Origin of the sequence: Streptomyces sp. 840.1, assembly GCF_003751445.1 — a bacterium.
Taxonomy (GTDB): Bacteria; Actinomycetota; Actinomycetes; order Streptomycetales; family Streptomycetaceae; genus Streptomyces.
Window position 1 is genome coordinate 287881 of sequence record NZ_RJUU01000002.1, and the last position, 228142, is coordinate 516022.

211 protein-coding genes, 7 tRNA genes, 1 pseudogene and 1 riboswitch (2 of these 220 running past the window's edge) are annotated in these 228142 nt (G+C 71.7%); of the genes and pseudogenes, 155 read left to right on the forward strand and 64 right to left on the reverse strand.

All coding sequences use genetic code 11. The features are described 5' to 3' along the window. From mycP to EDD93_RS27570, 3 genes are all read left to right on the forward strand, one after another. Positions 1–898: the 3' portion of a type VII secretion-associated serine protease mycosin gene (gene mycP, locus EDD93_RS27560; protein WP_123528202.1), read on the forward strand. Its footprint begins 308 nt before the window's first position; only the last 898 of its 1206 coding nucleotides appear in the window; the start codon falls outside the window, past its left edge; its stop codon occupies positions 896–898. 66 nt (positions 899–964) lie between these two features. Next, complete coding sequence (locus EDD93_RS27565; protein WP_123528203.1) at positions 965–1693, forward strand: SseB family protein; 729 nt, start codon at positions 965–967, stop codon at positions 1691–1693. A gap of 83 nt (positions 1694–1776) precedes the next feature. Beyond that, positions 1777–2487, forward strand: coding sequence for an MIP family channel protein (locus EDD93_RS27570; protein WP_123528204.1), 711 nt, complete (start codon positions 1777–1779; stop codon positions 2485–2487). An 87-nt stretch (positions 2488–2574) separates the two neighbouring features. Here the strand turns inward: EDD93_RS27570 and EDD93_RS27575 are convergent, their stop codons facing one another. Continuing rightward, positions 2575–2937 (reverse strand): DUF1844 domain-containing protein, encoded by a 363-nt coding sequence (locus EDD93_RS27575; protein ID WP_123528205.1) that lies wholly within the window; start codon positions 2935–2937, stop codon positions 2575–2577. A gap of 341 nt (positions 2938–3278) precedes the next feature. Here EDD93_RS27575 and infC point away from each other — a divergent pair, with 341 nt between their 5' ends. The 11 genes from infC to EDD93_RS27630 all read left to right on the forward strand — a co-directional run bounded on the left by infC (position 3279) and on the right by EDD93_RS27630 (position 15594). Next, on the forward strand, positions 3279–3989 hold the full coding sequence (gene infC / locus EDD93_RS27580) for a translation initiation factor IF-3 (RefSeq protein WP_221217360.1): 711 nt from the start codon (positions 3279–3281) through the stop codon (positions 3987–3989). A 121-nt stretch (positions 3990–4110) separates the two neighbouring features. Next, entirely contained in the window at positions 4111–4305 is a 195-nt protein-coding gene (gene rpmI / locus EDD93_RS27585; RefSeq protein WP_003970213.1) for a 50S ribosomal protein L35, read from the forward strand. Between the two features lie 107 nt (positions 4306–4412). Beyond that, positions 4413–4796, forward strand: coding sequence for a 50S ribosomal protein L20 (gene rplT / locus EDD93_RS27590; protein ID WP_073737428.1), 384 nt, complete (start codon positions 4413–4415; stop codon positions 4794–4796). Between the two features lie 131 nt (positions 4797–4927). Beyond that, positions 4928–5770: an RNA methyltransferase gene (locus tag EDD93_RS27595; protein WP_123528207.1), complete on the forward strand. Its 843-nt coding sequence runs from the start codon at positions 4928–4930 to the stop codon at positions 5768–5770. Between the two features lie 112 nt (positions 5771–5882). Further along, a complete protein-coding gene (locus EDD93_RS27600; protein WP_123528208.1) occupies positions 5883–7034 on the forward strand; it encodes a PAS domain-containing sensor histidine kinase in 1152 nt (383 codons plus the stop codon). 157 nt (positions 7035–7191) lie between these two features. Next, a complete protein-coding gene (pheS, locus tag EDD93_RS27605) occupies positions 7192–8319 on the forward strand; it encodes a phenylalanine--tRNA ligase subunit alpha (RefSeq protein ID WP_123528209.1) in 1128 nt (375 codons plus the stop codon). Then, positions 8319–10829 (forward strand): phenylalanine--tRNA ligase subunit beta, encoded by a 2511-nt coding sequence (gene pheT / locus EDD93_RS27610; RefSeq protein WP_123528210.1) that lies wholly within the window; start codon positions 8319–8321, stop codon positions 10827–10829. The genes pheS and pheT overlap by 1 nt, the downstream gene beginning before the upstream one ends. A 421-nt stretch (positions 10830–11250) precedes the next feature. Beyond that, positions 11251–12600: a transcriptional regulator gene (locus EDD93_RS27615; protein WP_123528211.1), complete on the forward strand. Its 1350-nt coding sequence runs from the start codon at positions 11251–11253 to the stop codon at positions 12598–12600. A 51-nt stretch (positions 12601–12651) separates the two neighbouring features. Further along, complete coding sequence (locus EDD93_RS27620; RefSeq protein ID WP_123528212.1) at positions 12652–13182, forward strand: NUDIX hydrolase; 531 nt, start codon at positions 12652–12654, stop codon at positions 13180–13182. Between the two features lie 149 nt (positions 13183–13331). Then, on the forward strand, positions 13332–14321 hold the full coding sequence (locus EDD93_RS27625) for a LacI family DNA-binding transcriptional regulator (RefSeq protein ID WP_123528213.1): 990 nt from the start codon (positions 13332–13334) through the stop codon (positions 14319–14321). 22 nt (positions 14322–14343) lie between these two features. Next, complete coding sequence (locus EDD93_RS27630; RefSeq protein WP_123528214.1) at positions 14344–15594, forward strand: MFS transporter; 1251 nt, start codon at positions 14344–14346, stop codon at positions 15592–15594. Positions 15595–15631: 37 nt separating this feature from the next. Here EDD93_RS27630 and EDD93_RS27635 read toward each other — a convergent pair whose 3' ends face one another. Continuing rightward, positions 15632–16393 (reverse strand): DeoR/GlpR family DNA-binding transcription regulator, encoded by a 762-nt coding sequence (locus EDD93_RS27635; protein WP_123528215.1) that lies wholly within the window; start codon positions 16391–16393, stop codon positions 15632–15634. An 89-nt stretch (positions 16394–16482) separates the two neighbouring features. On the opposite strand from EDD93_RS27635, the gene EDD93_RS27640 reads away from it, so the two are divergent. Next, on the forward strand, positions 16483–17721 hold the full coding sequence (locus EDD93_RS27640) for an MFS transporter (protein WP_260255969.1): 1239 nt from the start codon (positions 16483–16485) through the stop codon (positions 17719–17721). A gap of 2 nt (positions 17722–17723) precedes the next feature. Beyond that, positions 17724–18338: an HAD family phosphatase gene (locus EDD93_RS27645; protein WP_123528217.1), complete on the forward strand. Its 615-nt coding sequence runs from the start codon at positions 17724–17726 to the stop codon at positions 18336–18338. Between the two features lie 108 nt (positions 18339–18446). Here the strand turns inward: EDD93_RS27645 and EDD93_RS27650 are convergent, their stop codons facing one another. Next, entirely contained in the window at positions 18447–19304 is an 858-nt protein-coding gene (locus EDD93_RS27650; protein ID WP_123528218.1) for a 3-hydroxybutyryl-CoA dehydrogenase, read from the reverse strand. Positions 19305–19491: 187 nt separating this feature from the next. On the opposite strand from EDD93_RS27650, the gene EDD93_RS27655 reads away from it, so the two are divergent. Next, the gene (locus EDD93_RS27655; RefSeq protein WP_185092547.1) at positions 19492–20769 is read left to right on the forward strand and encodes a glycoside hydrolase family 10 protein; all 1278 of its coding nucleotides are present in this window, start codon (positions 19492–19494) and stop codon (positions 20767–20769) included. A 78-nt stretch (positions 20770–20847) separates the two neighbouring features. Here EDD93_RS27655 and EDD93_RS27660 read toward each other — a convergent pair whose 3' ends face one another. Both EDD93_RS27660 and EDD93_RS27665 read right to left on the reverse strand, forming a co-directional pair. Beyond that, a complete protein-coding gene (locus EDD93_RS27660; RefSeq protein WP_123528220.1) occupies positions 20848–21054 on the reverse strand; it encodes a DUF1918 domain-containing protein in 207 nt (68 codons plus the stop codon). Positions 21055–21127: 73 nt separating this feature from the next. Continuing rightward, complete coding sequence (locus EDD93_RS27665) at positions 21128–22120, reverse strand: DMT family transporter (protein ID WP_123528221.1); 993 nt, start codon at positions 22118–22120, stop codon at positions 21128–21130. On the opposite strand from EDD93_RS27665, the gene EDD93_RS27670 reads away from it, so the two are divergent. The 4 genes from EDD93_RS27670 (at position 22119) to EDD93_RS27685 (ending at position 25983) form a co-directional block, all read left to right on the forward strand. Further along, entirely contained in the window at positions 22119–23588 is a 1470-nt protein-coding gene (locus EDD93_RS27670) for a PLP-dependent aminotransferase family protein (RefSeq protein WP_123528222.1), read from the forward strand. The two genes, EDD93_RS27665 and EDD93_RS27670, sit on opposite strands and share 2 nt — an antisense overlap. Then, entirely contained in the window at positions 23585–24016 is a 432-nt protein-coding gene (locus tag EDD93_RS27675) for a GNAT family N-acetyltransferase (RefSeq protein ID WP_123528223.1), read from the forward strand. Before EDD93_RS27670 ends, EDD93_RS27675 begins: the two co-directional genes overlap by 4 nt. Before the next feature lie 61 nt (positions 24017–24077). Further along, positions 24078–24653 carry a histidine phosphatase family protein gene (locus EDD93_RS27680; RefSeq protein ID WP_123529391.1) on the forward strand — a complete coding sequence of 192 codons (576 nt, stop codon included), beginning with the start codon at positions 24078–24080 and terminating at the stop codon, positions 24651–24653. Positions 24654–24831: 178 nt separating this feature from the next. Further along, positions 24832–25983 carry a serine hydrolase domain-containing protein gene (locus EDD93_RS27685; protein WP_123528224.1) on the forward strand — a complete coding sequence of 384 codons (1152 nt, stop codon included), beginning with the start codon at positions 24832–24834 and terminating at the stop codon, positions 25981–25983. A 21-nt stretch (positions 25984–26004) separates the two neighbouring features. Here EDD93_RS27685 and EDD93_RS27690 read toward each other — a convergent pair whose 3' ends face one another. From EDD93_RS27690 to EDD93_RS27710, 5 genes are all read right to left on the reverse strand, one after another. Further along, positions 26005–28245, reverse strand: a complete 2241-nt coding sequence (locus tag EDD93_RS27690; protein WP_123528225.1) for an MMPL family transporter — start codon at positions 28243–28245, stop codon at positions 26005–26007. Positions 28246–28451: 206 nt separating this feature from the next. Continuing rightward, positions 28452–29195 carry a Clp protease N-terminal domain-containing protein gene (locus tag EDD93_RS27695; RefSeq protein ID WP_123528226.1) on the reverse strand — a complete coding sequence of 248 codons (744 nt, stop codon included), beginning with the start codon at positions 29193–29195 and terminating at the stop codon, positions 28452–28454. A 174-nt stretch (positions 29196–29369) separates the two neighbouring features. Next, positions 29370–29867 (reverse strand): peptidylprolyl isomerase, encoded by a 498-nt coding sequence (locus EDD93_RS27700; protein ID WP_123528227.1) that lies wholly within the window; start codon positions 29865–29867, stop codon positions 29370–29372. Between the two features lie 141 nt (positions 29868–30008). Then, entirely contained in the window at positions 30009–30521 is a 513-nt protein-coding gene (locus tag EDD93_RS27705; protein WP_123528228.1) for a DinB family protein, read from the reverse strand. A gap of 39 nt (positions 30522–30560) precedes the next feature. Further along, a complete protein-coding gene (locus EDD93_RS27710; protein ID WP_123528229.1) occupies positions 30561–31364 on the reverse strand; it encodes a LysR family substrate-binding domain-containing protein in 804 nt (267 codons plus the stop codon). 58 nt (positions 31365–31422) lie between these two features. On the opposite strand from EDD93_RS27710, the gene EDD93_RS27715 reads away from it, so the two are divergent. Next, positions 31423–31827 (forward strand): DUF5997 family protein, encoded by a 405-nt coding sequence (locus EDD93_RS27715; RefSeq protein WP_123528230.1) that lies wholly within the window; start codon positions 31423–31425, stop codon positions 31825–31827. A gap of 129 nt (positions 31828–31956) precedes the next feature. Here the strand turns inward: EDD93_RS27715 and gap are convergent, their stop codons facing one another. The 3 genes from gap to EDD93_RS27730 form a co-directional block, all read right to left on the reverse strand. Then, positions 31957–32955: a type I glyceraldehyde-3-phosphate dehydrogenase gene (gene gap, locus EDD93_RS27720; RefSeq protein ID WP_123528231.1), complete on the reverse strand. Its 999-nt coding sequence runs from the start codon at positions 32953–32955 to the stop codon at positions 31957–31959. Positions 32956–33060: 105 nt separating this feature from the next. Beyond that, positions 33061–34017 (reverse strand): GlxA family transcriptional regulator, encoded by a 957-nt coding sequence (locus EDD93_RS27725; RefSeq protein WP_123528232.1) that lies wholly within the window; start codon positions 34015–34017, stop codon positions 33061–33063. Positions 34018–34054: 37 nt separating this feature from the next. Continuing rightward, a complete protein-coding gene (locus EDD93_RS27730) occupies positions 34055–34948 on the reverse strand; it encodes an alpha/beta fold hydrolase (RefSeq protein ID WP_123528233.1) in 894 nt (297 codons plus the stop codon). A 130-nt stretch (positions 34949–35078) separates the two neighbouring features. Between EDD93_RS27730 and EDD93_RS27735 the strand changes: the two genes are divergently transcribed. From EDD93_RS27735 to EDD93_RS27750, 3 genes are all read left to right on the forward strand, one after another. Then, positions 35079–35540: a helix-turn-helix domain-containing protein gene (locus tag EDD93_RS27735; protein WP_123528234.1), complete on the forward strand. Its 462-nt coding sequence runs from the start codon at positions 35079–35081 to the stop codon at positions 35538–35540. After that, a complete protein-coding gene (locus EDD93_RS27740; RefSeq protein ID WP_123528235.1) occupies positions 35537–35962 on the forward strand; it encodes a VOC family protein in 426 nt (141 codons plus the stop codon). The genes EDD93_RS27735 and EDD93_RS27740 overlap by 4 nt, the downstream gene beginning before the upstream one ends. A 203-nt stretch (positions 35963–36165) precedes the next feature. Then, entirely contained in the window at positions 36166–37080 is a 915-nt protein-coding gene (locus tag EDD93_RS27750; RefSeq protein ID WP_123528236.1) for a GNAT family N-acetyltransferase, read from the forward strand. A gap of 55 nt (positions 37081–37135) precedes the next feature. On the opposite strand, the gene EDD93_RS27755 is transcribed toward EDD93_RS27750, so the two are convergent. Next, positions 37136–37915, reverse strand: coding sequence for an SDR family oxidoreductase (locus EDD93_RS27755; protein ID WP_123528237.1), 780 nt, complete (start codon positions 37913–37915; stop codon positions 37136–37138). A gap of 231 nt (positions 37916–38146) precedes the next feature. Here EDD93_RS27755 and EDD93_RS27760 point away from each other — a divergent pair, with 231 nt between their 5' ends. The 8 genes from EDD93_RS27760 (at position 38147) to EDD93_RS27795 (ending at position 45219) form a co-directional block, all read left to right on the forward strand. Next, positions 38147–38995 carry a helix-turn-helix transcriptional regulator gene (locus EDD93_RS27760; protein WP_123528238.1) on the forward strand — a complete coding sequence of 283 codons (849 nt, stop codon included), beginning with the start codon at positions 38147–38149 and terminating at the stop codon, positions 38993–38995. Positions 38996–39055: 60 nt separating this feature from the next. Next, positions 39056–39250, forward strand: coding sequence for a hypothetical protein (locus EDD93_RS27765; protein WP_123528239.1), 195 nt, complete (start codon positions 39056–39058; stop codon positions 39248–39250). An 87-nt stretch (positions 39251–39337) separates the two neighbouring features. Next, entirely contained in the window at positions 39338–40201 is an 864-nt protein-coding gene (locus EDD93_RS27770) for an aminoglycoside phosphotransferase family protein (protein ID WP_123528240.1), read from the forward strand. Between the two features lie 190 nt (positions 40202–40391). Further along, positions 40392–41420 carry an N-acetyl-gamma-glutamyl-phosphate reductase gene (gene argC / locus EDD93_RS27775; protein WP_123528241.1) on the forward strand — a complete coding sequence of 343 codons (1029 nt, stop codon included), beginning with the start codon at positions 40392–40394 and terminating at the stop codon, positions 41418–41420. Next, on the forward strand, positions 41417–42571 hold the full coding sequence (gene argJ, locus EDD93_RS27780; RefSeq protein WP_123528242.1) for a bifunctional glutamate N-acetyltransferase/amino-acid acetyltransferase ArgJ: 1155 nt from the start codon (positions 41417–41419) through the stop codon (positions 42569–42571). The genes argC and argJ overlap by 4 nt, the downstream gene beginning before the upstream one ends. Continuing rightward, the gene (gene argB / locus EDD93_RS27785) at positions 42568–43470 is read left to right on the forward strand and encodes an acetylglutamate kinase (RefSeq protein WP_123528243.1); all 903 of its coding nucleotides are present in this window, start codon (positions 42568–42570) and stop codon (positions 43468–43470) included. Before argJ ends, argB begins: the two co-directional genes overlap by 4 nt. Further along, entirely contained in the window at positions 43467–44657 is a 1191-nt protein-coding gene (locus EDD93_RS27790) for an acetylornithine transaminase (RefSeq protein WP_123528244.1), read from the forward strand. The genes argB and EDD93_RS27790 overlap by 4 nt, the downstream gene beginning before the upstream one ends. A gap of 25 nt (positions 44658–44682) precedes the next feature. Further along, positions 44683–45219 carry an arginine repressor gene (locus EDD93_RS27795; protein ID WP_123528245.1) on the forward strand — a complete coding sequence of 179 codons (537 nt, stop codon included), beginning with the start codon at positions 44683–44685 and terminating at the stop codon, positions 45217–45219. A 3-nt stretch (positions 45220–45222) separates the two neighbouring features. On the opposite strand, the gene EDD93_RS27800 is transcribed toward EDD93_RS27795, so the two are convergent. From EDD93_RS27800 to EDD93_RS27810, 3 genes are all read right to left on the reverse strand, one after another. Next, positions 45223–45924 carry a L,D-transpeptidase gene (locus EDD93_RS27800; RefSeq protein ID WP_123528246.1) on the reverse strand — a complete coding sequence of 234 codons (702 nt, stop codon included), beginning with the start codon at positions 45922–45924 and terminating at the stop codon, positions 45223–45225. 64 nt (positions 45925–45988) lie between these two features. Continuing rightward, complete coding sequence (locus EDD93_RS27805; RefSeq protein WP_123528247.1) at positions 45989–46582, reverse strand: pyridoxamine 5'-phosphate oxidase family protein; 594 nt, start codon at positions 46580–46582, stop codon at positions 45989–45991. A gap of 43 nt (positions 46583–46625) precedes the next feature. Beyond that, positions 46626–47810, reverse strand: a complete 1185-nt coding sequence (locus tag EDD93_RS27810) for a hypothetical protein (protein ID WP_123528248.1) — start codon at positions 47808–47810, stop codon at positions 46626–46628. Between the two features lie 244 nt (positions 47811–48054). Between EDD93_RS27810 and EDD93_RS27815 the strand changes: the two are divergent. The 4 genes and pseudogenes from EDD93_RS27815 to EDD93_RS27830 all read left to right on the forward strand — a co-directional run. Then, positions 48055–48213: pseudogene (locus EDD93_RS27815) on the forward strand (argininosuccinate synthase); the annotation flags it as partial. Between the two features lie 89 nt (positions 48214–48302). Next, complete coding sequence (argH, locus tag EDD93_RS27820; protein ID WP_123528249.1) at positions 48303–49736, forward strand: argininosuccinate lyase; 1434 nt, start codon at positions 48303–48305, stop codon at positions 49734–49736. A 140-nt stretch (positions 49737–49876) separates the two neighbouring features. Beyond that, positions 49877–50848: an aldo/keto reductase gene (locus tag EDD93_RS27825; RefSeq protein WP_123528250.1), complete on the forward strand. Its 972-nt coding sequence runs from the start codon at positions 49877–49879 to the stop codon at positions 50846–50848. Positions 50849–50944: 96 nt separating this feature from the next. Beyond that, the gene (locus tag EDD93_RS27830) at positions 50945–51838 is read left to right on the forward strand and encodes a sigma-70 family RNA polymerase sigma factor (RefSeq protein WP_123528251.1); all 894 of its coding nucleotides are present in this window, start codon (positions 50945–50947) and stop codon (positions 51836–51838) included. A gap of 51 nt (positions 51839–51889) precedes the next feature. Here the strand turns inward: EDD93_RS27830 and helR are convergent, their stop codons facing one another. Further along, complete coding sequence (helR, locus tag EDD93_RS27835; RefSeq protein ID WP_123528252.1) at positions 51890–54037, reverse strand: RNA polymerase recycling motor ATPase HelR; 2148 nt, start codon at positions 54035–54037, stop codon at positions 51890–51892. Positions 54038–54663: 626 nt separating this feature from the next. Here helR and EDD93_RS27840 point away from each other — a divergent pair. After that, positions 54664–55215, forward strand: a complete 552-nt coding sequence (locus EDD93_RS27840; RefSeq protein ID WP_123528253.1) for a TetR/AcrR family transcriptional regulator — start codon at positions 54664–54666, stop codon at positions 55213–55215. After that, positions 55212–56756 carry an MFS transporter gene (locus tag EDD93_RS27845; RefSeq protein WP_123528254.1) on the forward strand — a complete coding sequence of 515 codons (1545 nt, stop codon included), beginning with the start codon at positions 55212–55214 and terminating at the stop codon, positions 56754–56756. Before EDD93_RS27840 ends, EDD93_RS27845 begins: the two co-directional genes overlap by 4 nt. Positions 56757–56875: 119 nt before the next feature. Here the strand turns inward: EDD93_RS27845 and EDD93_RS27850 are convergent, their stop codons facing one another. After that, entirely contained in the window at positions 56876–57547 is a 672-nt protein-coding gene (locus EDD93_RS27850) for a 1-acyl-sn-glycerol-3-phosphate acyltransferase (RefSeq protein WP_123528255.1), read from the reverse strand. A 232-nt stretch (positions 57548–57779) separates the two neighbouring features. Here EDD93_RS27850 and EDD93_RS27855 point away from each other — a divergent pair, with 232 nt between their 5' ends. From EDD93_RS27855 to EDD93_RS27865, 3 genes are all read left to right on the forward strand, one after another. After that, on the forward strand, positions 57780–58952 hold the full coding sequence (locus EDD93_RS27855; RefSeq protein ID WP_123528256.1) for a glycerophosphodiester phosphodiesterase: 1173 nt from the start codon (positions 57780–57782) through the stop codon (positions 58950–58952). Positions 58953–59081: 129 nt separating this feature from the next. Beyond that, complete coding sequence (locus tag EDD93_RS27860) at positions 59082–59648, forward strand: sigma-70 family RNA polymerase sigma factor (protein WP_123528257.1); 567 nt, start codon at positions 59082–59084, stop codon at positions 59646–59648. 37 nt (positions 59649–59685) lie between these two features. After that, on the forward strand, positions 59686–60189 hold the full coding sequence (locus tag EDD93_RS27865; protein WP_123528258.1) for a GNAT family N-acetyltransferase: 504 nt from the start codon (positions 59686–59688) through the stop codon (positions 60187–60189). A 44-nt stretch (positions 60190–60233) separates the two neighbouring features. Here the strand turns inward: EDD93_RS27865 and EDD93_RS27870 are convergent, their stop codons facing one another. Next, positions 60234–60671: a hypothetical protein gene (locus EDD93_RS27870; RefSeq protein WP_123528259.1), complete on the reverse strand. Its 438-nt coding sequence runs from the start codon at positions 60669–60671 to the stop codon at positions 60234–60236. A 2-nt stretch (positions 60672–60673) separates the two neighbouring features. Then, positions 60674–61033: a hypothetical protein gene (locus EDD93_RS27875; protein WP_073737483.1), complete on the reverse strand. Its 360-nt coding sequence runs from the start codon at positions 61031–61033 to the stop codon at positions 60674–60676. A 605-nt stretch (positions 61034–61638) separates the two neighbouring features. Here EDD93_RS27875 and EDD93_RS27880 point away from each other — a divergent pair. From EDD93_RS27880 to EDD93_RS27915, 8 genes are all read left to right on the forward strand, one after another. Continuing rightward, entirely contained in the window at positions 61639–62697 is a 1059-nt protein-coding gene (locus EDD93_RS27880) for a methionine ABC transporter ATP-binding protein (RefSeq protein WP_185092548.1), read from the forward strand. Then, the gene (locus EDD93_RS27885; protein ID WP_123528261.1) at positions 62694–63365 is read left to right on the forward strand and encodes a methionine ABC transporter permease; all 672 of its coding nucleotides are present in this window, start codon (positions 62694–62696) and stop codon (positions 63363–63365) included. Before EDD93_RS27880 ends, EDD93_RS27885 begins: the two co-directional genes overlap by 4 nt. Positions 63366–63435: 70 nt before the next feature. After that, a complete protein-coding gene (locus EDD93_RS27890) occupies positions 63436–64302 on the forward strand; it encodes a MetQ/NlpA family ABC transporter substrate-binding protein (RefSeq protein WP_123528262.1) in 867 nt (288 codons plus the stop codon). A 101-nt stretch (positions 64303–64403) separates the two neighbouring features. Next, positions 64404–65081, forward strand: a complete 678-nt coding sequence (locus tag EDD93_RS27895) for a GNAT family N-acetyltransferase (protein ID WP_123528263.1) — start codon at positions 64404–64406, stop codon at positions 65079–65081. Positions 65082–65185: 104 nt separating this feature from the next. Next, a complete protein-coding gene (gene cbiE / locus EDD93_RS27900; protein ID WP_123528264.1) occupies positions 65186–66424 on the forward strand; it encodes a precorrin-6y C5,15-methyltransferase (decarboxylating) subunit CbiE in 1239 nt (412 codons plus the stop codon). A gap of 333 nt (positions 66425–66757) precedes the next feature. Then, positions 66758–70321, forward strand: a complete 3564-nt coding sequence (gene cobT / locus EDD93_RS27905; protein WP_123528265.1) for a nicotinate-nucleotide--dimethylbenzimidazole phosphoribosyltransferase — start codon at positions 66758–66760, stop codon at positions 70319–70321. Positions 70322–70636: 315 nt separating this feature from the next. Further along, positions 70637–71890: a uroporphyrinogen-III C-methyltransferase gene (gene cobA / locus EDD93_RS27910; protein WP_123528266.1), complete on the forward strand. Its 1254-nt coding sequence runs from the start codon at positions 70637–70639 to the stop codon at positions 71888–71890. 64 nt (positions 71891–71954) lie between these two features. Then, positions 71955–72773: an RNA methyltransferase gene (locus tag EDD93_RS27915; RefSeq protein WP_024490659.1), complete on the forward strand. Its 819-nt coding sequence runs from the start codon at positions 71955–71957 to the stop codon at positions 72771–72773. Positions 72774–73028: 255 nt separating this feature from the next. Here EDD93_RS27915 and EDD93_RS27925 read toward each other — a convergent pair whose 3' ends face one another. Then, entirely contained in the window at positions 73029–74324 is a 1296-nt protein-coding gene (locus tag EDD93_RS27925) for a serine/threonine-protein kinase (RefSeq protein ID WP_123528267.1), read from the reverse strand. A 205-nt stretch (positions 74325–74529) separates the two neighbouring features. On the opposite strand from EDD93_RS27925, the gene EDD93_RS40410 reads away from it, so the two are divergent. From EDD93_RS40410 to EDD93_RS27945, 4 genes are all read left to right on the forward strand, one after another. Further along, a complete protein-coding gene (locus EDD93_RS40410; RefSeq protein ID WP_123528268.1) occupies positions 74530–74790 on the forward strand; it encodes a hypothetical protein in 261 nt (86 codons plus the stop codon). Positions 74791–75039: 249 nt separating this feature from the next. Then, positions 75040–75249, forward strand: coding sequence for a hypothetical protein (locus EDD93_RS27935; protein WP_123528269.1), 210 nt, complete (start codon positions 75040–75042; stop codon positions 75247–75249). 266 nt (positions 75250–75515) lie between these two features. Next, positions 75516–76571, forward strand: a complete 1056-nt coding sequence (locus EDD93_RS27940) for an aminoglycoside phosphotransferase family protein (RefSeq protein ID WP_123528270.1) — start codon at positions 75516–75518, stop codon at positions 76569–76571. Positions 76572–76639: 68 nt separating this feature from the next. Further along, entirely contained in the window at positions 76640–76933 is a 294-nt protein-coding gene (locus EDD93_RS27945) for a zf-TFIIB domain-containing protein (RefSeq protein WP_123528271.1), read from the forward strand. Positions 76934–77042: 109 nt separating this feature from the next. On the opposite strand, the gene EDD93_RS27950 is transcribed toward EDD93_RS27945, so the two are convergent. From EDD93_RS27950 to EDD93_RS27970, 5 genes are all read right to left on the reverse strand, one after another. Beyond that, positions 77043–77114 (reverse strand) — tRNA-Val (locus EDD93_RS27950). A gap of 23 nt (positions 77115–77137) precedes the next feature. Continuing rightward, positions 77138–77209, reverse strand: a tRNA-Val gene (locus tag EDD93_RS27955). Between the two features lie 19 nt (positions 77210–77228). Beyond that, positions 77229–77300 (reverse strand) — tRNA-Val (locus EDD93_RS27960). 1 nt (position 77301) lies between these two features. Beyond that, positions 77302–77375 (reverse strand) — tRNA-Cys (locus EDD93_RS27965). Between the two features lie 37 nt (positions 77376–77412). Continuing rightward, positions 77413–77485, reverse strand: a tRNA-Gly gene (locus EDD93_RS27970). A gap of 163 nt (positions 77486–77648) precedes the next feature. Between EDD93_RS27970 and EDD93_RS27975 the strand changes: the two genes are divergently transcribed. From EDD93_RS27975 to EDD93_RS27985, 3 genes are all read left to right on the forward strand, one after another. After that, positions 77649–78686, forward strand: a complete 1038-nt coding sequence (locus EDD93_RS27975; RefSeq protein WP_123528272.1) for a chorismate-binding protein — start codon at positions 77649–77651, stop codon at positions 78684–78686. After that, positions 78683–79504 (forward strand): aminotransferase class IV, encoded by an 822-nt coding sequence (locus EDD93_RS27980; protein WP_123528273.1) that lies wholly within the window; start codon positions 78683–78685, stop codon positions 79502–79504. The genes EDD93_RS27975 and EDD93_RS27980 overlap by 4 nt, the downstream gene beginning before the upstream one ends. A gap of 87 nt (positions 79505–79591) precedes the next feature. Then, positions 79592–80428: a GNAT family N-acetyltransferase gene (locus tag EDD93_RS27985; protein ID WP_123528274.1), complete on the forward strand. Its 837-nt coding sequence runs from the start codon at positions 79592–79594 to the stop codon at positions 80426–80428. A 38-nt stretch (positions 80429–80466) separates the two neighbouring features. Here EDD93_RS27985 and EDD93_RS27990 read toward each other — a convergent pair whose 3' ends face one another. After that, the gene (locus EDD93_RS27990; RefSeq protein WP_123528275.1) at positions 80467–80982 is read right to left on the reverse strand and encodes a DsbA family protein; all 516 of its coding nucleotides are present in this window, start codon (positions 80980–80982) and stop codon (positions 80467–80469) included. Positions 80983–81183: 201 nt separating this feature from the next. Between EDD93_RS27990 and EDD93_RS27995 the strand changes: the two genes are divergently transcribed. The 4 genes from EDD93_RS27995 (at position 81184) to EDD93_RS39710 (ending at position 84260) form a co-directional block, all read left to right on the forward strand. After that, entirely contained in the window at positions 81184–81648 is a 465-nt protein-coding gene (locus EDD93_RS27995) for a hypothetical protein (RefSeq protein WP_123528276.1), read from the forward strand. Positions 81649–81870: 222 nt separating this feature from the next. Further along, on the forward strand, positions 81871–82887 hold the full coding sequence (locus EDD93_RS28000) for a LacI family DNA-binding transcriptional regulator (protein ID WP_123528277.1): 1017 nt from the start codon (positions 81871–81873) through the stop codon (positions 82885–82887). Between the two features lie 89 nt (positions 82888–82976). Further along, the gene (locus EDD93_RS28005) at positions 82977–83948 is read left to right on the forward strand and encodes an acetylxylan esterase (RefSeq protein ID WP_123528278.1); all 972 of its coding nucleotides are present in this window, start codon (positions 82977–82979) and stop codon (positions 83946–83948) included. 156 nt (positions 83949–84104) lie between these two features. Next, on the forward strand, positions 84105–84260 hold the full coding sequence (locus EDD93_RS39710) for a hypothetical protein (protein WP_185092549.1): 156 nt from the start codon (positions 84105–84107) through the stop codon (positions 84258–84260). A 28-nt stretch (positions 84261–84288) separates the two neighbouring features. On the opposite strand, the gene EDD93_RS28010 is transcribed toward EDD93_RS39710, so the two are convergent. Next, complete coding sequence (locus EDD93_RS28010; protein WP_123528279.1) at positions 84289–84864, reverse strand: CGNR zinc finger domain-containing protein; 576 nt, start codon at positions 84862–84864, stop codon at positions 84289–84291. A 331-nt stretch (positions 84865–85195) separates the two neighbouring features. Further along, positions 85196–85609, reverse strand: coding sequence for an SsgA family sporulation/cell division regulator (locus tag EDD93_RS28015; protein WP_003959770.1), 414 nt, complete (start codon positions 85607–85609; stop codon positions 85196–85198). 190 nt (positions 85610–85799) lie between these two features. On the opposite strand from EDD93_RS28015, the gene EDD93_RS28020 reads away from it, so the two are divergent. Both EDD93_RS28020 and EDD93_RS28025 read left to right on the forward strand, forming a co-directional pair. Further along, positions 85800–86291, forward strand: a complete 492-nt coding sequence (locus tag EDD93_RS28020; protein WP_123528280.1) for a TIGR02611 family protein — start codon at positions 85800–85802, stop codon at positions 86289–86291. A 55-nt stretch (positions 86292–86346) separates the two neighbouring features. Further along, positions 86347–86418, forward strand: a tRNA-Val gene (locus tag EDD93_RS28025). A gap of 132 nt (positions 86419–86550) precedes the next feature. Here the strand turns inward: EDD93_RS28025 and EDD93_RS28030 are convergent. Next, entirely contained in the window at positions 86551–89049 is a 2499-nt protein-coding gene (locus EDD93_RS28030) for an SCO7613 C-terminal domain-containing membrane protein (protein WP_185092550.1), read from the reverse strand. 83 nt (positions 89050–89132) lie between these two features. Between EDD93_RS28030 and EDD93_RS28035 the strand changes: the two genes are divergently transcribed. Both EDD93_RS28035 and EDD93_RS28040 read left to right on the forward strand, forming a co-directional pair. Then, positions 89133–89579 carry an SRPBCC family protein gene (locus EDD93_RS28035; RefSeq protein WP_123528282.1) on the forward strand — a complete coding sequence of 149 codons (447 nt, stop codon included), beginning with the start codon at positions 89133–89135 and terminating at the stop codon, positions 89577–89579. A 39-nt stretch (positions 89580–89618) separates the two neighbouring features. Further along, positions 89619–89690 (forward strand) — tRNA-Val (locus EDD93_RS28040). A gap of 75 nt (positions 89691–89765) precedes the next feature. Here EDD93_RS28040 and EDD93_RS28045 read toward each other — a convergent pair. Next, the gene (locus tag EDD93_RS28045) at positions 89766–90491 is read right to left on the reverse strand and encodes a 3'-5' exonuclease (protein WP_123528283.1); all 726 of its coding nucleotides are present in this window, start codon (positions 90489–90491) and stop codon (positions 89766–89768) included. A 190-nt stretch (positions 90492–90681) separates the two neighbouring features. Between EDD93_RS28045 and EDD93_RS28050 the strand changes: the two genes are divergently transcribed. The 3 genes from EDD93_RS28050 to thrS all read left to right on the forward strand — a co-directional run bounded on the left by EDD93_RS28050 (position 90682) and on the right by thrS (position 94596). Beyond that, positions 90682–91248 carry a DUF4365 domain-containing protein gene (locus EDD93_RS28050; RefSeq protein ID WP_123528284.1) on the forward strand — a complete coding sequence of 189 codons (567 nt, stop codon included), beginning with the start codon at positions 90682–90684 and terminating at the stop codon, positions 91246–91248. Next, positions 91248–92516, forward strand: coding sequence for a hypothetical protein (locus EDD93_RS28055; RefSeq protein WP_123528285.1), 1269 nt, complete (start codon positions 91248–91250; stop codon positions 92514–92516). Before EDD93_RS28050 ends, EDD93_RS28055 begins: the two co-directional genes overlap by 1 nt. A 103-nt stretch (positions 92517–92619) precedes the next feature. Then, positions 92620–94596: a threonine--tRNA ligase gene (thrS, locus tag EDD93_RS28060; RefSeq protein ID WP_123528286.1), complete on the forward strand. Its 1977-nt coding sequence runs from the start codon at positions 92620–92622 to the stop codon at positions 94594–94596. A gap of 27 nt (positions 94597–94623) precedes the next feature. Here thrS and EDD93_RS28065 read toward each other — a convergent pair whose 3' ends face one another. Then, on the reverse strand, positions 94624–95301 hold the full coding sequence (locus EDD93_RS28065) for a potassium channel family protein (protein ID WP_123528287.1): 678 nt from the start codon (positions 95299–95301) through the stop codon (positions 94624–94626). Between the two features lie 66 nt (positions 95302–95367). Here EDD93_RS28065 and EDD93_RS28070 point away from each other — a divergent pair, with 66 nt between their 5' ends. Continuing rightward, complete coding sequence (locus tag EDD93_RS28070; protein WP_123528288.1) at positions 95368–95925, forward strand: HIT domain-containing protein; 558 nt, start codon at positions 95368–95370, stop codon at positions 95923–95925. A gap of 82 nt (positions 95926–96007) precedes the next feature. Here the strand turns inward: EDD93_RS28070 and EDD93_RS28075 are convergent, their stop codons facing one another. After that, the gene (locus tag EDD93_RS28075; RefSeq protein ID WP_123528289.1) at positions 96008–97678 is read right to left on the reverse strand and encodes a hypothetical protein; all 1671 of its coding nucleotides are present in this window, start codon (positions 97676–97678) and stop codon (positions 96008–96010) included. Between the two features lie 156 nt (positions 97679–97834). Next, the gene (locus EDD93_RS28080; RefSeq protein ID WP_123528290.1) at positions 97835–100060 is read right to left on the reverse strand and encodes an elongation factor G-like protein EF-G2; all 2226 of its coding nucleotides are present in this window, start codon (positions 100058–100060) and stop codon (positions 97835–97837) included. A gap of 291 nt (positions 100061–100351) precedes the next feature. On the opposite strand from EDD93_RS28080, the gene pgsA reads away from it, so the two are divergent. The 16 genes from pgsA (at position 100352) to EDD93_RS28165 (ending at position 117000) form a co-directional block, all read left to right on the forward strand. Continuing rightward, positions 100352–101002 (forward strand): phosphatidylinositol phosphate synthase, encoded by a 651-nt coding sequence (gene pgsA / locus EDD93_RS28085; protein ID WP_123528291.1) that lies wholly within the window; start codon positions 100352–100354, stop codon positions 101000–101002. Further along, the gene (locus EDD93_RS28090) at positions 101002–101937 is read left to right on the forward strand and encodes a phosphatidylinositol mannoside acyltransferase (protein ID WP_123528292.1); all 936 of its coding nucleotides are present in this window, start codon (positions 101002–101004) and stop codon (positions 101935–101937) included. The genes pgsA and EDD93_RS28090 overlap by 1 nt, the downstream gene beginning before the upstream one ends. Continuing rightward, entirely contained in the window at positions 101934–103094 is a 1161-nt protein-coding gene (locus EDD93_RS28095) for a glycosyltransferase family 4 protein (RefSeq protein WP_123528293.1), read from the forward strand. Before EDD93_RS28090 ends, EDD93_RS28095 begins: the two co-directional genes overlap by 4 nt. A gap of 431 nt (positions 103095–103525) precedes the next feature. Next, positions 103526–104479, forward strand: coding sequence for an IS481 family transposase (locus tag EDD93_RS28105; RefSeq protein ID WP_123527726.1), 954 nt, complete (start codon positions 103526–103528; stop codon positions 104477–104479). Positions 104480–104551: 72 nt separating this feature from the next. Next, a complete protein-coding gene (locus EDD93_RS28110) occupies positions 104552–105097 on the forward strand; it encodes a hypothetical protein (protein ID WP_123528295.1) in 546 nt (181 codons plus the stop codon). Between the two features lie 156 nt (positions 105098–105253). After that, positions 105254–106174 carry a pyridoxal 5'-phosphate synthase lyase subunit PdxS gene (gene pdxS / locus EDD93_RS28115; RefSeq protein WP_123528296.1) on the forward strand — a complete coding sequence of 307 codons (921 nt, stop codon included), beginning with the start codon at positions 105254–105256 and terminating at the stop codon, positions 106172–106174. A 6-nt stretch (positions 106175–106180) separates the two neighbouring features. Further along, a complete protein-coding gene (gene pdxT, locus EDD93_RS28120; RefSeq protein ID WP_123528297.1) occupies positions 106181–106774 on the forward strand; it encodes a pyridoxal 5'-phosphate synthase glutaminase subunit PdxT in 594 nt (197 codons plus the stop codon). Positions 106775–106835: 61 nt separating this feature from the next. Next, complete coding sequence (locus tag EDD93_RS28125; RefSeq protein WP_024492903.1) at positions 106836–107588, forward strand: YebC/PmpR family DNA-binding transcriptional regulator; 753 nt, start codon at positions 106836–106838, stop codon at positions 107586–107588. A gap of 129 nt (positions 107589–107717) precedes the next feature. Continuing rightward, the gene (gene ruvC / locus EDD93_RS28130) at positions 107718–108290 is read left to right on the forward strand and encodes a crossover junction endodeoxyribonuclease RuvC (protein ID WP_123528298.1); all 573 of its coding nucleotides are present in this window, start codon (positions 107718–107720) and stop codon (positions 108288–108290) included. Beyond that, positions 108287–108913, forward strand: coding sequence for a Holliday junction branch migration protein RuvA (gene ruvA, locus EDD93_RS28135; RefSeq protein WP_123528299.1), 627 nt, complete (start codon positions 108287–108289; stop codon positions 108911–108913). Before ruvC ends, ruvA begins: the two co-directional genes overlap by 4 nt. Before the next feature lie 80 nt (positions 108914–108993). Further along, positions 108994–110067 (forward strand): Holliday junction branch migration DNA helicase RuvB, encoded by a 1074-nt coding sequence (gene ruvB / locus EDD93_RS28140; RefSeq protein WP_123528300.1) that lies wholly within the window; start codon positions 108994–108996, stop codon positions 110065–110067. A 164-nt stretch (positions 110068–110231) separates the two neighbouring features. Next, positions 110232–110720, forward strand: a complete 489-nt coding sequence (gene yajC / locus EDD93_RS28145) for a preprotein translocase subunit YajC (protein WP_123528301.1) — start codon at positions 110232–110234, stop codon at positions 110718–110720. 146 nt (positions 110721–110866) lie between these two features. Continuing rightward, positions 110867–112603 (forward strand): protein translocase subunit SecD, encoded by a 1737-nt coding sequence (secD, locus tag EDD93_RS28150; RefSeq protein ID WP_123528302.1) that lies wholly within the window; start codon positions 110867–110869, stop codon positions 112601–112603. A 1-nt stretch (position 112604) separates the two neighbouring features. Beyond that, a complete protein-coding gene (secF, locus tag EDD93_RS28155) occupies positions 112605–113717 on the forward strand; it encodes a protein translocase subunit SecF (protein WP_123528303.1) in 1113 nt (370 codons plus the stop codon). Next, positions 113714–114268: an adenine phosphoribosyltransferase gene (locus EDD93_RS28160; RefSeq protein WP_123528304.1), complete on the forward strand. Its 555-nt coding sequence runs from the start codon at positions 113714–113716 to the stop codon at positions 114266–114268. The genes secF and EDD93_RS28160 overlap by 4 nt, the downstream gene beginning before the upstream one ends. 170 nt (positions 114269–114438) lie before the next feature. Further along, the gene (locus EDD93_RS28165) at positions 114439–117000 is read left to right on the forward strand and encodes a bifunctional (p)ppGpp synthetase/guanosine-3',5'-bis(diphosphate) 3'-pyrophosphohydrolase (RefSeq protein ID WP_123528305.1); all 2562 of its coding nucleotides are present in this window, start codon (positions 114439–114441) and stop codon (positions 116998–117000) included. Positions 117001–117137: 137 nt separating this feature from the next. Here the strand turns inward: EDD93_RS28165 and EDD93_RS28170 are convergent, their stop codons facing one another. Both EDD93_RS28170 and EDD93_RS28175 read right to left on the reverse strand, forming a co-directional pair. Further along, on the reverse strand, positions 117138–118367 hold the full coding sequence (locus EDD93_RS28170) for a DUF349 domain-containing protein (RefSeq protein ID WP_123528306.1): 1230 nt from the start codon (positions 118365–118367) through the stop codon (positions 117138–117140). A 195-nt stretch (positions 118368–118562) separates the two neighbouring features. After that, on the reverse strand, positions 118563–119363 hold the full coding sequence (locus tag EDD93_RS28175) for a peptidylprolyl isomerase (protein ID WP_123528307.1): 801 nt from the start codon (positions 119361–119363) through the stop codon (positions 118563–118565). A gap of 148 nt (positions 119364–119511) precedes the next feature. Between EDD93_RS28175 and EDD93_RS28180 the strand changes: the two genes are divergently transcribed. The 4 genes from EDD93_RS28180 (at position 119512) to EDD93_RS28195 (ending at position 123887) form a co-directional block, all read left to right on the forward strand. Continuing rightward, the gene (locus EDD93_RS28180; protein WP_123528308.1) at positions 119512–120198 is read left to right on the forward strand and encodes an MBL fold metallo-hydrolase; all 687 of its coding nucleotides are present in this window, start codon (positions 119512–119514) and stop codon (positions 120196–120198) included. A gap of 13 nt (positions 120199–120211) precedes the next feature. Further along, positions 120212–121474, forward strand: coding sequence for a histidine--tRNA ligase (gene hisS, locus EDD93_RS28185; RefSeq protein WP_123528309.1), 1263 nt, complete (start codon positions 120212–120214; stop codon positions 121472–121474). Positions 121475–121796: 322 nt separating this feature from the next. Then, a complete protein-coding gene (locus EDD93_RS28190) occupies positions 121797–122432 on the forward strand; it encodes a vitamin K epoxide reductase family protein (protein WP_123528310.1) in 636 nt (211 codons plus the stop codon). Positions 122433–122504: 72 nt separating this feature from the next. Beyond that, a complete protein-coding gene (locus tag EDD93_RS28195; protein WP_123528311.1) occupies positions 122505–123887 on the forward strand; it encodes a replication-associated recombination protein A in 1383 nt (460 codons plus the stop codon). A gap of 22 nt (positions 123888–123909) precedes the next feature. Here the strand turns inward: EDD93_RS28195 and EDD93_RS28200 are convergent, their stop codons facing one another. After that, positions 123910–124611 carry a DUF2470 domain-containing protein gene (locus EDD93_RS28200; RefSeq protein ID WP_123528312.1) on the reverse strand — a complete coding sequence of 234 codons (702 nt, stop codon included), beginning with the start codon at positions 124609–124611 and terminating at the stop codon, positions 123910–123912. 188 nt (positions 124612–124799) lie between these two features. Here EDD93_RS28200 and rpsD point away from each other — a divergent pair, with 188 nt between their 5' ends. Further along, positions 124800–125414, forward strand: a complete 615-nt coding sequence (gene rpsD, locus EDD93_RS28205; protein ID WP_123528313.1) for a 30S ribosomal protein S4 — start codon at positions 124800–124802, stop codon at positions 125412–125414. A gap of 18 nt (positions 125415–125432) precedes the next feature. Here the strand turns inward: rpsD and EDD93_RS28210 are convergent, their stop codons facing one another. Further along, positions 125433–127673 carry an AAA family ATPase gene (locus EDD93_RS28210; protein ID WP_123528314.1) on the reverse strand — a complete coding sequence of 747 codons (2241 nt, stop codon included), beginning with the start codon at positions 127671–127673 and terminating at the stop codon, positions 125433–125435. Between the two features lie 240 nt (positions 127674–127913). On the opposite strand from EDD93_RS28210, the gene EDD93_RS28215 reads away from it, so the two are divergent. From EDD93_RS28215 to nusB, 13 genes are all read left to right on the forward strand, one after another. Then, a complete protein-coding gene (locus EDD93_RS28215) occupies positions 127914–128354 on the forward strand; it encodes a DUF948 domain-containing protein (RefSeq protein ID WP_123528315.1) in 441 nt (146 codons plus the stop codon). Between the two features lie 7 nt (positions 128355–128361). After that, positions 128362–128724 (forward strand): DUF6167 family protein, encoded by a 363-nt coding sequence (locus EDD93_RS28220; RefSeq protein ID WP_123528316.1) that lies wholly within the window; start codon positions 128362–128364, stop codon positions 128722–128724. Beyond that, complete coding sequence (gene alaS, locus EDD93_RS28225; RefSeq protein ID WP_123528317.1) at positions 128724–131393, forward strand: alanine--tRNA ligase; 2670 nt, start codon at positions 128724–128726, stop codon at positions 131391–131393. Before EDD93_RS28220 ends, alaS begins: the two co-directional genes overlap by 1 nt. An 8-nt stretch (positions 131394–131401) precedes the next feature. Next, on the forward strand, positions 131402–131875 hold the full coding sequence (gene ruvX, locus EDD93_RS28230) for a Holliday junction resolvase RuvX (RefSeq protein WP_185092551.1): 474 nt from the start codon (positions 131402–131404) through the stop codon (positions 131873–131875). Positions 131876–131970: 95 nt separating this feature from the next. Further along, on the forward strand, positions 131971–133794 hold the full coding sequence (mltG, locus tag EDD93_RS28235; RefSeq protein ID WP_123528319.1) for an endolytic transglycosylase MltG: 1824 nt from the start codon (positions 131971–131973) through the stop codon (positions 133792–133794). Further along, on the forward strand, positions 133781–134617 hold the full coding sequence (locus EDD93_RS28240; protein WP_123528320.1) for a shikimate dehydrogenase: 837 nt from the start codon (positions 133781–133783) through the stop codon (positions 134615–134617). The genes mltG and EDD93_RS28240 overlap by 14 nt, the downstream gene beginning before the upstream one ends. Positions 134618–134761: 144 nt before the next feature. After that, the gene (aroC, locus tag EDD93_RS28245) at positions 134762–135946 is read left to right on the forward strand and encodes a chorismate synthase (RefSeq protein ID WP_123528321.1); all 1185 of its coding nucleotides are present in this window, start codon (positions 134762–134764) and stop codon (positions 135944–135946) included. Continuing rightward, the gene (gene aroB, locus EDD93_RS28250) at positions 135943–137577 is read left to right on the forward strand and encodes a 3-dehydroquinate synthase (protein ID WP_123528322.1); all 1635 of its coding nucleotides are present in this window, start codon (positions 135943–135945) and stop codon (positions 137575–137577) included. Before aroC ends, aroB begins: the two co-directional genes overlap by 4 nt. After that, complete coding sequence (gene aroQ / locus EDD93_RS28255; RefSeq protein WP_123528323.1) at positions 137574–138014, forward strand: type II 3-dehydroquinate dehydratase; 441 nt, start codon at positions 137574–137576, stop codon at positions 138012–138014. The genes aroB and aroQ overlap by 4 nt, the downstream gene beginning before the upstream one ends. A 139-nt stretch (positions 138015–138153) precedes the next feature. Then, entirely contained in the window at positions 138154–139062 is a 909-nt protein-coding gene (locus tag EDD93_RS28260) for a Pro-rich N-terminal domain-containing protein (protein ID WP_123528324.1), read from the forward strand. A 147-nt stretch (positions 139063–139209) separates the two neighbouring features. Further along, positions 139210–140316 carry an aminopeptidase P family protein gene (locus tag EDD93_RS28265; RefSeq protein ID WP_123528325.1) on the forward strand — a complete coding sequence of 369 codons (1107 nt, stop codon included), beginning with the start codon at positions 139210–139212 and terminating at the stop codon, positions 140314–140316. A gap of 50 nt (positions 140317–140366) precedes the next feature. Continuing rightward, positions 140367–140933, forward strand: coding sequence for an elongation factor P (gene efp, locus EDD93_RS28270; RefSeq protein WP_024490947.1), 567 nt, complete (start codon positions 140367–140369; stop codon positions 140931–140933). Between the two features lie 2 nt (positions 140934–140935). Then, on the forward strand, positions 140936–141367 hold the full coding sequence (gene nusB / locus EDD93_RS28275) for a transcription antitermination factor NusB (RefSeq protein WP_024490948.1): 432 nt from the start codon (positions 140936–140938) through the stop codon (positions 141365–141367). A 170-nt stretch (positions 141368–141537) separates the two neighbouring features. Here nusB and bldD read toward each other — a convergent pair whose 3' ends face one another. Next, entirely contained in the window at positions 141538–142038 is a 501-nt protein-coding gene (bldD, locus tag EDD93_RS28280; protein ID WP_014157378.1) for a transcriptional regulator BldD, read from the reverse strand. A 222-nt stretch (positions 142039–142260) separates the two neighbouring features. Between bldD and pyrR the strand changes: the two genes are divergently transcribed. The 14 genes from pyrR (at position 142261) to EDD93_RS28350 (ending at position 158962) form a co-directional block, all read left to right on the forward strand. Next, positions 142261–142845 (forward strand): bifunctional pyr operon transcriptional regulator/uracil phosphoribosyltransferase PyrR, encoded by a 585-nt coding sequence (gene pyrR / locus EDD93_RS28285; protein ID WP_024490949.1) that lies wholly within the window; start codon positions 142261–142263, stop codon positions 142843–142845. 87 nt (positions 142846–142932) lie between these two features. Continuing rightward, entirely contained in the window at positions 142933–143928 is a 996-nt protein-coding gene (locus tag EDD93_RS28290; protein WP_123528326.1) for an aspartate carbamoyltransferase catalytic subunit, read from the forward strand. A 2-nt stretch (positions 143929–143930) separates the two neighbouring features. Continuing rightward, entirely contained in the window at positions 143931–145217 is a 1287-nt protein-coding gene (locus EDD93_RS28295; protein WP_123528327.1) for a dihydroorotase, read from the forward strand. After that, on the forward strand, positions 145214–145801 hold the full coding sequence (locus EDD93_RS28300) for a hypothetical protein (RefSeq protein WP_123528328.1): 588 nt from the start codon (positions 145214–145216) through the stop codon (positions 145799–145801). The genes EDD93_RS28295 and EDD93_RS28300 overlap by 4 nt, the downstream gene beginning before the upstream one ends. Further along, positions 145798–146940, forward strand: coding sequence for a glutamine-hydrolyzing carbamoyl-phosphate synthase small subunit (carA, locus tag EDD93_RS28305; protein ID WP_123528329.1), 1143 nt, complete (start codon positions 145798–145800; stop codon positions 146938–146940). The genes EDD93_RS28300 and carA overlap by 4 nt, the downstream gene beginning before the upstream one ends. After that, positions 146933–150241 (forward strand): carbamoyl-phosphate synthase large subunit, encoded by a 3309-nt coding sequence (gene carB, locus EDD93_RS28310; protein ID WP_123528330.1) that lies wholly within the window; start codon positions 146933–146935, stop codon positions 150239–150241. Before carA ends, carB begins: the two co-directional genes overlap by 8 nt. A gap of 83 nt (positions 150242–150324) precedes the next feature. Next, positions 150325–151434, forward strand: a complete 1110-nt coding sequence (locus EDD93_RS28315; RefSeq protein WP_123528331.1) for a quinone-dependent dihydroorotate dehydrogenase — start codon at positions 150325–150327, stop codon at positions 151432–151434. Beyond that, on the forward strand, positions 151431–152270 hold the full coding sequence (gene pyrF / locus EDD93_RS28320) for an orotidine-5'-phosphate decarboxylase (RefSeq protein ID WP_123528332.1): 840 nt from the start codon (positions 151431–151433) through the stop codon (positions 152268–152270). The genes EDD93_RS28315 and pyrF overlap by 4 nt, the downstream gene beginning before the upstream one ends. Before the next feature lie 245 nt (positions 152271–152515). Beyond that, positions 152516–152839, forward strand: coding sequence for an integration host factor (locus tag EDD93_RS28325; protein WP_024490957.1), 324 nt, complete (start codon positions 152516–152518; stop codon positions 152837–152839). A 38-nt stretch (positions 152840–152877) separates the two neighbouring features. Beyond that, the gene (gene gmk, locus EDD93_RS28330; RefSeq protein ID WP_123528333.1) at positions 152878–153495 is read left to right on the forward strand and encodes a guanylate kinase; all 618 of its coding nucleotides are present in this window, start codon (positions 152878–152880) and stop codon (positions 153493–153495) included. A 91-nt stretch (positions 153496–153586) separates the two neighbouring features. Further along, positions 153587–153859, forward strand: a complete 273-nt coding sequence (rpoZ, locus tag EDD93_RS28335) for a DNA-directed RNA polymerase subunit omega (RefSeq protein WP_003970369.1) — start codon at positions 153587–153589, stop codon at positions 153857–153859. Positions 153860–154006: 147 nt separating this feature from the next. After that, positions 154007–155209, forward strand: a complete 1203-nt coding sequence (gene coaBC / locus EDD93_RS28340; protein ID WP_123528334.1) for a bifunctional phosphopantothenoylcysteine decarboxylase/phosphopantothenate--cysteine ligase CoaBC — start codon at positions 154007–154009, stop codon at positions 155207–155209. Positions 155210–155451: 242 nt separating this feature from the next. Next, positions 155452–156660 (forward strand): methionine adenosyltransferase, encoded by a 1209-nt coding sequence (gene metK / locus EDD93_RS28345; RefSeq protein ID WP_123528335.1) that lies wholly within the window; start codon positions 155452–155454, stop codon positions 156658–156660. 151 nt (positions 156661–156811) lie between these two features. Then, the gene (locus tag EDD93_RS28350; RefSeq protein ID WP_123528336.1) at positions 156812–158962 is read left to right on the forward strand and encodes a primosomal protein N'; all 2151 of its coding nucleotides are present in this window, start codon (positions 156812–156814) and stop codon (positions 158960–158962) included. Between the two features lie 217 nt (positions 158963–159179). Here the strand turns inward: EDD93_RS28350 and EDD93_RS28355 are convergent, their stop codons facing one another. Then, positions 159180–159725, reverse strand: coding sequence for a hypothetical protein (locus EDD93_RS28355; protein ID WP_123528337.1), 546 nt, complete (start codon positions 159723–159725; stop codon positions 159180–159182). A 241-nt stretch (positions 159726–159966) separates the two neighbouring features. On the opposite strand from EDD93_RS28355, the gene fmt reads away from it, so the two are divergent. The 4 genes from fmt (at position 159967) to EDD93_RS28375 (ending at position 164404) form a co-directional block, all read left to right on the forward strand. Continuing rightward, complete coding sequence (gene fmt / locus EDD93_RS28360) at positions 159967–160899, forward strand: methionyl-tRNA formyltransferase (RefSeq protein WP_123528338.1); 933 nt, start codon at positions 159967–159969, stop codon at positions 160897–160899. 73 nt (positions 160900–160972) lie between these two features. Next, the gene (locus EDD93_RS28365) at positions 160973–162406 is read left to right on the forward strand and encodes an RsmB/NOP family class I SAM-dependent RNA methyltransferase (RefSeq protein WP_123528339.1); all 1434 of its coding nucleotides are present in this window, start codon (positions 160973–160975) and stop codon (positions 162404–162406) included. Between the two features lie 133 nt (positions 162407–162539). Further along, the gene (gene rpe, locus EDD93_RS28370) at positions 162540–163223 is read left to right on the forward strand and encodes a ribulose-phosphate 3-epimerase (RefSeq protein ID WP_123528340.1); all 684 of its coding nucleotides are present in this window, start codon (positions 162540–162542) and stop codon (positions 163221–163223) included. Between the two features lie 164 nt (positions 163224–163387). Further along, complete coding sequence (locus EDD93_RS28375; protein ID WP_123528341.1) at positions 163388–164404, forward strand: sugar-binding transcriptional regulator; 1017 nt, start codon at positions 163388–163390, stop codon at positions 164402–164404. Between the two features lie 51 nt (positions 164405–164455). On the opposite strand, the gene EDD93_RS28380 is transcribed toward EDD93_RS28375, so the two are convergent. Continuing rightward, positions 164456–165472 (reverse strand): terpene synthase family protein, encoded by a 1017-nt coding sequence (locus tag EDD93_RS28380; protein WP_123528342.1) that lies wholly within the window; start codon positions 165470–165472, stop codon positions 164456–164458. A gap of 307 nt (positions 165473–165779) precedes the next feature. On the opposite strand from EDD93_RS28380, the gene EDD93_RS28385 reads away from it, so the two are divergent. The 5 genes from EDD93_RS28385 (at position 165780) to EDD93_RS28405 (ending at position 172267) form a co-directional block, all read left to right on the forward strand. Continuing rightward, positions 165780–167246, forward strand: a complete 1467-nt coding sequence (locus EDD93_RS28385; RefSeq protein WP_123528343.1) for a GuaB1 family IMP dehydrogenase-related protein — start codon at positions 165780–165782, stop codon at positions 167244–167246. A 220-nt stretch (positions 167247–167466) separates the two neighbouring features. Beyond that, a complete protein-coding gene (locus tag EDD93_RS28390; RefSeq protein WP_123528344.1) occupies positions 167467–168924 on the forward strand; it encodes an aldehyde dehydrogenase family protein in 1458 nt (485 codons plus the stop codon). 139 nt (positions 168925–169063) lie between these two features. Further along, the gene (locus EDD93_RS28395) at positions 169064–169519 is read left to right on the forward strand and encodes an Lrp/AsnC family transcriptional regulator (RefSeq protein WP_123528345.1); all 456 of its coding nucleotides are present in this window, start codon (positions 169064–169066) and stop codon (positions 169517–169519) included. A 199-nt stretch (positions 169520–169718) separates the two neighbouring features. Then, positions 169719–170516, forward strand: a complete 798-nt coding sequence (locus EDD93_RS28400) for a carbon-nitrogen hydrolase family protein (protein WP_123528346.1) — start codon at positions 169719–169721, stop codon at positions 170514–170516. Positions 170517–170566: 50 nt separating this feature from the next. After that, positions 170567–172267: an NAD(P)/FAD-dependent oxidoreductase gene (locus EDD93_RS28405; protein WP_123528347.1), complete on the forward strand. Its 1701-nt coding sequence runs from the start codon at positions 170567–170569 to the stop codon at positions 172265–172267. 6 nt (positions 172268–172273) lie between these two features. Here the strand turns inward: EDD93_RS28405 and EDD93_RS28410 are convergent, their stop codons facing one another. From EDD93_RS28410 to EDD93_RS28455, 10 genes are all read right to left on the reverse strand, one after another. Then, entirely contained in the window at positions 172274–173122 is an 849-nt protein-coding gene (locus EDD93_RS28410; RefSeq protein ID WP_123528348.1) for a fumarylacetoacetate hydrolase family protein, read from the reverse strand. Positions 173123–173179: 57 nt separating this feature from the next. After that, entirely contained in the window at positions 173180–174205 is a 1026-nt protein-coding gene (locus EDD93_RS28415; RefSeq protein ID WP_123528349.1) for a hydroxyacid dehydrogenase, read from the reverse strand. Beyond that, entirely contained in the window at positions 174189–175244 is a 1056-nt protein-coding gene (locus EDD93_RS28420; RefSeq protein WP_123528350.1) for a dihydrodipicolinate synthase family protein, read from the reverse strand. Before EDD93_RS28420 ends, EDD93_RS28415 begins: the two co-directional genes overlap by 17 nt. A gap of 8 nt (positions 175245–175252) precedes the next feature. Then, positions 175253–176281, reverse strand: a complete 1029-nt coding sequence (locus EDD93_RS28425) for an NAD(P)-dependent oxidoreductase (protein ID WP_123528351.1) — start codon at positions 176279–176281, stop codon at positions 175253–175255. Positions 176282–176289: 8 nt separating this feature from the next. Then, the gene (locus EDD93_RS28430; RefSeq protein ID WP_123528352.1) at positions 176290–177240 is read right to left on the reverse strand and encodes a carbohydrate ABC transporter permease; all 951 of its coding nucleotides are present in this window, start codon (positions 177238–177240) and stop codon (positions 176290–176292) included. A gap of 2 nt (positions 177241–177242) precedes the next feature. Next, on the reverse strand, positions 177243–178148 hold the full coding sequence (locus EDD93_RS28435; protein WP_123528353.1) for a carbohydrate ABC transporter permease: 906 nt from the start codon (positions 178146–178148) through the stop codon (positions 177243–177245). 96 nt (positions 178149–178244) lie between these two features. Beyond that, positions 178245–179501 carry an extracellular solute-binding protein gene (locus EDD93_RS28440; protein ID WP_123528354.1) on the reverse strand — a complete coding sequence of 419 codons (1257 nt, stop codon included), beginning with the start codon at positions 179499–179501 and terminating at the stop codon, positions 178245–178247. Positions 179502–179542: 41 nt separating this feature from the next. After that, positions 179543–180799 carry a Gfo/Idh/MocA family protein gene (locus tag EDD93_RS28445; RefSeq protein WP_123528355.1) on the reverse strand — a complete coding sequence of 419 codons (1257 nt, stop codon included), beginning with the start codon at positions 180797–180799 and terminating at the stop codon, positions 179543–179545. 41 nt (positions 180800–180840) lie between these two features. Beyond that, on the reverse strand, positions 180841–182988 hold the full coding sequence (locus tag EDD93_RS28450; RefSeq protein ID WP_260255971.1) for a peptidase C14: 2148 nt from the start codon (positions 182986–182988) through the stop codon (positions 180841–180843). 208 nt (positions 182989–183196) lie between these two features. Next, positions 183197–184054 carry an IclR family transcriptional regulator gene (locus EDD93_RS28455; RefSeq protein ID WP_123528356.1) on the reverse strand — a complete coding sequence of 286 codons (858 nt, stop codon included), beginning with the start codon at positions 184052–184054 and terminating at the stop codon, positions 183197–183199. Positions 184055–184342: 288 nt separating this feature from the next. Here EDD93_RS28455 and EDD93_RS28460 point away from each other — a divergent pair, with 288 nt between their 5' ends. The 8 genes from EDD93_RS28460 (at position 184343) to EDD93_RS28495 (ending at position 193731) form a co-directional block, all read left to right on the forward strand. After that, positions 184343–185713 carry an aspartate aminotransferase family protein gene (locus tag EDD93_RS28460; protein ID WP_123528357.1) on the forward strand — a complete coding sequence of 457 codons (1371 nt, stop codon included), beginning with the start codon at positions 184343–184345 and terminating at the stop codon, positions 185711–185713. Next, complete coding sequence (locus EDD93_RS28465; RefSeq protein ID WP_123528358.1) at positions 185713–186900, forward strand: mandelate racemase/muconate lactonizing enzyme family protein; 1188 nt, start codon at positions 185713–185715, stop codon at positions 186898–186900. Before EDD93_RS28460 ends, EDD93_RS28465 begins: the two co-directional genes overlap by 1 nt. Then, complete coding sequence (locus EDD93_RS28470) at positions 186897–187742, forward strand: amidohydrolase family protein (RefSeq protein WP_123528359.1); 846 nt, start codon at positions 186897–186899, stop codon at positions 187740–187742. The genes EDD93_RS28465 and EDD93_RS28470 overlap by 4 nt, the downstream gene beginning before the upstream one ends. Before the next feature lie 182 nt (positions 187743–187924). After that, positions 187925–188764: an SDR family NAD(P)-dependent oxidoreductase gene (locus tag EDD93_RS28475; protein WP_123528360.1), complete on the forward strand. Its 840-nt coding sequence runs from the start codon at positions 187925–187927 to the stop codon at positions 188762–188764. A 75-nt stretch (positions 188765–188839) separates the two neighbouring features. Next, positions 188840–190975: a peptidase C14 gene (locus EDD93_RS28480; protein WP_185092552.1), complete on the forward strand. Its 2136-nt coding sequence runs from the start codon at positions 188840–188842 to the stop codon at positions 190973–190975. Beyond that, positions 190972–191904, forward strand: a complete 933-nt coding sequence (locus tag EDD93_RS28485; protein ID WP_123528361.1) for a GNAT family N-acetyltransferase — start codon at positions 190972–190974, stop codon at positions 191902–191904. Before EDD93_RS28480 ends, EDD93_RS28485 begins: the two co-directional genes overlap by 4 nt. A 121-nt stretch (positions 191905–192025) precedes the next feature. Then, positions 192026–193474, forward strand: coding sequence for an MFS transporter (locus EDD93_RS28490; RefSeq protein WP_123528362.1), 1449 nt, complete (start codon positions 192026–192028; stop codon positions 193472–193474). Next, complete coding sequence (locus EDD93_RS28495) at positions 193471–193731, forward strand: hypothetical protein (RefSeq protein WP_221217361.1); 261 nt, start codon at positions 193471–193473, stop codon at positions 193729–193731. Before EDD93_RS28490 ends, EDD93_RS28495 begins: the two co-directional genes overlap by 4 nt. Here the strand turns inward: EDD93_RS28495 and EDD93_RS28500 are convergent. Together EDD93_RS28500 and EDD93_RS28505 are read right to left on the reverse strand one after the other, a co-directional pair. Further along, on the reverse strand, positions 193698–195092 hold the full coding sequence (locus tag EDD93_RS28500) for a uracil-xanthine permease family protein (protein WP_123528363.1): 1395 nt from the start codon (positions 195090–195092) through the stop codon (positions 193698–193700). The genes EDD93_RS28495 and EDD93_RS28500 overlap by 34 nt on opposite strands. A gap of 216 nt (positions 195093–195308) precedes the next feature. Further along, the gene (locus EDD93_RS28505) at positions 195309–196538 is read right to left on the reverse strand and encodes an MFS transporter (protein ID WP_123528364.1); all 1230 of its coding nucleotides are present in this window, start codon (positions 196536–196538) and stop codon (positions 195309–195311) included. Positions 196539–196693: 155 nt separating this feature from the next. Between EDD93_RS28505 and EDD93_RS28510 the strand changes: the two genes are divergently transcribed. The 11 genes from EDD93_RS28510 to EDD93_RS28560 all read left to right on the forward strand — a co-directional run bounded on the left by EDD93_RS28510 (position 196694) and on the right by EDD93_RS28560 (position 206867). Beyond that, entirely contained in the window at positions 196694–197890 is a 1197-nt protein-coding gene (locus EDD93_RS28510; protein WP_123529397.1) for an ROK family transcriptional regulator, read from the forward strand. A 139-nt stretch (positions 197891–198029) separates the two neighbouring features. After that, positions 198030–198160: riboswitch (FMN riboswitch) on the forward strand. A gap of 158 nt (positions 198161–198318) precedes the next feature. Next, positions 198319–199419 (forward strand): bifunctional diaminohydroxyphosphoribosylaminopyrimidine deaminase/5-amino-6-(5-phosphoribosylamino)uracil reductase RibD, encoded by a 1101-nt coding sequence (gene ribD / locus EDD93_RS28515; RefSeq protein WP_123528365.1) that lies wholly within the window; start codon positions 198319–198321, stop codon positions 199417–199419. Continuing rightward, complete coding sequence (locus tag EDD93_RS28520; protein ID WP_123528366.1) at positions 199420–200037, forward strand: riboflavin synthase; 618 nt, start codon at positions 199420–199422, stop codon at positions 200035–200037. It begins immediately after the preceding gene. Beyond that, positions 200034–200678: a nicotinamide mononucleotide transporter family protein gene (locus EDD93_RS28525; protein ID WP_123528367.1), complete on the forward strand. Its 645-nt coding sequence runs from the start codon at positions 200034–200036 to the stop codon at positions 200676–200678. Before EDD93_RS28520 ends, EDD93_RS28525 begins: the two co-directional genes overlap by 4 nt. After that, the gene (locus tag EDD93_RS28530; protein ID WP_123528368.1) at positions 200675–201973 is read left to right on the forward strand and encodes a bifunctional 3,4-dihydroxy-2-butanone-4-phosphate synthase/GTP cyclohydrolase II; all 1299 of its coding nucleotides are present in this window, start codon (positions 200675–200677) and stop codon (positions 201971–201973) included. Before EDD93_RS28525 ends, EDD93_RS28530 begins: the two co-directional genes overlap by 4 nt. Before the next feature lie 54 nt (positions 201974–202027). Then, positions 202028–202513, forward strand: a complete 486-nt coding sequence (gene ribH, locus EDD93_RS28535; RefSeq protein WP_018524272.1) for a 6,7-dimethyl-8-ribityllumazine synthase — start codon at positions 202028–202030, stop codon at positions 202511–202513. 34 nt (positions 202514–202547) lie between these two features. Continuing rightward, positions 202548–202820: a phosphoribosyl-ATP diphosphatase gene (locus tag EDD93_RS28540; RefSeq protein ID WP_073739434.1), complete on the forward strand. Its 273-nt coding sequence runs from the start codon at positions 202548–202550 to the stop codon at positions 202818–202820. A 62-nt stretch (positions 202821–202882) separates the two neighbouring features. Further along, positions 202883–203731, forward strand: a complete 849-nt coding sequence (gene hisG / locus EDD93_RS28545) for an ATP phosphoribosyltransferase (protein ID WP_123528369.1) — start codon at positions 202883–202885, stop codon at positions 203729–203731. A gap of 22 nt (positions 203732–203753) precedes the next feature. Then, positions 203754–204218, forward strand: a complete 465-nt coding sequence (locus EDD93_RS28550) for a PH domain-containing protein (protein WP_123528370.1) — start codon at positions 203754–203756, stop codon at positions 204216–204218. A 184-nt stretch (positions 204219–204402) separates the two neighbouring features. Further along, a complete protein-coding gene (locus EDD93_RS28555) occupies positions 204403–205773 on the forward strand; it encodes a hemolysin family protein (RefSeq protein ID WP_123528371.1) in 1371 nt (456 codons plus the stop codon). Next, positions 205770–206867, forward strand: a complete 1098-nt coding sequence (locus tag EDD93_RS28560; protein ID WP_123528372.1) for a hemolysin family protein — start codon at positions 205770–205772, stop codon at positions 206865–206867. The genes EDD93_RS28555 and EDD93_RS28560 overlap by 4 nt, the downstream gene beginning before the upstream one ends. Positions 206868–206924: 57 nt before the next feature. Here EDD93_RS28560 and EDD93_RS28565 read toward each other — a convergent pair whose 3' ends face one another. Continuing rightward, positions 206925–208829: an AAA family ATPase gene (locus EDD93_RS28565; RefSeq protein WP_185092553.1), complete on the reverse strand. Its 1905-nt coding sequence runs from the start codon at positions 208827–208829 to the stop codon at positions 206925–206927. Between the two features lie 358 nt (positions 208830–209187). Beyond that, positions 209188–209817, reverse strand: coding sequence for a uridine kinase (locus EDD93_RS28570; RefSeq protein WP_123528374.1), 630 nt, complete (start codon positions 209815–209817; stop codon positions 209188–209190). Between the two features lie 174 nt (positions 209818–209991). On the opposite strand from EDD93_RS28570, the gene EDD93_RS28575 reads away from it, so the two are divergent. Both EDD93_RS28575 and EDD93_RS28580 read left to right on the forward strand, forming a co-directional pair. Then, positions 209992–211362: a peptidase C39 family protein gene (locus EDD93_RS28575; protein WP_123528375.1), complete on the forward strand. Its 1371-nt coding sequence runs from the start codon at positions 209992–209994 to the stop codon at positions 211360–211362. Positions 211363–211473: 111 nt separating this feature from the next. After that, a complete protein-coding gene (locus EDD93_RS28580; protein WP_123528376.1) occupies positions 211474–211626 on the forward strand; it encodes an SCO1431 family membrane protein in 153 nt (50 codons plus the stop codon). 74 nt (positions 211627–211700) lie between these two features. Here the strand turns inward: EDD93_RS28580 and EDD93_RS28585 are convergent, their stop codons facing one another. After that, on the reverse strand, positions 211701–212975 hold the full coding sequence (locus tag EDD93_RS28585; RefSeq protein WP_123528377.1) for a glycoside hydrolase family 18 protein: 1275 nt from the start codon (positions 212973–212975) through the stop codon (positions 211701–211703). 393 nt (positions 212976–213368) lie between these two features. Here EDD93_RS28585 and EDD93_RS28590 point away from each other — a divergent pair, with 393 nt between their 5' ends. Next, positions 213369–214541 (forward strand): acyl-CoA dehydrogenase family protein, encoded by a 1173-nt coding sequence (locus EDD93_RS28590; RefSeq protein ID WP_123528378.1) that lies wholly within the window; start codon positions 213369–213371, stop codon positions 214539–214541. 447 nt (positions 214542–214988) lie between these two features. Here EDD93_RS28590 and EDD93_RS28600 read toward each other — a convergent pair whose 3' ends face one another. Continuing rightward, positions 214989–215390 (reverse strand): hypothetical protein, encoded by a 402-nt coding sequence (locus EDD93_RS28600; RefSeq protein ID WP_123528380.1) that lies wholly within the window; start codon positions 215388–215390, stop codon positions 214989–214991. Between the two features lie 203 nt (positions 215391–215593). Between EDD93_RS28600 and EDD93_RS28605 the strand changes: the two genes are divergently transcribed. The 4 genes from EDD93_RS28605 to fxsA all read left to right on the forward strand — a co-directional run bounded on the left by EDD93_RS28605 (position 215594) and on the right by fxsA (position 219661). Further along, positions 215594–216034 (forward strand): Lrp/AsnC family transcriptional regulator, encoded by a 441-nt coding sequence (locus tag EDD93_RS28605; protein WP_123528381.1) that lies wholly within the window; start codon positions 215594–215596, stop codon positions 216032–216034. Positions 216035–216080: 46 nt separating this feature from the next. After that, positions 216081–217721 carry an amidohydrolase gene (locus EDD93_RS28610; protein ID WP_123528382.1) on the forward strand — a complete coding sequence of 547 codons (1641 nt, stop codon included), beginning with the start codon at positions 216081–216083 and terminating at the stop codon, positions 217719–217721. A gap of 527 nt (positions 217722–218248) precedes the next feature. Continuing rightward, positions 218249–219016, forward strand: coding sequence for a polyprenol monophosphomannose synthase (locus tag EDD93_RS28615; RefSeq protein WP_123528383.1), 768 nt, complete (start codon positions 218249–218251; stop codon positions 219014–219016). 66 nt (positions 219017–219082) lie between these two features. After that, positions 219083–219661, forward strand: coding sequence for an FxsA family membrane protein (fxsA, locus tag EDD93_RS28620; RefSeq protein WP_123528384.1), 579 nt, complete (start codon positions 219083–219085; stop codon positions 219659–219661). Positions 219662–219790: 129 nt separating this feature from the next. Here fxsA and EDD93_RS28625 read toward each other — a convergent pair whose 3' ends face one another. From EDD93_RS28625 to EDD93_RS28640, 4 genes are all read right to left on the reverse strand, one after another. After that, a complete protein-coding gene (locus EDD93_RS28625; protein WP_003959706.1) occupies positions 219791–220165 on the reverse strand; it encodes an RNA polymerase-binding protein RbpA in 375 nt (124 codons plus the stop codon). 275 nt (positions 220166–220440) lie between these two features. Continuing rightward, a complete protein-coding gene (locus tag EDD93_RS28630) occupies positions 220441–221814 on the reverse strand; it encodes an MFS transporter (RefSeq protein ID WP_123528385.1) in 1374 nt (457 codons plus the stop codon). Between the two features lie 47 nt (positions 221815–221861). Continuing rightward, entirely contained in the window at positions 221862–222626 is a 765-nt protein-coding gene (locus EDD93_RS28635; RefSeq protein ID WP_123528386.1) for a glycerophosphodiester phosphodiesterase, read from the reverse strand. After that, the gene (locus tag EDD93_RS28640; protein WP_123528387.1) at positions 222623–223285 is read right to left on the reverse strand and encodes a YitT family protein; all 663 of its coding nucleotides are present in this window, start codon (positions 223283–223285) and stop codon (positions 222623–222625) included. The genes EDD93_RS28635 and EDD93_RS28640 overlap by 4 nt, the downstream gene beginning before the upstream one ends. 102 nt (positions 223286–223387) lie before the next feature. Here EDD93_RS28640 and EDD93_RS28645 point away from each other — a divergent pair, with 102 nt between their 5' ends. Further along, a complete protein-coding gene (locus EDD93_RS28645) occupies positions 223388–224887 on the forward strand; it encodes a PLP-dependent aminotransferase family protein (RefSeq protein ID WP_123528388.1) in 1500 nt (499 codons plus the stop codon). A 91-nt stretch (positions 224888–224978) separates the two neighbouring features. Here EDD93_RS28645 and EDD93_RS28650 read toward each other — a convergent pair whose 3' ends face one another. Both EDD93_RS28650 and EDD93_RS28655 read right to left on the reverse strand, forming a co-directional pair. Further along, positions 224979–226571: a hypothetical protein gene (locus tag EDD93_RS28650; protein WP_123528389.1), complete on the reverse strand. Its 1593-nt coding sequence runs from the start codon at positions 226569–226571 to the stop codon at positions 224979–224981. A gap of 38 nt (positions 226572–226609) precedes the next feature. Then, on the reverse strand, positions 226610–226804 hold the full coding sequence (locus EDD93_RS28655; protein ID WP_018103962.1) for a hypothetical protein: 195 nt from the start codon (positions 226802–226804) through the stop codon (positions 226610–226612). Between the two features lie 313 nt (positions 226805–227117). Between EDD93_RS28655 and EDD93_RS28660 the strand changes: the two genes are divergently transcribed. Next, complete coding sequence (locus tag EDD93_RS28660; protein ID WP_123528390.1) at positions 227118–227510, forward strand: ankyrin repeat domain-containing protein; 393 nt, start codon at positions 227118–227120, stop codon at positions 227508–227510. A 525-nt stretch (positions 227511–228035) separates the two neighbouring features. After that, positions 228036–228142 carry the start of a HEAT repeat domain-containing protein gene (locus EDD93_RS28665; RefSeq protein WP_123528391.1) on the forward strand. The gene runs 1312 nt beyond the window's last position, so 107 of the gene's 1419 nt are visible here — the first part of the coding sequence; the start codon lies at positions 228036–228038; the stop codon falls past the right edge of the window.

Below are 228142 nucleotides of genomic sequence, written 5' to 3' on the forward strand. Positions count from 1 at the left end.
CGCGATGGCCGGGATCATCGCGGGCCGGGGTCACGGGCCGGACGACGCCGACGGGGTGCTCGGCATCGCACCGCAGGCGAAGATCCTCCCGGTCCGGGTCATCCTGGAGGCCGGCGACCCGGACCGGGCCAAGGCCCGCAAGTCCCGGGGCACGGCGCTCGCGGACGGCATCCGCTGGGCCGCCGACCACGGCGCCGACGTCATCAACCTCTCCCTGGGCGACGACAGCGAGTCGGCCCACCCGGAGCCAGGCGAGGACGCGGCCGTCCAGTACGCGCTGAAGAAGGGCGCGGTCCTGGTCGCGTCGTCCGGCAACGGGGGCGAGAAGGGCGACCACATCTCCTATCCCGCCGCCTACCCGGGAGTGATCGCGGTCGCCGCGGTCGACCGGTACGGCACCCACGCCGCGTTCTCCACCCGCCGCTGGTACGCCGCCGTGAGCGCACCCGGCGTCGACATCGTCGTCCCCGCCCCCGACCGGCAGTACTACGTGGAGTGGGGCACCTCGGCGGCCTCGGCCTTCGTCTCCGGGGCGGTCGCGCTGGTCCGTGCCGCCCACCCCGGTCTCACGCCCGCCCAGATCAAGCAGCTCCTCACGGACACCGCCCGCAGCTCCCCCTCGGGCGGCCGGGACGACTCCCGGGGCTACGGCATGGTCGACCCGGCAGCGGCGATCGAGGCGGGCGGCAAGCTCCGTCCGGCCGGTCTGCGCCCGGACTCCACCGCGGCGGGCTACCGCGAGAAGTACTTCGGGTCCGGCCCCGCCGCGCCCCGGGGGGACGGCGGCCCGGCCGGCTGGCTGGCCCCGGTCGCGGGCGGCCTCGGCGCTCTCCTGCTCGCACTGGCCGTGGTGCTGTGGCGCGGCCGCAACGGCCGGCCGCTGTTCCCGCGCCGCTGACAGCCGGGAACCGGCCGGGTCCGACCTGTCGGAGGGACGGCGACGGCCAGGCACTACGCTCGCCCTGTGGCGCAGAAGAACATTCCGGACCCCGGATACTCCGACGACGACGGCACGGCCGACCCCGCCCTGACCTCGGCACTGGCCGGCTGGGCCGAGAACCGCGAGGCCGTCGGCCCGGTGCTCGAAGCCCTCAGGGGGGCCCGGCTGCTGGTCCCCGTGGTGGCCGTGCTCGGTGAGGTGGAGGAGGACGAGAACGGGCTGCGCCGGGAGAAGACGAGCGACATGGCCGTCCCCACCCTCCAGGCCGGTGACCGCCGCGCCCTGCCCGCCTTCACCTCCACCGCCTCGCTGGCCCGCTGGGACCCGCAGGCCCGCCCCGTCGCCGTACCCGTGCACCAGGCGCTCCAGGCAGCCGTGCACGAGAAGGCGGACACCCTGGTGCTCGACCTCGCGGGCCCGGTGGCCTTCGAGGTGACCGGCTCCGCCCTGCTGGCCCTCGCGGAGGGCCGCGCCAGCGCCGATCCGCTGGACGACCCCGCCGTCACCTCCGCGGTGCGCGACGCGGTGGCCGCCGAACCCGCGGTGCTCCGCGCCCACCTCGGTCCGGGCCGCGCCGACGGCACCCTCGCCCTGGTGCTGGCGGCGGACGCCGACCCCGCCGAGGCGGCGGGCCGGGTCGCGCGGTCGCTGGCGGCCAGCGAGGTGCTGCGCGCCCGGCTGGTGCGCGGCCTGGACCTCGCGCTGCTCCCGGCCGACGCGAACGCACCGGGTGACGCCCTGTTCACACGCTGATCACCCCACCGGCCCAACGCGCGCGAAGGCGCCCGGAGTCGGAGAATTGCGGAGAAATCAACCGTTCTTCGCGAGGTGGTTGTATGCGGACGCGTACGGCAGCATCGGAGTTCCTGGGCACGCTCCTGCTGGTCTTCTTCGCCGTCGGATCAGCGGTACTCGGTGTCCAGTACATCGGGACCGTCGGAATCGCGCTCTCCTTCGGCTTCGTCCTCATGGCGCTGGCCTACGCCTTCGGCCCGACATCCGGCTGTCATCTCAACCCCGCGGTGACGATCGGGATGCTGGTGGCCCGGCGGATCGACGTACGGACCGCGGTGACGTACTGGATCGCGCAGCTGCTCGGCGGCATCGCCGGCGCGGCCCTGCTGTTCCTGCTGGCCAAGCAGGTGCCGGGACTGAAGACCCACGGGAAGTTCGGCAGCAACGGCTACGGTGACCGCTCCGACGTGCACATCAATCTCGGCGGCGCGTTCCTGGCCGAGGTGATGCTGACGTTCCTGCTGGTCTTCGTCGTGCTGGCGGTGACCCACAAGGTCGCGGTCATCGGCTTCGACGGACTGGCCATCGGCGTCGCGCTCGCGGTGATCCACCTGGTCGGCATCCCGCTCACCGGCACCTCGGTCAACCCGGCGCGCAGCCTGGGCCCGGCCCTGTTCGCCGGGGGCCCGGCGCTCTCCCAGCTGTGGCTGTTCCTGGTGGCGCCGCTGATCGGCGGGGTGATCGCGGCGTTCGCGATCAAGCTGACCCACCCGGTCCAGCCCCGGCCCGAACTCGACCTCGACCGGGCCTGACCGTCCGCACGCGATGAGCCCCCGCCCGGAAGGAAGGGCAGGGGCTCACGGTCGTAAGGAGCGGGAAAGGGCGGGAGGGCGTCCGGCTCAGCCGAAGACCGGTCCGGTGTACTTCTCGCCGGGGCCCTGGCCCGGCTCGTCCGGTACCAGCGAGGCCTCGCGGAAGGCCAGCTGGAGCGACTTCAGGCCGTCGCGCAGCGGAGCCGCGTGGAAGGAGCTGATCTCGGTGGTGCTGGCGTCCAGCAGGCCGGCCAGCGCGTGGATCAGCTTGCGGGCCTCGTCGAGGTCCTTGTGCTCGTCGCCGTCCTCGGTCAGTCCGAGCTTCACGGCGGCGGCGCTCATCAGGTTGACCGCGACCGTCACGATCACCTCGACCGCCGGCACCTCCGCGATGTCGCGGGCCATTTCGTCGAAGCCGGGGGAGTCAGTGGTGGGGGTCGCGTCGCTCATGCCCCATACGATAGGCCCACGCCGGGCCCGGTCCCTCTGCGGGAGTGCCTGCGGCGGGCGGTTAGCGCACGCCCGGCCGAGCTGCTAACCTTGTGTAACGACCGGCTGGGCATCTATGTGCCCGGCCCACAAGTGGAGGCTCCGATCTCCCACCTGACCGTCCCCAGGACGGCGGGTCACCGGTCAGGTGGCGCCCATCGTTCCGTACGGACGATGGAGCCGCCCGATGCGCCCCGCGGTTGAACGCGGCGGTGTTCCGGTTTTCCAGGAGCCCCGCCTGTGTCCCGTCCGGGGCATTTTTCTTGCCCACGTAACGGTTGGTCTGTCGAAACAGACGTTACGTGGCTGTCCGCCAGGCGGCCGCGTGGTGCTACCGAGGAGGATCCATCAGCGCCGAGCCCCGCATCAACGACCGGATTCGCGTACCCGAGGTGCGACTTGTCGGTCCCAGCGGCGAGCAGGTCGGGATTGTCCCGCTTGCCAAGGCCCTGGAACTTGCACAGGAGTACGACCTCGACCTGGTCGAGGTGGCGGCTACCGCCCGTCCGCCCGTGTGCAAGCTCATGGACTACGGGAAGTTCAAGTACGAGTCGGCCATGAAGGCCCGTGAGGCGCGCAAGAACCAGGCGCACACGGTCATCAAGGAGATGAAGCTCCGGCCGAAGATCGACCCGCACGACTATGACACCAAGAAGGGTCACGTCGTCCGGTTCCTCAAGCAGGGCGACAAGGTCAAGATCACGATCATGTTCCGTGGTCGTGAGCAGTCCCGCCCGGAGCTGGGCTTCCGACTGCTCCAGCGTCTCGCTTCGGACGTGGAGGAACTCGGCTTCATCGAGTCCAACCCGAAGCAGGACGGCCGGAACATGATCATGGTTCTTGGCCCGCACAAGAAGAAGACCGAAGCCATGGCCGAGGCCCGCGAGGCCCAGGCCGCCCGCAAGGCGGAGCGTCAGGGGTACAACCCGGACGCCGAGTCCGAGGACGAGGCTGCCGAGGCTCCGGCCGAGGCGTCCTCCGAGGCTCCGGCCGAGACACCCTCCGAGGCGTGACCTGCGGGGGCCGCCATCCAGGCGCCCCCCGGGTCCCCCCGGAATCCCACCAAGATCTGACGCCCCTGCTGCCCGGTGCCCGCACCGGGAGGGGCGCCACTGACGAGGAGAGAACGGCGCGATGCCGAAGAACAAGACGCACAGCGGTGCCAGCAAGCGCTTCAAGATCACCGGCTCCGGCAAGGTGCTCCGCGAGAGGGCCGGCAAGCGCCACCTTCTCGAGCACAAGTCGTCCAAGAAGACCCGCTCGCTGACCGGCACGGTCGTCGTGGCTCCGGCCGACGCCAAGAAGATCAAGAAGCTTCTCGGCAAGTGAGGCCGTCGCCCCCGGTGAAGCCGGGGGCGCGCCCTCGATCCGACCGGGACCAATTCGTTTCCGGGCCGTGTGAGTACGACCACGGCCCCGCTACAAGGAGTTAACAAGTGGCACGCGTCAAGCGGGCAGTCAACGCCCACAAGAAGCGCCGGGCAATTCTCGAGGCCGCCAGCGGTTACCGCGGTCAGCGCTCGCGCCTGTACCGCAAGGCCAAGGAGCAGGTCACCCACTCCCTGGTCTACAACTACAACGACCGCAAGAAGCGCAAGGGCGACTTCCGTCAGCTGTGGATCCAGCGCATCAACGCCGCTGCCCGCCAGAACGGCATGACGTACAACCGCCTCATCCAGGGTCTGAAGGCCGCCAACATCGAGGTGGACCGCAAGATCCTGGCCGAGCTCGCGGTGAACGACGCCAACGCGTTCGCGACCCTCGTCGAGGTGGCCCAGAAGGCCCTCCCGAGCGACGTCAACGCCCCGAAGGCCGCCTGATTCAGGGCCGCACTTCCTGGTATTGAGCCGGACCCGCAGGCGCTCGCCGTCTGCGGGTCCGGTGCGTTGCACCCCCAGTCACCACCTGTCACGACCCGCACCTTCGTACGCAGAGAGGCTCGCCGCCGATCATGGGCACCCCCGAACTGATCTCCCCGCGATCGCCACGGGTCGCCGCCGCCCGACGGCTGGCCAGGCGCAACTTCCGCGGCAAGGAGCGCAGGTTCATCGCCGAGGGACCGCAGGCCGTGCGCGAGGCCGCGGGGCACCGGGGCGGTGACGGCGAGGCGACCCTCGTGGAGCTGTTCGCCACCGTCGAGGCCGCCGAGCGGTACGAGCCGATCATCGAGGCCGCCCTCGCGGCGGGCGCCCGGGTGCACCTGGCCGACAGCGAGGTCCTCGCCGATGTGTCGCAGACCGTGACCCCGCAGGGGCTGATCGGCGTCTGCCGCTTCCTCGACTCGCCCTTCGAGTCGGTCCTCGCCGGGCGGCCCAGGCTGGTCGCTGTCCTGGCGAACGTCCGGGACCCCGGGAACGCCGGCACGGTGCTGCGCTGCGCCGACGCGGCGGGCGCCGACGCGGTCGTCCTCACCGACGCCTCGGTCGACCTCTACAACCCCAAGTCCGTGCGCGCGTCGGTCGGTTCGCTCTTCCACCTGCCGGTCGCCGTCGGGGTGCCCGTCGAGCGGGCCGTGCAGGGGCTGCGGGACGCGGGATCGCGGATCCTGGCCGCCGACGGCGCGGGCGAGGACGACCTCGACGACGAACTGGACGCGGGCACGATGGGCGGCCCCACCGCCTGGGTCTTCGGCAACGAGGCCTGGGGCCTGCCGGAGGAGACCCGGGCCCTGGCCGACGCGGTCGTGCGGGTGCCGATCCACGGCAAGGCGGAGAGCCTCAACCTCGCCACCGCCGCCGCGGTCTGCCTGTACGCCTCCGCGCGCGCCCAGCGCCCGCCCCGCACCACCCGCTGACCCACCCGGACACCACTCAAGGCGACGCAGGGTGTCGCTCCGTCACCGACGACTAGTAGGGTGACGAACTCGGGGGCCCACTGCACCGGTTCGAGAGGTGGGGTACGGGAATATGGCTGTCGGCATGAGCGGACCGCAGGCGACACACGCGCCCGTCGCGCGCGCCGGAGCGGCCCCGGACGGGGCACCCGGCGCGGACGCCGCACCCGGTGGCCCCCTGCTGGATCCCGACGACCTTCCCGACGGGCTCGTCATCGCGGACGAGACCGGCCGGGTGATCTGCTTCAACGCCGCCGCCGCCCGGATCACCGCCGTACCCCGGGCCGCCGCCCTCGGCCGCCCGCTGGAGCACGCGCTGCCGCTGGAGGACCTCAAGGGCCGCCGCTGGTGGGAGCTGACCGACCCGTACGGCGGCCTCGCCACCCGGGTCGGCCAGCCCGAGCGGAATCTGCTGCTGCCCGGCGGCCGCGAGGTCCTCGTCTCCGCCCGCTACGTGCGCGAGAGCCCCACCGGGCCCGTCCGCCGCCTTGTGATCAGCCTGCGCGGCACCGAGGCCCGCCGCCGCACCGAGCGCAGCCACGCCGAGCTGATCGCCACCGTCGCCCACGAACTGCGCTCGCCGCTGACCTCCGTCAAGGGCTTCACCGCCACGCTGCTGGCCAAGTGGGAGCGGTTCACCGACGACCAGAAGCGGCTGATGCTGGAGACCGTCTACGCGGACGCCAACCGCGTCACCCGGCTCATCACGGAACTGCTCGACATCTCCCGGATCGACTCGGGGCGGCTGGAGCTGCGCCGCCAGCCCGTGGACCTCTCGGCAGCCGTGGAGCGCCACATCCAGGCACTCACCGCGAACGGCCAGGCACCCGACCGGTTCCTCGTCCGCACCTGCCAGCCGCTGCCCGCCGTCTGGGCCGATCCGGACAAGGTCGACCAGGTCCTCGGCAACCTGCTGGAAAACGCGGTGCGCCACGGCGAGGGAACCGTCACCATCGAGGTGGCACCCGCACCGGCCAAGAGCGACGAGAAGGGAACGGCCGTCACCGTGAGCGACGAAGGCACCGGCATCCCCGAGGAGTCGATGGGCCGCGTCTTCACCCGCTTCTGGCGGGGCAGCAAGCGCGGCGGCACGGGCCTGGGCCTCTACATCGTCAAGGGCATCGTCGAAGCCCACGGCGGCACGATCACGGTCGGCCGGGGCCCGGGGGGCGGCGCCGAGTTCCGATTTATCCTGCCCGTGAGCACGCCGGCCTACATGCGGTAGAAGCGGCCTCGGCGGACCACGGGCGCCCCATACATCCTGTGACCCTTAGACTCGACCATTGGCACCTTTGTGTCCTCCAGGCGTCGAGCGGGGCCACGGAGGCCCGGGGGTATCCCCCGGTAAGCGCAGTACCAGCCAATCGGAAGTACGGGAAGAGATGTCGGCACCGAACAAGTCGTACGACCCAGTCGAGGTCGAGGCACTGAAACCGGAAGAGATCGAGCGCATCCGGGACGAGGCGTTCGCCGCCTTCGCCGCCGCGGGCGGCCTCGACGCGCTCGCCCAGGCGAAGACCGCGCACACCGGTGGTACCTCGCCCCTGTCACTCGCCAACCGCGAGATCGGCGCGCTGCCGCCGCAGGCGAAGGCCGAGGCCGGCAAGCGCGTGGGCCAGGCCCGCGCCGCCGTGGGCAGGGCCCTCGCGGCCCGCCAGACGGAGCTGGAGGCCGAGCGCGACGCCCGGGTCCTGGTCGAGGAGGCGGTGGACGTCACGCTGCCCTACGACCGCACCCCGGCCGGCGCCCGCCACCCGCTCACGACGATCATGGAGCGCGTCGCGGACGTCTTCGTGGCCATGGGCTACGAGATCGCCGAGGGCCCCGAGGCCGAGGCCGAGTGGTTCAACTTCGACGCCCTGAACTTCGTGCCCGACCACCCGGCCCGGCAGATGCAGGACACCTTCTTCGTCGAGGGCGCCGACGGCGCGAAGAACGACGAGTCCGGTGTCGTGCTGCGCACCCACACCTCGCCGGTGCAGGCCCGCACGCTGCTCGACCGCGAGCCCCCCGTCTACGTCGTCTGCCCCGGCCGGGTCTACCGGACCGACGAGCTGGACGCGACGCACACCCCGGTCTTCCACCAGATCGAACTGCTCGCCGTCGACGAGGGCCTCACCATGGCCGACCTGAAGGGCACCCTCGACCACATGGTCCAGGCGCTCTTCGGCCCGGACATGAAGACCCGGCTGCGGCCGAACTTCTTCCCGTTCACCGAGCCGTCCGCCGAGATGGACATGGTCTGCTACGTCTGCCGTGGCGAGTCCGTCGGCAACCCGGACCGCCCCTGCCGCACCTGCGGCAGCGAGGGCTGGATCGAGCTCGGCGGCTGCGGCATGGTCAACCCCAAGGTGCTCATCGCCTGCGGCGTCGACCCCCAGAAGTACAGCGGATTCGCCTTCGGGTTCGGCATCGAGCGGATGCTGATGTTCCGCCACAACGTAGAAGACATGCGAGACATGGTCGAAGGCGACGTCCGGTTCACCCGGCCCTTCGGGATGGAGATCTGATGCGCGTCCCGCTTTCCTGGCTGCGGGAGTACGTCGACCTGCCTGCCACCGAGACCGGCCGTGACGTACAGGCCAAGCTCGTCGCCGTCGGCCTGGAGGTCGAGACGGTCGAGCAGATCGGCGCCGGCCTCAAGGGCCCGCTGGTCGTCGGAAAGGTGCTCACCATCGAGGAGCTGGAGGGCTTCAAGAAGCCCATCCGCTTCTGCACGGTGGACGTCGGCACCGCCAACGGCACCGGCGAGCCGCAGGAGATCGTCTGCGGCGCCCGTAACTTCGCCGTCGGCGACAAGGTCGTCGTGGTCCTGCCCGGCGCAGTGCTGCCCGGCGACTTCGCGATCGCCGCACGCAAGACGTACGGCAAGACCTCGCACGGCATGATCTGCTCCGGCGACGAGCTGGGCATGGGCGACGACGGCAGCGGCGGCATCATCGTGCTGCCGCCGGAGCACGAGGTCGGTACCGACGCGATCGAGCTGCTCCAGCTCGTCGACGAGGTCCTCGACATCGCCGTCACGCCCGACCGCGGCTACTGCCTCTCGATGCGCGGCGTCGCCCGTGAGACCGCCATCGCCTACGGCCTGCCGCTGCGCGACCCGGCGCTCCTGGACGTGCCCGCGCCGAACGCGTACGGCTACCCGGTCCGGGTCGCGGACCCGATCGGCTGCTCCCGCTTCACCGCGCGCACCGTGGTGGGCCTGCAGCCCGAGGCCCGCTCCCCGATCTGGCTGCAGCGCCGGCTCCAGAAGGCCGGGATGCGGCCGATCTCGCTCGCGGTCGACGTTACCAACTACGTGATGCTCGAACTCGGCCAGCCGCTGCACGCCTACGACCGGACCCGGATCGACGGTCCGATCGGGGTGCGCCGCGCCGAGCGGGGCGAGAAGCTCACCACCCTCGACGGCACCGTCCGCGTCCTGGACGCGGCCGACCTGGTCATCACCGACAACCGGGGGCCGATCGGCCTGGCCGGTGTCATGGGCGGGGCCAACACGGAGATCGCGGACGCCGACGAGGAGACCCGCACCACCGAGGTCGTCATCGAGGCCGCGCACTTCGACGCGATCTCGATCGCCCGCACCGCGCGCCGCCACAAGCTGTCCTCCGAGGCGTCCAAGCGCTTCGAGCGCGGCGTCGACCCGCAGGCCGCCGCCGCTGCCGCCCAGCGCACCGTCGACCTGCTGGTGCTGCTCGCCGGCGGTACGGCCGAGGCGGGCGTCACCGAGGTGACCGCCCCGTCCGGCCCGCGCACCATCACGATGCCGGCCGACCACCCCGACCGGGTCGCCGGTGTCGCCTACGGCCGCGAGACCGTCGTACGCCGCCTCCAGGAGGTCGGCTGCGACGTCTACGGACAGGACGAGCTGCTCGTCACGGCGCCGTCCTGGCGGCCCGACCTGAACGAGCCGAACGACCTGGCCGAAGAGGTCATCCGGCTGGAGGGCTACGAGAACCTCCCGTCCACCCTCCCCACGCCGCCCTCCGGCCGGGGGCTCACCGACCGCCAGCGGCTGCACCGCCGCATCGGCCGGGCGCTCGCCGGGGCCGGCTACGTCGAGGCGCTGAACTACCCGTTCACCGGCGAGGCCGTCCTCGACCAGCTCGGCCTCGACGCGGACGACGACCGCCGCCGCACGGTCAGGCTCGTCAACCCGCTCTCCGACGAGGAGCCCTCGCTGCGCACCACGCTGCTGCCGGGCCTCCTCGGCGCACTGCGGCGCAACGACGGCCGGGGCAGCCACGACCTGGCGCTGTTCGAGACCGGTCTCGTCTTCAGGCCGACCGGCCAGGAGACCAAGCCCGTCCGGCTGCCGGTCGACCGGCGCCCCACCGACGAGGAGATCGCCTCGCTCAACGCGGCGCTCCCGCGTCAGCCGCGCCGCGCCGCGGTCGTCCTCGCGGGCGCCCGCGAGCAGGCCGGCTGGTGGGGCAGGGGCCGCCCGGCCGACTGGGCGGACTCCGTCGAGGCCGCCCGCACCGTCGCCCGTGAGGCCGGTGTCGACGTCACGGTCCGCGCCGAGCAGCACGCGCCGTGGCACCCGGGCCGCTGCGCCGCGCTGTACGTGACGGTCGACGGCGAGGAGACCCTCTTCGGGCACGCCGGTGAGCTGCACCCGCGCGTCATCAAGGAGCTCCACCTGCCCGAGCGCACCTGCGCCATGGAGGTCGAGCTCGACGTCCTGGAGCGGGCCGTGGACGGCGCCCTCCAGGCACCCAGGATCTCCACCTTCCCGGTGGCGACCCAGGACGTCGCCCTGGTCGTGGAGCAGGACGTGCCCGCAGCCGACGTGGAGCGGGCGCTGCGCGAGGGCGCGGGTGAACTCCTCGAATCGCTGCGGCTGTTCGACGTCTTCACGGGTGAGCAGATCGGCGGGGGCCGCAAGTCCCTGGCGTACGCCCTGCGGTTCCGTGCCGCGGACCGCACGCTGACCGTCGACGAGGCCACCGCCGCCAGGGACGCCGCGGTCGCGCTGGCCGCCGAGCGCACCGGCGCGGTGCTGCGCGGCGCCTGACGGCTCCGGCACACAGCTGAGGAGGGGCGTGTCCGGCCACCGGACACGCCCCTCCTGTGTGCTCGCCCGGAGGCGGGGGACCGCACGCGAGCCCTGACCGGGTCCGGGGGAACCCGGCGCCCGGCCGACCCCGCAGCCACCCTCCGATCAGTGGGCAGTGGGTCGTGCGATCCGGCGCCGTCCGCGCTGCCGCGGAGTGTCGGGCAGGTCGGCAGAGCGGACGGCGCGGGTGCGGGTCGTCATGCTGTACGAGGGGGAGCAGACGACCCGGCCGCCTCTTGCGAGGGATCCAGTCAAGCCATTCGCCGACCCCCGCAACAGAGTGCGCAGCGGGACGGTTCGGGCATTCCGTTCACACCCCGTGTGAATCGTGCTCCACTGGGGCGACACGTCCTGGCGTGCCGACCCACCGGAGGGGGCAATGGGGGCAAGGGAGCCCAACACTCTGCTAGAGGCTCTGATCGACGAGGCGGGTGTCTCCCGGGCCGGGCTCGCCGCGCACGTCAACCGGGCCGGCCGGGACCGGGGCCTGTCCCTGCGGTACGAACACACCGCCGTCGCCCGCTGGCTGAAGGGCCAGCGCCCGCGCGGCCAGGTGCCCGACCTGATCTGCGAGGTGCTCGGCACCCGTCTGAGCAGGGCGCTCTCCCTCGACGACATCGGCATGGCGGGCCACGGCGGCAGCCCTCCCGCGCAGGGCTGTTCGCTCACCGGGTTCGTCGAACGGGCCACCGCGCTGTGGCGCTCCGACGAACAGCAGCGCCCGCACGTCGTCGCGGCCCCCGCCGTCACCGGGACGATTGCGGTGATGCCCGTGTGGGAGTGGGAGAACCCGCCGGAGGACGCGGACGTGTCACGTACCGGGCCGATCCGGGTCGGCATGGCCGACATAGCGACGCTGCGCGCCGCCCGCGCCCACTACGAACTGATGTACCGCAGGGCGGGCGGCATCGCGACGCGTTCGCGCATCGTCGGCTTCCTCAACGCCGAGACCGCCCCGCTGCTGCGCGGCGGCTACAGCGACGCGATGGGACGTCAGCTGCACCGGGCCACGGGCGGCCTTGTCGCCGTCGCGGGCATCTGCGCCTACGACTCCGACGCGCACGGGCTCGCCCAGCGCTACTTCCACCAGGCGCTGCGGCTGGCCAAGGCGAGCGGGGACCGGGGGCTCGGCGGATACGTGATCGCGCTGCTGGTCAACCAGTCGCTGTTCCTGGCCGACTACCGGCAGTCCGTCGCCTTCGCCGAGGCGGCGCTGCGGGCCGCCGGACGCGACATCACCCCCGCGCTCGCCGCCGACCTGCACGCGATGCAGGCCAAGGCGTACGCGCATCTCGGCGACGGCGGCAACGCCCTGAGGTCCATCCGGTGCGCCGAGTCGGAGGCCGAGCGCATCCGGCCGGGCCAGGAGCCGGACGAGACGGGGTACGTCCAGCCAGGCCTGGTCAACGTCCAGGTGGCGGAGGCGCTGCTGAGCCTCGGGGACCTGTCGTCGGCCAGGGAGCACGCGGTGGCCGCGGTGCGTACGCCCGCGCACGACCGGGGCAGGGTGCACCGCCTGGCCATGCTGACCACGATCGAGCTGCGGCAGGGCGAGGCGGACCGGGCGGCGGTCACGGCGGCCGAGATGGCGGAACGGGCCAGGGGGATGGAGTCGCAGCGGCTGCGCGACCGGCTGCGGTCGGTGCGCGAGTGCCTGGTCGCGAGCGGCAGCACGGAAGCGGAACGGGCCGCAGAGCTCATCGACGGTTCGCTGCGCGTACCGCTGTGAGCACGGGTCTGCTGCGATATGGCCACCTACTAGTCAGAAGGTGGCAGAACTGTGCAGTGGACGAACTTGAACGAACAAACTGTGTATGAGAATCGCTGGTTCCGGGTCAATCTGGCGGATGTCGTTCTCCCGGACGGCGATCACCTCGACCACTACGTCATCCGGCTCCGTCCCGTCGCCGCGGCCACCGTCGTCAACGCGGCGAACGAGGTGCTGCTGCTCTGGCGGCACCGGTTCATCACCGACAGCTGGGGCTGGGAACTCGCCGCCGGTGTCGTCGAGGACGGTGAGGGGATCGCCGATGCCGCCGCCCGGGAGATGGAGGAGGAGACCGGCTGGCGTCCCGGGCCGCTGCGCCCGCTGCTGACCGTGGAGCCGTCCAACGGGCTCACCGACGCCCGGCACCACTTCTACTGGGGCGAGCGGGCCGAGTGGACCGGCGAGCCCTGCGACGCCTTCGAGTCCTCGCGACGCGAGTGGATACCGCTCAAGCTGGTGCCCGACATGATCGCCCGAGGCGAGGTGCCGGCCGCCGGCATGGCGGCCGGGCTGATGATGCTGCACCACTTACGGCTGGGCTGAACCCCGCCCGCACCGGTGCGGGGGCCCGCCGGCCCTCGCACCGGGTGAACGGGCCGGAAGCACGGCGTTAGGCCTGAGAGCGCTCCCAGGCCTATGGTCCGGACTGTTGCGAGGAATCGAACGCACGGCGGTGGAGGGTGTGGACAGCGATGACCGGGTTCAGACCCACGATCAATGACGTCGCGCTCGCGGCCGGTGTGTCCAGGTCGACGGCTTCCCGGGTCGTCAACGACGTCCCGGGTGCGTCGGATCCCGTACGCGCCCGGGTTCGCGCGGCCGTCGCCGAGCTGGGCTACCGGCCCAACGAGAGCGCCCGAGCCCTGGCGTCCGGCCGCAGGCGGGCCGTCGACGTGATCGCCGTGTCCTCCGGGGCCGGCCGGCTCGGCACCCATCCGTACTTCAGCCGGGTCCTGGCCGGCATGATGCCCGTGCTCGAAGAAGCGGACGCGCAGCTGCGTCTGCATGCGATGGGCAGCGAGCCGGGTGCGGGCGACATCGAGGAGATCGCCGCGAACGCGACGCTCGGGGTGGTGCTCGCCGATGCCGGCCCGGCGGTGGCGAGGCGGTTCCACCGACGGTGCCGCCGGGTGGTGTCGATGGTGCCGACGGCCGCCTCCGTGCCGGGCATGGAGGCGGACAACACCGGTGGTGCGTACGCCGCGGTCGGCGAACTTCACCGGCTCGGCCGCCGCCGGATCGCCGCCGTCCACGGCCCCGCCGGCAACCCCTGCGCCGCGGACCGGCGTCTCGGGTACCTGCGCGCCGCCGAGGACCTGGGCCTGCCCGTACTGGACGCCGACGGCGACTTCTGCCGTGAAGGCGGCTACGCCACCGCGTCGCGGCTGCTCGAACGGGATCCAGGCATCGACGCGATGTTCGTCGCCTGCGACCTCATGGCGGCCGGAGCCGTTCAGGCGATCACCGCCACCGGCCGACGCGTTCCCGAGGACGTCAGCGTCATCGGCTTCGACGACAGCATCGCCGCCGTCTGCGCCAATCCGCCGCTGACCACGATGCGGCTGCCCGTCGAGGAGATGGCCGCGGCCGCGATCCGGCTTCTCCTGGACGGCAGCCCGGTCCGTGGGCACCGGCAGTACTTTCCGGTCGAACTCGTCACCCGCCGGAGCACCCGGGCCTGAGAACAACAGGAGAACGACAGCGATGTCAGTGAACGACCGGCCCAGGGCCACGGGACCGGCGGCGGACGACCCGGTGGTGCGTACATCGGTGCTGCGACTCGTACGCGCGTCCCCGCTGTACCGAGGCGCCACCGTCGCCCTCTTCCTGTCCGGGCTGGGGGCCTCGGCAGCCACTCCGCAGATAGCCTCGTACCTGGTCAACGACCTCGGCGCCTCGCTGACCGAGGCCGGGTTCTTCTACCTCACCAGCCTGACGGCGCCGGTGGCCGGCTACCTCGTCGGCGCCCGCTCGGACCGCGTCGGCGGGCGCCTGGGCCTCTTCCGCGTCTGCGCGGTCGCCGGATTCCTCGGCTGGATGGGCATCGGGCTGTCGACCCGGCTGTGGATGCCCTACGTCATCAGTGCCCTCGTGCTCGGCTTCGCCGGCGCCGCCACCTCGCAGCTCTTCGCCGCGATCCACGACCGGACGACGGCACACCCGGACGGGAACGGTGACGCGGTCGTCGCCGTCGTACGGATGGCACTGACCGGTGGCTGGGTGATCGGTCCGGCCGCCGGCTCGTTCCTGGCCGCCCAGACCTCCCCGCGCACCATGTTCCTGGCCACGGCGGTCTGCACCCTGGCTCAGATCGTCCCGCTCGGCGCCCTGCGCACACCGGTTGTGCCACCCGTGGCCGGACACGTACCGAGGTCACGTGCTCAACGCCCCGCCGCGCGAGCGATGCTGCCGCTGCTCGCCTTCACCGCGCTCTACGTGCTCGTCTATGCCGGGGAGCCGGTCAAGTACGCCTACCTGCCCCTCTACATGAACGAACAGCTGGGCTTCCCGTCCGGACTCAGCGGCGCGATCATCGGTATCCAGCCGCTCGTCGAGATCATCCTGATGCCACTGGCCGTGGTCCTCGCCCGCCGGACCGGGATGATGCGGCTGATGGCCGTCGCCGCGGCCCTGGGTGTCGCCGCCAACGTCTGCTTCGCCACCACCGGGACCGCCGCCGGCCTGTTCGCCGGCCAGATCCTCATGGGCGGCGTATGGGGGGTCTTCGCCGCCCTCGGCATCACCATGGCTCAGCGCCTCCTGCCGGCAGCCGTCGCCACGGCCTCCGCGATCTTCCTCAGCTCCACCGCTCTGGCGTCCGCCCTGGGCGGCGTCGCCGGAGGCATCGGATCGGCCGCCATCGGACTGCCCCACACGTTCGTCATCCCGGCCGCACTCGGGTGCCTCGCCGTGGCCGGCCTGGCCTGGATGGCCGGCGGCAAGGCGACGGACTGACCACCGGTCATGGCCCTCCCCGCGCGGGGGCCGGTCCTCAGACGGTGCGCACGAGGGTGCCCGCGTCCTGGAGCGCGGTGACCTCGGCGGATGCCGCCGAAGCGTCGGTGACGAGGGTGTGCAGGAGCGTGACGGGGCCGACGTGGGCGTAGGCGGTGTGGCCGAGCTTGCTGCCGTCGGCGGCGACGATGATGCGGCGGGCCGACGCGATGCCGGCCTTCTTCACGGCGGCGTCGTCGAGGTCGTAGGCGGTCAGGCCTTCGGCGGCGCTCAGACCGCAGCAGCCGATGACGGCCGTGTCGAAGCGCAGCGCCGCCAGGGACGCGAGAGTGAGCGGTCCGGTGAGTGCGCCCTCGGCGGACCGGGGCTGCCCGCCGGGCACCATCAGGGTGGCCGGACCCGGGTTCTCGCCGAACACGTGGACCGCCTGCAACGACAGGGGCATCACGGTGACGGGCCGGCGGCGCAGCAGGTGGGCGACCTCCACGCAGGTGGTGCCGCTGTCGAGGAGGACGGTCTCGCCGTCGGCGACGAGCGAGGCGACCTCGGCCGCGATGCGGCGCTTGGCGTCGACGGCCTCGTGGGCACGGAGCGCGAAGGGCGGCTCCTCGCCGCGGAGCAGCAGGGTGCGGGCCCCGCCGCGGACCCGTTCGAGGACTCCTTGGGCGGCCAGCGTGTCGAGGTCGCGCCGAATGGTCATCTCGGAGGCACCGGTCAGTTCGGCGAGCTCCTGAACAGTGCTCCTGCTCGACTCCCTGACGGTCTGCGCGATCACCCTGTGCCGCTCTGCGTTGCTCATGGCTCGATTGAACACCACATCGAACGAACATGTCTCATGATTGGAAACGCCGTTTTCAATCACTCGGAATGTTCGGTACGGTGGGTTTCATGAGTCATTCGCTTCGTCTCGCCCGTTCGGCGACCTTCGTCTACTTCATCCTCTGCGGCACGTTGATGGGGGCCTGGGTGGTGCACATCCCGGCCATCGAGGAGCGCGTAGGCATCAGTCACGCGACGCTCGGCGGGCTGCTGGTGCTGCTGGGGCTCGGGGCGTTCGCCGGTATGCAACTGGCCGGGCGACTGACCGACCGTCTCGGGGCGCGCACGGTCATCCCCGCGGCCGGCGTGCTGTGCAGCGCGACCCTGGTGCTGCCCGGCCTCGCTCAGGAGCCGTGGACGCTGGCGGGTGCCCTGCTGGTCTTCGGCTTCTGCAACGGCTGCCTGGACGTGAGCATGAACGCCCACGCCGTGCACGTGGAGAAGGCGTACGGCCGTCCGGTCATGTCGGCCTTCCACGCCACGTTCTCGGTCGGCGGCGTCCTCGCCGCGCTCGTCGGGGCGGCCGCGGCGAGCGCCGGCCTGGAGCCCGTCGCGAGCATGGCTGTCGTGGGGGTCCTGGGCATCGTGATCGCCCTGGTACCGGTACGCGCCCTGCTGCCGGCCGCACCCCGGCCCGGCACGGATACCGGCGCAGGCGGCACGGAGAAGGACGAGCGCGCGCCGGCCGCCGAGCGCCGGCCTGCCGGCAGCCGTATCTGGGCCCTCGCCGCCCTCGCGCTCATGGTCATGCTGTGCGAGGGAGCCGCGAACGACTGGAGCGCGTTGCACCTGAAGGACATCCTGGGCGCGTCCGCGAGCACGGCCGCCTTCGCGTACGGCACCTTCGCCGCGACCATGACCATCGGCCGGCTGTGCGCCGACCGGCTCGTCGGGCGGTTCGGGTCCCTGGCGATCCTGCGCTACGGCGCGGCCCTGGCCGCCGTGGGCATATCGGTCGTGGCCCTGGCTCCGTGGATGTGGGCCGCGTTCGCCGGCTGGGCGCTCTTCGGCCTCGGGCTGTCCGGCTGTGTCCCGCAGCTGTTCAGCGCGGCCGGCCACGCTGATTCGTCAGCCGCGGGGACCAACGTCTCGCGCGTCGCCGGGCTCGGCTACGTCGGCATGCTCGCAGGGCCGGCCGTCATCGGCTGGCTGACCCATCTCGTGCCCCTGAACCACGCCTTCCTGCTGCTCGCGCTGCTGTCTGCGATCACTTCCGTGGCAGCCGTGGCCCTGCGCACCGGCTCCGGCCGGACGAGCGAGCCGGCGACAACCGGCGACGGTCCCCTCGGGGCACGGGGGGACCGGTAACCATGACCAGCGACCGGCGCATCGTGCTCTTCGACCTGTTCGGAGTCATCGCCCGCCACCAACGTCCGGGCTCCCTGAAGAAGATGGCCGCCCGCTGCCACGCATCCACCGGCGCCTTCACCACGGCCTACTGGGCCTGCCGCCGGCCCTACGACGCCGGCTGGTCCGCGACCGCGTACTGGACCGCCGTACTGCGCTGGCTGTCCCGGCCCGTCGACGCCGCCACGATCGAGGAGCTGCGCCTCATCGACATCGACAGCTGGTCACGCGTCGACCCCCGGATGGTCGCCTACGTCCGGTCCCTGCGCGGCGTCGCCGAGGTCGCCCTGCTGTCCAACATCCCCGCGGACCACGCGGAGGCCTTCCTCGCCGCGCAGCCCTGGCTCCACGAGCTGGATCACGTCGCCTTCTCCGGCAGGATCGGAGCGGCGAAGCCGGATCCGGCGGCTTTCCGGCACTGCGTCGTGGCCATGCGGGCCGCGCCGGCGGACTTCCTCTTCGTCGACGACCGCGAGGAGAACGTGCGCGCCGCGCGGGCCGTCGGCCTGAACGGGCACGTCTTCACTGATCGCGACGAGTCGGCGCGAGCCATCGGCGCCTGGTTGCGCCGCAGGTGATCCGGTCGGGCACGGCATCATTCGCGGCCGTCACACTCGCCCGCACACTGCGGCCGACCCGCCCCCGACGGGCCCGGCGTCCTGGCGCCGGGCCTGTCGCCAGGACGGTCAGTACGGGTAGAACCCCGAGCCGGTCTTCCGGCCGAGCCGGCCCGCGTCCACCATCCGCTGGAGCAGCGGGGGAGCGGCGTACAGCGGCTCCTTGTACTCGGCGTACATCGAGTCGGCGACCGAGGCCACGGTGTCCAGGCCGATCAGGTCGGCGAGCTTGAGCGGGCCCATCGGGTGGGCGCAGCCCATCTCCATGCCGTTGTCGATGTCCTCGCGGCTGGCGATGCCCGACTCGAACATCCGGATCGCGGAGAGGAGGTACGGAATCAGCAGCGCGTTGACGACGAAGCCGGACCTGTCCTGGGCGCGGATCGGGTGCTTGCCGAGTATGTCCTGCACCACGGCCTCGGCGCGCTTGACCGTCTCGTCGGACGTGGTCAGCGCGGGGATCAGCTCGACGAGCTTCTGCACCGGGGCCGGGTTGAAGAAGTGGATGCCGATGACCCGGTCGGGGCGCGAGGTCGCGACGGCCAGCTTCACCAGCGGGATCGAGGAGGTGTTGGAGGCCAGGATCGCGTCCTGCCGGGTCACCACCTGGTCCAGCACCTGGAAGATCTCGGTCTTGACCTGTTCGTTCTCCACGACGGCCTCGATGACGAGATCGCGGTCCGCGAACTCGCCGAGGTCGGTGGTGAAGCTGAGGCGGCCGAGGGTCTCGTCGCGCTCCTCCTCGGTGATCTTGCCGCGCTCGGCGGCCTTGGAGAGGGAGTTGTAGAGCCGGGTGCGACCGATCTCCAGCGCCTCGCCGGTGGTCTCGGCCACTCTGACATCGAGGCCGCTGCGGGCACACACCTCCGCGATGCCTGCGCCCATCTGGCCGCAGCCGACCACTCCGACGCGTGCGATGTCCGCCATAGAGTCCGTCACCTCGTGCCTTTCACTGTTCTCCGTGCGGCGGCATCCGTTCGGTTCCGGGCTCCGCCTCGACCCCACGACGTTACTCCGCGCCCCGCACGGGATCGCAGGCCGGGGCGCGCACGCGCGGCCCCGGCCGGTGTTTCCGGGGGCCGGACGAGGACAGAGAGACGGCAGGTGCGAAGAAATGCGGCAAATCGCCAGAAGGAGCTTTGTGGCCGGTGCGGCCGGGGCGGCGGCAGCGGTGGTGGCCTCGGGCTCGGTGGCCGCCCAGGCGGCCGCGGACCCGCCGGGCGAGCGGCGTGCGGAGGAGGCGGGCGCGCCCCGCGACACGCCGCGGCGTGAGCTGCGAGGGATGTGGGTGGGGACGGTCGACAACCTCGACTGGCCCTCGAAACCGGGGCTCTCCGCCGCCGCGCAGGAGGCCGAGCTGATGGCCTACCTCGACGAGGCCGTCGACCGCCGGCTGAACGCCGTGATCCTCCAGGTCCGCCCGTCCGCCGACGCGCTGTGGCCCTCCTCGTACGAGCCGTGGGCCAAGTGCCTCACCGGCGTCCAGGGCAAGGACCCCGGCTGGGACCCGCTGGGGACCGCGGTGCGGGAGGCGCACAGCCGAGGCCTGGAGCTGCACGCCTGGTTCAACCCGTACCGGGTCGCCAACCACACCGACCGCTCCCGGCTGGCCGCCACGCACCCCGCCCGGGTGCACCCCGACTGGGCGCTGCCGTACGGCGGGAAGCTCTACTACAACCCGGGCCTGCCAGAGGTCCGCAGCTTCGTCCAGGACGCGATGCTGGACGCGGTCCGCCGCTACGAGATCGACGCCGTCCACTGGGACGACTACTTCTACCCCTACCCGGTGGCCGGGCAGTCCTTCGCGGACGACGCCGCGTACAAGAAGCACGGTGCGGGCTTCGCGAGCAAGGCGGCCTGGCGGCGCTCCAACACCGACAAGCTCGTGCAGGAGACCGCCCGGCGGATCAAGACGGTCAGGCCGGGCGTCCGGTTCGGCATCAGCCCCTTCGGGGTATGGCGCAACGCCTCGACCGACCCGCTCGGCTCCAGGAGCGCGGCGGGGGTGCAGACCTACGACGATCTGTACGCCGACACCCGAGGCTGGATCAAGAAGGGCTGGATCGACTACATCTGCCCCCAGCTCTACTGGAACATCGGCCTCACCGCCGCCGACTACGCCGTGCTGGTGCCCTGGTGGAACGAGGTGGTACGGGGTACCGGCGTCGACCTCTTCATCGGAGAGGCGCTCTACAAGGCGGGCGACCCGGCCCAGCCCAAGGCCTGGCAGGACCCGGCGGAGCTCTCCCGGCACATCGACCTCGCCGCGAAGTACGACCAGGTCCGCGGCCACGCCTACTTCTCGGGGAGGGCGGTGGTCGCGGACCGGATCGGTGCGATGGAGCGGGTGGTGGCCGACCACTACCGCTCGCGGGTGCGCCCGCCCGGCTGACCGGGCCGGGTGCCTTGTGGCGCCGGGGCCCCAGGGTCCCGGCGCCCGGGGGGCCTCGTCGTGCCGGACGACGCTTCCCTAGGGTCCCGGCGCCCGGGGAGCCTCGTCGTGCCGGACGACGCTGTCGGGGCCCGGGGCCAGGAGATGTTCATGTCCGTCGTCGAAGCGGACGCGGTAGGGGGGAGTGCCCCCGTCCCCGAGCACCTCGACGATCTCTGCGACCCGGTCGTGCTGCCCCACGGTCCTGCCGTGCGTCACCAGCCGGTCGCCCGTGTGTGCCTCCATCGGGAGTGACCTCCTCACGGGTGGCGGTCCATGTCGACAAGTCTATGTCCGAGCCGCCGGCCCCCCGGTGCGGTCACCTGCCGCGCCCGGTGCCGCCCGTGCGCTGGGTGGCCGCGATGCAGAGGAGCACCGCGACAGCCGCCACCGGTGCGGCCGCCGACACCTCCTCGCCGAGCAGCAGGTACGACCAGACCAGCGTCAGCAGCGGCTGCGCGAGCTGCAGCTGGCTGGCCCGCGCCACCCCGATCTCCGCCATGCCCCGGTACCAGACGTACAGCCCGAGGAAGGTCGAGCAGGCCGCGACCCAGACCACGCCGATCACCCCGTGCGCGGTCAGCCGCACCGGCTCGTACGGCAGTGCGAGCGCGGTGCCTGCCACGGCGAGCGGCAGGGTGAGGATCAGCGCCCAGCCGATCACCTGCCAGCCCGGCATGGCCTTCGCCAGTCTGCCCCCTTCCGTGTACCCGGCCGCGCACACCAGCAGGGCCCCGAACAGGAAGAGGTCCCCGGCAGAGAGTGCGCCGCCGCTCTGCAGCACGGTGAAGACGATCACCACGCCCGCGCCGGTGACCGCCGCTGCCCAGAACGCGCGGGAGGGCCGCGAGCCGGTCCGCAGCGAGGAGAACACCGCTGTGGTCAGCGGCAGCAGCCCCACCACCACGGCCGCGTGCGAGGTCGTCGAGGTCCGCAGTGCCAGGGTGGTCAGCAGCGGGAACCCCACCACCACCCCGCCCGCGACGACGGCGAGCCCGGCCCAGTGCCGCCGCTCCGGCACCCGCACCCGGGCCGCGAGGAGCACGCCGCCCGCGATCACGGCGGCCAGCAGGCTGCGCAGCGCCACCAGGGACCACGGGCCGAAGCTCTCCAGGCCCCACGCGGTGGAGGGGAAGGTCAGCGAGAAGGCGAGCACCCCGAGCCCGGCGAGCAGCGTGCCGTTCGGCCCCGTACGCCGGCTGCCGAGCTCACCGCCCGGCGCGCGGTCCGCGCGGTCCGCGCCGTCCGCGCCGCCCGTCGTGGGGCCGACCGTTATCGTGCTGCTGGGAGTAGCGCTATCCTCTGCTTTCATGCATGAGCGTAGCAGTGTGGCTGATCTGGCCAGCTCTCTCCGCAGTGAACTGAACCGCTACTCGCCCGGTGAGAAGCTGCCATCGAGCCGCGCCCTGGTGGAGCGCTTCCGCGCGAGCCCCGTGACGGTCTCGCGGGCCATCGCGCAACTCGCCGCGGAAGGGCTCGTCGTCACCCGCCCCGGCTCCGGCGCGTTCCGGGGGCAGCCCCGGAGCGCCGCGCCTGCGCCCGGGGACACCTCGTGGCAGGAGGTGGCCCTCAGCGGTGACGGCGGCCCCGAGGTCGTACCCCGCAGCGTCGACGCCTCGGGCGTCCTGGCCACCCTGGCGGCCCCGGCTCCCGGCGTCATCGAGTTCAACGGCGGCTACCTCCACAGCTCGCTCCAGCCGGAACGCGCCCTCGCCGCCGCCCTGGCGCGGGCCGGCCGGCGCGAGGGCGCCTGGGGCCGTCCGCCCGCCGAGGGGCTGACCGGGCTGCGCGCCTGGTTCGCCCGCGAGATCGGGCCCGCGCTCACCGCCGCCGACGTGCTGATCACCGCCGGAGGGCAGAGCGCCCTGGCCACCGCGTTGCGCGCGCTCGGCAGCCCCGGCGCCCCGGTGCTCGTGGAATCGCCCACCTACCCGGGCATGCTGGCGGTGGCACGGGCCAGCGGGCTGCGGCCCGTGCCGGTCCCGGCCGACACCGACGGCGTACGCCCCGAGCTGCTCGCCGCCGCCTTCCGGGCCACCGGCGCCCGGGTCCTCGTCTGCCAGCCGCTGTTCCAGAACCCGACCGGCGCCGTCCTCGCCCCGGCCCGGCGCGCCGAGATCATCCGGATCGCCAGGGAGGCGGGGGCGTTCGTCATCGAGGACGACTTCGCCCGCCGGCTCGTCCACGACGACGCCGGACCGCTGCCGCCACCGCTGGCCGCCGAGGACCCCGACGGAGTCGTCGTGCACGTCTGCTCCCTCACCAAGGTGACGTCGCCCAGCCTCAGGGTCGGTGCGCTCGCCGCGCGCGGCCCGGTACTCGAACGACTGCGTGCCATCCAGGTCGTCGACAGCTTCTTCGTCCCCCGGCCGCTCCAGGAGGCCGCCCTCGAACTCGTCGGAACACCGGCCTGGAGCCGTCATCTGCGCGCCCTGGCGGCCGAGTTGTCGGCCCGTCGCACCGCGATGACGACGGCGCTGCGCCAGGAGCTGCCCGCTCTCGCGCTCCCGCACGTCCCGGCGGGCGGCGGCAGCCTCTGGGTGGGCCTGCCCGGCAGCGGGCCCGGCGCCGACGAGTCCGCCATGGTCTCCGCGGCCCTGCGCGCCGGTGTCGCCATCGCGCCGGGACGGCCCTACTTCTGCGCCGAACCCCCGGCGCCCCACGTCCGGCTGAGCTATGCGGCGGTCGCCGGGACGGCCGGCATCGCGGAGGGCGTGCGACGCCTGCGCACGGCCTGGGAAGGCGCCCTCGGCGCGCCGGAGGCTACGCTCGGGCCATGACGGAAACCCCCCAGCAGCGTTACGAGATCTCGTCCGACCCGTCCCGGCTGGACCCGGCCCGCATTCACAACTGGCTCTCCACCGACGCCTATTGGGCCCTCGGCCGGACCCGGGAGCGCCAGGATCTGGCCATCGCGGGCTCCCTCGGCTTCGGCGCGTACGACCTCGCGACGGGCGAACAGGTGGGCTACGCAAGGGTGGTGACCGACTACGCCACCTTCGGCTGGCTCTGCGATGTGTACGTCGACCGCGCAGCCCGCGGCCACGGACTCGGCGCCGGCCTCGTCGTGGCGGCGCGCGACCACCTCGCCGAGGCCGGTGTCCGCAGGGTCGTGCTCGCCACGGAGGACGCCCACGGCGTCTACGAGAAGGTCGGTTTCAAGCCGCTCGACAGCCCGGACAAGTGGATGTCCCTCAAGCTCGGGTGATCCGGAAGCGCTTCCGGCCGCTCTCTTGACCTGCGGGGCGAACGGCTCCACGATCGCGGCCATGAGTGTTCGAGTCTCACTCGTCGCCGCGGCGCGCAACTCCTCCCTGCTCGGCGAGCGCTTCGACGACGACCGGCCGCTCGACGAGACCGGCTGGCACGAGGTGCAGTTCGCCGCCCCCGCCCTGCTGCACCTCGGGGCGGCCGAGCTGCGCTACTGCTCACCGACCGCCCGCAGCCGTGCCACCGGCCAGGCGCTCGGCTTCGCCCCGATGGTCCAGCCCGCCCTGCGCGACTGCGACATGGGCCGGTGGCGCGGCCTCACCCTCGCCGATGTCACCGCGCGCGAGCCCGCGGCCGTGGACGCCTGGCTCGCCGACCCCAGGTCCGCGCCGCACGGCGGCGAGACGCTGCTCGCGTTCATTTCCCGGATAGGCGGCTGGCTGGACACCCGGCCCGCCTGCGACGGTCTGATCGTCGCCGTCGCCGAACCGGCCGTCGTCCGGGCCGCCCTCGTCTACGCGCTGCGGGCGCCGCCCTCGACGTACTGGAACGTCGACGTCCGCCCCCTCTCCACCGTCACCCTGACCGGCCTGCCCCGCCGCTGGAGCCTGTGCCTGGAGGCCGGGGCCCGCTGACGGCGCCGGACCGGTCCGGGGCGGGATCGGGGCGCACCACGTCTTCCCGCCGGTCCGACCAGTCGGTACGTTGGCCGGTGAACGGGGCCGACCGGTCGCGCCCCAGGACCTGTCGTCAAACTGCCGTCTGCCGGGCGACGACGGCAGTTTGACGACAGGCCCGAGCGAGGGAGGCCACGTGCCGGCGGTCCACGGTCACTGCGACGAGCGGTTCCTCGCGGTGCGCGCCGCCTTCGAGGCGAACTTCCGCGAGCGCGACGAACTCGGCGCAGCGGTCACCGTCCTGGTCGACGGGCAGCCGGTGGCCGACCTCTGGGGCGGCTGGGCGGACGGCGCCCGCACCCGGGCCTGGGAGCGGGACACCCTCGTCAACGTCTGGTCGACCGGCAAGGGGCCGACCGCGCTCTGCGCCCACATCCTCGCCGACCGGGGCCTGCTGGACCTCGACGCCCCGGTCGCCGCGTACTGGCCCGAGTTCGCCTCGGCGGGCAAACAGGGCGTGCTCGTCAGGCATCTGCTCTCCCACCGCGCCGGCCTGGCCGGGCTCCGCGAACCCCACACCCTGGACGAGCTCTACGACTGGGAGCTGACCTGCGCCCGGCTGGCCGCGACCGAACCGTGGTGGGAGCCCGGCACCCGGTCCGGCTACCACGCGCTCACCTACGGCTTCCTGGTCGGTGAGGTGGTCCGGCGGGTCAGCGGGCTGCTGCCGGGGGAGTTCCTCCGCCGGGAGGTGACCGGCCCGCTCGGCATCGACTTCACCATCGGCCTCCCCGAGGCCGATGCGGGGCGCGCCGCCGAACTCGTCGCCCCGAAGCCGGACCGTGCCCGGCGGGCGGCGGTCTTCGCCCTGATGGAGCCGGTCGCCGTCGCCTCGCTGCTCAACCCGCCCAGCGGCGCGGCCGCCGCCAACACCCCCGCGTGGCGGGCGGCCGAGATCCCCGCGGCCAACGGTCACGGCACGGCCCGCGCGGTCGCCGCGCTGTACGCCCTCCTCGCGGGCGGCGGCGGCCCGGAGAGCCGGCCCGTCCTCTCGGAGAAGGCCGCCGAACGGGTCCGCGAAGGTCAGGGGAGCTGCCGCGACCTGGTGCTGGGCGCGGGCTTCGAACACGAGACGGAGATCGCGCTGGGGCCCTGGCTGAGCGGCCCCAACGGCTCGTACGGCCCCAACCCGCGGGCCTTCGGCCACGACGGCGCGGGCGGCTCCTGCGGACTGGCCGACCCGGAGGCCGGGATCGCCCTGGGGTACGTCATGAACCGGATGGGCCCGCTCATCGCCGACGACCCGCGCAAGAGGGCGCTGATCGACGCCGTCTACGCGTCGCTCTGAGCGGTTGCGGGACCGGCCCCCTCACGGCGAGGTCAGCGGCGGGACAGACTCGCCCTCGGTGTCGATGTGCGGGAGCACCCGGTCCAGCCATCCGGGAATCCACCAGGCGCCGCGGCCCAGCAGTGTCATCACGGCGGGCACCAGCAGCAGCCGGACGATGGTGGCGTCGATGAGCACGCTGACCGCCAGCCCGAGACCGAGCATCTTGATCACGACGGTGTCGCTGAGGATGAAGGCGGCGAACACACTGACCATGATCAGTGCGGCACAGGTGATCACCCGGGCGGTGATCTCCAGCCCGTGCGCCACGGCGTCCTTGCTGTCCCGGGTGCGCAGCCAGGCCTCGTGCACCCGGGTGATCAGGAACACCTCGTAGTCCATGCTCAGGCCGAAGACGATCGCGAACATCATCATCGGTACGTAGCTCTCGATGGGCACCGTCCCCGAGACGCCCAGCGACGGCCCGCCCCAGCCCCACTGAAAGACGGCCACCACCACCCCGTACGAGGCAGCGATCGACAGCAGGTTGAGGATGGCCGCCTTCAGCGCGACCAGCACGCCGCGGAACACGATCAGGATGATGACGAAGGCCAGCGCGACCACCACGGCGATGATCAGCGGGAGCCTGCTGACGATGATGTCGAGGAAGTCCTCCTGGGCTGCGGTCGTACCGGTCACGTAGGCGGAGGCCTTCGTGCCGGACACGCCCTTCGGCAGCACGTCGTCCTTGAGGTGGTTGAACAGGGTGGTCGTGCCCGCGTCCTGCGGGGCCTGCGACGAGACGGCGGTGCCGACGAGGAGGTCGTTGTCCGACGTCGCGCTGAGCGGGCTCACGCTGGCCGCGCCGGGTACGCCGGTGAGCGCCTTCTGCAGGCTGCTCGCCAGCGCCGAGCGGTCGTCGGCGGGCACCGCCCGCTGGTCGACGACCAGGGTGAAGGGACCGTTGGCGCCCGGCCCGAAGCCGGTGGAGATCAGGTCGAAGGCGCGCCGGTCGGTGAAGTTCGACGGATCGGCTCCGTCGTCGATGTGCCCGAGGCGGATGGAGAACAGCGGGATCGCCAGTACCCCGACCACGACGAGCCCCGCGAGCAGGAACCACCAGGGCCGCCGCTCCACCCGCCGGGCGTAGCGGTGCCAGCCGCCCTGCGAGGCGGTGCCGGGAACGGCCCCGCCCTCCGCGACCGGCGGCCGGACCCGGTAGCGGTCGATCCGCCGGCCGATGAGGCCCAGCAGGGCGGGGACCAGGGTGACCGCGCCGATGACCGCGGTGACGACGGTGACCGCGGCGGCCGCCCCCAGCTTGCCGATGAAGCTCACCCGGGACACGTACAGCCCGGCCAGCGCGACGATGACGGTGCAGCCGGAGACCAGCACGGCACGCCCGCTGGTGGCCACGGCCCGGCCGGCGGCCCGGACCGGGTCGCCGCCGTCCATGACGAGCTGGCGGTGGCGGGTGATCAGGAACAGGGCGTAGTCGATGCCGACGCCCAGCCCGATCATCGTGGCGAGCGTGGGGGAGACGCTCGCGAACGTCGTGGCCGCGGCCACCAGCGACAGGACGCTCAGCCCGACGATCACGCCGATCAGCGCGGTCACCAGCGGAACACCGGCGGCGATGACGCTGCCGAACCCGATGAGCAGCACGACCACGGCGACGGCGAAGCCGATGGCCTCGCTGGTCAGATCCTTGGTCTCGGGCCTGGCGAGCTCGCCCAGCGGGCCGCCGTACTCGACGTCGACCCCGGCGGCGCGCAGCGGTTCGACCGCCGTGTCGACCCGGTGGAGATAGCCGGTGCCCAGTGAGGTCGGGTTCACGTCGAACCGCACGGTGATGTACCCGGTCTTCCCGTCCTTGGACAGGGACGTCGACGTCGGGGAGGACGAGGACGGCAGCGGGTTCTGGGCGGACAGCACGTGCGGCAGTTTCTGCAGGTTGCCCACCACCTGGCCGACCTGGCCGCTCACATCGGTCAGGGGCTTGTCCGCGTCGTGCAGGACCACCTGGGCGCCGGTGCCGCCCGCGGCGGGGTCGTGCGCCCGCAGCAGCTCGGCGCCGGTGTTCGACTGGGTGCCGGGCAGGTTGAAGTCGTCGGAGTACGTTCCCCCGAACGCGCTCTGGAGGGCGTGCAGGCCGCCGAGGGCGACCAGCCAGGCGATGATCACCATGACGAAGTGGCGGGCACACCATTCGCCGAGCCGGAGCAGCCACCCCCCGCGCGGTTTCGCCGTTGCCGCGTACGTGCTGCTGCTGGGCGGGGCCATGCGTTCTCCCGGAGGAAGGGACGGGCCGTTCAGCCGGGGCGCGCCGCGTCCCCCGTGTGCGACGCGCCGCGTTTCCCTGTGTCCAATTCGAGAACGTAGATGGAGCCGCGGGGCCAGGGGCCGCGACACGTGCGGCGGAGCGGTCCGTTCCGCCGCACGGCCGGTACGCGGCGCGCGGTCCCGGCCTGCCGCTCAGCCCCGGCCGGTCAGCTCTCGTCCTGCGCGGCGACGATGAGCGCGAGCGCCTCGGTGATGGCCGTCTCCGTGGTCGCTTTGTCGACACCGAGGCCGGTCAGCAGCCCGGCGCCGTCCTCGTGCTCCAGCAGGGCCAGCAGGATGTGCTCCGTCCCGACGTAGTTGTGCCCCAGCCGCAGCGCCTCGCGGAAGGTGAGTTCCAGCGCCTTGCGGGCGTCGGCGTTGTAGGGGAGGAGTTCGGGCAGCTCCTCCCCGGAGGCGGCCGGGAGCGCGGCGGTGGCGGCCTGGCGGACCGTGTCCAGGGTCACCACCTGGGCCTTGATGAACGCGGCTCCGAGCCCTTCCGGCTCGCTGAGCAGCCCGAGCACGAGGTGCTCGGTGCCGATCTCGCTGTTGCCCGCGGCGCGCGCCTCGTTCTGCGAGGCCATCACGACGTTCTTGGCGCGCGCGGTGAAGCGGCCGAAACCCTGGCTGGGGTCGAGGTCGTTCGTCTCGCCGGGGTTCTTGGCGACGAACCGCTTCTGCGCCGCCTGCCGGGTGACGCCCATGCTCTTGCCGATCTCCGTCCAGGAGGCGCCGGAGCGCCGGGCCTGGTCCACGAAGTGACCGATCAGGTGGTCGGCCACTTCGCCGAGGTGGTCGGCGGCGATGACGGCGTCCTGGAGCTGGTCCAGTGCGTCGGGGTGGACCTTCTTGATGGCTGCGATGAGGTCGTCGAGGCGGACCGGGGCCGTGGGACCAACTGGCTTCGTCATGTGTCAACCTTAGGTTGACAGTGGAGAGGGTGTCAACCTTCCGTTGACAGCGCCTTCCGTTGACAGTGCGCGCCCTGTCGAAGTCCTGGAGAGGCGCCGGAAAAGACGGAAGCGCCGGCCGACGGTGTTCGTCGGCCGGCGCTTCCGGTCAGCTGTTCAGTCGGCGGACCGGGATCAGAGGGTCCCGGAGTCGGCGATGGTGACCTTCGCCTTGGTCTGGCCGCTCTGCGAGCCGAGGCCCTCGATCTTGGTGACCAGGTCCATGCTCTCCTGGTCGGCGACCTCGCCGAACACCACGTGCTTGCCGTCCAGCCACGAGGTCACGATGGTCGTGATGAAGAACTGCGAACCGTTGGAGTTCGGGCCGCTGTTCGCCATGGAGAGCAGGCCGGGCTTGGTGTGCGCCAGCTTGAAGTTCTCGTCGGCGAACTTCGGGCCGTAGATGCTCTTGCCGCCGGTGCCGTCGCCCCGGGTGAAGTCGCCGCCCTGGAGCATGAACTCGGGGATGACGCGGTGGAAGGACGAACCCTTGTAGCCGAAGCCGTGCTCGCCGGTCGCCAGCTGGCGGAAGTTCTCCGCGGTCTTGGGAACGACCTCGTCGTACAGGTTGAAGACGATCCGCCCGGCGGGCTCGTCGTTGATGGTGATGTCGAAGTAAACCTTGCTCGTCATGGAACCATCCTGACATCCGGCCGCACCGGCCCGACGGGCGGGCGCGGCGAAACACCGCTCACGGGTTACGGGCCGGCCGCATGTGGTCCACCCGGCCGGTGCACGCGACAACGGCGCCGCACCGGCCGAGGCGGCTCCCCGTCACACTCCGGTACTGCCGTCGATCCGCTCGCGGAGCAGGTCGGCGTGGCCGCTGTGCCGGGCGTACTCACCGATCATGTGCGTGTAGATCCACCGCAGGCTCACCTCGCCGCCCATGAAGGCAACGGTGTCCTCCAGGGACCGCGCGGCGCAGTTGGCACGGGACAGGGCGACCTCCTCCCGCCAGGCCGCGAGGGCCTGTGCGAAGGAGGCGTCGGCGGCGACCTCGAAGCCCCCGTCGTGACCGCCGGAACCGGCCGGTGCGGGGTGGGTGGGCGCGGCGTCCTCGGCGGCGAGCACCCGGCGGAACCAGTTCCGCTCGACCTCGGTCAGGTGCTGGACCAGCCCCAGCAGCGTCAGCGACGACGGTGCCACGGACGTCTCCCGGGCCTGCTCGTCGGCCAGGCCCTCGCACTTCACGGCCACGGTCGCCCGGTAGAAGTCGAGCCAGCTCTCCAGGTTGGTGCGCTCGTCGGCGTTCAGGGGCGGCATCGTACGTTCGGTGTGCGTCATGATCACCGATGGTGCCAGCCGGGTCTGACAGCCGGGCCGCTACGGCCGCCGGCGGGGCTTCCCGCGCTTGGCGCCCGCAGCGCCCTTAGCACCCCGGGAACCGCCCTTGGCCCCCTTCGCGCCACCGGAACCGCCCCGGGCACCCTTCCCCGCCCCGGCGCCGGCCCCGGGCTTGCGCCGGGCACCACCGGTCTCCGCAGCCTTGCGCGTCGGCTTCTGCGCGGGCGGCGTACCGCGGCCCCGGGTGCTGTTCACGGTCCGGCCCCGGACGATCCCGATGAAGTCCTCCACCAGATCGGTGGTCCGGTCCTCCGGCCACGACAGCGCGATGCGCGACTCGGGTGCGCCCGACAGCGGCCGGTACGTCAGGTCCTTGCGGTGGTGCAGGCGGGCGAGCGACTGCGGGACGGCGAGGACGCCCACCCCGGCCGCCACCAGCTCGACGGCGTCGGCCGTCGTGGCCGGGCGCTCGATCGCGGGCCGGCCGGGCAGCCGCTCCCAGCCGAGGGTGTCGTCCAGCGGATGCAGCACGATCTCGTCGGCCAGATCCTCGACGGAGATCTCGTCGACCGCCGCCACCACGTGGTCCTTGGGGATCACCACCACGGTCGCCTCGGTGTAGAGGGGGATCGCGCTGAGGTCCGTCCGGTCCACCGGCAGCCGTACGAAACCGGCGTCGGCGCCGCCGTCGAACAGCAGCTCCGAGGCCTCGGCGGCGGGCACCGGTACGAGGGCGAGGGGGATGTCGGGCAGGCGCTCGTTCCAGATCCGCACCCACTTGGTGGGGGTCACCCCGGGGACGTACGCGAGCCGGAACGAGGGGGTTGCTTCCGAGCCTGTCACCCCGCCAGGTTACCGGTCGTGGTCAGCGGTGGCGCACACGCTCGATACTCTTGACCCCATGACGTCGCACCAGACCACCCAGACAATGAAGCCCGCGACCGCGGCGAAGAAACTGGGTGTGTACCTCGAAGCCACACCCGCCGAGTTCCAGGAGGGTGTCGTCTCGCGCGCCGAGCTGGCGGCCCTGCAGTCCGATCCGCCCGAGTGGCTGCGGGAACTGCGCAGCAACGGCCCCCACCCCCGGCCGGTGGTCGCCGCCAAGCTCGGCGTCTCCATCTCCGGTCTCGCGCGCGGTGGCGTCACGGACGCCCTCACCACCGAGCAGATCGAGGCGCTCAAGCAGGACGACCCCGAGTGGCTGCGCACGGAGCGCGCCACCCAGGCCGAGGTCCGCAAGGAGACCGTTCGGATCAAGGAGCGGAACGCGGAGCGCAGCAGCCGGCCGCAGGAACCCCGTTCCTGACCCCGGCCGCTGAGCCCGCCCTGCGGATGGCCCGCGTTCCGGTCGAACGGAACGGGGGCCATCCGCATGTCGTCGCGACGGCGGGAAACGGACACGTCTCCCCGCCGCGCGGACAGCGCACCGCACCGCTCAGCGCGTGGCGAGCAGCGTCAGCGTGTCGATCACGCGGTTCGAGAAGCCCCACTCGTTGTCGTACCAGGCGGACACCTTGATGTGGCGGCCCTCGACCCGGGTGAGCGCCGAGTCGAAGATCGACGAGGCGGGGTTGCCCGTGATGTCGGACGACACGAGCGCGTCCTCGGAGTACTCGAGCACACCTGCCAGCGGCCCCTCCGCCGCGGTCCGGTAGGCCGCCAGCACCTCGTCGCGCGTCACGTCGCGGGCCACCGTGGTGTTCAGCTCGACGATCGAGCCCACCGGAACAGGCACCCGGATGGAGTCGCCCGACAGCTTCCCGTCCAGGTTGGGCAGCACCAGGCCGATCGCCTTGGCGGCGCCGGTCGTCGTCGGCACGATGTTGATCCCGGCGGCGCGGGCGCGGCGGGCGTCGCGGTGCGGACCGTCCTGGAGGTTCTGCTCCTGCGTGTAGGCGTGCACCGTCGTCATGAAGGCGTGCTCGATGCCGGCGAGCTCGTCCAGCACGGCGGCCAGCGGCGCGAGGGCGTTGGTGGTGCACGAGGCGTTCGAGACGACGGTGTGCAGGGCGGGGTCGTACGCGTCGGTGTTGACGCCGTAGGCGAGCGTGACGTCCGCGCCGTCCGACGGGGCGGCGACGAGCACCCGCTTCGCGCCCGCGTCGAGGTGGGCACGGGCGGCCTTGGCCGACGTGAAGCGGCCGGTCGCCTCCAGCGCGATGTCGACGCCGAGCTCGGTCCACGGCAGCTGTCCCGGTTCGCGCTCGGCGAGCACCTTGATGCGGCGGCCGTCGACGACGAGGGTGTCCCCGTCCACGCTCACCGGGCGGCCCAGCCGTCCGGCGGTGCTGTCGAACGCCAGCAGCCGCGCCAGCGCCGCGGGCTCCGCGAGGTCGTTGACGGCGACGACTTCGAGGTCGCTGTCGCGCTCCAGCAGTGCGCGCAGCACGTTGCGTCCGATGCGGCCGAATCCGTTGATGGCGATGCGAGTCATGTGAGAGTCCCTTTCTCCTCGCTTTCCAGCATCGCGCTCGCCCCACGCCTCTGACAGCGGCGTGATCGCCATGGTCCGTAAGGATCCCGCCACACCCTGCGCCAGCTACTCGCCCTGCGCGAAGGTGCGCCGGTACTCGCTCGGCGTGGTGCCCAGAATGCGCTGGAAGTGCAGCCGCAGGTTCGCGCCGGTGCCGAGGCCGGCCTCGGCCGCGATCTGCTCGACGCCCCGCTCCGAACGCTCCAGCAGCTCCCGGGCCATGTCGATCCGGGCGCGCATGACCCACTGCATCGGGGTGTATCCGGTGTCCTCGGTGAAACGCCGCGAGAACGTCCGGGGCGACACCGCGGCGTGCCGGGCCAGTACGTCGAGGGTGAGGGGTTCGCCGAGCCGGTGCAGCGCCCACTCGCGGGTCTCCGCGAACCGTTCACCGAGCGGCTCGGGCACGCTGCGCGGCACGTACTGGGCCTGACCGCCGCTGCGGTAGGGCGCCGCGACCAGGCGCCGGGCCGCGTGGTTCGAGGCGGCGACCCCGAGGTCGCCGCGCAGCACGTGCAGGCACAGGTCGATACCCGATGCGGCGCCCGCCGACGTCAGTACCCCGCCCTCGTCGACGAACAGGACGTTCTCGTCGACCCGCACGAGCGGGTACTTGGCCGCGAGCGCCCTCGTGTAGTGCCAGTGCGTCGTGGCGCGCCGGCCGTCCAGGAGGCCGGTGGCGGCGAGCGCGAACGCCCCGGTCGAGATCGCGGCGAGGCGCGCGCCCCGGTCGTGGGCGGCGATCAGCGCGTCGATGACGGCCTGCGGCGGGCTCTCCCGGTCGGGATGCCGGTAGCCGGGCACGAAGACGATGTCGGCCCAGCCGAGCGTGTCGAGCCCGTGGGTGACGTAGTACGACAGGCCGTCACCGCCGGCCACCGGACCGGGCGCAGCACCGCACACCCGTACCTCGTACGGCATGCTCGCGCGGGTCGTGAACACCTGGGCGGGAATGCCGACGTCGAGCGGCTTCGCCCCGTCCAGGACGAGGACCGCGACGCGGTGCAGGCGGGGGGCTGGCATGGAAATGGAGGGTACGCGGCGCAGCCCCGGCCGGCGCTCAGGCGGGAGTCTCGGCCGGCGCGAGGAACGGGTCCAGCAGGCGCAGCAGCTCGTCGGGCCGGTGCAGCGGAATGATGTGCCCGCAGTCCTCGACGACATGGCCGACGAGACGGTCCGCCACCGGGCGCAGCTGCTGTTCGAGCGCCCTGCCGACGGGCCGGGCGCCGATGGCCATGGTGGGCACGGTCAGCCGGCCACGACGGGTGGCGTCCAGGATCTGTCCCGCGCTCGACGGCAGGGAGCGGTAGTACGAGAAGGCGCACCGCAGCGCCTCGCTCCCGTCGTAGGCGTCGAGGAAGGCCGCGCGGACGGCGGGCTCGACGCCGTCCCCGAGGGTGCCGGCGTCGAGGAACCAGTCGATGTACCGGCCCTCGTTCCCGCTGAGCACGGCTTCCGCGAGACCGGGCTCGCGGTGGAAGCCGAACCACCACGGTGGCCCCTGCGCAAGGAACTCCTCGGCGCCCGGGAGCCTGCCCAGCAGCGATTCCATGACCACCAGTTGCCGGACGAGCCCGGGGCGGCGCATGGCCAGCAGAAAGGCCGGCGGCGCACCCGCGTCGATGCCGACGACGGCTGCGGAACTCTCCCCCAGCGCGTGGAGCAGGGCCTCGGCGTCCGCCGCGAGCGTGCCGGCGTCGTAGCCGTCCACCGCCCGGGTACTGGCGCCGAACCCCCGCAGATCCGGTGCGATGACCCGGAACCGGGCCGACAGGCCGTCCATGACGTGGGTCCACAGCCGCCAGGTGTGCGGGAAACCGTGCAGCAGCAGGATCGCCGGGCCCTCCCCGGCGACGGCCACGTTGATCTCGATGCCGTTGGCCGCGACCCGCCGGAGCTCGGGGCCGGCCCGGTGGGGCCGGGGGCGGCTGAGGGGACTCGACGGGACGGGCACGGTGGACTCCAGATCGGTTCGGGCGATGCGGCCGGCGGCCGAGGACGGTTACCATCGGTGACTACAAAACGATAGGTAACTACTGCGGGAGTGCCAAGACGGCACTTCCGGTTCAGGTGGTGAGCTCCAGGTGACCCCTCCGGCGCAACGGCACCCGCAAGGGACCCACGGAGATCTGTTCGACCCGAAGTGCCCGACCCGCGGCCTGCTCGACCGGATCGGCACGAAGTGGATGTCGATGGCCGTCAAAGTCCTCGCGGAGGCGTCCCCGCAGGAGGTGCGCTTCGCGGAACTGCGGCGCCGGATGCCCGGCATCTCGCAGAAGATGCTCTCCGTCACCCTCCAGGGACTGACCCGCGACGGCCTGGCCGACCGCCGGGTGGAGCCGACGGTGCCGCCGCGTGTCCACTACCGGCTCACCCCGCTCGGCCTGTCCCTGGAGGAGCCGCTGGCCATGGTGCGCGCCTGGGCGGAGGAGCACATGGCCGAGATCAGCCGCGCCAACCGGGAGAACGAGGAGAACGAGGGGGAAGCGGAGAACGACGCGGCCCCCTCGCGCCCTGCGGCCGGCGGCGGCAGGGTGGGGACATGAGCGCGGATGACGGGAACATGCTGGCCGGGTCACGAGTGGCGACCAGGCTGCCGGCCCATGATCTGGACCGGGCGCGACGCTTCTACTCCGCGATGCTCGGGCTGGAGCCCGTGGACGAACGGCCCGGCGGCCTGCTGTACCGGTGCGGCGGTGTGGACTTCGTCGTGTTCCGGTCGACAGGGGCCTCGTCCGGGGCCTTCACCCAGATGGCGTGGGAGGTCGACGACATCGAGGCAGCCGTCGCGGAACTGAGGCGCCGGGGCGTGGTGTTCGAGGACGTCGACGCGCCCGGATTCCGTACGAGGGACGGGATCGCGGAGGTCGAGGGGAACTACCCGGGCAAGGACGCCAGGGGCGAGCGCGGCGCCTGGTTCCGGGACAGCGAGGGAAACCTGCTGGCCATCGGCGAACCGGTCAGGTGACCGGGAGCGGCCGGTGGTCCGGAGCACCCACCTCGACCCGGCGTGGGCGCGGGAACGGGGGCTCGACCCGGCGCCGTACGAAGCCGTCATCGAGCGGTTCGCCCGCACCGGGGACTGGACGGCCGGCTGACGGCAGCGGGCACCCCGGGCCGCCCCTCCCGCTCCTCGGCCGTGACGACAGGGCCGTCCCGTAATGTGCTGGGGTGACAGAATTCAACGTCCTTGGTGACAGCGCTGGTTGGCAGAGCGACTTCGAGCGGCGGCTGACCGCCTCGCACCTCGCGGCCGGGCTCGACGACACCGCGACGCGGCGCATGATCGAGGAGACACGCGGCAAGCTCGGCGGCTGGACCGTCGCCGGCATCACGGACTCCGGGACCCGGGTGGGATACGTCGCCGTGTCGGTCGAGGACGACGACGGGGCGCCCGCAGGACGCATAGGCGACCTCCGCGTCGAGGCGGAACACACCGGACGCGGGTACGAGGAGGCCGCCCGGGACTGGGCCGAGGCATGGTGCGCGGAGCGCGGCGCGGGCCGGGTGGACATACGGATCACCGAGCCGGCCGGCGCCCTGTTCGACGGGTACGGGATCCGGGGCCAGCTCAGGGCGCGCCGCATCGCCTCCCCGCCCGAGCCGGTGGACGGGGTCACCGCACGGCCGATGACGCCGGCCGAGTACCCCGAGTGGCTCGCCGCCGAGAAGCTCGCCTACGTCGACGACATCGTCCGGGCCGGGGCCATGAGCCCAGAGGACGCCGCACGCAAGTCCGACGACGACTTCGCCAAGCTGATCCCCGGGGGCCTGGCGACGCCCGGGACCACGCTCCTGGTCCTTGAGGCGGCGGGCGGGCCGATCGGCACCGGCTGGCTGAAGCACGGGCATTTCCCCGGGGTCACGTACGGCTACTCGCTCCACATCGAGGAGCGCTGCCGGGGCAAGGGGTACGGCCGGGCCGCGATGGCGGCCGGTGAGCAGGCGACGCTCGCGGCCGGTGACTCGGTGCTGATGTTCACCGTGTGGGGCGGCAACGAGGTGGCGATGAACCTGTACACGAGTGTCGGCTACCGGATCGTGGAGGAGTACAGGTCCCTCGGTCTGCCCCGGTCCGCGGCCTGAGGGGGCCCGGAGAAGGGGCGCCCGGCGGGACGTTCGCGGTGGGCGGGGAGCAGGATCAGCTGCTCCGGTACCGGGTGGCCAGTTGCGGGCTCTGGCCACCGAAGGCGGCCAGGCCGGCGGTGAAGACGTCCTGGAGGAGTGCCGGGTTCTCGACGCCGGGGGCGCTGACGACCTCACCGAGCTCCACCCCGCGCAGCGCGCCGGTGACGAGGTCCTCGGCGCTCATCCGGGGCACGGCGCTCATGTCCAGGCCCTGGGCGGAGTGGAACTCGGTGGCCACGACACCGGGGCAGACCACGTGGGCCCTGACGCCCGTGCCCGCCAGTTCGGCGCTGAGTGTCTGCGTCATGGCCACGAGGTGGGCCAGGGTGCCGGCGTACACGGCGCGGCGCGGCATGACCGAGGCGTCGGCGGGGCCGGAGAAGGCGATCATCCCGGCGACGTTGATGAGGGTGCCGGTACCGCGCCGCTGCATTCCGCCGACGGCCGCGCGCATCAGCAGGGTGGGGGCGAGGACCTTGACGTTGACCAGCTCACGGGCCTTCGCGGCGGGCAGGTCGGCCAGTGGCATGTAGTGCGAGACGCCGGCGTTGTTGACCAGCACGTCCAGCGGTTCGTCGGCGCAGTACTCCGCGACGGAGTCGATGCCGCCCTCCGTGGACAGGTCGGCGGCGACCGTGCGTACCTTCACCTCGGGGTGGGCCGAGGCGAACTCCGCGAGACGGTCCCGGCGGCGCCCGACGACGATCAGGTCGTAGCCGTCGGCGGCGAAGCGTTCGGCGAAGGCCTTGCCGATGCCGGAGGTCGCGCCGGTGACAAGAGCGAGCTTGCTCATGGGGGTGTTCCTTTCGGTCTCCGGCTCGGGGTCCGCTTTCCTCGCCGGCTTCTCTCCTGGCACCACCCTGGAGCATTCTGCGGATATCAGACAGTGGACGCCTTTTCCTGGGACTCGCGGTACCAGGAAGGAGCCGCCCGGAATCGCCACACTTCCCGGCGCGGATGTGGCACAGTGCCCGGCCCGCATTCCCCGCAGTGAGCCGGTGCGGGGTTTGCCACAATGAAGGGCATGGCCCCTACAGAACTGGGCGCAGCCCTGCGCGCCTGGCGCGACCGCGTCACCCCCGAAGCGGTCGGCCTGCCCGCAGCGAGCCGCAGACGCGCCGCCGGCCTACGCCGGGAGGAGCTCTCCCAGCTCGCCGGGGTCTCCGCCGACTACGTCGTCCGCCTCGAGCAGGGACGAGCCGCCCACCCCTCCTCCCAGGTGGTCGAGGCCCTCGCCCGCGCGCTGCGCCTGGCCCCCGGCGAGCGCGAGCACCTCTTCCGGCTGGCAGGACTGGCCCCGCCGGGCGCCGGCCTCGTCCCCCGCCACCTCACCCCGGGCGTCCACCGCATCCTCGACCGGCTCGTCACCACCCCGGTGGCCGTCTACGACGCGGCCTGGACCCAGCTCTTCGCCAACCCCCTCTACACCGCGCTCATGGGCGAATGGCACGGCGACGACCTGAACGGTGCCTGGCGCGCATTCGTCAGTTCCGGAACGCGCGTGCGGCACACCCCGGAGTCGAACGGAGAACTCCAGCGGCTCCTCGCCGCGGATCTGAGACGCACCAGTGGCCGATACCCCGACGACCCCGCACTGAAATCCCTGATTCAGCGACTCCGTACGCACAGCGCGCGATTCGCCGAACTCTGGGAAAGCGGCACGGCCGCCGAACACGAAGCCGGCCGCAAGACCATCGACCACCCCCACGCCGGCCCGCTCACCCTCGACTGCGACGTCCTCCACGTCGCGGGCAGCGGCCTGCGCGTCATGGTCTACACCGCGCAGCCCGGGAGCCGGGACGCGGAACGTCTCGGCTTCCTGTCCGTCGTGGCGACACAGAGCCTCACCGAGTGGAGGGCCGGTCCCGTATGAATCCCTGCGGTGGCCTGAGACCATCACCGGGTCCGAACCAATGAACGCAGAGGGGGGAACATGCTCGTTCCGGCGGTGCTCGTCGTCGTCCTGGTGGTGGTTGCCGGTGGGTGCGTGTGCGTGGTGTGGGCGGAGCGCGGCGGGCCGCCCTGGGTCCGTGGCGTGGCGGCGGCGACGCTCGCCGTGAGCAGGCTGGTGGGCCTCGGGAGGAGGCGTCGGCCGGGCCCGCACGGGACCTCCGGTGACGACGGTTAGGGTCTTTCGTTCCGGCCCGGCCCGCAGCCTCAACCTGCCCGGTCTCCGTCGGTCCGGCCCCATCCATGCCAGGATGCGAGGGTGGACATGACTGACGTCAAACGTGCGATCGCGGCTGCGACTTCGGTCGCCGCATCGCTCGGCCTGACGGCGAACGATGCGATCGTTCTCCATAACTCGAACAAGCTGGCGCTGCGGCTGACGCCGTGCGACGCCTTTGCCCGGGTCGCCCCCGTGGGGCAAGAGGTCGCAGAGTTCGAAGTCGATCTCGCTCAGCGGCTCATTGAGGCCGGAGGCCCGGTCTGCCCCCTGGAACCGCGGGTGGACCCGGGTGTGTACACGCGCGACGGCTTCGCGGTGACGCTGTGGACCTACTACGAGCCCGTGACACCGCACACCTCACCCGCTGACTACGCCGAGGCGCTGGAGCGGCTGCACGCCGGCATGCGTAAGGTCGATGTGGCGAGCCCGAGGTTCACGGACCGGATCACGGAGGCGGAGGAAGTCGTCGCCGATCCGGATCGCTCGCCGGAACTCACCGACGCGGACCGCGCGTTCCTCGGCGGCAGGCTGGCGAGCCTGCGACGAGCGATCGAAGCCCGCGGTGCCGTGGAGCAGTTGCTCCACGGCGAGCCGCATCCGGGCAATGTGCTGAGTACGGAGAACGGCCCGTTGTTCATCGACCTCGAGACGTGCTGCCGTGGACCCGTCGAGTTCGATCTCGCCCATGTTCCCGAGGCGGTCTGCGCGCGCTACCCGGGCGTTGACCAAGGGCTGCTGGACGAGTGCCGGCAGCTCGTTGTCGCGATGGTCGCCGCGTGGCGCTGGGAGCTCGGCGACCAGTTTCCGAACGGGAGGCGATTCGGGGAGGAGCTCCTGCGCCTGCTGCGCGAGGGTCCTCCCTGGCCGACACTCGACACCGTCACGGGGCGGCTGGACGGTCCGCGGTAATCGCCGAAGATCACGGGGGAGCGGCAAGGAACCGGGCGCCGGGACTGCCGCCGTCGCGACCCCGCGCACGCCGGCCCCGCTGCCGCGCCGAGCGATGGCGCCGGGTCGCAGCCGGCCGCTCCACCGGCCCATTCCTTTGCATAAAAGTGCGACGCTGCGTATAGTCATGCCATCGACGAGGAGGATTTCGATGGTGGTACGTGCAGCGGTGGCAGGGGCGAGCGGATACGCCGGCGGGGAGTTGCTGCGTCTTCTGCTCATCCACCCGCAGGTCGAGATCGGGGCCCTCACCGCTAACTCCAACGCGGGACAGCCGCTCGGGGCGCTCCAGCCGCACCTGCGGCCGCTCGCCGGGCGCGTTCTTCAGCCGACCACGCCCGAGGTGCTCGCCGGGCACGACGTGGTCTTCCTCGCGCTGCCGCACGGGCAGTCCGCAGCCGTGGCGGAGCAGCTCGGTGACGATGTGCTCGTGGTGGACATGGGGGCCGACTTCCGGCTCAAGGACGCCGCGGACTGGGAGAAGTTCTACGCGTCCCCGCACGCGGGAACCTGGCCGTACGGCCTGCCCGAGCTGCCCGGCGGGCGGGCCGGACTGGCGGGTACCAAGCGTATCGCGGTGCCCGGCTGCTACCCCACCGCGGTGTCGCTCGCACTCTTCCCGGCCTACGCGGCCCGGCTCGCCGAGCCCGAGGCCGTGATCGTCGCCGCCTCCGGCACCTCCGGCGCGGGCAAGGCGGCCAAGCCGCACCTGCTCGGGTCCGAGGTGATGGGCAACATGTCGCCGTACGGCGTCGGCGGCGGCCACCGGCACACGCCCGAGATGATCCAGAACCTCAGCGCGACGGCCGGCGAGCCCGTCACCGTCTCCTTCACACCGACCCTCGCCCCGATGCCCCGCGGCATCCTCGCCACCTGCAGCGCCAAGGCGAAGCCCGGCGTGAGCGCCGAGTCCCTGCGCGCCGCGTACGAGAAGGCCTTCGCGGACGAGCCGTTCGTCGATCTGCTGCCCGAGGGGCAGTGGCCCTCGACCGCCGCCGTGTACGGCTCCAACGCGGTGCAGGTCCAGGTCGCGTACGACGGGGCGGCCGGCCGGATCATCGTGATCAGCGCCATCGACAACCTCGCCAAGGGCACCGCGGGCGGTGCCCTGCAGAGCATGAACATCGCCCTCGGACTCCCCGAGGACACAGGTCTTTCCACGATCGGAGTCGCACCGTGAGCGTCACGGCAGCACAGGGGTTCTCGGCGGCGGGCATCGCCGCCGGAATCAAGGAGAGCGGTAACCCGGACCTGGCCCTCGTGGTCAACAACGGCCCGCGTCGCGCCGCCGCCGGCGTCTTCACCTCCAACCGTGTCAAGGCCGCCCCCGTCCGCTGGTCCGAGCAGGTCCTCAAGGGCGGCGCGGTGACAGCCGTCGTCCTCAACTCCGGCGGCGCCAACGCCTGTACGGGACCGCAGGGCTTCCAGGACACCCACACCACCGCCGAGAAGGCCGCCGAGGTCCTGGGCGGACACAGCGCCGGCGAGATCGCCGTCGCCTCGACCGGCCTCATCGGGCTGCTGCTCCCCATGGACAAGCTGCTCCCCGGCATCGAGAAGGCCGCGGGCGTCCTGAGCGAGCACGGCGGCGAGAAGGCCGCCATCGCCATCAAGACCACCGACACCGTGCACAAGACCGCCGTCGCCGGCGGCGAGGGCTGGACCGTCGGCGGCATGGCCAAGGGCGCCGGCATGCTGGCCCCCGGCCTCGCCACCATGCTCGTCGTCCTCACCACCGACGCCGACGTGGACGCGGCCGGACTGGACGCCGCGCTGCGCGACGCGACCCGCACCACCTTCGACCGGGTCGACTCCGACGGCTGCATGTCCACCAACGACACCGTGCTGCTGCTCGCCTCCGGCGCCTCCGCGATCACCCCGGACCGGGCGGAGTTCGCCGAGGCCGTGCGCACCGTCTGCGACGATCTGGCCCGGCAGCTGATCGGCGACGCGGAAGGCGCGTCCAAGGACATCCGCATCGAGGTCGTCAACGCCGCGACCGAGGACGACGCCGTCGAGGTGGGCCGCTCCATCGCCCGTAACAACCTCCTCAAGTGCGCCATCCACGGCGAGGACCCCAACTGGGGCCGGGTGCTGTCCGCCATCGGCACGACGAAGGCGGCCTTCGAGCCCGACGAGCTGAACGTCGCCATCAACGACGTCTGGGTCTGCAAGAACGGCGGGGTCGGCGAGGACCGCGACCTCGTCGACATGCGCTACCGGGAGGTCAGGATCACCGCCGACCTCGCCGCAGGCACCGAGTCCGCCGTCATCTGGGCCAACGACCTCACCGCGGACTACGTCCACGAGAACAGCGCGTACAGCTCATGACCGCCGCGCGGAAGCACACCGCACTCCCGAAGGCGCAGATCCTCATCGAGGCGCTGCCCTGGCTGACCCGGCACAACGGCAAGACCGTCGTCATCAAGTTCGGCGGCAACGCCATGATCGACGAGGAGCTGAAGGCGGCCTTCGCGCAGGACGTCGTCTTCCTGCGGCACGCGGGCCTCAAGCCCGTCGTCGTGCACGGCGGCGGCCCGCAGATCAGCGCCCAGCTCGACAAGCAGGGCCTGGTCAGCGAGTTCAAGGCCGGTCTGCGGGTCACCACGCCCGAGGCGATGGACGTCGTACGGATGGTGCTCGCCGGGCAGGTCCAGCGCGAACTGGTGGGCCTGCTCAACCAGCACGGGCCGCTCGCCGTCGGCATGACCGGTGAGGACGCCCACACCATCACCGCCACCCAGCACCGGCCCGTCATCGACGGCGAGGCCGTCGACATCGGCCGGGTCGGGGAGATCACCGCGATCGACACCGGGGCCATCCAGGCGCTCCTGGACGACGGCCGCATCCCGGTCATCTCCTCCATCGCCCGCTCGGCGGAGGACAACCACGTCTACAACGTCAACGCCGACACCGCGGCCGCAGCGCTCGCCGCCGCGCTGAACGCCGAGACACTGATGGTGCTCACCGACGTCGAGGGCCTCTACGAGGACTGGCCCAACAGCGACGACGTGATCAGCCGTCTCACCGCCACCGAACTGGAGAAGCTCCTGCCGGAACTCTCCAGCGGCATGGTGCCCAAGATGCAGGGCTGCCTGCACGCCGTGCGCAACGGCGTCGAGACAGCCAGGGTCATCGACGGCCGGGTCCAGCACTCGATCCTGCTGGAGATCTTCACCGACGAGGGAATCGGCACGATGGTCGTGCCCGACGCACAGGGGGAAGCATGAGCAACGCCGAGCTCTCGCAGCGCTGGCAGGGCGCGCTGATGGACAACTACGGCACCCCGAAGCTGTCCCTCGTCCGAGGCGAGGGCGCCCGGGTGTGGGACGCCGACGGCACCGAGTACCTCGACTTCGTCGGCGGCATCGCGGTGAACGCGCTGGGCCACGCCCATCCCGCGATCGTCGCGGCGGTCTCCGCCCAGATCGCCACCCTCGGCCACGTCTCCAACCTCTTCATCGCCGAACCCCCCGTCGCGCTCGCCGAACGGCTCCTCCAGCTCTTCGGGCGGACCGGCAAGGTCTACTTCTCCAACTCGGGCGCCGAGGCCAACGAGGCCGCGTTCAAGATCGGCCGGCTGACCGGGCGCACCCACATGGTCGCCACCGACGGCGGCTTCCACGGCCGGACGATGGGCGCCCTCGCGCTCACCGGCCAGCCCAAGAAGCGCGAACCGTTCGTCCCGCTGCCCGGTGACGTCACCCACGTCCCGTACGGGGACGCCGAGGCGCTGCGGGGCGCGGTCACCACCGACACCGCCCTGCTGGTCATCGAGCCGGTCCAGGGCGAGAACGGTGTGGTCGTCCCGCCCAAGGGCTACCTGGAGGCGGCCCGGGAGATCACCCGGGCCACCGGCACCCTGCTGGTCCTCGACGAGGTGCAGACCGGCATCGGCCGCTGCGGCACCTGGTTCGAGTACCAGCAGCACCAGGGCGTCGAGCCCGATCTGGTCACCCTGGCCAAGGGCCTCGGCGGCGGACTGCCGATCGGCGCCACGGTGGCGTTCGGTGCGGCCGCCGACCTGCTGGCGCCCGGCCAGCACGGTACGACCTTCGGTGGCAACCCGGTCGCCTGCGCCGCCGGACTCGCGGTGCTGGACACCCTGGCCGCCGACGGCGCCCTGGACGGCGTGAAGCGGCTCGGTGAACGGATCCGGGAGGGCGTGGAGGGCCTGGGACACCCCCTGGTCTCCCATGTCCGGGGCTCCGGCCTGCTGCTGGGTATCGTGCTCACCGAGCCCCTCGCACCCCAGGTGCAGCAGGCGGCTCAGGGAGCCGGACTCCTGGTGAACGCACCCGCACCCGATGTCGTACGGCTGATGCCGCCCCTGATCATCGGTGACGCGGAGGTGGACACGTTCCTCCGGGCACTTCCCGGCGTACTCGACGCGGCACACGGACGATCCGGAGAATGACGTTCCGGAGAATGGGGCGACGACGATGACCGAGGCGCAGGACTCCGAGCACGGCGGGCCGTCCGTGCCGCAGACCCGCACGGCACGCCACCGCCGGATCGTGGACATCCTGAACCGGCTGCCGGTGCGCTCGCAGAGCCAGCTGGCCAAGCTTCTCGCGGACGACGGACTGAGCGTCACCCAGGCGACGCTCTCGCGGGATCTGGACGAACTGGGTGCGGTGAAGATCCGCAACACCGGCGGCGAGCTGATCTACGCGGTGCCGAGCGAGGGCGGTTTCCGCACCCCGCACGCACCGCTCGGCGGCTCGGCGAAGGAGGAGCGGATGCGCCGCCTCTCCGCCGAACTGCTGATCTCGGCGGAGGCATCGGCCAACCTCGTGGTGCTGCGCACGCCCCCGGGCGCCGCCCAGTTCCTCGCCTCGTCCATCGACCAGGCCGAACTGCACGACATCCTCGGCACCATCGCCGGGGACGACACGGTGATGCTGATCAGCCGTGACCCGGCGGGCGGGCAGGCGCTCGCCGACCATCTGCTGCGGCTCGCGCAGAACGACCGCTGAGGCTCAGTAGCGCGTGATCGCGGTCGGGCCCGAACGGGTCCCGATCGCGAGGTGCGGACGACGGGCGGGATCGGCCCAGGCCAGGATCCGGTCCATCGCGGCCGCCGGTACGGAGACGCAACCGGCGGTCGCACCGCGCCCGTTGACGTGCAGGAAGATCCCCGCTCCCCGGCCGCGCACCGGACGGCCGTAGTTGAAGCCGACGACGAGCGCACGCGCGTACTGCGCCGGATACGTGATCAGGTGCTCGGCCTCGGACGCCCGGCAGTCGGCGGGCCTCGGCTCCACCCACCGGTTGTACGCCCGCGCCGCGTTGTCCTGGCACCACCAGGACCCGTTGCGGACCCGGCGGTAGGAGTAGCGGGTACCGGGCGGAGCCGCCGCCACCCCGAAGGCGTACGGCAGGTCGTAGAGGCCGGTGGGCGTGGTGTTCGTGCCCTGTTGGCGCGAGGCGCCCTCGGCCAGCCCGTTGGCCCCGAACCGGGCCGGCGCCGAACCGGCCGCCACCCACCGGCCGGAGCGCCTGTTCCACCAGGTGACCGTGCCCGTGGTGGCCCCGGTGGAGGCGGCCTCCGCGGTGATCAGCTGGGAGCCGCCTCCCGTTTCGGCCAGCCGGTGCGGCAGCGGCCGGTCCGCCGGCGGACCGGCCCCGACGAGGGCCGTGAGGGCGAGCAGTACCGAACCGGTCACCAGACATCTGCGCATGTCCCGGACCGTAGACCGGTCCGGTCGCCATCACCCGCGCGCCTGCTCCGTACGGCCCAACCGCTCACGGCGACGGGGGCATGACCGGCAGCGGGAGCGGCAGTCCCGGCAGGCCGTCGATGCTGGTGGCGACATGCTCCTTCTTCTCGAAGTAGGCGCTGAGTGAGGCGTCGTCCTCCCGCGCGAACCGCCGGGCGTGCAGCGGCCGGTCCTCTTCGTACGACATGAAGGGGATGGCGTATCCGCAGGTGTCCCTGATCAGCTCGGCGGTCACCACGATGATCGCCCGCAGCCCGTGCGACGCTGCGTCCACCCCGTCGAACCGCCCGAGCAGACCCGGGAAGCGGGGGTCGTCGCGGAAGACCGGCTCACCCCGGCCGTGCACCCGCACGATGGCCGGCGGGCCCTGGAAGGCGCACCACATCAGGGTGATCCGGCCGTTCTCGCGCAGATGGGCGACGGTCTCCGCGTTGCTCCCGGCGAAGTCCAGGTACGCCACGCGCTGTTCGTCCAGCACCACGAAGGAGCCGCTGACGCCCTTGGGGGAGAGGTTGACCGTGCCGTCGCCGTCCAGTGGCGCGGTCGCGGTGAAGAAGATGTGCTGCGTCTCGATGAAGGTCCGCAGCCGCCCGTCGATGCGTTCGTATGTCTTTCCCATGTGTTCGATTGTCTTCCCCGGGTCCCGTACGGACACCGGGATTTCAGCCGGCGGGAGCGGCCCGGTCGGCCGCGCGCAGCAGCCACTGCGGGGAGAAGCCGGCCGCGTCCGGGAGCAGCGCCCGGGTCGCCGCGCGGACGACGGCCGACGACGGGTCATCGAGCAGTGGAGCGAGTTGCTCGCGGGTGACGACGGCGAGGGCCCGCAGACCGGCGATCGTGTGGAGCCGGACGGCGGGCAGCGGATGGTCCAGCAGCGGCCACAGCGTCTCGGCGTCGCCCGGCCCCCCGCACTCGCCCAGCCCCGCGCAGGCCCCGGGGTGGCCGGCCGGGGCGGCGCACATCGAGCGGTACAGCGGCAGCGGGTCGACCCCGCCCTGCCGGAGCACGTAGCGGGCGCAGGCCCGGACGATCCCCGAACGGTCCGCGAGGAAGTCACGGGCCTCGCCGTGCCGCCCGGTGCGGCGCAGCGCGGTGACCCCGGCGGCCCGCACGCGCGGGGCGCGGGCCGTCAGGAGCAGGCTCACCACGAGGTCGTGGTCCTGCTCGCCCATCGAGGCGACGGCCTCGTCCGCGCACAGGTCCTGCAGGGTCGCGTCGTCGGTTCCCGCCGCGATACGGGCCAGCCGGCCGGGCGTGAGCAGCCGGCCGGCGACCGCGACGCGGTGGGCGAACCTGCGGGTGGCGCGGTCGTCGCTCCCGAGCAGCGCCTCCACCTGCGCGGCCGGCCCCTCGCGCAGCGCCCGTCCGAGCAGCTCACGCGCGAATCCGCCCTGCGCGCGCCGGGACAGCAGCAGCACCAGCCCGGCCCACTGGGCGAGTGCGGTGGAGGGCTCGCGGGACAGCAGCTCCCTGGCCCGCTCGCGTACCGGCTCCGCCCAGTCCGCGCAGCGGACGATCACCAGCGGCAGCAGGGCCCCGGCCCCGGCCACCCGGCCGAGGGCGGCCTCCCGGATCCTGCCGTCCGGGTGGCACAGGGCGAGGGCCAGCTCGCTCTCGGACGGCGGGTGGTCGCGCAGGCGGACGGACGGCAGGGGGGCGTCCCAGTCCCACCGCAGCCGCCGCCCGTCCGCCCAGGCGTGGGCCGGAAGCAGGTGCGGCGACTCCCAGGCCTGGATGCGCACCCCGAGGTCGAGAGCCACCCATGAGCGCGCGGACGAGGGATCAAGGGCCTCGTGCAGCGCGACCCCCCGGGCCACTCGTTCCGCCGCCGTGCAGTCCGTGGTCATCGGCCGCCCCCTCGTGTGTGCCGGGTGCCGATGCCAGGGCCTGTCCTCAAACTGCCGTCGTCGCCCGGCAGACGGCAGTTCGACGACAGGCCCTGGGCGGGCGGTCCGTCGGCCGGCCAGCGAGTATCTGCCTCATAGAACGCCTTCGGGATCCGCCCTCACCTGCGACTTTGACAAACCATACAGGTGAACGCATAGTTATGCCTACCAGCGATCGCGGCGTGAGGAGAAAAGCGTGACGGAGCGCGCCGTCGTCACCGGCCGCCGGTCCAGCGAGTCGCTGTACGACTTCGACCTCGCCACGTACGACTCCGGCGACACCTTCGACCAGTCCGGGGCGCAGGGCTTCATCGAGGTCTTCGGCCTCTCGTCGAAGATCGCCGCCGAACGTGACCTGGCCTGATCCCACCCCGTTACGTCACCGCCTCCCCGGCCGTCCGCGCGGGGAGGCGGCCGCACATCCAACCCCCTTGTTCTTCCGAGGAGCACGCAGTGAGCAACGGCAACGGCAACAGCGACGTACGCCTCTGGGGCGCCCGGTTCGCGGACGGTCCGGCCGAGGCGCTGGCCAGGCTGTCCGCGTCCGTCCACTTCGACTGGCGCCTCGCGCCGTACGACATCGCCGGCTCCCGCGCCCACGCCCGCGTCCTCAACAAGGCGGGGCTGCTCACCGAGGACGAGCTGAAGCGGATGACCGCAGGGCTCGACCAGCTGGAGGCGGACGTCGCGGACGGCTCGTTCACCGGCACCGTCGCGGACGAGGACGTCCACACCGCCCTGGAGCGCGGGCTGCTGGAGCGGCTCGGCCCCGACCTCGGCGGCAAGCTGCGGGCCGGACGCTCCCGCAACGACCAGATCGCCACGCTCTTCCGGATGTACCTGCGCGACCACGCCCGCATCATCGGCGGTCTCATCGCCGAGCTGCAGGACGCCCTGGTCGGCCTCGCGGAGGCCCACCCGGACGTGGCCATGCCCGGCCGCACGCACCTCCAGCACGCCCAGCCGGTGCTCTTCGCCCACCACATCCTGGCCCATGTGCAGCCCCTGTCCCGGGACGCCGAACGGCTGCGCCAGTGGGACGAGCGGACCGCCGTCTCGCCCTACGGTTCGGGCGCGCTCGCCGGCTCCTCGCTCGGCCTCGACCCGGAGGCGGTCGCCGCCGACCTCGGCTTCGAGCGCGGTTCGGTGGCCAACTCCATCGACGGCACGGCCTCGCGGGACTTCGTCGCCGAATTCGCCTTCGTCACCGCGATGATCGGCATCAACCTCTCGCGGATCGCCGAGGAGATCATCATCTGGAACACGAAGGAGTTCTCCTTCGTCACCCTCCACGACGCCTTCTCCACCGGCTCCTCGATCATGCCGCAGAAGAAGAACCCCGACATCGCCGAACTGGCGCGGGGCAAGTCGGGACGGCTCATCGGCAACCTGACCGGGCTGATGGCCACGCTCAAGGCCCTGCCGCTCGCCTACAACCGCGACCTCCAGGAGGACAAGGAGCCGGTCTTCGACTCCTGCGACCAGCTCGAAGTCCTGCTGCCCGCCTTCACCGGCATGATGGCCACGCTCACCGTCAACCGCGAGCGCATGGAGGAGCTGGCCCCGGCCGGCTTCTCGCTCGCCACCGACATCGCGGAGTGGCTGGTCAAGCAGGGCGTGCCGTTCCGCGTCGCCCACGAGGTCGCCGGCGCCTGCGTCAAGGAGTGCGAGGCGCACGGCATCGAGCTCGACGAGCTGACCGACGAGCAGTTCGCGAAGATCTCCGAGCACCTCACCCCCGAGGTCCGCACGGTCCTGGACGTGGCCGGAGCGCTGGCCTCCCGCGACGGGCGCGGCGGCACGGCGCCCTCGGCGGTCGCCGTCCAGCTGGCCGAGGTCAAGGCGGACCTCGCGACACAGCACGCCTGGGCCGCGGCCCGCAAGTAGCTGGACGGGCATCGCGGGCTACGTTGGTCGGGTGGGCCTGTCCGGGCCGGGTCCGGGCAGGTGCAACACCATGACCTGTGCGGCAGGCCGGGGCCGGACGGCCCCGGCCGCGTTGTCCCACCGAACACGAGGAGCCCGCGATGCCCTTCGCCCGACTGGCCAGTACCACCACCCCGACCGCCCACATCGGGTTCGGCCTGGCAGCGGTCGGCAGGCCCGGCTACATCAATCTCCACCGCGATCGCGACCTGCCGGACGAGCGCACCGCCGACGTGCTGCGCGCCCGCACCCACGAACTGCTCGACGCCGCCTACGCCCAGGGCGTCCGCTACTTCGACGCGGCCCGCTCCTACGGCCGCTCCGAGGAGTTCCTCGGGGAATGGCTGGCGGCCCGGCCCGAGGTGCGCGACGTCGTCATCGGGAGCAAGTGGGGCTACACGTACACCGCCGACTGGAACGTCGAGGCCGAGGCGCACGAGGTCAAGGACCACAGCCTCGCCACCTTCGAGCGCCAGCGTGCCGAGACCGCCGAGCTGCTCGGTGACCGGCTCGACCTCTACCAGATCCACTCCGTCACGGCGGACAGCCCGGCCCTGACGGACAAGGAGCTGCACGCCCGCCTCGCCGCGCTCGCCGCCGAGGGCGTCAGCATCGGCCTCTCCACCAGCGGGCCCGCCCAGGCCGAGGCCATCCGGGCCGCGCTCGCCGTCACGGTCGACGGCGAGCCCCTCTTCCGCACGGTCCAGGCGACCTACAACGCACTGGAGACCTCGGCCGGACCGGCCCTGGCCGACGCGCACGCCGCCGGACTCACCGTGATCGTCAAGGAGGCCATGGCCAACGGCAGGCTCGCGGGCACGGAGGCGCCCGCCGTGGTGCGGGAGATCGCCACGGAGGAGGGGCTCGGCAGCGACGCGGTGGCCCTGGCGCTGGTGCTGCACCAGCCGTGGGCCGGGGTCGTGCTCTCCGGCGCGGCGACCGTCACCCAGCTCGCGGGCAACCTGCACGCCGCCGTCCTCGGTCTCGACGAGGAGCGGCGCGCCCGGCTGGACGCGCTGGTGGAGGAGCCGGAGGCGTACTGGCGCCACCGCGCCTCGCTGCCGTGGAGCTGAGCCGCCCGCCCCGTGCGACGGCCCCCGGGACGGCTGTCACATCTCGGGGGCCCGCCGCGTCAGGGTGGTGAGGACACCTGACACGGGAGGACGGCTGTGGACGAGAACGAGATCCTGGCGGCACGGTTCGAGGAGAACCGCACCCGTCTGAAGGCCGTGGCCCATCGGATGCTCGGCTCGTCGAACGACGCGGAGGACGCCGTCCAGGAGGCCTGGATCCGGCTCTGCCGGTCCGACAGCGCGGCCATCGACAACCTGGGCGGCTGGCTGACGACCGTGGTCGGGCGGGTCTGCCTCGACATGCTCCGCGTCCGCCGCGTCCGCCGCGAGGAGCCCCTGGAGACCGGGGCGCCCGAGGCGCCGGAGCCCGGTCCCTCGCCGGACCCCGAGTCCGGCGGCGACCCGGAGCAACAGGCGCTGACCGCCGACTCGGTGGGCCTCGCGCTGCTCGTGGTCCTCGAAACCCTCGACCCGGCCGAGCGGCTCGCCTTCGTGCTCCACGACATGTTCGCGGTGCCCTTCGACGAGATCGCCCGCATCGTGGACCGCACCCCGGCCGCCGCCCGGCAGCTCGCCAGCCGGGCCCGCCGCCGGGTGCGGGGCGCCGCCCCGGAGCCCGGCCCCGGAGCGGTCCGCCGCCGCGAGGTCGTGAACGCCTTCCTGGCGGCCGCCCGGGGCGGGGACTTCGAGGCGCTCGTCGCCGTGCTCGACCCCGATGTCGTGTCCCGGTCCGCCGGCGCACCCGCCGAGACCCCCGTGGTGGTGCGCGGGGCCGAGAACGTGGCGCGGCGGGCGATCATGTTCGCGCCGTACGCCAGGTCGGTGCGGTTCGCGCTGCTCGACGGCGCCCCGGCGGTCCTCGCGGCGCGCGAGGGAGCGGGCTTCTCGCTCATGAGGTTCACGGTCGAGCGAGGGAAGGTCGTCGAACTGTTCGTCATCAGCGACCCCGCCGGGCTGGCCGGCCACGATCTGGTCCTCCTCGGTGAATGAGTCGGCGCGGCCGGCCGGCGGCCGGGAGCGGGCGTGCGCCCGCTCCCGGCTTCAGGGGGTCGTGAGGATGACGAGCTGCCGGGTCGCCCTGGTCATCGCCACATAGCGGTCGACCGCTCCTTCGATGCCCTCCCCGAACGTCTGAGGGTCGATGAGGACGACCAGGTCGAATTCGAGCCCCTTGGTCAGCTCCGGGGCCAGCGACCGGACGCGGGGCGTCGCCCGGAACGCCGGATCGCCGACGACACAGGCGATCCCGTCGGCGTTGTCGGCGAGCCAGGTGTCGAGGATCCGGCCCAGCTCCGCCGTGGAGCCGTGCACGACCGGGAGGCCGCTGCTGCGGACGGAGGCCGGCACGTTGGCGTCGGGGAGCACGGCCCGGATGACCGGCTCGGCCTCCGCCATGATCTCCTCCGGCGTCCGGTAGTTGATGCTCAGTGAGGCCAGGTTGATCCGGTCGAGCCCGATCCTGCTCAGCCGTTCCTGCCACGACTCGGTGAACCCGTGCCGGGCCTGGGCGCGGTCCCCGACGATGGTGAAGCTGCCGGACGGGCACCGGAGCAGCAGCATCTGCCACTCGGCGTCGGTCAGTTCCTGGGCCTCGTCCACGACGACGTGCGCGAACGGTCCGGCGAGCAGGTCCGGTTCGGTGCCGCCTGCCCCGCTGTCGTCGACCAGGGCCTCCTGGAGGTCCTTCCCGTGCAGCATCGTCACGGCGCCCTCGCCGTCGTCGTCCGCCTGCAGCAGGGTGTCGATGACCTTGTCCATGTGCTCGCGGTCGGCGGCGAGCGCGGCCTGGTGCCGGCGGCTGCGGCGGGACGCCTCCGGGTCGCCGAGGCGCTGGCGGGCCGCGTCCAGGAACGGCAGGTCGGAGACCGTCCAGGCCTGGGCGTCCGCCCGCTGGAGCCGGGACACCTCGTCGCGGCTGAGCCAGGGCGCGCATCTGCGCAGGTAGGCGGGGACCGACCACAGGTCTCCCACGACATCGGCCGCCTCCAGCAGCGGCCACGCGCGGTCGAAGGTCGTGAGCAGCTCCCGGTTCTTCAGCAGCGACTTGCGCAGTACGGCGTCCGAGACGTCGCCCTCGTGCTTCTCGACGAGGATCGTGAGCAGCTCGTCGCGGACCTGGTCGCGCGCCTCGTTGTGCGGGGTGCCGGGCTCCGCCGCCTCGAACGCCACGGCCCAGTCGGCGGCGGTGAGCTGGATGTCGGACCAGTGGGTCGTGACCTTCATCCCCTTGGCGGGCGGCTCCTCGTAGAACCTGGCGGCCGCTTCGATCGCCGCCACCAGCTTCCCGGAGGACTTCAGCCTGGCCACCTCAGGGTCGGTCTCGGGCCCGGCCGCGGCCCCCTCCGTCACGAGGTCCCGCAGGGTGCACGTCTGCACGCCCTCCTCGCCGAGGCTGGGCAGCACGTCGGCGACGTAACCCAGGTAGGGCTGGTGCGGGCCGACGAACAGTACGCCGCCCCGGCGGTGGCCGAGCCTGGGGTCGGAGTAGAGCAGGTAGGCGGAGCGGTGCAGGGCGACGACCGTCTTGCCCGTACCGGGGCCCCCGTCGACGACGAGCGCGCCGCGGGAGCCCGCGCGGATGATGGCGTCCTGGTCGGCCTGGATGGTGCCCAGCACGTCCCGCATCCGGGCCGAGCGGTTGCTGCCCAGGCTGGCGATGAACGCGGACTGGTCGTCGAGCGCGGCGTGCCCGGCGAACCCCTCGGAGGTGAACACCTCGTCCCAGTAGTCGCTGATCCGGCCACGGGTCCAGCGGTACCTGCGGCGGCTCGCCAGCCCCATCGGGTTGGCGTGGGTGGCGCCGAAGAACGGCTCGGCCGCCGGGGAGCGCCAGTCGATGAGCAGCCGGCGGCCCGAGCTGTCGGTGAGGCCGAGTCGTCCGACGAAGAGGGGCTCGCCGTCGTCCTGAGCGACCATGTGCCCCAGGCACAGGTCCAGGCCGAAGCGGCGCAGGGCGCGCAGCCGGGCGGTCAGCCGGTGGATCTCCACGTCCCGGTCCATCGCCTGCCGGCCCGCGCCGCCGGGTGTCCGGCGCTCGGCGGCGAGCCGCTCGGTCAGTTCGGAGATCGACTCGTCGAGGCACTCGGCGATGGCCGCGAAGTGCTCCTCGTCGCCGGCGATCAGCGCCGGGTCGGCCTTGGGGGAGAGGCGGTCGGGAAGGTCGAACGCGCTGGTGGTCAGGGGGTTCACGTCGTCAGCTCCGATCTGGTGCCGCGTGCGGTCGACGCGTGCGGCGGGGCGCCTGGACCGGCGCGGCGTACCTGGTGGCCATGACGGGGGCGGGCTCCGTCGGCGCTGTACGCCGTGGCCGGGTGCCGGTCCGGGGCGCCAGGGTTTACGGGTTCTCGGTTACCTGGTCCTGGCTCGGTGGGTCCGGGCGGTTCACCCGGACCCGGACCGGGACGGAGCGAGCCCCGGCAGTGGTTCGGTCTCCACGCGCGACCCGCGGGGACGCAACAGCACTCGCACTTCGTGACTCACCCGTCTCCGCAAAATTCTGGCCTTCGGCCGATGATTCTGCGCCATGACCGGGGCCTTGCCGCAAGCCCCCCCGTGCGCTATAAGTTCAAAGTGGCAAGGAGTGGGTTCGTGTTCACGACCCTCCGGCCGGTGCCCCGCACTTCCGGGGCCGACCGCCACGATACGGGCCCGTGGCCCGCTCTCCTCCCGCCAGGTTTCCGGCGCCCCCCCCGTGTTCCCCGACGGCGTACCGCACCGCGTTCCCCGACGGCGTACCGCACGTCCCCGCGACACGCAGGGGCGTCTGACGGCACCCGAGTGAGACAGAGGCGTCTCATGTGGGCTAATCTCGTCTCATGACTCTCGATCGTGAGCAGGTGCTGCGCAGTGCCGCCGCCCTGCTGACCCGTAAATCGACCGCCACCATGGACGAGGTCGCCAAGTCCGCCGGTATCGGCCGCGCCACCCTGCACCGGCACTTCGCCGGACGGGACGCCCTGGTCAGGGCGCTGGAGGAACGGGGAATCCAGGAGTTCGAGGCGGCGCTCGACGCCGCCGAGCTCGACCAGGGCACCTCCGAGGCGGCGTTGCGCCGGTTCGTCGCCGCCGTCGAACCGAGCGCCGGGCTGCTCTCCTTCCTCGTGACCGAGAATCAGCTCTTCGAGGGCGGCGAGGTGAACGAGGGCTGGGACCGGCTGGACGCACGGGTCTCCGCCTTCTTCCGGCGCGGCCAGGAACGCGGCGAGATCCGCATCGACCTGACCCCCGCCTGGCTGACCGAGGCCCTCTACGGGCTGATCGGCACCGGCGCCTGGGCCGTCCAGGTGGGACGGGTGGCCGCGCAGGACTTCCAGTACATGATCGTCGAGTTGCTGCTCGGCGGCGCACGCCGGAGCGTGGAGCAATGAGCAGCATGGAACAGCACCCGGAGCCCCCGACCGAGCTGCGCCGCCCCGGGCGGTGGATCGCGCTGTCCGTGCTCGTGCTCGCCGTGCTGCTGGTCGCCATCGACGCGACCGTGCTCGGTCTGGCGACCCCGTTCCTCAGCGAGGACCTGGAGCCCACCGGCACCCAGCTGCTCTGGATCGGTGACATCTACTCCTTCGTCATCGCCGGACTCCTGGTCTCCATGGGCAGCCTCGGTGACCGCATCGGCCGCAAGAAGCTGCTGCTCTGCGGGGCCACCGCCTTCGGCGCGGTCTCGGTGCTCAACGCCTACGCGATGACGCCGGAGATGATGATCCTGGCGCGTGCCCTGCTGGGCGTCGCCGGTGCCACTCTGATGCCGTCCACCCTCGCCCTGATCCGCAACATCTTCCACGACGCCCGCGAGCGGAGCCTCGCCATCGGCATCTGGGGGGCGGCGGCCTCGGCCGGTGCGGCGGTCGGACCGGTCGTCGGCGGTTTCCTCCTGGAGCACTTCTGGTGGGGCTCGGTCTTCCTGATCAACCTGCCCGTCATGGCCGTGCTCGTCGTCGTCGGGATCAAGCTGATCCCCGAGTCGAAGAACCCGGCGCCCGGACCGTGGGACCTGATGAGCGTCGGCCTCTCGCTGGTCGGCATGTTCGGAGTCGTGTACGCGATCAAGGAGCTGGCGGCGCACGGTGCCAGCTGGCCGGTCGCGCTCGCAGGCGTCGGGGGAGTGGCCGCGCTCGTCTGGTTCGTACGCCGGCAGTTCCGGCTTCCGGCACCACTGCTGGACATGAGGCTCTTCCACCACCGGGGCTTCTCCGGCGCCGTGCTCGCGGATCTGCTGACCATCCTCGGCCTGTCCGGCCTGGTCTTCTTCCTCTCCCAGTTCCTGCAACTGGTCCAGGGTCGCGGACCGCTGGAGGCGGGCCTGGCCGAACTGCCCGCCGCCGTCGGCGCGGTCACCGCAGGCCTGCTCGCCGGGACCACCGCTCGCCGCTTCTCGGTACGGTCCGTGGTGGCCGGGGGCCTCGGCGCCATCGGCCTGTCGCTGGCCGCGGTCGCCGCGATCCACAAGGAGACCGCGTACCCGCTGATCGGCGCCCTGCTGCTGGTCGTGGGCGTGGGCGCGGGCTTCGCCTTCACGGTGACCTCCGACGTGATCCTCTCCAGCGTCCCCAAGGAGCACGCGGGCTCCGCCTCCGCGGTCTCCGAGACGGCGTACGAGCTCGGCGCCGCGCTCGGCATCGCCCTGCTCGGCTCCGTCGTCACCGGGGTCTACCAGGACTTCGCCACTCCGGCGGGGGTACCGGCCGCCACTTCGTCGGCCGCCCACGAATCACTGGGCGGCGCCGTCGAAGTGGCCAAGACGCTCCCGGGGCAGCAGGGGACCGCTCTGGTCTCCGCCGCCCAGGACGCGTTCGTGGACGGGCTGCGGCTGGCCTCGTCCGTCGGCGCGGCCGTCCTGATCGCGACGGCGGTCGCGGCCTGGTACCTGCTGCGCGGCCAGGAGCTGGAGGAAGGCATCGTCCACGACTGACGCCCCGCCGGCTTCCGTCCCCTGAGCCGGACGGGTGGAACCGGTACGCGGAAGGGCCCGTACCCCCAACCGGGGTACGGGCCCTTCCGTAAGACCTGCGTGCTGTGTCCTGAGCGGGCTCAGGCTGCCTTGGCCTTCGTCGCGTACATGTCGACGTACTCCTGGCCGGACAGCCGCATCACCTCGGCCATCACGGAGTCCGTCACCGCCCGCAGCACATAGCGGTCGCGGTCCATGCCCTCGTAGCGCGAGAACTCCATCGGCTCACCGAAGCGGACCGTGACTTTGCCCGGCCGGGGCACGCCCGAGCCGCCCGGCTGGAGCTTGTCCGTACCGATCATCGCGAACGGCACGACCGGCGCCCCCGTCATCAGCGTCAGCCGCGCGATACCCGTACGGCCCCGGTAGAGGCGGCCGTCGGGGGAGCGGGTGCCCTCCGGGTAGATCGCGAACGCCTTGCCCTCGTCCAGCACCCGGCGCCCGGTCATCAGCGCCGCGACACCGCCTCGGCCGCCGTCCCGGTCCACCGGGATCATGCCGACGCCCGTGAAGAACCACGCCATCAGACGGCCCTTGAGGCCCTTGCCGGTGACGTACTCGTCCTTGCCGATGAAGTACACCGGGCGTTCGCAGCAGATCGGCATGATCATCGAGTCGATGAACGTGAGGTGATTTCCCGCCAGGATGACCGGCCCGGATCCTGGAATGTTCTCGATGCCCTCCACCCGCGGCCGGAACATCAGGCGCAGGATCGGTCCGAGCACTGCCTTGATGAGTGCGTGTCGGGACAACGGTTCCTCCGGTGTAGTGGCCGGGCCGGCCGAGCGACGGATTGAGCGGTCCATGCGGGTGAGGACGATACTCGTGGGTACTCGCTGATCGCACATCGGGTTCACGCAGTGGATACGCAGTGTTGACGTGTGTTTGCGCCACGTTGGCCCGGGTGCCGCCGTCCGGACGGCCTCACTGCCTACGCTCGGGCCCCGCTCGACAGATGCCGGACATCATATGCGAGGAGCCTTCATGACAGAGCGTGCGCACGCCACACCCGGACGACGGACCGTCATGGGCGTGGGGGCAGCGGTACTCGGTACCGCGGCCGTCGGCCTGTCCGGGACGGCGCGGGCCGCCGGGAACACCGCGGAGCGCTCCGGTGGCCACGGCGGCTCCGGACACCGCCTCGACCTGCCGGTGCCGACCGTCATCGGACACCGGGGCACCAGCGGATACCGTCCCGAACACACCCTCGGCTCGTACCAGCTGGCCCTCGACATGGGCGCGCACATCATCGAGCAGGACCTGGTGCCGACCCGGGACGGCCACCTCGTCTGCCGCCACGAGAACGACATCACCGCCACCACCGACGTCTCCGCGCACCCCGAGTTCGCGAGCCGCAGGACCACCAAGACGGTCGACGGCATCCCGCTCACCGGCTGGTTCACCGAGGACTTCACCCTCGCCGAACTGAAGACGCTGCGGGCCAAGGAGCGCATCCCGGGCAACCGCCAGAAGAACACCCTGTACGACGGCCGCTGGGAGATCCCCACCTTCGAGGAGGTCCTCCAGTGGGCCGACCGCGAGGGCCGCAGGCGCGGTAAGCAGGTCTGGCTCTACGTCGAGACCAAGCACCCCACCTACTTCCGCGGCCTCGGCCTCGGCCTGGAGGAGCGCCTCGTCAAGCTGCTGCGCCGCTACGACCGCCACCGCGCCCAGTCGCCGCTGATCCTCCAGTCCTTCGAGCCCAGCAGCATCCAGCGGCTGGCCGGGCTCGTCGCCACCCCGCGCATCGTCCTCCTCTCGGGCACCGGCACCCAGCCCTGGGACTTCACCGCGACCGGCGACCCGCGCACCACCGACGACCTGGTGAAGCCCGCCGGCCTGAAGTGGATGGCGTCCTTCGCCCAGGGCATCGGCCCGACCCTGGACCTGATCATCCCCAAGAACGCCTCCGGCGGGCTCGCCGAGCCCACCACCCTGGTGCGCGACGCGCACGCCCGGGGGCTGATCCTGCACCCCTACACGATGCGCAACGAGAACACCTTCCTGCCCGCCGACTTCCGGCGCGGCAGCGACCCGAACGCGTACGGCGACGCGTTCGGCGCCTTCGCCGCGTACTTCGCGACGGGCATCGACGGGATCTTCTCCGACAACCCGGACACGGCGCTGCTCGCGGCGGCGGACTTCGCGGGCAAGTAGCGGACAGGCCCAGGGCCTGTCGGGCGTTCGGTGCGCCGGTCCGTCAGCACCCGGCCGGGGAGTGCCCCGGTCGGGTGGTGCGCGGCCGGTTCGGCAACCGGCCGGCGGACAACCGCGTCGGGTGGGGGCATGACACTTCTCGATCTTCCCCCGGCGCCGTCCCCGCCGGCCCCTGCGGCTGTCGTCCGGACCCTGTACCCGCTGGTCAGCGCCGAGGCCGGGGCCGAGGCGGCGGCCTCGGCCACCGGCGCCGCCGTCGACCGCGCCGATCTCGAACAGGCCGTCTGGCTGCGCCTGCTGGAACGGCTGCCCGAGCAGGGGCCGCCCGAGGACGCCGCACGCTGGGTCCGGGACACCGTGCGGGGAGAGGCCCGCCGGGCCCGCCGCGCCGCCCGCAACGAACGGCCCTACCGCGACGAGCGCGCCCCCGACCCGGCCGGCTGCCCGGAACGGGCCTTCGCCGGCGCCGACGAACGCCGGGTCCTGCGTGCCGCGGTGGACCGGCTCCCCGCCCGCTGTTCACGGCTGCTGAGAGCGCTGCTCGCCCCGCACGATCCCACCTACCGGGAGATCGCAGGGGAGTTGGCTATGTCACAGGGGAGTTTGGGCCCGATCTGTTCCCGATGCCTTGGATGTCTGCGCAGAATGCTGGCGGCGGAGGTTGTAGCTCCTGAACCGCGGGGAAAGGAGCGGTAGACAACCGGCGGATCAGATGAGCGGGAGGCGTGCGCGGATGGGCATGAGCGTGATCATCTCGGCGGCGGGCACACAGGACGCCGAACAGATCTTGAAACTCCAGTACCTCAGTTTTCAGAGCGAGGCGGAGCTGTACGGGAACTACCGGATCGACCCACTCGTCCAGACCCTCGACTCGCTGCGCGACGAAATCGCCACGGACCTGGTGTTCGTGGCCCGGCTCGGCGAGGAAGTCGTCGGTTCGGTACGGGGTTCGGCGGACCGGGACGGCATCGGACAGATCGGGCGGCTCTGCGTCCACCCCAGGCTCCAGGGGCACGGCCTCGGCGCCCGGCTGCTGCGGGCGGCGGAGTCCGGCCTCGCGGAGCAGCGCGCGGCCACCCGCTTCCAACTGCACACCGGGCACCTCAGCGAGAGCAATCTGCGGCTCTACCGCCGGGCGGGTTACGCCCCCGTGGGCAACGCCACCGGCCAGGACGGCGTCCGGATGATCCTGCTGGAGAAGGAGGCCACGGCCGCCGCGTACGTGACCAGTGCCTGATCCGTCCGGCGCCTGATCCGTCCCGCGTCCGGCCCGTCCGGCGCCTACGCGGTCCGTGCGCGGCGCAGCCAGATCATCCCGGTGACCGGCAGGATCACCGGGATGAGCAGGTAGCCAGCGCCGAAGTCCGACCAGACGGTGGCGTCCGCGAACGCGGACGGCTCGGCCAGCGTCCACGTACCCACGATCAGCACCCCGGCGAGCTCGGCGGCGCAGCACACCAGCGCCGTCCTGCGCGCCCGCTCCCCGCCGCGCACCAGCGAGTACGTGATGAAGCCGTAGACCAGCGCGGCGACGGCCGACAGCACGTAGGCCAGCGGCGCCCTGCCGAAGTCCAGGATCATCTGGACGATCGCACGGGATGCCGCCGCCACGGTGAACACGCCGTAGAACCAGACCAGTACCCGGCCCGGACCGGTGCCCAGGTCGAAGGGCTTCTTCTCGCCGGTGTCCGCCGCGCGGCTGCTGTCGGTGTCGGTCACGGTCAGTTTCCCCAGATGTCGTAGAGCCGTACTTCGAGGACGGCCAGTACGACCGCGCCCGCCGCCACCGTCACCGAACCCCACCGGGTCCGCTCGCTCAGCGACAGGAAGCCCGCCGCAGGTACCGCCAGGAAGGCCCCGACCAGGTACGCGATGAAGATGGTCATGCCCTGCTCCGGCCGCTCGCCGCGGGCCAGCTGCACGATGCCCACCACCAGCTGCGCCAGCGCGAGCACCGAGACGACGGCCATCCCGATGAAGTGCCAGTCCTTGGTCGGCTGGTCCCGGTAGGCGGCGAATCCGCACCAGGCGGCGAGGGCGAGGGCGGCCACGCCGACCGCGATCGTCAGGGCGTCAAGCATGAGCCGAGGGTATTACGGGCCGGGCCGCCCGCCGCGTGCGCCCCCATGCCGGTAGCGGGCCGCCCGCCGCCTGTGTCCCCCTACCGGCACGGAGATCGTGGCCTTGGCCACAGGGCAGGGCCGGCCGGTACCGGTGACCGGCGGTGGCGCCGAGGAGCCGTTCTCCGCATCAATGCAGGTCACAGCGTTGCGTCCCGGAAACGTGGCGGCTGTCGGCACGAGGCCGGCGCACCATCCACAGTCGTCCGCTATTCGGACAACCGGTTCGGGCGGAACGTTACGTCTGTTTTACTTGGGACATGACCACGACGAGCAGCCGCACCCTTGCGACCGAGGCGATCACGACGCCCGGTGCTCGTTGTATGTGTCGAATGCGCGCCTTCTGAGGGCCCCCGCCTGAGCCTCGCGCCCCGAAGCGAGACCGAGCCGTCCGCACCCAGCGGAACGAGCCTGCTCCCGCACGCCGCCCCGCGGTCACCACCGCGCCGGGCCGTGCCGGGCCCCCGCTCGAAAACGTCCGATCGAACGTCCGAACAGCCCCACCGGACGAATGCCCCGTGCCCGGCGGACACCGCGCCGCGCACTCGACAGTGACGGAAACCCCTGTGATCACCACTACGGGCCTCACGAAGGTCTACCAGTCGCGCGACCGTGAGGTCACCGCTCTGGACGGCGTCGACCTCCACGTCCGCGAGGGCGAGGTGTACGGCGTCATCGGACAGAGCGGCGCCGGAAAATCGTCCCTGATCCGCTGCGTCAACCTGCTGGAGCGCCCCACCTCGGGCACCGTGACCGTGGCCGGCCAGGACCTCACCGCCCTCGCGGGCCGGGGCCGCCGGGCCGGCAAGGAACTGCGCGAGGCGCGCAGCCGCATCGGAATGGTCTTCCAGCACTTCAACCTGCTGGCCTCCCGCACCGTGCGCGACAACGTCGAACTCCCGCTGGAGATCCTCGGCGTCACCGGCCGCGAACGCACCCGCAAGGCCCTGGAACTCCTCGACCTCGTCGGCCTCTCCGACAAGGCCAAGGCCTATCCCGGTCAGCTCTCCGGCGGCCAGAAGCAGCGCGTCGGCATCGCCCGCGCCCTGGCCGGCGACCCCAAGGTGCTGCTCTCCGACGAGGCGACCTCGGCCCTCGACCCCGAGACCACCCGCTCCATCCTCCAGCTGCTGCGCGACCTCAACCAGCAGCTCGGCCTCACCGTCCTGCTCATCACGCACGAGATGGACGTCGTCAAGACCGTCTGCGACTCCGCGGCCCTGATGCGCGGCGGCCGCATCATCGAGTCCGGAACCGTGGGCGAACTGCTCGCCACCCCCGGCTCCGAACTCGCCCACGAGCTGTTCCCCGTCGGCGGCAGCGCCTCCGGCTCGGGCAGCACCGTCGTCGACGTCACCTTCCACGGCGAGGCCGCCGCCCGGCCGGTCATCTCGCAGCTCTCCCGCACGTACAACATCGACATCTCGATCCTGGGTGCCGCGATGGACACCGTCGGCGGCAGGCAGATCGGCCGGATGCGCATCGAGCTGCCCGGCCGGTTCGAGGAGAACGTCGTGCCCATCGGCTTCCTGCGCGAGCAGGGCCTGCAGGCCGAGGTCGTCGAGAACGCGCCCGCCGAACCCGTGCTGATTCCCGCACCGCTCACCAAGGAGGTGGCGAAGTGACCTGGTCCGAAATGCAGCCGCTGCTGACACAGGGCACCGTCGACACCCTCTACATGGTGCTGTGGTCGGCGGTCGTCACCGTCCTGGTCGGACTGCCGCTCGGCGTCCTGCTCGTCCTCACCGACAAGGGCGGACTGCTGCGGAACACCCCGGTGAACAAGGTCATCGGCGTGATCGTGAACATCGGCCGCTCGCTGCCGTTCATCATCCTGCTGATCGCCCTGATCCCGTTCACCACCTGGGTCGTCGGAACCTTCATCGGCCCGACCGCGATGATCGTGCCGCTCGCCGTCGGCGCCATCCCGTTCTTCGCCCGGCTCGTCGAGACGGCGGTCCGCGAGGTCGACCACGGGCTCGTCGAAGCCGTCCAGTCCATGGGCGGATCCATCCCGACGATCGTCCGCAAGGTCCTCCTGCCGCAGGCGCTGCCCTCACTCGTCTCCGGTGTCACCACCACCGTCATCGTGCTCATCGGCTACTCCGCGATGGCCGGCGCGGTCGGTGGCGAAGGACTCGGCTCCAAGGCCGTCACCTACGGATTCCAGCGCTTCGACAACCAGTTCATGCTCATCACCGTCGCGCTGCTGATCGTCATCGTGACCGTGATCCAGCTGGTCGGCGACACCGCCGTACGCCTGCTGGCCCGCCGCGGCCGCACCACCTCCTGAGACTTCCCTCCCCGAGCCCGCACTCCTTGTCCGGGCGTACCACCATCACCACCTGAAAGAGGCACTCTTCGTGCGCAAGAACATCAAGATCACCGCAGCTGCCGCCGCCACCGCCGCCCTCGCCTTCGGCCTCACCGCCTGCGGCACGGACTCCGACCCGGCGTCCAAGAGCGAGACCGGTGCCAAGGCCGACACCTCCAAGGCCCTCGTCGTCGCCGCGTCCCCGACGCCGCACGCCGACATCCTGGACTTCGTCAAGAAGAACCTGGCGGAGAAGGCCGGCCTCAAGCTGGAGGTCAAGGAGTTCACGGACTACGTCCTGCCGAACACCGCCACCGAGACCGGCCAGGTCGACGCCAACTTCTTCCAGCACCAGCCCTACCTCGACGACTTCAACAAGAAGAACAACACCCACCTGGTCTCCGTCGGGACCGTGCACCTGGAGCCCCTCGGCCTCTACTCCAAGAAGGTCAAGAAGGCCGGCGACATCAAGTCCGGCCAGACCATCGCCGTGCCCAACGACACCACCAACGAGGGCCGCGCACTCCAGCTGCTCGCCGGCAACGGCCTGATCACCCTCAAGGACGGCGTCGGCACCAGCGCCAAGCTGAGCGACATCACCGACAAGAAGGGCCTCAAGTTCAAGGAGCTGGAGGCCGCGACCGTCCCCCGCGCCCTGAACGACGTGGACGCCGCCGTCATCAACGGCAACTACGCCATCGAGGCCAAGCTCAAGCCCGCCACCGACGCCCTCGCGATCGAGAAGGCCGACGGCAACCCGTACGCCAACATCATCGCCGTGAAGAAGGGCAACGAGAAGGACCCCCGAGTCCAGAAGCTCGTGAAGCTCCTGCACTCCGACGAGGTCAAGAAGTTCATCCAGGACAGCTACCAGGGCTCGGTCATCCCGGCCTTCGGATCCGCAGCCAAGTCCTGACCCCCGCACGGCATTTGCCCGACGAGCCCCGCACACCCCGCCCGGGTGTGCGGGGCTCCGCCGTGCGGACCCGCCCATGCACAGGTCCGGCCCGATGCTGCATGCTGTGCCTTTACACGGTCTTCGGCATGGAGCTGCGCATGACTTCCACCTTTCCGGACATCTCCATCAGCACGGATCGGTTGGTGCTGCGCCCCTTCGACATGGCGGACGTCCCCGCGTACATCGAGATGATGAACGACGAACTCGTCACCGCCTGGACCGAGGCACCCCAGCCCTACACCCAGGTCGACGCCGAGCGCTGGGTCCGCAGGATCGCTCCCGCGCAGCGCACCAAGGGCGACGGCATCGTCTTCGCCGTCACCGAGTTCCTCACCCAGCGCCTCGTCGGCTCGGTCCGGCTGCACAACACCGACTGGCGGACCCTGGCCACCGAGGCCGCCTACATCACCGCCCCCTGGGCGCGCGGCGAGGGATACGCCACCGAGTCCGTGCTGGCCCTCGCCCAGTGGCTCTTCCGCGACCAGGGCTTCGAGCGGATAGAGCTGCGCACCGCCGCCGACAACACCGCCTCCCAGCAGGTCGCCCAGAAGCTCGGCTGCATCAGCGAGGGCATCCTGCGCAACGCCCGGATAGCCCGCTCGCAGACCGAGGACGGAGGATGGGCCGACATCAGGACCGACCTGATCGTCTGGGGCCTGCTCCCCGAGGACCTGGAGGGAGTCGCCGAGCAGCTCGCCGACGCCGGTGGATACGGTACGTACAACGACTGGAACTGACCCTTCCCCCGTTCGGCACGCACCGGCACGGACCGGGTGAACCCGCCGTGACCGCCCCGGGGCGACCAGCCCCGCCTGCGACAACTCCAGGAGACTGACGAAAGATGGCCGACCGGGTCACAGTGATCGGCTGGGACGGCTCACCACTGACCAGAGTGGCCACCGCCGCGCTCTCGGCCGCCACCCTCGTCGCCGGAGCCGCCCACCACCTCGCACTGCCCGAGGTGCCGCCCGGCGCCGAACGGATCCGGCTCGGCTCGATCGACCTGGCCGCCCGGCGGATCGCCGGCCACCGCGGCAGCGCCGTGGTCCTCGCCGACGGCGACCCGGGGTTCTTCGGAGTCGTACGCAGTCTGCGCGCGCCCGAGCACGGCCTCGAAGTCGAAGTGGTGCCCGCCGTCTCCGCCGTCGCCACCGCCTTCGCCCGCGCCGGTATGCCCTGGGAGGACGCCCAGACCGTCGTCGCCCACCCCCGCAACCTTCGCCGCGCGGTGAACGTCTGCCGGGCCCACCACAAGGTCGCCGTCCTCACCTCGCCCGGTGCCGGACCCGCCGAACTCGCGCTGCTGCTCGAAGGCGTCCACCGCACGTTCGTCATCTGCGAGGAACTCGGCACCACCCGCGAACAGGTCACCGTCGTCACCTCGGAGAAGGCCGCCGACCACGTCTGGCGCGACCCCAACGTCGTCATCGTCATCGGCGGCGGCCCCGAACAGCGGGCCGACGGAGCGTGGATCGCGGGCCGCCACCCCGCCTACCCCCAGGGCGTACGCGGCTGGGCGCTGCCCGCCGACGCCTACCGCGGAGACGGACCGGGCCCCGCGGGGGAGAGCGGCGAGGGCGAGACCCCCGGACTGCGCGCCGCCCAACTCGCCCACCTCGGCCCCCGGACCGGCGACCTGGTCTGGGACATCGGCTCGGGCAGCGGCGCCCTGGCGGTGGAGGCGGCCCGATTCGGCGCCGCCGTCCTGGCCGTGGACAGCGACCGGGACGCCTGCGCCCGCACCGCGGCGGCGGCACGGTCCTTCGGCGTCCAGCTCCAAGTGGTCCAGGGGCGCGCCCCGCACGTGCTGGAACGGCTGCCCGAGCCCGATGTCGTACGGATCGGGGGCGGCGGCGTCCCCGTCGTGACCGCCGTCGCCGACCGCAGGCCGGAGCGGATCGTGACCCATGCCTCGACCCGGGACGAGGCCGAGGCGCTGGGCGCCGCCCTCACCGAGAACGGATACGCGGTCGCCTGCTCGCTCCTGCAGTCCGTCGAACTCGACACGTCCGCATGGTCGGAGCGCGAACGCTCGGTCGTCTTCCTGCTGTCCGCACTGCGTTCGGACCTCGCCCCCTGACCCTGCCCGCACACGGCGGGAGGTAGGCTGGCCGATCGTTGCACCGCGCCCGGATCATCGTCGCTTCGTTCGTCAATGTCCGGAAAAGGGGACCGTTTTGGCCCCCGTTGTGGTACGGCGGAACCGGGGGATGCGCAACGTGGCGCAGTCCACAGCGAGCCGTGGCGAAATGAGCTGCCGCGGCGGCGAACGACCGCGAGAATGCAGTATGTCCGCGACCGTTTCGTGCCGCGCGGCGCGCCGGCTCGTTCCACTGGACGAGCGCCTGTGTGCCGTGTTCGGGCGTCCCGGACGATGGGCCGAAGGAGCACTGACGATGGGCGAGGGGTACGCATGAGTGACACCGGCCAGATCCCGGGCGAGGGACTGCCGGAGAACGCAGGCATGGTGGAGCAGCCGGGCATCCCCGCCCCGGACGGCTACACCTTCCTCGATCCCTCCGAGCAAGCTCCCGAGGACGACGACCTTCTGCTGATGCCCAGCCCCCAGGGCGCCTGGAGCGAGCCGCAGGCCGCCCTGCCCGAGCAGGGCGGCTACCAGCCGCGGCCGGCGGGCGACGGCAGCCCGGTGCAGAGCCAGGGCGCGGTACCGGCCCAGGGCTCCGTGCAGACCCAGGGCCCCGTGCGGCTGCAGGAGCAGGCACAGGTCCAGGTGCCCGCGTACGCCATGCAGGCTCCGGCCGAGCCCCTTCCGCCGGCCGGCCCCGGGACCCACGAGTCCGGCGGACGCGACTCCGGCGCGGTCGACCTCAGTGCTGTACGCATCCCGTCGCCCGTCCCCGCTCCGGCGCAGGCGCAGGTGCCGGTGGCCCAGGCGCCCGTGCGCCGGCCGCTGCACCGCGGCCCGGCCTCGCCCGAGCCGGGATACGGCGGTACGTCGGGCGGCGGCGTGGTCCGTTCGCTCGCCGACCGGGGGCCCGCGGGCACGCCGCAGCCCCAGGCCCAGGCGCCCGCTCCGGCACCCGCGCCCGCACGGCACGCGGGACCGGCCACCGCCGAGCCCGAGTACTTCGAGCTGACGGCCGAGGAGTCGGCCGCGCTGCCGGGCCCGCAGCTCGGCGAGATCCCGCCGCAGGGCGTGAACCAGTGGGCCGCCCAGTCCCCGCAGCAGGCCGCCGCACCGGCGGTGGCGCAGGAGCCGCCGGCAGAAGCAGAAACGGTCGTCCCGGAGGCCGCCGCCGAGCCCGCGCCGGCCGAGCAGCCCGTCGAGCCCGCGCCCGCCCCCGAGCCGGTCGTGGCCGAGGAGCCCGTCGCCGTACCGGTGGTGGCCGAGACCCCGGTGGTGTCTGTTCCGGCCGAGGCCGTGCCGGAGCAGGAGCCCGCGCCGGCGCCGGTCGAGCCGGTTGCCGGAGCGCCGGCTGCCGAATCGCCGGTCGCCGACGTGCCCGTCGCCGAATCGCCGGTTGCTGACGTGCCGGTTGCCGACGTGCCCGTTGCCGAAGCGCCGGTTGCCGACGTGCCGGTTGCCGAGACCCAGGTCGTCGAGGCCCCGGCTGCCGAAGCCGCGCCGGTGGATGCGGCGCCCACCGAGGCAGTTCCCGCCGAGGCGGCTCCCGCCGAGGCGGCTCCCGCCGAGGGGGTGGCGACCGCCGAGGTGGCTCCGGCAGACCCGGCGCCGGTCGACGCGCCGCCGGTGGAGCCCGCGCAGGACGGCGCCTCCGTGGGCGGGTTCGTGGCGGCGCAGGGTTCGCTGCCGACCGCCCCGCAGCCGGCCCCCGCGTCGGTCGTTGAACAGCCGGAGGAGCCGGAGGGGCCGGAGGCGGTCGTGGAGCCCGCTCCCGAGGCCCGAGCGATCGCCATCGAGCCCGTGGCTCCCGAGGCTGCGGAGGTGGCGGAGCCCGCCGATGCGGCAGTGGCGGAGCCCGCCCCCGAGGCCGAGACGGGCCCCGAGGTCATCGAGACCCCTGACCTGACCGACAGCACCGAGGCCGCGCCGGTACAGGCGCCGGAGACCGGGCACGCCGTCGTACAGCCCGAGCAGGCCGTACCGCAGAGCGCCACGGAGCCGGTGCAGCCCGAGGCCGTACTGCCGGAGCCCGTGGACGCCGTCCGTACCGAGGACGTCCCGGACGCTCCCGAAGCGCCCGAGACCGTCGAAGCACCTGGGGCGCACGACGCTGCTGAGGCACCTGAAGCGCCTGAGGCCGAGGAAACGCTCGTCACCTCGCCGCCGGCGCCCGGCTACGACGACGCCGAGCGCGAGGCCGTACTGCGCGTCATGCGTGAACGCCGCGACATCCGCAACGGCTTCCGCAGCGACCCGGTCCCGCACGAGGTCCTGCTGCGCGTCCTGGAGGCGGCGCACACCGCGCCCAGCGTCGGGCACTCGCAGCCCTGGGACTTCGTCGTCATCCGTTCTGCGGAGACCCGTCGTTCCATGCACGAACTGGCGCAGCGCCAGCGCGACGCGTACGCCAAGTCGCTCCCCAAGGCGCGGGCCAAGCAGTTCAAGGAACTGAAGATCGAGGCGATCCTCGAGACCCCGGTCAACATCGTCGTCACCGCCGACCCCACCCGGGGCGGCCGCCACACCCTCGGCCGGCACACCCAGCCGCAGATGGCCCCGTACTCCTCGGCGCTCGCGGTCGAGAACCTCTGGCTCGCCGCGCGGGCCGAGGGCCTCGGCGTCGGCTGGGTCAGCTTCTTCGACGAGCGCGAGATGGTCCGTTCGCTCGGACTGCCCGAGCACCTCGAAGTCGTCGCGTACCTCTGCGTCGGTTACGTGGACGAGTTCCCGGAGGAGCCCGAACTGATGCAGGCGGGCTGGTCCAAGCGCCGCCCGCTGTCGTGGGTCGTCCACGAGGAGACGTACGGCCGCCGCGCCCTGCCCGGCGAGGAGCCGCACGACCTGCTGCAGGAGACCATCTCCAACATCCGGCCGCTGGACGCCAAGGCGCTCGGTGAGGCCTGGGAACGCCAGAAGCGGATGACCAAGCCGGCCGGTGCGCTCGGCATGCTGGAGATCATCTCGGCGCAGCTGTCCGGGCTCTCCCGAATGTGCCCGCCGCCGATCCCGGAGCCCGCGGCCGTCGCGATCTTCGCGGGCGACCACGGCGTGCACGCCCAGGGCGTCACCGCGTGGCCCCAGGAGGTGACCGGCCAGATGGTCGCCAACTTCCTCGGCGGCGGCGCGGTCTGCAACGCCTTCGCGGCCCAGGTCGGCGCCGAGGTGTGTGTGGTCGACGTGGGCGTCGCCTCCGAGCTGCCCGCGACGCCGGGCCTGCTGCCCCGCAAGGTGCGCGCCGGGACGGCCGACTTCACCACCGGACCCGCGCTCACCCGCGAGGAGGTCCTCGCGGCGATCGAGGTCGGCATCGAGACCGCCCGCGATCTGGTCGCGGCAGGCAACAAGGGCCTGCTCACCGGCGAGATGGGCATCGCCAACACAACGGCATCGGCCGCCCTGATCTGCGTGTACACCGGGATGGACGCGGCGGAGGTGACCGGTCGCGGCACCGGCATCAACGACGAGATGCACGCCCGCAAGGTCGATGTGGTCCGCCGTGCGCTGGACCTGCACCGGCCGGATCCGGCCGACCCGATCGGCGTGCTCGCCGCCGTCGGAGGCCTGGAGCACGCCGCGATGGCCGGCTTCCTCCTCGGCGGTGCCTCGCTCCGTACGCCGGTCATCCTCGACGGCGTCAGCGCGGGCGCCGCGGCCCTGGTGGCCCGTGCCATCGCGCCGGAAGCCCTGGCGGCCTGCATCGCGGGCCACCGCAGCGCCGAACCCGGCCACGTCGCCGCGCTCAACAAGCTGGGCCTGCGTCCGCTGGTCGACCTGGACCTGCGCCTGGGCGAGGGCACGGGCGCGCTGCTGGCGCTGCCCATCGTGCAGAGCGCGGCCCGCGCGATGCACGAGGTGGCGACGTTCGACTCGGCGGGCGTCACGGAGAAGTAGCACGCGGCAGCGGGGGCTCCGGGGCAGCGCCCCCGGAGCCCCCGCACCACGCCGGGCCCGGCCCGACAAGCCCGCCGTGCCGGACACACGCCTCGCCGGGTCGGACCACCAGGCTCGCCGGCCGGGCACAACAAGCCCCGCCGGCGTGTGAGGCGCGCATTCCGGGGCGGAGCCCCGGGAGGGCGGCCGCCGCACCCCGCCACCCCCACCCCGTATCGTGGACCCCGCTCCACCCCGTCCACGAAACCGCACGTCACCGCCGCTCCACCGCCGCAGCGGCCCGCACCCCGCACCGCACGAGGAGCCCGCACCGCCATGGCCGAGCACGCCGTTCACCCCGCGTACCCCGTCGGACTGCGCCTGAGCGGGCGCCGCGTAGTCGTCGTCGGTGGCGGCCAGGTCGCGCAGCGCCGCCTGCCCGCCCTCATCGCGGCCGGCGCGGACATCGTCCTCGTGTCGCCGTCCGCCACCGCCTCCGTCGAGGCCATGGCGGACGCGGGCGAGATCCGCTGGGAACGCCGCGTCTACGCCGACGGGGACCTCACGGACACCTGGTACGCGCTCATCGCCTCTGACGACACCGCGGCCAACGACGCCGCCTCCGCCGAGGCCGAGCGCACCCGCACCTGGTGCGTCCGCAGCGACGACGCGGACGCCGCCACCGCCTGGACCCCCGCCACCGGCCGCAGCGAGGGCATCACCGTCGCCGTGCTCACCACCGACGGGCAGGGCCGCGACCCGCGCCACTCCGCCGCCGTCCGCGACGCCATCGTCGAGGGCCTGCGCGACGGCACCCTCGCCGCACCCCACCACCGCACCCGGACCCCCGGCGTCGCCCTGGTCGGCGGCGGCCCCGGCGACCCCGACCTGATCACCGTCCGAGGCCGCCGGCTCCTGGCCGAGGCCGACGTCGTCATCGCGGACCGGCTCGGCCCGCGCGACCTGCTGGACGAACTGCCCCCGCACGTCGAGGTGATCGACGCCGCCAAGATCCCGTACGGCCGCTACATGGCGCAGGAGGCGATCAACAACGCGCTGATCGAGCACGCGAAGGCCGGCAAAGCCGTCGTCCGGCTCAAGGGCGGCGACCCGTTCGTCTTCGGACGCGGCATGGAAGAGGCCCAGGCGCTCGCCGCCGAGGGCATCCCGTGCACCGTCGTCCCCGGCATCTCCAGCTCGATCTCGGTGCCGGGCGCGGCCGGCATCCCGGTCACCCACCGCGGGGTCGCCCACGAGTTCACCGTCATCAGCGGCCACGTCGCCCCCGACGACGAGCGTTCGCTGGTCGACTGGGCCGCCGTCGCCCAGCTGCGCGGAACCCTGGTCCTCCTGATGGCCGTCGACAAGATCGGCGCCATCGCCCGAGCGCTCATCGCCCACGGCAAGGCCCCCGACACCCCCGTCGCACTGGTCCAGGAAGGGACCACGGCCGCCCAGCGCCGCGTCGACGCGACGCTCGCCACCGTCGGTGAGCGCGCCGCGGCCGAGGAAGTGCGCCCGCCGGCCGTCATCGTCATCGGCGACGTCGTCGCGGTCGGCACGGCCACCACGGGAAGTTCCGCCGAGTAACCATCGGTAACGGATCTTCCTCCAGACCGTTGGCACCACACACCCGACAAGGCAGTATCAACCTGTGGCTGATCTCATCACCGTCGACGACCCCGACGACCCCCGACTGCGCGACTACACCGGCCTGACGGACGTCGAGCTCCGCCGCAGGCGAGAGCCCGCCGAGGGCCTCTTCATCGCCGAGGGCGAGAAGGTGATCAGGCGCGCCAGACAGGCCGGCTACGAGATGCGCTCCATGCTGCTCTCGGCGAAGTGGGTCGACCTGATGCGCGACGTCATCGACGAGGTACCGGCCCCCGTGTACGCGGTCAGCCCGGAGCTGGCCGAACGCGTCACCGGCTACCACGTGCACCGCGGCGCCCTGGCGTCCATGCAGCGCAAGCCGCTGCCCGCCGCCGACGAACTGCTGCGCACCACCCGCCGCGTGGTCGTCATGGAGGCCGTCAACGACCACACGAACATCGGGGCGATCTTCCGCAGCGCGGCCGCCCTCGGCATGGACGCCGTCCTGCTCTCCCCGGACTGCGCCGACCCGCTCTACCGGCGCTCGGTCAAGGTCTCGATGGGCGCGGTCTTCTCCGTCCCGTACGCCCGGCTCGACACCTGGCCCAAGGCTCTGGAGACCGTACGGGAGGCGGGCTTCAAGCTGCTCGCCCTGACGCCCGACGAGAAGGCCAGCAGCATCGAGGAGGCGGCGCCCCACCGGATGGACCAGGTGGCCCTGATGCTCGGGGCCGAGGGGGACGGCCTGTCCACCCAGGCCCTGGTCGCCGCCGACGAGTGGGTCCGCATCCCGATGGCCCACGGCGTCGACTCACTGAACGTGGGCGCGGCGGCCGCGGTCGCCTTCTACGCGGTGGCCACGGGCCGTCCCGAGAGCTAGGGCCTTTCGTTTGGATCAGGCCGGATCAGGGAGCGGTGTCCGGTGCGTGCGGCTGCAAGGCGGAGGAGGGAGTCAATGCGGAGCATTGGCGACCGACGACAACGCCGCAGGTGTGCGTGCCGGACACCGCGAGCCCGGCATGATCCAAACGAAAGGCCCCAGGGCCTGCCGCCGCCCGGCCGCCCTTCGGGCGACGACGCAGTTTGAAGACAGGCCCTGGCGCCTCTCTTTTCGATCAGGCCGGGCCGCCACCGGCTACTGCTCGCTCGGGCCCTGGCTCTGGCCCGGGTGCACGCCCTGGCCCGCGCCGAGGCCGCGCGCCGGCCCCTGGCAGCCCTGGGCCGCCGCGATGCCCAGCGCCACCAGCAGCGTCACCACGACGAAGACCACGAGCCGCTGCCGCAGCAGCCGGGGATTGGCCGGACGCCGTCCGGTCGAGGTCGTACGGGTACCGGGCCGGGTGCCAGGCCTGCCGTTCGTCCCGTTCGCACCCTGCGGGCGCTTGCCGGAACCGGTCGTGCCGCGCGGCCGGCGGTCCGGGCGCGAGCCGCCGGTGCGGGGCGAGGCGGGCCGGGGCGGCGCGGTCTGCCGGTTCTGCGGGCGCGACACCGGGGCCGGGCCGGGCGCGCGCCGGGTGTGCTGCTCGGTGTACGGGCCGTCGAGCCGGCCGGTCGGCCGGTCCGCCTCCTGCGCGGAGCGCTGGGCCGGGGGCCGGCTCTCGTGCAGCCCCTGCGCCTCCCGGGCAGCGATCTCCTTGAGGCGCATGGAGAGTTGGAGCGTGCTCGGCCGCTCTTCCGGGTCCTTCGCCAGGCAGGCGCTCACCAGCGGGGCGAGCGCGTCGTGCACGTCGTACAGCTGCGGTTCCTCGTGGACCACGCGGTACAGCATCACCTCGGAACTGCCGTGCCCGAAAGGTGAATCGGCCATCGCCGCGTACGCCAGCGTGGCGCCGAGCGAGAAGACGTCCGTCGCGGGCGTCACCGCCGCGCCCCGCACCTGCTCGGGGGCGAGGAAGCCGGGCGACCCCACCGCCGTACCCACGTGGGTGAGGGTGGACGCACCGGTCGCCCAGGCGATCCCGAAGTCGATGATCCGCGGGCCCTTGGGGGAGAGGAGGATGTTCGACGGCTTCAGGTCGCGGTGGACGACCCCCGCCTCGTGCACCGCCACCAGGCCCTCGGAGAGCGCCGCCCCGATCGAGGCCACCTCGGCGGCCGACAGCGGGCCCTCCTCGGCCACCTTGTCGTGCAGCGAGGGGCCCGGGACGTACTGCGTGGCGAACCACGGGCGCTCCGCCTCCAGATCGGCGGCCACCAGCCGGGCCGTGCAGCCGCCGCGGATCCGCCGGGCGGCGGACACCTCACGGGCGAACCGCGAACGGAACTCCTGGTCCTCCGCCAGATCCGGGCGGATCACCTTCAGCGCCACCCGCTGTCCGCGCCGGTCCGAGCCGAGGTAGACGACACCCATGCCGCCCGCCCCGAGCCGCCGGTGCAGCCTGAACGAACCGACGACACGCGGGTCCTCGCGCCGGAGCCGCATCATCGCCATGTCTGCCCATCCCCGCTGCCTGGTCCGCCTGACGAGGCACAGCTTACGTACCCGCCGCCCGGGGTGCTCAGAGGCCGCGCCCTCGCCGTCCAATCGATTGTCAGTGCCGGGTGAGAAACTTGAGGAGTGGTCAGGGAGCCGCAGATCCAGGCTCCACGGCCCGTGCGAGATCTCAAAGGTCCGTCGCAGAAGGGGGATTGGATCAGTGAAGGGCGATCGAGTCGAGATAGTCGTGGACGCCGGGGACACGACCCGTACCTACGAAATGGTGGCCTCCAGAGCGGGCCGCCGGGTGGAGACAGCGGTCCGTCGGGGGGTGGTCGAAGTGAGTGAAGTCACGAGGAACGGATCAGTGGTGCGGACCGCCCGCTTCATGGCGACCAGGGTGCTCGCCCTGGTCGAACAACCAGTACCCAGGGAGGACGCCTCCGAGCGTCCACTCGGGGATGACCCCAGGGCCGGCTAGCGTCTTTCGTTCGGATCACGCCGGACACCGCGAGCCCGGCACGATCCGAACGAGAGGCACTGGGTCCGTCTCCACCCAGGGGAGTACGCCGACTACCCACGGCTCATCCTCCGGGAGGCCCGGCATTCGGTACGCGGGCATGACGCCGCCCGTCCGCCGGATACCTAGTGTTGAAGTCATGCGGCGGGCGTCGCACTCGTCCCCCGAGGCCAAACGCCCGCCGCTCCACATCAGGTCAGGAGAGGAACCATGGCGGACACGGCAGCGCGGAGCATGATCCGCACGCAGGGACGCAAGGCTTATGCCTCGTTCGGCAGCCGCCCGTCGTCCGGAAAGCGCCATCCGCTGGTGGCGACGGCCATGGTTCTTCCTCTGGCGGCCCTGCTCGTAGTCGTCTTCGGCGGCTGGGAAGCGGTGGTCACACAGGCGTCGTCCGTGGGCGTGATGCTGGGGCGCTGAGCGGCGCCCCGGGTCCGGAAGAGCGGTTCGGACCGGGACATCCGGCCAACAACCCCGTGGGGACGGGGGTGCGGCGGACGGCAGCGTTTGTCCGGTCAGCTGGGGAGCTGACCGGACATCGCGCTGTCCGGGGCCTTTCGCGAGCCCTTCGCGCGGGCGGGCGGCCGACCGGGCCCGGCACGCGGCCGGTGCGGGCGACCCGCGTACGCTCCTCGGCGGGTTCGGCGCCGGCCGGACCGGCAGATCCTGCACCTCCGGGGGAGACCGTGACCACCGCACTCGTACGCGCGCTGGGCGCCCTCGCCCACGAAGCGGCCCATGCCCCCGCCCCGGCCGGCTGCGACTGCCCGCCGCCCGCCGTGCTCGCGGACCGTGCGGACGGCACCGTGGTCCGCAGCGGCGCATTCGTCGCCAAGGCCCACGCCCCCGGTACGGACACCGCCACCCTGGCCGCACGCCTCGCGCTGGCGGCCCGCCCCGCCCTGGCGGACGTCCTGCTCGCTCCCCTGCCCGTACCGCCCCCCAAGGGCCCGGTGACGGCCGCAGGGCCTCCCTCCCCGCTGTCGCCGTACCTCACCGAGCTCCACGGCCGCCCGGTCACCCTGTGGCCCCACGGGGAGCCCGTGGACCCGCAGGACCCGGACGCGGCGCCGTGGGAGGAGGCCGCCGCGCTCCTGGCCCGCCTCCACAGCACAGCGCTCCCGGCTTCCGCGCCTCCGGCTTCCCCGCTCCCGGCCGGGCGGCCTCCCGCTGCGGCGCTTCCCGCCATGCGGGGGCCCGTCAAGGCCGCGCTGGCCGTGGACCGGATGCGCGCGGCACGTCCGGGGGAGCCGTCCACCGTCCCCGTGCTCGCCGCCTGGCAGCGGCTGCCCGCCTGGGCCCGTGGCGAGGCCCCGGCCCCCGCGCACCGCGCCCGCTTCCTCTGCCACGGCGATCTGCACCTGGGCCAGCTCGTCCGGGAGCCGGCCCCGCCCGGCCGCTGGCTGCTGATCGACGTCGACGACGCGGGCTCCGGCGACGCCACCTGGGACCTGGCCCGGCCCGCCGCCTGGTACGCGGCCGGGCTGCTGCCGCCCGACGTCTGGTTCCGCTTCGTGGACGCCTACCGGGTGGCCGGCGGGCCCGCGCTGTGCGCGCAGGGCGATCCCTGGCCCGAGTTGGACGTCGCCGCCCGCGCCCTGACCGTACAGACCGCCGCACTGGCCCTCGCCAAGTCCGCCGCGCAGGACAGGGATCCGGATGAGGTGGAGGGGATGATGATCGAGGCCTGTGCCCGAATTGCCGCTCTCCCGCCCGAGTTGGCCACCGAGCCCGCGTCGTAGGGTGAACCGACCGTCGGCGGGCACGCATTCCGGCGACGGCTAACCGACGGCGAGGAGTGAGCCCGAACATGCAGTGTCCCAAGTGCCACGCACCGATGCACACGTACAACCGCAACGGCATTCAGATCGAGCAGTGCAGCGGCTGCCGGGGGATATTCCTGGACTACGGCGAGCTGGAGTCCCTGACGCGTATGGAAGCGCAGTGGACGCAGCAGGCTCCGCCCCCGCCGCCCGCCCCGCAGGCCTACCCGTCTGCCCCCGCGCCCGCCTGGGGCGCCCCGCACCAGCAGCAGCACCACGGCGGCGGTCACCACGGCCACTACCGGCAGAAGAGCTTCGGCCGGATGCTCTTCTCGTCCTGACCCGGCCGGCCCCGCGTCGCGGACCGGACGGCACCCGTCCGGTCCGCGACACGGGCGGGTACGGAAACGACGAAGCCCCGGTCGTCGAGACGACCGGGGCTCCGGGCTGTGCGCGATACTGGGATTGAACCAGTGACCTCTTCCGTGTCAGGGAAGCGCTCTCCCGCTGAGCTAATCGCGCAGGGTGACCCTGCGTGTACTGCGTGCGCGATACTGGGATTGAACCAGTGACCTCTTCCGTGTCAGGGAAGCGCTCTCCCGCTGAGCTAATCGCGCGGGGGTCCTTGCGGACCGGTGGACGATACTGGGATTGAACCAGTGACCCCTTCCGTGTCAGGGAAGTGCTCTCCCGCTGAGCTAATCGTCCTTGGAGGTGGAGACGGGATTTGAACCCGTGTAGACGGCTTTGCAGGCCGTTGCCTCGCCTCTCGGCCACTCCACCAGGGATGGGGGTTCGGGAAGATCCCCCATCTTCTGCGAGCGGACGACCAGGTTCGAACTGGCGACCTCAACCTTGGCAAGGTTGCGCTCTACCAACTGAGCTACGTCCGCTTGTCGGTTCCGGTTCACTTGCGCGTCCCGGCGACGTGATGAACTCTAGCGGATTCCGGGGCCAGTACAAAAACGCGTTTGTGCAGCGTGCTGAGGTGCGCTCGCCCCGGCGCAGGTCACCGCGGGCCGTCCTAGACTCACCGACGTGCACGACCTTGCCCCAATGGCCCGCTTCGGCGGCCTCGTCGCCTCCGGTCTACGGGATGTGACCAGCGATCCCTCGGCCCTCGACTCGTCCGGCTTCTGGGCCGTGTCCGCCGATTTCGAGGGCCGGCTGACCTGCGCCCGCTTCGCCACCGTACGCACCGCCGCCGTACCCGCCCCGGTGCCGGGCGCCTGGCACGGGCCCGCCGCCGGTGACTGGAACTCGTCCCTGGACCGTGCCGCCTACATCGCCGCCGTGCGCCGGATCCGTGCGTACATCGCGGCGGGCGAGGTCTACCAGGCCAACCTCTGCCGGGTGATGACGGCCCGGCTGCCCGATCCGGCCGCCGCGGACGTGGACGCCCTCACCGCGCTGCTGGCGCGCGGCAACCCCGCCCCTTACGCGGGAACGATCCGGCTGCCCGCGCACGGCGTGGAGATCGCTACCGCCTCCCCCGAACTGTTCCTCCGCAGGGACGGCCGCACGATCGAGTCCGGGCCGATCAAGGGGACCGGCCGGACCGAGGACGATCTGCTGGAGAAGGACCATGCCGAGAACGTGATGATCGTCGACCTGGTCCGCAACGACCTCGGACGGGTCTGCGCCACCGGATCGGTCACCGTCCCCGGGCTCTGCGTGGTCGAGAAGCACCCGGGCCTCGTCCACCTCGTCTCCACGGTGCGCGGCCTGCTGGACGAGGGGACCGGCTGGCCGGAGCTCCTCGACGCCGCCTTCCCGCCCGGGTCGGTCACCGGCGCCCCGAAGACCAGCGCGCTGAGGATCATCGGGGAACTGGAGACCGCCCCGCGCGGCCCGTACTGCGGCGGCATCGGCTGGGTGGACGCCGACCGCGCCACCGCCTCGCTGGCCGTGGGCATCCGCACCTTCTGGGCCGACCGCACCGGGGACGCCCCCGTCCTGCGCTTCGGCACCGGCGCCGGGATCACCTGGGGGTCGGATCCGGAACGCGAATGGGAGGAGACCGAGCTCAAGGCCTCCAGGCTCCTCGCGGTAGCGTCGGGCGCATACGAAGCGACGGGAAGGACCGCACCATGAGGATCTGGGTCAACGGCGAACTGCGGGACGCCGATGACGCCCGGGTGTCCGTGCTCGACCACGGGCTCACCGTCGGCGACGGCATCTTCGAGACGGTCAGGACCACCGGCGGCAGGCCCTTCGCGCTCACCCGGCACCTCGACCGGCTGGCCCGCTCCGCCCGGGGCCTCGGCCTGCCGGCGCCCGACCTGGACGAGGTGCGCCGGGCCTGCGCCGCCGTCATCGAGGCCAACCCGGCCGCCCTGGGCCGGCTGCGGATCACGTACACCGGCGGCATCTCGCCGCTCGGCTCCGACCGAGGCACCGCAGGCCCCGGCCTCGTCGTCGCCCTCGGGGAGGTGAAGCGCCGCCCGGACACCACGGCGGTCATCACCGTTCCCTGGACGCGCAACGAACGCGGCGCGCTCACCGGGCTCAAGACCACCTCGTACGCGGAGAACGTCGTCGCGCTGGCCCGCGCCCACGAGCACGGCGCCACCGAGGCACTCTTCGCCAACACCGTCGGGCAGCTCTGCGAGGGCACCGGCTCCAACGTCTTCGTCGTCCTGGACGGGCAGTTGCACACCCCGCCGGTCGCCTCGGGCTGCCTGGCCGGGATCACCCGCGCGCTGGCGGTGGAGTGGACGGGCGCGCAGGAGACCGAACTGCCCTTCGACGTACTGGAACGGGCCGAGGAGATCTTCCTGACCTCCACGCTCCGCGACATCCAGTCCGTCCACCGGGTCGACGGCAGGGAGCTGCCCGGCGGCCCCGGCCCGGTCACCGCCAAGGCCATGAGCGTCTTCGACGAGCGGGCCGGCGACGACCTGGACCCGTAGCCGGTGTCCGCGTGTGCGCAGCGGGGCCTGAACGGGCGCGCGTAAAAGCGGATGACTGCGGCGCGTCGAGGGGATAGAAATCCCGAGATGACCACGACACTCCGGCCCTCCGGGCCGATACGGACAGGCGCCGACGGCGCACGGGACCGCGCGTACGACGTGTGCGACAACGGGCGGCCCGTCGGCGCCGTCGAGATCGCCGTCGAGCCGGGGCCGGCCGGCGGGGCGGGTCTGCTGAGGTCCCTGCGGATCGACGAACCCGTCCGCAGGCGCGGCCGCGGGACCATCGCCGCACTGGCGGCCGAAGAGGTACTGCGCGGCTGGGGCTGCACCCAGGTGCGTACCTCGGTCGACCCCGCGGGCACGGCTGCGCAGGGGCTCGCCGCCGCACTCGGTTACACCGAGCGCAGCAGGAACATGATCAAGACGCTGCCGTCGGACCCCCCGACGCTGCCGGACGGGCTGACCGCCCGCCCGATGACGCCCGACGAGTTCGCGCGGTGGGAGGACGGGGCCGTCGCGGCGTACGCGGAGAGCCTGACCACCCGCGGAATGCCGGCCGAGGCCGCACTGCGGGCAGCCCGCACCTCCCACGCCGGGCACCTCCCGGACGGTCTGGACACCGAGGGCGCCCATCTGCACTTCCTGATCCACGAGGGCGGGACGGTGGGGCACGTCTGGGTGGCCCGGTTCGAGATGCACCCCGGACTGGCCGTCGGCTACGTGTTCGACGTGGAGGTGCGCGAGGAGTTCCGGGGCCGGGGCCACGGGCGGACACTGATGCTCCAGGCCGAGCGGATCGCCCTCGGAGCGGGGCACGAGCGGCTGGGCCTGCACGTGGTCACGGCCAACACCCCGGCGGTCCGGCTGTACGAGTCACTGGGCTACGAGCCGACCCGGTACAACCTGGCCAAGCAGCTGTAGGCACCCGGCCGGTGCGCCCGCCCCGCTCGCCGCGGGGCTCAGCCCTGGCCGGCGAGCAGCCGGTCGGCGATCTCCTCGATCCGCTCGCGCAGCCCCTCCTGGCTCCGGCCGCCGTCCAGCCGCTCGCCGCCGATCACATAGGTCGGGGTGCCGGTGACCCCGATCGCCTTGCCCTCGGCCTGGTCGGCGTCGACGATCAGCAGGTGCCGGCCGTCGATCAGGGCGGTGTCGAATTCCTCGGCATCCAGGCCGAGTTCCTCCGCCACCTCGATGAGCAGCGGCTCGCCGGTCCGGCCGAGCTCGGCGGTGCGGGCGAGCACGGCCTCGATGTACGGCCAGTCCTTGCCCTGCGCCGCGGCCTCCTCGGCGGCCTGTGCGGCGGCGTAGGCGTGCTTGTGCTTCTCCAGCGGGAAGTGCCGCAGCCGCACCTCGATCCGGTCGCCGTACCGCGCCCGCAGGGCGTGTACGTCACTGAGGGCGTGGTGGCAGTCGGGGCACTGGAGCTCGCACCAGATGTCGAGGACGACCGGCGCTGCGGGGGTGGAATCACTCATGGGACCAGTCTCCCAGGGTGTGCGGGAGCACCCCGACCGGCACCGCCACCGGCCCGCCGGGTACGTCCCGCTCGCCGCCCGCACGGCACCTTGGGAGGATCCCGGCCCTGATATGTCCCTGAGGTGGGCTCCGGACGTGGCCCCGGGCGCATGGGCAGGTGCAGGATGGAAGGGACGTTTCCCCTGCGCCTGGAGGCACCGATGCTTGCCGAGACCATTTGTTCCGCGGCGTCCGCGGCGGGCCTGGGCATCGCCGCCGTCACCGCGTACCGGAAGCGCTTCCTCGCGGCGACCAGGATCGCGGCCTACTCGCTGGTCCCGATCGGTCTGGTGCTGACCGGTGTCGTCCAGTGGGTGACGGACATCGCGTTCAAGCCGAGCGTCTGGCTGGGCTTCGGTCTGCTGGGGGTGGCGTGGCTGCTGTTCATCACGACCCGCGCGGTCGAGCGGCGCTCGGGCGGCACCCGCAAGGAACGCAGGGCGGCCGCCCGCGCCGCGCGTGACGGTGCGGTGGAGCCGGCCGCCTCGGCCCCCTCGCTGGGGGCGGGTGTCCCGGCTGCCCAGCAGCGGAAGCGGGAGGAGCCGAAGAAGCAGGCCGCAGGCGCGAGCGGACCGGGTGACGACTTCAGCGACATCGAGGCGATCCTGAAGAAGCACGGCATCTGAGGCGCGTCGGGTCCGTGCCCCGCCCGGCGCCGGGTGCGGGGTGCGCGGGAGCCGCGGTGGGGCACCCCGTACGCTATGAATCGATTCACGCATGATCCTTGACGGTGTTCAGGGATCGGGGCTAGCGTCCCGAGCGGATTGAATCAATTCACTCACGCCGTCCGTACGATGGGGTGACGCCGCTGGACCGGTGCGGCCGAGGGCATCAGTGGGGCAGGACAAGTGGCGCGTGTGGCAGGGATCAAGGACGTTGCCCGGCAGGCCGGGGTCTCCGTGGGCACGGTCTCCAACGTGATCAACCGGCCGGAGGCCGTACTTCCCGAGACACGGGCGCGGGTGCTGGCCGCCATCGAGGACCTCGGATACGTCCGCAGCGAGTCGGCCCGCCAGCTCAGGGCGGGACGCAGCCGGATCATGGCCCTCCTCGTCCTGGACATGGGAAACCCCTTCTTCGTCGACGTCGCGCGCGGGGCGGAGCGGGCCGCCCGGCAGGCGGGCCTCGGCGTCATGGTCTGCAACAGCGGCCAGAGCCCGGCGGAAGAGGCCGAGTATCTCGGCCTCTTCGCCGAACAGCGCGTCTGCGGCGTACTGGTCACCCCGGCCGACGCGACCGGCCGCAACCTCGAATCCTTCAGCCGTCACCGGATTCCCTACGTCCTGGTGGACCGGGTCGCTTCCGGCACCGGGACCTGCGCGGTCTCCGTCGACGACGTGCGGGGCGGCGCCCTGGCCGTCGGGCACCTGGTCTCGGCCGGGCACCGCTCGGTGGCCTACGTCAGTGGACCGGGCGACCTGCACCAGATCAGGGACCGCCGCACGGGTGCGCTGTCCGCCCTGGCCGAGGCGGGACTGGAGCCCGAGGCGCTGGTCGAGATCCCCTCGGACCGGCTGGACGTCGCGGCGGGACGCGATGCCGGAGCCCGGCTGCTCGGCCTGGTGCCGCGCCCCACCGCCGTGTTCTGCGCCAACGACCTGCTCGCCCTCGGTGTGCTGCAGTCCCTGTACGCGGCCGGGGTGCGGGTCCCGCAGGACATCGCCATCGTCGGATACGACGACATCGAATTCGCCGCCGCCGCTGCCGTGCCGCTCACCTCGGTCCGTCAGCCGGCCTTCGTGATGGGACGGATGGCCGCCGAACTCCTGCTGGAGGAGGCGGACGACGACGGGCACCACGAGCACCGCAGCGTGGTGCTCCAGCCGGAACTCGTCGTACGCGCGTCGAGTTCCACCCCGCGCTGAGCCCCGCGCGCGACCCGTCGCCCCTGCTGCTGTTTCCTTGATCCGTTCACTCGCGTTGCCCCCTTCAGCCTGCCCGAAACGGAGACGCCGTGCCCCTGTTCGACCTGCCCCTGGACCAACTCCGCTCCTACCGGCCGGAGATCGCTGAACCCGGCGACTTCGACGCCTTCTGGCGGCGCACCCTCGAAGAGGCCTCCGCGTATCCGCTGGACGCGGAGTTCACCGTGCACGACGCGGCCCTGAGCAACGTCGTCGCCCACGACGTGTCGTTCGCCGGCTGGGGCGGCCATCGCATACGCGCCTGGCTGAACGTCCCCGCCGGCGCCGAGGGCCCCCTGCCCACCGTCGTCCACTACCTGGGATACGGGGGCGGGCGCGGCCTGCCCCACGACCACCTGGTGTGGCCCGCCGCGGGATGGGCCACCCTGCTCGTGGACACCCGGGGCCAGGGCGCCGTCAACAACAGCTCGCCGGGCTCCACCCCGGACCCGCACGGCGGCGGCAACCCGCAGTCGCCCGGATTCATGACCCGCGGCATTCTCGACCCCGACGATTACTACTACCGGCGGGTGTTCACCGACGCGGTGCGCGCCGTCGAGGTGGCCCGTACCCACCCGGCCGTCGACGCCGACCGGATCGTCGTGCACGGCGGCAGCCAGGGCGGCGGCATCGCGCAGGCGGTGGCGGGGCTCAGCCCCCACGTGAAGGCGGCCCTGGTCGACGTACCGTTCCTGACGCACTACCGGCGCGCCGTGGAGATCACCGACCGGGACCCGTACCAGGAGATCGTCCGCTTCCTGTCCGCCCAAAGCGGCGTCTGCGAGCAGGTGTTCCGGACCCTCTCGTACTTCGACGGCATCAGCTTCGCCGCTCGGGCGACGGTGCCCGCGCTCTACTCGGTGGCCCTGATGGACCCGGTCTGCCCGCCCTCCACGGTCTTCGCCGCCTACAACAACTGGGCGGGCCCCAAGGAGATCGTCGTCTACCCCTGGAACAACCACGAGGGCGGCGGCTCGGCCCACCGGGGAGCGCAGTTGCGTATGCTGCGCGACCTGAACTGACCGGCTGAGCGGCGGGGGGAGTGCGGGTCTTCCCGAATGCGTGACGCAAGGTCGGACGCCGGAGCGATTGCGACCACCACGTGAGGGGTGAACTCCGGTACCGAAAAAGCATGTTGATCGCCAACGGGGTGCGGTCTGCGTCATGATCGTCCCGAGATGGTGGACACCTCCCGGGGCGACGCCCCCGCACCCCCTGCCGAAGAGCCGCGTGGCTGCCTCTTCGCGCTTTCCCAGCCCCCTCTGATGATCTTCCTCACGGTGATCGGCGGCCTGCTGCTGATGGCCGCGTTGCACGATCTCTTAGTGCTGTGAAGGGCCGGCCGCGGCGCGCCGTGCGGGGTCAGTCGGCCGCCTCCCTGCGGCGCGCCCGGTACGCGGCGACGTGCAGGCGGTTGCCGCAGGTGCGGCTGGAGCAGTAGCGGCGGGAGCGGTTGCGGGAGAGGTCGACGAAGGCGTGCCGGCAGTCCGGCGCCTCGCAGCGCCGCAGCCGCTCCGTCTCGCCCGCCACGATGATGAACGCCAGGGCCATCCCGCAGTCGGCGGCCAGGTGGTCGGCGATCGAGGCGTCCGGCGCGAAGTAGTGCACGTGCCAGTCGTAGCCGTCGTGGTCGCTGAGCTGCGGCGTGGTGCCCGCGGCGGCCACCAGGGAGTTGACGAGCGAGGCGGCGGTCCGGGCGTCGGGCGCCGCGAAGACCGCCGCGAACCGGGCCCGTACGTCGTGAACCGCCCGCAGGTCCTTCTCGTCGAGCTCCGTCACCCCGCTCAGGCGGTGGCGGGCGGCGAAGGCGTGGAGCGCGGGGATGCCGGGGAGTCCGTCGGCCGGCGCCCCGTCCTGCGGCTGCGCGCTCTCGGGCGCGGTGTTCACCAGATCGACCACCGTTTCGAGGGCGATCCGGGTGTCGTGTGGGATCAGCACGCATTCGCTCCCTGGCCTCCGGCGGGCGGGGCGCCCGCCGATGCCGGATGACTCTACTGGCACGGCCACGGCGCCCAGGGGCGGGAGAGGGCCATGGGGCCCCTGGGGCGCGTTTTCCGGCCGTGGCTGCCCGCTTCTGCCCCGGCGGGGCCGACAGGACCGTGGAGGCCCGGCGCGGGGCGTCCGGGCGGGCCGGGGCGGCGGGTGAACGCGGACCGGCGCCGTCACCACGGTGGATTCCGTGGTGACCGCGCCGGTTTCTGCCGTATGAGGTTGTCCGCGCGACGCCGTCTCCCCGAGTCGGACGGCGTCGTGCAGTTCTCGGCCTGGCTCAGCTTTCCGCCAGGATGTGTGAGAGCTCCGTATCGAGATCGAAGTGACGATGCTCGGTGCCCGGCGGAACCGCGGCGTCGGTCCTCTTCAGGAACGACTCCAGGGCCCGTGCCGGGGCCTCCAGAAGCGCTTCGCCCTCTGGGGAACTCAGTGCGATACAGACGACGCCCTGGCCGTGACTACGGGATGGCCAGACGCGGACGTCTCCGGTGCCGGTGGGCCTGTGCAGCCCCTCGGCAAGGAGGTCACGGGCGAAAACCCACTCGACCGTCTCCTCCGCTCCGGTGTGGAAGGTGGCGTGCACGGCATACGGATCGGCCGTGTCATACCGCAGGCCCGCGGGTACAGGCAGTGAGGACTCGCTCGACACAACGAGGCGCAGGTGCAGCTCGCAGCTGACCGTGGTGTTCATAAGCGCCAGGGCCTTTCGCTCAGTGTGCGCTCGGGGATTCGCACGTCGGCGAAATCGACATGCCACCTACGGTGGCGTTGTAAACCCCTCTGACCGTTTTGTGATCCTTCAGGTAGCTCGTACAGCGGTGTGTAACTTTGGGTTATGCGGCCATTCCAGTGACGAGGAGCGTTCCGGTAGGTTGGCCCCCATGAATGCGGAGAGTGACGAGCGGGACGGGGCCGCCGCACCGGCGGATCCGGCGCCCGCGACGGGGGACGTGGCGGGAGGCGTGACGGGGGACGTCACGCCGGATGTGACGAAGGAGGACCCGGAGCTCGGCTCCAGGGCGCCCGGGTTCATCAAGGCGTCCAGGGCGCTGCACCTGAGCTGGCAGGTCGGGGTGTTCCTGGTCGGCCTCGCCGTGGTGGTGGCGGGCATCATCATGCTGCCGCTGCCGGGCCCCGGCTGGCTGGTGATCTTCGGCGGCATGGCGATCTGGGCGACCGAGTTCGTCTGGGCGCAGCTGGTGCTGCGCTGGACGCGCCGGAAGGTCACCGAGGCCGCCAAGCGGGCGCTCGACCCCAAGGTCAGGCGGCGCAACATCGCCCTCACCGTGGTCGGTCTGGTGATCGTCGCGGTGCTGGTGGGGATCTACGTGTGGAAGTTCGGAATCGTCATGCCGTGGAAGATCCACGAGTGACCCCGAGGTGGTCGGGGGGCGCCGCTGACATGGGGTAATGTTTGGCGTGCGCCCGGGGCGATTAGCTCAGTGGGAGAGCGCTTCGTTCACACCGAAGAGGTCACTGGTTCGAACCCAGTATCGCCCACCCCGAACCGACGGCCCGGAAGCTTCTCGAAGCTTCCGGGCCGTCGGCGTTCCCGCGTGCGCTGTTCCCGTGTGTGCTGTTCAGCGAGGCCTGCCCGGGGCCCATGAGGGCGCCCCGGGCCGCGCGCTCACCTCATCGCATCCGCCCCAGGGCGTCCCTCAGCCGCCGGGCGTCGCGCAGCCGCTTCTCGTAGGTCGCCCCGATCGCCAGCAGCACCACCCCGGCCAGCGCCGGAGCCACCCAGCGCGGCATCGCGCCGACCACCTGGACCACGTAGGGCGCGAGCTCGTGCAGCGCGTCCAGTGCCAGCACCGCGCCGCCCAGCACCAGCAGCGCCTGGAGCCGCCACCGCGCCCCCACCAGCGTGATCACGAGCGCCGCCGTGCCGAGCAGCAGCGGCCGCAGCCAGTGCGCATCGGTCCAGGCGGCCACGAGCGAGGGAACCAGCGTCGCCGCCAGGCCCGCCCCGTACGCCGTCCACGACGAAGCCGCGGGATCGCGGCGCCGGCGCAGCACGCCGATCAGCAGCGCCGCGACGGTCACCGGCAGGGTGTACGCCTCCGGGGACGACACCCCCGACGCCGACAGCCGGACCCAGGACGCCGCCAGGAACAGCGCCGTCGCCAGGTAGCCGGCCACCGGCCGCCGCTCCGCACGCAGGGCCGTGCCCGCCGCCAGCACCCCGCACAGGGCCAGCACCAGAGCGAGGAACGGCAGGTCGCCCGCCGCCATCCCGATGGCCGGCACCGCCGCCGCGCCACCGGTCAGCTCCACCGGCAGTGCCACCGCGCGCGCCTTCAGCCGGGCGCCCAGCAGCACGGTCACCGCGGGGACGGCCAGCAGCAGCGGAGCCGCCCGGTGCGCGGCCAGCCCCAGTGAGGCCCCGAACGCGCCCGTCAGCACCACGGCGCAGCCGACCGCCGCGCAAGCCGCCACTGTCCGCACGGCCACCGCCGCCCGGCCCGGCCCGGGGCTCCCGGCCGCGGACGTGCCCAGGGCCACCGCAGCGGCCGTGAACAGCACCAGCAGCGTTCCGAACACCGCGTAGGTGGCCGGCTCCGAGGCCAGCGAGAGCAGCGCCACGTCCACCGCACCCACCGCCCCGCACGCCGACGCCGTCAGCGCCGCCCCCGTCGTCCCTCGCCGCAGACCGCCCACCGCCACCGCGAACACGACGGCGAACAGCACGAGTTGTACGGCGACGGCCGCCGCGTACGAGGCATCCAGCGCCGCGGGCAGCACCGTGAGCCCCGCCCAGCCGAGCACCGGAGCCATCGCCCCGACCGCACCCCGCGCCGAGGGGCCGGGGGAGAGCACGTCCCCGGTCCACCGCAGCACGCCCTCCCACCACCGGTAGCCCGCCGCGAACGCCCCGGCCACCAAGAGCAGGATGACGGGGGCCGCGCCCATCTCCGTCCACGGCAGCTCCGACGCACCCAGCGCGCCCCGGGCGCCGCCCTGCGGCGCGCCCGCCCACACCCGGCCCAGCTGCGACACCGGACCCACCAGCGACCCCGCGACCGGCGGCAGCGAGAACAGCACCGACCCCGCGGTCACCGCCCCCGACGCCCACACCAGCCCCTGCCCGGCCGGACGCCCCAGCGGAGCCCGTACACCGGCCAACAGCGCCCCGCCGCACAGCAGATACACCGGAACCGTCCAGCCGTCCGGCACCCCGGCGGCCACCACCGAGGCGACGGCGGCCACCGCCGCGAGACCGGCCACGAGGCCGCCGCCCACCGCGGCCGCCGCCGGCGCCCGCCGGGCCCCGGACAGCGCGATCGCCGACCCCGCCAGCAGCAGCGCCCCCGATGCCAGCGCGCCCGACGGCGCATCGGCCGTCATCGACCTGAGCAGCGCCACCAACAGCCCCGCGCCACCGGTCGCACAGAGCGCGACGCAGGCCGTCACCCGTACCTCGGTCCGCTTCACCCCCACCGCGATCACACAGTCCAGCGCGGCCGTCGTCAGCAGCGCGGCGGAGAACACCAGGGCGTCCGCCCGCGCCGCACACGCCCAGAACAGCAACGGCAGTTGCGCGATCAGCACCGCGGCGGGCAACGGCAGCCACAGCCTCCCGAGCAGCAGCCCGTACGCCGCCCACAGCACCGACAGCACCGCCGAAGCGCCGGCCGCGAAGCCCAGGACGCCCGTCCCCGGCGCGGCCACCTCGTGCAGCGCGAAGGCGTCCAGAACCATCAGCACCGACGCGAGGGCCGCGAGCGCCTCCGCCGTGGCGGTGAGCCCCCGGCGCAGCAGCACCGCCGGTGCGGCCAGCGCCGCCAGCGTCAGGGTCGTCAGCACCGCCGTACGGCCGCTGATCCCCAGGTGGCCCCAGCTGACCAGGGTGAAGGCGATCGCCGCGACCGTCAGCAGCAGCCCGCCGAGGGTCAGCAGCACATTCTGCGCACCCCCGCTGCGGACCGGCGGAGCGGGCAGCCGGACGGGCGGACGGGGGGCGGGCGGCGGGACCGCGGATCCGGGAGGGGCGGTCACCGACGGGCCGGGTGTCCGCAGGACGCCGAGCAGCCAGGTGCGACGTTGCAGCAGTTGGGACCGGCGCAGGTCCAGCCCGGCGAGTTCACGGTCGAGGAGCGCCAATTCCTCGGCGGGCGGCGGCAGATGTTCCATGGACGCGAGTGTGGCGGGGGTCACGCACCGGGGCATGCGCACGCGTACTCAGTTCTCCGGCTGAGTATGCGCATCCTGGACACATGGACTGGAGCCACTACCGATTTGTCACCGTCTGGGACCTCGATGCCCCGCCCGGCGCCGTGTACCGGCTCCTGGAACAGGTGGATCAGTACCCGCGATGGTGGCCGCAGGTCCGCGAGGCCGGCCCCGCCGACGACACCTCGGGCACCACCCGGATCCGGTCCCTGCTCCCGTACGACCTCGTCATCACGGTCCGCGAACGGCGTCGCGACCCGCACGCCGGGGTCCTCGAAGTGGCTATCACCGGCGACCTGGAGGGCTGGGCCCGCTGGACCGTCACCCCGCACGGGGCCGGCAGCCGGGCCACGTACGAACAGGAGGTCCAGGTCCGCAAGAGGCTGCTGCGGGTGCTCGCGGTGCCGGGGCGCCCGGCGTTCCGGGCCAATCACGCGCTGATGATGCGGGCCGGACGCCGCGGGCTGGCGGCGCGGCTGGAAGCGGTTTGAACCACACCCGCGGAGCCCTGTATGGTTCAACCCGTTCCCGGGCGATTAGCTCAGTGGGAGAGCGCTTCGTTCACACCGAAGAGGTCACTGGTTCGAACCCAGTATCGCCCACCCCGGGAGAAGCCGGTCCGTCAGCGACACCGACGGATCGGCTTCTGCGTGTCCGCGTCCGTTCCCCCGTCCCGCTCACGCCGCCGCGCGCAGCTCCGGACGCAACGGCCACGCCGGGTCCACCGTCTCCGGCGTGCCGCTCCTGGCGAACCAGGCCTGCAGGCCGCGCGCCTGGGCGGCGTGCCACACCGCCTGCAGCGTGTGCAGCTCCGCCGGGGTCAGCCGCTCCAGCCGGGTGGCGAACCGCCGCCCCACCGCCCGGACCAGCTCCAGTGAGGCCGAGGCGTCGGCCGCCGCGTCGTGCGCCCCGTCCAGCACCACCCCGTACAGCTCGCACAGGTCCGTGAGGGTGCGCCGGCCCTTGCGGTAGCGGTCCAGGTGCTTGTCGAGCACCCGCGGGTCCAGTACGCACAGCGGCGCCTCGCCCAGATACCCGGCCAGCGACGACGCCCGGTGCCGCTTGAGCTCGCGGTCCAGCAGCGTCAGGTCGAACGGCGCGTTCATCACCACCAGCGGCCGGCCCGCCGCACTCTGCTCGGCCAGTGCCCTCGCTATCTCCTCCACCACCGGTGCGGGCCACCGCCCGTTGCGCTGGAGGTGGTCATCGGTCAGACCGTGGATCTCCGTCGCCCCCAGGGGCACCGGCACCCCCGGATTCACCAGCCAGCGGGTGACGCGCATCCGCCCGCCGGTACTGTCCTGGACGACGAGGGCGGCCGACACGATCCGGTCCCCCTCCACGTCCACTCCCGTCGTCTCGGTGTCAAAAGCGGCCAGTGGCCCCTCGTACCAATGAGTCATCCCCGAACTCCTCGCGCCCGAGCGGCAGATGGCGTGATTCCTCTGCCCGGTTCGGTGATACCCGCACCCTTTGCCTGATACGCCGTTTGCGGGCGGTCCACTGCGGTGACAACACAGATGACGGGGACGGAAGTTGGTACACCTCCGCGTCCGCCGACCCATTGGCACGGCCCGGAAGGCACACGGAGCCATGGCACTCGCGCAGCCCGAACCGAGTGGGCTGCTGTCCCAGCGGATCGCACCGCAGCGCGGCACACTCGCCACCACCGCCTGCATGGAGACCCTCCAGGTGGGCTACTTGCACGCGGTCGCCGCCGCAGCGGGGTGTTCCCTGTCGCAGCCCTTCCCCGACAACGGCATCGACTGGCACGTCAGCCACGGCGCCCCCGGCCATGTCGTCGACGACGAGGTGACCATAAAGGTCCAGCTGAAGTGCACCTACCAGATACCGGCCCGCCCGCCCGGCGCGACGTTCGCCTTCACGCTCGACAACGCACACCTGGTGAAACTCGCCCGTACCCCCGTGTCGGTGCACAAGATCCTGGTCGTGATGCTCGTGCCCCGCAGCCAGGACGACTGGCTGCGGGCCGGACACGACAGCCTCGACCTGCGGCACTGCTGTTACTGGACCAATCTGGCCGGCCACCCGGTGACCGGCCGGCACCGGACCACCGTGCGGATCCCGACCTCGCGCGTCTTCGACGACCGGGCGCTCTGCGAGATCATGACCCGTGTCGGGGCAGGAGGGAGACCCTGATGCACCGGCCGATGGACGAGTCCGCCGACGGAGACACCCCGTCAGCCGTACGGCCACACCCCACCGAACCACCCGGGCTCCGCCCCGCCGGCCCCGCCGGAAACCTCCCCGACCCCGCCCGGGTGGACCCCGCGGTGCTCGCGGCCCTGCTCGCCCGGCACGGCTGGCGGCGACGCGGCGGGGCCGCCGGACGCTACAGCCGCTGGACCCCGCCCGGACCGCCCGCCACCGGCGGCGGCGCCACCAGCCTGCTCGTCCCCGGCACCGGCGCCTTCCCGGACAGCGAGGACCTGCTGGGCGAGGCGCTGACCGCGCTGGCCCGCAGCGCGGCGCCCTCCGCCCGCGACATCCTCGTCTCCCTCGCCGTCCCGAGCGACGAGGTCCGCTGGTGGCGCGAGGCCCCCGAACCCGCCGCGGGCGCCGTCGGCGCGGCCAGCTGGACCGGGGCCGAACAGCTGCACGGAGCGGCCCGGCAGATCCTGCTCGCCGGCGCCCTCGCGGTCCGCGGCCGGGCCGGCTACCACGGCGCCCGGCACCGGCGGCGGGCCCTCGCAGCCCTCGACGGCATCCTGGTCGGGCCCGCACCCGGTGGCCGCGACCTCACCGCGTTCGTCCCCGTCGAGACCGGCCGGCCGGTCGCCGTCCGGCTCCACCACGCCCTGCACGCCACCCGGGAGGCCGTCGACTACCAGCGGGCCACCGGCGGCATGGATGCCTTCGACAGCGCCGTCGCGGCGGGCGTCAGCCGCGAGCTGACCGAGGCCGTCATCGCCCTCGTCCGGGGCTCCGAGGGAGCCGGGATCGCCCTGGAGTGGGCGCCCGCCGCAGGCACCCCCGACGGCTGCCCGGCGCGCCCCGAACCGGTGGAGTTCTCCCCGGGCGACCTGCCCGCGCTGCGCCGGGCGGGCGCCCGCTACCTCCGGGACGAACCCGCGGTCGCCGTGGGCATCACCGGCGCCGTCGTACGGCTGCGCCGCTCGGGGCCGCGCGGCGCCGGGATCGTACGGCTGCGGGTGCTGGCGGGCGCGGAGGTCCCGCACGTGCGCCTTGAGCTCGACGAGGAGGCGTACCGGATCGCGGGCCACGCCCATCTGGTGGGGCTGCCGGTACGGGTGGAGGGCCGGCTGGAGAGCCGGGGCGGCTTCCGGCGGCTGACCAGGACCTCGCAGGTGGTGCCGGTGCAGGTCGACGAGGCGGAACGGGACCGGCTGATGAAGTCCCTCCAGGAGAACGTCGACTATTTCGAGGAGGCGTGTGCGGGGGAGTAGGGGTCGCGGGCGGCCCATTTCGCTAAGGGGGCCGTCGGCTCGGTAGCATTCCCATTGCGTACGCCATGTGAATGCGGCGCAGCCCCTGAGTCAGGAGAGACCGGTGTCAGACGTCCGTGTGACCATCCAACGCGATTCCGAGCGGGAAGAGCGCGTGGTGACGACGGGCACTACGGCAGCCGAGCTCTTCCCCGGCGAGCGCACCGTCGTCGCCGCCCGCATCGCCGGCGAGCTGAAGGACCTCGCGTACGTCGTCGCCGACGGCGAGACCGTCGAGCCCGTCCTGATCTCGTCCGAGGACGGCCTCAACATCCTGCGGCACTCCACCGCGCACGTCATGGCGCAGGCCGTGCAGGAGCTGCACCCCGAGGCCAAGCTCGGCATCGGCCCGCCGGTCAAGGACGGCTTCTACTACGACTTCGACGTCGAGAAGCCGTTCACGCCCGAGGACCTCAAGGCCATCGAGAAGAAGATGCAGGAGATCCAGAAGCGGGGCCAGAAGTTCTCCCGCCGGGTCGTGACGGACGAGGCGGCCCGCGAGGAGCTGGCCGACGAGCCGTACAAGCTGGAGCTCATCGGCATCAAGGGCTCCGCCTCCACGGACGACGGCGCGGACGTCGAGGTGGGCGGCGGCGAGCTGACCATCTACGACAACCTCGATCCGAAGACCGGCGACCTGTGCTGGAAGGACCTCTGCCGGGGCCCGCACCTGCCGACCACCCGGTTCATCCCGGCGTTCAAGCTGATGCGCAACGCGGCCGCCTACTGGCGCGGCAGCGAGAAGAACCCGATGCTCCAGCGCATCTACGGCACCGCCTGGCCCACCAAGGACGAGCTGAAGGCGCACCTGGAGTTCCTGGAGGAGGCCGCCAAGCGCGACCACCGCAAGCTCGGCAGCGAACTGGACCTTTTCTCCTTCCCGGACGAGATCGGCCCCGGCCTCGCCGTCTTCCACCCCAAGGGCGGCGTCATCCGCCGGGCCATGGAGGACTACTCGCGCCGCCGCCACGAGGAGGAGGGCTACGAGTTCGTCTACTCGCCGCACGCCACCAAGGGCAAGCTCTTCGAGAAGTCCGGCCACCTGGACTGGTACGCCGACGGCATGTACCCGCCCATGCAGCTCGACGACGGGGTGGACTACTACCTCAAGCCGATGAACTGCCCGATGCACAACCTGATCTTCGACGCGCGCGGCCGCTCCTACCGCGAACTGCCGCTGCGCCTCTTCGAGTTCGGCACCGTGTACCGGTACGAGAAGTCGGGCGTGGTGCACGGCCTGACCCGCTCGCGCGGCTTCACGCAGGACGACGCGCACATCTACTGCACCCGTGAGCAGATGGCCGACGAGCTGGACCGGACGCTGACCTTCGTCCTGAACCTGCTCCGCGACTACGGTCTGACCGACTTCTACCTGGAGCTGTCCACCAAGGACCCGGAGAAGTTCGTCGGCGAGGACGAGACCTGGGAAGAGGCCACCGAGACGCTGCGCGTGGTCGCCGAGAAGCAGGGGCTGCCGCTGGTCCCGGACCCGGGCGGCGCCGCGTTCTACGGCCCGAAGATCTCCGTGCAGTGCAAGGACGCCATCGGCCGCACCTGGCAGATGTCGACCATCCAGCTCGACTTCAACCTGCCGGAGCGCTTCGACCTGGAGTACACCGGACCCGACGGCACCAAGCAGCGCCCGGTGATGATCCACCGCGCCCTGTTCGGCTCCATCGAGCGCTTCTTCGCGGTGCTGCTCGAGCACTACGCGGGTGCGTTCCCGGTGTGGCTGGCCCCGGTGCAGGCGGTCGGCATCCCGATCGGCGACGCGCACATCCCGTACCTCCAGGAGTTCGCGGCCAAGGCCCGTAAGCAGGGGCTGCGGGTCGACGTGGACGCCTCGTCGGACCGGATGCAGAAGAAGATCCGCAACCAGCAGCGCGCGAAGGTCCCCTTCATGATCATCGCGGGCGACGAGGACATGGCCAACGGCGCCGTCTCCTTCCGGTACCGCGACGGTTCGCAGGAGAACGGCATCCTGGTCGAGGACGCCATCGCCAAGATCGCTAAGGCCGTCGAGGACCGCGTCCAGGTCTGAGCGGTCGGCACAGGGGCCCCCGGCGAGCTATCCGGCCGCCGGGGGCCCCTTCTCGTCCTCCCGCCGGAACGACTGGATCAGCCACGACGAGAACGAGCCCGTGACCGCCCCCAGCAGCGCCAGCCCGCAGACCATCAGGCACGCCGCCACCACCCGGCCTCCCGGTGTCACCGGTACGGCGTCCCCGTACCCCACCGTCGTGAGCGTCGCGCACGCCCACCAGACCGCGTCGCCGAAGGTCCGGATCGACGTGCCCGGGGCATCGCGCTCCAGGCGGTAGACGGCCAGGGCGGCCGAGACGCCCAGGAGCAGCGAGGTCATTCCGGCGTACGACATCACGCGTGCGTACAGGCTGAGCCGGGGCTCGTCGCGGCGCTTCTGGACGGCCGTGTAGACCTGGACCATCCGCAGCGGCCGCAGCAGCGGAAGGATGAGCACCAGCGTGTCCAGCCAGTGCGCCCGGACGAAGCGGTGGCCGAGACCGCTGAGCCGGATCCTGACCGCGTAGTCGACGACGAAGAGCAGCCAGGTGAAGCCCACCAGGGCCAGCGAGATGTCGCGCCAGGGCTCGGCGTCGCGCGGGGCCAGGACCCGGGCCGCGTAGCCGAGCAGGAACAGCATCGAGGCGACGAAGAGCGGTGCCTCGGCGCGCTCCTCCCACCGGGTCAGTGCCGGAGTGGACCGGGCTGTGGTGCGGTCGCTCATCGGCCAAGCATCGCGGTGCGGGAACCGGTCCGGCCCCGGCGACACGCGTCGCACGGGGTAAGCAATATGCTGATCGGCATGACGAGTGAGCCGGAGCAGCAGATCGGAGTGGGGACGCCCGACGCGTTCCAGCGCCTGTGGACGCCCCACCGGATGGCGTACATCCAGGGCGAGAACAAGCCGACCGGTCCGGAGGCCGGCGACGGCTGTCCGTTCTGTGCCATTCCGTCGATGTCGGACGAGGACGGGCTCGTCGTGGCGCGCGGTGAGCAGGTCTACGCCGTGCTGAACCTGTACCCGTACAACGGTGGCCACCTGATGGTGGTGCCCTACCGGCACGTCGCGGACTACACCGAGCTGGACGGCCCGGAGACGGCCGAGCTGGCCGATTTCACCAAGCGGGCGATGACCGCGCTGCGTGCGGCGTCGGGTGCGCACGGTTTCAATATCGGGATGAACCAGGGCGCGGTGGCCGGTGCCGGTATCGCCGCGCACCTGCACCAGCACCTGGTGCCCCGCTGGGGCGGTGACACCAACTTCATGCCGGTGGTGGGCCACACCAAGGTGCTGCCGCAGTTGCTGGCGGACACCCGGAAGATGCTGGCCGACGCCTGGCCGGTCTGAGCAGGCCGGTCCGTGCGGGGCGCCCCGGTGGAACGGGGGCGCCCCTTTTTTCGCCGGGCGGACGGGGCCTTCAGAACACGTCCTAGGCGTCGTACAGGTCGGCCTTGCGCGGCGAGGGGTCCTGGACCATGCCGCTCAGTATCGACGAGCGGTTCCCGAAGCGTTCGGTGTCGACACCGTTCTCGTCGAGCACCTTGATGACGGCGCTGTGCACCACGCGCAGGACGGGGGTGGCCGCGCGCATCGCGTCGTCCGCCATGAAGCGGTGGCGCCAGGGCTTCTCGGCCCAGGCGTGCCGCAGCCCGAAGGGTTCCGGCAGGGCGATCTTGCCGCCGAGGTAGTCGAGCAGCGGCGGGTACCAGGTGAACGGGGCGCGCAGGGCGAGGCGGACGACCTCGCTGGACTCGACCAGCGCCAGCGTTATGTCGCGGGTCTCCCAGAACTTCACGGTCTTGTTGACCGTCCTCTTCTTGGCGGCGGGTTTGCTCGTGAAGAGCGAGTGGACCGGGCCGAGGGCGTGCCCGGTGACCTCGATGCGCAGGGTCTCGAAGAGCACGGTGACGGTGATCATCATGGTGATCACCAACTGGCCGTCCCAGAGGGTGAACTGCACGCCGAGGTAGTGGCGGTCGCCGCTGCCGAACTGCTGCTGGTTGCAGATCCGCTGTATCTCGTGGGGCTTCACCTGGAAGGTGGCGACGTCCTCGCCCTCAGGGCGGGAGACCGAGCCGGCGTTCTCGCCGACGGCCGACACGATCCAGTGGGTCACCGACGGCTTGGGGAAGCCGCCCGTGTTCAGCGGGCCGCGCTCCAGCATCTTGAGCTGGTCGTGGATGACCCGGATCAGATCCCAGCTGCGGAACTGGTGGAACTCCTTGCCGGGGTCCTTGGACACGAGGTCCTCGGCGAGCTGCCAGCTGCCCCAGCGGGTGCCCATGCCGAGGATGCCCTTGGGGCCGGCGTAGAAGACCGAATTGGACTGCTGTTCGGCCGAAAGCTTCTCCAGGCCCTGCCGGAGAGCCTCCCGGGCGGTCTCGCTCGGGTTCTTCGGTACGGCTTCGGGGATCTTGGCGACGACACCGCCGCCGGAGAGGAGCCCCTCCCAGCGGGCGCGCATGTCCTGGGCGGAGGCTTCCGCGATCCGCTTGGCGATCAGCCATCCGATGACCGGGGCAATGACCATCGCCCGTACGTAGAGCCCCAGGAATCCGGTGAGGGGCATCTTGATCAGGAAGTACACCGCGACGATCCCGATGACCGGCAACACGATGCTGCCGAGGACGGAGAGCACCTTGTCCTTCGTCTTGGCGAGGATGTCGCGCAGCCGGAAGGCGATGACCCACAGCAGCATTCCGGGCAGGAAGAGGAAGCCGAAGACCGCCGTCACGACGGTGAGTTTGGTGTCGCGTGCCTTGCGGAGCCGCGAGGCGGACAGGCAGTGCTCGACGACGGTCTGAGGGTCGCTGCCGAAGGACTGGATGAGTGCACCGCGGGCTCCGCCCAGCGTGCGCTCCTGAACGGCGCGGGAGAAGGCCTCGCCCAGGTTGGGCTTGAAGTAGTCGGACTTGATGAACTTGGACCGGCCGGCCTTCACCTCGGACTTGTGCCACTCGCTGTTGGCCTTGAGGATCTCGTCCACCGGGCTGTCGCGGTACGCGGCAGAGGCGAGGGCGTTGGTCGCCACCGCCGCTCCCGCAGCTCCCTGGAGTGGAATCTGCGCTCCGGGAGAGAAATCGAATCCGTCGTTGGCCACTGTCGCCCCCACTCGCCCGCCAAGAAACCGCTCCTGCGGCTGTTTCCCAACTGCCGTGCCCGGCACACTTTCTGAGCTGGGACCACAGCGTATCGTCCGAATCGATACGCTGTCCGGCCCTGTGGACAACCGTGGACAACCGCGGGGCGTGGGGCGCTACGTGCCGTTCGCGGCGATGTGCTGTTCCTCGCGCATACGGTCCGACAGGTGTGCGGGCATGGCTTCGTGACGCGCGTACGCGCGGTCGAAGCGGCCGGTGCCGTGGGACAGCGAGCGCAGGTCGACGGCGTACCGGCCGATCTCCAGCTCCGGCACCTCCGCCCGTACGAGGGTGCGTCCCGGTCCGGACTGCTCGGTGCCGACCACCCGGCCGCGCCGGCCCGAGAGGTCGCTCATCACCGGGCCGACGCAGTCGTCGGGGACGAGGACGCTGATCTCGGCGACGGGTTCGAGCAGCTGGATGCCGGTCTCCGAGGCGGCCTCGCGCAGGGCCAGGGCGCCGGCGGTCTGGAAGGCGGCGTCCGAGGAGTCCACGGAGTGGGACTTCCCGTCCCGCAGGGTGACCCGCAGGTCGACCAGCGGGTGCCCGGTGGCGACGCCCCGGGCGGCCTGCGCGCGGACGCCCTTCTCGACGGACGGGATGAACTGGCGCGGTACGGAGCCGCCGACCACCTTGTCGACGAACTCGATGCCGGACCCCGGCGGCAGGGGTTCGACGTCGATCTCGCAGATGGCGTACTGGCCGTGGCCGCCGGACTGTTTGACGTGCCTGCCGCGTCCGGTGGCCGGACCCGCGAACGTCTCACGCAGCGCGACCCGGTGCGGTACGGCGTCGACCTGGACCCCGTACCGGCTGCGCAGCCGGTCGAGCGCCACGTCCAGCTGGGCCTCGCCGAGGCACCACAGGACCACCTGATGGGTGTCCGGGTTCTGCTCCAGGCGCATCGTGGGGTCCTCGGCGACGAGCCGTGCGAGGCCCTCGGAGAGCTTGTCCTCGTCCGCCTTGCCGTGCGCCTCGATGGCGAGCGGCAGCAACGGGTCGGGCATCGTCCAGGGCTCCATCAGCAGCGGATGGTCCGGGTCGGACAGGGTGTCGCCGGTCTCCGCGGTACCCAGCCGGGCGACACAGGCGAGGTCCCCGGCGATGCACTCGGTGAGCGGGCGCTGCTGTTTCCCGAAGGGGGCGGAGAGCGCGCCCACGCGGATCTCGGCCTCGTGGAAGGGGCGGTCCTCGTGGCCGGGGCCGGTGAGCCCGTGGCCGAACACGTGAACGGTGTCGTCGGCGCGCAGGGTGCCGGAGAACACCCGCACCAGGGAGAGCCGGCCGACATAGGGGTCGGACGACGTCTTCACGACCTCGGCCACCAGCGGGCCCCCGGCGTCGCAGCCGAGGGCGGGGAGCGGGGCGCCGCGCAGGGTGGTGACGGCGGGCAGCGGGTGTTCGAGCGGGGTCGGGAAGCCGCCGGTGACCAGGTCGAGGAGTTCGACGGTGCCGACGCCCCGGTGGGCGCCCTCGGCGGCGGGGGCGGCGGCCAGGACCGGGTGGAAGGTGCCGCGTGCGACGGCGCGCTCCAGGTCGCCGATGAGTGTCGCTGTGTCGATGTCCCCGCCGGCCAGGTAGCGGTCCATCAGGGTCTCGTCCTCGCTCTCGGCGATGATCCCTTCGATGAGCCGGTTGCGGGCGTCGGTGAGCGGGGCCCGCTGGTCGTCGGCGGGCGGCTTCTCCGCCCGCTCGCCGCCGGAGTAGTCCAGGACGCGCTGGGTGAGCAGTCCGGTCAGCCCGGTCAGCGGGGCGTGGCCGTCGGGGCCCTCCGGGCCGCGCAGGGGCAGATAGAGCGGGAGCACGGCGTCCGGATCGTCGCCGCCGAACGTCTCGCCGCAGATCCGCGTCATGGCTTCGAACGAGGTGCGGGCGGTGTCGAGGTGGGTGACGACGATGGCGCGCGGCATGCCGACGGCGGCGCACTCCTCCCAGACGGCGCGGGTGGCGCCGGCCACGGCGTCGGCCTCCTGCGCGGCCGAGACGACGAAGAGGGCCGCGTCCGCCGCCCGCAGACCGGCCCTCAGTTCCCCGACGAAATCCGCGTACCCCGGGGTGTCCAGCAGGTTGATCTTGACCCCGCCCCATTCGACGGGGACCACGGAGAGCTGTACGGAGCGCTGCCGGCGGTGCTCGATCCCGTCGTGGTCGGAGACCGTGCTGCCGTCCTCGACCCGGCCCGCCCGGCTGACCGCGCCCGCGGTCTGTGCGAGGGCCTCGACGAGGGTGGTCTTGCCCGAGCCGCTGTGGCCGACCAGTACCACGTTCCGTATGGAGGAGGGGTGGCCGGCCGCCGGCGCTCTTCCGGCGGCCCCGGTGTGTGCGTGTGCCTTGTCGCCCATGGTGCGTGCCTCCCAGGTGATGGCGCGGGGCGGGAGAACCGCCGGGCGCGGGGTGGGGAGTGGCTGCACGGGCAGAGGGGAGCCGCCGCGGCGGCTTCGGCGACGCCCGCGGTACTTCCGAGCTTTCCACTGTGTCCGGGTCCCGTCCATACGTCGCGCGCCGCTCCGCGATCCGGGCCGCCCGGCATGGCGGGCCGGGGTGCCCGGACGGTGGAGCGCGGCCGTCGTGACTACGATGGGTCAGCCGGTGGCCGATGGGGCCGCTCGGCCCACCGAACCCTCGGGAAGGCCATGCTGAACAAGTACGCGCGTGCATTCTTCACGCGTGTCCTCACACCGTTCGCCGCACTGCTGCTCCGTCTCGGCGTCAGCCCCGACGCGGTCACTCTGATCGGCACGGCCGGGGTGATGGCAGGTGCGCTGGTCTTCTTCCCGATGGGGGAGTTCTTCTGGGGCACGATCGTCATCACGATCTTCGTCTTCTCCGACCTCGTCGACGGGAACATGGCGCGGCAGGCCGGTATCTCCAGCCGGTGGGGCGCGTTCCTCGACTCGACGCTCGACCGGGTCGCCGACGGCGCGATCTTCGCCGGCTTCGCCCTCTGGTACGCGGGCAGCGGCGACAACAACGTCCTGTGCGCCGTCGCGATCTTCTGCCTCGCGAGCGGCCAGGTCGTCTCGTACACCAAGGCGCGCGGTGAGTCGATCGGTCTGCCGGTCGCGGTCAACGGGCTCGTGGAGCGTGCCGAGCGGCTGGTGATCTCGCTGGTGGCCGCCGGTCTGGCGGGCCTGCACGCGTTCGGTGTACCCGGCATCCAGGTGCTCCTGCCGATCGCGCTGTGGATCGTCGCGGCGGGCAGCCTGGTGACGCTGGTGCAGCGCGTCGTGACGGTGCGCCGCGAGTCGGCGGAGGCCGACGCGGCCGGGAGCGGGGCCGCTTAGTGAGCCGCGCGACCGGGAACCCCCGGCCCGGCCCCGGGGAACGGATCAGCGACGGCCTGTACGGACTCGGCTGGGCCGCGGTCAAGACGCTCCCCGAACCGGCCGCTCGCGCCCTTTTCCGCACCATCGCCGACCAGGTGTGGAAGCGGCGCGGCAAGAGCGTGCTGCGGCTGGAGTCGAATCTGGCGCGGGTGGTCCCGGACGCGAGCCCCGCCCGCCTCGCGGCACTGTCCAAGGCCGGGATGCGCTCGTACATGCGGTACTGGATGGAGTCGTTCCGGCTGCCCACCTGGAGTGCGCGGCGGATCAAGGACTCCATCGACGTGAGCGACGCCCACCGGCTGACCGAGGGGCTCGACGCCGGGCGCGGTGTCATCCTCGCCCTGCCGCACCTGGGGAACTGGGACCTGGCGGGCGCCTGGGTCACCACGGATCTGAAGGTCCCCTTCACGACGGTCGCGGAGCGGCTGAAGCCGGAGTCGCTGTACGACCGGTTCGTCGCCTACCGCGAGGGCCTCGGCATGGAGGTCCTGGCGCACAACGGCGGGACCGCCTTCGGCACGCTGGCCCAGCGGCTGCGCGCGGGCGGCCTGGTCTGCCTCGTCGCCGACCGCGATCTGTCGGCCTCCGGCGTCGAGGTGACGTTCTTCGGTGACACGGCCCGGATGCCGGCCGGCCCGGCGCTGCTCGCCCAGCAGACTGGGGCGCTGCTGCTGCCGGTCACGCTCAACTACGACGACACGCCGGTGATGAAGGCGCGGATCCATCCGCCCGTCGAGGTCCCCGGCTCAGGTGACCGTGCGGAGAGGACGTCTGTGATGACACAGGCCCTGGCCGACGCGTTCGCCCTGGGCATCGCCGAGCACCCGGAGGACTGGCACATGCTGCAACGGCTCTGGCTCGCCGACCTCGAACCCCTCGGAGACCAGCAGTGAAGATCGGCATCGTCTGCCCGTACTCCTGGGACGTACCGGGCGGTGTGCAGTTCCACATCCGCGATCTGGCCGAGCACCTGATCCGGCTCGGCCACCAGGTGTCCGTGCTCGCCCCGGCGGACGACGAGACACCGCTCCCGTCGTACGTGGTCTCGGCCGGCCGGGCCGTGCCCGTCCGGTACAACGGCTCGGTGGCCCGGCTGAACTTCGGTTTCCTGTCGGCGGCACGGGTGCGGCGCTGGCTGCACGACGGCACGTTCGACGTGATCCACATCCACGAGCCGACCTCGCCGTCGCTGGGGCTGCTGACCTGCTGGGCGGCGCAGGGACCCATCGTCGCCACGTTCCACACGTCCAATCCGCGCTCCCGGGCGATGATCGCCGCCTACCCGATCCTCCAGCCCGCCCTGGAGAAGATCAGCGCACGCATCGCGGTCAGCGAGTACGCGCGCCGCACCCTGGTCGAGCACCTGGGCGGCGACGCCGTGGTCATCCCCAACGGTGTCGACGTGGACTTCTTCGCCGCGGCCGAGCCCAGGCCCGAGTGGCAGGGCGGCACGATCGGCTTCATCGGCCGCATCGACGAGCCCCGCAAGGGCCTGCCCGTCCTGATGCGGGCACTGCCCGCGATCCTGGCCGCCCGCCCGGACACCAGGCTCCTGGTGGCCGGCCGGGGCGACGAGGAGGAGGCCGTCGCCTCGCTGCCGAAGGAGATGCGCGAGCGGGTCGAGTTCCTCGGCATGGTGAGCGACGAGGACAAGGCGCGGCTGCTGCGCAGCGTTGACGTGTACATCGCGCCCAACACCGGCGGCGAGAGCTTCGGCATCATCCTGGTCGAGGCGATGTCCGCGGGCGCACCGGTCCTGGCCAGCGACCTGGACGCCTTCGCCCAGGTCCTGGACCTGGGCGGCGCCGGTGAGCTGTTCGCCAACGAGGACGCGGACGCGCTGGCCGAGGCGGCGGTCCGGCTGCTGGGTGACCCGGAGCGGCGCGCGGAGCTGCGGGAGCGCGGCAGCGCACATGTGCGGCGCTTCGACTGGTCGACGGTGGGCGCGGACATCCTCGCGGTGTACGAGACGGTGGCCGACGGCGCCGCGTCGGTGGCCACGGACGAACGCACGGGGCTGCGGGCCCGGTTCGGGCTGGCGCGGGACTAAAGGTTGTTGTACAAGGCCCGAACGATCTCCAGGGCCAGCCTGCGGTCGCCGCCCAGGCCGGTGGAAAACGGTGCACAAACGGGCAGTTGATCATGCCCGAGATGGCCGAATCCGGGCGTGATCGCCGTTGTGCAACAACCTTTAGGGCGTGTTTTGCAAGTAGCGTCGTCCGCCCGGAGGGCGGGCCGGCGGCGTCTGGTGCGTGCGATCGCAAGGCGCGGACATGGTCTCGTAGCGGAGCTACTGGGGCATTTCCGCAACGCCGCGAGCGTGCGTGCCAGACGCGTCCCCAACCTCACGGGACAGAACACCTAGGTGTTCTGTCCACGGAGGTTGGTGACGGATTCCACGGCTTGGGGATCTTGAACGAGTGAGGGCCTTCCGGGTTCGGTGTGGATTGCGACATCTACACGAACGACCAGAAGGCCCTCATGTCCCACCGTAATGCACCCCTGACCGAGACCGGACGTCTGCGTCTGGCCCGCTGCGTCGTGGACGACGGCTGGCCGCTGCGCCGGGCCGCCGAGCGCTTCCAGGTCTCGACGACCACCGCTCAGCGGTGGGCAGTCCGCTACCGCGAGCAGGGCGAGGCCGGGATGGCCGACCGCTCCTCCCGGCCCCACCACAGCCCAGGCCGGACACCGACGCGGACCGAGCGGCGGATCATCAGGGTCCGCGTCCTGCGGCGCTGGGGCCCGGCCCGCATCGCGTATCTCCTCGGGCTGAACCCGGCGACCGTCCACCGTGTCCTGACCCGCTACAAACTCGCCCGCCTGGCTCACCTCGACCGGGCCACCGGCCGGGTGATCCGCCGCTACGAGCACGCCGCCCCCGGCGACCTCGTCCACGTCGACATCAAAAAGCTCGGCAACATCCCCGACGGCGGAGGCCACAAGGTCCTCGGCCGGCAAGCGGGCCGCAAAAACCGGGCGAAGGCCGGCATGAGCTTCCTGCACAACGCTGTCGACGACCATTCCCGCCTGGCCTACAGCGAGATCCTCACCGACGAGAAGAAGGAAACCGCCGTCGGATTCTGGCAACGGGCCCACGCCTACTTCGCCGCTGCCGGCATCACCGTCCAGCGGGTCCTGACCGACAACGGTTCCTGCTACAAGTCATACCTCTGGCGCAACTCCCTTGCCGGACAGGGGATTTCACACAAGCGGACCCGTCCCTACCGGCCCCAGACCAACGGGAAGGTAGAGCGGTTCAACCGCACCCTTCTGGACGAATGGGCCTACGCCCAGACCTACCGGACCGAGACCGAGCGACGCGACGCCTACCCGCGATGGCTCCACACCTACAATCACCACCGCGGACACACCGCACTCAAGGGCCAGCCACCCGCCAGCCGCGTCCCCAACCTCACGGGTCAGTACACCTAGGGCGGCCCGGAGCGTCGCCGACGCGGGTGACCGGGGGCCGGGTGGTGCCCGGTCACCGGTAGCCTTCGGCCCGTGACCGAAACCCTCATCTGGACCGTCGTCGTGCTCGTCGCGATCGGCCTGTACCTCAGCTGGACCGCCGGGCGGCTCGACCGGCTCCACACCCGTATCGACGCGGCGCGGGCCGCGCTCGACGCGCAACTGCTGCGCCGGGCCTCGGTCACCCAGGAACTCGCCACGTCCGGCGTGCTGGACCCGGCCGCCTCCATCGTCCTGTACGAGGCCGCGCACGCCGCCCGTCAGTCGGAGGAGGAGCACCGCGAGGTGGCCGAGAGCGAACTGAGCACCGCCCTGCGCGCCGTGTTCGGTGAACCGGCACAGGTGGACGCGGTGAAGGAGATCCCGGGCGGCGAGGACGCCGCGTCCGAACTGGCCGCCGCCGTCCGCCGGGTCCCGATGGCGCGCCGGTTCCACAACGACGCGGTGCGGGCCGCCCGTGCGCTGCGCCGCCACCGCACGGTGCGCTGGTTCCGGCTGGCCGGTCACGCGCCCTTCCCGCTCGCCTTCGAGATGGACGACGAGCCGCCGGTCGCCCTCGCCGCCCGCCCGGTCAGCTGACACCCGAGCACCGAGACCCCGTGCCGCGACCGCCGGCCGGACCAAAACGATCCACCGGCCTCCTATTGGCCCTTGCTGTGGACCGGCCCCGGAGAGTTTGCTCAGCAGTGCATCACTCCGCACGCTCAGCGCCCCTTCTCCCAGTGAGGTCCATCCGTGTCCACGCTTCCCAGCACCCCGCAGTCCGCTGACTCCCCGGCGACCGGCACCGCCCGCGTCAAGCGCGGCATGGCCGAGCAGCTCAAGGGCGGCGTGATCATGGACGTCGTCAACGCCGAGCAGGCGAAGATAGCCGAGGACGCGGGCGCCGTGGCCGTCATGGCCCTGGAGCGGGTGCCCGCCGACATCCGTAAGGACGGCGGCGTGGCCCGGATGTCCGACCCGAACATGATCGAGGAGATCATCGAGGCCGTCTCCATCCCGGTCATGGCGAAGTCCCGCATCGGACACTTCGTCGAGGCCCAGGTCCTGCAGTCCCTCGGCGTCGACTACATCGACGAGTCCGAGGTGCTCACCCCGGCCGACGAGGTCAACCACAGCGACAAGTTCGCCTTCACCACCCCGTTCGTCTGCGGCGCCACCAACCTGGGCGAGGCCCTGCGCCGCATCGCCGAGGGTGCGGCCATGATCCGCTCGAAGGGCGAGGCCGGCACCGGCAACGTCGTCGAGGCGGTCCGCCACCTGCGCCAGATCAAGAACGAGATCGCCCGGCTGCGCGGCTACGACAACAACGAGCTGTACGCCGCCGCCAAGGACCTCCGCGCCCCGTACGAGCTGGTCAAGGAGGTCGCCGAGCTCGGCAAGCTGCCCGTCGTCCTCTTCTCCGCCGGTGGCGTCGCCACCCCGGCCGACGCCGCGCTGATGCGCCAGCTCGGTGCCGAGGGCGTCTTCGTCGGCTCCGGCATCTTCAAGTCCGGCGACCCGGCCAAGCGCGCCGCCGCCATCGTGAAGGCCACCACGTTCTTCGACGACCCGAAGATCATCGCGGACGCCTCCCGCAACCTGGGCGAGGCCATGGTCGGCATCAACTGCGACACGCTGCCCGAGACCGAGCGCTACGCCAACCGCGGCTGGTAGTCACTGATGAGCGACACCCCTGTGATCGGCGTCCTGGCTCTCCAGGGCGACGTACGGGAACACCTGATCGCCCTGGCCTCGGCGGACGCCCTGGCCAGGCCGGTCCGGCGGCCCGAGGAACTCGCCGAGGTCGACGGCCTGGTCGTCCCCGGCGGCGAGTCCACCACGATGTCCAAACTGGCCGAGCTGTTCGGGATGCTGGAACCGCTGCGCGAGCGGGTCGCCGCGGGGATGCCGGTCTACGGCACCTGCGCCGGAATGATCCTCCTCGCGGACAAGATCCTGGACCCGCGCTCGGGTCAGGAGACGATCGGCGGCATCGACATGATCGTGCGCCGTAACGCTTTCGGGCGGCAGAACGAGTCCTTCGAGGCGGCCGTCGAGGTGGCCGGGATCGAGGGCGGGCCCGTCGAGGGCGTCTTCATCAGGGCCCCCTGGGTCGAGTCCGTGGGCGCGCGGGCCAAGGTGGTGGCCGAGCACGGGGGCCACATCGTGGCAGTACGGCAGGGAAACGCCCTTGCCACGTCATTCCACCCGGAACTGACCGGAGACCACCGACTTCACGCGTACTTCGTCGACATGGTGCGCGCAGCGGGCTGACTCGACCCCGGTAGGATCTCTCGGGTTCGTACGGAATTTGGTGACGCGAAGGAGAAGGCAGATGTCCGGCCACTCTAAATGGGCTACGACGAAGCACAAGAAGGCCGTGATTGACGCCAAGCGCGGCAAGCTCTTCGCGAAGCTGATCAAGAACATCGAGGTCGCGGCCCGCACCGGTGGTGTGGACCCCGAGGGCAACCCGACCCTTGTGGACGCGATCCAGAAGGCGAAGAAGAGCTCGGTCCCGAACAAGAACATCGACTCCGCGGTCAAGCGCGGTGGCGGTCTCGAAGCGGGCGGCGTCGACTACCAGACGATCATGTACGAGGGTTACGGCCCCAACGGTGTCGCGGTGCTCATCGAGTGCCTCACCGACAACCGCAACCGTGCCGCGTCCGACGTACGTGTCGCCATGACGCGCAACGGCGGCTCGATGGCCGACCCGGGCTCGGTCTCGTACCTGTTCAACCGCAAGGGCGTCGTGATCGTCCCCAAGGGTGAGCTGTCCGAGGACGACGTGCTGGGTGCCGTCCTCGACGCCGGCGCCGAGGAGGTCAACGACCTCGGTGAGACGTACGAGGTCGTCAGCGAGGCCACCGACATGGTCGCGGTCCGTACCGCGCTCCAGGAGGCGGGCATCGACTACGACTCGGCCGAGGCCAACTTCCTGCCCACCATGCAGGTCGACCTCGACGAGGAGGGCGCCCGCAAGATCTTCAAGCTGATCGACGCGCTGGAGGACAGCGACGACGTGCAGAACGTCTTCGCGAACTTCGACGTCTCGGACGAGGTCATGGAGAAGGTCGACGCCTGAGCCGTCGCCGACCGGCGCAGCTTTCGCGGACGGGCCGACGGGGACACACCCCGTCGGCCCGTCGCATTGTCAGTGCGAGCCGATAGCCTGCCAGAACAGTTGACCGATCGGCAGGGAGGGGACGACCCGGTGCGGGTACTCGGTGTGGACCCCGGGCTGACCAGGTGCGGCGTCGGAGTCGTCGAGGGCGTCGCGGGCCGTCCCCTGACGATGCTCGGCGTAGGAGTCGTGCGCACCCCGTCCGACGCGGAGCTCGGACACCGGCTGGTGGCCATCGAGCGCGGCATCGAGGAGTGGCTCGACGAGCACCGCCCCGAATACGTCGCCGTCGAGCGGGTGTTCGCCCAGCACAACGTCCGGACGGTGATGGGCACCGCCCAGGCCAGCGCGGTCGCCATGCTCTGCGCGTCCCGCCGCGGTATTCCGGTCGCCCTGCACACGCCCAGCGAGGTCAAGGCCGCCGTCACGGGCAGCGGCCGCGCGGACAAGGCGCAGGTCGGCGCCATGGTCACCCGGCTCCTTCGGCTGGACGCCCCGCCGAAGCCGGCCGACGCCGCCGACGCGCTGGCCCTCGCCATCTGTCACATCTGGCGCGCCCCGGCCGCCAACCGCCTCCAGCAGGCGCACGCGGCAGCGACCGCGGCCCGTACCCCGCGCGTTCCGCGCACCGCAGCAGCTCCCGTCCGGAAGGTCCCCCGATGATCGCCTTCATCACCGGCCCCGTGGCCGCGATCGCCCCCACCACGGCCGTGATCGAGGTCGGCGGCATCGGCATGGCCGTCCAGTGCGCGCCGAACACCCTCGCCGCCCTGCGGATCGGCAAGGAGGCCAGGCTCGCCACCTCCCTCGTCGTACGGGAGGACTCGCTCACGCTCTACGGCTTCGCCGACGACGACGAGCGGCAGACCTTCGAGCTGCTCCAGACCGCCAGCGGGGTCGGCCCCAGGCTCGCCCAGGCCATGCTCGCCACCCACAGCCCGGACGCCCTGCGCATCGCCGTGTCCACCGGTGACGAGAAGGCGCTCACCGCGGTCTCCGGCATCGGCAAGAAGGGCGCGCAGAAGCTCCTGCTCGAACTGAAGGACCGGCTCGGCGAGCCGGTCGGCGCCCACATCGGCCAGCAGGGCATCGGCACCGCGGTCACCTCCTCCTGGCGTGACCAGCTGCAGGCCGCACTGATCGGCCTCGGCTACGCCACCCGCGAGGCCGACGAAGCGGTCTCCGCCGTGGCACCGCAGGCGGAGACGGCCATCGCCGAGGGCGCCCAGCCGCCCGTGCCCCAGCTGCTGCGCGCCGCCCTGCAGACCCTCAACCGCGCGCGCTGAGCGGAACCGGGCAACACCCCTGACGCCCGGCCGGGCACCTCACGGCACGGCACCGAAACACCCGAGGCGGGACTGACGAGATGAACTGGGACGAGACCGGACCCGACACCGACGAGCTGCTCGACGAGCGGCTCGTCGACGCCGGCGCGGACGGCGAGGACACCGCCGTCGAGGCCGCCCTGCGCCCCAAGGACCTCGACGAGTTCGTCGGCCAGGAGACGGTGCGCGAACAGCTCGACCTGGTCCTCAAGGCGGCCCGCGCCCGCGGCGCCACCGCCGACCACGTACTGCTCTCCGGCGCCCCGGGCCTTGGCAAGACGACCCTCTCCATGATCATCGCCGCCGAGATGGGAGCACCGATCCGGATCACCTCGGGCCCCGCCATCCAGCACGCCGGCGACCTCGCGGCGATCCTGTCCTCCCTCCAGGAGGGCGAGGTCCTCTTCCTCGACGAGATCCACCGCATGTCCCGGCCCGCCGAGGAGATGCTCTACATGGCGATGGAGGACTTCCGGGTCGACGTGATCGTCGGCAAGGGGCCCGGGGCCACCGCCATCCCGCTGGAGCTGCCGCCCTTCACCCTGGTCGGCGCCACCACCAGGGCCGGGCTGCTGCCGCCCCCGCTGCGCGACCGCTTCGGCTTCACCGGCCACATGGAGTTCTACAGCCCGGCCGAACTGGAAAGGGTGATTCATCGCTCGGCCCGGCTCCTCGACGTCGAGCTGGACACCGAGGGCGCCGCGGAGATCGCCGGCCGCTCCCGGGGCACCCCCCGTATCGCCAACCGGCTGCTGCGCCGGGTGCGGGACTACGCCCAGGTCAAGGCCGACGGCCGGATCGACCGGGCCATCGCCGGAGCGGCCCTGAAGGTCTACGAGGTCGACGGCCGCGGCCTCGACCGGCTGGACCGTGCGGTGCTCGGCGCCCTGATGAAACTCTTCGGCGGCGGCCCGGTGGGGCTGTCCACGCTCGCGGTCGCCGTGGGGGAGGAGCGCGAGACGGTCGAGGAGGTCGCCGAGCCCTTTCTGGTGCGCGAGGGACTGCTGGCCAGGACGCCCAGGGGGCGGGTCGCCACACCGGCCGCGTGGGCCCACCTCGGGCTCGTTCCGCCGCAGCAGGGCGGAAAGGGACAACAGGGCCTGTTCGGGGCGTGATGAGTCACAGGTTGGCCCGCAGCGGAACCCGGGTGCCATGCTGGGCGTTGTTCCATCGATGCGGACTCGCTTAGACTCCGCCGATGCCGCCCTTAAAGGTCGGTGTACCCACCCCCGTAGATCAGGCCGCTCTCCAGTGCGGTCGTGCGAAGGAAACTCGTCCCGTGAATCCCGTGACTCTCCTCCCCTTCATCGTGCTCATCGGGGCCATGTTCCTGATGACGCGGTCCGCCAAGAAGAAGCAGGCGGCGGCTGCGAACATGCGCAATGAAATGCAGCCCGGTACCGGCGTCCGGACGATCGGGGGCATGTACGCCACCGTCAAGGAGCTTCACGACGACTCGGTCCTCCTTGAGATTGCTCCCGGCGTCCACGCCGTCTACGCCAAGAACTCCATCGGTGCCGTCCTCGACGACGCGGAGTACAACCGCATCGTCCACGGTGACGAGGAGGAGGAGCTCGACGTCGACGGCGCGGTCGTGCCCGACGACGCCTCCTCGCTGACCGAGCTCGACGTCGCGGACGACTCCGCCGACGCCGACGCCGACGACGTCGCGAAGATCGACCTGGGCAAGAAGGCCGAGGCGGACGACACCGAGCCGGCCGACAAGAAGTCCGACGGCAAGTCCGACGGCGAGGCCGACGCGAAGTAGCACACGACCCGGGGATGCCGTGAGCCCACAGGCATCCGGCTGTCCCCGGACCGTGCGGTCTTCTGCGGGGGCGGGTCCCCACTACACTTCGTGGCCGCTTGGGCGCGTACCCGGCGCGGGGCGGTTGGACAGGGAGAAACGAGAAGGTGGCAGCACCGAAGAAGGGCCGAGGGCCGGCCGGCGGTCAGGGCAGGCCGGGGCGTGCCCTGGCTCTGATCCTGATCGCCATGGTCGCGCTCACCGGCGGGATGTTCCTGGCCGATCAGCCGACGCCGCGACTCGGCATCGACCTGGCGGGTGGCACGTCCATCACGCTCGAGGCGAAGGCCGAGCCCGGCCAGGAGTCGGCGATCAACAAGACCAACATGGACACGGCGGTCCAGATCATGGAACGCCGCGTCAACGGTCTTGGTGTCTCCGAGGCCGAGGTTCAGACGCAGGGCAAGAGCAACATCATCGTCAACATCCCCAAGGGCACGAACTCCGCCCAGGCCCGGCAGCAGGTCGGTACGACGGCCAAGCTCTACTTCCGGCCGGTGCTGACCGTCGCCCAGGGAACGCCCACCCCTGACCCCAGTGCCTCGCCCTCCGGCAAGGGCAGTCCGTCGCCGAGCTCCTCCGCCTCCGACAAGGCGACGAGCCCGTCCGGGAAGCCGAGCCCGAGCGCCACCACCCAGGGTCGCGCGGTCACCGGCGCCCTGAAGGCCGACTCCACGCCCACCCCGAAGGCCAGCGAGACGCCGAAGGCGAGCGGCACTCCGACGCCGTCCGCCGAGGAGCAGGCGGCCGCCGCCAAGCTGCAGAAGCAGTTCGAGGCGCTCGACTGCTCCACCAAGGCCGGCCGGTCCAAGGCGTCCCAGGGCTCCAAGGCCACCGACACCGTGGTCGCGTGCGAGCAGGACGGCTCCGCGAAGTACGTCCTCGGCCCGGCCGAGGTCGACGGCACGGACGTGGACAGCGCCAAGGCCGCGATCAACCAGCAGACCGGTCAGTGGATCGTCCAGATGGAGTTCACCGGCGGCGGCGCCAAGAAGTTCCAGAAGACCACCGGCAAGCTCGCCCAGCAGCAGTCGCCGCAGAACCAGTTCGCCATCGCGCTCGACGGCGAAGTGGTCTCGGCACCCTCCGTGAAGGAGGCGCTGAGCGCCAACGCCGAGATCTCCGGCAGCTTCACCCAGCAGTCCGCCGAGGACCTGGCCAACGTCCTGTCCTACGGTGCGCTGCCGCTCTCCTTCCAGGAGCAGAGCGTCACCACCGTCACCGCCGCACTCGGCGGGGAGCAGCTCAAGGCGGGCCTGATCGCCGGTGCCATCGGACTGGCCCTGGTCATCATCTACCTGGTCGCCTACTACCGCGGGCTGGCGCTCATCGCGCTCCTCAGCCTGCTGGTCTCCGGCATCCTGACGTACACGATCATGTCGCTGCTCGGCCCGGCCATCGGATTCGCGCTGAACCTGCCCGCTGTCTGCGGCGCCATCGTGGCGATCGGAATCACCGCGGACTCGTTCATCGTGTACTTCGAACGCATCCGTGACGAGATCCGCGAGGGCCGCACGCTCCGTCCCGCCGTCGAGCGGGCCTGGCCGCGCGCCCGGCGCACCATCCTGGTCTCCGACTTCGTGTCGTTCCTGGCCGCGGCGGTGCTGTTCGTCGTCACCGTCGGAAAGGTGCAGGGCTTCGCGTTCACGCTGGGGCTCACCACCCTGCTCGACGTGGTCGTGGTGTTCCTCTTCACCAAGCCCGTCATGACGCTGATGGCGCGCAAGAAGTTCTTCGCGAGCGGTCACCCGTGGTCCGGCCTGGACCCGAAGCGGCTCGGCGCCAAGCCGCCGCTGCGCCGTTCACGCCGTGTCAACGCCCCCACCGACCCGAAGGAGGCGTGAGATGTCGCGACTCGGCAATCTCGGCGCCCGTCTCTACCGCGGCGAGGTCGGCTACGACTTCATCGGCAAGCGCAAGATCTGGTACGGCATCTCGATCCTGATCACCATCACGGCCATCGTCGGCCTGGCGGTCAGCGGCCTGAACATGGGCATCGAGTTCAAGGGCGGCGCGGTCTTCACCACTCCGAAGACGAGCGTCTCCGTCGACAAGGCGGAGGAGCTGGCCTCGACGTCCTCGGGCCACCAGGCCATCGTCCAGAAGCTGGGCAACGGCGGACTGCGCATCCAGATCACCGAGGTCGACACCTCGAAGTCGGACGCGATCAAGGGCGACCTCGCCAAGGGCCTCGACGTCTCCGAGGAGAAGATCGCCGCCGACCTGGTCGGCCCCAGCTGGGGTGAGCAGATCGCCAACAAGGCGTGGACCGGACTCGGCGTCTTCATGGTCCTCGTCGTGATCTACCTGGCCATCGCCTTCGAGTGGCGCATGGCCATCGCGGCCCTGGTCGCGCTGATCCACGACATCACCATCACGGTCGGCATCTACGCCCTGGTCGGCTTCGAGGTCACCCCGGGCACCGTGATCGGTCTGCTGACGATCCTCGGTTACTCCCTCTACGACACGGTCGTCGTCTTCGACAGCCTCAAGGAGGGCACGAAGGGGATCACCAAGCAGACCCGGTGGACGTACAGCGAGATCGCCAACCGCTCCATCAACGGCACGCTGGTCCGCTCGATCAACACCACGATCGTCGCCCTGCTGCCGGTCGCCGGTCTGCTGTTCATCGGTGGCGGTGTCCTCGGCGCCGGCATGCTGAACGACATCTCGCTGGCACTCTTCGTCGGCCTCGCCGCCGGTGCGTACTCCTCGATCTTCATCGCCACTCCGCTCGTCGCCGACCTCAAGGAACGCGAACCGCAGATGAAGGCCCTGAAGAAGCGGGTCCTCGCCAAGCGCGCGGCAGCCGCCGCCAAGGGCGAGCCCTCGGAGGCGGAGCTGTCGGACCAGGAGCACCAGGGCGCCGCAGAGGACGCCGCACCCGCCGGCGCGGTCGTCGGACAGCGCCAGGAGCCCCCCAGGGGCCACGGCCGCACCCCGGGGAAGCGCCGATGACCAGCGGCACCACCGAGAGCACGAGGGAACTCCTGCTCAGCCGGATCCGTGACGTGGCCGACTACCCGAAGCCGGGGGTGATGTTCAAGGACATCACCCCGCTGCTCGCGGACCCGGTGGCGTTCACCGCGCTCACCGAGGCCCTGGCGGAGCTGTGCGTACGGCACGGTGCCACGAAGATCGTCGGCCTGGAGGCCCGCGGCTTCATCCTGGCCGCACCGGTCGCGGTACGGGCCGGGCTCGGCTTCGTCCCCGTCCGCAAGGCCGGGAAGCTGCCGGGAGCCACGCTCGCCCAGACGTACGAGCTGGAGTACGGCAGCGCGGAGATCGAGATCCATGCCGAAGACCTGTCGGCCGACGACCGGGTCATGGTCATCGACGACGTACTGGCCACCGGAGGCACCGCCGCCGCCTCGCTGGAGCTGATCCGGCGGGCCGGTGCGGGCGTCGCGGGCGTCGCAGTCCTCATGGAGCTGGGATTCCTGGCCGGCCGGGCACGCCTGGAGGAGAGCCTCCAGGGCGCTCCGCTGGACGCTCTGATCACGGTCTGAGCCCCGGCGGGCCGCACGCGGCACCGCATGACACGCACCGAAGCGGGCACCCGGGAACAACCGGGTGCCCGCTTCGCGTTGTGGGGGCTCCCGCGGTCCCCGGGGGAGGAGCGGCCGCAGGGTCGTTACGATGGCCTTTCCGGGTGTCCGGATCCGCACGAGGAGCGCTCTTGCCAGACGAGGCCCAGCCAGTCGCCGCCCCGCAGCCCGACCAGCCCGCGGCGGCCCCAGCCACGCCCGCGAAGCAGCAGCCCGCGGAGAAGCCGAAGCCTCCGGCGCCCGAGCCCGGCACGGGCCCGGCCCCCGTCGAGGCGAACGGGCCCGCGCCCGCTTCCCCCGCCCAGCCGGCCGTGCCCGCCTCGCCGCCGCCGACGGCGCCGAAGCCCCCGGCGAAGCCGGCGGCCGCCCCTGCGGGGCCGGTGGCCCGTACCGGCGGCGGCTCCTCCAACCGGGTGCGGGCCAGGCTGGCCCGCCTCGGCGTCCAGCGCTCAAGCCCGTACAACCCGGTGCTGGAACCGCTGCTGCGTACCGTCCGGAGCAACGACTCCAAGATCGAGACCTCCACGTTGCGCCAGATCGAGCGCGCCTACCAGGTGGCGGAGCGCTGGCACCGGGGCCAGAAGCGCAAGAGCGGCGACCCCTACATCACCCACCCGCTCGCCGTTACCACCATCCTCGCCGAGCTGGGTATGGATCCGGCCACTCTGATGGCCGGGCTGCTGCACGACACCGTCGAGGACACCGAGTACGGCCTGGACACCCTGCGCCGCGACTTCGGTGACCAGGTCGCCCTGCTGGTCGACGGCGTGACCAAGCTGGACAAGGTCAAGTTCGGTGAGGCCGCCCAGGCCGAGACCGTGCGCAAGATGGTCGTGGCGATGGCCAAGGACCCGCGCGTCCTGGTGATCAAGCTCGCCGACCGGCTGCACAACATGCGCACCATGCGCTACCTCAAGCGGGAGAAGCAGGAGAAGAAGGCCCGCGAGACGCTGGAGATCTACGCCCCGCTGGCCCACCGCCTGGGCATGAACACCATCAAGTGGGAGCTGGAGGACCTCGCCTTCGCGATCCTCTACCCGAAGATGTACGACGAGATCGTCCGCCTCGTCGCGGAGCGGGCGCCCAAGCGCGACGAATACCTCGCCATAGTGACCGACGAGGTCCAGTCCGACCTGCGCGCCGCCCGCATCAAGGCCACCGTCACCGGCCGGCCGAAGCACTACTACAGCGTCTACCAGAAGATGATCGTGCGAGGCAGGGACTTCGCGGAGATCTACGACCTGGTGGGCATCCGCGTCCTCGTCGACACGGTCCGCGACTGCTACGCGGCGCTCGGCACCGTCCACGCGCGGTGGAATCCGGTCCCCGGCCGGTTCAAGGACTACATCGCGATGCCCAAGTTCAACATGTACCAGTCGCTGCACACCACGGTGATCGGCCCCAGCGGCAAGCCCGTCGAGCTGCAGATCCGTACCTTCGACATGCACCGCCGCGCCGAGTACGGCATCGCCGCGCACTGGAAGTACAAGCAGGAGGCCGTCGCGGGCGCCTCCAAGGTGCGCACCGACGTCCCCAGGAACACCGGCCGCGGCCAGGACACGGTCAACGACATGGCGTGGCTGCGCCAGCTCCTGGACTGGCAGAAGGAGACCGAGGACCCCAGCGAGTTCCTGGAGTCCCTGCGCTTCGACCTCTCGCGCAACGAGGTCTTCGTCTTCACACCCAAGGGCGACGTCATAGCGCTGCCGGCAGGGGCGACCCCGGTCGACTTCGCGTACGCCGTCCATACGGAGGTCGGCCACCGGACCATAGGGGCACGGGTCAACGGGCGGCTCGTACCCCTGGAGTCCACGCTCGACAACGGCGACCTGGTGGAGGTCTTCACCTCCAAGGCGGCCGGCGCGGGTCCCTCCCGCGACTGGCTCGGGTTCGTCAAGTCGCCGCGGGCGCGCAACAAGATCCGCGCCTGGTTCTCCAAGGAGCGCCGCGACGAGGCGATCGAGCAGGGCAAGGACGCCATCGCGCGGGCCATGCGCAAGCAGAACCTGCCGATCCAGCGGATCCTGACCGGCGACTCCCTGGTCACGCTCGCCCACGAGATGCGCTACCCCGACATCTCGTCCCTGTACGCCGCGATCGGTGAGGGACATGTCGCGGCGGCCGGTGTCGTGCAGAAGCTGGTCCAGGCGCTCGGCGGCCAGGACGAGGCCAACGAGGACCTCGCGGAGAGCTCGCCGCCCTCGCACGGCCGCAACAAGCGCCGCTCCAACGCCGACCCGGGCGTCGTCGTCAAGGGCGTCGAGGACGTCTGGGTCAAACTGGCCCGCTGCTGCACGCCCGTGCCCGGTGACCCCATCATCGGCTTCGTCACCAGGGGCAGCGGAGTCTCCGTGCACCGCGCGGACTGCGTCAACGTCGACTCGCTCTCCCAGGAGCCGGAGCGCATCCTCGAGGTCGAATGGGCGCCCACCCAGTCCTCGGTGTTCCTGGTCGCCATCCAGGTCGAGGCGCTGGACCGGTCCAGGCTGCTCTCGGACGTCACCCGGATCCTGTCCGACCAGCACGTCAACATCCTGTCCGCTGCCGTGCAGACCTCCCGCGACCGGGTGGCCACCTCGCGGTTCACCTTCGAGATGGGCGACCCGAAGCACCTCGGCCACGTCCTGAAGGCCGTACGCGGCGTCGAGGGCGTCTACGACGTCTACCGGGTGACCTCGGCCCGCCGGCCCTGATCCGGGCCGCGCAAGGGGCCCTGCAGCCCCTCGCGTGAGTACGCGGGGGGCTGTGGTGGGTCCTGCCGGACCCGCGCACCACGTGAAGGGCCCCTCCGCGACCGGCGGAGGGGCCCTTCACGTACGGCACGGATATCTCAGCCGCCGAACTCCTCAAGCCCCTTCAGGGCCTGGTCCAGGAGCGCCTGCCTGCCTTCCAGCTCACGGGCGAGCTTGTCCGCACGGGCGTTGTTGCCCGAGGCGCGCGCCGTGTCGATCTGGCCGCGCAGCTTGTCCACGGCCGACTGGAGCTGTCCGGTCAGACCCGCGGCACGGGCACGTGCCTCCGGGTTGGTCCGGCGCCACTCCGACTCCTCGGCCTCCTGGAGCGCTCGCTCCACCGTGTGCATCCGCGCCTCGATCCCCGGGCGGGCGTCACGCGGCACGTGGCCGATGGCCTCCCAGCGCTCGTTGAGGGCCCGGAAGGCCGCCCTGGAGGCCTTCAGGTCCTTCACCGGCAGCAGCTTCTCGGCCTCGACCGCGAGCTCCTCCTTGAGCTTGAGGTTCTCGCCCTGCTCGGCGTCGCGCTCGGCGAACACCTCGCTGCGGGCCGCGAAGAAGACGTCCTGAGCGCCGCGGAAACGGTTCCACAGATCGTCCTCGGCCTCGCGCTGGGCGCGGCCGGCGGCCTTCCACTCCGTCATCAGGTCGCGGTAGCGGGCGGCCGTCGTGCCCCAGTCCGAGGAACGGGACAGCGATTCGGCCTCGACGACCAGCTTCTCCTTGGCCTTGCGGGCCTCCTCGCGCTGGGCGTCCAGCGAGGCGAAGTGGGCCTTGCGGCGCTTGGAGAACGCCGAGCGCGCGTGGGAGAAGCGGTGCCACAGCTCGTCGTCCGACTTGCGGTCGAGCCTCGGCAGGCCCTTCCACGTGTCGACGAGCGCACGGAGCCGCTCGCCCGCAGAGCGCCACTGCTCGCTCTGGGCCAGCTCCTCGGCCTCGACGACCAGCGCCTCCTTGGCGTGCTTCGCCTCGTCGGTCTGCTTCGCCTTCTGGGCCTTGCGCTCCTCGCGCCGCGAGTCGACCGTCGCCACCAGGGCGTCCAGCCGCTTGCGCAGCGCGTCCAGGTCCCCGACGGCGTGATGCTCGTCGACCTGCGCACGCAGGTGCTCGATGGCGGTCGTCGCGTCCTTCGCGGACAGATCGGTGGTCTTCACCCGCCGCTCCAGGAGGCCGATCTCGACCACAATGCCCTCGTACTTGCGCTCGAAGTAGGCCAGGGCCTCCGCCGGAGAACCGGCCTGCCACGATCCGACGACCTGCTCGCCGTCGGCGGTACGCACGTACACGGTGCCTGTCTCATCGACACGGCCCCACGGGTCGCTGCTCACAGCGCCTCCTCCACCTGATGCCCGCGAGAGGGTTCACCCCCCTGGCATCGTCCACAGTTTCCTGGGGCGGGCAGCGCCCGCCCTGCACAACGCCAATCTAGGCGACGGGCCACCCGGCTGTCCGCACTCCGCGCGGCCGAAATTATCCGGCCCGCGCCCGGTGCCGTCGTGCGGATCACGCCGGGCCCGCCGTGCTCACGCCTTGTCGACGGCCGCCTTCGAGATGTTCACGGCCTTCTTGGGCGCACCGTCGGCGGCGCCGCCGGTGACCCCCGCCTTGCCGATGGCCTGGACGGCCTTCAGCGAGGCGCTGTCCATCGTGCCGAACGGCGTGTAGGTGGGCGGCAGTTTGCTGTCCTTGTAGACCAGGAAGAACTGGCTGCCGCCGGTGTGCGCCTGGCCGGTGTTGGCCATCGCCACCGTGCCCGCCGGGTAGGTCACCGTGCCGTCCTTGCCCGGCTTGCCCAGGGCGGTGAGGTTCTCGTCCGGGATCGTGTAGCCCGGACCGCCGGTGCCGTCGCCCTTGGGGTCGCCGCACTGGAGGACGAAGATCCCCTGCGTGGTCAGACGGTGACACTTCGTGCCGTCGAAGAAGCCCTTGTCGGCGAGCGACTTGAAGGAGTTCGTGGTGTGCGGGGTCTTCGCCGCGTCCATGGTGAAGGCGATGTCGCCCTGGCCCGTCTTGAGGGACAGCGTGTACTTCGCCTTCTTGTCGATCTTCATCGCGGGCTCGGGCGCGCTCTTCTCGCTCGCCGACGGAGAGGGCGAGGGGGACGCCGACGGACTGGCGCTCGCGGCCGCGTCGGTCTTGTCCTTCTTGCCGTCGTCGCCGGTGGCGAAGTACGTGATGCCGCCTATGACGGCCACCGCGGCCACCGCGGAGGTGATGATGGCCGTCAGCCGCCGGGTCCGGCGACGGGCCTCCTCCCGGCGCTGCTGCTGCCGCTCGAACTTCTCCCTGGCGAGCTGCCGCCGCCGCTGATCGCTGCTGACCACCGGGTGATCTCCTTGTACGTCGTGTGATCGGGCCTGAGTTGCCCCGTACCGTATATGGGTTAGCTGTGGAATGAGGAGCGCCGGTAGGCTCTGAACTGCTGCGACCTCGCAGCCGCCATCCCTCGTCGGACGACCATTAAGGACGATCGTGCTCATTGCCGGGTTCCCCGCAGGGGCCTGGGGGACCAACTGTTACCTGGTCGCCCCCGCCGCGGGTGAGGAGTGCGTGATCATCGACCCGGGCCACCAGGCCGCGTCCGGGGTCGAGGACGCACTGCGCAAGCATCGGCTGAAGCCCGTCGCCGTCGTACTCACCCACGGCCACATCGACCACGTCGCCTCGGTCGTCCCGGTGTGCGGCGCGCACGACGTCCCCGCCTGGATCCACCCGGAGGACCGCTACATGATGAGCGACCCGGAGAAGGCCCTCGGCCGCTCCATCGGGATGCCGCTCATGGGCGAGCTGACGGTGGGGGAGCCGGACGACGTCAAGGAGCTGAGCGACGGCGCACGGCTGTCGCTGGCCGGTCTGGAGTTCGGCGTCTCGCATGCGCCCGGCCATACCAAGGGGTCGGTGACGTTCAGGATGCCCGAGGCCGCGGATGTTCCGCAGGTCCTCTTCTCGGGCGACCTGCTCTTCGCCGGCTCCGTCGGACGCACCGACCTGCCCGGCGGCGACCATGCCGAGCTGCTCGAGTCGCTGGCCCGCGTGTGCCTGCCGCTCGACGACTCGACCGTGGTGCTGTCCGGCCACGGCCCCCAGACGACCATCGGCCGCGAGCGCGCCACCAATCCGTATCTGCACGGTATGGACGCGCCCCGACGAGGAATGTGACGAGAGCGAAATCGTGAGCACCTTCAAGGCCCCCAAAGGCACGTACGACCTGACCCCGCCCGACTCCGCGAAGTACCTCGCGGTGCGCGAGGCGATCGCCGCACCGCTGAAGAACTCCGGCTACGGCTACATCGAGACCCCCGGCTTCGAGGACGTGGCCCTCTTCTCCCGGGGCGTCGGTGAGTCCACCGACATCGTGTCCAAGGAGATGTACACCCTCACCACCAAGGGCGGCTCCCAGCTCGCCCTGCGCCCCGAGGGAACCGCGTCCGTACTGCGCGCCGCCCTGGAGGCCAACCTCCACAAGCTCGGCAACCTGCCGGTCAAGCTCTGGTACTCCGGCTCGTACTACCGGTACGAGCGCCCGCAGAAGGGCCGTTACCGCCACTTCTCGCAGGTCGGTGCCGAGGCCATCGGTGCCGAGGACCCGGCGCTGGACGCCGAACTGATCATCCTGGCCGACCAGGCGTACCGCGCCCTGGGCCTTCGCGAGTTCCGCATCCTGCTGAACTCGCTGGGCGACAAGGAGTGCCGGCCCGTCTACCGTGACGCGCTCCAGGGCTTCCTGCGCGAGCTCGACCTGGACGAGGAGACCCGCCGTCGCATCGAGATCAACCCGCTCCGGGTCCTCGACGACAAGCGCCCCGAGGTCCAGAAGCAGCTGACCGGCGCCCCCGTGCTGCGCGACTACCTCTGCGACGCCTGCAAGGCGTACCACGAGGAGGTCCGGGACCTGCTCAACGCGGCAGGGGTGGGGTACGAGGACGACGAGCGGCTCGTCCGCGGCCTCGACTACTACACCCGCACCACCTTCGAGTTCGTCCACGACGGTCTGGGCTCGCAGTCGGCGGTCGGCGGCGGCGGGCGGTACGACGGCCTGTCCGAGATGATCGGCGGGCCGGCGCTCCCGTCTGTCGGCTGGGCGCTCGGTGTGGACCGCACCGTGCTCGCCCTGGAGGCCGAGGGCATCGAGCTCGAACTGCCCTCGACCACCAGCGTCTTCGCCGTACCGCTCGGCGAGGAGGCGCGCCGGGTGCTGTTCGGTGTCGTGACGCGGCTGCGCCGCGAGGGCGTGGCCGCGGACTTCGCGTTCGGGAGCCGGGGTCTCAAGGGCGCGATGAAGAGCGCCAACCGGTCGGGTGCGCGGTTCACCGTGGTGGCCGGCGAGCGCGATCTCGCCGAGGGCCTCGTGCAGCTCAAGGACATGGAGTCCGGCGAGCAGACGGCGGTCCCGCTGGCCGAGGTGACCGAGGTGATCAAGGCGCGCCTCGCGTAGAGCGCCGCACCGGTCGCAGGCGGGCGGGGTGGCCCCGGCCGCCTGCGACCGGTGCCACCCCGCCCCGTCCCGCCGCGTCAACCCGGCGTACCTGGGTTCATCCTGCCGGAGGGTTCCGGTCCGGGAGCGCCGGTTCCGGGAGGCGGACGCCGGAGCGCACGCCGGCATCAAGAGCGCCTGCCCCCGGTGCCGTTGGCGCCTTCCGCACCCGGAACCGCACGCTGATTTTGCGCGCATCTTTATGTTCATCGAACGGAAGACCGGCGGAACGGTACGGCACAATGACCGTGCCCAGCAGGCTACTCAGTGACGGATCGGCGATATGACGACTGCAGCGGTTGACCATCCCTCCTCCGACCAGGACGAGGACGGCGGGAAGAGGACCATCGGCGGCAGCCGTGCGCTCGCGGTGCTGCTGGTGATCACGGGCGCTGCCGGACTCCTCGCCGCGTGGGTCATCACGCTCGACAAGCTCAAGCTGATGGAGGACCCCACCTTCGTCCCGGGCTGCAGCCTCAACCCGGTGGTCTCCTGCGGCAACATCATGAAGAGCGAGCAGGCCGCCGCCTTCGGCTTCCCGAACCCGTGGCTCGGGCTCGCCACCTACCCCGTGATCATCGGCATCGGCCTGGCGCTGCTCGCCGGGGCGCGCTTCCGCAGCTGGTACTGGCTCGGGATGAACGCCGGCACCCTGTTCGGTGTCGGCTTCTGCACCTGGCTCCAGTACCAGTCGCTCTACAACATCAACTCACTCTGCCTGTGGTGCTGCCTGGCCTGGGTCGCCACGATCTTCATGTTCTGCTACGTCACCACGCACAACATCAAGCACCGGATCATTCCCGCGCCCAGCTGGCTGCGCAACGGGCTGACCGAGTTCCACTGGGTGCCGCCGATCCTGTGGGTCGGCATCATCGGCATGCTGATCCTGACCCGCTGGTGGGACTTCTGGACCAGCTGAGCGGCCCTCGCACACCCCGGCTCCCCCCGGGGCCCGGCCGGGTTGTCAGTGCGGTGACATAGGCTTCAAAACGTGGAGCCCGACCTCTTTACCGCAGCAGCCGAAGACCGCCAGGAGAAGGACCCGTCCAGCAGCCCCCTCGCTGTCCGGATGCGTCCCCGTATCCTCGACGAGGTCGTCGGCCAGCAGCATCTGCTCAAGCCGGGCTCGCCGCTGCGCCGCCTCGTCGGAGAGGGCAGCGGGGGACCGGCGGGCCCCTCGTCGGTGATCCTCTGGGGTCCCCCCGGCATCGGGAAGACGACCCTGGCGTACGTGGTCAGCAAGGCCACCAACAAGCGCTTCGTCGAGCTCTCCGCGATCACCGCGGGCGTCAAGGAAGTGCGGGCGGTCATCGAGGGCGCCCGGCGCGCCACCGGTGGCTACGGCAAGGAGACCGTCCTCTTCCTGGACGAGATCCACCGCTTCTCCAAGGCGCAGCAGGACTCACTGCTCCCCGCCGTGGAAAACCGCTGGGTGACGCTGATCGCCGCCACCACCGAGAATCCCTACTTCTCGATCATCTCGCCGCTGCTCTCGCGCTCACTGCTGCTGACCCTGGAATCGCTGACCGACGACGACCTGCGCGGTCTGCTGCGCCGGGCCCTGGCCGACGAGCGCGGACTGGGCGGCGCGGTGACCCTGCCCGAGGACGCCGAGGAACATCTGCTGCGCATCGCGGGCGGCGACGCACGCCGTGCGCTGACGGCGCTGGAGGCGGCGGCGGGTGCGGCGATTTCCAAGGGGGAGCCGGAGATCACCCTCCTGACCCTGGAGGAGACGGTCGACCGCGCCGCGGTGAAGTACGACCGGGACGGCGACCAGCACTACGACGTGGCGAGCGCCCTGATCAAGTCGATCCGGGGCTCGGACGTCGATGCCGCGCTGCACTACCTGGCCCGGATGATCGAGGCGGGGGAGGACCCCCGGTTCATCGCCCGGCGGCTGATGATCTCGGCCAGCGAGGACATCGGGCTCGCGGACCCCACGGCGCTGCCCACAGCGGTCGCGGCGGCCCAGGCCGTCGCGATGATCGGTTTCCCGGAGGCGGCGCTCACCCTCAGCCACGCCACGATCGCCCTGGCCCTCGCCCCCAAGTCCAATGCGGCGACGATGGCGATCTCCGCCGCCCAGGAGGACGTGCGCAAGGGCCTGGCCGGCCCCGTCCCGGCCCATCTGCGCGACGGCCACTACAAGGGGGCCGCCAAGCTGGGGCACGCGCAGGGCTATGTCTATCCGCACGATGTCCCCGGCGGTATCGCCGCCCAGCAGTACGCCCCGGACGCCGTGCGCGACAAGCGCTACTACCAGCCCACCCGGTACGGCGCGGAGGCGCGTTACGCGGATGTGGCCGACCGGGTCCGCGAGCGGCTCGGCCGTACCGGCGGCGACGGCGAAGCGGGCCCGTCCGGGGCATAGCGGGTCCAGGCCCTGCGGCCCCTCAGCGCGCGGCCGCTTCGAAGAGCGTGTGCATGGCGTGCCGCAGCTCGGTCACATCGCGCACCGGCTCGGGGAAATCGAAGCGTGCGTCGAAGCACCTGCCGTCCTGTTCGCACACCCGCACCCGCAGTCCCAGCCGGTCCAGTGCGAGCGGTACGACGGCCGGCCGGTGCGTCGGGCATTCTCCCGGGGCCCGCTCGCCGAGCAGACCGCACAGTGTGTCCAGCTGTTCGCCATGGGCCGCGTGCAGGTGCTGCAGCAGCTCCGCCTCGTGGATGACGAGCGGGTCGGCGCATGCGTCCCGGAACTCCTCGGGCTCGACGCTCCGCGCACCCCAGAGGTCGTCCACGTAGGCCTCGCCCGTCTCCAGCCGGAGCAGCATCCGGCCGGGTCCGGCCATGCCCGGTACCGTGGTGAGCCGGCCGAGGACCCGGGCGCGGCCGCGGATGCGGTGCGGTACGGAGACCGGGGCCACGTCGGTGATCTCCAGCACAGCCGTCAGCTCGTCGCCCTGGGCGTGCGTCGCGGCCCGTACCGCCGGGGAATCCGTGGGGAATTCGAGGAAGAGGTCCCCGTCAGGACCCACGCTGCGGGACAGCGGCATGAGCTGGTCCCAGCCCGCGGAGTCGAGGCCGGGGATGAGCAGTACCGAAGAGCAGGTACTCTGTACGAGAGTTCGTGTGCGCTCGGCTGCTGACGGCATCCGAGTGTTTTCAAGCCCGCTGGGACGCGGCTGACCACGATCAGATCGGCCTTCCGTCGTAGCAGCACCTTTATGCGTGCTGCCGCTGTCTGTGCTGTCCGTGACGTGTGTGGTGTTCCCAGGGCGAGACATGCGATCTCCTTGAGTAAGGTGAGCCTAACCTAACCTACAACGGAGGTCTGGAGAACGTGCCTAATCAGTCGCGTCCCAAGGTCAAGAAGAGCCGCGCGCTCGGCATTGCGCTGACGCCGAAGGCGGTCAAGTACTTCGAGGCCCGCCCCTACCCGCCGGGCGAGCACGGCCGCGGCCGCAAGCAGAACTCGGACTACAAGGTCCGTCTGCTCGAGAAGCAGCGTCTGCGCGCCCAGTACGACATCAGCGAGCGCCAGATGGCGCGTGCCTACGACCGCGCCAAGAAGGCCGAGGGCAAGACGGGCGAGGCTCTCGTCGTCGAGCTCGAGCGCCGCCTCGACGCGCTGGTCCTGCGTTCCGGCATCGCCAAGACGATCTACCAGGCGCGCCAGATGGTCGTGCACGGTCACATCGAGGTCGACGGCCACAAGGTCGACAAGCCGTCCTTCCGTGTCCGTCCCGACAACATCGTGATGGTCCGCGAGCGCAGCCGCGACAAGCACCCCTTCCAGGTTGCCCGCGAGGGTGGTTACGACACCGACGGTGAGACCCCGCGCTACCTGCAGGTGAACCTGAAGGCCCTGGCCTTCCGCCTTGACCGGGACCCGAACCGCAAGGAAATCCCCGTGATCTGCGACGAGCAGCTCGTCGTCGAGTACTACGCCCGCTGATCCAGGCGTAGCCGCTCTTCACCAGCGCTCAGGCCCGCCCCTTCCCGAAGCCGGGGAGGCGGCGGGCTTTCGCGTTTTCCCGGCTTCGGGAACGGGCCCCGGCGCCTCCGCCGCGCCGGTCTCCGCATCACCGCGCCGCTGCCCTGGGCGCCCGGCCAGCGCCCTGGCCACCACCGCGTCGGTGCCGAGTGCGGCGCCGGCCCGTCGCTGCGACGCGTACCGCTCCTCGCCCAGCTCACGGCGGGCCAGCTCCTCGCACCGGGCCTTCGGCGCCCCGTAGTGAGCGGAACCGAAGAGCGGCAGACCCACCGACGGCCAGATCTGTTCGGCGGACCCCTGCAGCAGCGCGGCCTCGGCCGCGTCGCCCTCGACCACCGTGACCAGCGCCAGCAGTTCCAGTGAGAGCACGGTGCCGAGCAGGTCGTGGAAGGCGTGGCTGATGGAGAGCGACTCCCCGAGGAGCTCCCTGGCCCGGACCGGGCGGCCCCGCTCCAGCGCGGCGAAGGCCAGCACGAACAGCGCGTAGCTGAGGGCCCATCGCTCCCCGTGGTCCTCGCAGATCTCCCGGACCTCCTCGCAGATCGTGACCGCGCGGTCCAGCTCGCCCCGGAACCCGACCGACATCGCCAGTTCGACCTGGGCCATCAGCACATTGCTGTTCAGCTCCCCGAGCTCCCGGTAACGGCCGAGCGCCTCATGCAGCAGTTCCTGCGCGCGCGCCGTGTCGTCAGTGACGAGCGCCAGGCAGCCGGTGCGGTGCAGCGCGTATGCCGATGCCGTCGCGTCACCGGCCAGATCCGCCTCCTCCCGGCACTCGGTCAGGGCCGAGATCGCCCCCACCGGGTCCCCCTGCAGCACCGCGACATAGCCGAGCACCCACAGCGCCTTCAGCCGCGAGGAGTCGTACGGCGTCTCCTCCTCCAGCACATGGTCCAGCCAGTGCCGCCCCTCGGACAGCCGCCCGCAGCCGACCCACAGGAACCAGAGCGTGCCCGCCAGGTACTGGGCGAGGTGTGCCTCCTCCGGGCACTCCAGCGAACACTCCATGGCCCGCCGCAGATTGGGCAGTTCGCTCTCCACCCGGGCCGCCACCTCGCTCTGGCGCGGGCTGAACCAGTCCAGCTCGCACCAGGTCGCCAGCCCCAGGAACCAGTCGCGGTGGCGCCGGCGCAGCCGCTCCGTCTCACCGGTGGCCGTCAGCCACTCGGCGCCGTACTCGCGCACCGTGTCGAGCATCCGGTAGCGGGTGCCGGCCGCCGAGTCCTCCCGCAGCACGATGGACTGCGCGAGCAGCCCGGAGAGCACGTCGAGCACCGAGTCCGCGGGCAGGTCCGAGCCGCTGCAGATGTACTCGACCGCCTCCAGGTCGAACGGCCCGGCGAAGACCGAGAGCCGTGACCACAACAGCCGCTGTTCCGGGGCGCAGAGCTCATGGCTCCAGCCGATGGCCGTGCGCAGCGTCTGGTGGCGGGCCAGCGCGCTTCGGCTGCCGCCGGTCAGCAGCCGGAAGCGGTCGTCGAGGCGTTCCAGCACCTGTTCCGCCGAGAGCGCCCGCAACCGCCCGGCCGCCAGTTCGAGGGCGAGCGGGATCCCGTCCAGCCGTCGGCAGAGCTCCCGCGCCGCGCCCCGGGTGTGCTCGGTCAGCCGGAACTCCGGCTGCACCGCGGTGGCGCGCTCCGCGAAGAGCCGGAGCGCGTCCCGTTCGGTCATGGTCGCGAGCGGATAGGTGGCCTCGCCGTCGAGTTCCAGCGGCAGCCGGCCGGCCGCGAGCACCCGCAGCCGGGGGGCCCGGCGCAGCAGGGCCCGTACCAACTCCGCACAGGGGTCCACCAGATGTTCGAAGCCGTCGATCACCAGCAGGAGCCGACGCCCGGCGCAGTGTTCGAGGAGTGTGGTGCGGGGCGGTCTGCTGGTGTGGTCGGTCAGGCCCAGCGCGTCGACGAGCGCGTGCTCCAGCAGTTCCGGATCGTGGACCGCGGACAGCTCCAGCAGCCAGACCCCGTCGCAGTACCGTTTCTCCAGGAGGGCCGCGGCCCGGGTCACCAGCCGGGTCTTGCCGACCCCGCCCACCCCCACGACGGTGACGAGCCGGGACTCCTCCAGGAGTCCGGCGAGATCGGCCAACTCCTCGTCACGTCCCACGAACCTGTTCAGTTCCGCCGGGAGATTGCCCGCAGGAGCGCGCACCGGCCCGCTGCGTGCGGCCGGCGGCGTACCCGGGTCGTCGGAGGAGGGGAAGGGGCGCTGAGAGCGTCGCATGAAACACGCAGAGTACTGGCCCGAAAGCGCTCCGTACAATCTCGTTCCCGGAACTGCCGCCCTGCCAGGCGGTAATGCGGTACAGGGCGTGAGCCCCGGCGCGATAGGCTCGGAGGCGGTGACCGGCCGCTACGGGGGCCGCCGCCGGAGCAGAGAACAACGCGGAACAACGAACAACGCGGAACAACGCAGAGACAGACGACAAGCCAGAGAGAGCGGTGCACTGTGTCCGGTGGTGAGGTGGCCGGGATCCTGGTGGCCGTCTTCTGGGCGATCCTGGTTTCGTTCCTCGCCGTCGTGCTGGTGAGGCTCGCCCAGACGCTCAGGGCGACCACCAGACTCGTGGCGGACGTGACCGAACAGGCCGTCCCGCTGCTCGCGGACGCCTCCGCGACCGTACGTTCCGCGCAGACCCAGCTCGACAAGGTCGACGCGATCGCGACGGACGTCCAGGAGGTCACCTCCAACGCCTCGGCGCTCTCCACCACCGTGGCCTCCACGTTCGGCGGTCCGCTCGTCAAGGTCGCCGCGTTCGGCTACGGGGTCCGGCAGGCCATCGGCCGCAAGACCGCTCCCGAACCGGAGGCGCGCTCCCGGCGATCGGTGATCGTCGGCCGGACCGTGCCGTCCGCGCGTGGCAGGAAGCGCAACGGTAAAAACTCCCGCGGATCGAAGGACTGACGCAGCGATGTTCCGCCGTACGTTCTGGTTCACCGCCGGCGCAGCCGCCGGGGTATGGGCCACCGCCAAGGTCAACCGGAAGATCAAGCAGCTGACCCCCGAGAGCCTCGCGGCGCAGGCCGCCGACAAGGCGGTCGTGGCCGGTCACCGGCTCAAGGACTTCGCGCTGGACGTCCGCGAGGGCATGGTCAGGCGCGAGGCCGAACTGGGCGAGGCGCTGGGTCTCGAAGCCCCGGTCGACCCCGAACTCCCCGTGCTGCCCCATGTCGCCGTCGAGCCGGCGCCGCCTCGCAGGCGCGGGGCGCCCGCCCGCAACCGCACGCTCCCCTACAACTCGTACAACTCGTACAACCGGAATGAGGACCACTGATGGAGTCGGCTGAAATTCGTCGCCGCTGGCTGAGCTTCTACGAGGAGCGCGGTCACACCGTCGTCCCTTCGGCGTCGCTCATCGCGGACGACCCGACTCTGCTGCTGGTCCCGGCGGGCATGGTGCCCTTCAAGCCGTACTTCCTCGGCGAGGTCAAGCCGCCCGCCCCGCGTGTCACCAGCGTGCAGAAGTGCGTCCGTACGCCGGACATCGAAGAGGTCGGCAAGACCACCCGGCACGGCACCTTCTTCCAGATGTGCGGGAACTTCTCCTTCGGTGACTACTTCAAGGAAGGCGCCATCGAGTACGCCTGGGAGCTGCTCACCGGCTCCGTGGCGGACGGCGGCTTCGGCCTCGACCCCGAGCGGCTGTGGATCACGGTCTACCTCGACGACGACGAGGCCGAGCAGATCTGGCGCGACAGGATCGGCGTCCCGGCCGAGCGCATCCAGCGCCTGGGCAAGAAGGACAACTTCTGGTCCATGGGCGTCCCCGGCCCCTGCGGTCCCTGTTCCGAGATCAACTACGACCGCGGCCCCGAGTTCGGCATCGAGGGCGGCCCGGCCGTCAACGACGAGCGGTACGTGGAGATCTGGAACCTGGTCTTCATGCAGTACGAGCGAGGCGCCGGCGACGGCAAGGAGGACTTCCCGATCCTCGGGGACCTGCCCTCCAAGAACATCGACACCGGCCTCGGCCTCGAACGCCTCGCGATGATCCTGCAGGGCGTGCAGAACATGTACGAGACCGACACCCTGCGCGTCGTCATGGACAAGGCCACCGAGCTGACCGGTGTGCGCTACGGCGCCGCCGAGGGCACGGACGTCTCGCTGCGCGTGGTCGCCGACCACATCCGCACCTCCGTCATGCTCATCGGAGACGGCGTCACCCCCGGCAACGAGGGCCGGGGCTATGTGCTGCGCCGCATCATGCGCCGCGCCATCCGGATGATGCGTCTGATGGGCGCCACCGGTTCCGTCGTCAACGAGCTGGTCGGCGTCGTGATCGAGACGATGGGGCTCCAGTACCCGGAGCTCATCACCGACCGCAAGCGCATCGAGACCGTCGCCCTCGCCGAGGAAGCCGCCTTCCTCAAGGCCCTCAAGGGCGGCACCAACATCCTCGAGACCGCCGTCACCGAGACCAAGGCCACCGGCGGCCGGGTCATCGCCGGCGACAAGGCGTTCCTGCTCCACGACACCTGGGGCTTCCCGATCGACCTCACCCTGGAGATGGCCGCCGAACAGGGCCTGTCCGTGGACGAGGACGGGTTCCGCCGCCTCATGCAGGAGCAGCGGGACAAGGCCAAGGCCGACGCCCGCGCCAAGAAGACCGGGCACGCCGACCTGTCCGCGTACCGGGAGGTCGCCGACAACTCCGGCGCCACCGAGTTCACCGGCTACACCATGACCGAGGGCGAGTCGACGATCGTCGGCCTCCTCGTCGACGGCGTTCCCTCGCCCGCCGCCTCCGAGGGCGACGAGGTCGAGGTCGTCCTGGACCGCACCCCGTTCTACGCCGAGGGCGGCGGCCAGCTCGCCGACACCGGGCGGATCCGGCTCGACACCGGCGCCGTGATCGAGGTCCGCGACGTCCAGAAGCCCGTTCCCGGCGTCCACGTCCACAAGGGCGTCGTCCAGGTCGGCGAGGTGACGGTCGGTGCCCCCGTCCTCGCCTCCATCGACAACACCCGCCGCCGGGCCATCGCCCGCGCCCACAGCGCCACCCACCTCACGCACCAGGCCCTGCGCGACGCACTGGGCCCGACGGCCGCCCAGGCCGGCTCGGAGAACTCCCCGGGCCGCTTCCGCTTCGACTTCGGTTCGCCCGCCGCCGTGCCCGGCACGGTCCTCACCGACGTCGAGCAGAAGATCAACACCGTGCTCTCCCGCGAGCTCGACGTCCAGGCCGAGGTCATGTCCATCGACGAGGCCAAGAAGCAGGGCGCCATCGCCGAGTTCGGCGAGAAGTACGGCGAGCGGGTCCGGGTCGTGACCATCGGGGACTTCTCCAAGGAGCTGTGCGGCGGCACGCACGTCCACAACACCGCCCAGCTCGGCCTGGTCAAGCTGCTCGGGGAGTCGTCCATCGGCTCCGGCGTGCGCCGCATCGAGGCCCTCGTCGGCGTCGACGCCTACAACTTCCTCGCCAGGGAGCACACGGTCGTCGCCCAGCTCCAGGAGCTGGTCAAGGGCCGTCCCGAGGAGCTCCCGGAGAAGATCGCCGGAATGCTCGGCAAGCTGAAGGACGCCGAGAAGGAGATCGAGAAGTTCCGCGCGGAGAAGGTCCTGGCGGCCGCCGCCGGACTGGTCGAGTCCGCCCAGGACGTCCGGGGCGTCGCCCTGGTCACGGGGCAGGTGCCGGACGGCACCACCGCCGACGACCTGCGCAAGCTCGTCCTCGACGTCCGTGGCCGCATCCAGGGCGGCCGCCCGGCCGTCGTGGCCCTGTTCACCACGGCCAACGGCCGCCCGCTGACCGTCATCGCCACCAACGAGGCCGCCCGCGAGCGCGGTCTCAAGGCCGGTGACCTGGTCCGCACCGCCGCCAAGACGCTCGGTGGCGGAGGCGGCGGCAAGCCGGACGTCGCCCAGGGCGGCGGCACCGACCCGAACGCCATCGGTGACGCCGTCGCCGCTGTCGAACGCCTCGTCACCGAGACGGCGTGACGCCGGACATGACGCAGATGCGCCGCGGCCGCCGGCTGGCGGTCGACGTCGGGGACGCCCGGATCGGGGTCGCCTCGTGCGACCCCGACGGGATCCTCGCCACGCCGGTGGAGACCGTGCCGGGACGCGATGTCCCGGCCGCCCACCGGCGGCTCGGCCAGATCGTGGCGGAGTACGAGCCGATCGAGGTCATCGTCGGGCTGCCCCGTTCACTCGGCGGGGGAGAGGGGCCGGCCGCCGCCAAGGTCCGCGCCTTCGCGGATGTGTTCGCCCGCGCGGTCGCACCCATTCCGGTGCGGCTGGTGGACGAGAGGATGACCACAGTGACGGCGAGTCAGGGCCTGCGCGCATCAGGCGTGAAGTCCAAAAAGGGCCGTTCCGTCATCGATCAGGCTGCCGCTGTGGTGATCCTCCAGAACGCTCTGGAGTCCGAACGGGTTTCGGGTAATCCTCCCGGTGAGGGCGTCGAAGTGGTTGTCTGATCGCGATACGGTAACGTTCCGCGCGATGCGGCGGTGTTCGAACAAACACCGCACAGCAAAGAGACGGAACGTCGTCTCGCGGCTCAAGGGGATCGATGACTGAGTATGGCCGGGGCCCCGGCTCCGAACCGTGGCATCCCGAGGACCCCTTGTACGGGGACCAGGGATGGGAGGGCCAGCAGCCTGCCCACGGCCAGGGCCAGTACGGCGGCCAGCAGCAGCCCTACCCGCAGGACCCGTACGCCGCCCAGCAGCAGCCGCACGACCCGTACGCGCAGCAGCACCAGCAGCCGCAGGGCACCTACGCGCAGCAGCAGGACCCGTACGCCGCCCAGCAGCAGCCGCACGACCCGTACGCGCAGCAGCACCAGCAGGTGCAGGATCCCTACGCGCAGCAGCAGCATCAGCAGGAGCACGACCCCTACGCGCAGCAGCAGTACCAGCAGCAGCCCCAGTACGGAACCCAGCAGGATCCGTACGGCCAGCAGCCTGCCTACAACGGCGGCTGGGACACCGGACAGCAGCCGGCCTCGATGCCGTACGAGGGGCAGCCCGCGGCCGGGTACGGCTACGGCGAGACGAACGACTACTACGGCACCCCTGATGCCTACCCGCCTCCGCAGCCTCCGGGCCGCCGCCAGGCCGTACCCGAGCAGGCACCCGAACAGACGCCTGCGCAGAACCCCGACTGGGACCCCGAGGTCCAGCCGGAGGAGACCCACCCCTTCTTCACGGGCGTGGACGACAGCGAGGGCAAGGACGACGACTACGACGACGACGATGACGCCCGCGACTCCCGTCGCGGGGGCGGGGACGAGCGCCGGGGCAAGGGCAAGAAGAAGAAGGGCCGCAGCGGCTGCGCCTGCCTGGTCATCTCTGTTGTCCTGGTCGGCGGCGTGGGCGGAGTGGGCTACTTCGGCTACTCGTACTACCAGGACAAGTTCGGCCCGGCGGAGGACTACGCGGGAAGCGGCTCGGGGACCGTCGAGATCGAGATTCCCAAGGGCTCGTACGGGTACGACATCGCCAACATCCTGAAGAAGCAGGGTGTGGTCAAGAGCGTCGACGCCTTCGTCTCCGCGCAGAGCGAGAACCCGAAGGGGAAGTCGATCCAGGCCGGCGTCTATCTCCTGCACGAGAAGATGTCCGCGGCCGAGGCCGTGAAGATGATGGTCGACCCGAAGAGCCAGAACCTGCTGGTGATTCCCGAGGGTTCCCGCAACGCCGCCGTCTACGCGGTGATCGACAAGAAGCTGAGCCTCAAGGAAGGCACGACCGAGGGCATCGCCAAGTCCAAGAAGTCGGACCTGGGCCTGCCCGGCTGGGCGAGCAAGAACAAGGACATCAAGGACCCGCTGGAAGGCTTCCTCTACCCGGCCGCATATCCGGTCACGAAGGAAACCAAGCCGGAGGCGATCCTGAAGAAGATGGTCGAGCGGTCCAACGACGAGTACGACAAGCTCGACCTCGAAGCGGCCGCCAAGAAGTACAAGCTGGACGGCCCGTGGCAGGTGCTCACCGTCGCCAGCCTGGTCCAGGCGGAGGGGCTCACGCACGACGACTTCCGCAAGATGGCCGAAGTCGTCTACAACCGCCTGAAGCCGGACAACACGGCAACGAATCGTAAACTCGAATTCGACTCCGCGTTCAATTACCTGAACAAGCAGAGCAAGATCAAGATCAAGCTGTCCGAGATCCGTACCAACTCGGATCCGTACAACACCTATTACCACGCCGGTCTGCCGCCGGGCCCCATCAGTAATCCCGGGGACGAGGCTCTGCGTGCGACGCTCAGTCCCACCAGTGACGGGTGGATGTTCTTTATCTCGCTCGACGGCAAGAAGACCGATTTCACGAAGACGGCCGCAGAGCACGCGAAACTCACAGAGAAATTCAATAAAATTCATGGCATCGACTGACGGGCGTCACCGGGCAGCCGTTCTCGGCTCGCCCATCGCCCACTCGCTCTCCCCGGTGCTGCACCGGGCCGCCTACGCCGCACTCGGACTCGACGACTGGTCCTACGACCGCTTCGAGATCGACGAAGCCGCGCTGCCCGGGTTCATCGAGGGGCTGGACTCCTCCTGGGCCGGGCTCTCGCTGACCATGCCGCTCAAGCGGGCGATTCTTCCGCTGCTGGACTCCGTCAGTGAGACCGCCGCCTCTGTCGAGGCCGTGAACACGGTTGTCTTCACCGAGGACGGACGGCGCACCGGCGACAACACCGATATCCCCGGCATGATCGCCGCCCTGCGTGAACGGGGCGTCGAGAAGACCGAGTCCGCAGCCGTCCTCGGCGCCGGGGCCACCGCCTCCTCCGCCCTCGCCGCCCTCTCCGAGATCTGCGCGGGACCGGTCACGGCCTACGTCCGCAGCCGGGAACGCGGTGACGAGATGCGCGGCTGGGGCGAACGGCTCGGCGTCGACGTACGGATCGCGGACTGGGCGGAGGCCGAGCAGGGGCTGCGGGCCCCGCTGGTCATCGCGACCACCCCGGCCGGTGCCACGGACGCGCTGGCGGCGGCGGTGCCGGAGGCTCCGGGCACGCTCTTCGACGTGCTGTACGAGCCCTGGCCCACCGGACTCGCAGCCGCCTGGGCGGCCCGCGAGGGTGCAGTCATCGGAGGTCTCGACCTCCTGGTGCACCAGGCGGTCCTCCAGGTCGAGCAGATGACGGGCCGTGCGCCCGTGCCTCCCGCCGCCATGCGGCAGGCCGGCGAGCAGGCGCTGGCCGCCCGCTGACCTTGCCCGCGGCGGTTTGATCCGTCCGTCTGCTGGACCGGAGGCGGGACGGCGGTCCCGTCCGTGGGAGGATCGGGGGCGGCGGGCCAGGGCCGCGCACCCGGTCGCGCCGTTGGATTTCAGGCGCGAGCATGAGGAGCACCGTTGAGCAGGTTGCGCTGGCTGACCGCGGGGGAGTCGCACGGCCCCGCACTGGTGGCGACGCTGGAGGGTCTTCCCGCCGGTGTCCCGGTCACCACGGAGATGGTGGCGGACGCGCTCGCCCGGCGGCGGCTCGGTTACGGCCGCGGCGCCCGGATGAAGTTCGAGCAGGACGAGGTCACCTTCCTCGGCGGCGTACGGCACGGGCTGACCATGGGTTCGCCGGTCGCCGTGATGGTGGGCAACACCGAGTGGCCCAAGTGGGAGCAGGTCATGTCGGCCGACCCGGTCGACCCCGACGTGCTGGCCGCGCAGGCCCGCAACGCCCCGCTGACCCGCCCCCGGCCCGGCCACGCCGACCTCGCCGGTATGCAGAAGTACGGCTTCGACGAGGCCCGGCCGATCCTGGAGCGCGCCAGCGCCCGGGAGACCGCGGCCCGTGTCGCCCTCGGCGCCGTCGCCCGGTCGTACCTCAAGGAGACCGCCGGCATCGAGATCGTCAGCCATGTCGTGGAGCTGGCCGCGGCCAAGGCGCCGTACGGGGTCTACCCCGTCCCCGCCGACGTGGACAGGCTCGACGCCGACCCGGTGCGCTGCCTCGACGCCGACGCGAGCAAGCAGATGGTCGCCGAGATCGACCAGGCCCACAAGGACGGCGACACCCTCGGCGGTGTGGTCGAGGTGCTGGCGTACGGGGTGCCGGTCGGCCTCGGTTCGCACGTCCACTGGGACCGGCGGCTCGACGCCCGCCTCGCCGCCGCGCTCATGGGCATCCAGGCCATCAAGGGCGTCGAGGTCGGCGACGGCTTCGACCTGGCCCGGGTGCCGGGATCGCAGGCGCACGACGAGATCCTGGCGACCGAGGACGGCATCAAGCGCGCCTCCGGCCGCTCCGGCGGCACCGAGGGCGGTCTCACCACCGGCGAGCTGCTGCGCGTGCGCGCCGCGATGAAGCCCATCGCGACCGTGCCGCGCGCACTGGCCACCATCGACGTGGTGACCGGTGAGGCCGCCAAGGCACACCACCAGCGCTCCGATGTCTGTGCGGTCCCGGCCGCCGGGATCGTCGCGGAGGCGATGGTCGCGCTGGTGCTCGCCGACGCGGTCGCGGAGAAGTTCGGCGGCGACAGCGTCCCCGAGACCCACCGCAACGTGCAGTCGTACCTCGACAACCTGCAGATCCGATGAGCGCCCCGCTGATCGTCCTGGTCGGCCCGATGGGCGTCGGCAAGTCCACCGTGGGCGAGTTGCTCGCCGGTCGGCTCGGCACCACCTACCGGGACACCGACGCGGATGTCGTCGCCACGGCCGGGAAGCCGATCGCGGAGATCTTCTACGACGAGGGCGAGGAGCGGTTCCGCGAGCTGGAGCGCGCGGCCGTGCGCGACGCGGTCGCCGAGCACACGGGCGTGCTCTCGCTCGGCGGCGGCGCCGTCCTCGACGAGACGACGCGGACCCTGCTGGCCGGCCACGCGGTCGTCTACCTCTCGATGGACGTCGACGAGGCGGTCAAGCGGGTCGGGCTGAACACCGCGCGCCCGCTGCTCGCCGTCAATCCGCGCCGGCAGTGGCGCGAACTCATGGAGGCCCGGCGCCACCTCTACACGGACGTGGCCCGCGCGGTCGTCGCGACCGACGAGCGCACACCGCAAGAGGTCGCCCAGGCGGTCCTCGAAGCACTGGAACTGCCGGACGCGCCGTCGTCCGGCCGGGAGAACGCAACGATGACCGACCAGGGACCCACTCGCATCCAGATCGCCGGCAGCGCGGGCACCGACCCGTACGAGGTGGTGATCGGCCGGCAGCTGCTGGGCGAGCTGCCTTCGTTCATCGGCGACCGCGTCAAGCGCGTCGCGGTCCTGCACCCCGAGGCACTCGCGGAGACCGGCGAGGCCGTCCGCCAGGACCTCGCGGACCAGGGCTACGAGGCCATCGCGATCCAGCTGCCGAACGCCGAGGAGGCCAAGACCGTCGAGGTCGCGGCCTACTGCTGGAAGGCGCTCGGCCAGACCGGCTTCACCCGCACGGACGTCATCGTCGGCGTGGGCGGCGGCGCCACCACGGACGTCGCCGGGTTCGTCGCGGCGACCTGGCTGCGCGGAGTGCGCTGGATCGCCGTCCCCACCACCGTGCTCGCCATGGTGGACGCGGCCGTCGGCGGCAAGACCGGCATCAACACCGCCGAGGGCAAGAACCTCGTCGGCGCCTTCCACCCGCCCGCCGGGGTGCTCTGCGACCTCGCCGCCCTCGACTCGCTGCCGGTCAACGACTACGTCAGCGGCATGGCCGAGATCATCAAGGCCGGCTTCATCGCGGACCCGGTGATCCTCGACCTCGTCGAGGCGGACCCGCAAGGCGCCCGCTCGCCGGCCGGACCGCACACCGCCGAGCTCATCGAGCGGGCCATCCGGGTCAAGGCCGAGGTCGTCTCCAGCGACCTCAAGGAGTCCGGGCTGCGCGAGATCCTCAACTACGGCCACACCCTGGCGCACGCGATCGAGAAGAACGAGCGCTACAAGTGGCGGCACGGGGCGGCCGTCTCGGTCGGCATGGTCTTCGCCGCCGAACTGGGCCGGCTCGCCGGACGGCTGGACGACGCGACCGCCGACCGGCACCGCGCCGTCCTGGAGTCCGTCGGACTGCCGCTCACCTACCGAGGCGACCAGTGGCCCAAGCTGCTGGAGAACATGAAGGTCGACAAGAAGTCCCGCGGCGACCTGCTGCGCTTCATCGTCCTGGACGGCCTGGGCAAGCCCACCGTCCTGGAGGGCCCCGACCCGGCCGTCCTGCTCGCCGCCTACGGGGAGGTGTCGGCGTGACCCGACGGGTCCTCGTCCTCAACGGGCCCAACCTCGGCCGGCTCGGCTCCCGCGAGCCCGATGTCTACGGCGCCACCTCGTACGCCGGACTCGTCGAGGCCTGCCGCACGCTCGGCAAGGAGCTCGGCTTCGACGTCGACGTCCGGGAGACCAACGACGAGGGGGAGCTGATCCGCTGGCTGCACGAGGCCGCGGACGGTTCGATTCCGGTCGTTCTCAACCCCGGCGCGTTCACGCACTACTCGTACGGGATGCGGGACGCGGCGGCCCAGCGCACCGCCCCGCTGATCGAGGTGCACATCTCGAACCCGTACGCGCGGGAGGAATTCCGCCACAACTCCGTGGTCGCGCCCGTCGCCACCGGGACCGTGGCGGGATTCGGCATCGGCTCCTACCGGCTCGCGCTGCGGGCACTGGCGGACGAGCCGACGGACTGACGGACCGTCGCACCGGAGCCCCGACTCGGCCGTCGGGGCACTTCGCGCCGCCCCCGGCCGTTCCCTGTGTGGCGGCCGGGGAAGGTACGGTTGCCGTTCCACCAGCGCCAGTTGCCTGTACGAGACGGAGTGCCACCGGATGCAGCACGCAGTGGGGGCACCGCTGCCGCCGCCCCACGGACCCGGAACCGGGCCTGTCGGATGGTCGCAGCAGGCCCAGCACCCCGGCCATCCCGGACCGCCGGTCCCGCCCCCGGCCGGTCCGCCCGGCCCGCCCCCCTCGGGCCGTCCCGTCCCGCCGCCCCCGGCCGGACGCCCCGCCGGGCCACCCCGGCCCCCGGCCGCCCAGCAGGCGCAGGGCCAGGGCTGGAGCGGGCCCGCACCGCACCAGGCACCGGCGCCGGTCTCCCGGGAGAGCACCGGGCACATCCAGCTGCCGCCCGGCGGGCCCGTACCGCTGCCCGCGCCGCCCGCCGAGCCCGGCACCGGCACCGCGACCCTCGCCGTGCTCCTGATCGGACCCGCGGGCGCCGGGAAGACCACCGTGGCCAAGCTCTGGGCGAGCCGCCGCCGGGTCCCCACCGCCCACGTCAGCCTCGACGACGTCCGGGAGTGGGTCTGCTCCGGCTTCGCGGACCCGCAGGCGGGGTGGAACGACCAGTCGGAGGCCCAGTACCGGCTGGCCCGCCGCACCTGCGGCTTCTCCGCCCGCAACTTCCTGGCCAACGGCATCTCCTGCATCCTCGACGACGCGGTCTTCCCGGACCGCCCCGTGGTCGGCCTCGGCGGCTGGAAGCGGCACGTGGGCCCCGGGCTGCTGCCCGTCGTCCTGCTGCCCGGCCTGGAGGTCGTCCTGGAGCGCAACGCCGCCCGCAGCGGCAACCGCCGGCTCTCGGACGAGGAGGTCGCCCGGATCCACGGCCGGATGGCCGGCTGGTACGGCTCCGGGCTGCCGATCATCGACAACTCCACGTACGACGTGGAGACCACCGCCCGCGTCCTGGACGACATACTCGCCCGCTCCATAGCCAGCCCCCCGGCCTGGTAGCTCCCGGCCTGGTAGCTCCCGGCCTGGTAGCTCCCTGCCCGGTGGCCGCCCTGCCCGGTGGCCGCCCCGCGGCCACGCAGCCCGCCCCGCACCCCGGTCGGGTGCGCTGACCGCGCGGGCCCGTGGCAGCGCTCGTACGCTCGATGCATGTCAGAGGTGTACGCCGTCCGACGCGGGCTGCTCCGCGACCGGTGCGCCGCCGTCGGATCCGCGGCCGCCCTGGTCTCCCGCCCCGCCAATGTCCGCTATCTGGCAGGGGGAGCGCCGCCGGGCGCCGTGCTGCTGCTCGGCCCCGACGAGGACGTTCTGCTCTGCCCGCGACCGCCGACCGGTGATCCGGCCGACGGACGTACCGACGAACAGCTCCGGCTGGACCTGCTGTCGCGCACCGGTGGCGATCCGGTGGTCGCCGCCGCGGATCTGGCTGCCTCCCGGGGCGCCGAGTCGCTGGCCGTCGAGGAACACGATCTGACCGTCGCCCGGCACCGTGCCATGGGCGCGGTCGCCCCGAAGCTCCGGCTGGCCGACCTGGGGGTCACCGTCGAGCAGCTGCGCATCGTCAAGGACGAGGAGGAGATCGGCTGCCTGCGGATCGCCGCCGAGATCACCGACCAGGCGCTCGGTGAACTCCTCGAATCGATCCTGGTCGGCCGCACCGAACGCCATCTGGCGCTGGAGCTGGAGCGCCGGCTGGTGGACCACGGCGCCGACGGCCCGGCCTTCGCCACCTCCGTCGCGACCGGTCCCAACTCCGGCCGGGGCCGTCACCGGCCCTCGGACCGGAGGGTGGAGGAAGGAGATTTCCTCTCCGTCTGCCTCGGTGCGAACTACCGCGGCTACCGGTGCGAGATCGGCCGTACCTTCGTCATCGGCACCGCTCCGGCCGACTGGCAGATCGACCTCTACGACCTGGTTTTCGCCGCTCAGAGGGCTGGACGGGAGGCACTTGTGCCCGGCGCCGCCTACCGCGACGTGGACCGCGCGGCCCGCCACCTCCTGGACTCGGCGGGCCACGGTGAGGGCCTTCCGACCAGGACCGGGCACGGGGTGGGGCTCGAAATCGACGAGGACCCGCAACTGGCACCTGCGGCCATGGGTAAACTGGACGCTTGCGTGCCGGTCACCGTCGAACCGGGGGTCCACCTCCCGGGCCGGGGCGGGGTCCGGATCGATGACACGCTCGTCGTGCGCCCCGAGGCGGACGGCGGACCCGAGCTACTCACCATTACGACCAAGGAGCTGCTCGCGCTCTAGCGCGCATCCTCGGTCGTTCCACCAGCTTCAGTCCAGGAGATTCCGCAACCGTGGCTTCCACGAACGACCTCAAGAACGGCCTGGTGCTCAAGCTCGACGGAGGCCAGCTCTGGTCCGTCGTCGAGTTCCAGCACGTCAAGCCCGGCAAGGGCCCCGCCTTCGTGCGCACCAAGCTCAAGAACGTGCTCTCCGGCAAGGTCGTCGACAAGACGTTCAACGCCGGTGTGAAGGTCGAAACGGCCACCATTGACCGACGCGACATGCAGTTCTCGTACATGGACGGCGAGTACTTCGTCTTCATGGACATGGACACGTACGACCAGCTGATGGTCGACCGCAAGTCCGTCGGCGACGCCGCCAACTTCCTGATCGAGGGCTTCACCGCCTCCGTCGCGCAGCACGAGGGCGAGGTGCTCTACGTCGAGCTGCCGGCCGCCGTCGAGCTCGTCATCCAGCACACGGACCCGGGCGTCCAGGGCGACCGTTCCACCGGTGGCACCAAGCCCGCCACGCTGGAGACCGGCTACGAGATCGGTGTCCCGCTCTTCATCACGACGGGCGAGAAGATCAAGGTCGACACCCGCTCGGGCGATTACCTCGGCCGGGTGAACAGCTAACCGTGGCTGCCCGGAACACGGCCCGCAAGCGTGCCTTCCAGATCCTCTTCGAGGCCGACCAGCGCGGTGAGTCCGTGCAGACGGTCCTCGCGGACTGGGTGCGGCACTCGCGGTCCGACACCCGTCAGCCGCCGGTCACCGAGTACACGATGGAGCTCGTCGAGGGGTACGCGCAGTACGCGGACCGGATCGACGACCTCATCGTCACCTATGCCGTGGACTGGGAGATCGACCGGATGCCGGTCGTCGACCGGAACATCCTGCGGCTCGGTGCGTACGAGCTGATCTGGGTGGACGCGACACCGGACGCGGTGGTGATCGACGAGGCGGTGCAGATCGCCAAGGAGTTCTCCACCGACGACTCCCCGTCCTTCGTGAACGGCCTGCTGGCCCGCTTCAAGGACCTCAAGCCGAACCTCCGCCGGGAGCAGTAGCCACCGGCGGCGCTCAGCCGACGAAGGGCCCACGGTCAGCAGACCGGGGGCCCTTCGTCGTACTGCGGTCCGTCCGCGGGGAACGGGCCGCCGGAAACAGGAACGCCGGAGCGGCGGGGCATCCGGGAAAGGACCCCGCCGATCCGGCGGTACGTTTCTGCTGGGGGCGCTCAGCCCTCGTCGTGGGCGACGGCGCGACGCGCGTCCGCGTCCAGCACACCCCAGCTGATCAGCTGTTCCGTGAGCACGGACGGGGACTGGTCGTAGATCACGGCGAGCGTGCGCAGGTCGTCCTGGCGGATCGAGAGGACCTTGCCGTTGTAGTCACCGCGCTGGCTCTGGATCGTCGCCGCGTAGCGCTGCAGCGGTCCGGCCTTCTCCGGCGGGACGTGGGCGAGGCGCTCCAGGTCCAGGACGAGCTTCGGCGGCGGCTCGGCGGCGCCACCGGGCGTCGTACCGGGCAGGAGCTCCTGCACGGGGACCCCGTAGAAGTCGGCCAGCTCCGCGAGGCGCTGCACGGTCACGGCACGGTCACCGCGCTCGTACGAGCCCACTACGACGGCCTTCCAGCGGCCCTGGGACTTCTCCTCGACGCCATGGAGGGAGAGGCCCTGCTGGGTGCGGATGGCACGGAGCTTGGCCCCGAGCTGCTTTGCGTATTCGCTGGACATAAGGCTCCCGGGACGCTGGAACATTTCGCGGCTCCGCCGCGTGGCTGGTAACTCACTGTGAGGTTACGCAGCGTTACTTGGGTGCGTCAAGCTGAAAGGGTCGGTGCCGGTACCTCCCGGGGGTGCGACGAGGGCCCTGCACAAGCCCTGGTAACGTGGATGACGCAATTTCGACGTCCTTTAAGATCCGTCCGGTGAGGCGGAGAAGGAGGTCCGTTTCTTATGGACGCACAGCACGACGCCACCGGCAATGCGGCACGCCCCGTTCTCGAGGCTCCCGACATCGCCCGAGTACTGACCCGTATCGCCCACGAGATCGTCGAACGCGCCAAGGGCGCCGACGACGTGGTGCTTCTCGGCATCCCGACCCGGGGCGTCTATCTCGCCCGCCGGCTCGCCGACAAGCTCGAAGAGATCACCGGCCGGAAGATGCCGGTCGGCTCCCTCGACATCACGATGTACCGCGACGACCTGCGGATGCACCCGGCACGGGCCCTGGCCCGCACCGAGATCCCCGGCGAGGGCATCGAGGGCCGCCTGGTCGTCCTCGTCGACGACGTCCTCTTCTCCGGCCGCACGATCCGCGCCGCGCTCGACGCGCTCGGCGACATCGGCCGGCCCCGCGCGGTGCAGCTCGCGGTCCTCGTCGACCGAGGACACCGCGAACTCCCGATCCGCGCCGACTACGTCGGCAAGAACCTCCCCACGTCGCTGCGGGAGACGGTCAAGGTCCAGCTCGACGAGGAGGACGGCCGCGACGCCGTGCTGCTCGGTGCCGGGCGGACCGCCCCGGCGGGCGAGCAGTAACCGCACATCACGTACGGCCCGCCCGCTGTACGGCGGCTTCCGCACGCCCGCACGCCTGAACCCTCCAGCCACCCGGAGAACACCCAGATGAAGCGTCACCTCATCTCGGCCGCCGACCTCACCCGCGACGACGCCGTCCTGATCCTCGACACCGCCGAGGAGATGGCCAGGGTTGCGGACCGGCCGATCAAGAAGCTCCCCACCCTGCGCGGCCGGACCGTCGTCAACCTCTTCTTCGAGGACTCGACGCGCACCCGCATCTCCTTCGAGGCGGCCGCCAAGCGGCTGTCCGCCGATGTCATCAACTTCTCCGCCAAGGGCTCGTCCGTCTCCAAGGGCGAGTCCCTCAAGGACACCGCCCTGACCCTGGAGGCGATGGGCGCCGACGCCGTCGTCATCCGGCACGGCGCCTCCGGCGCCCCCTACCGGCTGGCCACCTCCGGCTGGATCGACGGCGCGGTCGTCAACGCCGGCGACGGCACCCACGAGCACCCCACCCAGGCCCTGCTGGACGCCTTCACGATGCGCCGCAGGCTGGTCGGGGCCGACGCCGGACTCGGCAAGGACCTCGACGGACGCCGGATCACGATCGTCGGCGACATCCTGCACAGCCGGGTCGCCCGCTCCAACGTCCACCTGCTGACCACCCTCGGCGCCCACGTCACCCTGGTAGCCCCGCCCACCCTGGTCCCGGTCGGCGTCGAGCACTGGCCCTGCGACGTCAGCTACAGCCTCGACAAGGTGCTGCCCGAGTCGGACGCGGTGATGATGCTGCGTGTGCAGCGTGAGCGGATGAACGCCGCGTACTTCCCGACCGAGCGCGAGTACTCCCGCCGCTACGGCCTGGACGGCGAGCGGATGGCGAGGATGCCCGGGGACGCCATCGTCATGCACCCCGGCCCGATGGTCCGGGGCATGGAGATCACCGCCGAGGTCGCCGACTCCGACCGCTGCACCGTCGTCGAGCAGGTCGCCAACGGGGTCTCCATCCGGATGGCCGTGCTCTACCTGCTGCTGGGCGGCTCCGGACCCGCCGCCCCGCCCACCCCGTCGCCCGCCGCCCGTACCGAGGAGAACAAGTAACCATGAGCAAGATCCTTATCCGCGGCGCGAAGATCCTCGGCGGCGAGCCGCAGGACGTCCTCATCGACGGCGAGACCGTCGCGGCCGTCGGCACCGGCCTCGACGCCGGCGACGCCACGGTCATCGAGGCGGCGGGCCAGATCCTGCTGCCCGGCCTGGTCGACCTCCACACCCACCTGCGCGAGCCCGGCCGGGAGGACTCCGAAACCGTCCTGACCGGCACCAGGGCCGCCGCGGCAGGCGGCTTCACCGCCGTCCACGCCATGGCCAACACCTTCCCCGTAGCCGACACCGCCGGAGTCGTCGAGCAGGTCTGGCGGCTCGGCAGGGAGTCCGGCTACTGCGACGTGCAGCCCATCGGCGCCGTCACCGTCGGCCTGGAGGGCAAGCAGCTCGCCGAGCTCGGCGCCATGCACGACTCGGCCGCCGGAGTGAAGGTCTTCTCCGACGACGGCAAGTGCGTCGACGACGCGGTGATCATGCGCCGCGCCCTGGAGTACGTGAAGGCCTTCGACGGGGTCGTCGCCCAGCACGCCCAGGAACCCCGCCTCACCGAGGGCGCCCAGATGAACGAGGGCATCGTCTCGGCCGAGCTCGGCCTCGGCGGCTGGCCCGCCGTCGCCGAGGAGTCGATCATCGCCCGCGACGTCCTGCTCGCCGCCCACGTCGACTCCCGGGTGCACATCTGCCACCTGTCGACCGCCGGCTCCGTCGAGATCGTCCGCTGGGCCAAGTCCAAGGGCTGGAACGTCACCGCCGAGGTCACCCCGCACCACCTCCTCCTCACCGACGAGCTCGTACGCTCCTACAACCCCGTCTACAAGGTGAACCCGCCGCTGCGCACCGAGGCCGACGTCATGGCCCTGCGCGAGGCCCTCGCGGACGGCACCATCGACTGCGTCGCCACCGACCACGCCCCGCACCCGCACGAGGACAAGGACTGCGAGTGGGCCGCGGCCGCCATGGGCATGGTCGGCCTGGAGACCGCGCTCTCCGTGGTCCAGCAGACGATGGTGGAGACCGGACTCCTCGACTGGGCCGGCGTCGCCGACCGGATGTCGCTGCGCCCGGCCGCCATCGGCCGGCTGGACGGCCACGGCCGCCCCGTCGCCGCCGGTGAGCCCGCCAACCTCACCCTGGTCGATCCGGCTTACCGTGGAGCGGTGGACCCCGCGGGCTTCGCCTCCCGCAGCCGCAACACTCCCTACGAGGGACGCGAGCTGCCGGGCCGAGTGACCCACACCTTCCTGCGGGGCCGTGCCACGGTCGTCGACGGGAAGCTCGCGTGACAACACTCAGCCCCAACTTTCAGCTGTACCAACTGGCCGCCGAGCGGAAGTCGGCGGAGGTCACCGACTGGTCCGCCCGGATCAGCTGGGTGATCGCACTGGCCGTCCTGGTCGCCTTCGTCTACTGGCTGATGCGCCAGGGATGGAAGTGGCGCGGCAGCCTCCAGTCCGGTCTCTCCGACCTCGCGACCCGCCCGGAGGGCTTCGCGGACGGCGAGAAGCTGCTCACCCTGACCGGGCGCTACCACGCCTCGACGACGGCCGGGCAGTGGCTCGACCGCATCGTCGCCCACGGCCTCGGCACCCGCAGCCGCGTCGAGCTCACCCTCACCGAGCAGGGCCTCGACGTCGTACGGCCCGGCGCGGCGGACTTCTTCGTCCCCGCCGCCGACCTGCGCGAGGCCAGGACCGACAAGGCACTCGCCGGCAAGGTATTGCCCGAGGGCGGCCTCCTGGTCATCACCTGGGCGCTCGGCGACCGGCTGATCGACTCCGGATTCCGCTCCGACCACTCGGCCGAACACCCTGCCTGGGTCGAGGCCGTCAACCACCTCACCAGCTCTACGGAAGGCACCGCACGATGACGATCTCCACCCGGGGAGCCGGCAAGGCTCCCGCCGTACTCGTCCTGGAGGACGGCCGCGCCTTCCGCGGCCGCGCCTACGGGGCTGTGGGGGAGACCTTCGGCGAGGCGGTTTTCTCCACCGGCATGACCGGCTACCAGGAGACGCTGACCGACCCCTCGTACCACCGCCAGGTCGTCGTGATGACCGCCCCGCACGTCGGCAACACCGGTGTGAACGACGAGGACCCCGAGTCGAAGCGGATCTGGGTCTCCGGCTACGTCGTGCGCGACCCCGCCCGCACCCCCTCCAACTGGCGCTCGCGGCGCTCGCTCGACGACGAGCTCACGGCGCAGGGCGTCGTCGGGATCAGCGGCATCGACACCCGCGCCCTCACCCGCCACCTGCGCGAGCGCGGCGCGATGCGCGTCGGCATCTTCTCCGGCAGCGCGCTCGCCGACGAGGGCGCGCTCCTCGCCAAGGTGCGCCGGGCTCCCGAGATGAGCGGCGCCGACCTCTCCGCCGAGGTCGCCACCCAGGAGGCCTACGTCGTCCCCGCGATCGGCACCAAGAAGTTCACCGTCGCCGCGATCGACCTCGGCATCAAGGGCATGACCCCGCACCGGATGGCCGAACGCGGCATCGAGGTGCACGTCCTGCCCGCCACCGCCACCCTGGAGGAGGTGTACGCGGTCGCCCCCGACGGCGTCTTCTTCTCCAACGGCCCCGGCGACCCGTCCACCGCCGACCACCCCGTCTCCGTCATGCGGGGCGTCCTGGAGCGCAGGACCCCGCTCTTCGGTATCTGCTTCGGCAACCAGATCCTGGGCCGCGCGCTCGGCTTCGGCACCTACAAGCTGAAGTACGGCCACCGCGGCATCAACCAGCCCGTGCAGGACCGCTCGACCGGCAAGGTCGAGGTCACCGCGCACAACCACGGCTTCGCCGTCGACGCCCCGCTCGACAAGGTCTCCGACACCGCCTACGGGCGGGCCGAGGTCTCCCACGTCTGCCTGAACGACCAGGTCGTCGAGGGCCTCCAGCTCCTCGACCGGCCGGCCTTCAGCGTCCAGTACCACCCCGAAGCGGCCGCCGGCCCGCACGACGCCGCGTACCTCTTCGACCGCTTCGTATCCCTGATGGAGGACCAGCGTGCCTAAGCGCTCCGATATCCAGTCCGTCCTGGTCATCGGCTCCGGTCCGATCGTCATCGGCCAGGCCGCCGAGTTCGACTACTCCGGCACCCAGGCCTGCCGCGTCCTCAAGGCCGAGGGCCTGCGCGTCATCCTGGTGAACTCCAACCCGGCGACGATCATGACCGACCCGGAGATCGCCGACGCCACCTACGTCGAGCCGATCACCCCCGAGTTCGTCGAGAAGATCATCGCCAAGGAGCGCCCCGACGCGCTGCTCCCCACCCTGGGCGGCCAGACCGCGCTGAACACCGCGATCTCCATGCACGAGAACGGTGTCCTGGAGAAGTACGGCGTCGAGCTCATCGGCGCCAACGTCGAGGCCATCAACAAGGGCGAGGACCGCGAGCTCTTCAAGGGCGTCGTCGAGGCCGTCAAGGCGAAGATCGGCTACGGCGAGTCCGCCCGTTCGGTCATCTGCCACTCCATGGACGACATCATCAAGGGCGTCGACACGCTCGGCGGCTACCCCGTCGTCGTCCGTCCCTCCTTCACGATGGGCGGCGCCGGCTCCGGCTTCGCCCACGACGAGGAGGAGCTGCGGCGCATCGCCGGACAGGGCCTCACGCTCTCCCCGACCACCGAGGTGCTCCTGGAGGAGTCCATCCTCGGCTGGAAGGAGTACGAGCTGGAGCTGATGCGCGACCGCAACGACAACGTCGTGGTCGTCTGCTCCATCGAGAACTTCGACCCGATGGGCGTCCACACCGGTGACTCGATCACCGTCGCCCCGTCGATGACGCTCACCGACCGCGAGTACCAGCGGCTGCGCGACATCGGCATCGCGATCATCCGCGAGGTCGGCGTCGACACCGGCGGCTGCAACATCCAGTTCGCCATCGACCCGGCCGACGGCCGGGTCATCGTGATCGAGATGAACCCGCGCGTCTCCCGCTCCTCGGCGCTGGCGTCCAAGGCCACCGGCTTCCCGATCGCCAAGATCGCCGCCAAGCTGGCCGTCGGCTACACGCTCGACGAGATCCCCAACGACATCACCGAGAAGACTCCGGCCTCCTTCGAGCCGACCCTCGACTACGTCGTCGTCAAGGCCCCGCGCTTCGCGTTCGAGAAGTTCCCCTCCGCCGACTCCACCCTCACCACCACCATGAAGTCGGTGGGCGAGGCCATGGCGATCGGCCGGAACTTCACCGAGGCGCTGCAGAAGGCACTGCGCTCGCTGGAGAAGAAGGGCTCGCAGTTCGCCTTCACCGGCGAGCCCGGCGACAAGGCCGAGCTGCTGGCCGAGGCGGTCCGCCCGACCGACGGCCGCATCAACACCGTCATGCAGGCGATCCGGGCCGGCGCCACCCAGGAGGAGGTCTTCGACTCCACGAAGATCGACCCCTGGTTCGTCGACCAGCTCTTCCTCATCAAGGAGATCGCCGACGAGCTGGCCGCCGCCGACGAACTGGTGCCCGAGCTGCTGGCCGACGCCAAGCGGCACGGCTTCTCGGACGTCCAGATCGCCGAGATCCGCGGCCTGCGCGAGGACGTCGTGCGCGAGGTGCGGCACGCGCTCGGCATCCGCCCGGTCTACAAGACGGTCGACACCTGCGCCGCCGAGTTCGCCGCGAAGACGCCGTACTTCTACTCCTCCTACGACGAGGAGAGCGAGGTCGCGCCCCGTACCAAGCCGGCGGTGATCATCCTCGGCTCCGGCCCCAACCGCATCGGCCAGGGCATCGAGTTCGACTACTCCTGCGTCCACGCCTCCTTCGCGCTCAGCGACGCCGGCTACGAGACCGTGATGGTCAACTGCAACCCGGAGACCGTCTCCACGGACTACGACACCTCCGACCGCCTGTACTTCGAGCCGCTGACGCTCGAGGACGTGCTGGAGATCGTCCACGCGGAGTCCCTCGCGGGCCCGATCGCGGGCGTCATCGTCCAGCTCGGCGGCCAGACCCCGCTGGGCCTGGCGCAGGCGCTCAAGGACAACGGCGTGCCCGTCGTCGGCACCCCGCCGGAGGCCATCCACGCCGCCGAGGACCGGGGCGCCTTCGGACAGGTCCTGGCCGAGGCCGGACTGCCCGCGCCCAAGCACGGCACCGCCACCACCTTCGCCGGGGCCAAGGCCATCGCCGACGAGATCGGCTACCCCGTCCTCGTACGCCCCTCGTACGTGCTCGGCGGCCGGGGCATGGAGATCGTCTACGACGAGACCCGGCTCGCCGCGTACATCTCCGAGTCCACCGAGATCAGCCCCACCCGGCCGGTCCTGGTCGACCGCTTCCTCGACGACGCGATCGAGATCGACGTCGACGCGCTCTACGACGGCACCGAGCTCTACCTCGGCGGCGTCATGGAGCACATCGAGGAGGCCGGTATCCACTCCGGTGACTCCGCCTGCGCACTGCCCCCGATCACCCTCGGCGGCTACGACATCAAGCGGCTGCGCGCCTCCACCGAAGGCATCGCCAAGGGCGTCGGCGTCCGCGGACTGATCAACATCCAGTTCGCGCTCTCCGGAGACATCCTCTACGTCCTGGAGGCCAACCCGCGCGCCTCCCGCACCGTCCCCTTCACCTCGAAGGCCACCGCGGTGCCGCTCGCCAAGGCCGCCGCCCGGATCTCGCTGGGCGCGACCGTCGCCGAGCTGCGCGAGGAGGGCCTGCTGCCCAGGCACGGCGACGGCGGCACGCTGCCGCTGGACGCGCCGATCTCCGTCAAGGAGGCCGTCATGCCGTGGTCGCGCTTCCGCGACATCCAGGGCCGGGGCGTCGACACGGTCCTCGGCCCGGAGATGCGCTCCACCGGCGAGGTCATGGGCATCGACTCCGTCTTCGGCACCGCGTACGCGAAGTCGCAGGCGGGCGCCTACGGCCCGCTGCCCACCAAGGGCCGCGCCTTCATCTCGGTGGCCAACCGCGACAAGCGCACGATGATCTTCCCGGCCCGCGAGCTGGTCGCCCACGGCTTCGAGCTGATGGCCACCTCCGGCACCGCCGAAGTCCTCAAGCGCAACGGCATCAACGCCCGCGTCGTGCGCAAGCAGTCCGAGGGCGAGGGCCCCAACGGCGAGAAGACCATCGTCCAGCTGATCCACGACGGCGAGGTCGACCTCATCGTCAACACGCCGTACGGGACCGGCGGCCGGCTCGACGGCTACGAGATCCGCACCGCGGCCGTGGCCAGGTCCGTACCGTGCCTGACCACCGTCCAGGCGCTCGCCGCTGCGGTCCAGGGCATCGACGCCCTCAACCACGGCGACGTGGGGGTCCGCTCCCTCCAGGAACACGCGGAACATCTGACCGCGGCCCGCGACTAGCCCGCTCCCAGGGGGACACCGGAAACGGTGTCCCCCTCTTCGCGAGACCACCGCCTCTCCGCGAGAACACCGAGGACACCCCGATGTACGAACTCTTCTTCCGACTGGTCTTCAAGCGCATGGACCCGGAGCGGGCCCACTACGCCGCGTTCCGCTGGATCCGCCTCGCCGCCCGGACCCCGGTCCTGCGCACCTTCGTCGCCGCCGCGCTCGCCCCCCGCTACGAGGAACTGCGCACCGAGGCCTTCGGGCTGCGGATGCACGGCCCCTTCGGTCTGGCCGCCGGCTTCGACAAGAACGCCGTCGCGATCGACGGCATGTCGATGCTCGGCTTCGACCACATCGAGATCGGCACGGTCACCGGCGAAGCGCAGCCGGGCAACCCGAAGAAGCGGCTGTTCCGCCTCGTCGCGGACCGTGCACTCATCAACCGCATGGGCTTCAACAACGAGGGCTCCGCCGCCGTGGCCGCGCGCCTGGCCGCCCGCGTGCCGGTCTTCCGGACCACGGTCGGCGTCAACATCGGCAAGACCAAGACCGTCCCGGAGGCGGAGGCCGCCGCCGACTACGTGAAGTCCACCGAGCGGCTCGCCGCCCACGCCGACTACCTCGTCGTCAACGTCTCCTCGCCGAACACCCCGGGCCTGCGCAACCTCCAGGCCACCGAGTCGCTGCGCCCGCTGCTGTCCGCCGTGCGCGAGGCCGCCGACCGGACCGTCACCGGCCGCCGGGTCCCGCTGCTCGTCAAGATCGCCCCCGACCTCGCCGACGAGGACATCGACGCCGTCGCGGACCTCGCCGTCGAGCTGGGCCTGGACGGCATCATCGCCACCAACACCACCATCGCCCGCGACACCCTGGGCCTGAAGTCCTCGCCGTCGCTGACCGCAGAGACCGGCGGGCTGTCCGGCGCACCCCTCAAGGAACGCTCCCTGGACGTCGTGAGCCGCCTCTACGCGCGCGTGGGGGACCGGATCACCCTGGTGGGCGTCGGAGGCATCGAGGACGCCGAGGACGCCTGGCAGCGCATCCTCGCCGGTGCCACGCTCGTCCAGGGCTACAGCGCCTTCATCTACGAGGGCCCGTTCTACGCCCGGTCGATCCACAAGGGACTGGCCGCGCGCCTGGCCGCCTCCCCGTACGCCACCCTCGCCGACGCGGTCGGCGCGGAAACCCGGAAGGCCGTGAAATGACCCCGGAACCCTTCGGCGCACGACTGCGCCGCGCCATGGACACCCGTGGCCCGCTCTGTGTCGGCATCGACCCGCACGCCTCCCTGCTCACCTCCTGGGGGCTGAACGACGACGTCGCGGGCCTGGAGCGGTTCACCCGCACAGTGGTCGACGCACTGGCGGACCGCGTCGCCGTGCTCAAGCCCCAGTCGGCGTTCTTCGAGCGCTTCGGCTCGCGCGGCACCGCCGTCCTGGAGAAGGCCGTCGAGGAGGCCCGCGCGGCCGGCGCGCTGGTCCTGATGGACGCCAAGCGCGGCGACATCGGCTCCACCATGGGCGCCTACGCGGCCACCTACCTGGACAAGGACTCGCCGCTGTTCTCGGACGCGGTCACCGTCTCGCCGTACCTCGGCTTCGGCTCGCTGCGGCCGGCGCTGGACGCGGCCGAGGTCTCCGGCTCGGGGGTCTTCGTGCTCGCCCTCACCTCCAACCCGGAGGGGGCCGAGGTGCAGCGCGCCACCGCGGCCGACGGCCGCTCGCTGGCCCAGCTGATGCTCGACCACATGGCCGCCGAGAACGAGGGCGCCACCCCGCTCGGCTCGGTCGGCGCGGTCGTCGGAGCCACGCTCGGGGAGGCGGGTGCGGACCTCGCGATCAACGGCCCGCTGCTCGCGCCCGGCATCGGCGCGCAGGGGGCGACCCCCGCAGATCTGCCGGGGGTCTTCGGGGACACCGTGCGCAATGTGCTGCCCAGCGTGAGCCGGGGCGTGCTGCGCCACGGTCCGGACGCGGCAGGGCTGCGCGAAGCGGCCGAGCGGTTCGCGGACGAGGTCCGCGCGGCCGTCTCGGAGGGCTGACCATCCCACGTAACAGCGTGTTGACGTAATCCTGACCAAAAAACTCGGTTGTTATGCCAGGAATGTCCTGGTCGGCAAAGGCTGACCAGGACTTTTCGTCTGTTCTCGCTGACTCCGGCGGCCCTGGCCGCTAGTCTCCGTCGAGAGCCAACGCGCACAGGTTGTTCGTTGCTCACCAGGTGAGGGGCGATCCCGTTGCCTCACCGGTCCGTATCCGACAGATCGACATCCGAGGTGACGTAGGCGTGGCTCTTCCGCCCCTTACCCCTGAACAGCGCGCAGCCGCGCTCGAAAAGGCCGCCGCGGCTCGCCGGGAGCGGGCCGAGGTCAAGAATCGACTCAAGCACTCCGGCGCCTCCCTCCATGAGGTCATCAAGTCGGGCCAGGAGAACGACGTCATCGGGAAGATGAAGGTCTCCGCCCTGCTGGAGTCCCTGCCCGGCGTGGGCAAGGTCCGCGCCAAGCAGATCATGGAGCGGCTCGGCATCTCCGAGAGCCGCCGAGTGCGGGGTCTTGGCTCCAACCAGATCGCATCCCTGGAGCGTGAGTTCGGCGGCAGTCCCGCCTGACGTTCTCAGGCACTCCTGAGAACCTGGATAATCGCTCCATGGCTGCAACATCCCGGGGGACGTCCCCCGTACCCCCGGACGCACGTCCGCGGCTGACCGTGCTCTCCGGCCCCTCGGGGGTCGGCAAGAGCACGGTCGTCGCGCATATGCGCAAGGTCCACCCCGAGGTATGGCTCTCCGTGTCGGCGACGACCCGCAAGCCCCGCCCCGGCGAACGCAACGGTGTCCACTACTTCTTCGTGGACAACGAGGAGTTCGACAAGCTGATCGCCAACGGCGAGCTGCTGGAGTGGGCCGAGTTCGCCGGCAACCGCTACGGCACGCCGCGCCGCGCCGTGCAGGAGCGGCTCGAGGCGGGCGAGCCGGTACTCCTGGAGATCGATCTCCAGGGTGCCCGGCTGGTCAGGCAGTCGATGGCCGACGCGCAGCTGGTCTTCCTGGCGCCGCCGAGCTGGGACGAGCTGGTCCGCCGGCTCACCGGCCGGGGCACCGAGGCGCCCGCCGTGATCGAGCGCCGGCTCGGCGCGGCCAAGATCGAACTGGCCGCCGAATCCGAGTTCGATACGACGCTTGTCAATACCTCCGTCGAGGATGTGGCACGTGAGCTGCTAGCCTTGATGCTGGAGGCTTCCGGCCACCGTGCCGCCGGCGACTGAACGAACGGGTCGCGCCGACACGGGACCGCACCCACACAGCCCCTGAGTGTCAAAGATTTCTTTGATCTTCACCCCCTTCGGAAGGCAGAGAGTGTCCTCTTCCATCACCACGCCCGAGGGCATCATCAACCCGCCGATTGATGAGCTCCTCGAAGCAACCGACTCGAAGTACAGCCTCGTGATCTACGCAGCCAAGCGCGCGCGCCAGATCAACGCGTACTACTCGCAGCTCGGTGAGGGACTCCTCGAGTACGTCGGCCCGCTCGTCGACACCCACGTGCACGAGAAGCCGCTCTCGATCGCACTCCGCGAGATCAACGCGGGCCTGCTCACCTCCGAGGCCATCGAGGGCCCCGCGCAGTAGCAGCAGGAGAAGCACCTTCACCACGGGCCCGGCGGTCACCACCGCCGGGCCCGTGGTGTGTCCGGGGCGGCGGACCGGTGTCCGCGGCAGTGAGGCAGCATGGGTGCGTACGTGTCCGATTCACGTGCCCGAGTGCGGGGAGACGCAGTGGAGAAGCCGAAGGTCGTACTGGGCGTCAGCGGCGGCATCGCCGCGTACAAGGCGTGTGAGCTGCTGCGGCGGCTGACCGAGTCCGGCCACGACGTACGGGTCGTGCCGACCGAGGCCTCGCTCCACTTCGTCGGCGCGGCCACCTGGTCGGCGCTCTCCGGCCACCCGGTGTCGACCGAGGTCTGGAACGACGTCCACGAGGTCCCGCACGTGCGGATCGGCCAGCACGCCGACCTCGTGGTCGTCGCGCCCGCCACCGCCGACATGCTCGCCAAGGCCGCCCACGGCCTGGCCGACGACCTGCTGACGAACACCCTGCTCACCGCCCGCTGTCCGGTCGTCTTCGCGCCCGCCATGCACACCGAGATGTGGGAGCACCCGGCCACCCGGGAGAACGTCGCCACGCTGCGCCGCCGGGGCGCCGTCGTCATCGAGCCCGCCGTGGGCCGGCTCACCGGCGTCGACACCGGCAAGGGCAGGCTGCCCGACCCGGCGGAGATCTTCGAGGTCTGCCGGCGCGTGCTGGCCCGCGGGCCCGTCGCCCCGGACCTGGCGGGCCGCCACGTGGTGATCAGCGCCGGCGGCACCCGGGAACCGCTCGACCCGGTCCGCTTCCTGGGCAACCGCTCCTCCGGGAAGCAGGGTTACGCACTGGCCCGCACCGCGGTCGCCCGCGGCGCGCGGGTCACGCTCGTGGAGGCCAACACCGGCCTGCCCGACCCGTCCGGGGCCGACGTCGTCCGGGCCGGCACCGCGATGCAGCTGCGCGAGGCGGTGCTGAAGGCGGCGGCGGACGCGGACGTCGTGGTCATGGCGGCGGCGGTGGCCGACTTCCGCCCGGCCGAATACGCCACCGGGAAGATCAAGAAGAAGGACGGCCAGGAGCCCGCGCCGATCACCCTGGTCCGCAACCCGGACATCCTCGCGGAGGTTGCCGGGCGGCGCGCCCGCCCGGAACAGATCGTCGTCGGATTCGCCGCCGAGACCGACGACGTCCTGGCCAACGGGCGCGAGAAGCTCCGCCGCAAGGGCTGCGACCTGCTGGTGGTCAACGAGGTCGGGGAGCGCAGGACCTTCGGCTCCGAGGAGAACGAGGCCGTGGTGCTCGCGGCCGACGGCGAGGAGACCCCGGTGCCGTTCGGGCCCAAGGAAGCGCTCGCCGACACGGTCTGGGACCTCGTGTCGCCGCGTCTTGCGTGAATTTCGTGTGTCCTCGCCCCGACGGCCCCGATCCCTTGGGAAACGGGGCAGAACGGGGTTCTTCGGGGCTTGTGGAAGGTATCCGTCCGGCCGTGCGGCATGTCACAGAACTCCCAAAGGGCGAGACACGTTGTCCGGCAGCCGGAGCCGACCGATAAACTGGTCCTGGACCTTACCGGGCGCAGCTCCCGGCCCGTCCGCCAAATGATCAGCCAGCAGCCGCTGCAACCCCAGGGAGCGATGTGTCCCGCCGTCTCTTCACCTCGGAGTCCGTCACCGAGGGTCACCCCGACAAGATCGCTGACCAGATCAGCGACACCATTCTCGATGCACTCCTCTCCGAGGACCCGACGTCGCGTGTAGCCGTCGAGACCTTGATCACCACAGGTCAGGTGCACGTTGCGGGTGAGGTCACGACCAAGGCCTACGCCCCGATCGCCCAGCTGGTGCGCGACAAGATCCTGGAGATCGGCTACGACTCCTCCAAGAAGGGCTTCGACGGCGCCTCCTGCGGCGTCTCGGTGTCCATCGGCGCGCAGTCGCCCGACATCGCGCAGGGCGTCGACACCGCGTACGAGAAGCGGGTCGAGGGCGACGAGGACGAACTCGACAAGCAGGGCGCCGGCGACCAGGGCCTGATGTTCGGGTACGCCTGCGACGAGACGCCCGAGCTGATGCCGCTGCCGATCCACCTCGCGCACCGGCTCTCGCGCCGGCTGTCCGAGGTCCGCAAGAACGGGACCATCCCGTACCTGCGCCCCGACGGCAAGACCCAGGTCACCATCGAGTACGACGGCGACAAGGCCGTCCGGCTCGACACGGTCGTCGTCTCCTCGCAGCACGCCAGCGACATCGACCTCGACTCGCTCCTCGCGCCCGACATCCGCGAGTTCGTCGTCGAGCACGTTCTCGGGCAGCTGATCGAGGACGGCATCAAGCTGGACACCGAGGGCTACCGCCTGCTGGTCAACCCGACCGGACGCTTCGAGATCGGCGGCCCGATGGGCGACGCCGGCCTCACCGGCCGCAAGATCATCATCGACACCTACGGCGGCATGGCCCGCCACGGCGGCGGCGCCTTCTCCGGCAAGGACCCGTCCAAGGTGGACCGTTCGGCCGCCTATGCGATGCGCTGGGTCGCGAAGAACGTCGTCGCCGCCGGCCTGGCGGCCCGCTGCGAGGTCCAGGTCGCCTACGCGATCGGCAAGGCCGAGCCGGTGGGCCTCTTCGTCGAGACCTTCGGCACCGCCGTGATCGAGACCGAGAAGATCGAGCACGCCATCGGCGAGGTCTTCGACCTCCGCCCGGCCGCGATCATCCGCGACCTCGACCTGCTCCGCCCGATCTACGCCCAGACCGCCGCGTACGGCCACTTCGGCCGCGAGCTTCCCGACTTCACGTGGGAGCGCACGGACCGGGTGGACGCACTGCGCGCCGCCGCGGGCCTGTAGGTCCGCAGCAAGCCCCTCGCGCGGGGCACCGCTTCACCTGAGCCCGGACACCTTCCCAGGTGTCCGGGCTCAGGCGTCGGGTCAGCGTCCGGCCGCGGCCGCAATGCCGGCGACGGCCGGAATGTCAGTGGCGTCTGGTAGGAATTTGGCTGTGAACAGCGACAACGAGCGGCCCGACGAGCCCGGCACCGGGGCTCCGGAGCAGCTTGCGCTGATTCGGGAGACGGTGCGGCAGGCCAAGGTGCCCCGCGCCAAACCGCGGACCTGGCGCGGTGCCGCCCTCGCCGGTGAGCTGCCCGTCGCCCGCGTCCTGGTGAACAAGGGCGCCCTCCACCTCGACCAGTACTTCGACTACGCGGTCCCCGAGGAGCTCGACGCCGTCGCCCGGCCCGGCGTCCGGGTGCGGGTGCGCTTCGGTGCGGGCGGGCGCAATGTCCGCGGCGGGCGCCGCGAGGGCGGCGGCCTGATCGACGGATTCCTGGTCGAGCGGCTGGCCGAGTCCGACTACGGCGGCGCCCTGGCCGCGCTCGCCTCCGTCGTGTCACCCGAACCGGTGCTCGGGCCGGAGCTCCTCGGTCTCGCCCGAGCCGTCGCCGACCGGTACGCGGGCAGCCTCGCGGACGTCCTGCAGCTCGCGGTGCCGCCGAGGAACGCACGCGCCGAGTCCAAGCCCTCTCCCGAACCGCTGCCGCCGCCCCCCGCGCCCGCCCCCGGCACCTGGACGCGGTACGGGCAGGGCGCGGCGTTCCTGGACGCGCTGGCCTCGGGCGGTGCGCCCAGGGCCGTGTGGACCGCCCTGCCGGGCCCGCACTGGCCGCAGGAGATCGCCAGGGCCGTCGCGGCGACCCTCGCCTCGGGGCGCGGCGCACTGGTCGTGGTCCCCGACGGACGGACCGCGGGTCGGGTCGACGCCGCGCTCACCGGGATCCTCGGAGAGGGCCGGCACGCCCTGCTGACCGCCGGCTCGGGGCCCGAGAAGCGGTACCGCGAGTGGCTCGCCGTGCGGCGCGGGGCAGTCCGGGCGGTCGTCGGGACCCGGGCCGCGATGTTCGCGCCGGTCGCCGGCCTCGGCCTGGTCGCCGTCTGGGACGACGGGGACTCCAGCCACAGCGACGACAACGCCCCCTTCCCGCACGTCCGCGAGGTCCTCGAACTACGGGCCGCGCACAGCGGATGCGCCTTCCTGCTCGGCGGTACGAACTGCACCGTGGAGGCCGCCCAGCTGGTGGAGAGCGGCTGGGCGCTGCCGCTGCGCGCCGACCGGGAGCAGACCAGGATCGCGGCGCCGCTGGTGCGGACCGTCGGGGACGGCGAGCTCGCGCGGGACGGCGCCGCTCGGGCCGCGAGGCTGCCGAGCCTCGCCTGGCAGACCGTGCGCGACGGACTGCGCAGCGGCCCGGTGCTCGTGCAGGTGCCGCGTCGCGGGTACGCCCCGCGGCTGGCCTGCGAGCGCTGCCGGGAGCCCGCGCGATGCCGGCACTGCGCGGGGCCGCTGGAGGCGCCCGACCAGCAGGACCTGAACTGTGCGTGGTGCGGCAGGGCCGAGACGTCCTGGCACTGCGTGGCCTGCGGTGCGCGTCGGCTGCGGGCGCAGATCGTCGGCGCCCGCCGGACCGCCGAGGAGCTCGGCCGGGCGTTTCCCGCCGTCCCGGTGCGGACCTCCGGACGTGACCATGTGCTGGACTCGGTGCCGGACCAGCCCGCGCTCGTGGTCAGTACCCCGGGCGCCGAGCCGGTCGCCGAGGGCAGGTACGCGGCCGCGCTGCTGCTGGACGGCTGGGCGATGGTCGGCCGCCCCGACCTGCGGGCCGGTGAGGAGGCGCTGCGCCGCTGGACGGCCGCCGCCGCGCTGGTGCGCGGACAGCCCGAGGGCGGCACGGTGGTGGTCGTCGCGGAGCCGACGCTGCGGCCGGTGCAGGCCCTGGTGCGCTGGGACCCGGTCGGGCACGCGCGCCGTGAGCTCGCGGAACGGGCCGAGCTGGGCTTTCCGCCGGTGTCCCGGATGGCTTCGGTGACGGGGGAGCCGCAGGCACTCGCCGCGTTCCTGGCGGCGGCGGACCTGCCGCCGGACGCGGAGGTGCTCGGCCCGGTGCCGGTCCCCGGCAGTGAGCCGGGACGGCCGCGCAGGCCCTTCGACGCACCGCCGGGGGAGACCTGGGAGCGGGCCCTGGTCCGGGTGCGTCCGGGCAGCGGTGCGGCGCTGGCGGCCGCGCTGAAGGCGGCGCAGGCGGCACGGATGTCCCGGGGCGGTGGCGGCGGCGGGCCGGTGCGGATTCGGGTGGACCCGCCCGATATCGGGTGACGGCGGGCGGGGGGCGGAGGGGGCACGGAAGCACCCGCTCGGCGCTCTGTCCTCAATCGCCGGACGGGCTGGACAGTGCCGGACAGGCTTGATGACGCAGGGCGGGCTGATGACGCGGGGCGGGCTTGATGGGCCCTTGAAGGGCTGAACGGGCCTGTCCCGCCGGGCCGAGGCGCGGCGGGACAGGCCCGGTAGGAACAGCCGTCAGTTGTGGCCGTCAGCCGTTGCGCGGGCCCGGGAAGGCTCCCGGGCGCAGGTCCTCGCGCAGCGAGGGGCGTTCCGCCGAGGGCTGCGGCGGCATCGAGCGCGCGGCCGGAACGGCGGGCAGCGCGGGAGCGGCGGTGGCGCCGGGCACCACCGGCACCGGTCGCTGGACTACGGACTCGGCGGCCTCGGCCGCCAGCGGCTGGGGCGCCGCGCGCCGCGTGCCGTAACGGCGGTGGACCGCCTGTTTGGTGACTCCGAGCGCGGAGCCCACCGCGTCCCAGGAGAAGCCCAGTGAACGGTCGAAGTCCACCGCGGCCGTCACCAGGGTCTCGACACTGTCCCGCAGTTCCTGCGCCAGCCTGACGGTGGGGGCCGGGGCCCTGCCGTAGACGACGAAGCCGGCGGACGGGCCGGAGCGGCGCGGACGGTAGACGTTGCCCAGTTGGGCGGTGAGCGTGCGCAGCGCGTCCACCTGCCGCCGGACCCGCTCGATGTCCCGCACCAGAAGATGCAGGCTGGCCCGCGCTTGGGCGTCGTGGGTTGCGTGGTCGGCCATGAAGAAGCCTCTCGAACCGGCGTTGAAAGGGATCGGGCCGCACCGTGGCGGCTCGCTTCGGTCAATCTCACTTGACCAACGCCTCAGCCGGGGATCTGGTCACGCTCCGGGGGCGTATACGCACCTGCGAGGGGCGCGCAACCGTGCGTACGCCCCCTGGGTGGGTACCGGCCGCCGGGCCCATATACTTGTGCGTTGCTCGTCACCGTAACGTTCCGGCCTGAGAGGCAGTCAGCCACCCATGAAGCTCGTCTTCGCAGGCACCCCCGAGGTAGCCGTACCCGCACTGGACGCACTGATCGCCTCCGGTCGGCACGAGGTCGCCGCCGTCGTCACCCGGCCCGACGCCCCTGCCGGGCGCGGCCGCCGGCTGGTGGCCAGTCCCGTCGCCGAGCGGGCCGAGGAGGCCGGGATCGAGGTGCTCAAGCCGGCCAGGCCGAGGGACGAGGACTTCCTGGCGCGGCTGCGGGAGATCGCGCCGGACTGCTGCCCGGTCGTCGCCTACGGGGCCCTGCTGCCCAAGGCCGCACTCGACGTGCCCGCCCGGGGCTGGGTCAACCTCCACTTCTCGCTGCTCCCGGCCTGGCGCGGCGCCGCCCCCGTGCAGCACTCCGTCATGGCCGGCGACGAGGTGACCGGTGCCTCCACCTTCCTGATCGAGGAGGGGCTCGACTCCGGACCGGTGTACGGCGTCCTCACCGAGGAGGTCCGGCCCACCGACACCAGCGGTGACCTGCTGACCCGGCTGGCGTTCGCCGGGGCCGGGCTGCTCGCCGCGACCATGGACGGCATCGAGGACGGCACCCTGCACGCCGTGCCGCAGCCCGCCGAGGGGGTCACCCTCGCGCCGAAGATCACCGTCGAGGACGCCCGGGTCCAGTGGTCGGCGCCCGCCCTGCGCGTCGACCGGGTGGTCCGCGGCTGCACCCCCGCTCCCGGCGCCTGGACGCTCTTCCGCGGTGAGCGCCTCAAGCTGGTCCAGGCCGCGCCGGTCCTGGACCGCGCCGACCTGGCGCCCGGCGAGCTGGCGGTGGCCAAGAACAACGTCTACGTGGGCACCGGATCGCACGCGATCGAGCTGCTCTGGGTCCAGCCGCAGGGCAAGAAGCCGATGCGCGCGGCGGACTGGGCGCGCGGGGTGCGCATCGTCCCCGGCGAGCTCGTCGGCAGCTGACGGACCGGCGGGCCGGGGCGGGGACGTAGGCTGGGACGGTTCGCCCTCTCACCATCAGCGGAGCACCTTTCACGTGAACGACCAGCCGCGTCGCCGTCCCGCCACCCCGCACCGCCGCCCGAAGAAGGACCCGGTCCGGTTCCTCGCCTTCGAGGCCCTGCGAGCCGTCGACGAACGCGACGCGTACGCCAACCTCGTCCTGCCCCCGCTGCTGAAGAAGGCCCGCGCGGCGGGCGACTTCGACAGCCGGGACGCTGCGCTGGCGACCGAGCTGGTCTACGGAACCCTGCGCAGGCAGGGCACCTACGACGCGATCGTCGCCGCCTGCATCGACCGGCCGCTGCGCGAGGTCGACCCGCCGGTCCTGGACGTGCTCAACATGGGCGTGCACCAGCTGCTCGGCACCCGCATCCCGACCCATGCCGCCGTCTCCGCCAGTGTGGAGCTGGCCCGGGTGGTGCTCGGTGAGGGGCGGGCCAAATTCGTCAACGCCGTGCTGCGCAAGGTGACCGCCGACGACCTCGACGGCTGGGTCGCGCGGGTCGCCCCCTCGTACGAGGACGACGCGGAGGACCACCTCGCCCTCGTGCACTCGCATCCGCGCTGGATCGTCTCCGCGCTGTGGGATGCCCTCGGCGGCGGCCGCGCAGGCATCGAGGACCTGCTGGAGGCCGACAACGAACGGCCCGAGGTCACGCTCGTCGCCCGCCCCGGCCGCTCCACCACCGATGAGCTGTTGGAGGCACTCGGCGAGGAGAACGGGCTCCCGGGCCGCTGGTCGCCCTACGCCGTGCGAATGGCCGAGGGCGGCGAGCCCGGCGCCCTGACCGCCGTGCGGGAGAGCCGCGCCGGGGTCCAGGACGAGGGCAGCCAGCTCGTCGCCGCGGCCCTCGCCAACGCCCCGCTGGAGGGCAGCGACACCCGCTGGCTGGACGGCTGCGCCGGGCCCGGCGGGAAGGCCGCCCTGCTGGCCGCCCTCGCCGCCGGACGCGGCGCCGCCCTGCTGGCGGCCGAGAAGCAGCCGCACCGGGCCCGTCTCGTCGAGCGCTCGCTGGCCGGCAACCCCGGCCCGTACCAGGTGATCACCGCCGACGGGACCCGCCCGCCGTGGCGGTCCGGCACCTTCGACCGGATCCTGATGGACGTCCCGTGCTCCGGCCTGGGCGCGCTGCGACGCCGGCCGGAGGCCCGCTGGCGGCGCCGCAAGGAGGACCTGGAGAGCTTCGCGCCGCTCCAGCGCGGGCTGCTGCGCGAGGCGCTGAAGGCCGTACGGATCGGCGGCGTCGTCGGATACGCGACCTGCTCCCCGCACCTCGCGGAGACCCGGGTGGTCGTCGAGGACGTGCTCAAGGGCCGGGGCGGAGCGCCGGTCGAGGCCGAGTGGGTGGACGCCCGCCCGCTGATGCCGGGGGTGCCCGCCCTCGGCGACGGACCGGACGTCCAGCTGTGGCCGCATCTGCACGGCACGGACGCGATGTACCTCGCCGTGCTGCGGCGTACCGGCTGATCAGGACCACCGACGGAGCGGCCGCCCCCGGACCGGGGGCAAAAAGCCGGGAATGTGCGAACCGTAATGATCCCGTGAGGCTTTGGAGCGCACCGAAGCGGGGAAGTGCCGCAGAACATGGCAGGCTTGGCCCATGGCCCAGATCAACCCCAGCATTCTCTCCGCCGATTTCGCACGTCTCGCCGATGAGGCGAAGGCCGTCGAAGGCGCCGACTGGCTCCATGTCGATGTCATGGACAACCACTTCGTGCCCAATCTGACCCTCGGCGTGCCGATCGTGGAGTCGCTCAGCAGGGCCACGGACACCCCGCTGGACTGCCATCTGATGATCGAGGACGCGGACCGCTGGGCTCCCCAGTACGTCGAGGCGGGCGCCGGTTCCGTCACCTTCCACGTGGAGGCCGCGGCCGCTCCCGTACGGCTGGCGCGGGAGATCAGGGCCAAGGGCGCCCGCGCCTCCATGGCGCTCAGGCCGGCGACGCCCATCGAGCCGTACGAGGACCTGCTCCCCGAGCTGGACATGCTGCTGATCATGACGGTGGAGCCGGGCTTCGGGGGCCAGTCCTTCCTGGACATCATGCTGCCGAAGATCCGCCGCACCCGTGAGCTGATCTCCAGGCACGGGCTCGAACTGTGGCTCCAGGTCGACGGCGGGGTCTCCGAGTCCACCATCGAGCGGTGCGCCGACGCCGGGGCCGACGTCTTCGTCGCGGGGTCCGCCGTCTACGGCGCGAAGGACCCGGCCGAGGCGGTGCGGGCACTGCGCGCCAAGGCCGACGGCGCCACCGCCTCGGCGCAGTGGGCGTGCGGCCACTGACGCGGGCGGCGCGGCAGCCGGCCGCTCCGGCCTCCGATCAGCGGTCGGTCCGGCCAAGGGCAGATGAACGCGGTCCGACGGGACCGATCAAGGATCGCCGTATCTGACAGGATGAACGGCGTATCGAGAGCGTGAACAGCAGTGAGGAGAACGCGGTGTCTGCAATGTCGGCGGGCCGGTCCGCCCTGCGGATGGGGCCCGCGGAGCTGGTGCAGGCGGCGGCCATGGCCCGCCGCTTCTACCTCGAGGGCAAATCCAAGATCCAGATCGCGGAGGAGTTCGGCGTCAGCCGCTTCAAGGTCGCCAGGGTCCTGGAGACGGCGCTGGAGCGTGACCTCGTACGGATCGAGATCCGGGTCCCCGCCGAGCTGGACGCCGAGCGCTCCGACGCGCTCCGCGCCCGCTACGGGCTGCGCCACGCGGTCGTGGTCGAGTCCCCGGCCGAGGAGCAGGACGACGCCGCCGATCCGGAGAACCTGGGCGAGGTCGCGGCCGACCTGCTCGGTGAGCTGGTGAACGAGGGCGATGTGCTCGGGCTGGCCTGGGGCCGGTCCACCATCCACATGGCCGCCGCCCTGGACCGGCTCCCGCCGTGCACGGTCGTGCAGCTCACCGGGGTGTACGACGCGGGCACCGCCGAACGCGGCTCGGTCGAGGCGGTCCGCCGGGCCGCACAGGTCTCCGGCGGCGAGGCCCACCCCATCTACGCGCCGATGCTGCTGCCCGACCCGGCCACGGCCGCCGCGCTGCGCCACCAGACCGGGATCGCCCGCGCCTTCGAGTACTTCGACAAGGTGACGGTCGCCGCGGTGTCCATCGGCTCCTGGGAGCCCGGCATCTCCACGGTCCACGACATGCTGTCCGACGAGGAGCGCGAGCACTACGCCTCGCTCGGCGTCGCCGCCGAGATGTCGGCGCACCTCTTCGACTCGGAGGGCCGGCGGGTCGGCCGGGACCTCGGTGAGCGCTGCATCACGGTCGAGGCGGACCGGCTGCGCCGGATCCCCGAGGTGGTGGCGATCGCGGGCGGCCAGCGCAAGGCCGCGGCGATCGGAGCGGTGCTGCGGTCCGGCCTCGTCACCAGCCTGGTGACGGACACCGCCGCCGCCGACTACCTGCTGACCGACTCGGCCGCGCCGCGCAGGCCCGCACTGGAGCGGACCGACCCGGACGGGGAGTGAGCGAAGGGGGGCGGGGGCAGCACCGCCCCCGCCCCCCTTCGTGCCCGGGGATCAGTCCTGCCGGACGCCCAGGACCGTCGCCTCCAGGTACTGCTCGGGCTCCTTGTACTGGCTGACGTCGGCCGGGTTGTAGCGCGGAGTCTGCCGGGACCAGTCGAGGTTGCCGCGCATCCAGCTCCGCATCCCGTCCAGATACGGCTCCAGCAGCCGGCCGAGCTGCGGATACGCCGCGAGCAGTTCGGCCTCCGCGGTGAGGAAGCGCTCGGTCTCGGTGGCGATCTCCGCGCAGACGTGTTCGAGCGCCTGCTGCTTGCCGTACCCGCGGTGGTGCCGGACCAGGTGGACGAGGTTGTGGATCTCGCCCAGGACCTGTTCCTTCTCGTACGAGTACACGTCGTTGGCCCAGCACACGACGTTGCACGAGGCCTCGAGGGCGGTGATGAACCGGGAATCGTTGTGGATCGACTCGGGCGCCTCGATACCGGCCACGATCTCTATCAGATCCATGCAGACGTGTATCGCTCCGGTGTGGCGGCGCTTCTCGATGTACGTCGCCTCGGCCGGAACCACGCCCTCGGCCCGGTTCCCCGCCTCCCAGGTGGTGGCGGTCGTGAGGTAGGTCATCAGGTGGTACGTGAACCGGCGCCGCCACTGCGGTGCGGCGGCCGGCACCGTGCGATCCCACAGATCGACCAGGGCCACGACGGCGGCCGGCAGCTCCTCGCCCGAGGGCCTGCCCCCGCCCTCGACGACGGAGCGCATCGTCTCGACCACGCTGCGCACCCGGTGCGGGCTGCGGCCGAGGTGGCCGTCGTCCAGCTGGTCGTCGACGAGGAACAGCCAGACGAACCAGTCGGCGACGAGGTCCAGGTTCTCGCGGTCGGCGGTCGGGTACACCATGCCGACGAAGGCCCCGAAGTCCGCCTGCTCGAAGCGCTCCCTGGCTGAATCCCGGTGTACCAGACCGGTGTTGCGGGTCCAGCTGTCGAGGTGCGCCCGTACGTGCCCGACGTGCGGGTTCGTGCGTTGGGGGAACGGGCAGTAGATGTCCGGCAGTTCGCTCTCCACGGGCGGGTCGTGATCCTCTCCGGTCGTGCCTGCGACGGAAGTTGTGAGCATTGCGCCAGCGCCTCCGGGGCAGCTGGCTGACCGGCGGGACCTGCGCGTTTGAAGCTACCTGACCCCTTGTCACCAGGTCCAGGGATGATGATCCCGAATGATCGGCAAGCCGTACGGGTAGGGTCTGTGGGTAAGGCAGGTTCCACTTGCCCGGGACTCCCGATCTTGTTCCTCGGAGGAACATACGAAGGCGGGAGTCGTTTGTTGTGTCTTCGTGGAAACGACCTGCGCCATTTCGTATGAAAAAATGAGTGTTATGCGTTTTCTTGAGCCCGGCACCGGTCGATACACAGAGTCCCCCTCGGTCCCGTACGACCTCACGTACGACGATGTCTTCATGGTCCCGGGCCGGTCGGCGGTCGGATCCCGCCAGGGGGTCGACCTGTCCTCGCCCGACGGCACCGGCACCACCATCCCGCTGGTCGTCGCGAACATGACGGCGATCGCGGGCCGCCGGATGGCCGAGACGATCGCCCGCCGAGGCGGTCTCGTCGTCATTCCGCAGGACATTCCGATCGAGGTCGTCACCGAGGTCATCGCCTGGGTCAAGACGCGCCACCTCGTGCTCGACACGCCCATCGAGCTGGCCCCCGGCCAGACCGTCGCCGACGCACTGTCCCTGCTGCCCAAGCGCGCCCACGGCGCCGGTGTCGTCGTCGACAGCGAGCGGCGGCCCGTCGGTGTGGTCACCGACCACGACCTGACCGGTGTCGACCGCTTCACCCAGCTCTCCGAGGTCATGTCCAGGGACCTGGTGCTGCTGGACGCCGGCATCGACCCGCGAGACGCGTTCAACAAGCTCGACGGCGCCAACCGCAAGCTCGCCCCCGCGGTCGACGCCGAGGGCCGTCTCGTCGGCATACTCACCCGGAAGGCCGCACTGCGCGCCACTCTCTACACCCCCGCCACCGACGCCAACGGCAGGCTGCGGATCGCCGCCGCCGTCGGGATCAACGGTGACGTGGCCGGGAAGGCCAAGCAGCTCCTGGACGCCGGCGCCGACACCCTGGTCGTCGACACCGCGCACGGCCACCAGGAGTCCATGATCAACGCCGTCCGCGCGGTCCGCGCACTGGACCCGCAGGTGCCGATCGTCGCGGGCAACATCGTCGCCGCCGAAGGCGTGCGCGACCTCATCGAGGCCGGCGCCGACGTCATCAAGGTCGGCGTCGGACCCGGCGCCATGTGCACCACCCGGATGATGACCGGCGTCGGCCGGCCGCAGTTTTCCGCGGTCCTGGAGTGTGCCGCGGAGGCGAAGAAGTACGGCAAGCACGTCTGGGCGGACGGCGGCGTCCGCCACCCGCGCGATGTCGCCATGGCGCTCGCCGCGGGCGCGTCCAACGTGATGATCGGTTCCTGGTTCGCCGGGACGTACGAGTCGCCCGGCGACCTCCAGCAGGCCGCCGACGGCCGCTACTACAAGGAGTCCTTCGGCATGGCGTCCGCGCGCGCCGTGAAGAACCGCACCTCCGACGAGTCGGCGTACGACCGGGCCCGCAAGGCGCTCTTCGAGGAGGGCATCTCCACCTCGCGGATGTTCCTGGACCCGACCCGCCCCGGTGTCGAGGACCTGGTCGACTCGATCATCGCGGGCGTCCGCTCCTCCTGCACCTACGCCGGCGCCGGCTCGCTGGCGGAGTTCGCCGAGAAGGCCGTCGTCGGGGTGCAGAGCGCCTCCGGATACGCGGAGGGCAAGCCGCTGCACTCCAGCTGGAGCTGACCCGCGCCGCCGCACCGTCCCGCTGCCCCTTCCGGCCGTTCGCGCCGGAAGGGGCAGCGGCGTTCCGAGGCAGCTCAGGGACCTTTACGGGGGGCTCGCGAGGGCCGTCGCGGTGTCCGGATCCGGGTGCCTGTGAACGCGTTCACGCTATCCAACTCAGTTGAGAATTAAGTAACATGAACCCCAATCAGCTGCCCGCCTCTCTGCGGTAAGGGATCTCATGTCCTTCTTCACCGACCTGGCCCATCAGTACATCGACGGCGAGTGGAGGCCGGGCAAGGGCTCGTGGGACATCATCGACTTCAACCCCTTCGACGGGGAGAAGCTCGCCTCGATCACGGTCGCCACGGCCGACGAGGTCGACCAGGCCTACCGGGCCGCCGAGACCGCCCAGCAGACGTGGGGCGACACCAACCCCTACGCGCGGCGGGCCGTGCTGGAGAAGGCGCTGCGCATCGTCGAGGACCGCGAGGCCGAGATCGCCGACGCGATCGTCGCCGAGCTCGGCGGCACCCGCCTCAAGGCGGCGTTCGAGCTGCACCTGGCCAAGGAGTTCCTGCGCGAGGCCGGTCACCTCGCGCTGCGGTCCACCGGACAGATCCTGCCCTCACCGACCGAGGGCAAGGAGAACCGCGTCTACCGGGTGCCCGCCGGGGTCGTCGGTGTCATCAGCCCGTTCAACTTCCCCTTCCTGCTGTCGCTGAAGTCGGTCGCCCCCGCCCTGGCGCTCGGCAACGCCGTGGTCCTCAAGCCGCACCAGAACACGCCGATCTGCGGCGGCACCCTGGTGGCCAAGGTGTTCGAGGACGCCGGGCTGCCCGCCGGGCTCCTCAACGTGGTGGTCACCGACATCGCGGAGATCGGCGACGCGCTCCTGGAGCACCCCGTTCCGCAGGTCATCTCCTTCACCGGGTCCGACAAGGTCGGGCGGCACGTCGCGACCGTGTGCGCCACGAACCTCAAGCGCTCCGTGCTCGAACTCGGCGGCAACAGCGCGCTCATCGTGCTCGACGACGCCGATGTGGACTACGCGGTCGACGCGGCGGTGTTCAGCCGGTACGTGCACCAGGGGCAGGTCTGCATGGCCGCCAACCGGATTCTCGTCGACCGGTCGGTGGAGCGGGAGTTCACCGAGAAGTTCGTGGCCAAGGTCGCCTCGCTGCGCGTCGGCGACCCGGCCGACCCGGCGACCCAGATCGGCCCCCTGATCAACTCCACCCAGGCCGAGGCGATCACCGCGCTCGTCGACCAGACCGTGGCGGCCGGCGCGACCGCGCTGCTGCACGGGCAGGCCGTCGGCAACCTCGTCAGCCCCTCCGTACTGACCGGCCTGGCGGCCGACTCCCCGGTGCTCTCCCAGGAGATCTTCGGCCCGGTCGCGCTCCTCGTACCGTTCGACGGCGAGGACGAGGCCGTCCGGATCGCCAACGACACCCCTTACGGGCTGAGCGGCGCGGTGCACACCGGCAACGTCGAGCGGGGTGTCCGGGTCGGGCAGCGGATCCGCACCGGCATGATCCACATCAACGACGGCACCGTCCACGACGAGCCGATCGTCCCCTTCGGCGGCGAGAAGAGCTCCGGACTCGGGCGGCTGAACGGCGACTCGATGCTCGACGCCTTCACCACCCAGAAGTGGATCTCCGTACAGCACGGGCGCTCGCAGTTCCCGTTCTGACCCCGCCCCACCTGCGGTGAGCGCGCCCGGGGGGCGCGCCCGTGGTCTACTTCGGGGGCGGCACCGCCGCCCCCGAACCGGCCCTCGCGCCCTGGCCGCCACCCGGCCATCGCCATCGCAGAGAAGTGACCCGTACGACGTGCGACTGAACGACCTCGACGAACGCATCGTCCACGCACTGGCCGAAGACGCCCGTCGCTCCTACGCCGACATCGGCTCGATCATCGGGCTGTCCGCGCCAGCCGTGAAGCGACGGGTGGACCGGCTGCGCGCCGAGGGCGCGATCACCGGGTTCACCGTGCGGGTGGATCCGGCGGCGCTCGGCTGGGAGACCGAGGGGTTCATCGAGATCTACTGCAGCCGCAACACCTCCCCGGAGTCGATCAAGCACGGCCTCGCCCGGTATCCGGAGGTCGCCTCGGCGTCCACCGTGACCGGGGAGGCCGATGCGATCGTTCAGGTGTTCGCGGCCGACATGCGCCACTTCGAGCAGGTCCTGGAGCGGATCGCGGGCGAGCCGTACGTGGAGCGGACGAAGTCCGTACTGGTGCTCTCGCCGCTGCTGCGACGGTACTCGTCGGGCTCGCCCGCGTAGCCGGGGCATCCGGAAGCGGTTCCGTCCTCGAACGCCGGACCGGACCTGTTTCTGCCGGTCGCGCAATGAATCGCTGTGCCGGGGCGACCGGACGCAATGGATCAATGGTCCATGCGCAACGCTCGCGCCTTGTCCGGGGGGAATCGCGGACCGTACCGTCAATACGTCCCCGCCCCGCCCGCACCGCCCGAGGTCAGCCATGCCGCCGTTGCGCACCGCCCTGCTCCAGAGCTCCGGAATCCCGGGCTCGGTGGCCCGTAACACCGAGGTGCTCGACGACGCCGCACGCCGCGCCGCCGCCGGCGGGGCCCGGCTGCTCGTCTGCCCCGAGATGTTCCTGACCGGGTACGCGATCGGGGACGACGTGCCCCGGCTGGCCGAGGCCGCCGACGGGCCCGCGGCGCACGCCGTCGCGGCGATCGCCGCCCGGCACGAGATCGCCGTCCACTACGGCTACCCGGAGCGGGACGGCGACACCCTGTACAACGCCGCCCAGCTCATCGGCCCCGACGGCACCCCGCTCGCGAACTACCGCAAGACCCACCTCTTCGGCGGCTTCGAGCAGCACTGGTTCACCCCCGGCGAGCAGCCGGTCGTCCAGGCGGAGCTGGACGGCATCCGCATCGGCCTGATGATCTGCTACGACGTCGAGTTCCCGGAGAACGTCCGGGCGCACGCGCTGGCCGGCACCGATCTGCTGCTGGTCCCGACCGCCCAGATGCACCCCTTCCAGTTCGTCGCCGAATCGCTCGTCCCGGTCCGCGCCTTCGAGAACCAGCTGTACATCGCCTACGTCAACCGGACCGGGCCGGAGGGCGAGTTCGAGTTCGTCGGGCTGAGCTGCCTGGCCGGACCCGACGGCACGGTCCGCACCCGGGCCGGACGCGGCGAGGAACTCGCGCTCGCGGACGTGGACCCGGCGCTGCTGAGCGCCTCCCGGGCCGCCAACCCGTATCTGCGCGACCGCCGCCCCGGCCTGTACGGCTCCCTCGTCTGAGCCCGCCGCCCCGCTCACCCTCACCTTTCCCCGCAAGGAGTCCGTACCCCATGACGTCCACGGTGCCCACCGCCGTCCAGCACACCGAGGCGGCCCCGCCGATCACCATGTTCGGGCCGGACTTCCCGTACGCGTACGACGACTTCCTCGCGCACCCCGCCGGGCTCGGACAGATACCGGCGACCGAGCACGGCAGCGAGGTCGCGGTCATCGGCGGCGGGCTCTCCGGGATCATCACCGCGTACGAGCTGATGAAGATGGGCCTGCGCCCCGTCCTGTACGAGGCCGACCGGATCGGCGGGCGGCTGCGCACGGTCGAGTTCGACGGCTGCACCGTGGACGGGGAACCGCTCACCGCCGAGATGGGCGCCATGCGCTTCCCGCCGTCCTCGACCGCACTCCAGCACTACATCGACCTGGTGGGGCTGGAGACGAAGCCGTTCCCCAACCCGCTCTCCCCGGTCACCCCGTCGACCGTCGTCGACCTGAAGGGCGAGTCGCACTACGCCCGCACCATCGACGACCTTCCCCAGGTCTACCGCGACGTGATGGAGGCCTGGAACGCCTGCCTGGAGGAGGGCGCCGACTTCTCCGACATGAACCGGGCGATGCGCGAGCGCGACGTGCCGCGCATCCGCGAGATCTGGGCCCGGCTCGTCGACAAGCTCGACAACCAGACCTTCTACGGCTTCCTCTGCGACTCCGAGGCCTTCAAGTCCTTCCGGCACCGCGAGATCTTCGGCCAGGTCGGCTTCGGCACCGGCGGCTGGGACACCGACTTCCCCAACTCCATCCTGGAGATCCTGCGCGTCGTCTACACCGAGGCGGACGACCACCACCGCTCCATCGTCGGCGGCAGCCAGCAGCTCCCGCTGCGCCTCTGGGAGCGCGAGCCGGAGAAGATCATCCACTGGCCGCTGGGCACCTCGCTGGCCTCGCTGCACGACGGGGAGCCGCGTCCCGCGGTGACCCGGCTGAACCGCACCGCCGGGAACCGGATCACCGTCACCGACGCCACCGGCGACATCCGCACCTTCCGGGCGGCCGTCTTCACCGGGCAGTCCTGGCTGCTGCTCTCCAAGATCGACTGCGACGACGCGCTCTTCCCGATCGACCACTGGACGGCGATGGAGCGCACCCACTACATGGAGTCGTCCAAGCTGTTCGTCCCGGTCGACCGGCCGTTCTGGCTCGACAAGGACGAGGTGACCGGCCGCGATGCCATGTCGATGACGCTCACCGACCGGATGACGCGCGGCACCTACCTGCTCGACGACGGCCCGGACAAGCCCGCCAGCATCTGCCTCTCGTACACCTGGTGCGACGACAGCCTGAAATGGCTGCCGCTGTCGGCGGCCGAGCGGATGGACGTGATGCTGAAGTCGCTCGGCGAGATCTACCCGGGCGTCGACATCAGGAAGCACATCACCGGCAACCCGGTGACGGTCTCCTGGGAGAACGAGCCCTACTTCATGGGCGCGTTCAAGGCCAATCTGCCCGGCCACTACCGCTACCAGCGGCGGCTGTTCACCCACTTCATGCAGGACCGGCTGCCCGCCGACAAGCGGGGCCTGTTCCTGGCCGGCGACGACATCTCCTGGACGGCCGGCTGGGCCGAGGGGGCCGTGCAGACCGCGCTGAACGCCGTCTGGGGCGTGATGGCCCAGTTCGGCGGCGCGACCGACGCGGCCAACCCCGGCCCGGGAGACCTCTTCGACGAGATCGCCCCGGTCGAACTCCCGGAGGACTGAGGCCGGTTACGCGGGCCGGCAGACGCTGCGCTGCCGGCCGAGGCCGGAGATCTCGACCTCCATCACATCGTCCGGACCCAGGTAGGGGAAGCGGCCGGACAGCGCCACGCCCTGCGGCGTACCGGTGTTGATGATGTCTCCGGGCTCCAGCACCAGGTACTGCGACAGATGGTGCACCAGATGCGCCACGCTGAAGATCATGTCCGCGGTGGAGGAGTCCTGCCGGGGCTCGCCGTTGACGTGGCTGGTCAGCCGCAGCCGCTGCGGGTCACCGACCTCGTCGGCCGTCACCAGGACCGGGCCCAGCGGGTTGAACGTGGCGCAGCTCTTGCCCTTGGACCACTGGCCGCCCGACTCCTCCAGCTGGAAGGCGCGCTCCGAGACGTCGTTGCTGACCGCGTAGCCCGCGATGTGGGCGGCCGCGTCGGCGGGGGAGTCCAGGTAGGAGGCGCGGCGGCCGATCACGACGGCCAGCTCCACCTCCCAGTCGGTCTTCTTCGAACCACGGGGGATGAGCACGTCGTCGTACGGACCGACAACCGTGTTCGGGGACTTGTAGAAGAGGATCGGCTGCTCGGGCGGCTCGGCACCGGACTCCGCCGCGTGGGCCGCGTAGTTCTGCCCGATGCACAGGAGCGCGGAGGGCCGGGCCACCGGGGCGCCGACCCGCTCCCCGGTGATGTCGGTCTCCGGGAGCTTCGGCTCGGCGGGGATCAGGTGCGGGTTGTCGGCCAGCGCGGCGAGGAACGCGCCGTCGATGTCGTCGGTGATGCCCGACAGGTCGTAGTGACGGCCCTCGGGGCAGACGACGACCGGGCGCTCGTGGCCCGGCTCGCCTATGCGCATCAGTCGCATGACGGGTGGATCTCCTGACGGGTACAGGTGCGGGTACGGGTTCGGTACGGGTGGCGGTCAGCGCAGCCGGACGAGCGCCTCGGCGGTGACGGCGTGGACCGGCGGGCGCCCGGCGAGCAGCCGCAGCACCTCGTTGACGGCACTGGTGCCAAGACGCTGCCGGCACTCGACGCTCCCGGCCGCCTGATGCGGGGTGAGCAGCACGTTCGGCAGGGAGCGGAAGGGGTGGCCGGCCGGGAGCGGCTCGGCGTCGAAGACGTCGATCGCCGCGTCCAGCCGGCCGGTGGTCAGTTCGGCCAGCAGCGCGTCCTCGTCGACCAGCCACGAGCGGGCGGTGTTCACCAGGCCCGCCCCGTCCGGCATCAGCGCCAGCTGCTCCGCGCCGATCATCCGGTGGGTCTCCTCGGTGACCGGCGCGTGCACGGCCACGATCCGGCTGCCGGAGAGCAGCGTCTCCAGCGGTACGGACCGCACGCCGAGCTCCTCGGCACCGGCCTCGGAGAGGTACGGGTCCGTGACGCTGACCCGTGCGCCCATCGCCCGCACCATCCGGATGTAGGCGCGCCCGGTGCGGGAGGCGCCGAGCACCCCGATGTCGCTGCCGTGGATCTCGTGGCGCGGCGGTGCCTCGCTCGCCGCCGCCCAGTCCTGGCCGCCGCGCAGGGCGTGGTCGAAGCGCTGGATGCGGTGGAGCAGCGAGAGGGTGAAGGCGAGGGCCACCTCGGCGACCGGGCGGGCCATCTCGTCACCGGCCTGGGTGACCAGGATGCCCCGCCGGAACACGTCCTCGGTGACATAGGGGGCGACCGCCGAACCGGTGTGCGCCACCAGCTCCAGCCGGTCCGCGTGCGCGAGGAGTCCGGCGTCCACCTTGGGCGCCCGCCAGGACAGGATCAGCGCGCGGGCGCCGGGCAGCGCCGCCTTGAGCGCTTCCCGGTCGCTGTGGTCGTCGAGGACGGTGAGTGCGGCGGCCCGCTCCAGCTCTTGCCACACCTCGGCGGTGAAGAACTGCTCGCGCAGGTGTGGGGGCACGGCGACGACCACCCGGGAGGAGCGGTCGGCGGTTTCAGGAGAGCCAGGCATCGAGGTGCTCCGCAACGAAGGCGTCATCGGTCAGCCAAGGGTAGGCCGCAGCCACCCGGGTGATCTCCTCGGCCTGTCCGGGGGAGAGCGTCTCGGCCGGATCCAGACAGCGGATGTTCGCCAACAGGCCCTGACGGCGCAGCACTTCGTGCACCCCGGCGATGCAGCCCCGGAACGCGTTCCGGACGTCGAAGACCGCGCTGTTGGCATCGGTCAGCTCGGTGCGGCGGGCCAGGCAGCGGACCGTCGCGTCGTGGTCCCCGGCGCGGGCCAGCCGGATGTCGTCCAGCAGGGTGACCGCGGAGCTCGTCCACACCGCCCACTGGCCCAGCAGCCCGCCCGCGAACCAGCGCCGGGGGCCGTCCGCCGCCCCGTACGGGGTGAGCAGGTCGCCGATGATGTCGTCGTCGTTGCCGGTGTACAGCGCCACCTCGCCGGCCCGGTCGGCGGCGGACACCGCCCGTAGGACGTCGGCGGTGCGGTAGCGGTCGAAGGGGGCGATCTTGACGGCGGCCGTGTTCGGCAGGTCGGTGAACGCGGACCAGAAGCCCGGCGACAAGTACCGTCCGCCCACCGCCTCCTGGAGGTAGAACCCGATGACGGGCAGGACCTCGCCGACCGCCCGCGCCCGCTCCAGCAGCCCCTTCTCGTCCGCGCCGGGCACGGCGGGGGAGAGCAGCACCGCGTCGTAGCCGAGCTCTGCGGCGGTGGTGGCCTCGGCGACGGCCTGCGCGGTGTAGCCGCAGGCACCGGCGACCTTGACGAACGGGCGGCCGGCCTCGGCGTCGATCGTCTCGGCCGCGAGCTCCAGGACGGGCCGCAGCAGCCCGACTCCGGGTTCGCGGATCTCGAACTGCGTGGTGTGTACGGCGACGGCGGCGCCGCCCGCCCCGGACGCCAGGTAGTAGCGGGTCAGCGCGCGCTGGCGGCGCTCGTCGAACGTGCCGTCGGCATGCAGCGCGAGCGGGTGGGCGGGTATCGCCGCACCCCGGGCGAGCAGATCCAGCGCGGGGGTGGACGGGTGGGAGGGAGTGGACATGGAGTGGATCAGAACCTTCCGTCGCGTACCTGGAACTTGGTGGGCTTGCCGGACAGCGGGAGTCCGCGCCGCAGCCAGTCGGCCTGCCACCCGACGAGGGTGCGCAGCGAGACGTCCGGGTAGCCGAAGAGGGCGTGGCAGCGGCTCGCGTCGGAGAGCAGCGCGGTGGGCGCCTCGGTCCCGGCGAGGACCGGCTCCCGGTCGAACTCCTCGCCGAACCACTGCGCGATACGGCGCACCGAGGCGGACTCGGGGCCGGTGAGGTTGAGGGTGAACGGCTCGCCGCCGGTGGCGTGCAGGAGTGCGCGCAGGGCGACCTCGTTGGCGTACCCCTGCCACACCACGTTGGCGTGACCGGTTGTCACGTCGACGGGCTCGCCCGCCTGTACGCGGTACGCGATGTCGGCGAGGACGCCGTAGCGCAGGTCGACCGCGTAGTTGAGCCGGATGTTGGCGACCCTGGTGCCGAGGGTCAGCGCGGCGTGGCCGAAGATCCGCTCCCGGCCGAGGCACGACATGGCGTACTCGCCGACCGGGCCGACCGGGTCGGTCTCGGTGCAGCCGCCGGAGGAGACGGGCACCAGCGGGTACACGTTGCCGGTGGAGAACGCGGCGATCCGGGCGCCGGACCAGCGCCGGGCCACCCGGTCCGGCATCGCGGCGTTCACCGCCCAGGCGAGCGAGGGCGCCCCGGCGGAACCGAATTTGGCGCCGACCATGAAGACGACGTTCCCGGCGTCGGGCAGCCGGGTCAGATCGGCGGCCGGGTCCATCAGGTCGAAGGCGACCGTGCGGACCCCGGCGGCCTCCAGCTCGTCCGCGGCGGCCTTGTCGGACCAGCGGGAGACCGCGTACACGCTCACGTCGGTGCGGCCCGCGGCGTCCAGCGCCCGGCGGGCCAGCCGGCACAGGCTGGGGCCCATCTTGCCGCCCGCGCCCAGGACCAGCAGATCGCCCTCCAGGCGGCCGAGGTCGGCGACGAGCGCGGGGGAGGGGGTGGCGAGCCGCTCTTCGAGTGCGGCCTCATCGGTGAACATATGGCTGGCTATCCCTTGATTCCGGACGCGGTGACGCCCTCGGTGAAGTAGCGCTGGCCCACCATGTACGCGGCGAAGATGGGCACGAACGCGATGACGGAGCCGGAGAGCACCACATTGAGCGGCACGTTCTGCTGCTGGAGCGAGGCGATGCCGACGGTGAGGGTGCGCATGTCGGTGGACTGGCCGATGACCAGGGGCCACAGGAAGTCGTTCCAGTGCCACAGGAAGACGAAGACTCCGAGCGTGGCGAGGATCGGCTTGAGCAGCGGCAGCACGATCCGGTAGAAGATCTGCCACTCGCTGCACCCGTCGAGCCGGGCCGCCTCGAAGAGTTCGTCGGGCAGCCCCTGGATGAACTGCCGCATCAGGAACACCGCCTGGGCGTTGGCCAGGGTCGGCACGATCAGTCCCCAGTACGTGTCGACGCCGCCGAGCTTCGCGATCATCGCGAACGTCGGGATCATCGTGACGTGGTACGGGACCATCACCATCGACAGGAACGACCAGAACATGGCCTCCCGGCCCGGGAAGCGCTTCTTGGCGAACGCGTACCCGGCGAGTGAGGCGAGCAGCAGCACGCCGACGACCGAGACGACCGAGTACATCAGCGTGTTGAACAGCCAGCGCGGTACGTCCTGGGCGCCCATGACGGTGTCGTACGCCTCGCCGGTCAGCGGCCAGGGCAGCAGGCTGCCGGGGAAGTCGACCGCCGCGGACGGCTTCAGGGAGAGCACGACCATCGCGTAGAACGGGAAGACCGTCACGAGCGCGGCGACCGTCAGCAGTGCGCCTCGCGCTATCCGGCCGGCCCGGGTCGGGCGCATGCCGTACGGGACGGTGTCCTGCTCGGAGAGCTTGCGCAGCCTGCGGACCTCCCGGCGCTCCGCCCGGTCCGGGGGAGCGGGGGCCTTGCGGACGGGCGGGGCCGTTTTCGTCTCTTCGGGTGCCGTTGTCATGGTCACTGGTCCTTCCCGATCACGAGCCGCTGGATCACCGCGACGACCACGGTCAGCACGAAGAGCGCGACACCGATGGCGGAGGCGTAGCCCAGGTCGAAGTACTTGAAGCCCGCGTCGTAGAGCTGGAAGACGAGCGTGTAACTGGCGTTGGCGGGACCGCCGCCCGTCATGGTGTAGACGGCGTCGAACACCTGGAACGAGGCGGTCGTCTCGATCACGGCGAGGAAGAACAGGGCGGGCTTGAGCTGCGGCAGCACGATGTACCGGAACCGCTGCCAGGGGCCGGCCCCGTCGGTGAGCGCCGCCTCCTCCAGTTCGCGCGGGATGTCCTGCATCCGGGCGAGCAGGATGAGCATCCCGTAGCCGAAGCGGGACCAGACGCCGACGAGCGCGAGCGCGGGCAGCACCAGCACGTCGTCGGAGAGCCAGGAGCCCTCGGACAGCCCGAACCAGCCCATCAGGGTGGACCACGGGCCGCCGGTCGAGAAGATCCAGACGAAGACGGTGGCGGCCAGCACCAGCGAGGTGACGACCGGCAGGAAGAACACCGACCGGAAGAACTTGGCGCCGCGGAACGCGCGGCGGGTGATCAGCGCCAGGCAGACCGAGGCGGCGAGCGTGCCCGGTACGGCGATCACGGTGTACAGGACCGTGACCTTCAGGGCCTGCCAGAACAGCGGATCGGCCCACAGGCGGGTGAAGTTGTCGAACCCGATGAAGCTGCCGCCGCCGGTGAGGGAGTAGTCGGTGAAGCTCATCAGCACACCGGCGACGCCCGGACCGAACCGGAAGGCGAGGAACAGCAGGAAACACGGGAGCACGAAGAGCAGGCCGATCCGGGCCTCGCGGCGCGCCTGCGGCCCGCTGCGACGGCCCCGGCGGGTGGGTTCCGCGACGACTGCCACGGGGATCTCCTTGCGGTACGGGGGAATTGCGGGGGGTTCGGGGGTGTCGGCCCCCGTGGGGTCGCGGGGCCGGAGACCGGCCCCGCCTACCGTGGATCAGCGGCCGAGCATCGCCTGCGCGGCCTTCTGCGCGGTGTCCAGCGCGTCCTGCGGGCTCTTCTTGCCGAGCAGCGCGGCCTGGATCTCCGGGGCGAGCACGCCCTGGACCTCACGCGCCTTGTCCTGGAGCGGACCCACGTCCATGCTCGGCAGCGTGGCGCCGACGGCGGTCTGGAGCTTGTCGTCCGGGTACAGGTCACCGCCGGACCTGCGGGCCGGGAAGTAGCCGGCGGCCTTCTGCAGTCCGGCCGAGTTCTTCGACTCGGCGACGAAGTTCAGCCAGTCGCCGGTGTACTTCTTGTCGGCGCCCTTCAGCATCGCCAGGGCGCCCACGGTGCCGTAGCCGACCGAGGCGGTGTCCTTCAGCGGCGGCCGGACGACGATGTTCTCCTTGCCCCAGAACGGCTCGACGTCCGCCGGGGTGTTCTGCCAGGTGCAGGCGACCTTGCCCTTGGCGGTCGGGGTCTGCTCCAGCTTGGGCGTGGTCGTGACCAGGTCCTTGTCGGTGTAGCCGCCCTCGACCAGCTTCTTCAGGTACGTCAGCGCCTTCACGCCGGCCGCGTCGTTGAAGGTGACGTTCTTTCCGTCCTCGGAGAAGACGTCGCCGCCGGCCTGCCAGAGCAGCGGGTAGAAGGTCATGTTCAGGGTCTGCTGGGTGTCGCCGCTGTAGCTGGTGGCGTAGTAGCCCTTCTTCTTCAGCTTCGGGGCCAGCGCCTCCAGGTCCGCCCAGCTCGACGGGTAGGTCTTCTCACCGATCGCGTCGAACACCCGCTTGTCGCAGATCAGCGGATTGGCGCTGGTCAGGATCGGGGTGGCGAGCGGCTTGCCGTCCACGGTGACGGACTTCAGCGCGAAGTCCGTGTAGTCCGACTTGGCGGAGGCCGGCATGTAGTCGCCGGCCGGGACGATGCTCTTGGTGTACTTCGGCAGCTGGTCCGGGATCAGGTAGACGGCGTCCGGGCCCTTGCCGGAGGCGATCGCGGTGGCCAGGGCGGTGTCGCGGTTGGCCCACGGGAAGGTCTCCACCTTCACCGTGACGCCGTCGTGCTTCTTCTCGAACGCCTTGACCAGGCCGTCCCAGTACGCCTTGTTCTTGGCCTCGTCGAAGATGACCGGGTAGGTCCACATGGTCACGGTGTTGTCGTCGCCGCCGCTGCCGGAACAGCCGGCCAGCGCACCGGCGGCGAGCGCGGTGGCCAGGACGGGGGCGGCGAGGGCGCGGACTCTGGAACGGCGGGTGAGGAGACGGGACATGAGGTGGTCCTCCGGGAACCTGAGGGCGGGAAGAGGGGAAGTCACTGCGCCGGGACCGTCTGGACGGTGCCGGTGTGCCGGGCGCGTTCGGCGGCGAACGCCGCGAGGTGGCTGCCGAGCGAGGTGGCGGGACCGGAGCGCACGGCCCCCGGGTCGCCGGTGGCGACGGCGGTGACGAACGCCTCGACGAGTGCGGCGTCCCCGCCGCCGTGCCCGTCGGCCGCGTTCGAACCGGACGCGCCGAGTTCGTGGACGGTGGACTCGCCGGTCCGGAAGTCCTGCACCGTGACCCGCTCACCGTCACCGATGAGCCAGCCGTGCGAGCCGAAGATCCGGGTCTGGCGATGGGTCTGCTCGGTGAACGCGACCATCTGGAAGGTCGCGGTCACCCCGTCCGTCAGCTGCATGGCGAGGACCTGGTGGTCCACCACGTCGTTGTCGCTCCGGTAGGCGCAGACCCCGTACGGGCCCTCGCGCAGCGCCTGCACGAGACCGGCCTCGTCGGTCGCCCCGGTGACATGGGTGACCGGCCAGACCGCGCCCTTCTCGCGCAGCGTCGGCATGTACAGCTTCAGCGCGCTGTACGGGCAGTCCGCCTCGACCGCGCAGTCCAGGCAGCGCTCGGCGGACCCGGCCGGGGCGTTCTCGGGCCGGAAGTGCTTCAGCCCGCCGAAGCCGGTGACCTGCTCGATCCGGCCGCCCATGACGTACGTGATCCAGTCCAGGTCGTGGCAGGACTTGGCCAGCAGCATCGGGGAGGAGTCCTTCTCGCTGCGCCAGGGGCCGCGTACGTAACTGTGCGCGTAGTGCCACCAGCCGACCGGCTCCAGATGGTCGAGGGAGACCAGCTGACCGAGCACACCGGAGTCCACCACCTCTTTCACCAGGTCGGTGTACGGCGTGTACCGCATGACGTGGCAGACGGCGAACAGCACCCCGGCCCGCTCCACCCCCTCGACGATCCGCCGGGTCTCCTCCTCGGTCGGGGCGAGCGGCTTCTCCGCGAGGATCGCGTAACCGGCCCCGGCCAGGGCCAGCACCGGCTCGACGTGGAAGCGGTCCTGGGTGGCGACGATGACGGCGTCCGCGATGCGGTTCTCCACGAGCGGCCGCCAGTCGTCGAACTCGACGGGCGCGCCGGCCGCCGCCCGCGCCGCGGGGCGCGGATCGGCGACGGCGACGAGTTCGGCGCGCTCGGGGTGCGCCTTGATCCACTCGGCGTACGTCAGACCGCGGTTGCCGGCGCCGACGAGTGCGACGCGTACGGGCCTGCCGGTGATCGGGGTATGCGTGGACACGGGGAATCCCTGGTGCTCGATGGGCGCGGGGGCCCAGGTGGTCAGAAGCGCAGCGTGGCCGCGGTGTGGGCTACGCGGTCGCCCTCGTCCGGGAGCGCGGTGCGCTCGGTGCCGTCCTCGACGCAGCCGGTGTGCAGCAGATGGCTGGAGCCGCCGAACGCCGCCGGCCGCAGTTCGAGCCGGCCCCCGGTGAAGGTGGAGCCGGTCGCCCGGTAGCGGTTGGTGCCTTCGGTGAGCAGCACATGGGCGGTGCCCCCGGGCGCGGCCGAGTCGAGGCCGCTGAGCTGCCAGTCGACGGTCCGGCCGGCTCCGGTACGGGCGAGCAGGGCGCCGTCCTTGTTGGTGCCGGAAAGGCGTGTGCCGTCGATGCGCAGCCGCTGGTCCCCGGCCGAGGTCAGCTTGAGCCCGGTGTCGCGGAGTTCGCCGCCCAGGACGCTGACGTCGGAGTGGGCGAGCGAGACCGGGGCGGTGTCCTTCGAGCCGGTCAGCGTGCACTGGTCGAGGGTGAGCGGCCCGGTGCCGTTGAACACCGCGCCGTCGACGCCCTTCAGCGTGGTGCGCTGGAGGGTGAGCGGGGCGCTGACGCCCGCCTGGGTGATCTCCGCGCCCGCCGCGAAGGCGAAGGCGGAGTCGGCGATCACGTTGGGGCGGGCGGACAGGTCGGAGGCCCGGGAGACGATCAGCGGACCCGTCGCCGTACAGCCCCGCATCTGCACGCCGTCCGCGTTGACCCAGAGCATTCCGGAGCCGTCCAGGGACTTCTTGCCGATGACCAGGACGTCCTCGAGCGTCAGATCGGTGATCTTGACGCGGGCCACGAACCAGGAGCAGGCGTGCCGGCGCACGGTGATCCGCTTGGCCCGGCCGCCCCAGGGCGTACCCGAGTTGGCGAAGGTCATCAGGCCGGAGTTGCCGGTGTACGTGAGGTCGTGCTCGAACTGGCCGTGGGTGACGAACGGGCCCTCGTCGTCGCCGTCGCCGTGGCAGTTGGTGACGTAGCAGTAGGCCGAGGCCGTGAAGTCGTTGAGGTGGCGGGCGTTGGAGGTGTGACAGTCCTCCACGTGCCCGTAGAGGCAGTAGATCTGCTGGGTGAGGTAGCCCGCACCGCCGTAGGTGACGGACTTCGGGTTGGTCAGCGAGCACTGTTCGGTGCGGTAGTACGTGCACCAGCGGCGCATCACCACCGGCCAGAAGGTGCCGATGGCCTCGATGCCGGAGACGTCGCAGCGCACCGCGTACTCGTAGGCGACCGGGTGCGAGCCGGTCATCTCGTCCTCGCCCCAGCCCTCGAAGACCATGTTGCGCACATGGGCGCGGTCGACGGGCTCGATCCGGGTCCAGGTCAGGGTGCGCCCCGCGGCCAGGTCCCAGCCGATCTGGTAGTTGACCCGGATGTGCGTGGCGTCGACGACACCGGTGACCTGGACGAGTCGCTGGATCTCCTTCTCGTACTGCCCCGACAGGGCGTTGATCTCCACCGCCCACCACTGGCCGACCGCGAACTCGGAGGAGTCCCCGACCTCGAAGAGGTCCGAGAGGTCCGGCATCGCCGCGCTCAGCGTGTGTTTGACGGTGGTGTCGGTGACGGTGCCGCGGAAGGAGAGGACGGCGCCGAAGGGGTTGTCGTGGGTGTTCTTCTCGATGCCGGTGGTGGTGATGTGGTGGCCGCCGAAGTCGAGTTCGATGTTCGAGCGGTCGAAGAGGTGGCGTCGGGTGAACAGGAGGTCGGTGTGGGCTTCGATGCGGTGGACGCTTGTGTCGTTGACCATGGCGTCGAGTGCGGCGTCGGCGGGGGTCTTGGCGTCGAGGTGGCCGAAGGTGCGGAAGTCGAGCGTTCCGGTGTGGAGCTGGTGCCAGCGTCCGGTCTTCGCCGTGGTGGGGGCGATGACGGTGCCGCCGTTGTGCGCGGCGGTGGACTTCTTGTGCCAGCGCAGGGCCATGGCGCCGCCGTCGCCGGGGGCGTGGTAGCCGGCCAGCAGGATCTGGGTGCCGTCGGTGAGCGGCCCGGTGTTCAGGGCCCGCAGCGCGGCGACCGTGTCCAGGTTCAGGACGTCACCGGTGCGGGCGGGGGCGGCCTGCGCGGAACCGGCGGCCATGGCCGAACCGGCCATGACCAGACCGGCGAGACCCGAAACCCGCAGCACGTTGCGACGGGACGAGGCAGAGGTGGAGTGGTGCGGAACGCTCATGCGGACTTCGCCTTCCAAGAAGCGCGACAAGTGAGGGAGCGTTCCTGCGGTGGACTGCCATGAGGCGGATGGCTGAAAAGGGTCCGGCCGTCGGATGTTCACGACGCGGTGGGCAGGCGTCGGAATCGGACCGGGAGGGGTAAATCGCCGGTGACGGGTGAGCGCCTCCGGGGTTGGCAGGGAACCTACGGCGGGTTGTGCCGATCGGTCAAGACCTGATTTCGTCGGAATCTGAGGCAGCGGTGTCCGAAGTGTCGGTCTCCGGGTCGTCCACCCAGCCCAGCGAGACGCTGATCCGGCGGGCCGAGTCCCGTACCTGGCCGCCCAGTTCCTGGTAGCGCCAGGCCGGCAGGCCGGTCTTGAGGCCGGTGATGGAGACGGCCCCGGCGCACACCGAACGGTCGTCGAAGACCGGGGCGCCGATGCAGATGATGCCCTCGGCGTCCTCCTCGTCGTCCAGGGCGTAGCCGACCCTGGCGATGTCGCGGAGGTGGGACATGAAGGTCGCCGGGTCGGTGATCGTGCGCGACGTGCGCCGGGGCAGCCCGAACCGCTCGACGATCGAGGCGGCCTCGGCCGCCGGCACCGCCGAGAGCAGCGCCTTGCCCAGGCCCGTGCAGTGCGGCAGCTCGCGCTGGCCCATCCGCAGATCGAGCCGGACGCGCTGGTCGAGCTCGACCTGGTCGACCACGACCGCGTGGCCGTCCTCGGGCACGGCGAGCCTGGAGGCCATGCCGGTGGTGCGGGTGAGTTCGCGCAGGACGGGGTGGGCGACCCCGCGCAGCGAGACCTGGGACCTGGCCCGGTCCCCGAGCCTGGCCAGGCTCATGCCAAGCCGGTAGCGGCGGTTCATGCCCTCGCCGTCGTCCGAGACGAGGCCGTAGGCGCGCAGGGTCTGGAGCATGCCGAACGCGGCGCTCTTGGAGATGGAGCAGACCTGGCCGACCTCGGTGACGCTCAGGCCGTTGCCCTGGGAGGGGGCGGCGAGAGCTTCGAGGATGTCGGCTGCCCTGGCCACGCTCTTGACCCAGTATTTCGGTTCCTCAGGGGCAGCACTGTTCGTCATAGCAGAACAGCGTAGTGCCTATGGGGTGCCTGGATGTACGTGAGAGCCAAGAAAACCTGGAAATCGGGGCTCTGTGTGGCTGGAAGGGGGTTGACCGGTTTCGGAGGCGGACGTAATATCCAGGCACTGTTCGGCTCTACAGAACAGTGTTCTGAAAAAGCGAAACGCAGTACCGAGCACCACGGATCACCTCTTCCTGCGGCGACTGCCGGGCGGATGGCGCCAGGGACTCACGGGCCGGGCAGGGCCCGCGAAAACCGACGACTCTCGACGCAAGGAGCAAGCACCATGAGTTCAGGCCCGGTAGGCAACCAATCCGGAGCCCGACTCGCCGAACGCGCCCGCCAGGTCGTACCCGGCGGCGTGAACAGCGGTCAGCGCAGCGTTCCCGGACTGACCGACCTGGTCGTCACCGGGACCGACGGCGCACGGTTCCGTACCGCCGACGGACGCGAGTACACCGACTTCCACTCGGCGTTCGGCCCGCCGCTGCTCGGCCACAACGACCCCGACGTGGCCCGCGCGACCGCCCAGGCCGGCGCCACCCTCGGCCACATGGGCGTCGGCGTCACCGAGGGCGAGGTCCTCCTCGCCGAGCAGCTCACCGAGCTGATCCCCTCGATCGAGAAGGTGCTGCTCACCAGCACCGGCAGCGAGGCCACGTTCCACGCGCTGCGGGTCTCCCGCGCCGCCACCGGCCGCCGCCTCGTCGTCAAGTTCCAGGGCTGCTACCACGGCTGGCACGACTCGGTCAGCCTCAACGTCATCTCCGCGCCCGAGAAGGTCGGCGGCCACGACCCGATCTCCACCGGCATCCTGCCCGAGGTCCTCGACGCCACCCTCGTCCTGCCGTTCAACGACAGCGAGGCCGTGCGGGCCGCCTTCGCCGACCACGGCTCCGACATCGCCGCCGTCATCGTCGAGCCCGTCCCGCACAACGTCGGCGCGCTCCTGCCGTACCAGGAGTTCCTGACCACGCTGCGCGAGGAGACCACGAAGGCCGGCAGCGTCCTGATCTTCGACGAGGTCATCACCGGATTCCGCCACAGCCTCGGCGGCTGGCAGCAGATCTCCGGCGTCACCCCCGACCTCACCACCCTCGGCAAGGCCATCGCCAACGGCGCCCCCGTCGGCGCGATCGGCGGCCGCGCCGACCTGATGGACCTCTTCTCCACCCGCCCCGGCGCCCCGGCCTTCTTCGCCGGTACGTACAACGGCCACCCCTCCGTCGTCGCCGCCGCCCTCGCCACGCTGCGCAAGCTGCGCGAGGAACCGGTCCACGACCACGTCTTCCGGCTCGGCGGCCGCGTCCGCACCGAACTGGCCGCACTGTACGAGCGGCTCGGCGTCCCCGCCGTCGTCACCGGCTACGGCTCCGTCTTCGTCAGCTACTTCATGCCGGGCGAGGCCCCCCGCACCTACGCGGACCTGCTGGCCAACGACGCCTCGCTGTTCGTCGGCTACCGCCGCAAGCTCCTGGAGCACGGCCTGTTCGAGCTGCCGCTCAACCTCAAGCGCAGCCACATCAGCTACGCGCACAGCGACGCCGACGTGGACCGTCTCATCGAGGGCACCGAGGCCGCGGTCAAGGCCGTCCTGGCCGACGGCGGCGCCCGCGACCTGGAGAACACCTCGACCATGGGCGGAGCGAACCGCTGATGCTGACCGTCAACCGCACCCGCCCCGCCGGCCCCGCCGGACGGATCACCCGCGTCGAGACCCTGATGCTCGGCACCTCCTGGCGCGACTTCGGCTACGTCCGGGTCCACACCGACGAGGGCCTGAGCGGCATCGGGGAGATCACCCACCCCTACCGCGTCGCCGAGGTCTGCGCGCTCACCGAGGCCATCGCGGGCCGGCACCTGATCGGCGCCGACCCCTTCGACGTCGAGGAGCTCTGGCTCCGCGTCTACCAGGGCGACTTCCTGCGCGGCGGCGACATGGGCGGCGTCGCCCTGTCCGGCCTGGACCAGGCGATGTACGACCTGATGGGCAAGGCGCTCGGCGTCCCCGCCTACCGGCTGACCGGCGGCGCCTGCCGCGACGACGTACGCGTCTACGCCAACGGCTGGTACACCGGCGAACGTGAGCCCGAGACCTTCGCGGCCAAGGCGAAGGAGACCGTGGCGAAGGGCTTCACCGCCCTCAAGTTCGACCCCTTCGGCCCCGGCCTGCACGAGCTGGAGCGCGCCGAACTGCGCCGCTCCATCGATCTGGTCGCCGCCGTCCGCGAGGCCATCGGACCGGACATCGACCTCTTCATCGAGGGCCACGCCCGGTTCGCCATGCCGACCGCCGCCCGCCTCGTGCGGGAGCTGGAGCCCTTCGACATCGGCTGGTTCGAGGAGCCGATGCCCTGGACCCACATCGAGCGGTACGCGGAGCTGCGGCAGCGCGCGGCCTTCCCGATCTCCGGCGGCGAGCACTTCCACAACCGCTACGAGTACAAGCAGCTGTTCGCGACGAACGCCGTCGACATCATCCAGCCCGACCTGTCCATGGCCGGCGGCTTCACCGAGGTCAGGAAGATCGCCGCGATCGCCGACACGCACGGCATGCTGGTGGCCCCGCACAACTCCAACTCCCCGCTCTGCACCACCGTCTCGGTGCACGCGGCGCTCGGAATCCCCAACTTCAAGATCCTCGAAACCTTCGACGGGCTCCTGGAGCCGTTCGTCTTCGACGCGCTCAAGGGCACCCTCCCGATGGAGGGCGGCCGCATCGGGCTGCCCACCGCCCCCGGGCTCGGCGTCGAACTCGTCGACGAGGTCTTCGAGGAACACCCGCCCAGCCACCGCTTCTGGAACATGTTCGCGGACGGCTGGGAGAAGCGGAACCGCACATGATCACCGACGTCCACTCCCATCTCTTCCGGCACAGCCACGACTTCACCGACCCGTTCAGGTCCGACTCCGCCCGCGCCCACGCGGGCGAGGTCGACCTCACCGTGAAGTGGGAGGAGTACGCCGCCACCGCGCCCGACTCCACCCGCACGATCGTCGTCGGCGGCAAGGCCAGGCGCAGCGGCCTCTGGGTCGACGACGCCGCCGTGGCCGCGTACGTCGGCAAGCAGCCCGACCGGCTGATCGGCTACCTGGCGCTCGACCCCACCCAGCCCGGCTGGCAGGAGGAACTGCGCTACGGCCACCAGGAGCTCGGCCTGCGCGGCATCAAACTGATGCCGATGTACGCGGGCTTCGACCCGGCCGCCGAGGAGTACGACGAGCTGTACACCTACGCCGAACGGCACGGGCTGCCGCTCCTGGTGCACACCGGCACGACCTTCGTCTCCAGTGCGCCGCTGGAGTGGGCGATGCCCCGCCACCTGGACGCGGTCGCCATCCGCCACCCCGAGCTGCGGATGGTGCTGGCCCACCTCGGCCACCCCTTCGAGGGCGAGTGCATCGCGGTCATCCGCAAGCACCCGCACGTCTACGCCGACCTCAGCGCCCTGCACTACCGGCCCTTCCAGCTCTGGCACAGCCTGCGGCTGGTCCAGGACTACGGGGTGTTCCACAAGGTGCTCTTCGGCAGCGACTACCCGTTCACGACGGTCGACGACTCGGTGAAGGGGCTGCGGGAGATCGCCCGCATCCCCGGCATCCCCGGGCTGCCGCCGCTGGACGCGGACGCGATCGAGGAGATCATCCACCGGCCCTCGCTCGATCTGCTGGGCCTGAACGGCTGACCCGCCGTTCCCCCGAACTGCCGGTACGGCGCCCCGGTTCATCCCCCTGTCCGGGGGCGCCGGCCGGCAGCAGGGCCGCCGCGCATCACCCATGTGTCCCCTCGCGCGGCGGCCCGACCCCGACCGGAGGCAGGGCCGGGCAGGCCCTGTTCCGTATCTCTCCGCCTGGAGGAGTTCCCGCCATGACCGCAGCCGTTCCGCCCCGGGGCACCGACCGCTTCGACCTGACCGGGCGCACCGCGCTCGTGACCGGGGCCGCCCGGGGTCTCGGACGGTCCTTCGCCGTGGGGCTGGCCGAGGCGGGCGCCGACCTGGTGCTCGTCGACCTGCCGGGCGCCGAGGGCGTCGAGCGGACGGCGGCGGAGGCCGAGGCGCTCGGGCGGCGCTGCCGCGTGTACGGCCAGGACCTCGCGGACATCGACGCGCTGGCCGGCTTCGCCGACACGGTGCGCGCCGAGAACGGGCCGCTGCACATCCTGGTCAACAACGCGGGCACGGCCGCGCTGGAACGCTTCAACGAGATCACCCCGGCCAGCTGGTCGCACATCATGCGGGTCAACGTGGACGCGGTGTTCTTCCTCAGCCAGCGCGTCGCCGAACACATGACGGCGGACTCCGTGCCCGGCCGCATCATCACCATCACCTCGAAGAACGCCCTGGTGGCCGAGGCCGGCCTCGCGCACTACAACGCCTCCAAGGCCGCCGCCCAGCTGCTCACCGAGACCCTGGCGGTCGAGCTCGCCCCGCACGGCATCACCGCCAACACCCTGGCCCCCGGCATGGTCGAGACCCCCATCGACGGTGAGTTCCCCTTCGACCGGGAGGCCTTCGAGGCCGCGTACCGCGAGCGCATCCCGCTCGGCCGGTACGCGCGGCCCGACGAGTGCGTGGGCGCCCTGCTGCTGCTCGCCTCGGACGCGGGTGCCTATCTGACCGGGGCGCGGATCGTCGTGGACGGCGGGGTGCTGGCGGACCAGATGCCCCGGATGCGCTTCATGCCGCCGTACCGCAACACGATCTGACCGCTCCGTCCTGCCGCGCCCGACCGGTGGCCGGTTCCCCGAGCACGCATCGACAACGCGAGGAGCACCTCCGTCATGTCCGCACACGCCTCGTCCCGCCGGAATCTGCTGCGGGTTTCGGGTCTCGCCGGTCTGGTCATGGCCGGTTCGGCCGTGGCCGCCGGTTCCGCGCAGGCCGCCCCCGCCCGCACCGGTGACGTCCTGAACCTCGACACGGTCGCCGCGCTGCGGGCCCTGAACACCGAGCCGCTCACCGACGGCACCCAGATCCTGCTGGCCGGCTACCACGCCCCCGGCGACGGCGGCGCCATGGCCCTGCGCTGGCACAAGAAGTCCACCGCCGCGCACAACGGCGGCACCGTCATCGCCCCCACCACGGCGAAGACCGGACGCTGGCACCAGCTCCACACCGGAACGCTCGACTTCCGCACCTTCGGCCACCTCGACGCCAAGACCCCCGCCGACGCCGCACTCGACGCCATGGTCAACGACACAAGCGTCCACCGCATCGAAGCCCACACCGACCTCCTGTTCACCCGACGCCACCTCTTCGACCGCTCGAACATCGAACTCGACTTCGGCGGCCACCACATCACCACCACCGGCATCGAGAAGAACACCCACGACAACCCCTTCGGCGCCGTCCTCTCCTTCCGCGGCACCGTCACCGACACCACCGTCAAACACACGCTCTCCGGCAAGGTCATCGAGCTCACCGACACCTTCCCGGTCCCCGACGCCAAGGCGTTCGCGGTCGGCCAGTGGTGGAAGGTGCAGGTCGACCCGGTCGCGGGCGGCGGCGGGGACGAGCGCGAACTGCAGAAGCTCGTCGAGATCACCGAGATCGTCGACGCGGGCCACATCCGGATCGGCTACCTCAACGGCTGGGAACTCGCCGAGGGCCGGACCCTCACCTGGACCCGGACCGAGCCGGTGCGCAACACCCACATCCGCAACATGCTCTTCGAGGGCGCCGGACCCGACGAGTACACCGGCTCCCACCCCGTCAGCTTCGAGTACGCCGTCGGCTGCGACGTCTCCGGCATCCACGCCACCGGGACCTTCTGGCCGGTCGTCATGCGCCGCTGGTGCACCCGCTTCCGTACCGAGGAGTGCTCGCTGAAGAACCCGCCCACCGTCGAGTACGGCGGCGCGGGCTACCTCACCCAGCAGATCTACTGCCTGTACGGACGGGTGGCCGACTGCACGACCAGCAACGTGCGCCACCTCAACGACCTCACGGCCTCCGCCTACTGCACCGTCGTCAACTGCCACGGCGACGGCGACGACGCCGGCGGCAACCCCTTCACCACCCACGGCCAGTACGAGCACGACCTGCTCTTCGACGGCAACTCCGGGCTCATGGACATCGCCAACTCGGGCGCCCAGTGGGGCATCTCCGCCAAGCGGATCACCGTACGCAGACACGTCTGCTCCTGGTTCACCGCCAACACCAAGATCACCGACCTGACCCTGGAAGACATCACGGTGATCGCCCGCCCCACGTTCGACCAGGCCGGCACCCTCACCGTGAACGCCGACGGGGCGCAGGTGCGCGGCTGCACCGCGAAGACCTTCGCCGTCGCCCAGCGCTCGGACCGCTCCACCCGGCCGACCACCATCAGTGACTGCTCCTTCGAACCTCCCGCCGGAGCCGTACTCGTCCAGACTCCCGTCACCGCGCCCGTCCACTTCGTGCGCTGCACGTTCAAGGGCGTTGACGGCCTCGTCCTGCGGGGGGCGGGGCCCGTTCACCTCACCGACTGCACCGTCACCGGCGCCGACGGCGCGGCCCCCCTCTCGGTGGGCTCGGCCGATCTGCGCCTGGACGGCGGTACGTTCCACAACACCGGCATCGAACTCAGCGGCGTGCGCGACCAGCGGATCAGCGTCACCGGCGGCGCCAGGTTCACCGGCGGGAACAAGGCCGGGACGCTGCTCGGCCGGGCGGCCGGCCCCGGCACCACGACCTGGGACCTCACCGGTCTCAGCAGCACCGCCGCCTCGGCGGACACCGCGCACGTGCGGATCGCCGACGGCGTGAACCACTACGCGGCGACCGGCAGCCGCTTCACCGGCGGCCTCCTCCACCTCGCCCCCGACGCAATGGACTCGGTCCTGCACACCGGCTGCGTGGAGGACGGCACCCGGCGCGGCGCGATGCCTGAGGACGGCGAACGGGTGCGCACGGACGGGAACCTGATCCTGTGAGCGCCACCGTCCGCACCGCCACCCAGGCCGACGGACCGGCGCTGGCCGCCCTGTGGGAGCGGTGCTTCGACTCCCCGCACCTCGTCGCGCTGCACGCGCTCGACCCGGACCGCCACCGGCACACCTTCGTCGCGCAGAACGACGCGGGGGAGGGGATCGACGCGGTCGTCGTCTACGTACCGAGGCTGATCCGCGACGCGGAAGGCACCCCGCAGCGCGTCGGCGGCATCGGCAGCGTGGCGACCCGCCCCGAAGCCAGGGGGCAGGGGCTGGTGCGACGGCTGCTGGCGGCGGCGGAGCGCACCATGACGGCCGAACAGTGCGCATGGTCCCTGCTGTTCACCGGGACCCCCGGCGTCTACCGGGGCTCGGGGTGGCGGGAGTTCGCGAGCACGTACACCGAGGGGGCACTCGCCGCGCCGTCCGCAACCGGAGCCTTCCGGGTCCGCGCCGCCACCGCGCAGGACGCGGTCGAGGTGGCCGCTCTGCACCACGCGTACAACGCGAAGCGGCCGCTCAGCTCGCTGCGGGCGCCCGAGGACTGGGCGGTGCGCGTGCCCGCCTGGTACGGAGCGGTCGACCGGTCGCTCGTGGCGCAGGATCCGGTCTCCGGCGCGCTCGCCGGCTGGCTGGCCGCCGGGCACGAGGGGGACCGCGTGGAGGTGCGCGAGTTCGCGGGTACGGACGCGTGCCTGGGGTCCCTGTTCGCGGCGGTCGCCTCCCGGGGCCGGGCGGCGGGACTGACCCGGGTCCGGGTCCGGATTCCCGTCACCGCCGGCGTGCGCGCCGCGCTGCCGGTCCTGCTGACGGAGGCCGGTCGGGTCACGGAGCACGTGGGGATGGCGCGGCCGCTGCACGCCCCGGCCGGGTCGGTGCGCGCCACCGTCTCGGCGCCCGGCGCGGTGCACTGGTACGGCGACTGCTTCTGACCGGGCCCGTCCTGGCTGGCCCGGTCGGGCGGGCCGGCTCCCGCGCAGTACCGACGGTGCCGCGCGGCTTCGTCATGCCCCGGTGTCGACAAGGGTGGTCCTCTGACGCTAATTTTCGTACATGTATAAAAACTCCCGCGAGAGGCCGGGCGTGGTGCTGGCGGCTGCCGCCGTCGCCCAGTTCGTCTTCGCCCTGGACATGTCCGTGGTCAACGTCGCGCTGCCGGCGGTGCACACCGCCCTGGGATTCGCGCCGCTCGACCTGTCGTGGGTCGTCCACGTGTACGCGCTCACCTTCGGCGGCTTCCTGCTGCTGGGGGGACGCGCCTGCGACCTGTACGGCCGGCGCCGGATGTTCGCGCTGGGGCTGACCGTGTTCGGCCTGTGCTCGCTGGCCGGCGGACTGGCCCAGGCGCCCTGGCAGCTGATCGTCGCCCGCGCCGGGCAGGGCCTGGGCGCCGCAGCTGCCGCGCCGGCCGCGCTGGCGATGCTCACCACCACGTTCACCGAAGGCCCCCAGCGCGTGCGCGCCCTCGGGGTGTGGAGCGGGGTGAACGCGGCGGGCGGCGCACTGGGCGTGCTGGCGGGCGGAGTGCTCACCGAGTACGCGGGCTGGCGCTGGGTCATGCTGATCAACCTGCCCGTCGTCGCGGCGGCTCTCGCGCTCATCCCCGCAGGGGTGCCCGCCGGAACCCCGCCCGCCCGGCGCGAGAGGCTGGACTGGCTGGGCGCCGTCCTGGCGACGGGTGGAGCCGGGCTGCTGGTGCTCGGTGTCGTGCGCACCGACACCCTCGGCTGGGGCTCCCCGGTCACGTGGGCGTCCCTCGCCGCCGCGGCCGCGCTGCTGGCCGCCTTCGTGTTCGTCGAGTCACGGGTGCGGGCACCGCTGCTCCGCCTCGGCCTGCTGCGCAGCCGTTGGGTCGCCGGCGCGAACGTACTGGTGTTCCTGGCAGCGGCCGGGCAGTTCACGGCCTTCTACTTCGTGTCCCTGTACATGCAGCAGGTCCTGGGCATGGGCCCGGCGGCGACCGGCATGGCGTTCCTGCCCTTCTCGCTGGGCCTGGTCGCGGGAACCGTCGTCGCGACCCGCGTCACCGCGACCCGAACCCCCCGGGTGTCGCTGGTGCCCGGCGCCCTGCTGGCCGCCGCGGGCCTGGCCTGGTTCGCCCTCATCAGCCCCGACGGCACCTTCCTCACCGACGTGCTCGGCCCGTCCCTCGTCACCAGCGTCGGCGCCGGACTGGTCCTGGCCCCGGTCGCGGCCGCCGCGACCACCGGTGTCGCCCCGCGCGAGGCGGGCACGGCCTCCGGCCTGATGAACAGCTCCCGCCAGCTCGGCGGCTCCGTGGGCCTGGCAGCCCTGGCCACCGTCGCCGCACACCGCACCGGCGCGGGCACCGGCGCCGCCGCGCTCAACGCCGGCTACGCCCTGGGTCTGGCCCTTGCCGCCGCCGTCTTCGTGCTCGCGGCGGTCGTGGCCGTCTGTGTGCTGCCGCGCCGCCGGACCGTCACACCCCTCCCACAGCCCACCGGCTCCACAGAGAGCGAGTTGGAAGGAACACACTCATGATGGCGCCCCCCGTCGTCGATCTGTTCGCCTCGGCGCTGTGTCTGCACCCCGGAGGCGAAGTCCGGTCCGCCGAGAGGCAGATGACGAACGACGGCTCAGGCGCCTGGCAGATCGCCACATTCCACGTCGAGACCGACGCCGAGGTGCACTCCGACTACTGGAGATGCACCCGGCGGCCGGGGAAGCGGTGTGCTGCCCGGCCGGTACGGTGCGGACCCGGCGGTCAGGCCCCGTCCGCCGGCGGCTTCCCGTCGTAGCCGGACGTCCCCGAGTCGAGCAGCGGCTCCTGCGTCTTGAGGTGGGCCGGGGCGAAGGCCCGCAGCACGTGGTAGCCGGTGATCACGACGATGGTGCCGAGCGCGATCCCGCTCAGCTCGAAGTTGTCGGACACCTTGAGGCTGACGCCGCCGACCCCGATGATGATGCCCGCGGCGGCCGGCACCAGGTTCAGCGGATTGCGCAGATCGACCTTGGCGTTCAGCCAGATCTGGGCACCGAGGAGACCGATCATGCCGTAGAGGATCACCGTGATCCCGCCGAGGACCCCGCCGGGAATGGCTGCCACGACCGCGCCGAACTTGGGGCACAGGCCGAACAGCAGGGCGAAGCAGGCGGCCGCCCAGTAGGCCGCGGTGGAGTACACGCGGGTCGCGGCCATCACGCCGATGTTCTCGGAGTACGTGGTGTTCGGCGGACCGCCCACCGCGGTCGACAGCATGGAGGCGGCGCCGTCCGCGGCGATCGCGGTGCCGAGCTTGCCGTCGAGCGAGCGGCCCGTCATCTCGCCGACCGCCTTCACATGGCCGGCGTTCTCCGCGATCAGCGCGATGACGACGGGCAGCGCGACCAGGATCGCGGACCACTCGAAGCTCGGCGCGTGGAAGGTCGGCAGCCCGATCCAGTCGGCCTTCGAGACCCCGCCCAGGTCCAGCCGCCAGTGGTCCACGGCCTCGGCGCCGCCCGAGGGGGAGTGGATCTTCCCGAACACCCGGTCCAGGACCCAGGACAGGACGTAGCCGAAGACCAGGCCGAGGAAGATCGCGATCCGGGAGAGGAACCCGCGCAGGCAGACCACGGCCAGTCCGGTGAACAGCATCACCAGCAGCGCCGTCCACTGGTCCTGCGGCCAGTACGTGGACGCGGTGACCGGCGCCAGGTTGAAGCCGATCAGCATCACGACCGCGCCCGTCACCACCGGCGGCATCGCCGCGTGGATGATCCGCGCGCCGAACCGCTGCACCGCCAGACCGGCGAGGAAGAGCACCGCGCCCACCACGAAGACCGCGCCGGTGACCACGGCACTGCTGCCGCCGCTGGCCCGGATGGTCGCGGCCACCCCGACGAACGAGAGCGAGCAGCCCAGGTAGCTGGGCACCTGCCCACGCGTGGCCAGCAGGAAGATGGCCGTCGCGACACCCGACATCATGATCGCCAGGTTCGGGTCGAGACCCATCAGCACCGGGGCCACGAACGAGGCCCCGAACATCGCCACCACGTGCTGGGCACCGAGCCCGAACGTACGGGGCCAGGAGAGCCGCTCGTCGGGGCGGACCACCGCTCCCGGTGCGGGCGTCTTCCCGTCGCCGTGCAAGGTCCAGCGCACGCCGAGGCCGCCCATGGTTGCTCCCTGTGTGTAGGTGCGGCAGGCCGTTGCCTCACGGGGCACGGCGCGGACCGCGGAAATGATCAGCGCCATGTTAATCCCGCTTCGTCACCCGCCTCCGGCCGGGAGCCGGGCACGGAGGCGCGGGGTCACCGCCCGCCGCACCCGGTGACCCGGACGGCGCACCGGCCCGGCCGGCCGGGGGCCGGTCCGGGCGGGGCCCCTGTCGGCTCAGAGACGCGGCTCGGCCGGCGCGGGGCCCGGCACACCGGCGGCCGACGAGGACACCTTGCGGTCGCCCGCCCGCAGCACACCGGCCCCGAGCACCAGCCCGAAGGCCAGCACCGAGACCAGCCCGAAGGAGACGATCAGCGAGGTCGCCTCGGCCAGTGAGCCGATGGCCGACGGAGCGATCAGCCCCGAGGTGTACGTGATGGTCGCGACACCCGCGATCGCCCGGCTCGGGTTCGACCCGCTGCGCCCGGCCGCCGCGAAGGCGAGCGGCACGACCACGGCGATACCGAGGCCCATCAGCCCGAACCCGCACATCGCCAGCAGTGCGCTGGGCGCGGTGACCACCAGGACGCCGCCGACGGTGGCAAGGACGCCGCCTGTCCGCACCGTCCGTACCGCGCCGAAGCGGTCCACGACCCGGTCACCGGCGATCCGGGCCACCGCCATGGTCAGCGCGAACGCGGTCGTCGACGCCGCCGCCAGGCCTGCGGAACTGTCCAGGACGTCCCGGAGGTAGACCGCCGACCAGTCCAGGCTGGCGCCCTCGGCGAACACCGCGCAGAAGCCCACCGCGCCGATGACCAGGGCCGACCTGGGCGGCAGCGTGAACCGGGGCGGAGCCTCCGCGTCCGGCTCGCTGCGCAGGTCCAGCACCCGCCGGCAGGCGATCAGGCCGAGCACGGTGAGGACGAGGGCCGCGATGACGTGGTGCAGTCGCGCGTCGGCCCCCACATGGGCGGCCACCGTGCCCGCCGCCGAACCGATCAGCGCGCCCATGCTCCACATCCCGTGCAGCCCGGACATGATCGACTTGTTGAGGCGGTTCTCCACCTCGACGCCGAGCGCGTTCATCGCCACGTCCGACATGCCCGCCGACGCCCCGTACACCAGGAGCGCCGCGCACAGCGTCAGCAGGTTGGGGGCCAGGGCGGGCAGGACCAGCGCCAGGGTCCACAGCATCAGCAGCCCGCGCAATGCGGTCCGGGAGCCGAAGCGGTGGCTGATCGCGCCGGCCAGCGGCATCGCGAGCGAGGCGCCGATCGCCGGGAAGGCCAGGGCTATGCCGAGCTGTCCGGCGCTGAGCCCCGCGTGGTCCTGGATCCACGGCACCCGGGTGGCGAAACTGCCCGTCACCGCCCCGTGCACCGCGAAGACGGTGGCGACGGCGTACCTCGCGCGCCTCACCTGCTCCGTACTGAAGACCGTTGTCGTGGAATCCGTCGTCATACCGCCGTGCCCTCCCCTGGAAATTCTGCGATGCCGCGGTTCCGGCGCTCCCCGGCGCCCTTCTCCACGATGCGGGCAGTAAACTATCAGGAACCCTGCCTGATAAATAGGCCGTGCCGGTCTCGTTCGCGGCCGCGGTCTGGAAGGATCCCGGCATGCCCGCATCACCGAGCACCGCCAGGGCCATCAACGACCGGCTCGCCCTGCGGCACCTCCAGCAGGACGGCCCGCTGACGGCCACGCAGCTGAAGACCCTGACGGGACTCTCCCGGCCCACCGTCGCCGACCTGGTCGAACGGCTTCAGGGCGCGGGCCTGGTCCGGGTCGTCGGAGAGGCCGGCGCCGAGCGCCGCGGACCCAACGCCCGGCTCTACGGGATCGTCTCGGACCGCGCCCACCTGGCCGCGCTCGACGTCCGCACCGGCAGCCTCGCCGTGGTCGTCGCCGACCTCCTGGGCGAGACACTGGCCGAGGCCACGCTGCCGATCGGCGACGAGACCGCCACGGACGACGCCGTCGAACAGGCCGTGGCCCTCCTGGAACGCACCGCGCGACGGGCCGGCACCGCACCCCTGCACAGCGTCGGCATCGGCGCCCCCGGCCTGATCGACCCGGTCACCGGGGAACTCCGCGACACCACGGGGCTGCCCGCCTGGCATCGCACCCTGGTGCGCGCGCTCCAGCAGCGGCTGCCCGCGACCGTGCTCGTCGAGAACGAGACCAATCTCGCCGCCGTCGCCGAACACCGCGCCGGCGCGGCCCGCGACCACGACACCTTCGTCCTGATGTGGCTCGGACACGGCGTCGGGGCGGCCGTCATGCTGGACGGGAAGCTGCGCCGAGGGGCCTCGGGCGGGGCGGGCGAGATCGGCTTCATGCCGGTCCCCGGCACCGTCGGCACCCCCTCGGCCGTCAACTGCGACGGCGGCTTTCACTCCTTGGTGGGATCGGCGTCGCTCTGCGAACTGGCGGCCGCCCACGGCATCGGCGCCCCGGCCGGCGGCCGGGAGCCGGGCTCGGCGGCCGCCGTCCGCTCCGCCCTCGCGGGGGAGGGCGACAGCGAGGCGTTCCTCGACGCGCTCGCCGACCGGCTCGCCCTGGGCGCGTCCTCCGTCGTCTCGGTCCTGGACCCGGGGTGCGTGCTGCTCTCGGGCGAGGTCGGCCTCGCGGGCGGCGACGCGCTGGCCGCCCGGGTCGAGGAGCGGCTGGCCATGATGTCCCCGCTGCGCACCGAGGTCAGGGCCGGCCTGCTCGGCGGCACCGCGGTCCTGCGCGGCGCGCTGCTCGCGGCACGGGAGGCGGCGCAGGACGCGCTGTTCATGCCGGACAGATCCAGCCCGTCCGGCGTTTGAGGACGGCACCCCGCACCCCGCACAGGGCCAAGGAGAATTGGCGGAAACAGCCCTTGTCACAGGCTGTCTGTGAGCCACTCCACAGCGTTCACCCGTATGGGTCACGCCCACTCGTGGCACACTGTTCGGGTACCAGTAGCAGCGCACTCCGGGGTCGGTGCAATTCCGAACCGGCGGTTATAGTCCGCGACCCGTCCGCAGCCAGCGGCCGGTTGACCAGGTGGGATTCCTGGACCGACGGTTAAAGTCCGGATGGGAGGCAGTGCGCGGCGGGCCGTTTCACGGGTACGCCGCCGTCGGCGGATGGTTTTCGGGCGACCGATCCATCCGTTTTTCCGGCATCCGGCGTCCTCCCCGTGTTGCGTACCGCTTCATCTGTCGTCATCGACAGGCCCCGGAGTCCGTGCCCGAAGAGGCAGGAGGACCCGGTGGACACCGCAGCCGACACCACCGCAATGCGCCGAGCCATCGCGCTCGCAGCCCGCGGTCTCGGCTCCACCAGCCCCAATCCGGTGGTCGGATGTGTCGTTCTCGACGCCTCGGGCCGGCCGGCCGGTGAGGGCTTCCACCAGCGCGCCGGAGGGCCCCACGCCGAGGTCCACGCCCTGCGCGCGGCCGGCGAGAAGGCGCGCGGCGGTACCGCCTACGTCACCCTCGAACCCTGTAACCACACCGGACGCACCGGCCCCTGCGCACAGGCGCTGATCGAGGCCGGGATCGCCCGCGTCGTGTACGCGGTCGGTGACCCGAACCCGCAGGCCACCGGCGGCGGGGACACCCTGCGCGCCGCCGGCGTCAAGGCCGAGCAGGGGCTGCTCGCCGAGGAGGCCGAGCAGGGCAACACCGCCTGGCTGACCTCCGTACGGCTGGGCCGCCCCCACGTCACCTGGAAGTACGCGGCCACCCTGGACGGCCGGATCGCGGCCGCCGACGCCACCAGCCGCTGGATCACCTCCGCCGAGTCCCGCGCCGACGTCCACCGGCTGCGCGCCGAGGCGGACGCCGTGCTGGTCGGCTCCGGCACCGCCCGCACCGACGACCCCCAGCTCGGGGTCAGGGGCATCGACGGCGCGGTCCAGCCGCTGCGGGTCGTCGTCGACACCGCCGCCACCGCCGTACGCCCCGGAGCCCGGGTCCTCGACGACGTCGCGCCCACCCTGATCGCGGTCGCCGAGGACGCCGACGCCCGCCACCTCCCCGACGGGGCCGTCCTGCGGCTGCCGCGGGCCGGGGCGGGCCGCGGCCTCGACATCCATGCACTGCTCGCCGCCCTCCACGGGCGCGGCATCCGCTCCGTACTCCTCGAGGGCGGACCGACCCTGGCCGGGGCCTTCGTCGCGGCGGGAGCGGTCGACCGGATCGTCGGCTATCTCGCCCCCGTGCTCCTCGGCGCCGGCCCCGCGGCCCTCGCCGACGCCGGAATCCCCACCATCTCCAAGGCGTTGCGCCTCCAGGTGACCGAGACCGTGCGAATCGGCCCCGACCTGCGCATCACCGCCGTCCCCGGCCCTGCTCCGAAGGGAAACTGAGTGTTCACCGGAATTGTCGAAGAACTGGGTGAGGTCACCGCCGTCGAGAACCTCGGCGACTCCTCCCGATTCCGCCTGCGCGGGCCCGTGGTCACCGAGGGCGCCAAGCACGGCGACTCGATCGCCGTCAACGGCGTCTGCCTGACCGTCGTCGACCACGGCGAGCAGGAGTTCACCGCCGATGTGATGGCCGAGACGCTGAACCGGTCCAGCCTGGGCGCTCTGCGGGCGGGCTCCCGGGTCAACCTGGAGCGGCCCATGGCGGTCGGCGGCCGGCTCGGCGGGCACATCGTGCAGGGCCACGTGGACGGCACGGGCCGCATCGTCGAGCGCACGCCCTCCGAGAACTGGGAGATCGTGAAGGTCTCCCTCCCCGCCGAGCTCACCAGGTACGTGGTGGAGAAGGGTTCGATCACCGTCGACGGCGTGAGCCTGACCGTGGTGGACGCCGGACCCGACTACTTCACCATCAGCCTCATCCCCACCACCCTCGCCCTGACCACGCTCGGCCACAAGCAGCCCGGCGACCCGGTCAACCTGGAGGTGGACGTCATCGCGAAGTACGTCGAGCGGCTGCTCGGCCACCGCGCGCAGGAGCCCGAGGAGCCGGTGAAGTGAGCGCCCTGCACTGGCTGAACTCGGAGGCGTTCACCGTCTTCGACCAGCACATCATCTGGTCCGACATGATCGGCAACACGATCGGTCTGATCGCCCTCACCCTGGGCTGGCTCCGCTCGATCTGGACCTGGCCCGCCCAGCTGCTGTCCGGCGTCGTCCTGGTCGCCGCCAACGTCTCCGTGCACCAGGCGGGCAGCGTCGGCAAGCAGGTCATCGTCATCGCGGTGGCCGTCTGGGGCTGGCAGCAGTGGACCCGGGGCAGGCAGCAGGCCCAGGACGGCACCATCGCCGTACGGTTCGCCACCTGGCGCGAGCGCGGCTACCTGCTCGGCGGGGCCGCGGTCGGCACCCTCGCGGTCGGCGGCCTGTTCACCGCCTTCCCCTCGCTCTCCTGGAGCCCGTGGGCGGACGCGTACATATTCGCCGGCACTCTCGTGGCGATGCTCGCCCAGGCCCGGGGCATGGTCGAGTTCTGGTTCGCCTGGCTCCTCGTCGACCTGGTCGGCGTACCGCTCAACTTCCACAGCGGTCTCGCCTTCTCCGGTCTCATCTACGTCGTCTACGGGGCCCTCGTCCTGTGGGGCATGCGCGACTGGTGGCTGCGTACGCGGACACCCGCTCTGGAAGGAGCCACGGCATGACTGCCCAGCCCACCTGGTTGCACCGGGAACAGCACGCACCCGCCGACGACCTCGCCCTCGACCCCGTCGAGCAGGCAATCCGCGACATCGCGGCCGGCCGGCCCGTCGTGGTCGTCGACGACGAGGACCGGGAGAACGAGGGCGACCTCGTCATCGCGGCCGAGAAGGCCACCCCCGAGATCGTCGCCTTCATGATGAGCGAGTGCCGGGGACTGATCTGCGCGCCCATGGAGAACGACGAGCTGGAACGGCTCGAACTCCCGCAGATGGTCGGCCACAACACCGAGTCGATGAAGACGGCCTTCACCGTCTCCGTCGACGCCTCGGCCGCGCACGGCGTGACCACCGGCATCTCCGCCGCCGACCGGGCCGCCACACTCCGGCTGCTCGCCGGCGGCGTCGCGGGCCCCGGTGACTTCGTACGCCCCGGCCACGTCTTCCCGCTCCGCGCCCGCACCGGCGGCGTGCTCGTGCGCAACGGGCACACCGAGGCCGCCGTCGACCTCGCCCGGCTCGCCGGACTGCGGCCCGCCGGGGCGATCGTGGAGATCGCGGGCGAGGACGGCGTCATGCTGCGCCTTCCCCAGCTCGTCCCGTTCGCCCGCAAGCACGGCCTCACGATCATCTCCATCGAGGACCTGATCGCCTACCGCCGTACCTCCGAGCCGACCGTCCGCCGCGAGGCCGAGGTCCGGCTGCCGACGGACTTCGGCGCGTTCACCGCGTACGGCTACCGCTCCACCGTGGACGGCGTCGAGCACGTCGCCCTGGTCCACGGAGACATCGGGGACGGCGACGACGTCCTGGTACGGGTCCACTCCGAGTGCCTGACGGGCGACATCTTCCAGTCCGAGCGCTGCGACTGCGGCCCCCAGCTGCACGCCTCCATGCGGCGCATCACGGACGAGGGACGCGGCGTCGTCGTCTACCTGCGCGGCCACGAGGGACGCGGCATCGGGCTGGTCTCCAAGCTGCGCGCGTACGAACTCCAGGAGCGCGGCGTCGACACCCTCGACGCCAACCTGGAGCTCGGGCTGCCCGCCGACGCCCGCGACTACGCGGCCGGCGCGCAGATCCTCAAGGACCTCGGCGTCCGCAGCCTGCGCCTGATGACGAACAACCCCGACAAGACCGCCGCGATCCTGCGGCACGGCCTGGCCGTCACCGGCCGGGAACCGATGCCCGTCCAGGCCGGCGAGCACAATCTGCGCTACCTGCGCACCAAGCGGGACCGCATGGGCCACGACCTGCCCTGGCTCGACGCCGCCAAGGTGTCGACCTGCGGCAACCAGTAGACAGCACCACCGGCACTGCCGGCAGCCATCAAGGAAACGAGCGGTAGGAGAGACATGAGCGGCAAGGGCGCACCCGAACTGTCCGTACGCAACTGCGGTGACCTGCGTGTGGCGGTCGTCGCCGCGCAGTGGCACGAGAAGGTCATGGACGGACTCGTCGACGGCGCGCTGCGCGCCCTGCACGAGCTGGGCATCGACGAGCCGACCCTGCTGAGGGTCCCCGGCAGCTTCGAGCTCCCGGTGGTCGCCAAGGTGCTGGCCGGCCGCGGCTACGATGCGATCGTCGCCCTCGGCGTGATCATCCGGGGCGGCACCCCGCACTTCGAATACGTGTCCCACGGCGTCACCAACGGCCTCACCCAGGTCGCTGTCGACACCGGTGTGCCCGTCGGCTTCGGCGTCCTCACCTGTGACACCGAGGAGCAGGCACTCGACCGCGCGGGCATCGAAGGGTCCAACGAGGACAAGGGGCACGAAGCGGTCACCGCCGCCGTCGCCACCGCGGCCACACTGCGCTCGGTCAGCGAACCCTGGCGCTGAGTGCGCGCCGGGCACCCCGTATTCTAAGGACATCATGGCGAACAAAACCTTCGAAGAGCTCTTCGCCGAGCTGCAGCTCAAGGCCGCCGACGGCGACCCCTCCACCTCACGTACCGCCGAACTGGTGGACAAGGGTGTGCATGCCATCGGCAAGAAGGTCGTGGAGGAGGCCGCCGAAGTCTGGATGGCCGCCGAGCACGAGAGCAAGGACGCGGCGGCCGAGGAGATCTCCCAGCTGCTCTACCACGTCCAGGTGATGATGGTCGCGCGCGGAATCTCGCTCGACGACGTCTACGCCCATCTCTGAGCACGACCTCCGCACCCGTCCGAACGCTCCGCACACCCCTTTCGCAAAGGAAACCCGACCTCATGCTGCGCATCGCCGTCCCCAACAAGGGTGCTATCTCCGGGCCTGCGATGGCGATGCTCCATGAGGCGGGCTACAAGCAGCGCAAGGAGTCCAAGGAGCTCGTCCTCGTCGACCCGGAGAACCAGGTGGAGTTCTTCTACCTGCGCCCGCGCGACATCGCGATCTACGTCAGCTCGGGCCGGCTCGACATCGGCATCACCGGCCGTGACCTGCTCCTGGACTCCGGCGCCGAGGCCGAGGAGATCCTCCAGCTCGGCTTCGCCCGCTCCACCTTCCGCTACGCCACCAAGCCCGGCACGGCCGCCGGCCCGCAGGACTTCGACGGGCTGACGATCGCCACCTCCTACGAGGGCATCGTCGCCAAGCACCTGGCCGAGACCGGGGTCAACGCCTCCGTCGTCCACCTGGACGGCGCCGTCGAGACCGCGATCGAGCTCGGCGTCGCACAGATCATCGCCGACGTCGTCGAGACCGGCACCAGCCTGCGCAACGCCGGCCTCGAAGTGATCGGTGAACCGATCATGAAGTCCGAAGCGGTCGTCATCCGCCGCACCGGCGCCCCGGACGACGAGCCCAAGGTCCAGCAGTTCCTGCGCCGCCTCCAGGGCGTCCTGGTCGCCCGCAGCTACGTGATGATGGACTACGACTGCCGCGTCGAGCACCTGGAGCGCGCGGTCGCCCTCACACCGGGCCTGGAGTCGCCGACCATCTCCCCGCTGCACCACGAGGGCTGGGTCGCCGTCCGCTCGATGGTCGCCTCCAAGGAGGCGCAGCGGATCATGGACGACCTGTACGACCTGGGCGCCCGCGCGATCCTCACCACCGCCATCCACGCCTGCCGGCTCTGACGGCGGGACACGGAAGAAGACCATGTCAGCCCCCGCACCCCGGACCGGAGCCCCCGCCCTCCCGGTCACCTTCCGGCCGACCCGCACCCGGGTGGTCCTGCTGAGCGTCGGAGTGATGATGTTCGCCGTCATCACCGTCGTCGCCTTCACACTGGAGCAGCTCAGCACGGGGGAGCGGGCCAGCTTCGTCTTCACCGCGCTGGTCTTCCTCGGCGTCCTGGCCCTGCTCAGCCGGCCCAAGATCGTCGCGGACGACAGCGGGGTGACCGTGGTCAATCTCACCCGTACCAGGCGCCTGTCCTGGGCCGAGATCGTGCGCGTCAACCTGCGTGTCGGTGACCCGTGGGTCTTCCTCGACCTCAGCGACGGAACCAGCATGCCCGCCCTCGGCATCCAGCCCGGAATCGCCAAGGAGCAGGCCATCCGCGACGCCCGCGCACTGCGCGCCCTGGCCGAGAACCACGGCGCCGGCACGGACAACGGCTGAGCCCCCTGCCCCGCAGGGCCTCTTGTTGATTACTCTGGTGGGCGGCGGCGCCCTGTGGCGCCCCGCCCCCACCAGAGGTCCCCGAGACCCGCGGGGCTTTCCTGCGACCCAAGGAGTGACTCCCTCCAGCAATGGACGGATCTTCCGGTAGTACCTGCGCCGCCCCTTCCGTGGAGGCGGCGGCATGACCACCCCCCTGCTGCTTCTCAGTGCGGCATTCCTTCTCATCCTCGCCAACGGATTCTTCGTGGCGGCCGAATTCGGGCTCGTCACCGTGGAACGGGCGGACGCCGAACGCGCCGCCGCCGAGGGCGACCGGCGGGCCCGTACCGTCGTCGACGCCCTGCGCGAACTCTCCTTCCAGCTCTCCGGCACCCAGCTCGGCATCACCATCACCTCACTGGTGGTCGGCATGCTCGCCGAGCCTGCGCTCGCCCAGCTGCTGGAGAGTCCGCTCACCCTGACCGGACTCCCCGACGGCGCCGTTCCCGGCATCAGCGTGGTGATCGGCATGCTCCTCGCGGCCGCCGTGCAGATGGTGATCGGCGAACTCGTACCGAAGAACTGGGCGGTCTCCAAGCCGCTCCAGGTCGCCCGGTTCGTCGCCGGTCCCCAGCACCGGTTCACCATGGTGTTCCGGCCGGTGATCGGCCTGCTGAACACCGTCGCCAACCGGCTGGTGCGGCTGCTCGGCGTGGAGCCGACCGATGAACTGGCCTCCGCCCGCACCCCGGGCGAGCTGGTCTCCCTGGCCAGGCACTCCGCCGAGGCCGGCACCCTCGAACAGGACACCGCGGACCTCTTCGTGCGGACCCTGTCGCTCGCCGGGCTCACCGCCCAGCACGTGATGACCCCGCGCGTGAAGGTCAGCGCCCTCCAGACGTCCGCCACCGCGGCCGACGTCCTCAACCTCACCCGCGCCACCGGCCTCTCCCGCTTCCCCGTCTACCGGGAGCGCATCGACGAGGTCGTCGGCATGATCCACCTCAAGGACGCGCTCGCGGTTCCCGCCAGGGACCGGCTGCGCACCACGGCCGGCCGGATCGCGGTGCCCCCGCTGCTGGTCCCGGAGACCCTGCCCGTCGAGCAGCTCCTCCAGCGGCTCCGCAAGGAGCAGCCGATCGCCGTGGTGGTCGACGAGTACGGCGGCACCGCCGGTGTCGTCACCCTCGAGGACATCATCGAGGAACTCGTCGGAGAGGTCAGGGACGAGCACGACGCCGAAGGCGCCGACCGCCCCGAACTGGCCCCCGCCGCCCCCGAGGACGGCCGGCCCGCCTGGGACGCCGAGGGCAGCTGCCGCGTCCTCACCCTGCGCCGGATAGGGCTCGACGTACCCGACGGACCGTACGAGACCGTGGCCGGTCTCGTCGCCGACCTGCTCGGCCGGATCCCCGCCCCGGGCGACCGGGCCGAACTGCCCGGCTGGCGGATCTCGGTCCGCCAGGTCGGCCACTACCGGGCCGAGAAGGTCCGCTTCGTGCGGCTTGCCGGGGCCGCCGACCAGGTCACCGCCGAACCGGCGGGCCGCGGCGTCCTGGAGGCGGCGCGATGAGCCTGGTCCAGTTGCTCTTCGCCGGACTCCTGGTCCTCGCGAACGGCTTCTTCGTCGGCGCCGAGTTCGCACTCGTCTCCGTACGCCGCAGCCAGATCGAACCCCTCGCGGCAACCGGGTCCGGCCGGGCCCGCCAGGTGATGTACGGCCTGGAGAACCTGCCGCAGATGATGGCGGCCGCCCAGTTCGGCATCACCGTCTGCTCGCTGACCCTGGGCGCCGTCGCGGAGCCGACCGTCGCCCAGCTGCTGGAGCCGGTCTTCCACGCGGTGCACCTGCCCGAGGGTCTGATCCATCCCCTCGGCTACGTGCTGGCACTGGTCTTCGTCGTCTTCCTTCATCTCGTCATCGGCGAGATGGTCCCGAAGAACCTGGCGATGGCCGACCCGGAGAAGACCGCCCTGTGGCTCAGCCCCGGCCTGGTCGGCTTCGCCCGGCTCTGCCGCCCGGTCACCTCCGCGCTCGGCGCCTGCGCCCGGCTGGTGCTCCGGCTCTTCGGCGTCGAGCCGAAGGACGAGGTGGAGGCCGTCTTCACCAGCGAGCAGCTCAACCGGCTGGTCGAGGACTCCGGACAGGCCGGACTCCTGGGGCCCGACGCCCAGGAACGCCTGGAGGACGCGCTGGAGCTGGGCAGCAGGCCCGTCACCGATGTGCTGCTGCGCCGGGCGAACCTGGTGACGGTCGACCCGTCCGTCACCCCGCACCGGATCGAGGCGCTCACGGTGCGGACCGGCTACTCGCGGTTCCCCGTCTGCGCGGAGGGCGGTGGCCCGTTCATGGGCTACCTGCACGTCAAGGACGTCCTCGACCTGGAGGACGGTGAGCGGGCGGTCCCGCAGCACGTGTGGCGCCCGATGGCCACCGTACGGGCCGAGCTACCGCTGGACGACGCCCTGACCGTGATGCGCCGCGCCGCGACGCACCTGGCCCAGGTCGCCGACGCCTCGGGCCGGGTGCTCGGGCTGGTCGCCATGGAGGACGTCCTGGAGATGCTCGTCGGTGAGGTACGGGACCCGGCCCACCGGGTCTCGGAGCCGCGCCGCACCGGGGAGCGGAAGTCCGGCTCGGACGAACTGACGGCGCTGGTCGGCTGACCCCGCACCGTCCCCGGCCGCCGGGCGGGTCACCACGGCCCGCCCGGCGTCCGGGTCTCACCCGGCCGGCCGCTCCGGGGGCCGGCGCCCCGACAGCACCTCGCCGTACGCCTGCATCAGGTCCGGCAGCCGCAGCGTCGCCAGGTCGTCCCGCGTCGGCACCGTCGCGTAACCGGAGAGCCGCAGATCGCGGTAGGCGCAGCTCTTCTCGTACAGCGTGCGCAGGAACCGCCCGTTGCCCAGCTCGTCGAGCCAGCCCTGGCCGACCACATGGCCGCTGATGGCCCGCAGCTCGTCCAGCGACTCCTCGTCCCACGCGTCCCCGTTCTCCGCGGCCAGCACCTCTCCGATCGAGGTGAGCTCCAGCGGGCGGTAGCTGGGGAAGTCCACCCGGGTGGTGAACCGCGAGGACAGCCCGGGATTAGTGGCGAGCAGCCGGTCCATGCCCTCCGGATAGCCCGCCAGGATGACGACGAGGTGGTCCCGGTTGTCCTCCGCCCGCTTGAGGAGGACCTGAAGGGCCTCGTCCCCGTACGCGTCGCCCTTGCTGTAGCCCGTGTTGGAGAGGCTGTACGCCTCGTCGACGAACAGCACCCCGCCCAGCGCCGAGTCGATCAGCTCATTGGCCTTGACCGCTGTCTGGCCCAGGAACTCGCCGACCAGGTCCGCCCGCTGGGCCTCGACCAGATGGTCCCCGCCGAGCAGACCCAGCGCGTAGAACACCCGGCCCAGAATGCGGGCCACCGTGGTCTTCCCGGTACCGGACGGCCCGGAGAAGACGAAATGGCGTTTCGGCGGCTGTACGGGCAGCCCCTGGCCGGCCCGCAGCCGCGCCATGTTCAGCTGTGCGGACAGGGCCTTGACCTGCCGTTTCACCGGTTCCAGCCCGACCATTCGCTCCAGTTCCGCCAAGGCCTCGGCCAGCAGCACCGGATCGCTGGGACCGGCCGGGAACAGCGTCGGCGCCGACTGGCCCGGGACCGCGGTCTTCTCCCGCGCCCCGCCCGGCGGCGGTGAGACCCCGACCCCCGGCAGGTCCTGCGGCTCGACGACGCCGGGGCGCAGCTCCCGGCCGTCCACCAGATCGGTGCCCAGCATCGAGTCGCCGTCCGGCTGGCCCTCCACGAAGGTGCCGTCGCCGCCCAGGCCCGTCAGGGACACCGCGGCCAGCCCGGACAGCTCGTCGGCGCCGTCCAGCCCGTCGTAGTCCGCGATCGCCGCCAGCCGGGCCGAGGTGTCCATGAACGCCGGATCGATCCGGTGCACCGCCCGGTACAGCGGCAGCGCGGCCGCGCTGCGACCGGTTCCCTCGTGCGCCCGTGCCAGCCAGTAGCGGAGCTCCTTGCGCTGCGGCTGCTCGCTGCGGCAGCGCATCAGCGCGGTGGAGAGCAGCGGCTCGGCCTGCCCGTACATCTCCAGCCGCACCCGCGCCATCCCGCCGAACAGCCCCGCCTCGATGCCCAGGAGCGGGTCCTCGATCAGCTGTTCCGTATGGCGTACGAGCTGCTCCCAGTCCTTGACCAGGTAGGAGCGGCAGGCGTGCAGGAAGCGCACCTGCGCGTCGGCGTCCACCGGGGGCAGCCCGGCCAGTGCCCGGTCCAGCTCAGGCACATGGCGCCCGTCCAGCCAGTGCGAGGCGTGCGCCAGCAGCAGGTCGCGCGGGCTCTCCAGCACCGGCTGTACCCACCAGCCCAGCCAGTACCAGGAGTTCAGCGTGCGGCGGTGACGGCCGCGCTGTTCCCCGAAGCGGTCGCGGTGGCTGTACATATGCAGCAGCGCCGTCGTGGTGTCGACCCGCAGCGCGTGGAGGCCCAGCCAGGCGTCCGCCATGCCGGGATCGAGTTGTACCGCAGCTCTGAATTCCTCTTCGGCCTGCGGGTAGGCGCCCATCGTGTAGGCGTCCACGCCGCGCAGCCAGGCGAGGTCGGCCGGGGCCTGTGCGCCCTGCGTGCCGATGTCCATCTGGTCCCCCACAAACCGTGCCCCCAGGATGTCCCGCCGCACGGCTGCCCGCCGAGGCGTGCCGAACCGCTGTGCCGTGGACGGGAATTGACCGCACCGAGAGGCATCGTACCTGCGCAGGGAGTGTCCGACTAAGGGCGCCGCAGGCCGAAGGAGAGCCGTGACCGAGGGTGAGCGCAATGGGGTGCGAGATGGCCGCCGCCGGGCGCCGGGCACAGGACGAAGCCCCCGATCACGGGGGAACAACCGGGGGCTTCGTGTCTGCGGGGGCTCCGAAAAGCCGCACATTGAGAACGTAAGACCTGTACCGCCCCGGGTCAAGCAGAGCCGGGGCACTTCCGGGCCGATTTCCGACTGCTCAGTATGGCGGTACCGAACGATCACTTTGGGTGACGGAATGACTCGCTCGCGCTGTCGCGCCGGATCCCTCCAACCACTCGTACCCCACAGGCAACTGACGTACCAGCACATCGGCCCAGGCGCGGGAGGGATCGGCCGAGAAGTGAGCTGATTCGGCGGTGGTCCAGTCGTCCCAGAACGCCGTCAGGGCCGGCCCGTCGCGCCGTCGGCCCCGCTCCCAGGACTCGGCGGCGGGCAGATCCATCCACAACAGGTGCGCGACAAGGGGGCGCAGCGCCCGTCGCCCGGCGCCGACCCCCTCCACCAGGACCACCGGGGCGGGGTCCAGGGTGCGCGGCGGGCCGAAGCGCCGGGCGGTCCAGTCGTAGGGCTCGTAGCGTGCGGGCTCCCCGTGCGACAGCGGTCCGGCGACCTGGCTCCGGAACCGGTCCGTCCAGTCGAACATCTCGTCGTGGCTGGCCAGATCGTCCAGGTGGAGGACGGGTGCGCCGCCGAGCTCGGCCGCGAGCCTGGCGGCGAAGGTGCTCTTGCCCGATCCCGCGTGGCCGTCGACGGCGATCAGCCGGACCGGCCCGCAGGAGGGTGGCAGGGTGCGCAGCCGCGCGGTGTGCGGCGAGAGGTCGCTCATCCGTCCACCCTACGAGCCGGCCCGAAGCCCTCGCAGGTCACGCCAGTGGTCGAGACCAATATTGGTCCTGCGGCGCGAGGCGAATCGCTGGCCGAACCGGGGGACGACCCGCAATAGTTGGCGCACTGTCGTGCACCTGAAGCCCCATTCCGCTTACGACCGGGGGTCTCGCCCATGCCCAGTCCGACCTCACGCCGAACCGTGCTCGCCGCCGCCATCGCGGCGGCGGCCGGAGCCGGAGCGGTGTCGTCCACCGCTTCCGCTGCCGCCGCAGCGCCCTCTTCCGCCCCGCACCACGCACCCTCGACGGCGGCAGCTTCCGTGGACAACCACTCCTGGACTACGTACACCGACTGGCGCTGCGGCTCCGGCGCCGGAACCCGCGCCGTCGCGGGCCGCCGCGCGGGCCTGGTGATCGGCCACCCGCTGGGACGTACCGACTACACCGATCCGCACACCGGTACGACGGCGGCCTGGGAGTACGCCACCTGGACCTCGCCCGTCCACCGCTCCGCCGTCCCGGCCACCGAGGTGATCGCCTCCTGGAACGCGCACACGCCGGCCGGCACCTGGATCCAGATCGAACTGCGGGGCACCTACTCGGACGGCACCGACACCCCCTGGTACGTCATGGGGCGATGGGCGGCGGGCGACGGCGACATCCGCCGCACCTCCGTCGACGACCAGAGCGACGGCAAGAGCTCGATCTGGACCGACACCTTCTCGGTGGACGACGCGGCGAGCGGCCTGCGGCTCGTCTCCTACCGGCTGCGGCTGACCCTGTACCGCACCCCCGGAACCCGGCTCACCCCCACCGTCTGGCGCCTGGGCGCGATGGCCTCGGACATCCCCGACCGCTTCACCGTGCCCGCCTCGGTCCCCGGCCTGGTCCGGGAACTGCCGGTGCCGCGCTACTCCCAGAACGTGCACGCGGGCCAGTACCCCGAGTACGACAACGGCGGCGAGGCGTGGTGCAGCCCCACGTCCTCGCAGATGATCATCGAGTACTGGGGCCGCCACCCCAGCGCCGAGGACCTCTCCTGGGTGAAGCCGGGGCTGGCCGACCCGCAGGTCTGCCACGCGGCGCGCTTCACCTACGACAACCAGTACGAGGGCTGCGGCAACTGGCCTTTCAACGCCGCCTACGCGGCCACGTACGAGGACATGAGCGCCGTGGTGACCCGGCTCGGCTCGCTGAAGGACCTGGAGACCCTGGTCCGGGCGGGAATCCCGGCCATAACGTCCCAGTCGTTCCTGAAGGAGGAGCTGACAGGTGCGGGGTACGGCACCTCGGGCCACCTGATGACCGTCATCGGCTTCACCGCGGACGGCGACGTGATCGCCAACGACCCCGCCTCCCCGGACGACGAGGCGGTGCGCCGCGTCTACAAGCGGCACGAGTGGGAGACGATCTGGCTCCGCACCAAGCGCTACAACGCGAGCGGCAGTGTGGTCTCGGGCACAGGCGGCGTCTGCTACCTCTACTTCCCCGCACACCCGACACCCGCCCAGCGCCGGGCTCTGGCGGCTGTCGGCGTCCGCTGACGCGGCCCGGCTCCCCGGGGCAGTGACGCAGCTCTCTACCCCGGGGGCCGCTCCGGCTGGCACTGTGGTCGGGTCCTCGGGGGACACTGCCGGCCGACCGAACGAGATGCCATGAACGCGACTGCCGCCGCAACAACCACCCCCGCCCGCCGCCGTACGCGGACCGGCGGGCCCGGGGACCGCTCCGGGCTGCTGGAGAACATCCTCGGCTGGACGCTCGTCGTGGTCATCGCCATGTTCGTCACGCAGATCGGTCTGATGTGAGCCCCGGGCGCACGTGACGGTGGGCGGGGAGCCCGCCCGGCTCCCCGCCCACCGTCATGACCGCCGCGCCGGGGTCAGCTGACCGCCTTGATCAGCTCGCCGTCTGTGGTGTCACCGCTGAGCTCCCAGAGGAAGGTGCCGCCCAGGCCCTGCTGGTTCTTGTAGTCCATCTTCGTGCCGATGGTGGCCGGGGTGTCGTAGCTCCACCAGTTGGTGCCGCAGTGCGCGTAGGCGGTACCCGCGACGGTGCCGGTGGTGGGGCAGCTGTTCTTGAGGACCTTGTAGTCCTCGATGCCCGCCTCGTACGTACCCGGGGCCGCGCCGGTCGCCGTGCCGCCCGGCTCGTCCTGGGTGACGCCGCTCCAGCCCCGGCCGTAGAAGCCGATGCCGAGCAGCAGCTTGGAGGCGGGGACGCCCGCCGCCTTCAGCTTGGAGATGGCCGCGTCGCTGTTGAACCCCTCCTTGGGGATGCCCGGGTAGGAGTTCAGCGGGGAGTGCGGTGCGGTCGGGCCCTTGGCGTCCCAGGCGCCGAAGAAGTCGTACGTCATCGGGTTGTACCAGTCGACGTACTTCGCCGCGCCGCCGTAGTCGACGGCGTCGAGCTTGCCGCCGTCGGAGCCGTCCGCGCTGATCGCCGAGGTGACCAGGTTGTCCGTGCCGAACTTGGAGCGCAGGGCGGACAGCAGGTTGCCGTACGCGTCACGGCCGCTGGTGTCGCAGGTCAGCCCGCACTCGTTGGGGTACTCCCAGTCGATGTCGATGCCGTCGAAGACGTCGGCCCAGCGCGGGTCCTCGACCAGGCTGTAGCAGGAGTCCGCGAACGCGGCCGGGTTCTTCGCGGCCTCGCCGAAGCCGCCGGACCAGGTCCAGCCGCCGAACGACCAGAGGATCTTGAGGTCGGGGTGCAGCTTCTTCAGCTTGCGCAGCTGGTTGAAGCTGCCGCGCAGCTCCTGGTCCCAGGTGTCGGCCACCCCGTCGACCGACTGGTCGGCCGTGTAGGCCTTCTCGTAGTCGGCGTAGGAGTCGCCGACCGTGCACTTGCCGCCCTGGACGTTGCCGAAGGCGTAGTTGATGTGCGTGAGTTTGTCGGCCGAGCCCGAGGTCTCGATGTTCTTGACGTGGTAATTGCGCTGGTAGACACCCCAGTCGGTGAAGTAGCCGACCACCTTGCTGCCGGCCGCTGTGGGGGCGGCGGGCGCTGCCGCGGGGGCGGCGGCCTGCAGGTCGGCGGGGGCCGCGCCGGCGGACCCGGTGCCCGCGACGCCCAGCAGGGCGGCGCCCAGGGCGGCGGTACAGGCGGCAGCGGCGAGCGCCCGGAGACGCGCTCCCGGGCGATGCAGTCCGATCATCGTTGCTCCTCGTGGGGGAGGGGGCTTACCGGTGGGCGACCGGCTTTCGGCGCTTGCGCAGAATTGGCATGAACGCGGAAAGCCGGTTCGCGGTGAACCGTAGAAGGACTAGACCAGTTGGGTCAATGGTTCGGACCAATTCCGCTGATCGTCCGCCAGGAGGACCCGTGATCGCGCGCCGTGGCCGAAGTGCCCCATCGCCCAGTGACGGATACCGTCCTATCGGGCATACTCAAGCCGCCACGGCCGCTGACCGGCGCCTCTCGTAATCCGGGAGGGCAACATCGGCTGGACCGCAGTCTTTTCGGGCTCCGCCCGGAGATCACCCGGCGGCGCCGCACCCACCCCGCGCGCGCGACCGCCGCAACGCCCGACAGGGAGGAGAGCGCCGTCATGCCCGACCGTGCCCCGCAGTCAGTGGAACGCCGACTGCCCACCGAGGAGTCCAGGCAGCTGATCGGGCTCGTCCGCGACATCGTCCAGCGTGAGATCGCGCCGCGGGCCGCCGAGGAGGAGGACGCCGGCCGGTTCCCGCGCGACGTCTTCACGCTGCTCTCCGGCTCCGGCCTGCTCGGACTGCCCTACGACTCCGCCCACGGCGGCGGCGACCAGCCGTACGAGGTGTACCTCCAGGTACTCGAAGAGCTCAGCTCCGCCCGCCTCACCGTCGGGCTCGGCGTGAGCGTCCACTCCCTGGCCTGCCACGCGGTCGCCGGGTACGGCACCAAGGAGCAGCAGGCCGAACACCTTCCGGCCATGCTCGCCGGCGGCCTGCTGGGCGCCTACTGCCTCTCCGAGCCCGCCTCGGGCTCGGACGCCGCCTCGCTGCGGACGAAGGCCGTACGGGACGGGGACGACTGGGTCATCACCGGCACCAAGGCATGGATCACCCATGGCGGCGTCGCGGACTTCTACACCGTGCTCGCCCGCACCGGCGCCGACGGCGCGCGCGGGATCACCGCCTTCCTCGTCCCCGGCGACGCCGACGGGCTGAGCGCGGCCGTCCCCGAGAAGAAGATGGGGATGAAGGGCTCGCCCACCGCCCAGCTCCACTTCGACGGGGTACGGGTCCCGGACGCGCGCCGGATCGGCGAGGAGGGGCAGGGCTTCGCGATCGCGCTGTCCGCACTCGACTCCGGCCGCCTCGGCATCGCCGCGTGTGCCATCGGTGTGGCCCAGGCGGCGCTGGACGAGGCCGTCGCCTACGCCACCGGGCGCCGGCAGTTCGGCCGTCCCATCGCGGACTTCCAGGGGCTGCGGTTCATGCTCGCGGACATGGCCACCCAGATCGAGGCGGGCCGGGCGCTCTACCTGGAGGCGGCCAGGCTGCGTGACGCGGGCAGCCCGTTCTCGCGGCAGGCGGCCATGGCCAAGCTGTTCTGTACGGACGCCGCGATGCGGGTCACCACGGACGCCGTCCAGGTGCTCGGCGGATACGGCTACACGCTGGACTTCCCCGTCGAGCGGCTCATGCGCGAGGCGAAGGTGCTGCAGATCGTCGAGGGCACCAATCAGATCCAGCGCATGGTCATCGCGCGCCACCTCGCGGGTCCTGAGACGCACTGACCCGCAGCGGCCGGTCCGACCACACGGGCGTCGTCATGATCCGGTTCCACTCCTGGTCATGACGGCCCGGCATGGTCCGCCCGGTCCCCTCCCAGTGCCGGAGCATCGCCCGGTAGATGGGGGGATCGGTCGAATGGGGCACCGGGCGCGGCGGCTCGGACTGCGGGAGCGGTGAGGCCTCGGGCTGCGGAACCGATTCTTCGGAGGCCGGAACGGCGAGACGTCGTCGACCGGGGCCGGCCGTGGAATGCAGCAGGGTCATGCCAGGCCAACGCCGTGAGGCGGGGCCGGGTCACTGTCCGGCTGATTCGGGCGCCCGTTCGCCAGGTTCTCCGCGGCGGCACTGGCGCCGTTGGCCGGGCGCACCACGCCGGCCGGGCCGTCGTGGTGCGGAGCGGTGCTGCCGTGCCGGGCGGTACGCGCTCCCGCACGGGCGGGAGCGCGGGGTCAGGCGGCCTCGCGCCGGAGCTGCTGCGGCATCCGGAAGGGGCGGGAGCCGCTGCCCCCGGCGTGCGAGAAGGGCTGCATCCTCCAGTCGAGCCCCTGAGGGAGCGTCAGCAGCAGGGCCGTCTCCTGCTCCTGGACGTCGGTCGACTCGTCCGCGGGCAGCGCCTTCGACGCCGGGCGGCCGGTACCGGCGCACACCGTGAGGACGAACGGATTCCACGGGGTCGGGCACAGCGCGTGCTCCGGCAGCGCGGTCTCGTCCGCCAGGAGGGCGATCGGCTGTGCGCAGTCCGGGCAGGTGACCCGGTACATCTCAAGCGTGTCGTACGCGTCGGGATCGGTGTCCTCGAAAGGATCAACGGGCTCCGGTTCGGTACGTTCGGTGACCTTGACGTTCTGCATGGAAATTCCCCCCTCGGGTGGGCCGGCACGGCGTCGCGGCCTCGGCCAAAGCAAGCACTTCCCGTCGCGGATCGGCCGTAACCGCGAGGTGCTCGGCTACCGGCCCGTAAACCTGTGGCATTCATCACATGACCACCTCGGGGCGCCCTTCGGTGGCTCCTGCGGCTGTGCCTGGAGGGGCCCGGGGCCATAGATTGATCCATATGGAGGAGCTGGACCGTCAAATCGTGGAGTTGCTCGTCAGGGACGGGCGGATGAGCTACACCGACCTGGGCAAGGCCACCGGCCTGTCGACCTCGGCGGTTCATCAGCGAGTCCGCAGGCTGGAGCAGCGCGGGGTGATCCGGGGCTATGCCGCGGTCGTCGACCCCGAGGCCGTCGGCCTGCCGCTGACCGCGTTCATCTCGGTGAAGCCCTTCGACCCGAGCGCCCCGGACGACATCGCGGAGCGGCTCGCCGGGGTCCCGGAGCTGGAGGCCTGCCACAGCGTCGCGGGTGACGAGAACTACATCCTGAAGGTGCGCGTCGCGACCCCGCTCGAGCTGGAGCACCTGCTGACGCGCATCCGCTCGCTCGCCGGTGTCTCCACGCGCACCACCGTCGTCCTCTCCACACCGTACGAGGCCCGGCCGCCGCAGATCTGAGGGGCCGGGCACGGGGCGGCACCCGGCAGGCGGGAGACTGGTCCCCATGACCGAGAGCACCGCCCCCCAGAGCGAACACCGCACCGTGCTGCTGCGCGGTGGAGACGTCCACAGCCCCGCCGACCCCTTCGCCACCGCCATGGTGGTCGAACGGGGCCATGTCGCCTGGGTGGGCTCCGAGGGGGCCGCCGACGCCTTCGCCGGCGGCGTCGACGAGGTGATCGACCTCGACGGGGCGCTCGTCACGCCCGCGTTCACCGACGCCCACGTCCACACCACGTCGACCGGCCTGGCCCTCACCGGCCTCGACCTCTCCGGTGCCCGCTCCCTCGGCGAGGCCCTCGCCCTGGTACGGACGTACGTGGTGGCGCACCCCGCCGACCGGGTTGTCCTCGGACACGGCTGGGACGCCACGCGCTGGCCCGAGGGGCGTCCGCCCTCGCGCTCCGAGCTGGACGCCGCGGCCGGCGGCCGGCCGGTCTACCTGCCCCGGATCGACGTGCACTCGGCGGTCGCGAGCACCGCGCTGCTGGACCTGGTCCCCTCGGTCACCTCGATGGCCGGCTACCACCCCGAGGCGCCGCTGACCGCCGCCGCCCACCACGCGGTGCGCTCCGCCGCCCACGGCGCCGTCTCACCGCTCCAGCGCGCCGGCGCCCAGCGCGCCGCGCTGGACCGTGCCGCGTCCCTGGGCATCGGCACGGTCCACGAGTGCGGCGGCCCCGAGATCTCCGACGAGGAGGACTTCACCGCGCTGCTGAAGCTCGCCGCCGCACGGCCCGGACCGCGGGTCTTCGGCTACTGGGCCGAGCAGGTCGCCGACGAGAAGGACGCCCGGCGCATCCGCGAGCTCGGCGCGGTGGGCGCGGCCGGGGACCTCTTCGTCGACGGCTCGCTCGGCTCGCACACCGCCTGCCTGCACGAGCCGTACGCGGACGCCCCGCTGGCCGGCGCCGCCCATCTGGACGCCGGGCAGATCGCGGCCCATGTCGCGGCCTGCACCGAGGCCGGGCTGCAGGCGGGCTTCCACGCCATCGGCGACGCCGCGCTCGGTGCGGTCGTCGAAGGAGTCGCGGCGGCCGCCGAGAAGGTCGGCCTGGGCAGGGTGCGGGCCGCCAGGCACCGGATCGAGCACGCCGAGATGCTCACCCCCGAAACCGTCGCCGCTTTCGCGGAACTGGGGCTCACCGCCTCCGTCCAGCCCGCCTTCGATGCCGCCTGGGGCGGTGAGGAGGGCATGTACGCCCAACGGCTGGGTGCCGGGCGGGCCAGGACCCTCAACCCCTACGCGGCCCTCCTGCGGGCCGGTGTGCCCCTCGCGTTCGGCTCCGACAGCCCGGTGACCCCGCTCGACCCGTGGGGGACCGTGCGGGCCGCCGCGTTCCACCGGACGCCCGAGCACCGGATCTCCGTACGGGCCGGCTTCACCGCCCACACCAGGGGCGGCTGGCGGGCCGTCGGCCGCGACGACGCGGGCACCCTGGTGCCGGGCGCCCCCGCCGACTACGCGGTCTGGCGCACCGATGACCTGGTGGTCCAGGCCCCGGACGACCGGGTCGCCCGCTGGTCGACCGATCCCAGGTCGGGGACGCCGGGACTGCCCGACCTCAGCCCGGGGGCCGAACTTCCCGTCTGCCTGCGCACCGTGGTGTTCGGACAAACTGTCTACGTACGGCCGAACGAGTGATGTGCGGACATTTCGTACCGCCGATCGAAGGTGCCCCGGTTCTCCCGCGACCTGGGGATCTCCGGTACTGACCAGGCAAGTTCGGTAAAGGGTGCAGGTCAGGCAACTATTGACAGAATGCGCCCACTGGCCGGTAGGTTCGGCCGAGTCCACCACAGGACGTCCGACCGGTTAAACCTCCACGCAGTCGTCGAACGCCGCTGGGTCATGAGGTGGTGTGCCGCACCGGCGCACCACCGCTGACAGCCAGGTTCAGCGCCCGCGCCTCGGGGGCGAGGGAAGGTTTCAGCCGGACGGAGGGTGCGACCCGGGTGGGGCCCGGACGTTCAGTAGACAACGGCTCTAGGTCGACCCGCAGCCGGCGGGTCCCAGGTCGGCCCGAAGGACGCCGGGCCCCGATCCGCAGTTCTGTCCGTACTTCCGCGCTTCTGTCCGCCGCCACCGCCGAACCGCCCCGACCGGGTCGCCCGGCGGCCCCGCCGCGCTGGATATGGTGTGTGTCTGCGTACGGACTTAAGGGGCAGTTAGTGAACGACGGCGGTCAGAGGCGATACGGCCCGCTCGGCAGAACCTTGGTGATCATTCCGACCTACAACGAGGCCGAGAACATCAAGCCGATCGTCAGCCGGGTGCGCGCCGCCGTACCGGAGGCCGACATCCTGGTCGCCGACGACAACAGCCCCGACGGCACCGGCAAGCTGGCCGACGAACTGGCCTGCGCGGACGACCAGGTCCACGTGCTGCACCGCAAGGGCAAGGAAGGGCTCGGCGCGGCCTACCTCGCCGGCTTCCGCTGGGGCATGGACCACGACTACGGCGTACTCGTCGAGATGGACGCGGACGGCTCCCACCAGCCCGAGGAACTGCCCCGGCTGCTCACCGCCCTCAAGAGCGCGGACCTGGTGCTGGGCTCCCGCTGGGTCCCGGGCGGGCGGGTGGTCAACTGGCCCAAGTCCCGCGAGATGATCTCCCGCGGCGGCAGCACCTACTCGCGGCTGATGCTCGGGCTGCGGACCAGGGACGTCACCGGCGGGTACCGGGCCTTCCGCACGGAGACCCTGAAGGGCATCGGCCTCGACGAGGTCGCCTCGCAGGGCTACTGCTTCCAGGTGGACCTGGCACGCCGCTCGATCGAGGCCGGCTACCACGTCGTCGAGGTCCCGATCACCTTCGTGGACCGGGAGGTCGGCGACTCCAAGATGAGCCGGGACATCCTCGTCGAGGCACTCTGGCGGGTGACCGCCTGGGGTGTCACCACCCGCACGAACCGGGTGCTCGGACGCCGGACGCCCTGACGCCCCGGACCGGATGATCTTCGCCCCCTTACCGCGCCGGGACGCGCGGCCAGGCACACTGGGGGCATGACGACCGGCACACCGCCCCCGACCGCCCGCAAGCGCTCGCGCGCCCGGACCTTCGTACCTCTCGCCATCGCCGCCTGGGCGGTGCTGGAGATCTGGCTGCTCATCGTGGTGGCGGACGTGGCGGGCGGGTTCACCGTCCTGCTGCTCCTGGCCGCGGGCGTCGTGCTCGGCGCCGTGGTGATGAAGTCGGCGGGACGCCGTGCCTTCCGCAATCTCACCGAGACGCTCCAGCAGATGCCGGGGCAGCCGGGCGCCGGCGAGGGCTCGTCGCCCGCTCCCGCGGGCAGCAGGGGCAACGGCTACCTCATGCTCGGCGGACTGCTGATCATGATTCCGGGGATGATCTCGGACGTCGCCGGACTGCTGCTCCTGGTGCCGCCGCTCCGGTCGGCGCTCAGCAAGTACACGGAGCGCTCGCTGGAGCGCCGGATGCGCAGGGCGGCCCCCGGCGGCCTCTCGGACGCCTTCCAGCAGGCCCGTATGCACAGGCCCGACGGCAAGGTCGTCCAGGGCGAGGTGATCCGGGACGACCCCGCCCGTCCCGACGACGACCACCGCCCGCCCCTGACGCCGTAACGGACCCGCTCGGCCGGCCCACGTACCCCGGTCGGCCGACACCCGAACGCCGGCAACACGACAGAGCCGCGGGCCGCGACACACAAGGTGTCGCGGCCCGCGGCTCTGTCTCAGTGCTGTGCTACGCGGTCAGGCAGACTTCCTGCTGTCCCGCGGATGCACGGCGATATTCATGGCTCCGGAGCGCAGAACCGCCAGCCTCTCGGCCAGCACCTCCTCCAGCTCCTCGCGTGTGCGCCGCTCCATGAGCATGTCCCAGTGCGTGCGCGCAGGCTTGCCCTTCTTCTCCTCGGGGCCATCCCCGTCCACCAGGAGTGCCTGGGCGCCACACGCCTTGCACTCCCACTCCGGCGGAATTTCTGCCTCTACCGAGAACGGCATCTCAAATCGATGTCCGTTCTGGCATGCGTACTCCACCGCCTGGCGCGGGGCCAGATCGATGCCGCGGTCCGTCTCGTAGCTGGTAACCACAAGTCGCGTGCCGCGGAGAGCTCGCTCACTCATGAATCGTGCCTCCCGGGCTTGTCGCCCACAGGACAGGTGTCGCTGTCGTCGTCATCCGGCTCAACGCCCGGTCGGCGGCAAAGATTCCCGTTGCCGGTCATGCGTCGCCCGTCGTGGCGCTGAGTTTTCAGGTTTGCCAGGGTTCAAGTACCCGCCAATGCCCGGTTTGTCACATCTGGCAGAAGTTGTCACCCAACGGTTTGGATTCTTCCACTGGCAGTAACGGTCCTCCGGGCAGGCCAAAGGCGTACACTACCGGCCTTTTACTTCAACGCCTAAATCCGTTCGGGGACGGGGTTCCCCGCCGCCGCCACGGCCTGCCGGACCGGCACCCTCGCGAGTAGTACGGAACCGGCCACGAAGAAGATCACCAACGAGATGATCGCGTCCCGGTAACTGCCGGTCAGCTGGTACGCGAGCCCGAACACGAGCGGCCCCAGCCAGCTCAGCCCTCGGTCGCTCATCTCGTACGCCGAGAAGTACTCGGCCTCCTTGCCGCGCGGCACGAGATGCGAGTAGAGCGAGCGCGACAGGGCCTGGCTGCCGCCGAGGACCAGGCCGATCGCCGCGGCCAGCGCGTAGAAGAACGCCGGCGCGTCGGCCGGCAGGAGGTATCCGGCGACCAGGATCAGCGTCCAGACGACCAGGGACGCGAGGATCGTGCGCTTGGCCCCGTAGACCCGGGCCAGCCTGCCCATGCCCAGCGCTCCGGCCACCGCCAGGATCTGGACCAGCAGGACCGCGGTGATGAGCGTGGTCTGGTCGAGGCCCAGCTCCTCGGAGCCGTACACCGAGGCCTGGGAGATCACCGTCTGCACGCCGTCGTTGTAGACGAGGTAGGCGAGCAGGAAGGACAGGGTGAGCGGATGGCGGCGCATGTCGCGCAGGGTCGCCATCAGCTGCCGCCATCCGGACCCGACCGCCCCGTCGCCGCTGGGTGCCACCCGCCGGTCGCGCAGCCGGCGCAGCGGTACGACGGTGAAGGCGCCCCACCAGACACCGGCCGATGCCAGACAGATCCGGACGGCATCCGACTCGGAGAGGCCGAAGGAGTCGTGGCCGGTGTAGAGGATCAGGTTGAGGACCAGTACCAGCGCCCCCGAGGTGTAGCCGAAGGCCCAGCCGCGCGAGGAGACCGCGTCGCGTTCGTCGGGCTCCGAGATCTGCGGCAGATAGGCGTTGTAGAGGACCATCGACACGGATATCGCGGCATTCGCCACGATGAGCAGGAAGGCGCCGAGCAGATAGCGGGTGCCGTCCAGGAAGAACATCGCGGCGGTGGCGGTGGCGCCCACGTACGCGGCGGCCGCCAGCAGCGGCTTCTTGCGGCCCGAGCGGTCGGCGGCGGCGCCCACGATCGGCATCAGGATCACCGCGACGACGAGCGAGGCGGAGATCGTGTACGCGAACAGCGAGCCGGCGCGGATCGGGATGCCGAGCGGACGGACGTAGCCGTCGGCGTCGGCGGCGGCCTTGGCGACCGAGGTCAGGTACGGCCCCAGGAAGACGGTGACGACGCTCGTCGAGTACACGGAACAGGCGAAGTCGTAGAAGTACCAGCCGCGCTGCTCCCGCCGGCGTTCGGCGGGGTCGGCCGCCCCGGGCGTGCTCTGGGCCGGTTCGGCGCTGTCCGCGGTCTCGGCGCTCATTGCGCCCCCCTGTCTCTCCCCGTGCGGACGCCACCGGGCCCGGAGTCTCAGGCCCAGGCCCCCCGCTCGCTCAGCACCGTACGCAGCGTCTCGATGTGATCGGTCATGATGCCATCCACGCCGAGGTCCAGGAGCGCGGCCATCCGCTCCGGTTCGTTGACCGTCCAGACGTGCACCTGGAGCCCCCGCGCGTGCGCCTCCCGCACGAAGCGCCGGTCCACGACCCGGACACCGCCCTGGCTCTCCGGCACCTGCGCGCACACCGCACCCGCGCGCAGCGCCGCCGGCAGGCCGTAGGAGCGCAGCCGCAGGCCCAGCACACCGCGCACTCCGTAGGAGGTGGCCAGCCGGGGCCCCGCCAGCCGGTGCGCCCTGGCGACCCTGGCCTCGGAGAACGAGCCGAGGCACACCCGGTCCCAGGCGTCCGCCCGGCGGATCAGGTCCACCAGCGGTCCGAGGGCGGGCGCGGCCTTGATGTCCACGTTCCAGCGCGCCTGCGGGAACGCCTCCAGCAGCTCCTCGAACAGCGGCAGCGGCTCCCGGCCCGCCACCCGGGCCCGCCGTATCTCGCTCCACGGCAGTTCCGATATCCGGCCCCGGGCATCCGTCACCCGGTCCAGCGTGGTGTCGTGGAAGGCCACCAGACGGCCGTCCGCCGAGGCGTGCACATCGGTCTCGAAGTAGCGGTACCCGGCGTCGGCGGCCCGGCGGAACGCCGCCGCGGTGTTCTCGATCCCGTCCGCCGAGCCGCCCCGGTGGGCGAACGCGAGCGGGCCGGGGTGGTCCAGATAGGGATGGCGTACGGAAGTCACTGCGGCAGTATCGCCTGCCCGGACGACGGGGCGGTGGCCGTGGGGCCGCCGTTGTCCGGGATCGCGAAGAAGCGCAGGAAGAACTGGGCGAGCGGGCCGATCGCCAGCGCGTAGAGCACCGTGCCGATACCGAGGGAACCGCCGAGCAGGAAGCCGGTCACCACGACCGCCACCTCGATCGCCGTGCGGACGAGCCGGATGGAGCGGCCGGTGCGCCGGTGCAGCCCGGTCATGAGTCCGTCGCGCGGCCCCGGACCGAACCGGGCCGCGATGTACAGCCCCGTCGCGACCCCGTTCAGGACGATGCCCGCCACCATCACCCCGGCCCGCGCGGCGAGCCCGTGCACATCGGGGACGAGGGCCAGCGTGCCGTCCATCGCGATCCCGACCGCGAAGACATTGGAGACGGTGCCGAGACCCGGCCGCTGGCGGAGCGGAATCCACAGCAGCAGCACGATCGCGCCGATGATGATCGAGACGACGCCGATGGTGATCCCGGTCCGCTCGGCGAGCCCCTGGTGCAGCACCCCCCACGGCTCCAGCCCGAGCCCGGCGACCACCAGCAGCGCCGAACTCGCCCCGTACAGCGTGAGACCCGCGTACAGCTGGATCAGCCGGCGGGTGAGGTGCGTGCGCTGCCGGGCGGCGGTGGTGGACAAGTGGTGCCCCCTGGTGTGGTGGTAGTGGACTGCTGCGTGTCACTCTGTGGCAGGGGATTGGCTGCCAACCATGGCCAATCCGAGGAAGGTGGACTGATTCTCATGGCCCAGTGGACTTCGGCGGTCGGTGCGGCTCAGCTGGCCCGGCAGCTCCACACGCAGCAGCCCAGGCCGGCCGGCCCCGGCAACCGCAGGCCACCGGCCTACCGCGCGCTCGCCGACGGCATCCGGCTGCTCGTCCTGGAGGGCCGGGTCCCGGTCGCCGCCAGGCTCCCCGCCGAACGCGAACTGGCGCTCGCCCTGGCCGTGAGCCGTACGACGGTCGCCGCCGCCTACGAGGCGCTGCGGGCCGAAGGGTTCCTGGAGTCCCGGCGGGGCGCCGGCAGCTGGACAGCGGTGCCGGCCGGCAACCCGCTGCCCGCCCGGGGCCTGGAGCCGCTGCCCCCGGAGGCGCTGGGATCGATGATCGACCTGGGCTGCGCCTCGCTGCCCGCCCCCGAACCGTGGCTCACCCGGGCGGTCCAGGGCGCTCTGGAGGAGCTCGCCCCGTACGCGCACACGCACGGCGACTACCCGGCGGGGCTGCCCGCGCTGCGGCAGACGATCGCCGACCGGTACACCGCCGACGGCATTCCGACGATGCCCGAGCAGATCATGGTCACCACCGGCGCGATGGGCGCGATCGACGCCATCTGCCACCTCTTCGCGGGACGCGGCGAACGGATCGCGGTGGAGTCCCCGAGCTACGCCAACATCCTCCAGCTGATGCGGGAGGCGGGCGCCCGGCTGGTGCCGGTGGCCATGGAGGAGGGGCTCGGCGGCTGGGACCTGAACCGGTGGCGCCAGGCGCTGCGGGACGCCGCTCCCCGGCTCGCGTACGTCGTCGCGGACTTCCACAACCCCACCGGGGCCCTGGCCGACGAGGACCGGCGACGCGCGCTGGTGGACGCCGCCCGCTCGGCCGGTACGGTCCTGGTCGTCGACGAGACGATGCACGAACTGCACCTGGACGAGGACGTGCGGATGCCCCGCCGGGTCTGCGCCTTCGACCCGGCGGGCAGCACCGTGCTCACCGTGGGCTCGGCCAGCAAGGCGTTCTGGGCGGGCATGCGGATCGGCTGGGTGCGCGCCGCGCCGGACGTCATCCGCAGCCTGGTCGCGGCCCGCGCCTATGCCGACATGGGCACCCCGGTCCTGGAGCAGCTGGCCGTCAACTGGCTGATGCGCGCCGGCGGCTGGGAGGCGGCGGTGCAGATCCGCCGGGAGCAGGCGCGCGGCAACCGGGACGCGCTGGTCACGGCCGTGCGGCGGGAGCTGCCCGACTGGGAGTTCGTCGTACCGCGCGGTGGTCTGACGCTCTGGGTGCGCACCGGCGGCCTCTCCGGATCGCGGCTCGCGGTGGCCGGGGAGCAGGTCGGGGTACGGGTGCCGTCCGGGCCCAGGTTCGGGGTCGACGGCGCCTTCGAGGGCTACGTCCGGCTGCCGTTCACGGTCGGCGGGCCGGTCGCGGACGAGGCGGCCCTGCGGCTCGCGGCCGCCGCCGAGCTGGTCGGTTCGGGAGCGGGAGCGGGCGCGGAGGCCCCCCGGACGTTCGTGGCCTGAGCCGCCGACCGGTGCGCCGGCGCGGTTGTACGGGAGAGGGTCCGCAGATCACCTGATCTGCGGACCCTCTCCCGTACAACCGCCGGGTCTGTCAGTCGCTGACGGCCACCGACTCCATGGCGACGGAGATCGCCGGGGCCTCCACCGGTGCCGGATCGGGCGCGTTCGCCTCGATCGCGGTCCGCCGTTCGGGCAGCAGGCCGAGCATCGTATGACGCTGCGCCTCGCCGGTCGCGTCGTCGTACGGATCGGGTGTGGCCGGGACCTGGATGCGCAGCACCGGTCCGGTGCCGAGGCGCGCGTATCCCCGGCCGGGCGGGACGTCCGGGGTCGGGGTGGTGTGCGGTTCGAGCCCGAGGACGGACTCGATCTCGGCGGGGGAGCAGTGGCCGAGGACGACCCGGGCCCGGGTGTGGGTACGCACGGTGTCGCTCAGGCCGTCCAGGCCGTCGAACTGCTCGGTCATCACCACGGTGACGTTGGCGGCCCTGCCGTGCCGCAGCGGGATCTGGAGCAGTTCCTGCGGGTCGGGCCCGCCGCCGGCGGCGGCCAGGTGGCCGAGCACGCTGGGCCGGTCCAGCAGGATCCACAGCGGGCGCCTGGTGTCCTCGGGGACCGCGTCGCCCGACTGCCGGGCCCGGTTGGCCTCGATCAGCCGGCGCTCCGTCTCCTGCGCCGCCCATTCCAGGGTGGCCAGAGCCCCGGCCGCCCCGCACTCGACGGCCAGCACGCCCTCGCGGCCGGTGAAGCAGGCGTACTCGCCGGTGCCGCTGCCCTCGATGATCAGGATGTCGCCCTGCTGGAGTGCCTGGAGGGCGATGGAGCGCAGCAGGGTGGTGGTGCCGCTGCCGGGCTGTCCGACGACCAGCAGATGTGGCTCGGTGGTGCGTGCGCCGGTCCGCCAGACGACCCCCGGCGCGTCCCGGGTCTCCTCGCCGTCACTCACCGGAACGGTGCGCTGCACCGCGTCGTCGTCCGTGAAGCCGAGGACGGTCTCGCCGGGGGCGATGACGAAGCGCTGGGCGGTGATCGAGGTGGGCAGGGCGTCGAGCACGCTCATGACGAGCCGGTTCCCCTCCTCGTCCCAGCGGAAGCGGTACTCCCGGCCGCGGCCGGACTTGGCGTGCAGCAACTGCTCGATCCGGGCGCGGGAGGCGGCCTCGCTGTCGGTGAAGTAGGCCGGGTACGCCACCTTGAGCCGGGTGATCCGGCCGTCGCCGTCGAACGCGTACTCGCTGAAGACCTGGTTCCAGTCGCCGCCGTGGGCGAACAGCGCACCGGGGTCGTCGGCCGTGGAGAAATACGGCACGAGCGCCTCGTACAGGGACTGGAGCCGCCCGGTCTCCGCCTCGTCCGGGCCGGTCCTGACGGGAGTGCGCGCCCGTCCCTTCCATGCGGCGGCGCCCATCACCGTGACCAGGGCCGTCACGGACCCGTAGGGGACGAGCGCGACCACGAGAACGCAGGCCGCGACGAGGAACAGCGTGGGACCACGCCGGTCCTTGGGCGTCGCGGCCCACTTCTGCCGTCCTGCACCTGCCAACAGCCGCAGACCACGGGTGATCATGATCAGCGGATGGAGCACATCGGTGGCGCTGTCGGCGGCCGTGCGCGCGAACTCTCGACTGCGAGTGATCGAAGCGCTGCCGCTGCTCAGAATGCGGGGGAGTGGTCGCCGGGCCACGTCTGTCTCCTGAAGGGGGTGGGGTCGGGAGCGGAGGGTCAGAACTTGATCCCGCCCAGGAGTCCGGCCAGGCTCGCGCCGCCCGCGGTGATGCTCGGTGCGATGGCGGTGCCGGCCAGGTAGAAGCCGAACAGGGCGGTGACGAGGGCGTGCGAGGCCTTGAGGCCGTCCTTCCTGAAGAACAGGAAGACGATGATGCCGAGGATGACGACGCCTGACATGGAAAGGATCATGAGTGGTTCTCCTGGTTGGGGGGACAGTCACCATGAGTCCTTCCAGGCTCACCGGAAGTATCTATAGGATAAAAGGTGCAACTGGGTGAAAAGTGGAGTTTTTCACTGGACTGGCAGACAGTGGGGCCGGGGCCGGGGCGGATTTCGGTGCCGCACCTCACCCCGTCGTCACCCGACGTGATCTTCTGCCATGGGCGGGCCGGGTCATGACCGCGTCCGGGCAGTACTCTGTCGATTCACTCGTACGGCCTCAAGACGCATCCCCCCGCAGGCCGGCGGCGGAGACAACGGTTAAAGGAAGGGCGGCCCCCCGATGAGCGAAACCCCTGATCCCGAGGTTGTTGAGCTGGCGACCAAGGTCTTCGACCTGGCGCGCCACGGCGACACCGACACGCTCGCCGCCTATGTCGACGCCGGAGTTCCCGTGAACCTCACCAACGACCGGGGCGACTCGCTGCTGATGCTCGCCGCCTATCACGGGCATGCCCCCGCGGTCACGGCACTGACCGGACGCGGCGCGGACCCGGACCGGGCCAACGACCGGGGGCAGACGCCGCTGGCCGGGGCCGTCTTCAAGGGCGAGGACGCGGTGATCGCCGCACTGCTCGCCGCGGGCGCCGATCCGACGGCCGGAACACCCTCCGCCCTGGACACCGCACGCATGTTCGGCAAGGCCGACCTGCTGGAACTCTTCGGTTCCCGCTGACCGGGTCCGCCGTAAATGTGGTCGCGGTGGCGAAATGGGTGGGTCATCATGACGTCGCGGGCCCGATTCGGGCCACCGACGAGAGGCGGGACAATGGTCTGCACCAGGCAGAAGACGGCGGTCGGCCGATCATGTTGCTGCGCGGTCTAGGACGTGTTTCGAAAGTAGCGTCGTCCGCCCGCAGGGCGGGCGCAGCGGCGTCCGGTGCGTGCGATTGCAAGGCGGAGGGTCACCTCCATATCGGATGTACCGAGGCGATCCCGGCAACGCGGCGAGAGGCGGGGTCTCCCCTCCTCAGGCGAAGCCGAGAGCTCGGGGAAGTGCCGGACGCCGCCACGCAGACGGGACTTTCGAAACGCGCACTAGGGCCTGATCCAAACGAAAGGCCCTAGTCCTTGTCCGCGAGGTTCCGCCGTACGACAGGCGGGCCGGGCGGGACTCCCCGGACACGGCACCCGTGCCTGTCCGGCACACGGAACTGCACAGTCCCCGGTTGCGTCGACAGCTTGATGTGAGGCTTTTTCCATGTTCGATCCGTTCATAGCGCCGAGCGGCACCCTGCTCGGCCTGTTGCAGAGGGGCCGCGGCGACGGCACGCTCCACGCGCTCGCCGCACCGCGCCCCGAGGCCCT

Bases quoted from the DNA above. Each gene is read 5' to 3' on its own strand.
- EDD93_RS28645 (WP_123528388.1), top strand. From the start codon at position 223,388: ATGGCCCAGTGGACTTCGGCGGTCGGTGCGGCTCAGCTGGCCCGGCAG.
- mltG (WP_123528319.1), top strand. From the start codon at position 131,971: ATGACTGAGTATGGCCGGGGCCCCGGCTCCGAACCGTGGCATCCCGAG.
- EDD93_RS28030 (WP_185092550.1), bottom strand. From the start codon at position 89,049: ATGGAACATCTGCCGCCGCCCGCCGAGGAATTGGCGCTCCTCGACCGT.
- pyrF (WP_123528332.1), top strand. From the start codon at position 151,431: ATGACCCCGGAACCCTTCGGCGCACGACTGCGCCGCGCCATGGACACC.
- EDD93_RS28375 (WP_123528341.1), top strand. From the start codon at position 163,388: ATGTCGGCGGGCCGGTCCGCCCTGCGGATGGGGCCCGCGGAGCTGGTG.
- EDD93_RS27690 (WP_123528225.1), bottom strand. From the start codon at position 28,245: ATGGCCCCGCCCAGCAGCAGCACGTACGCGGCAACGGCGAAACCGCGC.
- EDD93_RS28190 (WP_123528310.1), top strand. From the start codon at position 121,797: ATGACGACTGCAGCGGTTGACCATCCCTCCTCCGACCAGGACGAGGAC.
- EDD93_RS28405 (WP_123528347.1), top strand. From the start codon at position 170,567: ATGACGTCCACGGTGCCCACCGCCGTCCAGCACACCGAGGCGGCCCCG.
- pheS (WP_123528209.1), top strand. From the start codon at position 7,192: ATGTCGGCACCGAACAAGTCGTACGACCCAGTCGAGGTCGAGGCACTG.
- EDD93_RS27935 (WP_123528269.1), top strand. From the start codon at position 75,040: ATGGCGGACACGGCAGCGCGGAGCATGATCCGCACGCAGGGACGCAAG.
- EDD93_RS27945 (WP_123528271.1), top strand. From the start codon at position 76,640: ATGCAGTGTCCCAAGTGCCACGCACCGATGCACACGTACAACCGCAAC.
- EDD93_RS28390 (WP_123528344.1), top strand. From the start codon at position 167,467: ATGTCCTTCTTCACCGACCTGGCCCATCAGTACATCGACGGCGAGTGG.
- EDD93_RS28450 (WP_260255971.1), bottom strand. From the start codon at position 182,988: ATGAGCGTTCCGCACCACTCCACCTCTGCCTCGTCCCGTCGCAACGTG.
- aroB (WP_123528322.1), top strand. From the start codon at position 135,943: ATGAGCGCCCCGCTGATCGTCCTGGTCGGCCCGATGGGCGTCGGCAAG.
- EDD93_RS28070 (WP_123528288.1), top strand. From the start codon at position 95,368: ATGCTGATCGGCATGACGAGTGAGCCGGAGCAGCAGATCGGAGTGGGG.
- EDD93_RS28625 (WP_003959706.1), bottom strand. From the start codon at position 220,165: ATGAGTGAGCGAGCTCTCCGCGGCACGCGACTTGTGGTTACCAGCTAC.
- gap (WP_123528231.1), bottom strand. From the start codon at position 32,955: ATGACTCGCATCGCCATCAACGGATTCGGCCGCATCGGACGCAACGTG.
- EDD93_RS27655 (WP_185092547.1), top strand. From the start codon at position 19,492: ATGCGGCAAATCGCCAGAAGGAGCTTTGTGGCCGGTGCGGCCGGGGCG.
- EDD93_RS27990 (WP_123528275.1), bottom strand. From the start codon at position 80,982: ATGAGTGATTCCACCCCCGCAGCGCCGGTCGTCCTCGACATCTGGTGC.
- EDD93_RS28630 (WP_123528385.1), bottom strand. From the start codon at position 221,814: ATGAGCGCCGAGACCGCGGACAGCGCCGAACCGGCCCAGAGCACGCCC.
- rpe (WP_123528340.1), top strand. From the start codon at position 162,540: ATGGCCCAGATCAACCCCAGCATTCTCTCCGCCGATTTCGCACGTCTC.
- EDD93_RS27980 (WP_123528273.1), top strand. From the start codon at position 78,683: ATGAGGATCTGGGTCAACGGCGAACTGCGGGACGCCGATGACGCCCGG.
- EDD93_RS28410 (WP_123528348.1), bottom strand. From the start codon at position 173,122: ATGCGACTGATGCGCATAGGCGAGCCGGGCCACGAGCGCCCGGTCGTC.
- EDD93_RS28220 (WP_123528316.1), top strand. From the start codon at position 128,362: ATGTTCCGCCGTACGTTCTGGTTCACCGCCGGCGCAGCCGCCGGGGTA.
- EDD93_RS28015 (WP_003959770.1), bottom strand. From the start codon at position 85,609: ATGAACACCACGGTCAGCTGCGAGCTGCACCTGCGCCTCGTTGTGTCG.
- EDD93_RS27615 (WP_123528211.1), top strand. From the start codon at position 11,251: ATGGGGGCAAGGGAGCCCAACACTCTGCTAGAGGCTCTGATCGACGAG.
- EDD93_RS28210 (WP_123528314.1), bottom strand. From the start codon at position 127,673: ATGCGACGCTCTCAGCGCCCCTTCCCCTCCTCCGACGACCCGGGTACG.
- EDD93_RS27800 (WP_123528246.1), bottom strand. From the start codon at position 45,924: ATGCGCAGATGTCTGGTGACCGGTTCGGTACTGCTCGCCCTCACGGCC.
- carA (WP_123528329.1), top strand. From the start codon at position 145,798: ATGACGATCTCCACCCGGGGAGCCGGCAAGGCTCCCGCCGTACTCGTC.
- EDD93_RS27770 (WP_123528240.1), top strand. From the start codon at position 39,338: ATGACTGACGTCAAACGTGCGATCGCGGCTGCGACTTCGGTCGCCGCA.
- EDD93_RS28125 (WP_024492903.1), top strand. From the start codon at position 106,836: ATGTCCGGCCACTCTAAATGGGCTACGACGAAGCACAAGAAGGCCGTG.
- EDD93_RS27975 (WP_123528272.1), top strand. From the start codon at position 77,649: ATGGCCCGCTTCGGCGGCCTCGTCGCCTCCGGTCTACGGGATGTGACC.
- EDD93_RS28660 (WP_123528390.1), top strand. From the start codon at position 227,118: ATGAGCGAAACCCCTGATCCCGAGGTTGTTGAGCTGGCGACCAAGGTC.
- EDD93_RS27630 (WP_123528214.1), top strand. From the start codon at position 14,344: ATGTCAGTGAACGACCGGCCCAGGGCCACGGGACCGGCGGCGGACGAC.
- EDD93_RS28065 (WP_123528287.1), bottom strand. From the start codon at position 95,301: ATGAGCGACCGCACCACAGCCCGGTCCACTCCGGCACTGACCCGGTGG.
- EDD93_RS28490 (WP_123528362.1), top strand. From the start codon at position 192,026: ATGTATAAAAACTCCCGCGAGAGGCCGGGCGTGGTGCTGGCGGCTGCC.
- alaS (WP_123528317.1), top strand. From the start codon at position 128,724: ATGGAGTCGGCTGAAATTCGTCGCCGCTGGCTGAGCTTCTACGAGGAG.
- EDD93_RS28605 (WP_123528381.1), top strand. From the start codon at position 215,594: ATGGAGGAGCTGGACCGTCAAATCGTGGAGTTGCTCGTCAGGGACGGG.
- EDD93_RS28505 (WP_123528364.1), bottom strand. From the start codon at position 196,538: ATGACGACGGATTCCACGACAACGGTCTTCAGTACGGAGCAGGTGAGG.
- ruvX (WP_185092551.1), top strand. From the start codon at position 131,402: ATGACGCAGATGCGCCGCGGCCGCCGGCTGGCGGTCGACGTCGGGGAC.
- EDD93_RS27755 (WP_123528237.1), bottom strand. From the start codon at position 37,915: ATGAGCAAGCTCGCTCTTGTCACCGGCGCGACCTCCGGCATCGGCAAG.
- EDD93_RS28080 (WP_123528290.1), bottom strand. From the start codon at position 100,060: ATGGGCGACAAGGCACACGCACACACCGGGGCCGCCGGAAGAGCGCCG.
- EDD93_RS27765 (WP_123528239.1), top strand. From the start codon at position 39,056: ATGCTCGTTCCGGCGGTGCTCGTCGTCGTCCTGGTGGTGGTTGCCGGT.
- EDD93_RS27740 (WP_123528235.1), top strand. From the start codon at position 35,537: ATGAGCGCGGATGACGGGAACATGCTGGCCGGGTCACGAGTGGCGACC.
- EDD93_RS28575 (WP_123528375.1), top strand. From the start codon at position 209,992: ATGCCCAGTCCGACCTCACGCCGAACCGTGCTCGCCGCCGCCATCGCG.
- EDD93_RS28385 (WP_123528343.1), top strand. From the start codon at position 165,780: ATGCGTTTTCTTGAGCCCGGCACCGGTCGATACACAGAGTCCCCCTCG.
- EDD93_RS27640 (WP_260255969.1), top strand. From the start codon at position 16,483: ATGAGTCATTCGCTTCGTCTCGCCCGTTCGGCGACCTTCGTCTACTTC.
- EDD93_RS28455 (WP_123528356.1), bottom strand. From the start codon at position 184,054: ATGACGAACAGTGCTGCCCCTGAGGAACCGAAATACTGGGTCAAGAGC.
- EDD93_RS28415 (WP_123528349.1), bottom strand. From the start codon at position 174,205: ATGCCTGGCTCTCCTGAAACCGCCGACCGCTCCTCCCGGGTGGTCGTC.
- secF (WP_123528303.1), top strand. From the start codon at position 112,605: ATGTCGCGACTCGGCAATCTCGGCGCCCGTCTCTACCGCGGCGAGGTC.
- EDD93_RS28400 (WP_123528346.1), top strand. From the start codon at position 169,719: ATGCCGCCGTTGCGCACCGCCCTGCTCCAGAGCTCCGGAATCCCGGGC.
- pgsA (WP_123528291.1), top strand. From the start codon at position 100,352: ATGCTGAACAAGTACGCGCGTGCATTCTTCACGCGTGTCCTCACACCG.
- EDD93_RS28020 (WP_123528280.1), top strand. From the start codon at position 85,800: ATGAATGCGGAGAGTGACGAGCGGGACGGGGCCGCCGCACCGGCGGAT.
- EDD93_RS27985 (WP_123528274.1), top strand. From the start codon at position 79,592: ATGACCACGACACTCCGGCCCTCCGGGCCGATACGGACAGGCGCCGAC.
- EDD93_RS28550 (WP_123528370.1), top strand. From the start codon at position 203,754: ATGTCAGCCCCCGCACCCCGGACCGGAGCCCCCGCCCTCCCGGTCACC.
- EDD93_RS28610 (WP_123528382.1), top strand. From the start codon at position 216,081: ATGACCGAGAGCACCGCCCCCCAGAGCGAACACCGCACCGTGCTGCTG.
- EDD93_RS27795 (WP_123528245.1), top strand. From the start codon at position 44,683: ATGACCGAGGCGCAGGACTCCGAGCACGGCGGGCCGTCCGTGCCGCAG.
- pheT (WP_123528210.1), top strand. From the start codon at position 8,319: ATGCGCGTCCCGCTTTCCTGGCTGCGGGAGTACGTCGACCTGCCTGCC.
- EDD93_RS28050 (WP_123528284.1), top strand. From the start codon at position 90,682: ATGGCACTCGCGCAGCCCGAACCGAGTGGGCTGCTGTCCCAGCGGATC.
- argB (WP_123528243.1), top strand. From the start codon at position 42,568: ATGACCGCCGCGCGGAAGCACACCGCACTCCCGAAGGCGCAGATCCTC.
- fxsA (WP_123528384.1), top strand. From the start codon at position 219,083: ATGACGACCGGCACACCGCCCCCGACCGCCCGCAAGCGCTCGCGCGCC.
- EDD93_RS28530 (WP_123528368.1), top strand. From the start codon at position 200,675: ATGACTGCCCAGCCCACCTGGTTGCACCGGGAACAGCACGCACCCGCC.
- EDD93_RS27715 (WP_123528230.1), top strand. From the start codon at position 31,423: ATGACGTCGCACCAGACCACCCAGACAATGAAGCCCGCGACCGCGGCG.
- bldD (WP_014157378.1), bottom strand. From the start codon at position 142,038: ATGTCCAGCGAATACGCAAAGCAGCTCGGGGCCAAGCTCCGTGCCATC.
- EDD93_RS27695 (WP_123528226.1), bottom strand. From the start codon at position 29,195: ATGACGAAGCCAGTTGGTCCCACGGCCCCGGTCCGCCTCGACGACCTC.
- EDD93_RS28480 (WP_185092552.1), top strand. From the start codon at position 188,840: ATGTCCGCACACGCCTCGTCCCGCCGGAATCTGCTGCGGGTTTCGGGT.
- EDD93_RS28460 (WP_123528357.1), top strand. From the start codon at position 184,343: ATGAGTTCAGGCCCGGTAGGCAACCAATCCGGAGCCCGACTCGCCGAA.
- EDD93_RS27995 (WP_123528276.1), top strand. From the start codon at position 81,184: ATGCTTGCCGAGACCATTTGTTCCGCGGCGTCCGCGGCGGGCCTGGGC.
- gmk (WP_123528333.1), top strand. From the start codon at position 152,878: ATGGCTGCAACATCCCGGGGGACGTCCCCCGTACCCCCGGACGCACGT.
- EDD93_RS28500 (WP_123528363.1), bottom strand. From the start codon at position 195,092: ATGGGCGGCCTCGGCGTGCGCTGGACCTTGCACGGCGACGGGAAGACG.
- EDD93_RS27760 (WP_123528238.1), top strand. From the start codon at position 38,147: ATGGCCCCTACAGAACTGGGCGCAGCCCTGCGCGCCTGGCGCGACCGC.
- EDD93_RS28105 (WP_123527726.1), top strand. From the start codon at position 103,526: ATGTCCCACCGTAATGCACCCCTGACCGAGACCGGACGTCTGCGTCTG.
- EDD93_RS27680 (WP_123529391.1), top strand. From the start codon at position 24,078: ATGAGTGTTCGAGTCTCACTCGTCGCCGCGGCGCGCAACTCCTCCCTG.
- EDD93_RS27600 (WP_123528208.1), top strand. From the start codon at position 5,883: ATGGCTGTCGGCATGAGCGGACCGCAGGCGACACACGCGCCCGTCGCG.
- EDD93_RS28430 (WP_123528352.1), bottom strand. From the start codon at position 177,240: ATGACAACGGCACCCGAAGAGACGAAAACGGCCCCGCCCGTCCGCAAG.
- EDD93_RS27805 (WP_123528247.1), bottom strand. From the start codon at position 46,582: ATGGGAAAGACATACGAACGCATCGACGGGCGGCTGCGGACCTTCATC.
- EDD93_RS28565 (WP_185092553.1), bottom strand. From the start codon at position 208,829: ATGGACATCGGCACGCAGGGCGCACAGGCCCCGGCCGACCTCGCCTGG.
- EDD93_RS27855 (WP_123528256.1), top strand. From the start codon at position 57,780: ATGACAGAGCGTGCGCACGCCACACCCGGACGACGGACCGTCATGGGC.
- EDD93_RS27705 (WP_123528228.1), bottom strand. From the start codon at position 30,521: ATGACGCACACCGAACGTACGATGCCGCCCCTGAACGCCGACGAGCGC.
- EDD93_RS28470 (WP_123528359.1), top strand. From the start codon at position 186,897: ATGATCACCGACGTCCACTCCCATCTCTTCCGGCACAGCCACGACTTC.
- EDD93_RS28570 (WP_123528374.1), bottom strand. From the start codon at position 209,817: ATGAGCGACCTCTCGCCGCACACCGCGCGGCTGCGCACCCTGCCACCC.
- EDD93_RS28160 (WP_123528304.1), top strand. From the start codon at position 113,714: ATGACCAGCGGCACCACCGAGAGCACGAGGGAACTCCTGCTCAGCCGG.
- EDD93_RS28315 (WP_123528331.1), top strand. From the start codon at position 150,325: ATGTACGAACTCTTCTTCCGACTGGTCTTCAAGCGCATGGACCCGGAG.
- EDD93_RS27625 (WP_123528213.1), top strand. From the start codon at position 13,332: ATGACCGGGTTCAGACCCACGATCAATGACGTCGCGCTCGCGGCCGGT.
- EDD93_RS27860 (WP_123528257.1), top strand. From the start codon at position 59,082: ATGACACTTCTCGATCTTCCCCCGGCGCCGTCCCCGCCGGCCCCTGCG.
- pyrR (WP_024490949.1), top strand. From the start codon at position 142,261: ATGGACGCACAGCACGACGCCACCGGCAATGCGGCACGCCCCGTTCTC.
- EDD93_RS27650 (WP_123528218.1), bottom strand. From the start codon at position 19,304: ATGGCGGACATCGCACGCGTCGGAGTGGTCGGCTGCGGCCAGATGGGC.
- EDD93_RS27845 (WP_123528254.1), top strand. From the start codon at position 55,212: ATGAGCAGCATGGAACAGCACCCGGAGCCCCCGACCGAGCTGCGCCGC.
- cobA (WP_123528266.1), top strand. From the start codon at position 70,637: ATGGCCGAGCACGCCGTTCACCCCGCGTACCCCGTCGGACTGCGCCTG.
- EDD93_RS39710 (WP_185092549.1), top strand. From the start codon at position 84,105: ATGGTGGACACCTCCCGGGGCGACGCCCCCGCACCCCCTGCCGAAGAG.
- EDD93_RS27700 (WP_123528227.1), bottom strand. From the start codon at position 29,867: ATGACGAGCAAGGTTTACTTCGACATCACCATCAACGACGAGCCCGCC.
- EDD93_RS28260 (WP_123528324.1), top strand. From the start codon at position 138,154: ATGCAGCACGCAGTGGGGGCACCGCTGCCGCCGCCCCACGGACCCGGA.
- EDD93_RS27840 (WP_123528253.1), top strand. From the start codon at position 54,664: ATGACTCTCGATCGTGAGCAGGTGCTGCGCAGTGCCGCCGCCCTGCTG.
- EDD93_RS28295 (WP_123528327.1), top strand. From the start codon at position 143,931: ATGAGCAAGATCCTTATCCGCGGCGCGAAGATCCTCGGCGGCGAGCCG.
- cbiE (WP_123528264.1), top strand. From the start codon at position 65,186: ATGGCCGACCGGGTCACAGTGATCGGCTGGGACGGCTCACCACTGACC.
- EDD93_RS28495 (WP_221217361.1), top strand. From the start codon at position 193,471: ATGATGGCGCCCCCCGTCGTCGATCTGTTCGCCTCGGCGCTGTGTCTG.
- EDD93_RS28240 (WP_123528320.1), top strand. From the start codon at position 133,781: ATGGCATCGACTGACGGGCGTCACCGGGCAGCCGTTCTCGGCTCGCCC.
- EDD93_RS28055 (WP_123528285.1), top strand. From the start codon at position 91,248: ATGCACCGGCCGATGGACGAGTCCGCCGACGGAGACACCCCGTCAGCC.
- EDD93_RS27660 (WP_123528220.1), bottom strand. From the start codon at position 21,054: ATGGAGGCACACACGGGCGACCGGCTGGTGACGCACGGCAGGACCGTG.
- ribH (WP_018524272.1), top strand. From the start codon at position 202,028: ATGAGCGGCAAGGGCGCACCCGAACTGTCCGTACGCAACTGCGGTGAC.
- rpmI (WP_003970213.1), top strand. From the start codon at position 4,111: ATGCCGAAGAACAAGACGCACAGCGGTGCCAGCAAGCGCTTCAAGATC.
- argC (WP_123528241.1), top strand. From the start codon at position 40,392: ATGGTGGTACGTGCAGCGGTGGCAGGGGCGAGCGGATACGCCGGCGGG.
- EDD93_RS28035 (WP_123528282.1), top strand. From the start codon at position 89,133: ATGGACTGGAGCCACTACCGATTTGTCACCGTCTGGGACCTCGATGCC.
- hisG (WP_123528369.1), top strand. From the start codon at position 202,883: ATGCTGCGCATCGCCGTCCCCAACAAGGGTGCTATCTCCGGGCCTGCG.
- EDD93_RS27895 (WP_123528263.1), top strand. From the start codon at position 64,404: ATGCTGTGCCTTTACACGGTCTTCGGCATGGAGCTGCGCATGACTTCC.
- ruvB (WP_123528300.1), top strand. From the start codon at position 108,994: ATGAACTGGGACGAGACCGGACCCGACACCGACGAGCTGCTCGACGAG.
- EDD93_RS27670 (WP_123528222.1), top strand. From the start codon at position 22,119: ATGCATGAGCGTAGCAGTGTGGCTGATCTGGCCAGCTCTCTCCGCAGT.
- EDD93_RS27865 (WP_123528258.1), top strand. From the start codon at position 59,686: ATGGGCATGAGCGTGATCATCTCGGCGGCGGGCACACAGGACGCCGAA.
- EDD93_RS28465 (WP_123528358.1), top strand. From the start codon at position 185,713: ATGCTGACCGTCAACCGCACCCGCCCCGCCGGCCCCGCCGGACGGATC.
- EDD93_RS28655 (WP_018103962.1), bottom strand. From the start codon at position 226,804: ATGATCCTTTCCATGTCAGGCGTCGTCATCCTCGGCATCATCGTCTTC.
- EDD93_RS27595 (WP_123528207.1), top strand. From the start codon at position 4,928: ATGGGCACCCCCGAACTGATCTCCCCGCGATCGCCACGGGTCGCCGCC.
- EDD93_RS27645 (WP_123528217.1), top strand. From the start codon at position 17,724: ATGACCAGCGACCGGCGCATCGTGCTCTTCGACCTGTTCGGAGTCATC.
- EDD93_RS28600 (WP_123528380.1), bottom strand. From the start codon at position 215,390: ATGCAGAACGTCAAGGTCACCGAACGTACCGAACCGGAGCCCGTTGAT.
- EDD93_RS28200 (WP_123528312.1), bottom strand. From the start codon at position 124,611: ATGCCGTCAGCAGCCGAGCGCACACGAACTCTCGTACAGAGTACCTGC.
- EDD93_RS28540 (WP_073739434.1), top strand. From the start codon at position 202,548: ATGGCGAACAAAACCTTCGAAGAGCTCTTCGCCGAGCTGCAGCTCAAG.
- EDD93_RS27925 (WP_123528267.1), bottom strand. From the start codon at position 74,324: ATGGCGATGATGCGGCTCCGGCGCGAGGACCCGCGTGTCGTCGGTTCG.
- EDD93_RS28560 (WP_123528372.1), top strand. From the start codon at position 205,770: ATGAGCCTGGTCCAGTTGCTCTTCGCCGGACTCCTGGTCCTCGCGAAC.
- EDD93_RS27575 (WP_123528205.1), bottom strand. From the start codon at position 2,937: ATGAGCGACGCGACCCCCACCACTGACTCCCCCGGCTTCGACGAAATG.
- cobT (WP_123528265.1), top strand. From the start codon at position 66,758: ATGAGTGACACCGGCCAGATCCCGGGCGAGGGACTGCCGGAGAACGCA.
- EDD93_RS27810 (WP_123528248.1), bottom strand. From the start codon at position 47,810: ATGACCACGGACTGCACGGCGGCGGAACGAGTGGCCCGGGGGGTCGCG.
- EDD93_RS28045 (WP_123528283.1), bottom strand. From the start codon at position 90,491: ATGACTCATTGGTACGAGGGGCCACTGGCCGCTTTTGACACCGAGACG.
- EDD93_RS27570 (WP_123528204.1), top strand. From the start codon at position 1,777: ATGCGGACGCGTACGGCAGCATCGGAGTTCCTGGGCACGCTCCTGCTG.
- EDD93_RS27665 (WP_123528221.1), bottom strand. From the start codon at position 22,120: ATGAAAGCAGAGGATAGCGCTACTCCCAGCAGCACGATAACGGTCGGC.
- EDD93_RS27635 (WP_123528215.1), bottom strand. From the start codon at position 16,393: ATGAGCAACGCAGAGCGGCACAGGGTGATCGCGCAGACCGTCAGGGAG.
- EDD93_RS27875 (WP_073737483.1), bottom strand. From the start codon at position 61,033: ATGCTTGACGCCCTGACGATCGCGGTCGGCGTGGCCGCCCTCGCCCTC.
- EDD93_RS28290 (WP_123528326.1), top strand. From the start codon at position 142,933: ATGAAGCGTCACCTCATCTCGGCCGCCGACCTCACCCGCGACGACGCC.
- EDD93_RS28555 (WP_123528371.1), top strand. From the start codon at position 204,403: ATGACCACCCCCCTGCTGCTTCTCAGTGCGGCATTCCTTCTCATCCTC.
- EDD93_RS27825 (WP_123528250.1), top strand. From the start codon at position 49,877: ATGCCCTTCGCCCGACTGGCCAGTACCACCACCCCGACCGCCCACATC.
- ruvA (WP_123528299.1), top strand. From the start codon at position 108,287: ATGATCGCCTTCATCACCGGCCCCGTGGCCGCGATCGCCCCCACCACG.
- EDD93_RS28475 (WP_123528360.1), top strand. From the start codon at position 187,925: ATGACCGCAGCCGTTCCGCCCCGGGGCACCGACCGCTTCGACCTGACC.
- EDD93_RS28355 (WP_123528337.1), bottom strand. From the start codon at position 159,725: ATGGCCGACCACGCAACCCACGACGCCCAAGCGCGGGCCAGCCTGCAT.
- EDD93_RS27725 (WP_123528232.1), bottom strand. From the start codon at position 34,017: ATGCCAGCCCCCCGCCTGCACCGCGTCGCGGTCCTCGTCCTGGACGGG.
- pdxT (WP_123528297.1), top strand. From the start codon at position 106,181: ATGAGCGACACCCCTGTGATCGGCGTCCTGGCTCTCCAGGGCGACGTA.
- EDD93_RS28425 (WP_123528351.1), bottom strand. From the start codon at position 176,281: ATGTTCACCGATGAGGCCGCACTCGAAGAGCGGCTCGCCACCCCCTCC.
- EDD93_RS28590 (WP_123528378.1), top strand. From the start codon at position 213,369: ATGCCCGACCGTGCCCCGCAGTCAGTGGAACGCCGACTGCCCACCGAG.
- EDD93_RS28585 (WP_123528377.1), bottom strand. From the start codon at position 212,975: ATGATCGGACTGCATCGCCCGGGAGCGCGTCTCCGGGCGCTCGCCGCT.
- EDD93_RS27790 (WP_123528244.1), top strand. From the start codon at position 43,467: ATGAGCAACGCCGAGCTCTCGCAGCGCTGGCAGGGCGCGCTGATGGAC.
- EDD93_RS28420 (WP_123528350.1), bottom strand. From the start codon at position 175,244: ATGTCCACTCCCTCCCACCCGTCCACCCCCGCGCTGGATCTGCTCGCC.
- EDD93_RS27675 (WP_123528223.1), top strand. From the start codon at position 23,585: ATGACGGAAACCCCCCAGCAGCGTTACGAGATCTCGTCCGACCCGTCC.
- fmt (WP_123528338.1), top strand. From the start codon at position 159,967: ATGAAGCTCGTCTTCGCAGGCACCCCCGAGGTAGCCGTACCCGCACTG.
- EDD93_RS28510 (WP_123529397.1), top strand. From the start codon at position 196,694: ATGCCCGCATCACCGAGCACCGCCAGGGCCATCAACGACCGGCTCGCC.
- EDD93_RS28440 (WP_123528354.1), bottom strand. From the start codon at position 179,501: ATGTCCCGTCTCCTCACCCGCCGTTCCAGAGTCCGCGCCCTCGCCGCC.
- EDD93_RS28580 (WP_123528376.1), top strand. From the start codon at position 211,474: ATGAACGCGACTGCCGCCGCAACAACCACCCCCGCCCGCCGCCGTACG.
- EDD93_RS28265 (WP_123528325.1), top strand. From the start codon at position 139,210: ATGTCAGAGGTGTACGCCGTCCGACGCGGGCTGCTCCGCGACCGGTGC.